212 protein-coding genes, 5 tRNA genes, 1 other RNA gene and 1 pseudogene (1 of these 219 cut by a window edge) are annotated in these 230686 nt (G+C 59.3%); 175 read left to right on the top strand and 44 right to left on the bottom strand.

Annotated elements, in window-relative coordinates; translation table 11 throughout:
• The 13 genes from hemW to deoC all read left to right on the top strand — a co-directional run.
• On the top strand, nt 1–137 hold the final stretch of the coding sequence (hemW, locus tag B7E11_RS27115; RefSeq protein WP_245809872.1) for a radical SAM family heme chaperone HemW. It extends 1018 nt beyond the left edge of the window; the window shows 137 of its 1155 coding nt (coding positions 1019–1155); the start codon falls outside the window, past its left edge; it ends in the stop codon at nt 135–137.
• A 138-nt stretch (nt 138–275) separates the two neighbouring features.
• Nucleotides 276–737: an N-acetyltransferase gene (locus tag B7E11_RS27110; RefSeq protein ID WP_080841054.1), complete on the top strand. Its 462-nt coding sequence runs from the start codon at nt 276–278 to the stop codon at nt 735–737.
• A gap of 149 nt (nt 738–886) precedes the next feature.
• The gene (gene hrcA / locus B7E11_RS27105) at nt 887–1912 is read left to right on the top strand and encodes a heat-inducible transcriptional repressor HrcA (protein WP_080840552.1); all 1026 of its coding nucleotides are present in this window, start codon (nt 887–889) and stop codon (nt 1910–1912) included.
• A gap of 66 nt (nt 1913–1978) precedes the next feature.
• A complete protein-coding gene (grpE, locus tag B7E11_RS27100; protein WP_080840551.1) occupies nt 1979–2587 on the top strand; it encodes a nucleotide exchange factor GrpE in 609 nt (202 codons plus the stop codon).
• 54 nt (nt 2588–2641) lie between these two features.
• On the top strand, nt 2642–4489 hold the full coding sequence (gene dnaK, locus B7E11_RS27095) for a molecular chaperone DnaK (protein ID WP_080840550.1): 1848 nt from the start codon (nt 2642–2644) through the stop codon (nt 4487–4489).
• Between the two features lie 99 nt (nt 4490–4588).
• Nucleotides 4589–5716 (top strand): molecular chaperone DnaJ, encoded by a 1128-nt coding sequence (dnaJ, locus tag B7E11_RS27090; RefSeq protein ID WP_080840549.1) that lies wholly within the window; start codon nt 4589–4591, stop codon nt 5714–5716.
• 126 nt (nt 5717–5842) lie between these two features.
• Entirely contained in the window at nt 5843–6022 is a 180-nt protein-coding gene (locus B7E11_RS27085; protein ID WP_080840548.1) for a YfhD family protein, read from the top strand.
• A 5-nt stretch (nt 6023–6027) separates the two neighbouring features.
• Nucleotides 6028–6312, top strand: a complete 285-nt coding sequence (locus tag B7E11_RS27080) for a hypothetical protein (RefSeq protein WP_080840547.1) — start codon at nt 6028–6030, stop codon at nt 6310–6312.
• A 119-nt stretch (nt 6313–6431) separates the two neighbouring features.
• A complete protein-coding gene (prmA, locus tag B7E11_RS27075; protein WP_080840546.1) occupies nt 6432–7424 on the top strand; it encodes a 50S ribosomal protein L11 methyltransferase in 993 nt (330 codons plus the stop codon).
• Nucleotides 7421–8143: a site-2 protease family protein gene (locus B7E11_RS27070; RefSeq protein ID WP_080840545.1), complete on the top strand. Its 723-nt coding sequence runs from the start codon at nt 7421–7423 to the stop codon at nt 8141–8143. Before prmA ends, B7E11_RS27070 begins: the two co-directional genes overlap by 4 nt.
• 67 nt (nt 8144–8210) lie before the next feature.
• Nucleotides 8211–8984 (top strand): RsmE family RNA methyltransferase, encoded by a 774-nt coding sequence (locus tag B7E11_RS27065; RefSeq protein ID WP_080840544.1) that lies wholly within the window; start codon nt 8211–8213, stop codon nt 8982–8984.
• 6 nt (nt 8985–8990) lie between these two features.
• Nucleotides 8991–10340 (top strand): tRNA (N(6)-L-threonylcarbamoyladenosine(37)-C(2))-methylthiotransferase MtaB, encoded by a 1350-nt coding sequence (gene mtaB / locus B7E11_RS27060; protein ID WP_080840543.1) that lies wholly within the window; start codon nt 8991–8993, stop codon nt 10338–10340.
• A 131-nt stretch (nt 10341–10471) separates the two neighbouring features.
• Nucleotides 10472–11620 carry a deoxyribose-phosphate aldolase gene (gene deoC / locus B7E11_RS30820; protein WP_080840542.1) on the top strand — a complete coding sequence of 383 codons (1149 nt, stop codon included), beginning with the start codon at nt 10472–10474 and terminating at the stop codon, nt 11618–11620.
• A gap of 34 nt (nt 11621–11654) precedes the next feature.
• Here the strand turns inward: deoC and B7E11_RS27050 are convergent, their stop codons facing one another.
• Complete coding sequence (locus tag B7E11_RS27050; RefSeq protein WP_080840541.1) at nt 11655–12647, bottom strand: Na/Pi cotransporter family protein; 993 nt, start codon at nt 12645–12647, stop codon at nt 11655–11657.
• A gap of 93 nt (nt 12648–12740) precedes the next feature.
• On the opposite strand from B7E11_RS27050, the gene B7E11_RS27045 reads away from it, so the two are divergent.
• From B7E11_RS27045 to rnpB, 33 genes are all read left to right on the top strand, one after another.
• Nucleotides 12741–14123 (top strand): class I SAM-dependent rRNA methyltransferase, encoded by a 1383-nt coding sequence (locus B7E11_RS27045; RefSeq protein ID WP_080840540.1) that lies wholly within the window; start codon nt 12741–12743, stop codon nt 14121–14123.
• A gap of 141 nt (nt 14124–14264) precedes the next feature.
• A complete protein-coding gene (locus tag B7E11_RS27040; RefSeq protein ID WP_080840539.1) occupies nt 14265–14486 on the top strand; it encodes a hypothetical protein in 222 nt (73 codons plus the stop codon).
• Between the two features lie 220 nt (nt 14487–14706).
• Entirely contained in the window at nt 14707–18234 is a 3528-nt protein-coding gene (addB, locus tag B7E11_RS27035; RefSeq protein WP_080840538.1) for a helicase-exonuclease AddAB subunit AddB, read from the top strand.
• On the top strand, nt 18231–22298 hold the full coding sequence (locus tag B7E11_RS27030) for a UvrD-helicase domain-containing protein (protein WP_245809832.1): 4068 nt from the start codon (nt 18231–18233) through the stop codon (nt 22296–22298). The genes addB and B7E11_RS27030 overlap by 4 nt, the downstream gene beginning before the upstream one ends.
• Nucleotides 22299–22380: 82 nt before the next feature.
• Entirely contained in the window at nt 22381–22971 is a 591-nt protein-coding gene (locus B7E11_RS27025; RefSeq protein ID WP_080840536.1) for a hypothetical protein, read from the top strand.
• A 174-nt stretch (nt 22972–23145) separates the two neighbouring features.
• Entirely contained in the window at nt 23146–23505 is a 360-nt protein-coding gene (locus B7E11_RS27020) for a histidine triad nucleotide-binding protein (RefSeq protein ID WP_080840535.1), read from the top strand.
• A 104-nt stretch (nt 23506–23609) separates the two neighbouring features.
• A complete protein-coding gene (gene rpsU / locus B7E11_RS27015) occupies nt 23610–23783 on the top strand; it encodes a 30S ribosomal protein S21 (RefSeq protein ID WP_080840534.1) in 174 nt (57 codons plus the stop codon).
• A 14-nt stretch (nt 23784–23797) separates the two neighbouring features.
• A complete protein-coding gene (locus tag B7E11_RS27010; protein WP_080840533.1) occupies nt 23798–24241 on the top strand; it encodes a GatB/YqeY domain-containing protein in 444 nt (147 codons plus the stop codon).
• Between the two features lie 244 nt (nt 24242–24485).
• Entirely contained in the window at nt 24486–25883 is a 1398-nt protein-coding gene (locus B7E11_RS27005) for an NfeD family protein (RefSeq protein WP_245809831.1), read from the top strand.
• Nucleotides 25884–25942: 59 nt separating this feature from the next.
• Nucleotides 25943–26935, top strand: coding sequence for a flotillin-like protein FloA (gene floA / locus B7E11_RS27000; protein WP_080840532.1), 993 nt, complete (start codon nt 25943–25945; stop codon nt 26933–26935).
• Nucleotides 26936–26940: 5 nt separating this feature from the next.
• Complete coding sequence (locus B7E11_RS26995) at nt 26941–27507, top strand: hypothetical protein (protein ID WP_080840531.1); 567 nt, start codon at nt 26941–26943, stop codon at nt 27505–27507.
• Between the two features lie 296 nt (nt 27508–27803).
• A complete protein-coding gene (locus tag B7E11_RS26990) occupies nt 27804–29675 on the top strand; it encodes a heparinase II/III domain-containing protein (protein ID WP_176220915.1) in 1872 nt (623 codons plus the stop codon).
• 164 nt (nt 29676–29839) lie between these two features.
• Nucleotides 29840–30163 carry a hypothetical protein gene (locus tag B7E11_RS26985; protein ID WP_080840529.1) on the top strand — a complete coding sequence of 108 codons (324 nt, stop codon included), beginning with the start codon at nt 29840–29842 and terminating at the stop codon, nt 30161–30163.
• Between the two features lie 122 nt (nt 30164–30285).
• Nucleotides 30286–30594: a sporulation protein YqfC gene (yqfC, locus tag B7E11_RS26980; RefSeq protein WP_080840528.1), complete on the top strand. Its 309-nt coding sequence runs from the start codon at nt 30286–30288 to the stop codon at nt 30592–30594.
• A 104-nt stretch (nt 30595–30698) separates the two neighbouring features.
• Nucleotides 30699–31889 carry a sporulation protein YqfD gene (gene yqfD / locus B7E11_RS26975; protein WP_080840527.1) on the top strand — a complete coding sequence of 397 codons (1191 nt, stop codon included), beginning with the start codon at nt 30699–30701 and terminating at the stop codon, nt 31887–31889.
• A gap of 58 nt (nt 31890–31947) precedes the next feature.
• On the top strand, nt 31948–32880 hold the full coding sequence (locus B7E11_RS26970; protein ID WP_080841050.1) for a PhoH family protein: 933 nt from the start codon (nt 31948–31950) through the stop codon (nt 32878–32880).
• Between the two features lie 24 nt (nt 32881–32904).
• Nucleotides 32905–35166 (top strand): HD family phosphohydrolase, encoded by a 2262-nt coding sequence (locus B7E11_RS26965; protein ID WP_080840526.1) that lies wholly within the window; start codon nt 32905–32907, stop codon nt 35164–35166.
• A gap of 5 nt (nt 35167–35171) precedes the next feature.
• Complete coding sequence (gene ybeY, locus B7E11_RS26960; RefSeq protein WP_080840525.1) at nt 35172–35714, top strand: rRNA maturation RNase YbeY; 543 nt, start codon at nt 35172–35174, stop codon at nt 35712–35714.
• Nucleotides 35711–36085, top strand: a complete 375-nt coding sequence (locus tag B7E11_RS26955; RefSeq protein ID WP_080840524.1) for a diacylglycerol kinase family protein — start codon at nt 35711–35713, stop codon at nt 36083–36085. The genes ybeY and B7E11_RS26955 overlap by 4 nt, the downstream gene beginning before the upstream one ends.
• 45 nt (nt 36086–36130) lie before the next feature.
• Nucleotides 36131–36541 carry a cytidine deaminase gene (cdd, locus tag B7E11_RS26950; RefSeq protein WP_080840523.1) on the top strand — a complete coding sequence of 137 codons (411 nt, stop codon included), beginning with the start codon at nt 36131–36133 and terminating at the stop codon, nt 36539–36541.
• Between the two features lie 20 nt (nt 36542–36561).
• Complete coding sequence (gene era, locus B7E11_RS26945) at nt 36562–37458, top strand: GTPase Era (protein ID WP_080840522.1); 897 nt, start codon at nt 36562–36564, stop codon at nt 37456–37458.
• Between the two features lie 117 nt (nt 37459–37575).
• Nucleotides 37576–37737 (top strand): YqzL family protein, encoded by a 162-nt coding sequence (locus tag B7E11_RS26940; protein ID WP_080840521.1) that lies wholly within the window; start codon nt 37576–37578, stop codon nt 37735–37737.
• 99 nt (nt 37738–37836) lie between these two features.
• Entirely contained in the window at nt 37837–38598 is a 762-nt protein-coding gene (gene recO, locus B7E11_RS26935) for a DNA repair protein RecO (protein ID WP_080841048.1), read from the top strand.
• A gap of 361 nt (nt 38599–38959) precedes the next feature.
• On the top strand, nt 38960–39847 hold the full coding sequence (gene glyQ / locus B7E11_RS26930) for a glycine--tRNA ligase subunit alpha (protein WP_080840520.1): 888 nt from the start codon (nt 38960–38962) through the stop codon (nt 39845–39847).
• Nucleotides 39840–41927, top strand: a complete 2088-nt coding sequence (gene glyS / locus B7E11_RS26925) for a glycine--tRNA ligase subunit beta (protein WP_080840519.1) — start codon at nt 39840–39842, stop codon at nt 41925–41927. Before glyQ ends, glyS begins: the two co-directional genes overlap by 8 nt.
• Nucleotides 41928–41950: 23 nt before the next feature.
• Nucleotides 41951–42757: a pyruvate, water dikinase regulatory protein gene (locus tag B7E11_RS26920; protein ID WP_080840518.1), complete on the top strand. Its 807-nt coding sequence runs from the start codon at nt 41951–41953 to the stop codon at nt 42755–42757.
• Nucleotides 42758–42977: 220 nt separating this feature from the next.
• Nucleotides 42978–43448: a YaiI/YqxD family protein gene (locus tag B7E11_RS26915; RefSeq protein ID WP_080840517.1), complete on the top strand. Its 471-nt coding sequence runs from the start codon at nt 42978–42980 to the stop codon at nt 43446–43448.
• A gap of 47 nt (nt 43449–43495) precedes the next feature.
• Nucleotides 43496–45319, top strand: a complete 1824-nt coding sequence (gene dnaG, locus B7E11_RS26910) for a DNA primase (protein WP_080840516.1) — start codon at nt 43496–43498, stop codon at nt 45317–45319.
• Between the two features lie 30 nt (nt 45320–45349).
• Nucleotides 45350–46474 (top strand): RNA polymerase sigma factor RpoD, encoded by a 1125-nt coding sequence (gene rpoD / locus B7E11_RS26905; protein WP_080840515.1) that lies wholly within the window; start codon nt 45350–45352, stop codon nt 46472–46474.
• 84 nt (nt 46475–46558) lie between these two features.
• A complete protein-coding gene (locus B7E11_RS26900) occupies nt 46559–47386 on the top strand; it encodes a hypothetical protein (RefSeq protein ID WP_080840514.1) in 828 nt (275 codons plus the stop codon).
• Nucleotides 47387–47389: 3 nt separating this feature from the next.
• The gene (locus B7E11_RS26895; protein WP_080840513.1) at nt 47390–48208 is read left to right on the top strand and encodes a tRNA (adenine(22)-N(1))-methyltransferase; all 819 of its coding nucleotides are present in this window, start codon (nt 47390–47392) and stop codon (nt 48206–48208) included.
• Entirely contained in the window at nt 48175–49290 is a 1116-nt protein-coding gene (locus B7E11_RS26890) for a Nif3-like dinuclear metal center hexameric protein (RefSeq protein WP_080840512.1), read from the top strand. Before B7E11_RS26895 ends, B7E11_RS26890 begins: the two co-directional genes overlap by 34 nt.
• A 70-nt stretch (nt 49291–49360) precedes the next feature.
• An RNA gene (gene rnpB / locus B7E11_RS26885) (RNase P RNA component class A) lies at nt 49361–49771 on the top strand.
• A 597-nt stretch (nt 49772–50368) separates the two neighbouring features.
• On the opposite strand, the gene B7E11_RS26880 is transcribed toward rnpB, so the two are convergent.
• The 5 genes from B7E11_RS26880 to B7E11_RS31090 form a co-directional block, all read right to left on the bottom strand.
• On the bottom strand, nt 50369–50848 hold the full coding sequence (locus B7E11_RS26880) for a disulfide oxidoreductase (RefSeq protein WP_080840511.1): 480 nt from the start codon (nt 50846–50848) through the stop codon (nt 50369–50371).
• Between the two features lie 673 nt (nt 50849–51521).
• A complete protein-coding gene (locus B7E11_RS31095) occupies nt 51522–51743 on the bottom strand; it encodes a DUF5348 domain-containing protein (RefSeq protein ID WP_176220599.1) in 222 nt (73 codons plus the stop codon).
• Between the two features lie 12 nt (nt 51744–51755).
• Complete coding sequence (locus tag B7E11_RS26870) at nt 51756–52559, bottom strand: ExeA family protein (RefSeq protein ID WP_080832318.1); 804 nt, start codon at nt 52557–52559, stop codon at nt 51756–51758.
• Nucleotides 52556–53938 (bottom strand): DDE-type integrase/transposase/recombinase, encoded by a 1383-nt coding sequence (locus B7E11_RS26865; RefSeq protein WP_080832306.1) that lies wholly within the window; start codon nt 53936–53938, stop codon nt 52556–52558. The genes B7E11_RS26870 and B7E11_RS26865 overlap by 4 nt, the downstream gene beginning before the upstream one ends.
• 172 nt (nt 53939–54110) lie before the next feature.
• Entirely contained in the window at nt 54111–54764 is a 654-nt protein-coding gene (locus B7E11_RS31090) for a DUF6431 domain-containing protein (RefSeq protein WP_425430084.1), read from the bottom strand.
• Nucleotides 54765–54785: 21 nt separating this feature from the next.
• Between B7E11_RS31090 and B7E11_RS26860 the strand changes: the two genes are divergently transcribed.
• Nucleotides 54786–56132: an ISLre2 family transposase gene (locus tag B7E11_RS26860; RefSeq protein WP_080840510.1), complete on the top strand. Its 1347-nt coding sequence runs from the start codon at nt 54786–54788 to the stop codon at nt 56130–56132.
• A 279-nt stretch (nt 56133–56411) separates the two neighbouring features.
• On the opposite strand, the gene B7E11_RS29255 is transcribed toward B7E11_RS26860, so the two are convergent.
• The 3 genes and pseudogenes from B7E11_RS29255 to B7E11_RS30705 form a co-directional block, all read right to left on the bottom strand.
• Complete coding sequence (locus B7E11_RS29255; protein ID WP_139787330.1) at nt 56412–56672, bottom strand: hypothetical protein; 261 nt, start codon at nt 56670–56672, stop codon at nt 56412–56414.
• Nucleotides 56673–57295: 623 nt separating this feature from the next.
• Nucleotides 57296–57870: pseudogene (locus tag B7E11_RS30710) on the bottom strand (transposase).
• Between the two features lie 16 nt (nt 57871–57886).
• The gene (locus B7E11_RS30705; protein WP_176220912.1) at nt 57887–58498 is read right to left on the bottom strand and encodes a helix-turn-helix domain-containing protein; all 612 of its coding nucleotides are present in this window, start codon (nt 58496–58498) and stop codon (nt 57887–57889) included.
• Between the two features lie 124 nt (nt 58499–58622).
• On the opposite strand from B7E11_RS30705, the gene B7E11_RS26850 reads away from it, so the two are divergent.
• Entirely contained in the window at nt 58623–59519 is an 897-nt protein-coding gene (locus B7E11_RS26850) for a hypothetical protein (protein WP_240353341.1), read from the top strand.
• Nucleotides 59520–59559: 40 nt separating this feature from the next.
• Here B7E11_RS26850 and B7E11_RS26845 read toward each other — a convergent pair whose 3' ends face one another.
• Nucleotides 59560–60276, bottom strand: coding sequence for a DsbA family protein (locus B7E11_RS26845; protein ID WP_080840509.1), 717 nt, complete (start codon nt 60274–60276; stop codon nt 59560–59562).
• Between the two features lie 217 nt (nt 60277–60493).
• Complete coding sequence (locus tag B7E11_RS26840) at nt 60494–62494, bottom strand: S8 family peptidase (RefSeq protein ID WP_080840508.1); 2001 nt, start codon at nt 62492–62494, stop codon at nt 60494–60496.
• Nucleotides 62495–62720: 226 nt separating this feature from the next.
• On the opposite strand from B7E11_RS26840, the gene B7E11_RS26835 reads away from it, so the two are divergent.
• From B7E11_RS26835 to thiI, 5 genes are all read left to right on the top strand, one after another.
• Nucleotides 62721–63221 carry a DUF3907 family protein gene (locus B7E11_RS26835; protein WP_080840507.1) on the top strand — a complete coding sequence of 167 codons (501 nt, stop codon included), beginning with the start codon at nt 62721–62723 and terminating at the stop codon, nt 63219–63221.
• Nucleotides 63222–63312: 91 nt separating this feature from the next.
• Nucleotides 63313–63531: a DUF1540 domain-containing protein gene (locus B7E11_RS26830; RefSeq protein WP_080840506.1), complete on the top strand. Its 219-nt coding sequence runs from the start codon at nt 63313–63315 to the stop codon at nt 63529–63531.
• Between the two features lie 138 nt (nt 63532–63669).
• Nucleotides 63670–64425, top strand: a complete 756-nt coding sequence (locus tag B7E11_RS26825) for a lytic transglycosylase domain-containing protein (protein ID WP_245809830.1) — start codon at nt 63670–63672, stop codon at nt 64423–64425.
• A gap of 117 nt (nt 64426–64542) precedes the next feature.
• The gene (locus B7E11_RS26820) at nt 64543–65700 is read left to right on the top strand and encodes a cysteine desulfurase family protein (protein WP_176220958.1); all 1158 of its coding nucleotides are present in this window, start codon (nt 64543–64545) and stop codon (nt 65698–65700) included.
• On the top strand, nt 65697–66926 hold the full coding sequence (gene thiI / locus B7E11_RS26815) for a tRNA uracil 4-sulfurtransferase ThiI (protein ID WP_080840504.1): 1230 nt from the start codon (nt 65697–65699) through the stop codon (nt 66924–66926). Before B7E11_RS26820 ends, thiI begins: the two co-directional genes overlap by 4 nt.
• A 234-nt stretch (nt 66927–67160) precedes the next feature.
• On the opposite strand, the gene B7E11_RS26810 is transcribed toward thiI, so the two are convergent.
• The gene (locus tag B7E11_RS26810; RefSeq protein ID WP_080840503.1) at nt 67161–67868 is read right to left on the bottom strand and encodes a TerC family protein; all 708 of its coding nucleotides are present in this window, start codon (nt 67866–67868) and stop codon (nt 67161–67163) included.
• Nucleotides 67869–67999: 131 nt separating this feature from the next.
• Between B7E11_RS26810 and B7E11_RS26805 the strand changes: the two genes are divergently transcribed.
• The 7 genes from B7E11_RS26805 to B7E11_RS30700 all read left to right on the top strand — a co-directional run bounded on the left by B7E11_RS26805 (nt 68000) and on the right by B7E11_RS30700 (nt 73295).
• A complete protein-coding gene (locus tag B7E11_RS26805; RefSeq protein WP_080840502.1) occupies nt 68000–68665 on the top strand; it encodes a TerC family protein in 666 nt (221 codons plus the stop codon).
• 160 nt (nt 68666–68825) lie between these two features.
• Nucleotides 68826–69308 carry a hypothetical protein gene (locus B7E11_RS26800; RefSeq protein ID WP_080840501.1) on the top strand — a complete coding sequence of 161 codons (483 nt, stop codon included), beginning with the start codon at nt 68826–68828 and terminating at the stop codon, nt 69306–69308.
• 110 nt (nt 69309–69418) lie between these two features.
• Nucleotides 69419–71260 (top strand): translational GTPase TypA, encoded by a 1842-nt coding sequence (gene typA, locus B7E11_RS26795; protein ID WP_080840500.1) that lies wholly within the window; start codon nt 69419–69421, stop codon nt 71258–71260.
• Nucleotides 71261–71306: 46 nt separating this feature from the next.
• A complete protein-coding gene (locus tag B7E11_RS26790; protein ID WP_080840499.1) occupies nt 71307–71618 on the top strand; it encodes a YlaH-like family protein in 312 nt (103 codons plus the stop codon).
• 68 nt (nt 71619–71686) lie between these two features.
• Entirely contained in the window at nt 71687–71986 is a 300-nt protein-coding gene (locus tag B7E11_RS26785) for a hypothetical protein (protein ID WP_080840498.1), read from the top strand.
• Entirely contained in the window at nt 71983–73083 is a 1101-nt protein-coding gene (locus B7E11_RS26780) for an LCP family protein (protein WP_080840497.1), read from the top strand. The genes B7E11_RS26785 and B7E11_RS26780 overlap by 4 nt, the downstream gene beginning before the upstream one ends.
• Before the next feature lie 80 nt (nt 73084–73163).
• The gene (locus tag B7E11_RS30700) at nt 73164–73295 is read left to right on the top strand and encodes a hypothetical protein (RefSeq protein WP_275901474.1); all 132 of its coding nucleotides are present in this window, start codon (nt 73164–73166) and stop codon (nt 73293–73295) included.
• A gap of 54 nt (nt 73296–73349) precedes the next feature.
• Here B7E11_RS30700 and B7E11_RS26775 read toward each other — a convergent pair whose 3' ends face one another.
• A complete protein-coding gene (locus B7E11_RS26775) occupies nt 73350–73946 on the bottom strand; it encodes a YhcN/YlaJ family sporulation lipoprotein (protein WP_240353344.1) in 597 nt (198 codons plus the stop codon).
• Nucleotides 73947–74046: 100 nt separating this feature from the next.
• Here B7E11_RS26775 and B7E11_RS26770 point away from each other — a divergent pair, with 100 nt between their 5' ends.
• A complete protein-coding gene (locus B7E11_RS26770) occupies nt 74047–75381 on the top strand; it encodes a PhoH family protein (RefSeq protein WP_080840495.1) in 1335 nt (444 codons plus the stop codon).
• 10 nt (nt 75382–75391) lie between these two features.
• Here the strand turns inward: B7E11_RS26770 and B7E11_RS26765 are convergent, their stop codons facing one another.
• Nucleotides 75392–75886: a hypothetical protein gene (locus B7E11_RS26765; protein ID WP_080840494.1), complete on the bottom strand. Its 495-nt coding sequence runs from the start codon at nt 75884–75886 to the stop codon at nt 75392–75394.
• Nucleotides 75887–76042: 156 nt separating this feature from the next.
• Between B7E11_RS26765 and B7E11_RS26760 the strand changes: the two genes are divergently transcribed.
• On the top strand, nt 76043–77344 hold the full coding sequence (locus tag B7E11_RS26760; protein WP_080840493.1) for an extracellular solute-binding protein: 1302 nt from the start codon (nt 76043–76045) through the stop codon (nt 77342–77344).
• Here the strand turns inward: B7E11_RS26760 and B7E11_RS26755 are convergent.
• Nucleotides 77327–78418: a coiled-coil domain-containing protein gene (locus B7E11_RS26755; RefSeq protein WP_139787326.1), complete on the bottom strand. Its 1092-nt coding sequence runs from the start codon at nt 78416–78418 to the stop codon at nt 77327–77329. The genes B7E11_RS26760 and B7E11_RS26755 overlap by 18 nt on opposite strands.
• 163 nt (nt 78419–78581) lie before the next feature.
• On the opposite strand from B7E11_RS26755, the gene B7E11_RS26750 reads away from it, so the two are divergent.
• A complete protein-coding gene (locus B7E11_RS26750) occupies nt 78582–79748 on the top strand; it encodes an SAM-dependent methyltransferase (protein ID WP_080840491.1) in 1167 nt (388 codons plus the stop codon).
• Nucleotides 79749–79902: 154 nt separating this feature from the next.
• Here the strand turns inward: B7E11_RS26750 and B7E11_RS26745 are convergent, their stop codons facing one another.
• Complete coding sequence (locus tag B7E11_RS26745; RefSeq protein ID WP_080840490.1) at nt 79903–80139, bottom strand: DUF2626 family protein; 237 nt, start codon at nt 80137–80139, stop codon at nt 79903–79905.
• 297 nt (nt 80140–80436) lie between these two features.
• On the opposite strand from B7E11_RS26745, the gene B7E11_RS26740 reads away from it, so the two are divergent.
• The 5 genes from B7E11_RS26740 (at nt 80437) to B7E11_RS26720 (ending at nt 85779) form a co-directional block, all read left to right on the top strand.
• Nucleotides 80437–81081: an RsfA family transcriptional regulator gene (locus B7E11_RS26740; RefSeq protein WP_080840489.1), complete on the top strand. Its 645-nt coding sequence runs from the start codon at nt 80437–80439 to the stop codon at nt 81079–81081.
• A 145-nt stretch (nt 81082–81226) separates the two neighbouring features.
• Nucleotides 81227–82183 (top strand): ketopantoate reductase family protein, encoded by a 957-nt coding sequence (locus B7E11_RS26735; protein WP_176220911.1) that lies wholly within the window; start codon nt 81227–81229, stop codon nt 82181–82183.
• A gap of 12 nt (nt 82184–82195) precedes the next feature.
• On the top strand, nt 82196–82594 hold the full coding sequence (locus B7E11_RS26730) for a DUF3397 domain-containing protein (protein WP_080840487.1): 399 nt from the start codon (nt 82196–82198) through the stop codon (nt 82592–82594).
• A gap of 211 nt (nt 82595–82805) precedes the next feature.
• Entirely contained in the window at nt 82806–84458 is a 1653-nt protein-coding gene (gene bshC / locus B7E11_RS26725) for a bacillithiol biosynthesis cysteine-adding enzyme BshC (RefSeq protein ID WP_080840486.1), read from the top strand.
• A gap of 61 nt (nt 84459–84519) precedes the next feature.
• Complete coding sequence (locus B7E11_RS26720) at nt 84520–85779, top strand: adenosylhomocysteinase (RefSeq protein WP_080840485.1); 1260 nt, start codon at nt 84520–84522, stop codon at nt 85777–85779.
• Between the two features lie 1175 nt (nt 85780–86954).
• Here B7E11_RS26720 and B7E11_RS26715 read toward each other — a convergent pair.
• A complete protein-coding gene (locus B7E11_RS26715) occupies nt 86955–88172 on the bottom strand; it encodes an IS4 family transposase (protein ID WP_080840484.1) in 1218 nt (405 codons plus the stop codon).
• Nucleotides 88173–88693: 521 nt separating this feature from the next.
• On the opposite strand from B7E11_RS26715, the gene B7E11_RS26710 reads away from it, so the two are divergent.
• The 35 genes from B7E11_RS26710 to B7E11_RS26540 all read left to right on the top strand — a co-directional run bounded on the left by B7E11_RS26710 (nt 88694) and on the right by B7E11_RS26540 (nt 127100).
• The gene (locus tag B7E11_RS26710; protein WP_080840483.1) at nt 88694–89914 is read left to right on the top strand and encodes a DUF4349 domain-containing protein; all 1221 of its coding nucleotides are present in this window, start codon (nt 88694–88696) and stop codon (nt 89912–89914) included.
• A gap of 136 nt (nt 89915–90050) precedes the next feature.
• Entirely contained in the window at nt 90051–90488 is a 438-nt protein-coding gene (gene mraZ / locus B7E11_RS26705) for a division/cell wall cluster transcriptional repressor MraZ (protein ID WP_080840482.1), read from the top strand.
• Between the two features lie 97 nt (nt 90489–90585).
• The gene (rsmH, locus tag B7E11_RS26700) at nt 90586–91557 is read left to right on the top strand and encodes a 16S rRNA (cytosine(1402)-N(4))-methyltransferase RsmH (protein WP_080840481.1); all 972 of its coding nucleotides are present in this window, start codon (nt 90586–90588) and stop codon (nt 91555–91557) included.
• A gap of 20 nt (nt 91558–91577) precedes the next feature.
• Nucleotides 91578–91991: a cell division protein FtsL gene (gene ftsL / locus B7E11_RS26695; RefSeq protein ID WP_080840480.1), complete on the top strand. Its 414-nt coding sequence runs from the start codon at nt 91578–91580 to the stop codon at nt 91989–91991.
• A 25-nt stretch (nt 91992–92016) separates the two neighbouring features.
• Nucleotides 92017–94314: a penicillin-binding transpeptidase domain-containing protein gene (locus B7E11_RS26690; protein WP_080840479.1), complete on the top strand. Its 2298-nt coding sequence runs from the start codon at nt 92017–92019 to the stop codon at nt 94312–94314.
• Nucleotides 94315–94401: 87 nt separating this feature from the next.
• Nucleotides 94402–96330, top strand: coding sequence for a stage V sporulation protein D (locus tag B7E11_RS26685; protein ID WP_080840478.1), 1929 nt, complete (start codon nt 94402–94404; stop codon nt 96328–96330).
• Nucleotides 96331–96430: 100 nt separating this feature from the next.
• Nucleotides 96431–97918 (top strand): UDP-N-acetylmuramoyl-L-alanyl-D-glutamate--2,6-diaminopimelate ligase, encoded by a 1488-nt coding sequence (locus B7E11_RS26680; protein ID WP_080840477.1) that lies wholly within the window; start codon nt 96431–96433, stop codon nt 97916–97918.
• Nucleotides 97915–99321 (top strand): UDP-N-acetylmuramoyl-tripeptide--D-alanyl-D-alanine ligase, encoded by a 1407-nt coding sequence (locus tag B7E11_RS26675; RefSeq protein WP_080840476.1) that lies wholly within the window; start codon nt 97915–97917, stop codon nt 99319–99321. The genes B7E11_RS26680 and B7E11_RS26675 overlap by 4 nt, the downstream gene beginning before the upstream one ends.
• A gap of 4 nt (nt 99322–99325) precedes the next feature.
• Nucleotides 99326–100288, top strand: coding sequence for a phospho-N-acetylmuramoyl-pentapeptide-transferase (mraY, locus tag B7E11_RS26670; RefSeq protein WP_080840474.1), 963 nt, complete (start codon nt 99326–99328; stop codon nt 100286–100288).
• A 3-nt stretch (nt 100289–100291) separates the two neighbouring features.
• A complete protein-coding gene (gene murD / locus B7E11_RS26665; protein ID WP_080840472.1) occupies nt 100292–101734 on the top strand; it encodes a UDP-N-acetylmuramoyl-L-alanine--D-glutamate ligase in 1443 nt (480 codons plus the stop codon).
• Nucleotides 101735–101782: 48 nt separating this feature from the next.
• Nucleotides 101783–102880, top strand: a complete 1098-nt coding sequence (gene spoVE / locus B7E11_RS26660) for a stage V sporulation protein E (protein ID WP_080840470.1) — start codon at nt 101783–101785, stop codon at nt 102878–102880.
• Nucleotides 102881–102884: 4 nt separating this feature from the next.
• The gene (murG, locus tag B7E11_RS26655) at nt 102885–103994 is read left to right on the top strand and encodes an undecaprenyldiphospho-muramoylpentapeptide beta-N-acetylglucosaminyltransferase (protein WP_080840468.1); all 1110 of its coding nucleotides are present in this window, start codon (nt 102885–102887) and stop codon (nt 103992–103994) included.
• A 158-nt stretch (nt 103995–104152) separates the two neighbouring features.
• A complete protein-coding gene (gene murB, locus B7E11_RS26650; protein ID WP_080840466.1) occupies nt 104153–105058 on the top strand; it encodes a UDP-N-acetylmuramate dehydrogenase in 906 nt (301 codons plus the stop codon).
• Nucleotides 105059–105074: 16 nt separating this feature from the next.
• Nucleotides 105075–106358: a UDP-N-acetylglucosamine 1-carboxyvinyltransferase gene (gene murA, locus B7E11_RS26645; RefSeq protein ID WP_080840464.1), complete on the top strand. Its 1284-nt coding sequence runs from the start codon at nt 105075–105077 to the stop codon at nt 106356–106358.
• A 119-nt stretch (nt 106359–106477) separates the two neighbouring features.
• Entirely contained in the window at nt 106478–107233 is a 756-nt protein-coding gene (locus B7E11_RS26640) for a cell division protein FtsQ/DivIB (RefSeq protein ID WP_080840462.1), read from the top strand.
• A 222-nt stretch (nt 107234–107455) separates the two neighbouring features.
• Entirely contained in the window at nt 107456–108700 is a 1245-nt protein-coding gene (gene ftsA / locus B7E11_RS26635; RefSeq protein WP_080840460.1) for a cell division protein FtsA, read from the top strand.
• 51 nt (nt 108701–108751) lie between these two features.
• Nucleotides 108752–109903 carry a cell division protein FtsZ gene (gene ftsZ, locus B7E11_RS26630; RefSeq protein WP_080840458.1) on the top strand — a complete coding sequence of 384 codons (1152 nt, stop codon included), beginning with the start codon at nt 108752–108754 and terminating at the stop codon, nt 109901–109903.
• A gap of 1170 nt (nt 109904–111073) precedes the next feature.
• The gene (locus B7E11_RS26625) at nt 111074–111445 is read left to right on the top strand and encodes a GntR family transcriptional regulator (RefSeq protein WP_080840455.1); all 372 of its coding nucleotides are present in this window, start codon (nt 111074–111076) and stop codon (nt 111443–111445) included.
• Entirely contained in the window at nt 111442–112341 is a 900-nt protein-coding gene (locus B7E11_RS26620; RefSeq protein ID WP_080840453.1) for an ABC transporter ATP-binding protein, read from the top strand. The genes B7E11_RS26625 and B7E11_RS26620 overlap by 4 nt, the downstream gene beginning before the upstream one ends.
• On the top strand, nt 112338–113024 hold the full coding sequence (locus B7E11_RS26615; protein ID WP_080840450.1) for a hypothetical protein: 687 nt from the start codon (nt 112338–112340) through the stop codon (nt 113022–113024). The genes B7E11_RS26620 and B7E11_RS26615 overlap by 4 nt, the downstream gene beginning before the upstream one ends.
• Nucleotides 113025–113156: 132 nt before the next feature.
• Nucleotides 113157–113849, top strand: a complete 693-nt coding sequence (locus B7E11_RS26610) for an ABC transporter ATP-binding protein (RefSeq protein ID WP_080840447.1) — start codon at nt 113157–113159, stop codon at nt 113847–113849.
• The gene (locus tag B7E11_RS26605; protein WP_080840445.1) at nt 113846–115159 is read left to right on the top strand and encodes an ABC transporter permease; all 1314 of its coding nucleotides are present in this window, start codon (nt 113846–113848) and stop codon (nt 115157–115159) included. The genes B7E11_RS26610 and B7E11_RS26605 overlap by 4 nt, the downstream gene beginning before the upstream one ends.
• Before the next feature lie 18 nt (nt 115160–115177).
• Complete coding sequence (locus tag B7E11_RS26600; protein ID WP_080840443.1) at nt 115178–116251, top strand: efflux RND transporter periplasmic adaptor subunit; 1074 nt, start codon at nt 115178–115180, stop codon at nt 116249–116251.
• A gap of 123 nt (nt 116252–116374) precedes the next feature.
• A complete protein-coding gene (spoIIGA, locus tag B7E11_RS26595; RefSeq protein ID WP_080840441.1) occupies nt 116375–117337 on the top strand; it encodes a sigma-E processing peptidase SpoIIGA in 963 nt (320 codons plus the stop codon).
• A gap of 15 nt (nt 117338–117352) precedes the next feature.
• Complete coding sequence (sigE, locus tag B7E11_RS26590; RefSeq protein WP_080840439.1) at nt 117353–118075, top strand: RNA polymerase sporulation sigma factor SigE; 723 nt, start codon at nt 117353–117355, stop codon at nt 118073–118075.
• Between the two features lie 58 nt (nt 118076–118133).
• Entirely contained in the window at nt 118134–118916 is a 783-nt protein-coding gene (sigG, locus tag B7E11_RS26585) for an RNA polymerase sporulation sigma factor SigG (RefSeq protein WP_080840438.1), read from the top strand.
• Between the two features lie 146 nt (nt 118917–119062).
• Entirely contained in the window at nt 119063–119338 is a 276-nt protein-coding gene (locus tag B7E11_RS26580; protein ID WP_080840436.1) for a YlmC/YmxH family sporulation protein, read from the top strand.
• 63 nt (nt 119339–119401) lie between these two features.
• Entirely contained in the window at nt 119402–120241 is an 840-nt protein-coding gene (gene pgeF / locus B7E11_RS26575; protein WP_080840433.1) for a peptidoglycan editing factor PgeF, read from the top strand.
• Nucleotides 120238–120939 (top strand): YggS family pyridoxal phosphate-dependent enzyme, encoded by a 702-nt coding sequence (locus tag B7E11_RS26570; RefSeq protein ID WP_245809829.1) that lies wholly within the window; start codon nt 120238–120240, stop codon nt 120937–120939. The genes pgeF and B7E11_RS26570 overlap by 4 nt, the downstream gene beginning before the upstream one ends.
• 3 nt (nt 120940–120942) lie before the next feature.
• Entirely contained in the window at nt 120943–121392 is a 450-nt protein-coding gene (locus B7E11_RS26565) for a cell division protein SepF (RefSeq protein ID WP_080840432.1), read from the top strand.
• Between the two features lie 7 nt (nt 121393–121399).
• Entirely contained in the window at nt 121400–121669 is a 270-nt protein-coding gene (locus tag B7E11_RS26560; protein WP_080840430.1) for a YggT family protein, read from the top strand.
• A gap of 12 nt (nt 121670–121681) precedes the next feature.
• The gene (locus tag B7E11_RS26555; RefSeq protein WP_080840429.1) at nt 121682–122467 is read left to right on the top strand and encodes a YlmH family RNA-binding protein; all 786 of its coding nucleotides are present in this window, start codon (nt 121682–121684) and stop codon (nt 122465–122467) included.
• Between the two features lie 86 nt (nt 122468–122553).
• Entirely contained in the window at nt 122554–123045 is a 492-nt protein-coding gene (locus B7E11_RS26550; RefSeq protein ID WP_080840427.1) for a DivIVA domain-containing protein, read from the top strand.
• 373 nt (nt 123046–123418) lie between these two features.
• Nucleotides 123419–126514 carry an isoleucine--tRNA ligase gene (ileS, locus tag B7E11_RS26545; RefSeq protein ID WP_080840425.1) on the top strand — a complete coding sequence of 1032 codons (3096 nt, stop codon included), beginning with the start codon at nt 123419–123421 and terminating at the stop codon, nt 126512–126514.
• Between the two features lie 217 nt (nt 126515–126731).
• Nucleotides 126732–127100: a DUF5665 domain-containing protein gene (locus B7E11_RS26540; protein WP_139787323.1), complete on the top strand. Its 369-nt coding sequence runs from the start codon at nt 126732–126734 to the stop codon at nt 127098–127100.
• 9 nt (nt 127101–127109) lie between these two features.
• Here the strand turns inward: B7E11_RS26540 and B7E11_RS26535 are convergent, their stop codons facing one another.
• Nucleotides 127110–127841, bottom strand: coding sequence for a TraR/DksA C4-type zinc finger protein (locus B7E11_RS26535; RefSeq protein ID WP_080841040.1), 732 nt, complete (start codon nt 127839–127841; stop codon nt 127110–127112).
• A 280-nt stretch (nt 127842–128121) separates the two neighbouring features.
• Here B7E11_RS26535 and lspA point away from each other — a divergent pair, with 280 nt between their 5' ends.
• From lspA to B7E11_RS26480, 10 genes are all read left to right on the top strand, one after another.
• Nucleotides 128122–128634, top strand: a complete 513-nt coding sequence (lspA, locus tag B7E11_RS26530; RefSeq protein WP_080841038.1) for a signal peptidase II — start codon at nt 128122–128124, stop codon at nt 128632–128634.
• Nucleotides 128603–129589, top strand: a complete 987-nt coding sequence (locus B7E11_RS26525; RefSeq protein WP_080840423.1) for an RluA family pseudouridine synthase — start codon at nt 128603–128605, stop codon at nt 129587–129589. Before lspA ends, B7E11_RS26525 begins: the two co-directional genes overlap by 32 nt.
• 737 nt (nt 129590–130326) lie before the next feature.
• On the top strand, nt 130327–131580 hold the full coding sequence (locus B7E11_RS26515; RefSeq protein ID WP_080840420.1) for an LL-diaminopimelate aminotransferase: 1254 nt from the start codon (nt 130327–130329) through the stop codon (nt 131578–131580).
• 273 nt (nt 131581–131853) lie between these two features.
• Nucleotides 131854–132432 carry a bifunctional pyr operon transcriptional regulator/uracil phosphoribosyltransferase PyrR gene (gene pyrR, locus B7E11_RS26510; RefSeq protein WP_080840418.1) on the top strand — a complete coding sequence of 193 codons (579 nt, stop codon included), beginning with the start codon at nt 131854–131856 and terminating at the stop codon, nt 132430–132432.
• Nucleotides 132433–132487: 55 nt separating this feature from the next.
• The gene (locus tag B7E11_RS26505; RefSeq protein ID WP_080840417.1) at nt 132488–133780 is read left to right on the top strand and encodes a dihydroorotase; all 1293 of its coding nucleotides are present in this window, start codon (nt 132488–132490) and stop codon (nt 133778–133780) included.
• 63 nt (nt 133781–133843) lie between these two features.
• The gene (gene carA / locus B7E11_RS26500; RefSeq protein ID WP_080840415.1) at nt 133844–134989 is read left to right on the top strand and encodes a glutamine-hydrolyzing carbamoyl-phosphate synthase small subunit; all 1146 of its coding nucleotides are present in this window, start codon (nt 133844–133846) and stop codon (nt 134987–134989) included.
• Nucleotides 134976–138197 carry a carbamoyl-phosphate synthase large subunit gene (gene carB, locus B7E11_RS26495; protein ID WP_080840413.1) on the top strand — a complete coding sequence of 1074 codons (3222 nt, stop codon included), beginning with the start codon at nt 134976–134978 and terminating at the stop codon, nt 138195–138197. Before carA ends, carB begins: the two co-directional genes overlap by 14 nt.
• A gap of 93 nt (nt 138198–138290) precedes the next feature.
• Complete coding sequence (pyrF, locus tag B7E11_RS26490) at nt 138291–139028, top strand: orotidine-5'-phosphate decarboxylase (RefSeq protein WP_080841036.1); 738 nt, start codon at nt 138291–138293, stop codon at nt 139026–139028.
• Nucleotides 139025–139672, top strand: coding sequence for an orotate phosphoribosyltransferase (gene pyrE / locus B7E11_RS26485; protein ID WP_080840410.1), 648 nt, complete (start codon nt 139025–139027; stop codon nt 139670–139672). The genes pyrF and pyrE overlap by 4 nt, the downstream gene beginning before the upstream one ends.
• Before the next feature lie 188 nt (nt 139673–139860).
• Complete coding sequence (locus B7E11_RS26480) at nt 139861–141468, top strand: S-layer homology domain-containing protein (RefSeq protein ID WP_245809828.1); 1608 nt, start codon at nt 139861–139863, stop codon at nt 141466–141468.
• 39 nt (nt 141469–141507) lie between these two features.
• On the opposite strand, the gene nagZ is transcribed toward B7E11_RS26480, so the two are convergent.
• Both nagZ and B7E11_RS26470 read right to left on the bottom strand, forming a co-directional pair.
• Entirely contained in the window at nt 141508–142857 is a 1350-nt protein-coding gene (nagZ, locus tag B7E11_RS26475) for a beta-N-acetylhexosaminidase (RefSeq protein WP_080840409.1), read from the bottom strand.
• 238 nt (nt 142858–143095) lie between these two features.
• Nucleotides 143096–144757 (bottom strand): glutamine--tRNA ligase/YqeY domain fusion protein, encoded by a 1662-nt coding sequence (locus tag B7E11_RS26470; RefSeq protein WP_080840406.1) that lies wholly within the window; start codon nt 144755–144757, stop codon nt 143096–143098.
• Nucleotides 144758–145035: 278 nt separating this feature from the next.
• Here B7E11_RS26470 and B7E11_RS26465 point away from each other — a divergent pair, with 278 nt between their 5' ends.
• The 12 genes from B7E11_RS26465 to B7E11_RS26420 all read left to right on the top strand — a co-directional run bounded on the left by B7E11_RS26465 (nt 145036) and on the right by B7E11_RS26420 (nt 156210).
• Nucleotides 145036–145821: an ABC transporter ATP-binding protein gene (locus B7E11_RS26465; protein WP_080840404.1), complete on the top strand. Its 786-nt coding sequence runs from the start codon at nt 145036–145038 to the stop codon at nt 145819–145821.
• Nucleotides 145781–146884 (top strand): efflux RND transporter periplasmic adaptor subunit, encoded by a 1104-nt coding sequence (locus B7E11_RS26460; protein WP_338026303.1) that lies wholly within the window; start codon nt 145781–145783, stop codon nt 146882–146884. Before B7E11_RS26465 ends, B7E11_RS26460 begins: the two co-directional genes overlap by 41 nt.
• Before the next feature lie 3 nt (nt 146885–146887).
• Nucleotides 146888–149746 carry an ABC transporter permease gene (locus tag B7E11_RS26455; protein ID WP_080840399.1) on the top strand — a complete coding sequence of 953 codons (2859 nt, stop codon included), beginning with the start codon at nt 146888–146890 and terminating at the stop codon, nt 149744–149746.
• A 4-nt stretch (nt 149747–149750) separates the two neighbouring features.
• Nucleotides 149751–150632, top strand: coding sequence for an ABC transporter ATP-binding protein (locus B7E11_RS26450; RefSeq protein WP_080840396.1), 882 nt, complete (start codon nt 149751–149753; stop codon nt 150630–150632).
• Complete coding sequence (locus B7E11_RS26445) at nt 150629–152185, top strand: ABC transporter substrate-binding protein (protein WP_080840393.1); 1557 nt, start codon at nt 150629–150631, stop codon at nt 152183–152185. The genes B7E11_RS26450 and B7E11_RS26445 overlap by 4 nt, the downstream gene beginning before the upstream one ends.
• An 85-nt stretch (nt 152186–152270) precedes the next feature.
• A complete protein-coding gene (locus tag B7E11_RS26440) occupies nt 152271–153818 on the top strand; it encodes an ABC transporter substrate-binding protein (protein WP_139787322.1) in 1548 nt (515 codons plus the stop codon).
• 113 nt (nt 153819–153931) lie between these two features.
• Nucleotides 153932–154096, top strand: coding sequence for a hypothetical protein (locus B7E11_RS29865; RefSeq protein WP_176220910.1), 165 nt, complete (start codon nt 153932–153934; stop codon nt 154094–154096).
• A 91-nt stretch (nt 154097–154187) separates the two neighbouring features.
• Complete coding sequence (locus B7E11_RS29230) at nt 154188–154355, top strand: YycC family protein (RefSeq protein WP_139787321.1); 168 nt, start codon at nt 154188–154190, stop codon at nt 154353–154355.
• Nucleotides 154356–154470: 115 nt separating this feature from the next.
• A tRNA-Met gene (locus B7E11_RS26435) sits at nt 154471–154547 on the top strand.
• A gap of 29 nt (nt 154548–154576) precedes the next feature.
• Nucleotides 154577–154653 (top strand) — tRNA-Ile (locus B7E11_RS26430).
• 567 nt (nt 154654–155220) lie between these two features.
• Nucleotides 155221–155309: transfer RNA gene (locus tag B7E11_RS26425), tRNA-Leu, on the top strand.
• 178 nt (nt 155310–155487) lie between these two features.
• The gene (locus B7E11_RS26420) at nt 155488–156210 is read left to right on the top strand and encodes a uracil-DNA glycosylase (protein ID WP_080840386.1); all 723 of its coding nucleotides are present in this window, start codon (nt 155488–155490) and stop codon (nt 156208–156210) included.
• A gap of 330 nt (nt 156211–156540) precedes the next feature.
• Here the strand turns inward: B7E11_RS26420 and B7E11_RS26415 are convergent.
• The 3 genes from B7E11_RS26415 to B7E11_RS26405 all read right to left on the bottom strand — a co-directional run bounded on the left by B7E11_RS26415 (nt 156541) and on the right by B7E11_RS26405 (nt 157551).
• Nucleotides 156541–156616 (bottom strand) — tRNA-Val (locus B7E11_RS26415).
• 80 nt (nt 156617–156696) lie between these two features.
• Entirely contained in the window at nt 156697–157365 is a 669-nt protein-coding gene (locus B7E11_RS26410) for a hypothetical protein (protein ID WP_080840383.1), read from the bottom strand.
• 110 nt (nt 157366–157475) lie between these two features.
• Nucleotides 157476–157551, bottom strand: a tRNA-Val gene (locus tag B7E11_RS26405).
• 181 nt (nt 157552–157732) lie between these two features.
• Between B7E11_RS26405 and B7E11_RS29860 the strand changes: the two genes are divergently transcribed.
• On the top strand, nt 157733–157903 hold the full coding sequence (locus tag B7E11_RS29860) for a hypothetical protein (protein ID WP_176220909.1): 171 nt from the start codon (nt 157733–157735) through the stop codon (nt 157901–157903).
• Between the two features lie 78 nt (nt 157904–157981).
• The gene (locus B7E11_RS26400; RefSeq protein WP_080840381.1) at nt 157982–158230 is read left to right on the top strand and encodes a hypothetical protein; all 249 of its coding nucleotides are present in this window, start codon (nt 157982–157984) and stop codon (nt 158228–158230) included.
• A gap of 240 nt (nt 158231–158470) precedes the next feature.
• On the opposite strand, the gene B7E11_RS26395 is transcribed toward B7E11_RS26400, so the two are convergent.
• On the bottom strand, nt 158471–159211 hold the full coding sequence (locus B7E11_RS26395; protein WP_080840379.1) for an MBL fold metallo-hydrolase: 741 nt from the start codon (nt 159209–159211) through the stop codon (nt 158471–158473).
• 185 nt (nt 159212–159396) lie between these two features.
• Between B7E11_RS26395 and B7E11_RS26390 the strand changes: the two genes are divergently transcribed.
• The 3 genes from B7E11_RS26390 (at nt 159397) to B7E11_RS26380 (ending at nt 160795) form a co-directional block, all read left to right on the top strand.
• Nucleotides 159397–159606: a hypothetical protein gene (locus tag B7E11_RS26390; protein WP_080840377.1), complete on the top strand. Its 210-nt coding sequence runs from the start codon at nt 159397–159399 to the stop codon at nt 159604–159606.
• Nucleotides 159607–159812: 206 nt separating this feature from the next.
• Nucleotides 159813–160391: a hypothetical protein gene (locus B7E11_RS26385; RefSeq protein WP_080840375.1), complete on the top strand. Its 579-nt coding sequence runs from the start codon at nt 159813–159815 to the stop codon at nt 160389–160391.
• Nucleotides 160392–160501: 110 nt separating this feature from the next.
• Nucleotides 160502–160795, top strand: coding sequence for a DUF1292 domain-containing protein (locus tag B7E11_RS26380; RefSeq protein WP_080840373.1), 294 nt, complete (start codon nt 160502–160504; stop codon nt 160793–160795).
• 65 nt (nt 160796–160860) lie between these two features.
• Here B7E11_RS26380 and B7E11_RS26375 read toward each other — a convergent pair whose 3' ends face one another.
• Nucleotides 160861–161280: a DUF1885 family protein gene (locus B7E11_RS26375; RefSeq protein WP_080840371.1), complete on the bottom strand. Its 420-nt coding sequence runs from the start codon at nt 161278–161280 to the stop codon at nt 160861–160863.
• A 137-nt stretch (nt 161281–161417) separates the two neighbouring features.
• Nucleotides 161418–162887 carry an aminotransferase class I/II-fold pyridoxal phosphate-dependent enzyme gene (locus B7E11_RS26370; protein ID WP_080840369.1) on the bottom strand — a complete coding sequence of 490 codons (1470 nt, stop codon included), beginning with the start codon at nt 162885–162887 and terminating at the stop codon, nt 161418–161420.
• A 228-nt stretch (nt 162888–163115) separates the two neighbouring features.
• Between B7E11_RS26370 and B7E11_RS26365 the strand changes: the two genes are divergently transcribed.
• Nucleotides 163116–164294, top strand: a complete 1179-nt coding sequence (locus B7E11_RS26365; protein WP_080840367.1) for an MFS transporter — start codon at nt 163116–163118, stop codon at nt 164292–164294.
• 133 nt (nt 164295–164427) lie between these two features.
• Here the strand turns inward: B7E11_RS26365 and B7E11_RS26360 are convergent, their stop codons facing one another.
• Complete coding sequence (locus B7E11_RS26360; protein WP_080840365.1) at nt 164428–165036, bottom strand: TetR/AcrR family transcriptional regulator; 609 nt, start codon at nt 165034–165036, stop codon at nt 164428–164430.
• A gap of 87 nt (nt 165037–165123) precedes the next feature.
• On the opposite strand from B7E11_RS26360, the gene B7E11_RS26355 reads away from it, so the two are divergent.
• On the top strand, nt 165124–165678 hold the full coding sequence (locus tag B7E11_RS26355; protein WP_080840363.1) for a hypothetical protein: 555 nt from the start codon (nt 165124–165126) through the stop codon (nt 165676–165678).
• Between the two features lie 81 nt (nt 165679–165759).
• Here the strand turns inward: B7E11_RS26355 and B7E11_RS26350 are convergent, their stop codons facing one another.
• Nucleotides 165760–166425, bottom strand: coding sequence for a YktB family protein (locus B7E11_RS26350; protein WP_080840361.1), 666 nt, complete (start codon nt 166423–166425; stop codon nt 165760–165762).
• A 197-nt stretch (nt 166426–166622) separates the two neighbouring features.
• Here B7E11_RS26350 and B7E11_RS26345 point away from each other — a divergent pair, with 197 nt between their 5' ends.
• The 5 genes from B7E11_RS26345 (at nt 166623) to gndA (ending at nt 170785) form a co-directional block, all read left to right on the top strand.
• The gene (locus B7E11_RS26345; RefSeq protein ID WP_080841032.1) at nt 166623–167219 is read left to right on the top strand and encodes a hypothetical protein; all 597 of its coding nucleotides are present in this window, start codon (nt 166623–166625) and stop codon (nt 167217–167219) included.
• 192 nt (nt 167220–167411) lie between these two features.
• Nucleotides 167412–168074 carry an SGNH/GDSL hydrolase family protein gene (locus B7E11_RS26340; RefSeq protein ID WP_080840359.1) on the top strand — a complete coding sequence of 221 codons (663 nt, stop codon included), beginning with the start codon at nt 167412–167414 and terminating at the stop codon, nt 168072–168074.
• A gap of 270 nt (nt 168075–168344) precedes the next feature.
• A complete protein-coding gene (gene tnpA, locus B7E11_RS26335) occupies nt 168345–168815 on the top strand; it encodes an IS200/IS605 family transposase (protein WP_080840357.1) in 471 nt (156 codons plus the stop codon).
• 153 nt (nt 168816–168968) lie between these two features.
• The gene (locus B7E11_RS26330; protein ID WP_080840355.1) at nt 168969–169265 is read left to right on the top strand and encodes a hypothetical protein; all 297 of its coding nucleotides are present in this window, start codon (nt 168969–168971) and stop codon (nt 169263–169265) included.
• A gap of 104 nt (nt 169266–169369) precedes the next feature.
• Complete coding sequence (gene gndA / locus B7E11_RS26325; protein WP_080840354.1) at nt 169370–170785, top strand: NADP-dependent phosphogluconate dehydrogenase; 1416 nt, start codon at nt 169370–169372, stop codon at nt 170783–170785.
• A gap of 2 nt (nt 170786–170787) precedes the next feature.
• On the opposite strand, the gene B7E11_RS26320 is transcribed toward gndA, so the two are convergent.
• Nucleotides 170788–171081, bottom strand: coding sequence for a hypothetical protein (locus B7E11_RS26320; protein ID WP_080840352.1), 294 nt, complete (start codon nt 171079–171081; stop codon nt 170788–170790).
• A 144-nt stretch (nt 171082–171225) separates the two neighbouring features.
• On the opposite strand from B7E11_RS26320, the gene B7E11_RS26315 reads away from it, so the two are divergent.
• The gene (locus B7E11_RS26315) at nt 171226–171756 is read left to right on the top strand and encodes a shikimate kinase (RefSeq protein WP_342744488.1); all 531 of its coding nucleotides are present in this window, start codon (nt 171226–171228) and stop codon (nt 171754–171756) included.
• Here the strand turns inward: B7E11_RS26315 and B7E11_RS26310 are convergent.
• Entirely contained in the window at nt 171751–172053 is a 303-nt protein-coding gene (locus B7E11_RS26310) for a rhodanese-like domain-containing protein (RefSeq protein WP_080840349.1), read from the bottom strand. The two genes, B7E11_RS26315 and B7E11_RS26310, sit on opposite strands and share 6 nt — an antisense overlap.
• A gap of 197 nt (nt 172054–172250) precedes the next feature.
• On the opposite strand from B7E11_RS26310, the gene crcB reads away from it, so the two are divergent.
• The 7 genes from crcB (at nt 172251) to ptsP (ending at nt 179416) form a co-directional block, all read left to right on the top strand.
• On the top strand, nt 172251–172628 hold the full coding sequence (gene crcB, locus B7E11_RS26305) for a fluoride efflux transporter CrcB (protein ID WP_139787320.1): 378 nt from the start codon (nt 172251–172253) through the stop codon (nt 172626–172628).
• On the top strand, nt 172625–173008 hold the full coding sequence (locus tag B7E11_RS26300) for a fluoride efflux transporter FluC (protein ID WP_080840346.1): 384 nt from the start codon (nt 172625–172627) through the stop codon (nt 173006–173008). The genes crcB and B7E11_RS26300 overlap by 4 nt, the downstream gene beginning before the upstream one ends.
• Nucleotides 173009–173069: 61 nt before the next feature.
• Nucleotides 173070–174365 (top strand): 3-phosphoshikimate 1-carboxyvinyltransferase, encoded by a 1296-nt coding sequence (gene aroA, locus B7E11_RS26295; RefSeq protein ID WP_080840345.1) that lies wholly within the window; start codon nt 173070–173072, stop codon nt 174363–174365.
• 17 nt (nt 174366–174382) lie between these two features.
• The gene (locus tag B7E11_RS26290) at nt 174383–174817 is read left to right on the top strand and encodes a CoA-binding protein (RefSeq protein WP_080840344.1); all 435 of its coding nucleotides are present in this window, start codon (nt 174383–174385) and stop codon (nt 174815–174817) included.
• 219 nt (nt 174818–175036) lie between these two features.
• A complete protein-coding gene (locus tag B7E11_RS26285) occupies nt 175037–175720 on the top strand; it encodes a class I SAM-dependent methyltransferase (RefSeq protein WP_080840342.1) in 684 nt (227 codons plus the stop codon).
• Between the two features lie 61 nt (nt 175721–175781).
• Complete coding sequence (locus tag B7E11_RS26280; RefSeq protein WP_080840341.1) at nt 175782–177665, top strand: glucose PTS transporter subunit IIA; 1884 nt, start codon at nt 175782–175784, stop codon at nt 177663–177665.
• Nucleotides 177662–179416, top strand: coding sequence for a phosphoenolpyruvate--protein phosphotransferase (gene ptsP / locus B7E11_RS26275; RefSeq protein ID WP_080840339.1), 1755 nt, complete (start codon nt 177662–177664; stop codon nt 179414–179416). The genes B7E11_RS26280 and ptsP overlap by 4 nt, the downstream gene beginning before the upstream one ends.
• 57 nt (nt 179417–179473) lie before the next feature.
• On the opposite strand, the gene B7E11_RS26270 is transcribed toward ptsP, so the two are convergent.
• Nucleotides 179474–179998 carry a type 1 glutamine amidotransferase domain-containing protein gene (locus B7E11_RS26270; RefSeq protein ID WP_080840337.1) on the bottom strand — a complete coding sequence of 175 codons (525 nt, stop codon included), beginning with the start codon at nt 179996–179998 and terminating at the stop codon, nt 179474–179476.
• Nucleotides 179999–180123: 125 nt separating this feature from the next.
• Here B7E11_RS26270 and B7E11_RS26265 point away from each other — a divergent pair, with 125 nt between their 5' ends.
• From B7E11_RS26265 to B7E11_RS26245, 5 genes are all read left to right on the top strand, one after another.
• On the top strand, nt 180124–180552 hold the full coding sequence (locus B7E11_RS26265; protein WP_080840335.1) for a VanZ family protein: 429 nt from the start codon (nt 180124–180126) through the stop codon (nt 180550–180552).
• Nucleotides 180553–180674: 122 nt separating this feature from the next.
• The gene (locus B7E11_RS26260) at nt 180675–181094 is read left to right on the top strand and encodes a hypothetical protein (RefSeq protein WP_080840334.1); all 420 of its coding nucleotides are present in this window, start codon (nt 180675–180677) and stop codon (nt 181092–181094) included.
• A 101-nt stretch (nt 181095–181195) separates the two neighbouring features.
• Nucleotides 181196–181552, top strand: coding sequence for a bacillithiol system redox-active protein YtxJ (gene ytxJ / locus B7E11_RS26255; RefSeq protein WP_240353349.1), 357 nt, complete (start codon nt 181196–181198; stop codon nt 181550–181552).
• 140 nt (nt 181553–181692) lie between these two features.
• Complete coding sequence (gene ccpA / locus B7E11_RS26250; protein WP_080840330.1) at nt 181693–182700, top strand: catabolite control protein A; 1008 nt, start codon at nt 181693–181695, stop codon at nt 182698–182700.
• 89 nt (nt 182701–182789) lie between these two features.
• Nucleotides 182790–183485: a 5'-methylthioadenosine/adenosylhomocysteine nucleosidase gene (locus B7E11_RS26245; protein WP_080840329.1), complete on the top strand. Its 696-nt coding sequence runs from the start codon at nt 182790–182792 to the stop codon at nt 183483–183485.
• A 30-nt stretch (nt 183486–183515) separates the two neighbouring features.
• Here the strand turns inward: B7E11_RS26245 and B7E11_RS26240 are convergent, their stop codons facing one another.
• Together B7E11_RS26240 and B7E11_RS26235 are read right to left on the bottom strand one after the other, a co-directional pair.
• Nucleotides 183516–184721, bottom strand: coding sequence for an acetoin utilization protein AcuC (locus tag B7E11_RS26240; protein ID WP_080840327.1), 1206 nt, complete (start codon nt 184719–184721; stop codon nt 183516–183518).
• Nucleotides 184722–184741: 20 nt separating this feature from the next.
• Entirely contained in the window at nt 184742–185374 is a 633-nt protein-coding gene (locus B7E11_RS26235) for a GNAT family N-acetyltransferase (RefSeq protein ID WP_080840325.1), read from the bottom strand.
• A gap of 213 nt (nt 185375–185587) precedes the next feature.
• On the opposite strand from B7E11_RS26235, the gene acsA reads away from it, so the two are divergent.
• The gene (gene acsA, locus B7E11_RS26230) at nt 185588–187312 is read left to right on the top strand and encodes an acetate--CoA ligase (RefSeq protein WP_080841030.1); all 1725 of its coding nucleotides are present in this window, start codon (nt 185588–185590) and stop codon (nt 187310–187312) included.
• A gap of 110 nt (nt 187313–187422) precedes the next feature.
• Here acsA and B7E11_RS26225 read toward each other — a convergent pair whose 3' ends face one another.
• A complete protein-coding gene (locus tag B7E11_RS26225) occupies nt 187423–190578 on the bottom strand; it encodes a penicillin-binding protein 1A (RefSeq protein ID WP_080840323.1) in 3156 nt (1051 codons plus the stop codon).
• Nucleotides 190579–190698: 120 nt separating this feature from the next.
• On the opposite strand from B7E11_RS26225, the gene tyrS reads away from it, so the two are divergent.
• The 3 genes from tyrS (at nt 190699) to B7E11_RS26210 (ending at nt 194289) form a co-directional block, all read left to right on the top strand.
• Nucleotides 190699–191958 carry a tyrosine--tRNA ligase gene (tyrS, locus tag B7E11_RS26220; RefSeq protein ID WP_080840321.1) on the top strand — a complete coding sequence of 420 codons (1260 nt, stop codon included), beginning with the start codon at nt 190699–190701 and terminating at the stop codon, nt 191956–191958.
• A gap of 237 nt (nt 191959–192195) precedes the next feature.
• The gene (locus B7E11_RS26215) at nt 192196–192720 is read left to right on the top strand and encodes an NfeD family membrane protein (RefSeq protein WP_080840319.1); all 525 of its coding nucleotides are present in this window, start codon (nt 192196–192198) and stop codon (nt 192718–192720) included.
• Between the two features lie 24 nt (nt 192721–192744).
• The gene (locus B7E11_RS26210; RefSeq protein WP_080840317.1) at nt 192745–194289 is read left to right on the top strand and encodes a flotillin lipid rafts scaffold protein FloT; all 1545 of its coding nucleotides are present in this window, start codon (nt 192745–192747) and stop codon (nt 194287–194289) included.
• A 67-nt stretch (nt 194290–194356) separates the two neighbouring features.
• Here the strand turns inward: B7E11_RS26210 and rpsD are convergent, their stop codons facing one another.
• Nucleotides 194357–194956, bottom strand: a complete 600-nt coding sequence (gene rpsD, locus B7E11_RS26205; protein ID WP_080840315.1) for a 30S ribosomal protein S4 — start codon at nt 194954–194956, stop codon at nt 194357–194359.
• Between the two features lie 373 nt (nt 194957–195329).
• Between rpsD and B7E11_RS26200 the strand changes: the two genes are divergently transcribed.
• The 6 genes from B7E11_RS26200 (at nt 195330) to B7E11_RS26175 (ending at nt 200888) form a co-directional block, all read left to right on the top strand.
• Nucleotides 195330–197312: a diguanylate cyclase gene (locus tag B7E11_RS26200; protein ID WP_080840314.1), complete on the top strand. Its 1983-nt coding sequence runs from the start codon at nt 195330–195332 to the stop codon at nt 197310–197312.
• A gap of 157 nt (nt 197313–197469) precedes the next feature.
• Nucleotides 197470–198279: a hypothetical protein gene (locus B7E11_RS26195; protein WP_139787319.1), complete on the top strand. Its 810-nt coding sequence runs from the start codon at nt 197470–197472 to the stop codon at nt 198277–198279.
• Between the two features lie 21 nt (nt 198280–198300).
• Nucleotides 198301–199416 (top strand): aminopeptidase, encoded by a 1116-nt coding sequence (locus B7E11_RS26190; RefSeq protein ID WP_080840311.1) that lies wholly within the window; start codon nt 198301–198303, stop codon nt 199414–199416.
• An 84-nt stretch (nt 199417–199500) separates the two neighbouring features.
• Nucleotides 199501–199740 carry an HPr family phosphocarrier protein gene (locus B7E11_RS26185; RefSeq protein WP_080840309.1) on the top strand — a complete coding sequence of 80 codons (240 nt, stop codon included), beginning with the start codon at nt 199501–199503 and terminating at the stop codon, nt 199738–199740.
• Between the two features lie 114 nt (nt 199741–199854).
• Nucleotides 199855–200469: a DedA family protein gene (locus B7E11_RS26180; RefSeq protein WP_176220908.1), complete on the top strand. Its 615-nt coding sequence runs from the start codon at nt 199855–199857 to the stop codon at nt 200467–200469.
• Between the two features lie 125 nt (nt 200470–200594).
• Nucleotides 200595–200888, top strand: coding sequence for an Fpa/YlaN family protein (locus B7E11_RS26175; RefSeq protein ID WP_080840305.1), 294 nt, complete (start codon nt 200595–200597; stop codon nt 200886–200888).
• 100 nt (nt 200889–200988) lie between these two features.
• Here B7E11_RS26175 and cax read toward each other — a convergent pair whose 3' ends face one another.
• The gene (cax, locus tag B7E11_RS26170) at nt 200989–202047 is read right to left on the bottom strand and encodes a calcium/proton exchanger (RefSeq protein WP_080841028.1); all 1059 of its coding nucleotides are present in this window, start codon (nt 202045–202047) and stop codon (nt 200989–200991) included.
• A gap of 161 nt (nt 202048–202208) precedes the next feature.
• Here cax and B7E11_RS26165 point away from each other — a divergent pair, with 161 nt between their 5' ends.
• Complete coding sequence (locus B7E11_RS26165) at nt 202209–202589, top strand: Asp23/Gls24 family envelope stress response protein (RefSeq protein WP_080840304.1); 381 nt, start codon at nt 202209–202211, stop codon at nt 202587–202589.
• 58 nt (nt 202590–202647) lie between these two features.
• On the opposite strand, the gene ftsW is transcribed toward B7E11_RS26165, so the two are convergent.
• Both ftsW and B7E11_RS26155 read right to left on the bottom strand, forming a co-directional pair.
• Complete coding sequence (gene ftsW, locus B7E11_RS26160) at nt 202648–203847, bottom strand: putative lipid II flippase FtsW (protein WP_080840302.1); 1200 nt, start codon at nt 203845–203847, stop codon at nt 202648–202650.
• Nucleotides 203848–203864: 17 nt separating this feature from the next.
• Nucleotides 203865–204209: a YugN family protein gene (locus B7E11_RS26155; RefSeq protein WP_080840300.1), complete on the bottom strand. Its 345-nt coding sequence runs from the start codon at nt 204207–204209 to the stop codon at nt 203865–203867.
• A 230-nt stretch (nt 204210–204439) separates the two neighbouring features.
• On the opposite strand from B7E11_RS26155, the gene B7E11_RS26150 reads away from it, so the two are divergent.
• From B7E11_RS26150 to B7E11_RS26125, 6 genes are all read left to right on the top strand, one after another.
• A complete protein-coding gene (locus tag B7E11_RS26150) occupies nt 204440–205588 on the top strand; it encodes a M20 metallopeptidase family protein (protein ID WP_080841026.1) in 1149 nt (382 codons plus the stop codon).
• An 86-nt stretch (nt 205589–205674) separates the two neighbouring features.
• Nucleotides 205675–206115: a CBS domain-containing protein gene (locus B7E11_RS26145; protein WP_080840298.1), complete on the top strand. Its 441-nt coding sequence runs from the start codon at nt 205675–205677 to the stop codon at nt 206113–206115.
• A gap of 184 nt (nt 206116–206299) precedes the next feature.
• Entirely contained in the window at nt 206300–208006 is a 1707-nt protein-coding gene (locus B7E11_RS26140; RefSeq protein WP_080840296.1) for a DNA repair helicase XPB, read from the top strand.
• The gene (locus tag B7E11_RS26135; protein ID WP_080840293.1) at nt 208003–210024 is read left to right on the top strand and encodes a helicase-associated domain-containing protein; all 2022 of its coding nucleotides are present in this window, start codon (nt 208003–208005) and stop codon (nt 210022–210024) included. The genes B7E11_RS26140 and B7E11_RS26135 overlap by 4 nt, the downstream gene beginning before the upstream one ends.
• Before the next feature lie 150 nt (nt 210025–210174).
• Nucleotides 210175–210594, top strand: a complete 420-nt coding sequence (locus B7E11_RS26130) for a YlbF/YmcA family competence regulator (protein WP_240353352.1) — start codon at nt 210175–210177, stop codon at nt 210592–210594.
• Nucleotides 210595–210646: 52 nt separating this feature from the next.
• Entirely contained in the window at nt 210647–210910 is a 264-nt protein-coding gene (locus B7E11_RS26125; protein ID WP_080840289.1) for a YlbG family protein, read from the top strand.
• A gap of 102 nt (nt 210911–211012) precedes the next feature.
• Here the strand turns inward: B7E11_RS26125 and B7E11_RS31085 are convergent, their stop codons facing one another.
• Entirely contained in the window at nt 211013–213085 is a 2073-nt protein-coding gene (locus tag B7E11_RS31085) for an Ig domain protein group 2 domain protein (protein ID WP_425430074.1), read from the bottom strand.
• A 381-nt stretch (nt 213086–213466) separates the two neighbouring features.
• On the opposite strand from B7E11_RS31085, the gene B7E11_RS26115 reads away from it, so the two are divergent.
• The 5 genes from B7E11_RS26115 to B7E11_RS26095 all read left to right on the top strand — a co-directional run bounded on the left by B7E11_RS26115 (nt 213467) and on the right by B7E11_RS26095 (nt 220068).
• Nucleotides 213467–214177, top strand: a complete 711-nt coding sequence (locus B7E11_RS26115; protein ID WP_080840287.1) for a response regulator transcription factor — start codon at nt 213467–213469, stop codon at nt 214175–214177.
• 116 nt (nt 214178–214293) lie between these two features.
• Nucleotides 214294–217632: a response regulator gene (locus B7E11_RS26110; RefSeq protein ID WP_080840286.1), complete on the top strand. Its 3339-nt coding sequence runs from the start codon at nt 214294–214296 to the stop codon at nt 217630–217632.
• 126 nt (nt 217633–217758) lie between these two features.
• Complete coding sequence (locus B7E11_RS26105) at nt 217759–218196, top strand: hypothetical protein (protein WP_080840284.1); 438 nt, start codon at nt 217759–217761, stop codon at nt 218194–218196.
• Nucleotides 218197–218330: 134 nt separating this feature from the next.
• Nucleotides 218331–219239, top strand: coding sequence for a selenium metabolism-associated LysR family transcriptional regulator (locus B7E11_RS26100; RefSeq protein WP_080840282.1), 909 nt, complete (start codon nt 218331–218333; stop codon nt 219237–219239).
• Nucleotides 219226–220068 (top strand): PHP domain-containing protein, encoded by an 843-nt coding sequence (locus tag B7E11_RS26095; protein ID WP_080840280.1) that lies wholly within the window; start codon nt 219226–219228, stop codon nt 220066–220068. Before B7E11_RS26100 ends, B7E11_RS26095 begins: the two co-directional genes overlap by 14 nt.
• Before the next feature lie 124 nt (nt 220069–220192).
• Here B7E11_RS26095 and B7E11_RS26090 read toward each other — a convergent pair whose 3' ends face one another.
• The gene (locus tag B7E11_RS26090) at nt 220193–221944 is read right to left on the bottom strand and encodes an Rqc2 family fibronectin-binding protein (protein WP_080840279.1); all 1752 of its coding nucleotides are present in this window, start codon (nt 221942–221944) and stop codon (nt 220193–220195) included.
• Nucleotides 221945–222157: 213 nt separating this feature from the next.
• Here B7E11_RS26090 and B7E11_RS26085 point away from each other — a divergent pair, with 213 nt between their 5' ends.
• Nucleotides 222158–224980 (top strand): calcium-translocating P-type ATPase, SERCA-type, encoded by a 2823-nt coding sequence (locus tag B7E11_RS26085; RefSeq protein WP_420830642.1) that lies wholly within the window; start codon nt 222158–222160, stop codon nt 224978–224980.
• A gap of 21 nt (nt 224981–225001) precedes the next feature.
• Here the strand turns inward: B7E11_RS26085 and B7E11_RS26080 are convergent, their stop codons facing one another.
• The 4 genes from B7E11_RS26080 to B7E11_RS26065 are packed head-to-tail and all read right to left on the bottom strand — an operon-like array spanning nt 225002 to nt 228492.
• Nucleotides 225002–225181 carry a twin-arginine translocase TatA/TatE family subunit gene (locus B7E11_RS26080; protein ID WP_080840275.1) on the bottom strand — a complete coding sequence of 60 codons (180 nt, stop codon included), beginning with the start codon at nt 225179–225181 and terminating at the stop codon, nt 225002–225004.
• A 44-nt stretch (nt 225182–225225) separates the two neighbouring features.
• Nucleotides 225226–225975: a twin-arginine translocase subunit TatC gene (gene tatC, locus B7E11_RS26075; RefSeq protein ID WP_080840273.1), complete on the bottom strand. Its 750-nt coding sequence runs from the start codon at nt 225973–225975 to the stop codon at nt 225226–225228.
• Entirely contained in the window at nt 225972–227693 is a 1722-nt protein-coding gene (locus tag B7E11_RS26070; protein WP_080840271.1) for a GMC family oxidoreductase, read from the bottom strand. Before B7E11_RS26070 ends, tatC begins: the two co-directional genes overlap by 4 nt.
• Before the next feature lie 22 nt (nt 227694–227715).
• Entirely contained in the window at nt 227716–228492 is a 777-nt protein-coding gene (locus B7E11_RS26065) for a gluconate 2-dehydrogenase subunit 3 family protein (protein ID WP_080840269.1), read from the bottom strand.
• Between the two features lie 230 nt (nt 228493–228722).
• On the opposite strand from B7E11_RS26065, the gene dapF reads away from it, so the two are divergent.
• Nucleotides 228723–229553: a diaminopimelate epimerase gene (dapF, locus tag B7E11_RS26060; RefSeq protein ID WP_080840267.1), complete on the top strand. Its 831-nt coding sequence runs from the start codon at nt 228723–228725 to the stop codon at nt 229551–229553.
• 523 nt (nt 229554–230076) lie between these two features.
• A partial coding sequence (locus B7E11_RS26055; protein ID WP_139787376.1) for an IS110 family transposase occupies nt 230077–230686 on the top strand: 610 nt, incomplete at its 3' end.

Genomic DNA, 230686 nt, shown 5'->3' with positions numbered 1-230686 from the left:
ACGTGTTCGGCGAAGTGCTGACGAAGCTGCAAAGCCAAGGGTTGCTGGAGCCGTTCGGCGAAGGCGAGGCCGCCGGCTATCGTCTGACCGAGCGCGGCGTGCCGCTGGGCAACGAGGTGTTCGGGGCGTTTCTGTGACGGGAGTCTTTTTCGACGAATAGCCGTGAATAAAAATAGCGGATGCTGCGCAAATCTCTCTTGAGAATTCATTCGCTTTGTTGTATATTTATTCACATCACCTATTTTGGAAGCCGAAAAGAAGGGATTCCCGTGAACATGATCATCACCTGCCGCAAGGCGTCGCCGGGCGACGTCGACGCGCTGTTCGAACTGATCCAAGGATACGCCGAGAAAGGCATTATGCTGCCCCGTTCCAGGGAGGCGCTGCATCGCCATATCGATTCGTTCGTCGTTGCCGAAGAGGGCGGACGGCTGATCGGCTGCGGCTCCTTGTTCCGGCTCGGCGCCGACTTGGTGGAAATCCGTTCGCTGGGAATGGCCGAAGGCTACAAGGGCCAGGGGCTCGGAACGAAAATCGTGAACGCCCTGCTCGACGAAGCGCGGAAGCTGAACGTGCCGAAGGTTATGGCGCTTACGTACGCGGTCGACTTTTTCGTGAAAAACGGCTTTTCCGTCGTCGACAAAGAAATTTTCCCGGAAAAGGTATGGACCGACTGCGTTCATTGCAGCAAGCGCGATCGCTGCGACGAAACGGCAGTCGTAAAACTTCTTTTTTGACCGTACGGCCTTTCGAATAGACTCGTCATTATGCCAAATCGTGCCGGTTCATTCTTGACAACGGCGGCAGCGGTTTGGTATTTTTGATATAGTGTTTAGCACTCATTCGTTAAGAGTGCTAACGAACCGGACCGAAGGAGGAATGCCGGATGTTGACCGAACGTCAAAGGATGATTTTATCGGCCATTGTCGACGACTATATCCGATCTGCGGAACCGGTCGGTTCCCGAAGCATCTCCAAGAGGGGCGACGTCAGCTTCAGTCCGGCGACGATCCGCAACGAGATGGCCGATTTGGAAGAGCTCGGCTTTCTGGAGCAGCCGCATACGTCGGCCGGCCGCGTCCCTTCGGTCAAAGGTTATCGCTATTATGTCGATCATCTGATTCCGTTCGCCGGCGTCAGCGACGAGGATGTCGTCAAGCTGCACAGCTTTTTCGCGGAGAAAATGAACCATTGGGAAGGCGTCATCAACCAGGCGGCGACGATCGTGTCGCAACTGACCAACTATACGTCCATCGTGCTCGGGCCGGAAATGTTCAGCACGACGCTGAAGCACTTCCAGCTGGTGCCGCTTAACGACAGTTCCGCCGTGGCGATTATCGTCACGAGCACGGGGCACGTCGAGCATAAGACCGTCACGATTCCGGAAGGCATCCAGATGGGCGACATTCAGAAAATCGTCAATTTGCTCAACGACAAGCTGACGGGGGTCCCGTTCGTCCGGATCAAGTCGGTGCTTCACACCGAGGTGGCCCGCGAGCTGAGGCGGTTCGTCGACCGGTGCGAGCAAATTCTCGATATGCTGGGCAAGACGCTGTCCGACGAAACGGAGCCGCACGTCTTTTTAAGCGGGGCGACCAATATTTTGACGCAGCCCGAATTCAAGGACGTCGGCAAGGTGAAAGGCATTTTGGATACGCTCGAGGAGACGTCGAAGCTGATGCAGCTTTTCCATGCGCTTCCCGAGGGCATTCAGGTACGCATCGGCACGGAGAATGCGGTGGAGGAGATCAATTCCTGCAGCCTGATCACGGCGACGATTTCCCTGGACGGGCAATCGCTGGGAACGATCGGCATTCTCGGACCGACCCGGATGGAATACGGCAAAGTCATTCATCTTCTCGAATTTTTGTCCAACGACGTAACCAAACTGTGGAGCCGCTGGTATAAATGAGAAGAGTATACGCGCCGCTGCCGGGAGGCAGGGTAAGGAGGTGATGGGTGCGTGAGCAGTCAAGAGATGAAGGAGTCCGAAAAGATGGAGCAGCAACGCGAGGAAGCGGCCGAAGCCGCAATGGAAACGGAAGCCGCTACGGAAGCGGGGACGCAGCAACCCGAACAGGCGGAAGCGGACCGGACTGCCGAGCCCGAAGCCGCGGAAACCGCCGCGAACGAAGAGGATTCGCGAATCCAGGAGCTGCAGCGGCAGGCGGATGACAACTATCAGCGTTTTTTGCGGGCGCAAGCGGATTTCGACAATTTCCGCCGTCGCACGTTGAAAGAAAAAGAGGAGCTGTCCAAGTACGCATCGGCGAAGCTGATCGGCGAACTACTGCCGGTCGTGGACAATTTCCAGCGCGCATTGAAAGCCGGAGGAGAGGCGACGGACGACGGCGCTTTATCCAAAGGAATCGAAATGATATACCGCCAGCTCAGCCAAGTGCTGGAGAACGAAGGCCTTAAAGCGATGGAACCGGTCGGCCAGCCGTTCGATCCGGAAGTCCATCAGGCGATCATGCAGGTCGAATCCGAAGAATACGGCGAAGGAATCGTCGTCGAGGTCGTTCAGACGGGCTATATGCTGAAGGACAAAGTGCTTCGCCCGGCCATGGTCAAGGTCAGCCAATAAACATACTTAGAACAATAGCAAATCCGCAGGACGATGTGAGGAGGAAGATTTGACATGAGCAAAGTAATCGGGATCGACCTGGGGACGACAAACTCCTGCGTCGCGGTTATGGAAGGCGGCGAAGCCGTCGTCATTCCCAATCCGGAAGGCAACCGCACGACCCCGTCGGTCGTCGGCTTCAAAAAAGACGGCGAGCGCACGATCGGCGAAACCGCGAAGCGCCAAGCCATTACGAACCCCGACCGCACGGTCATTTCGATCAAGCGCCATATGGGCACCAACTATAAAGTAAAAATCGAAGACAAGGAATATACGCCGCAAGAAATTTCGGCGATGATCCTGCAGAAGCTCAAAGCCGACGCGGAAGCGTATTTGGGGCAGCCGGTCACGCAAGCGGTCATTACCGTTCCGGCCTACTTCAACGACAGCCAGCGCCAGGCAACGAAGGACGCGGGCGCGATCGCAGGCCTCGAAGTGCTCCGGATCGTGAACGAACCGACGGCGGCCGCGCTCGCATACGGCCTGGAGAAGCAAGAAGACCAGACGATTCTCGTCTTCGACCTCGGCGGCGGCACGTTCGACGTCAGCATTCTCGAACTCGGCTCCGGCTTCTTCGAAGTCAAGGCGACGAGCGGGGACAACCATCTCGGCGGCGACGATTTCGACCAGGCGATCATGGAATGGCTCAGCGCCGAATTCAAAAAAGAGCACGGCGTCGATCTGCTGAAAGACCGCGCGGCCGTGCAGCGGCTGAAAGACGCGGCGGAAAAAGCGAAAAAGGAACTGTCCGGCGTGCTGAGCACGACGATTTCGCTGCCGTTCATCACGATGGTCGACGGCGTTCCGCAGCACTTGGAGCTTAACCTGACCCGCGCCAAATTCGACGAATTGACCGAATCGCTCGTCGAGCGCACGATGGCTCCGACGCGCCAGGCGCTTGCGGATTCGGGCCTCAGCGCTTCCGAGATCGACAAGGTCGTTCTCGTCGGCGGTTCCTCGCGGATTCCGGCCGTCCAGGAAGCGATCAAGAAATTGACCGGGAAGGAACCGCACAAAGGCGTCAACCCGGACGAAGTCGTCGCCCTGGGCGCCGCCGTGCAAGCGGGCGTTCTGACCGGCGACGTGAAGGACGTCGTTCTCCTCGACGTGACGCCGCTGTCGCTCGGCATCGAAACGGCGGGCGGCGTCATGACGAAGATGATCGACCGCAACACGACGATCCCGACGGAAAAATCGCAGGTGTTCTCGACGTACGCGGACAACCAGACGCAGGTCGAAATTCACGTCCTGCAGGGCGAACGCGCGATGGCCCGCGACAACAAGACGCTCGGCCGCTTCATCCTGAGCGACATTCCGCCGGCGCCGCGCGGCATCCCGCAAATCGAGGTCAAATTCGATATCGACGCCAACGGCATCGTCAACGTATCGGCTCTCGACAAAGGCACGGGCAAAAGCCAAAAAATCACGATCACGTCCTCGAGCGGCCTGAGCAAGGAAGAAATCGACCGGATGCAGAAGGAAGCCGAGCTTCACGCCGAGGAAGACGCGAAGCGCCGCGAGCTGATCGAAACGAAAAACAACGCCGACCAGCTCGTGTACACGGTGGAGAAGACGATCAAGGATCTCGGCGAGAAAGCCGATCCGGGCGAAGTCGAGAAAGCGGACGCCGCCAAAGAAAAATTGAAAAAAGCGCTTGAAGGCGAAAATCTCGACGAAATCAAAGCGGCGACCGACGAGCTGACGCAAATCGTGCAGCAGCTGTCCGTCAAGCTCTACGAGCAGGCGGCCGCGGACGCGCAAGCCTCGCAAGGCGCGGCGGGAGCGGCTGCCGACGGCGGCCCCGCCAAAAAAGACAACGTCGTCGACGCGGATTACGAAGTCGTGGACGAAGACAAGAAATAAGCACAACCAAAACGAAAGCCTGATCGAAGTCAAAGCTCGTTTCCGTTGCCGGACCGGCGACCGAAACGGCTTTGACTTTCCTCATGAGGAGGCGGAGCAGTGGCAGAGAAACGAGACTATTACGAAGTGCTGGGGGTCGACCGGAACGCTTCGGCCGAAGATATCAAAAAAGCCTATCGGAAACTCGCTCGCCAGTACCATCCCGACGTCAACAAGGCGCCCGACGCCGAAGCGAAATTCAAGGAGGTCAAGGAAGCGAGCGACGTTTTGAGCGATCCTCAGAAGCGCGCGCGCTACGACCAGTACGGTCATCAGGATCCGATGGCGGGCTTCGGCGGCGGAGCTGGCGGGGCCGGCGATTTCGCGGGCGGCTTCGGCGACATTTTCGATATGTTTTTCGGCGGCGGCGGCCGGCGCGATCCGAACGCTCCTCAGCGCGGGAACGATTTGCAATATACGATGACCCTTACGTTCAAGGAAGCGGTTTTCGGCAAGGAAACGGATTTGACCATTCCCCGCACCGAAACTTGCGACACGTGCCACGGCAGCGGCGCGAAGCCCGGCTCGAAAGTGGACACCTGTTCCTCCTGCCGGGGCACCGGCCAGGAAGAAGTCGTGCAGAATACGCCGTTCGGGCGCATCGTCAACCGCAGGGTATGTTCCGCTTGCGGCGGGCGCGGCAAGACGATCCGCGAGCGCTGCGGGACTTGCGGCGGCAGCGGCCAAGTGAAACGCCAGCGGAAAATCCACGTCAAAATTCCGGCAGGCGTCGACGACGGCGCCCAGCTTCGCGTCAGCGGCGAAGGGGAAGCCGGCGTGCGCGGAGGGCCCCCGGGCGATCTTTACCTCGTTCTTCGGGTGAAGGAGCACGAGTTTTTCGAACGCGAAGGAGACGACATCTATTGCGAAGTGCCGCTTACGTTCGTGCAGGCGGCGCTCGGCGACGAGATCGAAGTTCCGACGTTGACGGAAAAGGTCAAGCTCAAAATTCCGGCCGGAACCCAGACGGGCACGTATTTCCGGCTCAAGGGAAAGGGCGTGCCGAAGCTTCGCGGCTACGGGCAAGGCGACCAGCACGTCAAGGTGACGATCGTGACGCCGACCAACCTGTCCGACGCCCAGAAGGATCTGCTGCGCGATTTTGCCGCCAAGAGCGGGGAATCGACGCAGGAGCAGCACCCCTCGAACATTTTCGAACGCATGAAAAAAGCGATTTTAGGCGACTGATCGCCCGTTCCCCGGCCTCCTGCCCGCCGTTTGCGCGGAAGGGGGCTCTTTGCCGTGCATAGCCGCGAAAGCGACCGCGCATGCTACTTAACTGAGGCAAACTACAAATCAAAGGATGGATCGACGATGAGCTTACGCGATTTCTTTAACCAGAAGCCGTTTCGTTCGAATCCGCCCGCCAAGCTTCCGGTTGCTTCGGCCGAGGACGTGGAGTTTTCCCAGGAGCTGGCGGACGAAGACGATCTGGAAGCGCAGCAAAGAGCCGAGGAAGCGGATCGCCGCGCGGCCTTGTATAAAGGGGAATAAGCGCGATGGACATGGTATCGATGGCCGCCAGTTTTCCGTCGCAGGATCAGGCGGAGCGGGCGGTCCGCAAACTGGCGGCTCTTCGCGCCGACCGGTTCCGAATGGAACGGCTCGGCGGAGAAGCGGGTTCGCTTCCCGGGGATCAAGGAATCGAAGCTTCCGGCGAGCTCGGAGAAGCCGATTCCGCAGAGGCGTTCAGCCTGTCCGTGCAGGTGCCGGCGGCCGCGGCGCGGCAAGCCAGGACCGTCATCGAGCAAGCCGGCGGCCAAGTTCGATCGGAAGCCCCTTGAGTTTGAAGCGCCGGGCCGCAGGGCCCAGGCGTTTTTTTGCGTCCTCTTCCGCGAAGCGTGTATAATGAAGGTCAATGAACCGTCAATCGGAGTGCCGTTTGAATCAGGGAGGAAAAGCTGTGCGTTGGTTTGAAGTGACCGTCTTCGCGGCGGAGGATTCGCAGGATATTATCGCCAATTATCTTCACGAGCTGGGGGCGGGAGGCGTATCGATCGAGGAATCGTGGACGCCCGACAAGCCGAGGGATACGTCTTACGGCCAATGGTACGACAAGCCGCTCAACGACATCCCTGCGGGCTACGCTTATATTAAAGGTTATTTTTCGGAGGACACCGATGCGAACGGGGTCGCCGCGGAGCTTGAGAGGCTGCTGCCCGGATTGCCCGAATTCGGCTTCGACGCGGGACAATTCCGGATCAGCGTAGCCGAGGTGGACGAGGAAGACTGGGCGCATGCGTGGAAGAAATATTTCAAGCCGATCGCGGTAACCGATCGTTTGACGATCAAGCCGACGTGGGAGGAGTACGAAGCGCGGCCCGGCGAGCTGATCATCGAGCTCGATCCGGGCATGGCGTTCGGCACGGGAACGCATCCGACGACCGCGCTTTGCCTGCGCACGCTCGAAGGCGCCATTTCCGGCGGGGAGACGGTGATCGACGTCGGCACGGGGTCCGGCATCCTCGCGATCGGCGCCATCCGGCTCGGGGCCGAGCGGGTGCTGGCCGTCGACCTCGATCCGGTGGCGGTGACGAGCGCGGAGCAAAACGCGGCGCTGAACGGCCTGGAAGGCGCAATCGAAGTCAGGAAAAGCGATCTTCTCGGCGTGCTCCGATCGGCGGAGAGGGAGGAGACGCGGGAGAGCGGCTCCGTTCGCCCGCCCGTCGATATCGTCGTGGCGAACATTCTCGCCGAGATCATTCTTTTGTTCGTTTCCGACGTGATGGACGTGCTGAAGCCGGGCGGGATTTACATTGCCAGCGGCATTTACAAAAACAAGGAAGCCGACGTGGAAGCCGCGCTGCTCGCCGCAGGCTTCGAAATCGTCGACCGGGTCCGCCAGGACGACTGGATCGCGTTCGTGGCGGGCAAGCCGAAGGGAGACGCGGAATGAATTTTCTCTGGTACCCGCTCGAGCATCTGCCGTTCATCGTCCTGACGATGCTGCTTGCTTTTACGGTGCACGAATTCGCGCATGCGTGGACGGCCTGGAAGTTCGGCGATCCGACCGCCTACGAGCAAGGCCGGGTCACGCTCAATCCGATGGCCCATCTGGATTTGTTCGGCATCTTGTTTTTGCTCATTGCGGGGTTCGGCTGGGCGAAGCCGGTTCCGGTCCGCAGAAGCCGGTTTCGCCGTCCGAGGCTGATGAGCGTCGCCGTGACGGCCGCGGGACCCGTCAGCAATTTGCTGCTCGCCTTTCTGGGACTTCTCGTCCTTTATGTTCTGGTTGCGGTCGGGGCGCTGGAAGCCCCGTCGCAGGCGATGCTGGAAACGGTGTCGACTTTCATCTCCTACTGGCTTCATATTAACGTCATCCTTTTTTTGTTTAATCTGATTCCGCTGCCGCCGTTGGACGGCTACCGGATCGTCGAGGAGTTCGCGCCGCTTAACGTACGTCTTAAAATGAGCCAGAACGAGCAGTGGGGGATGTTCGTCTTCTTGCTGCTCGTGTTCATTCCGCCGCTGCGCAACGCCACAATCACGCCGTTGTTTTCGCTGGCCGCGCCGATTCAGGAGGCAATGAACGGGCTGCTCTCGAGCCTGTTCGGAAACGCCGGAAATTCGGTCATCGTCCGGACGCTGGGCTATATGCTCGGCTGGGCGCTCTAATCGAAGGTGGCGCCATATCGGCAAACGAGGTATGATGAAGGGTAGAAAAAAGCGGGGGGCTTGAGACATGCAGCGCTATTTCGTCGCTCCCGGCCAATTCGGCGAAGCCGGCGTGACGCTGGCGGGCGAGGATGCCCGTCATTTGAGCGCGGTGATGCGGGCGAAGCCGGGGGACGTTTTTATCGCTTGCGACGGTGCCGGACGGGAAGCGAAGGTTCGGATCGATACGATCGGGACGGGCGCCGTTGCCGGCACGTTGCTCGAATGGATCGATTCGGGCTCGGAAATGGCGTGGCGCGTCGCCGTCGCCCAAAGCTTGCCGAAAGGAGACAAGCTGGAAACCGTCATTCAGAAGGGAACCGAGGCGGGCGCCGCCCGGTTTCAGCCGTTCGTTTCCAGAAGGACGATCGTCCAGTACGACGAGCGCAAGGAAGGGAAGCGGCTCGCGCGTTGGCGCACGATCGCCAAGGAGGCGGCCGAGCAATCGCACCGCTCGATCGTGCCGGAGGTTAAGCCCGTCATCTCGTGGAAGGAGCTGCTGGCTTCGTTCCGCGAATTCGATTCGGTGCTGCTCTGCTACGAAGAGGAAGGGCGAAGCGGTGCGGGACTTCAGCCTGCGCTAGCCGCTTTGAAGAACCGGTTCGCCGCGGACGGCCGGAACGATCCGAGCGTTCTGCTCGTCGTCGGTCCCGAGGGCGGCTTCGACCCCAGGGAGGCGGAGGAAGCAGAGGCCAACGGGGCGACGGCGGTCGGTCTGGGCCGCCGCATATTAAGGACGGAGACGGCCGCGCTTGTGGCGCTTGCTTGCATCGCGTACGAATCCGGAGAAATGGGAGGATGATCCGCCATGCCTAGCGTGGCATTTTATACTTTGGGCTGCAAAGTCAATTTCTACGATACGGAAGCGATGTGGCAGCTGTTCAAAAACGAAGGCTACGAGCAGGTCGATTTCGAAACGAAGACCGCGGACGTCTACGTGATCAACACCTGCACCGTAACGAACACCGGCGACAAAAAAAGCCGGCAAATTATCCGGCGGGCGGTGCGCCGCAATCCGGACGCCGTCATTGCCGTCACCGGCTGCTACGCGCAGACGTCGCCCGCGGAGATCATGGATATCGAGGGCGTCGATCTCGTCATCGGGACACAGGATCGCGACAAGCTGATGACGCTTATCGCGGACATTCAGAAGGAGCGCAAGCCGGTCAACGCGGTCCGCAACATAATGAAGACGCGCGAATTCGAGGAGCTTGACGTGCCGGCCTTCGCCGACAAGACGCGGGCATTCCTGAAAATCCAGGAGGGCTGCAACAATTTTTGCACCTTCTGCATCATTCCGTGGTCGCGCGGCCTTTCGCGCAGCCGGGATTCCGCAAGCGTGCTCAAGCAGGCGCGGCAGCTCGTCGCCGCTGGCTACAAGGAAATCGTGCTGACCGGCATCCATACCGGCGGCTACGGCGACGACCTGGAAAACTACCGGCTAGCCGATTTGCTGGCCGACCTCGACAAGGTCGAAGGGCTGGAACGGATCCGCATCAGCTCGATCGAAGCGAGCCAGATCGACGACAAGATGATCGCCGTGCTCAATTCGTCCCCGAAAATGTGCCGGCATTTGCACATCCCGCTGCAAGCCGGCGACGACGCGATTTTGAAGCGGATGCGGCGCAAATATACGACCGCCGAATTCGCGGACAAAATCGCCCGCATCAAGGAAGCGATGCCGGACGTCGCGATCACGACCGACGTGATCGTCGGGTTTCCCGGAGAGACGGACGAGCAATTCGAGAACGGCTACCGGTTCATGAAGGAAATCGGATTTGCCGAAATGCATGTGTTTCCGTATTCGAAGCGGACGGGAACGCCGGCGGCGCGCATGGATGACCAGGTCGACGAGGAGCTGAAGCACGAGAGGGTGCACAAGCTGATCGACCTGTCCGAGTCGATGCAGGCGGAATACGCGCGCAAATGGGCCGGACGCGAGCTTGAGGTTATCCCCGAGCGAACCGGCAAAGCGCGCGAAGGCTCCGGCTTCATTGCCGGGCACGCGGACAATTATTTGCTCGTGGCGTTCGAAGGCGACGAGTCGCTCGTCGGCAAACTGTGCCGCGTGCGCGTCACGGAAACGGGCGTCAACGAGTGCAAGGGCGAGCTGCTCGAGGTGCTGGAAGACAGCTTTCCGATGGCGATGCGGGCTTGAGGTTTAAGTCGAAGGAGAAGAAAGATTTCAACCCGGCGATGGGCGGACGGCAGCGGCTGCCGCGTTGCCGGGATGGAATCTTTTGTCGTACATAAGTTGCAGATTCGGATATTTGGCAGGGGGAGTCGAAAGTGAAGGAAATTTCCGCGGGGGGCGTCGTCTACCGGAATCGGAACGGGAGCCTGGAAATTCAGTTGATTAAAGACCGATTCGGAAAAACGACGCTGGCTAAGGGGAAGATGGAGGAAGGCGAGTCGATCGAGCAGACGGCGCTCCGCGAAATTTCGGAGGAAACGGGCATTTCCGGCCGAATCGTGGCGCCGCTGTCGGTCATTCGCTACCAGTACGAATCCGCCGATCGGGAAGCCGTTCAGAAGGAAGTGCATTACTTCCTGGTCGAAGCCGGGGACGGCTCCTTGAAAGCGCAAACGGAAGAAATCGCGGGCGTCGCCTGGCATACGCCGGAAGAAAGCTGGCGGCTTCAGCGCGAAGGCGGTTACGACACGAACGACGAGGTGCTGCGCGCGGCGCTTCGCAAGCTGGGGTTCGAGCCGGCCGATACCGAGCCGGCGCCGCCGGGCGGCCGCTTTCCGATCTGGCTGCCGGGCCAGTCGATGGCGCCGTTTATCGACCATACGCTGCTGAAGGCGGACGCGCGCGCGGACGATTTCGCGAAGCTTTGCGACGAGGCGCTTGAATACGGGTTTTACAGCGTATGCGTGAACGGGCGCTGGGTTCGGATGTGCCGGGAGAAGCTGTCCGGAACCCCCGTCAAAGTGTGCGCCGTCGTCGGCTTTCCCCTCGGCGCCATGGCGACGCGGGCCAAAGCGTTCGAAGCCGCGGCCGCCGTCGAGGACGGCGCTTCGGAAATCGATATGGTGCTGCCGATCGGCAGGCTGCTCGACCGGGATTTCGACGCCGTGGAACGGGATATCGCGTCGGTCGTGCAGGCGGTGCAGGGAGGCGCGCTCGTCAAGGTCATTCTGGAAACGGGAGCGCTGCCTTCGGAAGAGCTGAAGCGGGAAGCGTGCAAGCTGACGGAGGCGGCGGGCGCCGACTACGTGAAGACGTCGACCGGATTCGGGCCGGGCGGCGCGACGGAAGCGGATATACGGCTAATGCGCGAAGCGGTGTCTCCGCGCCTGGGCGTGAAAGCTTCGGGAGGCGTGCGGAGCGCGGAAACGGCCGCCGCGATGCTGCTGGCCGGCGCGAGCCGGATCGGCACGAGCTCCGGCGTCGCCATTGCCGGGGGATCGGCCGCCGCTTCCGGCGGGTATTAAGCGAACCGCGCCGGCGAGCGGCGCTCGGCGGACGTTACTTGCCACGCGCGAGAGGCGACTGCGGAGGTTCGAGCGCGCGGACGCCCAAATACGCGATCGGCAGGGCGAGCACGGAACAGGCGACGTTGAACAGCGTCTGGGCATGCGCGATTTGGGCGGCCGGGTGGCCCGGGGCGATCGCGGCGGAAACGGCGAGCAGCTCCCCCTTCAACGGGTAGAACAGCATCGTCCCGCCCACGTTCAGGGCGATTTGCGACAGCGCGACGAACCGGCCGCCCCTGCCGCCGGCAAGCGAGGCAAGCAATCCGGTAAAGCACGTGCCGACGTTCGCGCCCAGCACGACGGCGACGCCGGTTACGGCCGGCAGCGTTCCTGTATCGGCGAGACTCATCGCCATGCCGATGACCGCCGAGCTCGAATGGACGAGCGCGGACAGCGCCGCTCCTCCGAGCAGCCCCCATACCGGCCTTTGCTCGGCGAACGCCATCCATTCCGCGAACGTGCCGTTTTGCTGAAGGGCGGGGCCGATCGACTGCAGCGAAGCGAACCCGACCAGCATGAGCGCGAAGCCCGCCGTCGCCGCCGAGCCGTAGCGCAACGCTTCCGCGGCATGGCGGGGAAGAGGAGGCGCCAGGCGGGCTTCCAGCGACAGAAACGTCCATAGCCAGACGACGAGAGAAGCACCGAGCAGGGGCAGGCCGAAGCGGTGAATGCGGAGGCCGATCAATTCGGTCGTCAGGGTCGTGCCGACGTTGGTCCCGAGCAAAATGCCGAAGCTGTTGGCGAGCGGCAGCATGCCGGCGTTGACGAGGCCGATCGTCAGCAGCGTCACCGCGGTTCCGCTTTGCAGCAGCCCGGAAGTCACGGTTCCGGATACGAAGCCGCGCAAGGGGGTCGAAGTCGTTCGTTCAAGCGCGGCGTTCAGCCGGTCCCCGGCCCAGACGCGAAGCGCCGTTTCCGTCATTTTCATGCCGCCGAGCAGCAAGGCCAGTCCGAAAATCGAAGCGGCGACGAGCGGAACCCACATCGTCTCATTCCTCCCGTCATCCCATGAAAAATTTACATATCATTTTATGCTCAGACCGGACAAGTAATGTCCTTAAAGAAAGGCGTGATCGACATGTCCAATGAGGTTCAAGCCCGCGTCGTCCTGAACCGCTCCCGCCGTCCGAGGCTGGAGCAAGGCCATCCGTGGGTGTTTCGGAACGAAATCGAAAAGCTGGAGGGAGAAGCCGAACCCGGAGCCCTCGTTCAGGTGTTCAACCACCGTGGCCAATTTCAGGCCGTCGGGTACTGGAACCCGGCTTCCCAAATTTCCGTCCGGATCGTCTCCTACAAGCCGCTTGAGCGGTGGGATACGGAATGGTTCAAGGCTCGATTCCAAACGTGCGCCGACCACCGCCGCCGGTTTTCCGGCTCCGAGCCGTCCTGCCGGCTCGTGTTCGGCGAAGCGGATTTTCTCCCTGGACTCGTCGTCGACCGGTATGCCGACGTACTTGTCGTGCAGGTGCTGACGCTCGGGATGGACAAGGCCCGCGAGCTTTGGCTGCCGGCTTTGATCGACGTGTTCGCGCCGCGCGGCATTTACGAGCGCAGCGACGTCGGCGTCCGCATGCTCGAAGGGCTGGAGGAGCGCATCGGCGTTTTGTACGGCGAATGTCCCCGCTACGTCGTCATCGAGGAAAACGGCCTGAAAGTCGAAGTCGATATCGAAGGCGGGCAAAAAACGGGATACTTTTTCGACCAACGGGAAAATCGCGCCGCCATCGCGCCGCTGATGACCGGATGGGGCGCAAGGAGCGGCATCGTCGTGGAGCGCAGAGAAACGGAGGAAGGCATCCGGGACGTTCCCGTCAATGCCAACGGAAATCCGGTCACGTTCCCTTATTGGGACGGGGCGACCGTGCTCGAATGTTTCGCGCATACCGGCAGCTTTTCTCTGCATGCCTGCAAATACGGCGCGAAAAAAGCGACCTGTCTCGATATTTCGGCGCATGCGATCGAAACCGCAAAGCGCAACGTCGAGCGGAACGGCTTTTCCGACCGGGTCGAATTCGTGACGGCCGACGCTTTCGAATATTTGCGGCAGCAGGTCAAGGGCCGGGAAGAACGCCTGCAAAGAGCGGCCGGAGGCAAGGCGGATACGTCGAAGCCGCTCGTTTCGGAAGGCCGGACGTGGGACGTCGTCATTCTCGATCCGCCGGCGTTCGCCAAGACGAAGCGGGCCGTGCCCAGCGCCATACGCGGCTATAAGGACATCAATTTGCACGCGATGAAGTTGGTCAACGAAGGCGGCTATTTGGTCACGGCGAGCTGCTCTTATCATGTGCGGCCGGAGCTGTTCATGGAGACGCTTCTGGAGGCCGCCGCCGACGCCGGCAAAATTCTTCGCTGCATCGAATGGCGGGGGGCGGGCAAAGATCATCCGCAGCTCGGCGGTGTCGAAGAAGGTCATTATTTGAAATTCGGCATCTTCGAGGTCCGCACCCGAAAAGCGCTTTGAGGACGGGCTTCTGGGTCTTCGGACAGGAAGCGGATTGGGTTTTTTAGACTAATTGTTAAGAAAGTATGAGTCGCGCAACCTGTAACTTTTCTAAAATCTCTCCTGTAATCTGTAAACATAGATAAAGGAGAGAGGAAGTGAATGATGATGGATGTGCTGCGATTCGGAAGGCGCTCCGTGCCGCTGCGAAACAAGGCGAAACGGCTCGAAAGCCGTCAGCGATTGAACAAACGCATGCGCGAAATGGCGCTCGATCTGGAATTCCGCCGCAAATGGAAGCAAGTGATCGATGTCGAACTGTGGTCGGACGCGGCGATATTCTGGTTCGAGGACGGCACGAAGCTTTATTTGAATATTTCGTGAATCTTTCCCGATGCGCCCGTTCGCAGCGTTGGGGGAAATTCGGACCTATTAGGGCCTTGGGGCGTTTTCCCCGCGGTCCTTTTTTGCATATCGGATGGCAGATTCCGAATCTGCGAACGCCTGTGCGCCCTTGTCCGCGATATGGTACAATGAATCGGAAGATGAGAAGTTTCGGAGATTTTCCGCGTATTTTCGGAGCAACGGAAGGAGGCGGCAGCAAATGGCGCTTCGTTTGATAACGGGACGATCGGGCAGCGGCAAAACGCGTTTCTGCCTCGACGAAATCAGGCAGCGGCTGCGGGAAGACCCGCTGGGTCCGCCGATGATTTTGCTTGTGCCGGAGCAGGCGACGTTTCAGATGGAGTACGCGATGGTATCCACGCCGGGGCTGAACGGGTTCATGCGCGCCCAGGTGCTCAGCTTTCGGCGCCTCGCCTTTCGCGTCATGCAGGAGACGGGCGGGACCGCCGCCGTTCCGATCGATGAAACCGGCAAAGCGATGCTCATCCACAAATCGCTCGAAACCCGCAAAGGCCAATGGAAGCTGCTGCTCGGCGAAACCGCGGGCCAAGGACTGGTCGGCAAGCTGAGCGAGCTGTTGACCGAATGGAAACGGTACGGGGTCGACGGGGCAAAGGCGGAGGAGCTGGCGGAAAGCGCCGCGCGATCGGATCCGGGAGCGGCGCTGCTTGCCGACAAGCTGCACGATTTATCGCTGTTAAGCCGCGACCTGGATCGGGAAATGGCGGGAAAATGGCTGGACGGCGAAGACGCGCTCCGCTGGCTCGTCGGCGGGGCCGCCGAATCGGCGCTTCTCGCCGACGCGGAAATTTGGCTCGACGGCTTTCACGGCTTTACGCCGAACGAGTACGAAGCGATCGAGGCGCTGCTGCGCCGCTGCCCCCGAGTGTCGGTCGCGCTTTGCCTCGACCGGCCGAGAGGCGCGGGCGAGCGTCCGGACGAGCTGGAGCTGTTCCATCCGACGGCGGAAACGTCCGCCCGGCTCTGCGAACTGGCCGAAGCCGCCGGCGTCGCGATCGAGCGGCCCGTGACGCTCGATCGCGACGTTTTGCCGCGATACAAGGCGAGCCCGATGCTCGCGCACCTGGAGCGCTCGTTCGATGCGCGTTTGCGGTGGAACGGGGATGCCGCATCGCTCTCGCCCGATCACCCGTTATGCGGCCTGTCGCTTCACGAGGCGGCCAACCGCCGGGCCGAAGCCGAAGGAGCGGCGCGCGACATGCTGCGCCGGGCGCGAGAAGGCGGCTGCCGCTGGCGGGACATGGCGGTCTTCGTCCGCAAGGTGGAAGACTACGCCGATCTGCTCGCGGAAGTGTTCGACGATTACGACATCCCCTACTTTCTCGACGGCAAGGTGACGGCGGCGCATCATCCGCTGGCGGAGTTCGTCCGCTCGGCTTTGGAGGCGGTGGCGGGCGGCTGGAAATCCGACGCCGTCTTCCGCTGCGCGAAAACGGATCTGCTGCATCCGGGCGATAAGGAGCTCCTGAGGGCGGAAGTGGATACGTTGGAGAACTATGCCCTGGCCGCGGGAATCGACGGCTGGCGGTGGCACGACGATCGGGCCTGGCAGCCGTTGTTCCGCGGGGATCTGGAGGACGAAACGGAGCCGTCCCGCTACGAACGAGGGATGGAGGAAATCCGGCGCATCCGCGATGCCGCGCTGGAGCCGTTGCTCCGGCTGGAGCAACGGGTCAAAAAGGCGAAAACGATGCGCGATTTGGGCACGGCGCTGTTTTCGCTGCTGGAGGAAACGCGGGCAGCCGACCGGCTGGAGCGCTGGAGCGCGGAAGACGAGGCCGCGGGCGATCCCGGCAAGGCGCGTCTTCACCGGCCGCTTTGGGACGGCGTGCTCGGGCTGCTGGACCAGCTCGTCGAATTAATGGGGGACGAGCCGGCCAACCTTCCCCTGTTCGCGGGAATGATCGATGCCGGAATCGAAGAGATGAAGCTCGGCGCGGTGCCGCCCTCCCTGGATGCGGTGCTCGTCGGCAGTCCGGAGCGGACGAGGTCGGACCGGGTAGCCGTGCTGTATATGCTCGGAGTCGGCGACGGCGTCATGCCGATGGCCGTCCGCGAGAACGGGCTGCTGTCGGAACCCGAACGGGAGCGCCTGGCGGAGGCCGGGTTGCAGCTCGCGCCGGGAGCGCGGCGAAGGCTGCTGGACGAACGTTTTTTGGCTTATTTGGCCTTGACGACGCCATCCCGGCATTTGTGGGTCAGCTACCCCGCGTCGGATGAAGAGGGGAAAGGCCTGCTGCCGTCGGAGTACATTCGCCGCATCCGGCAGCGCTTCCCCGGTCTGTCCGTCGGGACGTTGCAGGCCGAACCGCAGGAAAGCGAAGACGAGGAGCGTCAGCTGCGTTACGCCGTCCATCCCGGCAAGGCGCTTACGTTTTTGACGGCGAGGCTGCGGCGCTGGCGGCAGGGCGGCGAGCTTGCCGGGGGCTGGTGGTCGGTCTACCGCTTTTTCGCGGAGCGGGACGAGTGGCGGCCGAAGCTGCAAAAAATGCTGTCCTCGCTCCATTACCGCAACGACGAACCGCCGCTGGGCGCGGCCACGAGCAGGCTGCTTTACGGCGATCGCCTGATCGCCAGCGTCTCGAGAATGGAGCGTTTCGTCGCCTGCCCGTTCCGGCATTTCGCTTCGCACGGATTGAAGCTTCGCGAGCGCATGTTGTATCGGGTGGAAGCTCCCGATATCGGCCAGCTGTTTCACGCCGCGCTTCGCCAGACGACGGAAAAGCTGCTTGCCGAAGGGCCGGCCGGCCAATCGATGGCCCGCTGGCAGCAGGAAGCGGCCGCGGCCGTCGAGCGGCTGCTGCCCAAGGTGCAGTCCCGGATTTTGCTGTCATCCCTCCGTCATCAAGCGATGGCCCGCAAGCTGACGGACATCGTCGCCAGGGCTTCGGCCATGCTGGGCGAGCACGCGAGGCTGTCCCGGTTTCATCCCGTCGGGCTGGAGGTGACGTTCGGCCCCGACGGCATGTTGCCGCCGCTCTCCCTTGACCTCGGAGGCGGACGCTGGATGGACATCGTCGGGCGGATCGACCGCGTCGATGCCGCGCAGACGGAAGACGGGCTGCTGCTGCGCATTATGGATTACAAATCGAGCCCGACGAAGCTGAAGCTGGAAGAGGTCGCGCACGGATTGTCGCTGCAAATGCTGACCTATCTCGACGTTGTCGTCTCGCATGCGCCGAGCTGGCTTGGACGGCCTGCGGAGCCTGCCGGCGTTCTGTACTTTCACGTACATAATCCGCTTCTGCACAGCTTGAACGGCATGTCCCTCCAGGAAGCGGAACGCGCGATGAAAAAAGAGTTCCGCATGCAGGGTCTGGTGCTGGCCAACGGGGAAACGGTCCAGCTGATGGACGAGTCGCTGGCGACCGAAGGCAAGTCGGCCGTCATTCCGGTCGACTTCAAAAAGGACGGCACGTTTTCGGCGCGATCGCAGGTAGCGGATCCGGGGCAGTGGAACGTGCTCCGCAAATCCGTCCGCGGCAGCATACGGACCATCGGCCGCCGAATCGCGGACGGGGACGTATCGATCGCCCCATACCGGATGGACAAGCGAAGCCCGTGCGAACGGTGCGAATACCGCCCGGTGTGCCAATTCGACATGCTGATCGAAGGCAACGGGCATCGCCCGCTGCCCAAGCCGTCCAGCCGGGATCAGCTGTGGCAATGGCTGGAAAACGGATCGGAAGGGGGAGAAAAGACGTGAGCGTATCCGGGCGGTTTTTGCAGGCTACCTACGCAAAGCCCGAAGGCAGCCGCTGGACGGACGAGCAATGGGCGGCCATCGCCGCGCGGGGGACCGACATTCTCGTCGCCGCGGCCGCGGGTTCGGGCAAAACCGCCGTTTTGGTCGAGCGCATTATTTCCCGCATAACGGACGAAACGGAGCCTTTGGACGTGGACGCCCTGCTCGTGGCGACCTTTACGAAAGCCGCCGCCGCGGAGATGAAGGAACGGATCCGAATCGCGCTGGAGGACGAACTGGAGCAAAAGCCGGAATCCGCGCATTTGAAGCGGCAGCTCGCCCTGCTCCCCCGGGCGTCGGTCACGACGCTGCACTCCTTTTGCCTGGAGGTGGTCGAGCGGTATGCCCCGCTTATCGGCCTCGATCCGGGGTTTCGCATCGCAAACGAGACGGAAGCGGAATTGCTCCGGATGGATACGCTCGACGAATTGTTCGAGGAGCGGTACGGGGCCGAAGGCGAGCGGGGAGCGCTCGCGCGGCTTGCCGATCTGTTCGGCGGAGAACGCAGCGACGAGCCCCTGCACCGGCTCGTGCTCGAATTGCACGAATTCGCCCGAAGCCACCCTTGGCCGGAGCGATGGCTGCGGGAGGCCGCGGCTTTCATCCGCGAAGCCGGCGAAAACGGCATCGAGGGCGCCCCCTGGATGGAAACCGTGCGCGAAGACGCTTCGCTCGCGCTGCGGGGCGCGCTCAGCCAGCTCGAGGCCGCCCTTCGGGTCGCGGAGAGCCCCGGCGGGCCGCTGCCTTACGCGGCCGCGCTCCGGGAGGATGCGGCGGTCGTCGGCCGCTTGCTGGACGCGATCGCGCATGAACCGCCGGAAGCCTGGAACGAGGCGTATTCGGCCTGCGCGTTCGGGCGACTGAAGGCGATTCGCAAGGAAGAGTGCGACCCCGATTTGCAGGAACGCGCGAAGAAGCTTCGGGACGAGGCGAAAAAGGCGGTGTCGAAGCTCGGGGACGAGTGGTTTGTCCGTTCGCCGGACCAGTATGCGGAGGAACTGCGCAAGCTCGCCCCGGACATGGAGGCGCTGGCCGAGCTCGCGATCGAATTCGGCCGCAATTACGAGGCAGCCAAGCGGGCGAAAGGCTTACTCGATTTCGGCGATCTGGAGCACTACGCGCTGGCCGTTTTGCGGGATCCGGGTTCGAAGCCCGGCGAATCGCTGCCCTCCGCAGCGGCGCTCGACTACCGGGAGCGGTTCGCGGAAATATTGCTGGACGAGTATCAGGATACGAACGAGGTGCAGGAAGCGATCGTGTCGCTGATTGCCCGCAAGTCGCCCGGCAACGTGTTTATGGTCGGAGACGTGAAGCAAAGCATTTACCGGTTCCGTCTTGCGGAGCCGGGCCTGTTTCTGGCCAAATACAAATCGTTCGGCGTCTGGAAGCCCCTCGGCGACGGGGAGGCGGAGGAGGCCGCCTTCCCGGAAGGCGGCGCAAGCCTCCGGGGCTTGCGCATCGACCTGGCGCGGAATTTCCGCAGCCGTTCGCGGGTCATCGAAGCGGTGAACCACGTTTTTCGCCTGATCATGCGCGAGCCGGCGGGGGAAATGAATTACGATCGTCGGGCCGAGTTGATTTACGGTGAAGGCTATCCCGAAGAGGGCGGCGAAGCATCCGGCGGCGCATATGCCGTGGAAATGATTCTGCTCCAGCCGGGAAGCCCGGAGGCCGGGAGCGCGGCGGCCGGGCGCGAAAGCGGAGAGGCGCCGGAGCCGGCCGGGGACGACGAAGAGGGAGCGAGGCAGAGGCAAGAAGAGGAAGAGCTGGAAACCGCGCAGCTCGAAGCCCGCTGCATCGCGGACGAAATCCGGCGGCTGACGGGGACGGACGGCAGCGGCCGGCTCCCGTTTGCCGTCTACGACGGCAAAAGCAAGCTGCACAGACCCCTCCGGTTTCGCGATATCGTCATTTTGCTGCGAGCGACGTCGGCGGCCGCGCCGGTCGTGCTGGAGGAATTGAAGGCGGCCGGAATACCGGCCTTCGCCGACATGTCCTCCGGCTATTTTGCCGCGACGGAAGTCGACGTCATGCTGTCCTTGCTGCAACTGATCGACAACCCGGACCAGGACATTCCGCTGGCCGGCGTTCTCCGCTCGCCGCTGGTCGGCTTTACGGCCGAAGAGCTCGCGCAGATCCGGCTGCGCGATCGGTCCGGCTCGTTCTGGCAAGCCGTTCGGGCCGAGGCCGGCGAAGCGGCCGAATCGGCGGCGGCGTCCCGGGAGGGAGGACCCGACTCCTTGCCGGGCCGGCCGGCGGGCGGGGACGCGCAAGCCGACGGCCGGCGATCCCGGCTTCGCGCCTTTTTGGCTTCGCTTGATCGCTGGAGAACGCTGGCGAGACGGGAGCCGCTCGCGCGGCTGCTGCTGGCGCTTTACCGGGAAACGGGCTACTACGACTTTGTCGGCGGGTTGCCCGGAGGCGCGCAGCGGCAGGCGAACTTGCGGGCTCTCGTCGACAGGGCCCGGCAGTACGAGCAAAATTCGAGCTACAGGGGGCTGTACCGTTTTCTCCGTTTTTTGGGCAGAATGCGGGACACCGGAGCCGATCTCGGCGCCGCCCGGGCGCTCGGGGAACAGGACGACGTTGTCAGGCTCGTGTCCATCCACCGCAGCAAAGGCCTGGAGTTTCCCGTCGTCTTTGTCGCCGGTCTGGGCAAGACTTTCAACCGCCAGGACTTGAACGGGCTGTTTTTGAAGCATAAGCGGCTCGGCTTCGGTCCGAAATTCGTCGATCTCGACACGCGCGCGGCGTATCCGACGCTCCCGCAGCTCGCGATACGCAGAAGGCTGCGGGCGGAGCTGCTCGCCGAAGAAATGCGCGTGCTATATGTCGCGCTGACGAGACCGAAGGAAAAGCTCTATCTGATCGGCACGACGAAAGACGCGGCCAAGGATGTCGAAAAATGGCGCGAGCTGGCCGCCTTGTCCGGCGGAGGCATGCCCGATTACGCGATCGCCGCGGCAAGCCGGTACTTGGACTGGCTCGGTCCGGCGGCGGTTTTGGCCGGGGCGGACTGGAGCGCGGAAGGGACCGGCGGCGAGCGCTCGGGCCGGCCGAACGGCGGGACTCCGCCGTGGTCTTGCCGGATCGTGTCCGGATCGGCTTATACGCGGAGTCCGGCGTCCCCCGAACCGCTTTCTGGGGACGAGACGCTGTGGAACCGGGTTCAGCGGCTCGAGCCCGTTCCGGTTCCCGCGACGGCCGCCGGGCTTGCGGCTTACGAGGCGCTGTCGTGGTCCGATCCCCATGCGGGAGCGTCCCGTCTTGCGGCCAAAACGTCCGTATCCGCCCTGAAGGCGAAACCCGGCTTCCGTCCGGACGCCGAAACGGCCGAATCGACGCCTGCAACGGCGGAGCCGGGCGGCCGCGAGCCGTTGGAGGATTCCGACGAAGACCGGCTTTCCGTTTACGGCTCCGGGGACGGAACGGACGGGACGTCGGCGGCATCTCCGACGTTCAGGCTCCGGAGGCCGCGTTTTTTGTCGGACAGGCGGCTGACGCCCGCGGAGCGGGGAACGGCGGTTCATTTGGTCATGCAGCATTTGCCGCTGCGCCTCGGAACGAACGAGGCCGATATCGCGGAGCTGCTGTCCCGGATGGAGGCGTTGCGGATGATGACCCCGCAGACGAGACAGGCCGTCGACGCGGAGGCGATCGCGGCCTTTTGCCGGACGCCGCTGTACGAGCGGATTTGCCGGGCGGACCGGGTATGGCGGGAGCTGCCGTTCAGCTACGGGCTCCCGGCCCGAAAAGCCCACGCGGAGCTGGCAGCTTCCGATTCGGAAGATACCGTTCTGCTGCAAGGCGTGATCGACTGCCTTTTTTCCGAAGGCGACGGTTTCGTGCTGGTCGATTACAAAACCGATTACGTGCCGGACGGCAGCTTTGCACCGGCGGCCGAAAAACACCGGTTTCAGATGGAGCAATACGCCGAAGCGATCGAAGCGATCGCCGGCCGGCCCGTAACGGAAGGGTACGTTTATTTCGTGTACGGCGGCGGCGAAGCGGTCCGGCTCATTTGAACGGTGCCGAGCAGGCGCTGTTCCCGCAAGGAATGAGCCGGCATCCGCGGGCGAAAGCTTCGGAACGGAAAGGAGTAAGAATATGGCCAAAAGATCGTATATGGCGCCGATCGTCGTCATTTTGCTGACGGTCATGGGGATATTGCTCGTGCTGCTGTATTCCCGGGTCCTGCTGGACGACCAAAGCCGCAAAACCGAGCAGGGAAAACGACTGGCATCCAATTATACGTATTGTCAGTATTATTCTTCGCTGTTGCAGGAAGGCGCGGAGGCGATGCTCGCCGCGGCCGAGCCGTGGGAGAGGCTGCCGGCGGCCCAATCGTTCGGCAAGCTGACGGTCGTCGGGGCGGAATGCTCCCCCGCGCTAATCCAGTCCGGAACGCTCTCCGGGCAGGATCAGGCCGCGGCAACGGATGCGGTGACCGTCCCGATTCAAAAAATAAACGAAACGGCCGCTTCCATAGGCGGCCACGACGGCCCGCTTGCCGAAGCCGAAACGACGATGCTGCGGCGTCTAGCCGAAGCGGGAGCGAAGCTCGAAGAGACGCTGGCGTCTTATTCCGTCCCGACGAAGGACGCGAGCTTTCGGCTGATGGCTTCGGGAGCCGATTGGACCGAACCGGCGCAGGAAGCGGCGAAGCAGTTGAAGGAGCTGGCGGATTCCTTGCCTTGACGAAACGGAGGGGTCGCAAGCCGCACGCCGAAAGGCTGACCGCGCCGGCATTTCCCGGCGGATTCCGGGTTCGGGGCCGGCGGGGCGGCATGCCTTCCGCCAGGTTGGACGAGCCCCCGGTTTTTCATGTATGATAGTACCATATCCCGTCTTGCATGGAGGTTGTACATACCCATGGATTGCCTTTTTTGTAAAATCGTCGAAGGCACGATTCCTTCCGCCAAAGTGTACGAGGACGAGCACGTGCTCGCCTTTCGGGACATTCAGCCTCAAGCGCCCGTTCATACGCTGATCATTCCCAAAAAGCACATCCCGACGATGAACGACGCTGCGCCGGAAGACATGGAGCTGCTCGGCCGGATCTTGCTCGCCGCCCAGACGGTCGCTCGCGACGCCGGGCTGGCGGACGACGGGTATCGCTTGATCAACAATTGCGGCCGCGACGCCGGACAAGTCGTCTATCATCTTCATTTTCATGTGCTGGGCGGGGAGAAACTCGGTCCGCTTAACGTGAAGGAGCAGCCGGACCGCTGACCCGACGGGACTTGCGGGCGGAAGTTGACACCCCCTTTCTTCATCACCTATAATGAAGTTTGATAACCGTGTGTTGGGGTCTGTTCCGGAGGGAGGGAAAACTGGTGTCCGAAACTAAAGTACGTAAAAATGAAACACTCGACGCTGCACTCCGCCGTTTCAAGCGTTCCATCGCAAAAGACGGCGTTCTCGCGGAACTGAAAAAACGCAAGCACTACGAGAAACCGAGCGTCAAGCGGAAGAAGAAATCCGAAGCCGCCCGTAAACGCAAGTTCTAGGAGGAATCCGCACCATGAGTCTCGCGGAACGTTTGAACGAAGACATGAAGCAGGCGATGAAGAGCCAGGACAAGTTCCGGCTTTCTACAATTCGAATGGTTCGTGCGTCGATCAAGAATCAGGAGATCGAATTGGGTCGCCCGCTTGAAGATAACGAAGTGCTCGAAATTTTGGGCCGCGAAGTCAAGCAGCGCAAAGATTCCCTCCAGGAATTTCTCAAAGCGGGCCGGGACGATTTGTCCACGAACTTGACTGCAGAAATTGATATTATTTCCCAATACCTTCCCGAGCAACTAAACGAAGAAGAAATTAAGGCTATCGTTACGCAGACCATACAAGAGACCGGTGCTTCTTCCAAGGCGGACTTAGGGAAACTGATGGGCGCTTTGATGCCCAAGGTAAAGGGACGTGCGGACGGCAAACAGGTCAACCAAATCGTTCAGCAGTTTCTGCAATGATTTCTCGCAAACAACAGGCACTCCCGAGCAGGGGGTGCTTTTTGCGTTTTTTAGCCTGTTCCCGTGCATCTCGGGAATTTCCGCGTTTTCGGAGCGTTTTTTTGCCGGATGGCCGAAATTGACCGAAATTTGTCGAAAATGAAACGTTTTCGGGCTTTTTGCGTAAACGACTAGTGTGAAGCAGAAGCTATAGAGGGTGTTTTGCGGGAGCGTCTGCGACAATCGGCGAAAGGGAGGAATGCGATTGGCTCGCTCGAAAACGATGAACGATTTGCAGAGTGCGCGAAGCGGCGGGAAGAGGTGGGCTTTGTCGCTGCTGATGGCGGTCGTTGCCGTCCTGGGATTCGCTTTGCCGTTCGCCGCGGCGAACGGCGCGGAGAGCGGAGAGTCTTCCGGCTCGGGCTCCGGGAGCGTTTATGTCATTCCGGTCAAAAACACGGTGGAAAGCGGCCTGGCTTCGTTTCTCGATCGGGCTTTGACCGAAGCGGAGGAAGCGGAAGCGTCGCTCGTCGTGTTGAAAATCGATACGCCCGGAGGCGAATTGCTCAGCGCCGAGGAAATCGGCATCCGGATACGCGATGCGAAAATCCCGACGCTGGCTTACGTCGAAGGGAATGCGGCGTCGGCCGGGGCGTACATCGCTTTGTCCGCGGACCGGATCGTAATGGCCCCCGGATCGGCGATCGGCGCGGCCATGCTGGTAAACGCGAGCGGGCAAGCGGTGGAAAGCCCGAAAGAAGTTTCGTTTTGGAGCAGCAAGATGCGATCGGCCGCCGAAACGAACGGACGGAACGGGGAAATCGCCATCGGGATGGTCAACCCGGATCTGACCGTCGAAATGGAAGAAATCGGCCGCACGAAGGAGAAAGGAGAAATCATCTCCTTGTCGGCGGAGGAAGCCCTTAAAGTCGGTTTCGCGGACGCGGTGGCCGGATCCGTGGACGAAGCCATATCGTGGTCCGGGTTGAACAATTGGTCGACGGTCGAGATCAATCCGACCGCCGCCGAGCGTCTGGCCAGCTGGCTGACCGGCATTTCGACGCTGCTTCTCATCATCGGCATCGCGGGAATCGTCATCGAAATGATCGTGCCCGGCTTCGGAGTGCCGGGAATCGCCGGCATCGTGGCGTTCGGCCTTTTTTTCTTCGGCCAATATATCGCGGGCTTCGCGGGAATGGAATCGATCGTGTTCTTTATTCTCGGCATCGTGCTGCTCGTTCTGGAGATGTTCGTGCCGAGCTTCGGTTTGCTGGGGCTGCTCGGCGCGGCCGGCGTCATCGCCGGCATCGTCATCGGCGCCTACGACACCGGCGACGCGTTGACTTCGCTGGGCATCGCGGCGGGGGTGGCGCTGGTCGTCATCGCGATTTTCGTTTACATTTTCCGCAAGCGCGGGATATGGAACCGGTTCATTTTGAAAGAGAGCCTGACGACGGAACAAGGATTCGTGCCGAACGGAAACCGGACGGCGTGGATCGGAAAAGAAGGCGTTACGCTATCGCCGCTCCGGCCGGCGGGAGCCGCCGAGGTGGACGGACAGCGAATCGATGTGGTAAGCTTGGGCCAATTCATCGAGGCCGGACGCCGCATTCGGGTGACGGCGGCGGACGGAACGCGAATCGTCGTAACCGAAATCGAATAAGCTCGTTAACAGGCTCGTGGCATCGCCGGTTTTGAACTCACTTTTTTTGGAGGGATTGTATGGAACTCGATATTCAACTGTTGGTGATCATCGCGGTCGTCGTTATCGCCCTGGTCGTGTTTTTCAGCTTTTTCCCGTTCATGCTCTGGATTTCGGCGCTCGCGTCCGGCGTTCGGATCAGCATCATTACGCTCGTCGCGATGCGCCTGCGCCGGGTCGTTCCGAGCCGGATCGTCAATCCGCTCATCAAGGCGACGAAGGCCGGCCTCGGCTTGTCGATCAACCAGCTCGAAAGCCACTTTCTGGCCGGCGGCAACGTCGACCGGGTCGTCAACGCGCTGATCGCGGCGCAGCGGGCGAACATCCCGCTCGAATTCGAGCGCGCCGCCGCGATCGATTTGGCCGGACGCGACGTGCTGCAAGCCGTGCAAATGAGCGTCAACCCGCGGGTGATCGAAACGCCGTTCGTTTCGGCGGTTGCCAAGGACGGCATCGAAGTCAGGGTTAAAGCCCGCGTGACGGTTCGCGCCAACATCGATCGGCTCGTCGGGGGCGCCGGCGAGGAAACGATCATCGCGCGCGTCGGGGAAGGCATCGTCAGCACGAACGGTTCTTCCGCTTCCCACAAAGAAGTGCTCGAAAATCCGGACCTGATTTCCAAAACCGTGCTCAGCAAAGGGCTTGATGCCGGCACCGCATTCGAGATCCTGTCGATCGACATCGCGGACGTCGATATCGGGAAAAACATCGGCGCCCATCTGCAAACCGAACAAGCGGAAGCCGACAAGCGCATCGCGCAGGCGAAGGCCGAGGAACGCCGCGCGATGGCCGTCGCCCAGGAGCAGGAGATGACCGCGCGCGTCGTCGAGATGAAGGCGAAAGTCGTCGAGGCCGAATCCGAGGTGCCGCTCGCCATGGCGGAGGCGCTGCGCAGCGGCAAGCTCGGCGTGATGGATTATATGAATTTGAAAAACATCGAAGCCGATACGCACATGCGAGACTCGATCGGCAAATTCGACGATTCCCGAAACGACGGAAATGAAGGGCGCTGATCGCCATGGATCGGCTGATCGACTTCGTTTTCAACAATATTCATTTCATCGTGATCGTCGTCGGGATCATTTACGCGATGTTTTTCCGGAAATCGCCGCTCGAGAAAAATCCGCCGGGCCGGATGCCCGATTTCGGCGGCGGGAGCGGGCGTCCGCGGCAGATGCAGCCGCCCCGGCCGCGTCCTCAGCCGCAGCAGCCGCCTAGGCAAGCGCGCGAGGAGACGGCCGGGCACCGGCCGCCGCCTGCGCCGCCGCTCGAGCGGGCGCCTGCGGCTGTCCCGGCCGAGCCGCCGCGGCAGCCGGCGGCGTTTCCGGCGGCTTCCGAGGCGCCTCGCGCGCCGGAGCGGCAAGCCGAGCCCGCCGCGATAAGCGACGCGCTGCCCGCGAAGGAAGTCCTTCGCGACCGGCCGGCCGCCGCCGCGCTAAAAGCCGCCGCGAGCGCTTCCATGTCACAGCGGCAAGAGGGCGTCCCGGGAAACAGGCCGGAGCTGTCGCGCGAAGAGCTCAAACGCGCGATCGTCTGGTCGGAAATACTCGGCCAGCCCCGATCGCGAAAAGCTTATCGCCGCTGATCCCGATGGAGGCACTCACGCGAAAAAGGCGGCGCAGAGGAGAAGATCCCCTGCGCCGCCTTTATTCGCGTCTAGGGATAGTGCCAGGGGCGATGCGATTGCGGGATACAGGAATCCTGCATTTTTACAGTACCGCACCCGGCTGCCTTTGCGCTATCGTTAGGATGCGAGCGTCCGCCGAAATTCGATTGAATCGAATTCAGGCAGGTCATTTTGCCCGAAAGGTTCGGGTCTAAGAAGGAAGCTTTCATCATTTTCATTGGCGGGCGCAGGCCCGGATAGGAGAGGGTATGGATATGATTCCGGCTTTTCATCGGATGCGCGCCGCGATTTTGGCGGTAAAGGAGCGGCCGGGGGATCTGGCCGGCGGTCCGCTTTCGCAGGCCGATCGCCAGGCGCTGCGGCAAGCGCCTCATCTGGCCGGTTTGTTGGCCGAAATTCGCGAGGAAGCGGGGCGGGCGAAAACGGAGCCCATTCCGGCATTGCCGTTTGCCCGATTCGGCAAGTTCCACGCGGAGGGTACGCGCAAGGAGTTCGAAACGCCCTATTTCGAGCGGAGGGGGCGGCTGCTGGCGCTGACGCTTAAGCTGCTGCTTGACGAGGACTCCGCCTGCGTCGAGCCGCTTGAAGAGCTGATCTGGGAAATTTGCGGCGAGTACAGCTGGGCGGTGCCGGCGCATTTGGCCTACGAACGGGACGAGACGGGCGGTTGTCCGCTGCCGTCGCCGTTCATGGTCGATCTGTTCGCCGCCGAGACGGCGCACGCGCTGGCCGAGACGCTGTATCTGATCGGTGACCGGCTCCATCCCTGGATTCGCGAACGGATCCGGCAGGAAACGGAAAAGCGGATTTTTCGTCCGGTATTCGAAAGCGAAAGCTACTTTTTCTGGTTTTCCATGACCAACAACTGGTCGGCCGTCTGCGGCGGGGCGGTCGGCATGGCGGCGCTGCTGCTGATCGACGACAAGGAACGGCTGGCCGCGATGCAGGATCGGGTCGCGACCGCGATGGAAAGCTTTCTCACCGGCTACGGGGAGGACGGCTGCTGTCCGGAGGGGCTCGGCTATTGGAATTACGGCTTCGGCTATTTCGTCTATTGGGCGGAAATGCTGTACGCCTACACCGGCGGTGCCGTCGATGTCCTGAACGGCGAAAAAATCCGGCGAATCGCCGAATTTCCCGGCGCTGTCGTTCTAACGGCCCCGACCTGCGTCAACTATTCGGATTGCAGTCCGGTTTACGTCTCCCACACGGGATTGGCCAGCAGGCTCAGCGCCCGTCTCGGCATCGCCGCCCCGGAAATGAAGGACGTGCCGTCCTTTCATTCGGATCATTGTTACCGTTGGCCGCACCAGGTCCGCAACCTGCTGTGGACGCGTCCCGGCTGCATGGGCCGGGAGGGCGGCGTCGGAACCTTTTATTTTCCCAGCACGGAATGGCTGGTCGACAAACGGCGGACCTCGCGCGGACTTTTCGCTTTTTCCGCCAAGGGCGGGCATAACGGAGAACCCCACAATCATAACGACCTTGGGCATTTTCTGGTCCATGCGGCGGGAGAAACGCTGCTGGTCGATCTCGGCCCCGGCGTCTATACGCGGGATTATTTCGGCCCCGGCCGGTATCGTTATTTGCACAACGCTTCGTCCGGACACTCCGTGCCGGTCATAGGCGGCTGCGAGCAGGAGGCGGGGGAAGCGTTTCGCGCCGTTGTCGTCCGCAGGGAAACGGAAGGAGAGCCCGGAGAAGAGGAGGAAAAGACGATATTCGAGCTGGATTTGACCCAAGCTTACGGCGCGGAAGCAAAGCTCGAAGCGTTTCGCCGAACGTTCGTCTGGGAATGCCGGGAAGCGGAGCGTACGGCCAGCCTGACGCTGACGGATTCGTTTTTGTTTGCGAACGGGGCGGAGGAAACGGATCGCCGCGTGACGGAACATTTCATCAGTTACGCGGAACCCGCCGTTTCCGACGGAACGATCGTCTGGAAGGGCGAACGGGGAATCGTCGCCATGCAGTTCGAGCCGGCCTTGCTGCGGCCCGAGATCGAAGTTCTGGAGACGCGCCGGCATGATGCGAGCCCGGTCCGCGTGTACCGGACGGCGTTGCGCGGAGAAAGGCTGCCGCTATCGTTCGCATGCCGATTTACGATGGTTTGCTGCGCGCTGACGTAACGGAAGGCCGGCGCTCCCCGCGTGATTGCAGGAAAGTCCGCGAATGCCGCGGACTTTTTTTTGCATATAGAAAGTTTAAGTTCTTCACCGTACGAAATCGTTTTGTTGAGAATGAGGGGACAAGGAGGGGGGCCGCCCAAGCGGTATGAAGGCGGAGGGAGCCTATGTTGGATTTTGTCCAATCAAGAGAGCGGATAACGGGGAAGCCGGGGTCTAGAGTGGATTTTATCCAACGAAGAACATGGAATTCGGGTGAAAACACGAAAAAAGCCGTGCCCGATTGGACAAAATCCAACGAAGCCGAAATGTTTCGCGAAAAAGCCGATTTTGGTTGGATAAAATCCATCCAAGATTCGCCGAGCCCTTCGTCATCCCTTCTTCATGTTTGGCGCAATGATGGTTTTCCTATCGACCGTGGAGTTTGGAGAAAGCTTCGGAACGCGGCACAAGCTTTTTTGGAACATCAGGAATCGCCCTCCGATGGCTAACGGAGCAAGAGTTCGTGATTTTGCCGGATCGCCCGTTTTCGAATGGCAACGTCCTTTATCGTCCGCTTCATAAAAGGCGGCTCCCTCGCATATGTTGTACCGAACGGGAGGGGGGGCGCTCCATGCCACGAGTCGGGCGCAAGCTGCGCAGATGGACCGCTCGCATCCTGGACCTGCCTCAGGATGTCGTTCTCAACTTGCCGAGAGTGACGATGATCGGCGGGCTGCAGCTTACGGTGGAAAATCATCGCGGCGTCCTCCATTTCTCACCTGGTTCGCTTCGTTTGGCCATGGAGCGGGGGGAGCTGGAGATCACCGGAAACGACCTGGTCATTCGGGCCATCGGGACCGAGGAAGTGTTCGTGGAAGGGACGATTACCGGCATTCTGCTGCGGTCCGGGACGGGCTCCGGTTCGAATCCTTCGGGTTAATCGACAAACGCAAACGCCCGGGAACGGCCGCGAACGGCTTTTTCCGGGCGGCAGCTTGCTCCCGTTTGCCTAGATGGGACAAGCATAGAGGGGGATGATCGGCGATGAAGGGAAGCTGGATCCATAACTTGCGGGGGAACGTCAAAATCGAGCTGGCCGGCGGCGACGCCGAGCGGTTTCTTAACGAGGCGACGGCATCCGGGCTGCAGCTGTGGGATATCGCGTATACGAAAGACGGGAGGCTGGCTTGTCGGGTCGCCGTTCCCGATTTTTTTCGCTTGAAGCCGCTTTTGAAAAGCAGCGGATGCCGCACGCGGATCGTTCAGCGGCGCGGCGTGCCGTTTCAAATGGCAAGGCTGTCGCGGCGCAAAACGTTTGCCGTCGGCATGGCGGGCTTCGTCGCCGCCCTGTTCGTTTTGTCCGCCCTCGTGTGGGACGTGCAGGTGGAAGGAAACGGAACGATCGCGGAGGAGACGGTGCTCGAAGCTGCGCGCCAGGAAGGGCTGCATCCTTTACAGTGGTCGTTTCGGCTCAAAGACTCCTCCGAGCTTGCCAAGCGCCTGGCGAGCCGGCTGCCGGATGCGGCCTGGGTCGGCGTGGACAAGGTCGGGACCAAGGTGTCGATCACGATCGTCGAATCCGCCAAGCCGGAGAAAAAAGAGCCCGAAAGTCCGCGCGATCTCGTCGCCTCTGCCGATGCGGTCATCACGAAAATCGTCGCCGAAAACGGGCGCCCGAAGGTGAAGGCGAACGAGCGCGTGCGCAAAGGGGACGTGCTCATTTCCGGCATTCTCGGCGAAGGCGAACGGACGAAGGCGGTCGTGTCGAAAGGCGAAGTACGAGGCCTCGTGTGGCACGAATATAAAATCGTTTCCCCGCTGGAACGCCAAGCGAAGACGCTGACCGGCGAGTACCGCGACCGCTCGTACATCGTCATCGGCAATCGGGCGCTGCAAATTTCCGGTTACGGCCTGCCTTCTTTCGACAGTTCCGTGACGGTCGGGGAGCTGAGACGGGTGGAGATCGGAAACTGGGCGCTGCCGTTGGGCAAACTGACGGAGAGGGAAAAGGAAACGGGTCTCGTCGCGGAAAAGCTGACGCCGGAACAGGCGAAGGAAGCGGGACTCGCGCAGGCAAGGGAGCAAGCGCTTGCCGCAGCCGGCCGGGGGGCGGTCATCAAGGCGGAAAAACTTTTGCATGAACATACGGACAATGGTAAAGTGGTGTTGAATGTACTTTTTGAAATCGAACAATCGATCGCGCTCGAACGTCCAATCATTCAAACGCCGAACTGAGAGGGAATGAGGCTTTTTGTCGGAAAAGAACCAAGTGATCGCAATTCCTCTCCGCAACATGTCGGAGGGCTTCGCGCTATTCGGTCCGCAGGATAAGTTTTTGCGCCTGATTCAGGAAGAGACCCGGGCGGTCATCCACTCCCGGGAGGCGGAAATCGTGCTGGAAGGCGAGCCGGACGAGGCCCGTACGCTGCAGCAGCTGTTCGAAACGCTGCTCGAGCTGATCCGCAGCGGCCTGCAAATCGGAGAGAGGGACGTGCGGTATGCCCTCGATCTTGCCAAAGCGGGGAAGGCGGACGAATTGCTCTCCTTGTTCAAGGGAGAGATCGCCTTGACGTTCCGCGGCAAGCCGATCGTGCCGAAGACGCTCGGACAGCGGCATTACGTCACGATGATCCGCAAAAAGGACATCGTGTTCGGCATCGGACCGGCCGGAACGGGCAAAACGTACCTCGCGGTCGTATCGGCCGTAGCCGCGCTCAAGCAAGGGCGCGTCAAACGGATTTTGCTCACCCGTCCGGCGGTCGAAGCGGGGGAAAATCTCGGCTTCCTTCCCGGCGATCTGCAGGAGAAGGTGGACCCGTATTTGCGCCCGCTGTACGACGCGCTCAACGACGTGCTCGGGCCGGAAGGCGTGGCGAAGGCGCTCGAACGCGGCTTGATCGAAATCGCCCCGCTCGCCTATATGCGCGGACGCACGCTCGACGATTCGTTCGTCATCCTGGACGAAGCGCAAAATACGACGCCCGAACAGATGAAAATGTTTTTGACGCGGCTCGGCTTCGGTTCCCGGATGGTCATTACGGGCGACGCCACGCAGATCGACTTGCCCAAAGGCAAAAAATCCGGCCTGATCGAAGCGCAGCGCATTTTGGCGGGCATCGACGATATCGCCATCGTCTTTTTTTCGGAGCAGGACGTCGTGCGCCACGCGCTTGTCCAGAAGATCATTGCGGCCTACAACAAGGAACAAGAACAGCAGCAACAATAAACGCCGTAAAGGAGGGAACGCCGGATGAACCGGAAACGAAGCGGCCCGGCGGGAGAAACGCTATCCTTCTATACGTCGGGCTGGAAGCACAGCGGAGCAGTGCGCGCCATTTTGCTGCTCGCGTTTGTGTTGCTTTTTTATTTCAGCTTATCCTCGCGGCTCGTGCCGGAAACGTACGATATTACGCTCGGGGCCAGAAGCGAGCACGACATCAAGGCTCCCTATCAGGAAGTGGATCAGAACGCGACGCTCCGGGCACAGGAAGAAGCCGCCGAAAAAGTCGGCTCCGTCTACACGACCGTCGCGATTCACAACGAGACCCTGCTCGACGAAATTTTGCTCCGGATCGACCAATTGAACCAGGACGACCAGGTAACGACGGATAACAAGGTGGAAATTTACCGCGGGGAAATTCCGGGCCGGCTCGATCAATACATCGAGCAGTTCACGCGGAACAATACGGGGACGGCGTATTCGGAAAGCCTGCTCGCGGAAATGAAGCGGGTCGTCGAAATCCAGGTGTACATCATCCCGGAAGAAACGTACTACAAGCTGCCCAGGCTGACCAGCGAGCAAATCTCCGAAATGCGCGTCGTCGGCCGGGAAATCGTGCGCAAGCTGACGGCAGAATCGCTGCGGGACGCGGAGACGGCCCGCGCCCAGGTGGCGGAGATGATCAATACGAGCACGCTCGAGCAGCGGACGCAGCGGGAGACGCTGCAGGAGCTGGCGCGTTTCGTTATAACCGCCAACCGGTTTTACGACCAGGAAGCGACGGAAAGCGCCAAGGCGGAAGCGAGGCAAAACACGCCGCAAGTCGTCATCAAGCAAGGCGACGTGATCGTCAAGGCGGGCACGGTCATTACCGAGGAGCTGTACGATCGCCTGGACAGCATGGGGCTGCTGAAGGAGCAGCGGACGTATTGGCCTCAGCTCGGCGTGCTTCTGCTTTCCTTGCTGTTCGTGCTGGCGATTTACGGCTATGTGGAGCTGACCGCTGCTTCCGCCTCGCCTTCCGCGCCGTCGCTCAAGCGAACGAATACGCATTGGCTCATGCTGCTGCTCATTTTCGCGCTGAACTTGCTGCTCATGCATCTGGTGGCGCTGGCGCGCAGCGACGACTGGCCCTACGTCGGCTATCTGGCCCCCGTCGCCCTCGGCACGATGCTCGTCACGCTGCTGCTCGACATGCATTTGGGCCTCGTCAGCGCCCTGATGTTCACGGTCATTTCCAGCATCATCATGAACGTCGGCAGCGGGGATGTTTTCGATTTCCGTTACGGGTTCGTGGCAGCGGTCGTTTCGTTCACGTCGGTGCTGGCGATTCACCGGGCCAGCCAACGGTCGTCGATATTGAAGGCGGGCATCATGGTCAGCCTGTTCGGCTCGATCGCGGTCTTCGCGCTCATGCTCGTCGAATCGAATCCCGACCGGCTGCTGCTGATCCAATCGGTCGGCTTCATGTTTGCCAGCGGCCTGCTGACCGCCGTCCTGGTCATCGGGCTGATGCCGTTTTTCGAAATGACGTTCGGCATTTTGTCCGCGCTCAAGCTGGTCGAACTGTCCAATCCGAACCATCCGCTGCTCCGCAAGCTGCTTACCGAAACGCCGGGCACGTACCATCACAGCCTGATGGTCGGCAACTTGTCGGAGGCGGCGGCCGAAGCGGTCGGCGCGAACGGGCTGTTGTGCCGGGTCGGCTCGTTTTATCACGACGTCGGCAAAACGAAAAGACCGTCCTATTTTATCGAAAATCAAAACGGAGGCGTCAATCCGCACGACAAGCTCGACCCGAAGGTGAGCGCCTCCATCATAATCGCGCACGCTCGCGACGGCGCCGAAATGCTCAAGCAGCACAAGCTGCCCAAGCCGATTCGCGACATCGCGGAGCAGCATCACGGCACGAGCTTTTTGAAGTTTTTCTACTACAAGGCGGTCAAGCAGGCGGAGGAACAGGGCACGGAGAACCAGTGGACGGAAGACGATTTTCGGTATCCGGGTCCGAAAGCGCAATCGAAGGAGGCGGCGATCGTCGGCATCGCGGACAGCGTCGAGGCGGCGGTGCGCTCGCTGAACCATCCGACGGTCGAGCAAGTCGAAACGCTGATCCGCAAAATTATCAAGGACCGGCTGGACGACGACCAATTCAACGAATGCGATCTGACGCTGAAGGAAATGGACAAAATCGCCGAAACGCTCAAAGAAACGGTCATCGGCATGTTCCATTCGCGGATCGAGTATCCGGACGACAAAGCGCTTAAAAATCGCAAGGAAGCAAAGGAGTAAGCGGCATGGCACTGACGCTGGAATGGGTGGACGAGAGGGAAGAAGGCGCGGTTTTCGACGACAAGTGGCGGGAGCTGCTCGACAGGCTGATGAAAATCGCGGCGGAGACGGAAGGCGTCGAGGACGGAGTCGTGACGCTCACCCTTACGGACGAGGAAGGCATCCGGGAGCTTAACCGGGAGTATAGAGGTTTGGACAAACCGACCGACGTGCTGAGCTTTCCGATGCGGGAGACGGCGGAACCGGCCATTCGTTACGACGACGATTACGAAACGGTGGAAATCGACGGGGAGGAGGAGCCGGCGGGAAGCGAAGCTCCGGACGATTACGATCCGTTCGCGGAACTGCTCGGCGACATCGTCATCTCCGTGCCGCGCATGTACGCGCAGGCGGAAGAGTACGGGCACAGTCCGGAGCGGGAGCTCGGATTTCTGTTCGTGCACGGCTTTCTGCATCTGCTCGGTTACGACCATGGCGACGAAGCGGAGGAAAAAGAAATGTTCGCCAAGCAGGAAGCGGCGCTGGCGAAAGCGGGGCTGACCCGTTGAGCCGAAAACAGTCGGAGCTTTCCTCGTTTCGCAACGCGCTGGCCGGCATCGCCCATGCGCTCCGGACCGAGCCCCATATGAGGTTTCATTTCGGGGCGGGCATCGCCGCGTTCGCCGCGGCGGCGCTGCTAAGGCTGCCCGGCGGGGACTGGCTCTGGCTGCTCGCCGCGGTCGCGGCCGTCTGGACGGCGGAGCTGTTCAACACCGCGATCGAACGGACGGTGGACCTTGCGTCGCCGGAGCGCCACGAGCTGGCGAAAGCCGCGAAAGACGCGGCGTCCGGCGCCGTTCTCGTCGCGTCGCTGTTCGCCGCCGCGGTCGGGCTGATCGTGCTCGGGCCGCCGTTATGGCTGGCGGTTTTCGGGTCGTGACGAGGAGAATTATACATAATAGCGCCGACAAGGGAGCGTAAGAAGATGGAATGGAACGGTTGGACAAAGGAGAAGCTGCTTGAAGCGGCCGCCGAAGCGAGGCTTCGCGCATACGCGCCCTATTCGCGTTTTCGGGTCGGCGCCGCGCTGCTCGACAAGGACGGCCGCGCGCACTACGGCTGCAACGTCGAAAACGCCGCCTACGGCCCGACGAACTGCGCCGAGCGGACCGCGCTTTTCCGGGCGGTGGCCGACGGCCACGCGCCGGGTTCGTTTGCGGCGATCGCCGTGATCGGCGACACGGCCGAACCGATCACGCCTTGCGGCGTCTGCCGGCAAGTGCTGTCCGAGCTCTGTTCTCCCGATACGCCGGTCGTCATGGGCAACTTGAAAGGCGATATCCGCGTGGCCACGGTGGCGGAGCTGCTGCCGGGCGCTTTTTCCATCGGCGACTAGAGAGGAAAGAAGGAATCTCCATGAAGAAAGGGTTCAAGTCGGGCTTCGTCGCGATCGTCGGCAGGCCCAACGTCGGCAAGTCGACGCTGATGAACCAGGTCATCGGGCAAAAAATCGCGATCATGTCGGACAAGCCGCAAACGACCCGCAACAAAATTCACGGCGTCTACACGACCGATGACGTTCAGATCGTGTTTCTGGACACGCCGGGCATCCACAAGCCCAAATCGAAGCTGGGCGATTATATGATGAAGGCGGCGGAAAGCGCGCTGGCGGAAGTCGACGCGGTGCTGTTTCTGACCGATGTTAGCGAGGAGCTCGGCGGCGGGGACCGCTTCATCATCGAACGGCTCAAAAAGGTGGACACCCCCGTCTTCCTCGTGTTGAACAAGATCGACAAGGTGCATCCGGAGGCGCTGCTTCCGATTATCGAAACGTATTCCGGCCTGCATTCGTTCGCCGAAATCGTCCCGGTGTCGGCGCTCCAGGGCAATAACGTCGGCACGCTGCTGGAGCAGTTGTCCAAGTATTTGTCCGAAGGTCCGATGTATTACCCGGCCGATCAGGTAACGGATCATCCCGAGCAGTTCGTTTGCGCCGAGCTCATCCGCGAGAAAATTTTGCAGCTCACCCGGGAGGAAATTCCGCATTCGATCGCGGTCGAAATCGAAAGCATGGGCGCCGGGGACAACGGGGTCGTCAACATCGGCGCGGTCATCTACGTCGAGCGCCCGTCCCAAAAAGGCATCGTCATCGGGAAAAACGGGGCGCTGCTGAAGGAAGTCGGCAAGCAGGCGCGGCTCGACATGGAGCGGCTGCTCGGATCGAAAATATTTCTCGAACTGTGGGTCAAAGTCAAGGAAGACTGGCGCAACCGCGAATCGGTGCTGCATACGCTGGGATTTCGCAAAGAGTGATCCGCCCGGGGTCCGAACGAGCCCGGAATCAAAAAGTTGTCAGGCATACCCCCGGCGGCGAAGTGGCATCCTAACGGTGGAAGCAAGTCATTTCCGTCGGGGGAGGATGAGTGCGCGGTGCGGAATTTCACGTGGCACGTATTTACGCAGACCGGCGATATCGAGGCCTACTTGCTGTATAAGGAGATGGACAAGCTTGGAAGGGACGAACAGGACCTGGAGCCGCCGTCCCTGCCCAAGGACGGGAATGCCGTTCTCGGAGCGGAGCCGTTAGGCTAGCCGTCGCTTGCCATGCGGTTTCGAAGCGAGCGGCTTCTTGCGCCCCGGCAATGGGGAGCGGGAAGCCGCTCGACGGTTTTAAGGACGGGGGAGGAGCCATTGCTGTACCGGGTGGAAGGCATCGTCATCAGAGGCACGGATTATGGGGAAGGCAACAAAATCATTACGCTGCTGACGGCTTCGCACGGGAAGCAGGGCGTCGTCGTGCGCGGGGCGCGAAAGCCGAAAAGCCGGCATGCTTCGCTGGCGCAGCCGTTTACGTACGGCGATTTTTCGTACTTTAAAACCGGACAGCTCGGCACGCTCAGCAGCGGCGAATTGATCGAGCCGTTCCGGCCGCTGCGGGAGGATTTGAATTTGGCCGCATACGCCGCTTATGCCGCGGAGCTGTGCGACCGGGCCGTCGGGGAAGAAGACGCGGGAAGTTATTTGTTCCACCAGCTGAAAGCATGCTTCGAGGCGCTGGCGCAGGGAAAGGATCCGCAAATCGTCATTCGGGCGTTCGAAATGAAAATCGTGCAAATCGCCGGATACGCTCCGCAGACGGACGAATGCGCCCATTGCGGGCGTCCGGAAGGACCGTTCCGGCTAAGCCCCGCGGCCGGCGGCGTGCTTTGCTTTGCGTGCCGGAATCGCGACCCGGGCGGGACGGATTTGGACGAGACGGCCTGGAAGCTGCTCAAGCTGTTCGCCGCGCTCGATCTTCGGCGGCTCGGCAACGTCGACGTGAGCGAGCGCCCGAAACGGCAGCTCGCGCAGGCGATGCGGCTCTGGATGGACCATCATCTCGGCATCAAGCTGAAATCCCGCCATTTTCTCGACCAGTGGGAGCGCATCAGCGGGGATTTGCCGGACGTTTGACAGAACCCCGCCCGATTGTGTAAAATGAATCATCATTGGATTTGCTCTCGACGAAGGAGAAAGTAACCGGTTGCCGTCGCAACCTATCAGCGAGCCGGGAAGGGTGGAAGCCCGGCGCGACGAATCGGCGAACAGGGCGCTCCGGAGAGGCGGCCAACGGGCAAAGAGCGGGCTTGCGACACGGCCTCGCGCGCGGATGATGCGCGTGCCGAATCGAAGCCAAGTAGGGTGGAACCGCGGGAATGACGCTCCCGTCCCTACGTCTGCGGAGGCGGACGTAAGGACGGGGGCTTTTTGCGTCCCATTCTTCCCTCTCCTCTGCAATCCGACATCGATCGTGACAAAGGAGCGAGAACGAAACATGAATTTTCAGCAAATGACGCTGACGCTTCAGCAGTTTTGGGCGGAGCAGAACTGCATCGTCGTGCAGCCTTACGACGTGGAGAAGGGAGCGGGCACGATGAATCCGATGACCTTCCTGCGCGCCATCGGACCGGAGCCATGGAACGTCGCGTACGTCGAACCGTCGCGCCGGCCGGCGGACGGCCGTTACGGGGAAAACCCGAACCGCCTGTACCAGCACCATCAGTTTCAGGTCATTATGAAGCCGTCTCCGGACAACATTCAGGAGCTGTACCTGGAGAGCCTCGCGCGGCTGGGCATCGATCCGCGTCATCACGACATCCGCTTCGTCGAGGACAACTGGGAATCGCCGACGCTGGGCGCCTGGGGGCTCGGCTGGGAAGTTTGGCTCGACGGCATGGAAGTGACCCAGTTTACGTATTTCCAGCAGGTCGGGGGCATCGACTGCCATCCGGTCGCCGTGGAAATTACGTACGGAATGGAGCGGCTGGCGTCCTATATCCAGGACAAGGAAAACGTATTCGACCTTGAATGGGTGGACGGCGTCTCGTACGGCGACGTGTTCAAGCATCCGGAGTACGAGCATTCCAAATATACGTTCGAAGTGTCGGACGTCGCGATGCTGTTTCAGCTTTTTTCGACGTACGAGGCGGAAGCGAACCGGGCGATGGAACAAAATCTCGTTTTCCCGGCTTACGATTACGTGCTTAAATGCTCGCATACGTTCAACCTGCTGGACGCCCGCGGGGCGATCAGCGTGACGGAGCGAACCGGCTACATTTCGCGCGTGCGCAATCTGGCGCGCCAAGTGGCCGCGACGTTCCTTCAGGAGCGCGAACGGCTCGGCTTCCCGCTGCTGAAGAAAGGGGTGGAAGCGAATGGCTAAAGATTTGCTGCTCGAAATCGGGCTCGAGGAAGTGCCGGCTCGCTTCATGCGCGGCGCGATCGATCAGTTGAAGGACAAGACGGAAAAATGGCTCGCGGACAGCCGGATTGCGCACGGGCCGGTTCGCGCTTACGCGACGCCGCGGCGCCTGGCGGTGCTGGTCGAAGCCTTGGACGAAAAACAATCCGACGTAAGCGAGGAAGTAAAGGGGCCGGCCCGCAAAATCGCGGTGGGCGAAGACGGGGCCTGGACGAAAGCCGCGCTCGGCTTCGCCCGCAGCCAGGGCGTCGAGCCCGACGCGCTGTACTTCAAGGAACTGGGCGGCGTCGAGTACGTGTACGCGAATAAATCGAGCCTCGGGCTCGCGACGGCGGACCTTCTTCCCGAAGCGCTGCCGCAGCTCGCGGTCTCGCTGAGCTTTCCGAAAAACATGCGCTGGGGAGATCACGAGCTCCGCTACGTCCGGCCGATTCGCTGGCTGGTCGCCCTGTACGGTTCGGAAGTCGTTCCGTTCGAAATCGCGGGCGTCGCGAGCGGCAACGTGACGCGCGGCCACCGGTTCCTGGGCGGGGATGCCGCGATCGCCGAGCCGAAGCAATACGCGGACAAGCTGCGCGAACAGCATGTCATCGCGGATATCGCGGAGCGGCAGCAGGCGATCGAAGCCGGCATCCGGGAGCTCGCGGACAAAAACGGCTGGCAGATCGCCGTGAAGGAAGATCTGCTGGAGGAAGTGCTGTTCCTGGTCGAAACGCCGCAGGTGCTGTCCGGCTCGTTCGATCCATCGTTTTTGAACATTCCGCAAGAAGTGCTCATCACGTCGATGCGGGAGCACCAGCGCTATTTCCCGGTGCTGGACGAGAGCGGCAAGCTGCTGCCTCACTTCGTCACGGTGCGCAACGGCGACGCGCTTTCGCTGGACACGGTGGCGAAGGGCAACGAGAAGGTGCTGCGCGCCCGCCTGTCGGACGCGAAGTTTTTCTACGAAGAGGATCAAAAAGTCCAGATCCCGGCTTTTCTCGCCAAGCTGGAAAATATCGTTTATCACGAGGAGCTGGGGACCGTCGCGGACAAAGTCGCGCGGACGCGCGCGATCGCCGATCGCCTGGCGGAACGGCTTCGCGCGGACGGCCAGACGCGGGCGGACGTCAGCCGGACGGCCGACATTTGCAAATTCGACCTCGTCACGCAAATGGTTTACGAGTTCCCGGAGCTTCAGGGCATCATGGGCGAAGACTACGCCCGCAAAGCCGGCGAACGGGAAGCCGTCGCCAAGGCGATCAACGAGCATTACTCGCCGCGCAATGCGGGGGACACGCCTCCGGCTTCGCTCGTCGGGGCGATCGTCGGCATCGCCGATAAGATCGACACGATCGTCGGCTGCTTCTCGATCGGCATCGTGCCGACCGGCTCGCAGGATCCGTACGCGCTGCGCCGGCAAGCGGCGGGCGTCGTTTCCACGCTGCTCGCTCATGAGCTGGAGCTTCCGCTGCCGGAGCTGTTCCAGCTGGCTTTGAGCGTCCACGAAGAGCGCGGGCTGAAGCGCGAAGCGTACGAGATTTTGCGCGATCTGAACGAGTTTTTCGCGCTCCGCGTCAAAAACGTGCTGACCGAGCAAAGCATTCGCTACGATGTCGTCGACGCGGTGCTGGGCGCGGGCTGCGACGACGTGCGCCGCACGATTTTGCGGGCGCGGGCGCTGCAGGCGGCAACGGGAGACGCCGCGGGCAAGGAAGCGTTCCGCCCGGCCGTCGAGGCGTTCAACCGCGTCGGCAATCTGGCCGCCAAGGCGGACGACAGCCGGCTAATCGACGCGAACCTGTTCGCCGACCCGGCCGAAGGCGCGCTGTACGAAGCGTGGCAAACGGCGCACGGCCGATTTGTCAAGTCGACGATCGAAGGCAAGCTGGATGCGGCGCTGGAGGCGCTCGCTTCGCTTGCCGAGCCGGTCGGGGCGTTTTTCGAAGCGGTTATGGTCATGGCCGAGGACGAGGCGGTCCGGCGCAACCGGCTATCGCTGCTCGCCGCGATCGCGGACGATATTCGAACGTTCGCGGATTTCGGCAAGCTGGCGGGCTAAAATATTCGGGGGAGGAATGGGGGATGGCTTCAAGCAGCGTAACCGTATTCGTCGCTTCCGATTCGGCCGGGGACACCGGAGAGCAAGCGGTGCGGGCGGCGGCCGCGCAGTTTCATCCGCTGCAGGTGCAAATTCGCCGGATCGGCTTTATCCAGACGATCGAGGCCATCGATATGGTGCTCGACATGGCGCAAAACGACGGCATCGTGCTGTACACGCTCGTCATTCCGCAATTCAGGGAGCATATGGCGAAGCGGGCCGCGGCGCGAGGCATCCCCGCGGTCGACCTGCTCGGTCCGCTGATCGATTACATGGAGCAGCGGTTCGGCCGTCCGTCCCGCCACGAGCCCGGGCTTAACCACTTGCTCGACGCCGGTTACTTCCGCAAGGTCGAAGCCGTCGAATTCGCGGTCCGTTACGACGACGCGAGAGACGTGACCGGCATCGGCAAAGCCGATATCGTGCTGACCGGCGTTTCCCGAACGTCCAAGACGCCGCTGTCGATGGTGCTGGCCCACAAGACGTTCAAGGTGGCCAACGTTCCGCTCGTGCCCGAGCTAGCGCCGCCGAAGGAATTGTTTCAGGTGGACCCGCGCAAAGTGATCGGCCTCACGATTCGGACGGACGCCTTGAACGCCATCCGCAAAGAGCGCCTGAAAGCGCTCGGTCTTCCGGATTCCGCTTCCTACGCGACGACTGAGCGGATCGAGCAGGAGCTGAAGTTCGCGGACGGCATCATGAAACGGATCGGCTGCGTCGTCATCGACGTTTCCAACAAGGCGGTCGAAGAGACGGCAAGCCTCATTTTGGAGCATTTCAATAACGAGTAGCGCTTCCGGCAACCAGCTTTCCGCAAAGCTGGTTGCCGGACGTTTTGACGGCAAGCGGAATTTTTTACGAATTGTCGACACGCAAAGCGAAGCAAACTATTGACATCTTCGGCCATAAGGTTTATTATCTTAAAATTTAATGAGCCAAAGGCAGGATTTTGAACCCTTTTGACGTATATAATATTACGGCAAACTTTGGGTGGATGAGCGGTGGTGTCGGATGCTCCCGATTCGAAATCGGGTGGTGGTGGACGGAGACGCTTGTCCCGTCAAGTCGGAAATCGGTCAAACCGTGCGGCAATGCGGGGCGACGGCGTTGCTCGTTAGTTCCAACGCCCACGTTCTGGTGCCGGAAGCCGGCGTCGAGGTGGTAACGGTCGATGCCGGTCCGCAATCCGCAGACCTGTACATCGCGAACGCGCTGAAGCCTTCCGATGTGCTGGTCACGAGCGACTACGGATTGGCCGCATTGGGAATTGCCAAAGGCTCGGCCGTGCTGACGCCCCGGGGGCGCCGGATCACGGAAGCCGACATCGACGGGCTGCTGGCGCAGCGGCACGAGTCGGCCAGATTGCGACGAGGAGGCTTGCGCACCAAGGGACCCAAACCTTTTACCAACGAGGATCGCGTCAGATTCCAACAAAAACTGACACAGCTCCTGCTGGGAAGGCAGGAGAACAAGGAACGTTAGCGAATAGGATAATAGATCGGCTCGCACTAAAAGAAGGTGGACGCAAGATGAACAACGGCATGATCCCGCAGCAGGCGATCGACGAAGTATTGAAGCGATTCGAGATTGGGGAAACGGTCGGGCGTTACGTTCATTTGTCCAAAAGAGGCAAGTATCTGGTCGGGCTGTGTCCGTTTCATTCCGAAAAGACGCCTTCGTTTACGGTTACGCCGGAAAAGCAGATTTTCCATTGTTACGGCTGCGGGAAGAGCGGCAACGTCATCAAGTTCATGATGGAAATGGAAAACGAAACGTTCCCTGAAGCCGTCAAACGAATGGCCGAGGAAGCCGGGGTGCCGGTCACCTGGTCCCCGCATCGGGACGAGTCCTCCCCCCGCCAGCGGGAAAAGGAGGTTCTCCACGAAGCGCACGCCTACGCCGCCAAATTGTACCACTACGTGCTTCGCAACACGCAAGCGGGAAAGCCGGCCATGGACTATTTGCGCTCGCGGGGAATCCATGACAAGCTGATCGAGGAATTCGGCATCGGCTACGCACCGCCGAGATGGGACACGCTGTCCCAGGCGCTGGAGAAGAAAGGCTTCTCGCTTTCCGACATGGAACGCGGCGGTCTTCTGTCCAGGCGTCAGGAGGGCGAAGGGTACGTCGACCGGTTCCGGGACCGCATCATGTTTCCGATTCGCGGCGGCGACGGAAATTTCGCGGCGTTCGCGGGAAGGCTGATGTCGGACGGCCAGCCGAAATATTTGAACTCGCCCGAGACGACGCTGTTCAACAAGAGCCGCACGCTGTACAGGCTGCACGAAGCCCGGAGCGCCATTCGCAAAACGCGTCAGGTCGTTTTGTTCGAAGGGTACGTGGATTGCATCAAGGCATGGCAGGCCGGGGTGACCAACGGCGTGGCCACGATGGGCACGGCGCTGACCGCCGAGCATGCCGCGCTTCTGCGGCGTTTTGCGGACGAAGCGATCGTTTGCTACGACGGCGACGACGCCGGACAAGCCGCCGCCTACAAGAGCATTCCTTTGCTGGAGGCCGCGGGACTTTCCGTGAGGGTCGGGCTCCTGCCGGGACGCATGGATCCGGATGAATTCATCACGGAGAAGGGACCGGAAGTGTTTGTCCGGGAAATCATCGAAGGCGCCGTATCGACGATCAAATTTCAACTCATCTATTTAAGGAAATCCCATATACTCCTAGAAGAAGATGGAAGGATACGGTATTTGCGGGATGCCGCCCGCCTCGTTGCCGGTCAGCCTTCGCCTACGGAGCGGGAATTGGTCCTGAAAGAGCTGGCCCAGGAGTTCGGCGTATCGCTCGACACGCTGAAACAGGAGGTCGCCGAAATCCGCCGCCAGGAGAAAATGGGAACGGCTGGGGATATTCCGGACGGATCGTGGAATAATGTATGGAATGAAAAGCGAACTTCATCCCGGCATCCTGCGCTCGCTCCCGCTTACGTGCGGGCGGAACGTCAGCTGCTCTTCTGGATGATGCAGGACGGAGAAGCGGCGCTTGCCGTCCGCGATCGGCTAGGGGACGGCTTTCATATAGAGGATCACGCAGCCATTGCTGCTTTCTTATATGCTTATTACGCGCAAGGCAACGATCCCGATGTCAGCCGGTTTACCGCTTTTTTGCAAGACGACCGCCTTGAGCGCACGGCCAGCGCCATCGCGCTAGAGGAATACCCTTTCGACGAAAGGGCTATGGAAGATTGTATCCGTACGATCGGTCAGGCCGCGCTTGCCCGCGAAATCGAACAAAAAAAAGAAGAGATGCTTCGAGCGGAGCGGGCCGGAGACATCATGCTTGCCGTACAAATTGGAACAGAGATTATCGCCCTGGAGAAACAGCGCAAGGATGCTTGATGCTTTTATCCGGGGAGGAGGGAGTCGGTAATGGCGAACGATCAACACACCGGGTTGGAAACGGAAGCGACACTGGAGCAGGTAAAAGCCCAGATGCTCGAACAGGGCAAAAAGAAAGGCTCTTTGACCTATAAGGACATTATGGAGAAGCTTTCTCCTTTCGATCAGGATGCCGATCAAATCGACGAATTTTTCGAGCAGCTGGCCGATCTCGGCATCGAGGTCGCGAACGATCACGACGAAATCGGCCGCGGCAGCGACGAGGAAGGCCACGACGATTTCAACTTCGACGACGACCTGTCGCTTCCGCCCGGCATCAAAATCAACGACCCTGTCCGGATGTATTTGAAGGAGATCGGACGAGTTCCGCTGCTTGGCGCGGACGACGAAGTCGAATTGGCCAAAAAAATCGAAATCGGCGGCTTCGACGGAGAAGAAGCGAAAAAGAGACTGGCGGAAGCCAATCTCCGTCTTGTCGTCAGCATTGCGAAACGTTATGTCGGACGAGGCATGCTGTTTCTCGATTTGATTCAGGAGGGCAACATGGGCCTGCTGAAGGCCGTCGAGAAATTCGACCATACGAAAGGCTATAAATTCAGCACGTACGCGACGTGGTGGATTCGCCAGGCCATTACCCGGGCGATCGCCGACCAGGCACGGACGATCCGGATTCCGGTGCATATGGTCGAAACGATCAACAAGCTGATCCGCGTATCGCGTCAGCTGCTTCAAGAGCTCGGCCGCGAGCCGACGCCGGAAGAAATCGCGGAGCAGATGGATCTGAGCGTGGACAAAGTGCGAGAAATTATGAAAATCGCGCAAGAGCCGGTTTCGCTCGAAACGCCGATCGGCGAAGAGGACGATTCCCACCTGGGCGATTTCATCGAAGACCAGGAGGCGCTCGCGCCGGCGGACGCCGCCGCTTACGAATTGCTGAAGGAGCAGTTGGAAGACGTGCTGGACACGTTGACCGAACGGGAAGAAAACGTGCTGAGGCTGCGGTTCGGACTGGATGACGGCCGTACCCGGACGCTTGAGGAAGTCGGCAAGGTGTTCGGCGTCACCCGCGAGCGGATTCGCCAAATCGAAGCCAAGGCGCTGCGCAAGCTGCGTCATCCGAGCCGGAGCAAACGGCTAAAAGATTTCCTGGAATAAGCCGATACAGGTATTGAGCCTGTTTAGGGAGACCTTCTGCCGAGACGGTTGGAGGTCTTTTTGCACGGAAAGGAGCCAATGCCTGTGTCGGATGACGAGAAAAAGAAGCTGATCGTAAAAGAAATTGAATCCTGGCGAAGAACGAAGCTGCTCCCGGAACAGTATTGCGATTTCCTGCAAAATCTGTATTTGGATGATTTGGCGAATCGGCCGAAAAGCTTCGCCGGCGAAGCGGTCCGGAAAATCGGGCAGGCGACGAGCAAACAGTGGCTACTTGTATTTGGAATATTTGCCTTGATTTGCTTGGTTGTGTTTTATTTTAGCGCGTTTCCGCTGCCATTGCAAATCGGTCTCGTCGCCGTCGCTTCGGCCGGACTTACGGCGGGGGGAGTCCGCTGGCGGGAGAAGCTGCCGTATCGTTGCTTTCTGTTGCTTGGTTCCGGTATGCTGCTTATGATCGGAGGGGGAGCGGCGATTTTGCAGCTTCACGGCTGGACGACCGGAGCCGGACCTTTGCTTCTGCTGATCGTCTGCGCCCTGTCCTGGATCGTTTGCGGCGTCGCGCTCCGGTTCGGCATGATGCAGTGGTGCGGCTGGATGGCGGTCGTCGTCCTGTACGCCTGGCTGCTGGCCCGCCAAATTTCCGACCCGTCGTGGATTCAAGTCCAGGCGTTTTGGCTGCCGGCCGCGTTTTTGTTTTTTTGGCTGAGCTGGTTCGTCAGCGTAAAAATCCGTTCCACGGGAACGGTATTGTTCGCGACGGCGCTCGTGCTGTGGTTTATGCCGGAAGTGTATTCGGCGCTGTACGGCGTCGATTCGCAGTGGATCCAAATCGAAATTGTCGCGAAGATCGCGATCGCGGGCATTTGTCTTTACAAATGGAAAAAACAGTGGATGGAATGGGTTGCATAATCGATGCCGAACGAACAAATGAAAAACGCGGGCGTTAAATTGTCCGCACGTCTTGCCGCGCTGGCCGATTTGGTGCCCGAAGGCGCCCGCCTGGCCGATATCGGCACCGATCATGCGCTGCTGCCCGTTTTTTTGGCGGCAACCGGCAAAATTTCTTTCGCCGTGGCCGGCGACGTCCATGCCGGACCGGTGGAGGCCGCAAGGCGCCAGGTGGCGGAGGCGGGCCTGGACGGGGCGATATCGGTGCGCATGGGGGACGGAATGTCCGTGCTCGATCCCGGGGAGGTCGATACCGTCTGCATCGCCGGCATGGGAGGCAGCCTGATCGTGCGCATCCTGGAAGCGGCCGGAAGCCGCCTGGACGGAGTCGATACGCTTGTGCTGTCGCCGCACGTCGCGGAGGATCAGGTGCGCCGATGGCTGCGGGAGCGCGGTTTTGTGCTCGACATCGAAGAGCTGCTGGAGGAAGACGGGGAAATCTACACGCTCCTTCGCGCAAAACGGGCGGGCGACGGCGCGGATGCGGAGCGGCGGAACGCCGAGCTGTACGGCCTGTCGGTCTCCTTCGCGTCAAAGGGCGAGCGGTTCGAATTGCCGCCGGACATTGCGTATGCGATGGGGCCGCTGCTGCTGCGGGAGGGCGGCGAGCTGTTCCGGCGCAAGTGGAGCGGCGAAATCGCGAAACGCGACCGGATTCTGGAACAACTACGGCTGTCCGAAGCTCCGGAAACGGCGGAGAAGGCAAAGGAATGGGAACGAACGACAACGCTTTATCGGGAGGTGCTCGCATGTTTGCCCGCGGAGAGACGGTTATCCAATTGATGGAAAAGCTCGCGCCGAAAGCTTACGCGGTTCCGGACGACCGCATCGGCCTTCAGGTCGGAACCTTGCAAAAAGAAGTCCGTCGCGTGCTCGTCGCGCTCGACGTTACGCAAGCCGTGGCGGAGGAGGCGGCGGCGATCGGGGCCGAGCTGATTATCGCGCACCATGCGCTGATTTACCGGCCGCTCAAGACGCTTCGGACGGATACGCCCGAGGGAGCGCTGGCGGCGTCTTTGCTGCGCGGCGACATTGCGGTGTACGTGGCGCATACGAATCTGGATACGGCCGAAGGCGGCATGAACGATTGGATGGCGGAAGCGCTCGAACTCGAGGTTCGCGGAGTGCTGGAAGAGGTCCATACCGACAAGCTGTTCAAGCTGGCCGTATTCGTGCCGCGGGAGCATCAGGAGGCGGTCCGGTCGGCGATGTTCGCCGCCGGAGCCGGCGCAATCGGCAAATACAGCCATTGCAGCTTCAACATCGAAGGCACGGGGACGTTTCTGCCCGGCGAAGGCGCGGATCCTTTTATCGGCAAGCAGGGCAAGCTCGAAGCCGTAGCCGAGACGCGCATCGAAACGGTCGTGCCGCAAAGCGCGCTGAAAGCGGTGACGCAGGCGATGCTGAAGGCTCATCCCTACGAAGAAGTCGCTTACGACGTATATCCGATGGACTTGAAGGGCCGCGCGTTCGGCCTCGGGAGAGTCGGGACGCTGGCGCGGCCGGAAACGTTGGACGAATTCGCGGAACGGGTCAAGCGCGCCTTCGACGTCCCTTTCGTCCGCACGGTCGGCGACGGCTCGCGCTTCGTTCGCAAGGTGGCGGTGCTGGGCGGATCCGGTTCCCGTTACATTCGCCATGCCAAATTCGCCGGCGCCGACGTGCTCGTCACGGGAGACATCGACTACCACACGGCGCACGACGCCGACGCGATGGGGCTCATGCTGATCGATCCGGGGCATAACGCGGAAAAAATCATGAAGCCGAAAACGGCGGAATGGCTGCGGCAGCGGCTCGCCGAAAAGGGATATGCGACAGAGGTATTCGCTTCCGAGGTGAATACGGAGCCGTTCAAGCTCAAGTGAATTGGCTTTTCGGCCAAGGATTGCCGTTGTGCCGGAAGCCGATTCGCGGTATACTGGAGTAACGAATCGGAAAGTTTGACAGACAATCGCTGGCGGCTTAAGGCCGCGAGAGGAAAGTCCGGGCTCCATAGGGCAGGATGCTGGATAACGTCCAGTCGGCGCGAGCCGAAGGATAGTGCCACAGAAACGGACCGCCGATGGCCGCCTTGCGCGGCACAGGCAAGGGTGGAACCGTGGTGTAAGAGACCACGAGGGGCACTGGCGACTTTGCCCCTGGTAAACCCCATCTGGAGCAAGACCGAAGAGGAACGCGGCGGCTTTCGAGGCCGCAGCCCTTGCCCGGGGCGCGTTCGGGTTGGTCGCTTGAGCCGTGCGGCAACGTACGGCCTAGAAAGATGATTGTCGCTTCCACACGTGGGAGGATCGCAAGGTCCGTCGCACCACCGGAAGTACAGAACCCGGCTTACGGCAAGCTTTCCGATCCCAACCATTCAATTTGCGAAAGCCGATGCGGCGAGGTAGAGATACCCGCGTGCATCGGCTTTTTTAACGTTTCGGCAAGTATAAGTTTCGCGGACATTTTCTAAACCGTCTCCGATGATCCTGAGCCGGTTAACCCTATATGGCCGGAGCGAGTTGAGTAAATATTACGCATCTGAATCGGTTAAACCTGCTTGGCCGGAGCGAATTGAGTAAATATTACTCATTTGAACCGTTTAAACCTATGCGGCCGGAGCGAATTGAGTAAATATTACGCATTTGAACCGTTTAAACCTGCTTGGCCGGAGCGAGTTGAGTAAATATTACGCATTTGAATCGGTTAAACCTGCTTGGCCGGAGCGAATTGAGTAAATATTACTCATTTGAACCGTTTAAACCTATGCGGCCGGAGCGAATTGAGTAAATATTACTCATCTCGCCGCCTTCGAACGTACTTACACGATCCGGTTGGGTCGCAGTTGCTCATCTCGACCCGCCGGTAGCATGCCTTTATCGTTCTGCGGCCTAGCCAGCCGAAAAAACCGTTCCCCCGGCATGCGCTATCGCACGCAACGGGGGAACGGTTCGAATCGGGATCTTAATCCTCGATTTCGTCTTCTTCGTCGGCGGCATCGGCCGCCGCTTTTTTTCCGAGGGAGAGCGCGACGATGATCAGGATGAACGCGATCAGCGCGAGAAGCGGAATGGTGATGACGCCGAACCAGTCCAAATAATCTTTATCGCAGGGCACGCCGCTCGAGCAGGGAAGCATTTGGGCCAGGCCCGGAATTTTCTGTTCTGCGTAGTGGTACAGCGAAATGCAGCCGCCGATAACGGCCAGCGGAAGGGCGTAGCCGATCATGCGCCGGTCGTCGCGGATCGCCGCGCGGCCGAGCAGGATGACGAGCGGGTACATAAAGATCCGCTGGTACCAGCACAGACTGCATGGAATATAGCGCATCACTTCGCTAAGAAAAAGGCTGCCTCCCGTCGCGACCAGCGACACGACCCATGCAAGATAAAGGCTATACGTCCGAATCCAGGCTATCAAGAAAGTGTCACTCCTCGCTCGTACCATCATGTTGTCCTAATAACGTATTCAGATTGTAAAATAGGCAAATTTCAAAAATTGGTTGTTTCTCAATGTTTTAATCATCACTGGATTTCCTAAAAAATACTATAACCTAAAAAGTATTAATTTTATTAGTATAATTGTACAACTTCTCCGCAGCTTTATACAAGTTATTCTTAAAAAATAAACAGCTATAGTCCGAATGAAACAATTTACTTATATGTTTGTTTTTGGTTTATTTAAAAGGATAAAGTGAAATAATAAATTAATACTATTCGCCTACGACACGTTACCATTTACTTGGACAACTGAGACGCTTGTATTATTATCGACTTCGAATATATAAGAACCTGCACTTAAATTATTGAAATCCCTGGCAGTACTAAAGCCTACATCTGCATTGAATGTCCCAATACGTGTAGCAAAATTAATGTCGGTTCCTTTATATAATGAAACTTGAACAGAACCGGTTGCATTTGGAGGCAAAAGTAAATTACCATCAGAATCTCTAATTGATGAAACTACAAGGTGGAGATCGTAACCTGTCATCAGCCACTTTAATTGACGGTAGATTCGGAACCGCCAATGACGGTGGCTTTTTGCTTTCCTCACCGCCGTTTCGGAGACAATTATATTTCGCCTTTGTTTGTCGGCGTAAAAAAACTGCTCCGAAGAGCAGTTAGAACAGCGGTCGGACGCGGTACTTGGCATGTCGGTGGAGCCAGAACTTCGAATTTCCAAACTTCACGTACCAGTCCGTATCGAGCTCAAGGTTGGATGGCAAGAAGTGCTTTCCTACTTGAATCATCACGGCATCACCACAACGTAGCGAGCAAAGCAACTCTTCTCCATCGTACACGTTCCAACGCTCGGTATCTCCATGAAATCGTATCTCATTCATATTTGTCATCCCTCACTGTTCCTTAAATTCAGCTAGGATCCTCGTCACATGGACGGTATCAATCATTTTGTCTTTTCGCAGCACTGCATCCAGAAGCGCAGCGGTGCAGACGTTATTTATCTCTCGGCATATCCCCCGAGCATGCGCGTATATGGCGTCCATCGCTTCTGTCGTAAACACCGGCCCTGTACTTCCGGCAACCTCCAATTGGTGGGAGATGTAATCGCGGCACTCCTCGAGCGACAAGCCTTCCAAATGAAAACGCACGTTCATCCGCTGTGTAATCGGCTTGAAGATTCTCAGTTGCAACGTGGCCTGTAGTTCCGGCTGTCCAATGAGCAGCAGGGCAAGCGGCGAAATCGAGTCCATACGAAAATTCGTCAAAAAGCGTATTTCTTGCAGCATGTCTCCTGAAAGCAGGTGCGCTTCATCCACGACAATAACGGCGACCTTCTGCTGGTTCTCGTACAAATCCCATACGAGGTGCTGGAATTGCCGTTTGGCTTCGCTGCGCAGAAACTTGGGCGGCAAGCCGAAGTGGTGGAGGAGTTCACGGTAAAAGTCCCTTGGTTTCAGATTCGCATCCGACAGATAGATAAACCGGTACTTGTTCGGATCCAGTTGGTCTTTCAAGTAGCGAACGGCTGTCGACTTGCCGCAGCCAATTTCACCGGTGACGCAGCCAATCGAGCGAGTCATCACCATATACTGCATCCGTGCTACACATTCTTCGAATCGCTTGGAGCGGTGCAGATGCCGTGTTTCAATCTCCCGGGTGAACGGAACGCGCTCCCACCCGAAGAAACCACGAATCATGAGCGATTCACCTCTTTCATCGCTCGCGAAAGCGCAGCGCCTTGCGCTTCGCGGGTCTGCCGTTTCTGTTCTTCCACCAATAATTCCACATAGTTGAGGCCCGTCTTCGGCGGTTGCATGACGGCCTTCGGTTCATCCTGCTTCGGCCGGTTTTTCGGATCGCGGAGCTTCATTGGCTTCGCGTCTTCATAGCGCTGGCCGTCCTTCCACACCTGGATGACGGACAGGTCGTGCGGATCGAATCGCACCTGAATCTTCGAGCCGGCAAGCTCTGTCTGGACCTCGAATATCGTGCCCAGCAGCGAGATGCATCCCGTTTTGTCCACTTTGCGGGATTCCTCCAGCAAGAATACTTCTATGAGTTCATGCGGCGGCAACATGCGAATCGGGTGGTCGTCTTTTTGGTATCGGTCGACTGGGCGCTGCTTAAAGCTGTTGTGGACTTTCTGGTGGTAAGCAATCTCAAGCCACGCCGAGAAGAATCGATTCAAATCGTTAAGCGTCTGGATCTTCCCTTGTTCAATCAGGTCGTATGCCTCCGGCACAAAGCTCTGGTCGACAAATCGGAAGAACTTTTCTTGCTTCCCGCGTCCCATAGGACGTCCGGGGCGAGTATGCTTAAGCTCTGCCCCCAGTCGCCCGCAAATCCGCTCAAAATGGTGTGAAGAATAGATGGCGCCGTTATCGACATAGATCATTTCCGGCACTCCGTTCTTTAAAATCGCCTTCTTCAGGCAATCCTCCAGCCGGGCCACACGTTCCTCGAAATAGAACTGGCCATGCACAACGAAGCGAGAGTAATCGTCAATGAAAATAACCAGATAGGCCATGACCTTCTTGCCGGGCTTGTCCGGATGCGGAAGGTAAAGGGTATGCTGCACATCGCCTTGCCACATGCTATTTCGGTGCGTGGCTTCAAACCGGCGAAAGTGGCTCCACCCCGTATTCAGTAACGCTTTGCGCGTGACGCCGCGGCGGCGAAGCTGCTTGCTAAGCGTGCTTTCTTTCAGGGTGCCGGGGGCCACGAATGCCGCCAGTTCCAGAATCGCAATAATCTGCCTGACGCTTCGGCCGGGTTGCTCCTGCTTTAAGGCAATCGCTTTGGCAAGCACATCCTCGGGGATTTCCCTGGTCGTGAGTTTGTCTGCTCGGACGGAGGGCAACAGCGCCTCCCATCCGCCTTCGCGATACGCTTTTAAATATCGCTCAAGCGTTCGTAGACTAATTCTCCTTCGCTGTCCCGACGACGTTTCATACTCATGGCTTACAATTTCGCGCATCAACGCCATCTGTTCTCCGGGATCCAATTTGCGGCTAACCAGTGATGCAATTAAGCCATAACGGAAGTTGGCTTCTTGCTGCCTTGCTTGCTCATCCATGCTAAATCTCCTCTCCCTGTGGTCTATGAGAGTATCGCATAGACGCTAGAAGCCAGGGAGGGCGCATATTTTGTGGGATCAGGAGGGCAACTTGCCGTCCAGGCGATTTTTAAAGCAATTTTGGAGGCGATTTTCGTTTGCCTTGCTCCTTGGCGGTGGATGCTGAAGGGATTTATAAGCGTGATGCTACAGGTAACCTCGCATTTAGAAACGTCCAATAGCCCCGTCTGGATGCGCCAGCGGGGATGAATCGGGGTAACAGTTTGTCCAGCCAATTCAATGTATCCATTGGCGTTGGGTTCATCATGGTGGGGTAAAGGTGGAGCATATCCGTGTCGTCCCCCTGGGCTACGAGTTTCCCAGCAACCCATAGTGCTGCATCCGCTGCGCGGCGCAGATGTCTTGCCCACCAGCGTTTCAACGTACGGCGGCTATAACGCACGGCAGGAGTTGTTGTGCTTTCTGTCGTCTGCCGCCAAGAGAATCCCTTGTGCTTGCGCTTTAATGCCGCTTCTCGCACCCAAGTCGCATACCGGGCCCATGGAATCAGGAACTCCGGCAGGAGGGAGATTGTTATTCTACAGGTAGGACAATATCGACGGTAGATCGGGATCTGGATGACCTCATGCTTCGTCACAATTCCTCGCCAATAACGACCGTGTTTATGGAGAAGCCGACCGCAGTTTTCACAGCAGAGCTGGACGTCAGGAGATTGATTTCCGAATGTGCGTAAGATAGTGTAAAATCTCTGTGGGTGTAGGAATTGGAAAAAGCGGATATAGAAAAAGAGCTTCTCCCTTGGTAAAGTGATGTTTGCGCACAACACACCAAGAAGGAGGAAGCTCCTGTGAGCCACTTTACCACAACAATGCCGACGATGAAAGAGATTGAGCAATGGATTTTCCGGAAAATGCAGGAGGAATTCGCTCGTGCGATGAAGCAGGTACTGGAGGCGCTGGATCAGCAGATCCTGGAGCAACGGGACCGAGAGCGTTATCGAGTAAAGGACGAGCGTGAAACAAGCGTCAACACAGTGTTCGGGAATGTGCGCTTTAAGCGGAGATTGTACTGTGACCGTAGAAGCGGCAAACACGTGTATCTGCTGGATCAGCTGTTGCAATTCGAAGGGCGCGGGAAAGTCAGTCCGCATTTGGAAGAGACAGCAATCGCATTCGCAAGCCAAGGACCGTCGTACCGGGACAGCGCAAAGAGGCTGGAGCAGCTTTTGGGCTACAATGTGCTGAGCCACCAAGCGATCAGGGAAAAACTGATGGAGCGTGCGCAACAGCCGATGCCAGCGGTGAAACGGCGCGCTGCCCGCGTGCTGTTCGTGGAAGTGGATGGGCTGTACACGAAGCTGCGGCGGAGCAAAAAGCGCGGGATGGAGAACGCAATTGCAGTCGGACACGAAGGCTGGGAGAAGAACGGCAAGCGGGTACAGCTGAAGAACAAACAGCATTACCTGCATACGAGCGGCGGCGACTTCTGGGAAGGGTTCGGGGACTTTCTGGTGGAGCGTTACGAAATCGACGAGAACACGTGGCTTGTGGTGAACGGAGACGGCGCGGCGTGGATCGGGGAATGTACATCCTACTTTCACCAATGTCTGTACATGCTGGACCGCTTTCATGTGGCGCGTGATTTGAAACGCTTTGTTGGTCATTTGCCGCAGGTGTGGGAGACCGTGAGACGGTCTTTGGCCAAACAGGATGCAGCCGCGCTTATGGCGGTCCTGGAAGGCGTGTCGGAGCAAGAGATAGCGGAAGAGAACCGGAAGGATTGGAAGCCGTATAAAAGATTTCTAAAGCGGCATGAGAAGCATTTGGACGACTACCGAAAAACACTCCAGGCGAAGGGGATCGACACAAGCGGTATGCGCCCGATGGGAAGCGCGGAATCGCAGATGCGTATATTCGCCAAGCGGACGAAGCGTGGCGGGGACAGTTGGGGTGAGCGAGGCGTCAGGGCGATGCTGAGGACGATGATGAGGATTCAAGAAGCGGGCACGGTGGTAAGAACGGTTGAAGGACAAGCGAGTAAGCAGGCAACGCCGCAGCAGTCGATAAACATGCGGCAATTGCTCAAGAACGTGACGCAACCGGTCAAGGGTTGTATCGCTGGAATGATTCGCATGCTGCAAGGACCGAAGCAAAGCAGCACAACGGGTATGGCACTCAAAGCACTTCGCGGATAACGGCAAAAAATTCTGACAAATCACTTGTGTTTGATGAAAGAACGAAGCAAAGCGCTTACAAGGAAGAGGTTCCTTCGGGGTTCGCGTTCCAGGCATCTTAAATGACTGCCCACGCTAGCTTGACACTGACTGTGCGTAAATAAGCCTTGCAAGAAAGGCCGAAATAAAGTATTTTTGACATGATGAAGTGAATGCTCCCGGGGATCCTCGCCAAAGGTTCGGGAGCATTTTCCTTTTTAATCGACAATAGCCTAATCCACCGTCATTGTACAGAAGGGATTAGGCTATTGTCGGCTGTTTATTCGGTTTGGCTCCGCCACACCGAATGGCGAATTCATGCCTTTTTCCCGCCATAAAGTCAGGCGGCGAACAGTAACCACTGGGGACGTCGAAACACCTTGAAGTTCCAAATCTTTCAATAGTAATAGTCCATGTAAAATCAGGATCATCACAGGCTGCTGATGCAGATTCTGAGTAGACAGGAAAAATACTTAAAAACATTGCAAATGCAGCAAACAACATTAAAAACTTCTTTTTCATAAAAACTCCTCCTCCCACAAATAAATGTGGATTTAGTAATTGGTGGAATAATATCACCGAAAAAAATAATAACAAATATGGTAATATCAAAACATAGACTTGAATTCCTATATTTACAAAACAATTATTCAATTTAAATCAAAATTAAACAAAATTCGCTAAACCAGATATGCTGCTATGCGCTGATAACGGAAAATACTGATACCGAAGTGGTTGAAAGAAACACAGATTGGCTGTGTCCTGGCAGACCTAGACCGGCAACAGGGAACGGTGGGATCGCCGTCTTTTTGCCCCCTGCGCGCTCACGTCAATGCACAGTGATCTCGATACTGACGGGCTGAATTCCATCTTCGATTCGCTTCAAATATCCCTTTGTGGACCTCATAAAGGGATCTTCGCGCTAGGATCTTCGCGCTATTGGGTGGGGGAGGCCCTCTTAGCTAGAGCGGTAGGGTCAAAATCGGACAAGGGAATTGGTATAGATGCTTCACTCCGCGTTCTCTTTCTGTTGCCGCATAAAAAAATGCCCAAATGGGCAGACTGGTTGCTGGACAAGGGAATTGGTACAGATGCGAGCGATGCGTGGCTCCATGCTGGTGCCCGTTCTTTTTTTGTTTCCGGTCTTAATGTGATCGTCGCGCTTCAAGTGCAGGCAAACGAAGCTTATTGGCCGTCATGTATACCATGGCGATCAAATTCTCGACATTGCGGTAGCCACGCGCTTTGCGCTTGGATGCTTGAACGAGGCCATTGATGCCCTCCAAAAGCCCGTTGGTCATTTTGCTGTGGAACCAGCGCAAGATGCCTTCCTCGTGCCGCTTGATCGTTCTCGCCAGATCCACCATTGGCGTTAGCTGGGACCGATTCGCCCACCCCATCCACTCCCGCAGGTACACATCCGCGAAGATCTGCGGCGTGCTCCAGAAATCCTGCAACGCCAGCTTCAGGCGATAGGCACGACCGGTTTGCAGGTGCGTACCTTTTAATCGCGTCAACGTTTCCCGCTGCGCCTCCGTCAGGTTGGATTCGTTCTTCAGCCAAATGTACTGGTATGCTTCAGTTCCCTCGTTTGCTTTTGCTCGGCAATTCGCACATCGTCTACGGCCTCGTTCACCAGCTTCATGACGTGGAATTTATCAAACGTGATCTCGGCTTTCGGGAAGAAGTCCTCAATCCCCCGTATAAACGCCGGAGACATGTCACAGCAGACTTCCTCAATCTGCTCCGCGCTCGCGCCTATTGGCAGCCAGCCGTTCCTTGAAGCGACCCAGCGTGTCCATCCCTTTGCCTTCTGTCGCAAACAGGACGATCATGGTGTCGGCGTCTACAAACAGCGTGATGTATCGGTGGCCGCGGCGGGAAGACGTTTCGTCGATCGCAATCCGCTTTACACGCGTCAAATCCAGTTCGGCCATCGCTTTATCCACGTAGTGATGGAAGATGCGCCACATCCGTGTGTCATGCTCGCGCAGTTCGCGTGCGGCAGCATTGACCGGCATTTCGGCCATCAGCCGCATGGCCCACGCATCAAACTGCAACGTAAAATGCGATTTCACGCGTGCCCAAGGAACCGGCACTTGCGTGATCTTCTTACAAGCATGACAATCCGTTCTTGGTACGCGTGCATGCATGTACGTTTTCCAGTCCCAGAAGTCGAGATGGCGCCACTTCTTCGTTTCCGTATCGTGCGCGGTGCACGCCGCACCGCAAATCGGACAAGCGAAGGTCGATCCGCGTTCGAAGTCGATGAACAAGTGCCAGGTGTTTTCCTTGTCATCGAATTCCACGTGCATTAACTTCGGCCATCTGTTTGGCGCGATCGGCATTCTGGAAGGCTCCCCACTCAAATGGTTCTGCCTGCCCTTGTTCATGAATTTGTAGGACGGCGTCAAAACCATCTTCGGCTGGGACGCTTCGTCCGAGCAGCGGCAGGATTCCCACGTGGTACAAATGATCGATCAAGCGTTCCACGCCGCCCGTTCGTTTGGCGGAGCCTTGCTTCTGCTGGATCGTTACTTCCTGTCCATTCCGGCACTGAAGTGTTTGGGTGAAGGCAATCTCTCCGGCGAGAGCTGGATGTACATCGTGACCAAGGCAAAGATGAATGTCGTCGCCTATGAGCGCCCCGTCCGCAAAACCGGCCGGGGACGGCCCGCCCAAGCAGGGAAAGATGCTCAAGCTCGCCGAGTTATTTCACACGCGGGCAACGGAATTTCAACCGGTCAACGTGACGATTTACGGGAAGGAAGAAACGCTCTCTTGCCTGTGCCTGGACTTGCTCTGGGGACAGGGCCTGTACCAAGGGCTTCGCTTTGTTTTGGTCAAACAAGGCGACCGCCATTCCATCTCGTCAGCACCGACCTGTCCCTGGAAGGGGCGGAGATCATCACGCTGTACGGGTATCGATTCAAGATCGAGTGCACCTTTCGCGAAATGAAGCAGGTGATCGGCGCATTCGGCTACCGATTCTGGAGCCGCTCTATGCCAAAGCTGAAGCGATACTTGCGCAAAGACGAGCCGCATCCGCTGGAGCAGGTGAAGCGCGAAACGGATCGCTTGCGCATTCGGCAAACCCTGCAAGCGATTGAGGGCTTCGTCATGTGCAGTGTCATTTCGACAGGTATTATCCAATTGATCACCCTGCGGTTTTCCGGACGGACTCCCGCGCTGTTCTTTCGATATCTTCGCACGCCTTCCAAAGCGATTGTCTCGGAAGCGACGGTGACGGCCCATTTACGTCATTCGATTTTTCGGCTATTTGCCCAAAACAGGCATCTTTCCGTAACCCAAATTATTCGTTCCAAGCAAGATTTGTCCGCTGCTGACGCAGATTCATGGGCTTCTTAAGGTTGAGAACTTTTCACTGTCCAGTTATAAACTTCCTTGTTTATTTTTCCATCTCATTTAAAATTTTATCAATTTCTTTTTTTAAATTATCATAATTTAGTGCTGTGCTATCATCAAGTTTTCGTCCGTTAATTAAAATAGTAGGTGTTCCAGTAAAACGATTTTCTTTTGCAATTTTAACTTGATTATCCACTTCTTCACTGTATGTTTGGCTATCAATGTCTTGTTTTAACTTGTCATAATTAATATTTAATTCTTTTTCTTTGGCTAAATTCACCAAGAATTCTGATGTTGCCCATTCGATTCTTTCATCTTGCTGGTGTTCAAAAACAGCATCATAAAATTTCCAAAACTCTTCATTACTTTGGTGAAAAACAGCTTGCCCAGCCAAAGCTGCTGTATAAGAATCTGGCAAAAAAATCGTAAAATTTTGAAATGAAAATGATACTTTTCCAGTGTCGATATACTCAGCTTTTAATTTAGGCATGATCTCTTCACTGAAATATTTGCAGGCAATGCATTTAAAATCACCGAATTCGACAATTTTAATTGGAGCTGATTCGGAACCAATTGTTGGAGCTCCATTGTAATTAATTGCTATTGGCTTCGGTTCGGGCTTTAATAAAATGGCGGCCACGACAAGGGCAATGAAGCAGACGACCGTCGCCCATATGATGATTCTCATTCGTTGCTGTTTTTTTCGTTGTTGCTCCTGGCGTATTTTTTTGGTTGTCGCCTTCCGTTGCGATTTGTCCATATTCTGCTCCTCTGCTTGTATTAAGTAAGAAACTAACGCATAATTTCAATCTCTAATTGTAACCGATAAAGCTTAAAAAATCATGAAAAACGTCAAAAACCCTCAAATCCGTTTAATTGCCCGGATTTGAGGGCGAAGCTCACGATGATACTTTTCGTTTGTCGACTCGCTTTCCTGACTCGCGCCGCTATCGAGGCGGCTGCCTCGCCGTCGCGGCTCAGGACCCCTTTTGCAGCGATCGGCGAACTTCTTCGCGGACTCGGTCGGGATAGAGCTGCAAGGAGCCGAAATTTCCGTCGGTCGTCCAGGGAAAGCCTCCGTCGCCTTCGACGGCTCCGCCATTGCCGTAGCCGATGCCGTCAACTGGCGTTCCCGTTCCGTTGCCGGCGTTTCCGCCGCCGCTTGCGGCATGAACGGCGGCGTCCACGTCGATCTGGCCGTAGCCGAAGTCGTTATCTTTGCCGGCCGGCCCGAGGTCTCTCGCGGTCGAACGGACGATTTCCGCGATCTCGTCGACGCCGAGTCCGGGGTTGGCCGCCTTGACGAGCGAGACGAGCGCCGCGACGTGCGGCGTCGCCATCGACGTGCCGGACAGGGCGGCGTACCGGCTGCCCGGATAGGTGCTCGCGATCGAGCTGCCGGGAGCGGCCACGTCGATATAATCGCCGAAGTTGGAATATTCGGCTCTCGCTTCGCCCGGATCGGTCGCCGCCACGGCGATCACCTCGGGATAAGCCGCCGGATAACCCGGGCGATCGGTATTGTCGTTGCCGCTGGCCCCGACGAGCACGACGCCCCGGTCGTACGCGTACTTGACGGCATCGTGCAAAAACTGGGCTTCGGCATAGTTGCCCAAGCTCATATTAATGACGTCCGCGCCGTGGTCGACGGCCCAGATGATGCCTTCGGCGACGGAATAGGTCGTGCCGGCGCCGGTGCTGTCGAGCGCTTTGACGGGCATGATTTTCGTATACCAGGTCATGCCGGCGACGCCCTCGCCGTTGTTCACCTGCGCGGCGATGATGCCCGCGACGTGCGTTCCGTGGCCGACGTCGTCATCGGGGGGGCTGGAAGGGTCGACGATGTTGATTCCTTCCACGAGGCGCCCCTGCAGATCGGGATGATCGAGCTGCACGCCGGTGTCGACGACGGCCACGACGATTTCGTCCTTCCCGCGGGTGACGTTCCAGCCCTTCTCGGTGGCGATTTCGGGCAAATTCCACTGATAGTCGCCGTAGAGCGTATCGTTGGGAATAACCGCCGCCGGTTCGGTCCCGTCGTCCGGTCGGGCGGCGCCCGACGTTTCGTTCGTCAAATACAAGTAATGGGGCTCCATGAACGACGGATTCCATTTGGCAAAGTACGTTTTCAACTGCTCCATCTTGTACTTTTTGGAACGGAACAAATACGTAGGGCCGCGATGGCGGACGACGGTAATGTGCAGGTCTTTCCTAAGCTGCAGCAGCTGCTTTTCCGAAAGCGGCCGTTTGAATTTGACGACCAGCTCGTCGACGGCGTAATGGCTGACGTTTCCGTTGTCGTCTCCCTTCCGCACGGTCGTGTCTTTGTTCGTGTTGGGCAGGACCGATTCCACCCGATATCTTCCTTCGGCGGGATAGGGAACGACGCGCAGGTTTTTTTCCTGGTGCCGCTGCACTTCCTCTACGATGTCGGAGTGAACGAGAGCCGCCACGCCTTCTCCGGGCTTCGTCCCCGGAAGGGCGACGACGAAATTCGTTTCGTTCCCGCTTGCAAAAGAAGGGGAATGATACTTTTTTCCCTTGAGCAGGGCGGCATTGGCTTTCGCCACGTAAGGAGCGGCCTTGCGCTTCAATTCCGCCGGCGCCGAATCGGCCTCGTACGTCCGGCCATCCGTTTTCCACCAAACGGAAACGAAATGGCCGTGCGTTTTCGTCATCCGTTCCAGCTTGGCCTGGCGCTCCGAGGCTTTTATTTTATTGCCGCCGGAGAGCAGGAGCCGCAGATCGCGCTCGCTGTCGAGGCGGCTGAGCCTTTCCGTAGCGAGCTTGTCTTGCGCAATCGTTTTGTGTTTGAAGGACGCTTCTCTTTTTGCGGACGGAACGAAAGCCCGTCCCTCGTTCGCCGCCGGGGAGGGGGCGGGAGGCCCCGGATCGTTTCGCGGAGGGACGATCAGCGGCAAGGCGAACAAGACGACGGCAACGGCAAATAACGGGCCGAACCACGATTTGCGGTTCATGCTGCGGCACCTCCTGGTTTCGAATCGCGTATAACGCAGGTTTAACGATAGCTTTCAGCACAGGGACAAAATTAATACGATCGATTTTGGCGGGAGCCAGTACCGTTTCATTGGAATTTATGGTACGATGGGGGTAAGTTTCGCCGACGTCAAGCCTGCGAAACGTTTTTTGCTTATGACTACGACAACGAATGTGTCCGTGTGAACCGAAAGGAGCAAGTGAGTGATGCCATCCGCCAAAGCCAGGGGCCTCGCCGAATCCAGCCGAGACAAGTTGAAAGCGGCCTGCGCCGAACTGGAAGCTTTTTTGAACGCTTATGCGTTGCCGCAATTGAACGAAGAACAGGATGAGAAGCTGAACGCTTTTTATGCCGGCATGCTTTCCGACCTTCGTCATTTGCTCGTCTTTTCCGAAGTGTCGTACGAAAAGCTCGGCGCGCTGCTGCGCCGGCCGAATTTCGACGCGGAAGCGGCGGAAAAAGCTCTTTACGAGGTGTACCACAATTGCGTGAACGCGTTTTTCTATCCTAAAAACGAAGGCTATTCCGAAGACGGAAGATATGCCTATACCGGACAAGACGCGATCCGTTTCCGCTTGAAGCCGGTTCGCGCCGTGCGCGATATCGTGCTGAGCGTTTCGCACGTGTATGAGGAACTGCGCGACGAGCTATCGTATTACGAAAGCGAATACTTGATTCAACGGCGCTTGCACAATCAACAGAAATAGGCTTATTGCCGGCGAACTTCCTGCAACCCCCGTCCTTCCGGCCGCATACCGCATAACGCGATGCGCACACTACTACCGGAGGTGAGGCGCCATGCCAAACGGGGTGTTATGCAGCGTCAGCAATTGCTCGTTCTGGAACGAGGGCAACCGCTGCGGAGCGCAGGAAATCGCCATCGAAATCGACGCTCACGCGCGTTTGAACGCGGAGAGCGAGGAATTCGCCGACGAGTTTGGCGAAGAACATCAGGACACGGCCCGAACGTCGGCGGTAACCTGCTGCTTGACGTTCAAGCCGAAAAGCGAAGGCTGACGGCTGCCTCGCGGTAGGCCCAAAGGCGCGTTTTGCATTTCCTGCCGGCAAATTCGCCGGTTTCGGCTTTTCACGGCTTTCGGGTTTGATGTACAATGTGAAGAGACAGGCATCATTTTCCGGGAGCGATACTGCACAATGATCGACATGAAAATTTCGACGGACCCGCGGGTTATCAAGGAATTGCTGTTGTCGCAATGGTTATCCGGAGCGGATCCGCTTGGAAACGATGCGAGTTCCGCGACATCGATTCGATCGAACGACGACGATCAGATCTTCAGTCAGCTTTTGGCGCAAATGCTCGGTCTGGACTCGTCGGCCGCCAACGGATTGTACGGGGACAGCCTCGAATGGGCCGGTTCTTCCGGGTCGGTCGGCTTGCTAGGATTTAGCGGTTTTAATCCTTCAGGCAGCATGTCCTGGGGGCTGGGAAGCCTGGGCCTGGGAAGTTTGGCTGACGATTTGGGCCGTACGGGTTCGTACGACGCGATCATTCATGAAGCTTCCGCGCGCTACGGCGTGGATCCGGCCTTGATCAAAGGCGTGATCCAAACGGAATCCTCTTTTCGCGCCGACGCCGTTTCTTCGTCCGGAGCCAAGGGCTTGATGCAGCTGATGGACGCGACCGCGCAAGGGCTTGGCGTAACGGATTCCTTCGACCCGGTGCAAAATATCGACGCCGGAACCCGCTATTTATCGTACCTGCTGCGCAAATACGACGGCAACGAAATGGCGGCGCTTGCGGCTTATAACGCAGGGCCGGGGCGCGTCGACCGGCTGGGCCTCAGGACGAACGAGGACGTGACGGCACGTTTGCGCGAGCTTCCCGCCGAAACGCAAGCTTACGTCGCCAAAGTTTTGAATGCGAGAATCGGCTGGACTTCTCCTTTGTAACGAAGAACGCCGCTATTATAAGGTTTTATCCGACGGGGATCAAATAGGGATGACGACATCCCTTTTGATCTTTTTTTTCAGCGATTCAGACGTTTTCGGAGGATATTGCGAATGGAAATGCTTTATTTTGACAATGCCGCGACGACCGCTCCCTATGAGCAGGTCGTACGGACGGTCGGCGAGCTGATGACGCGGCATTACGCCAACGCGGCAGCCTTGCACCGCTCGGGAGCCGAAGCGATGAAGCTGGTGGAACGGGCGCGCGCGAACGTAGCGGGCCTGTTCGGGGCGAAAGCGGAAGAAGTGGTGTTTACGTCCGGCGGCACCGAAGGCAACAACTACGCGATGAAAGGAACGGTGCTCGCGTCCCGCAAACCGACGAAGCATATCGTCACGACGGCCGTCGAGCATCCTTCCGTTTTTTATTGCGCCAAACAGCTGGAGGAACAGGGCGTGGCCGTCACGTTTCTTCCCGTGGACCGGCAGGGCTTCGTCCGGGCGGCCGACGTGGCCGATGCTCTGCGCGACGATACGGTTCTCGTCAGCGTCATGCACGTCAACAACGAGACCGGCGCCATCCAGCCGATCGAGGAAATCGGCCGTTTGCTGAAAGACCGGCCGCAGGTCCGTTTTCATGTGGACGGCGTTCAGGCGATCGGAAAAGTTCCGGTCAAATGGAAGGAATGGGGAATCGATCTGTATACCGCATCCTCCCACAAGTTTCACGGGCCGAAAGGCGCCGGCTTCGTGCTTGCCCGCGAAGGGCTGAAGTTGAGCCCGCTTCTTGCCGGAGGCGGGCAGGAGGACGGCAGGCGCAGCGGAACCCATAACGTGCCCGGCATTGTCGGTACGGCGCAAGCGCTCAGGCTTACGATGGAGACGATCGAGGAACGCCGAACGCGCATGTACGGGTTAAGGCGGAAATTGATCGAACGGCTGAAAAGCATTCCCGAACTCGTGCTCAATGTCTTGGAGGACGAGAGCCGATTCGCTCCTCATATCGTAAACGTCTCTTATCCGGGCATGAGGCCGGAAGTGCTCGTGCATATGCTGGAAAAGCACGGGATTCTGATCTCGACGCAGTCGGCGTGTTCCTCCAAAAGCTTGAAACCGAGCCGGGTGTTGACGGCGATGGGAATGGACGAGCACCGGGCGTCGGGAAGCATTCGCATCAGCTTCGGGGACGAGCAAACGGAACGGGATATCGATACGCTTGCCGAAAGATTGCGCCTCGCCGTCGCCAAGCTGAAGCCGCTTGAGAGGAGCTTGACATGATTTACAACTTAATTTTGGTGAGATTCGGAGAACTGACGATCAAGGGACGCAACCGGCGGAAGTTCGAATCCCTTATGACGGCCAACATCAAACAATCGCTCGCGGCGTTCCGGGGCTTGTCCTACGAACGATCCTACGGCAGGGTGTTTATCCACCTGAACGGAGAAGCATACGAATCCGTCGCCGCCCGCCTTCGCGAAATATTCGGGCTCGCATCGTTCAGTCCGGTGCTGAAAGCGGAAAACGAACTCGCGGCCATCCAGGCAGCCGCTCTCGCGGTCATGCGGGGGCTGGACGTTCCGCCCAAAACGTTCAAAGTATCGGTAAAACGAACCTGGAAGGACTTCCCGCACGATTCGCAGCAAATGAATCACCTTGTCGGCGCTCACGTGCTGCGCAATACGCCGGAGCTGAAGGTAGACGTCCGCCATCCCGACACCGAGCTCAAGGTCGACATCCAGGCGGAGGCAACGTACGTCTATTGCAAGGTCGAGCAAGGCACCGGAGGGTTCCCGATCGGGATGAACGGCAAGGCGATGCTGCTGTTGTCGGGAGGAATCGACAGTCCCGTAGCGGGATGGATGGCGATGCGAAAAGGGCTGGAAATCGAAGCGGTTCATTTTCACAGCTATCCGTTTACGAGCGAGCAGGCGACCGAGAAAGTGATTACGCTGACGCAGCGGTTGGCTCATTACGGCGGCCGGATCAAGCTTCATCTTGTTCCTTTTACCGATATCCAGACGAAACTCGCGCAAAACGGCCAGGACAATCTGATCATCACGCTTATGCGCAGATCGATGCTGCGCATCGCCGAAAAACTGGCGGAACGCAGCGGCGCGCTTGCGCTCGTGACCGGCGACAGCCTCGGGCAAGTCGCCAGCCAGACGCTCGGAAGCATGAACGTGATCGGACGAACGATATCCTTGCCGCTGCTGCGCCCGCTGGTCATGATGGACAAGCTCGATATTATCCGGCAAGCCGAAAAAATCGGCACCTACGAAACGTCGATCCTGCCGTTCGAGGATTGCTGCACGTTGTTCGTGCCGAAATCTCCGGCGACCAATCCGAATTTGAAAATCGTCGAGCGGCTGGAGGATGGAATGAAGGCCGATCTGGAGCGCATGATCCGGGAGGCGGTCGAGGGAACGGAGACGGTGTGGATGAACGCCCAAGGCCGGATCCAGCGAAAAAAAGAAGCCCCCGCCGAGGAGGACCGCTGGTTTTAAGCGGGTACCGACGCAGAGCGCCCTTGGGGCGGGGGCAACGAATAAATGAAAAGAAGAAGCCTTTGAAGATGCCGGCCCAATCCGGGCTCGCTCCTCAATCAAAATAACGGCCTCCGGTCCCGGGGCCGTTATTTCGTTTGCAGTGAGGGAAATTTCGTAAATGGCGGCCTCTCGGGACCGCTGATTCGGACGCCAATCCGAGGCTTGTCCGGACAAACGAATGCAAATGGCCGCTCAATCGGCGTCTCCGCCCGATAAACGCCCCTGCTGCCTTTTCGCCTTGATGGCGTTCGTCCAAATGCCGCCGACGATGACGATGGCGATCATGAGCGCCACGAACGTCCAGACGGCGACCGGATTGTCGTGGAACAAGCCGCCCAGCCGAGGCTCGTGCGTGACCATCGTCGAAGCGGTATAGGCGAGGACGGCGGCCCCGATGTACACGATCCACGGAAACCTTCCGAGCAGCTTGACGAACAGCGTGCTTCCCCAGACGACGATCGGGATGCTGATGAGCAGGCCGAGGATGACCAGCAGGTCGTTGCCGTGGGCCGCGCCCGCTACCGCGATGACGTTGTCGAGGCCCATCGCCGCGTCGGCGATGACGATCGTGCGGATGGCGCCCCACAAAGAGTCGCTCGCTTGAATGTCCTCGTGGCTGTCCTCTTGAACGAGCAGCTTGTAGGCGATCCAAAGCAGCACCAGGCCGCCGACCGCTTGCAGAAACGGAATTTTGAGCAAGGTGACGACGAGCAGAGTGGCGGCGACCCGAATGACTACCGCCCCGCCGGTCCCGTACCAGATCGCTTTTTTTTGCAGGTGCTTCGGCAAGTTGCGCGCCGCAAGACCGATCACGATCGCATTATCCCCCGCAAGCATCAAATCCATAAAGACGATTTGCAATAACGACCCTAAAAACTGAAGACTGAATACTTCCTCCATGCCGGCTTCCTCCCTGTTGTCCAACTTCTTGCCTACGTTCCGCCCGACAAAAAGATTCGTTTTCGAACCCAATATTTAATAACATAACCTGAATGGCTTGTACATACAACGGGTAAGAGGGGGGATTTCGAATGGAACTGGGCGAAAATATTTTGGTTTTTGCGCAAATCGTTTTGATTAACCTGCTGCTTAGCGGCGACAATGCGGTCGTCATCGCGATGGCCGGACGGCGTCTGCCCCCTGCGCAGCGCCGTGCGGCGATCTGGTGGGGAAGCGCCGCCGCCATTGCCCTTCGCTGCCTGCTGACCGTCGGGGCCGTCGCGCTGCTCCGGATTCCGCTGCTGCAGACCGCCGGATCGCTTTTGCTGTTCGCCATCGCGCTGAAGCTGCTTGTCGACAATAACGGGCACGAGCAGGAAACGAAGGCGGCGGTTACGCTGAAAGGAGCGGTATGGACGATCGTGACCGCCGATTTCATCATGAGCCTGGACAATGTGCTCGCCGTAGCTGCGGTCGCAAAGGGGGATGTCGGCCTTCTCGTCATCGGAATCGCGATGAGCATCCCGCTCATCATCTGGGGCAGTTCGTTTATGATCAAAGCGCTGGACCGCCTTCCGTTTCTCGTTTACATCGGGGGAGCGCTGCTCGGCTACGCGGCCGGCGAAATGCTGCTCAAAGATCCCTTTTGGCAGCGCTGGCTGCCGCAAGTTTCCGCCCATGCGCTCGAAGCGCTTCCGTTCGTGACCGTTTCGCTCCTGATCGCTTCGGCTCTCCTTCTGCGCAGAAAGCGAGCGTAAAGTCGAACCGGCTAACCTTTGGCGAATCTCGCCAGTTTGCGACGGGCGATCTTTGTTCGAATTTTAGCTTGCCGCCCTAGTTTTTTCTCCTCAATTCCATTACACTAAAAAGGAATTCGTTGAATGCATAGAAGTTTTTGAAAGAATTGGGGGGGCCATCGTGAACAAACAATCCGCCGCGGTCGGCGTTCTGGTGTTGGCTGCGGGGTTGGTCATTTTGCTGGGGAAGCTTGGCGTTTTTGCTTATATCGGTTCCTTGTTCTGGCCGTTGTTCATTTTGATCGCCGGGGTGCTGCTGCACGTCCTGTATTTCGGCCGGATCCTGCCCGCGATCGCGCTCGTGCCGGCGGGGATTTTGACGGTCGTGTCCGTCCCGCTGCTGATCGGCCGCTGGTTCGACTGGAGCTTGATGAAGTACTTGTGGCCATTGTTCGTATTTGCCGTCGCTGCGGGCCTGTACGAATATTACATATTCGGACCGATGCGCAATCGCGCCATCTGGACCGCGTCGATCGTTCTCGGAGCCGTTTCGCTGCTCATGTTCGTCATGTCGCTGCTGTGGACGTGGGGCATTTATCTCATTGCGGTGCTGCTGATCGGTTTCGGGGCCTACCTCGTGCTGCGCCGCCCGAAAATTTGGTAGTCCCTTGATTTGCGACGATTTTCGCATATAATAGAAGGGATGTAGGTATACGTCGACTAAAACGTCGGCGTTTTATGTTGTGATACAGAGAAAATATGAGGAGTGGAATCATGCATCAAAGAGATCGGATTCGAAATATCGCCATTATCGCGCACGTCGACCACGGGAAAACAACGCTGGTCGATCAACTGCTGCGCCAATCCGGCACATTTCGGGACAATGAGCAAGTGCAGGAGCGCGCAATGGACTCGAACGATCTGGAGCGGGAACGCGGCATTACGATCCTGGCGAAAAACACGGCGGTCCACTATAAAGACTATTTGATCAACATCGTCGATACGCCCGGACACGCCGACTTCGGAGGCGAGGTCGAGCGAATCATGAAAATGGTCGACGGCGTGCTGCTCGTCGTCGACGCGTTCGAAGGCTGCATGCCGCAAACGAAATTCGTATTGCGCAAGGCGCTGGAAGCGGGACTTACCCCGATCGTCGTCGTCAACAAAATCGACCGCCCCGCGGCCCGTCCGGCCGAAGTCGTCGACGAAGTGCTCGAGCTGTTCATCGAGCTCGAAGCGAACGACGATCAACTGGATTTTCCGGTCGTCTACGCCTCCGGCCTCAACGGGATCGCGAGCATGGACGCTTCCGAGCTCGGCACGACGATGGAGCCCCTTTACGAAACGATCGTCGGGCATATCCCGTCGCCGACCGAGGATACGGAGCAGCCGCTGCAGTTTCTCGTTACGCTGCTCGACTATAACGAATATTTGGGGCGCATTCCGATCGGCCGGGTGAACCGCGGCAAAATCCGCCAGGGCCAGCCGGTCGCCGTCCTTGACCGCGAAGGCAAAATCCGCCAGGCCCGCATCGAAAAGCTGTTCGGCTTCCAAGGGCTGAAGCGCGTGGAAATGGAAGAAGCGGCCGCCGGCGACATCATCGCCATCGCGGGCATAAAGGACGTCAACATCGGCGAAACGATCGCCGATTTGGCGAATCCGGAGGCGCTGCCGGTACTGAAGATCGACGAGCCGACGCTGCAGATGACGTTCATCGTCAACAACAGCCCGTTTGCCGGCCGCGAGGGCAAATTCGTCACGTCCCGCAAGCTGCGCGAGCGGCTGTTCAAGGAGCTGGAAACGGACGTCAGCCTCCGCGTGGAAGAAACGGACAGCCCGGACGCGTTCATCGTGAGCGGCCGCGGCAAGCTGCACCTCGGCATTTTGATCGAGAATATGCGCCGCGAAGGCTACGAGCTGCAGGTGTCCAAGCCGGAAGTCATCGTTCGCGAGATCGACGGCGTGAAGAGCGAACCGATCGAGCGCTTGCTGATCGACGTGCCGGAGGAGAGCATGGGCAGCGTCATGGAAAGCCTGGGCACCCGCAAAGCCGAAATGGTCAATATGATCAACAACGGCAACGGCCAGGTGCGCCTGGAGTTTCTGATCCCCGCCCGCGGGCTGATCGGGTACCGGACGAATTTCCTTACGCTGACGCGCGGCTACGGGGTCATGAACCATGCGTTCGACCACTACGGTCCGGTCGTCGGCGGGCAGGTCGGCGGACGCCACCAGGGCGTGCTGATCGCCAGCGAAACGGGCACCTCGACGATGTACGGCATGCTGAGCGTCGAGGACCGGGGCATCCTGTTCGTCAATCCGGGCACGGAAATTTACGAGGGCATGATCGTCGGCGAGCATACTCGCGATAACGACATCATCGTCAACATCTGCAAGGAAAAGGCCCTCAACAACATCCGGACAGCAACGAAGGAAGAGACGGTGAAGCTGAAGACGCCTCGCCTCATGTCGATGGAAGAAGCGCTCGAATATTTGAACGACGACGAATATTGCGAAATTACGCCGAAGTCGATTCGCCTGCGCAAAAAGTACTTGAACAAAGGCGAGCGCGACCGGTTCGAAAAGCAGCGGAAAATGGCGGAGTCGGGCGTATAATTCTGTCCCGGCTCGCCGCTGAACGCAGCCAAAGGGGGAACAAGCCGTGCAGACGTGGTTTCAGGAGCATCCGCTCATCTCCTATATCCTGATCCTGGCGTTTACGATTTATATTTTCAACGCCGTCTTTCGGCCCGGGCGTCTGCCGATTTTGAAGGAAATCCTGGTTTACGTCATGATGGCGCTCGGTTGCCTGGTGCTGCTGGTGCTGCAAATCGACAAGCTGCCGATCATTCAGTGCATGGGCGTCGCCGTCATCATGATGCTCATGCTGCGCTTGCGCCAGCTGTACGACAAGCTCCGCAAGCCGAAGGATGGCGGGGACAAGCCTTCGGCCGAGGCCTCCGAATCCAGGTAGTTGACCATGCAAGCGAAAGCGAATAGCGAATCTCGCATGCGGCCTTGCCGAGCGCGGAGGGATCGGAAATGCGTCTGAACGATGCGCTGTTCTATTGGCTCCAAACGAAGCTGATGACCGAAATTCGCCCCGACGACGAAGCCGCGCGGGGTTCGCTTCGCTTTTTTGCGCAAATTTTGTCGGAAGATCACGGGCTGGCGTCGGTTGAAGTCGATTCAAGCGATGCCGCCAAATATCGCGTTTCCTATCGGGCGAAAGACGGAACGGCCCGCGAGGTCCGGTTCGACCGCGAAGCGGCCGAGCAGCTCGCGGCCGACCTGTACGGCCATGCTTCGATAGAAGACGGAGAGTCAGAGGTGAACGAATGAACGCGAACGCACCGTTGCCGCCGCGAGCCCGTCAAACGCCTCCGCGCAAAACGTCGGCAACCCCGAAAAAGAAAAAACCGAAACGGCGCAAGTGGGTCGTCGCCCTGCTTTCGTTTTTTGCCGTCGTCATTTTGGGCCTGGGCCTGTTCGCCGGGTATTTGTATCTGGAATTGAATAAAACGCTGAACGATATCGCGTTGCCGGAAGGGCCGGATTCGAAGCCGATCGCTTCCGCCGACAGCGCCCAGGTGAAGCCGGTTTCGATGGTTTTGCTCGGCCTTGACAGCCGCGAAGGCACCGGGACGCTGAACACGGACGTGCTGATGGTCGCCGCGTTCAACCCGAAATCGAATACGGCCACGGTCGTGTCGATTCCGCGCGACTCGCTGCTGGACATCGACGGATACAAGCAGCGGAAGGCGAACGCCTACTATGCCAATTTTTACGCGGGCAAGCGGGATGAAGGGCTAAGCAGCGACGATGCTTATACGTACGCCCGAAGCGAAATGCGCGACATGTTCGGCGAGTTTTTCGGCGTGCCGTTCGACTATACCGCCATTATCAATTTCAAAGGATTCTCCGACGTCGTCGACGCGCTCGGCGGCATCAAAGTCTACGTCGACCAGGATATGTACTATACCGATTCGGCGGACGGAACGAAGATCGACTTGAAGAAAGGCGAGCAAACGCTCGACGGCGAAGACGCGCTCGGCTTCGTCCGCTACCGGAAGTCCAAGGGCGGCAGAACGCCGGAGTCGAGCGACTTCGCGCGGAACGACCGCCAGGCCCGCGTGCTGGCCGCCATCACCGACGAAATGAAATCGCTCGGCGGGGTGACGAAGCTCGGGAAGGTGATCAGCGCCGTAGGCGACAACATGACGACCGACATTCCGCGCGAGCAGATCACCAATCTGTTGAAGGCCTATTACGATCTCGACTCCAGCCAGATCCGGTTTATTCCGCTCGAAGGCAGCTGGAGGAGCCCTTACGTTTATTTGAACGACAGCAGCGTCGAGAAAGCGAAGGCCGCCCTGGCGGAGGAGCTTTCGCCCGAAGGGCGCCAGGCTGGCGCGGCAACGCCCTCCGCCGCCGGTTAATTCGGGACGGCCGCTTACTTGGAAACGCCTCGGAGCGTGTGGTATAATGAGGCCATGAACAGCTGCGAGGAGGTCTGCCAATGGCGGTGCGCGTCTTCATTCATCCCGACTCGGGAAAGCTTCCCGCCGTTGTCGCAGCTCCGTTGCCTTGCGGTTCGGCCGACCGTTTACATGGACAAGTTTTCGTTAACATGCGCAAAAAAGCCCAGTGAATTTCGCTGGGCTTTTTTGCGTCTTTCGGGAAGGTTGACGACCTGGCCGACTTGCTAACGGGAGGTGCGGCGATGGCCGTTTTGAACCGAATTCGTCTCTTGCTGCCGGACGGAATCGTCGATATCCGGGGATGCGGGCGGGATGATGCTGCGCGGCATTTGCGGCACGAGCCGGCCGACGATGTCCGCGAGCTCTTCGGCAAATCCGGCGATCGGGCGCCCTTGGTTCGCGTCCTGCCGGATTTCCCGAATCCGCTGGGCGAGGTCGACGTCGGCCGTGACCAGCGCGTCTACCCCGTAAGGGTCTTTGCGGAACGCTTCCGCAACGGCGTATTTAACCGTTCCGACCCGCGATCGCTCCATCTTCGGTTCCACGTCGATGCCGACGATCGCGTAATTGCCGAACACGACGCAGTTGGCGCCCCTGACGCCCTGAACGCCCGCCGCGAGCTGCTCCAGATGCGCGGCAACCGCCTGCGGATCCGTAATCTCCCTTCTCGCCGCGTCGGCCGGCTGTTCGTCCTGCGCTTCGAGACGGTTTGCCGGCGGTTCGGGCGCCGCTTGTTTCGCAGCGCAGCCTGCGGCCCCTGAAGCCAGGGAAGCGAGCATCAGGCAGACCGCAAGTCGAGATCCGTAACGCTGCCATTGCATGATTTTCACCTTCTTCGTTTGGTTGCTTTTCTTATTGTCCCCTGTCGTCCGGCTCCTATGTAAACACGCGAAAATTCGTCGAACCCGGGAGGGACCACCCGTGAAAAAAATTTACGTACTCGATACGAATGTGCTGCTGCACGATCCGCTGGCGATGTTTTCTTTCGAGGAGAACGTGGTTGTCATCCCGTCGGTCGTACTGGAGGAAATCGACTCCAAAAAACGGCTGGCCGACGAAATCGGGCGCAACGCCCGCTTCGTATCCCGGGAACTGGACCGCATGCGCGGACTCGGGCATTTGCATAACGGCGTCCCGCTGGAAGGCGGCGGTCAGCTCAAGGTGGAAATGAATCACCGCCGGTTCGTCCGGGTTCAGGAGCTGTTCGGGGAAATGACGAACGACAACCGCATTTTGGCGGTTGCGCTCAATTATCATATGGAGGAGCAGGAGCGCGGGGAAGAAGGAAGCCCCGTCATTCTCGTCAGCAAAGACGTGCTCGTGCGCGTCAAAGCCGACGTGCTCGGCATCCATGCCGAGGACTACTTGTCGGACCGCACCGTGTCCCCCTCCGACCAATATACGGGGCACGCGACGCTGCGGGTCCATCCTTCGATCATCGACGAGTTTTATACGTACCGTTTCCTCGATATTCAAAGCCTGGGGCCGGGCGTTCATTTGCACCCGAACGAATTCGTCATTTTGCGCGACGAGCTCGGCACTTCCAAATCGGCGTTGCTGAAGGTCAGCCAGGACGGGCAGCGGCTCGATCCGCTGCACCTCGGCAACGATCCCGTCTGGGGCATCACCGCGCGAAACGCGCAGCAGCGCATGGCGCTCGAACTGCTGCTGAACGACGACATCCCGCTCGTTACGCTGACCGGCCGCGCCGGAACGGGGAAGACGCTCATTACCCTTGCCGCGGGCCTCATGAAGGTCGAGGACGAGCACAAATTCAAAAAGCTGCTGATCGCCCGTCCCGTCGTGCCGATGGGCAAGGATATCGGGTATTTGCCGGGAGAGAAAGAGGAGAAGCTGCGTCCGTGGATGCAGCCGATTTACGATAATCTGGAGTTTCTGTTCGATACGAAAAAGTCGGGCGATCTCGACAAAATTTTAATGGGTCTCGGCAGCATCCAGGTCGAAGCGCTCACGTACATTCGCGGCCGTTCCATTCCGGGGCAGTTCATCATAATCGATGAAGCGCAAAATTTAAGCCGCCACGAGGTGAAGACGATCGTTTCCCGCGTCGGCGAAAACAGCAAAATCGTGCTGCTGGGCGACCCTGAGCAGATCGACCACCCGTACCTGGACGCGCAGAGCAACGGGCTGACGTACTTGGTGGAGCAGTTCAGAGGAGAGGGCATTAGCGGCCACGTCACCCTGGAAAAGGGCGAGCGCTCGCGCCTCGCGCAGCTCGCCGCCGAAAGGCTGTGAACCGGCCGGATTACTCATCCAGCCACTCCGTCCGGCAGCCGTAGGCGCGCGCGATTCGGTCGGCCAGCTCTTGAAGCCCGCCGTCGATCGCGAACGCCGTACGGCCGTCCGCCTCGATCGAGCAGACGAGATGCTCCTCCAATTGCCATCGGGCCGGCGCGATCGAGGCGTCCGGCTCCGATTCCGCAAGCCGGAACAAAGCCGTCGACGTCAAGTCGAGGTAGGCGTTGCCGGCGCGCGATTCGAAGCCGTAATCGTCGAAAAGGCCGGTCCGGACGACGCCGTTTTCCGGCAGTTCAAGCAGCGGACGAGGCTCGAACGCGACGTTGTACCGCGTCAGAAATTGTTCGACGGAGGGGAGATGTTCCCGCTTGTCGAAAATGAGCAGCTCCTTGTGCCGGTCGTATAGCGGAGCGCGCTCGGCGATTCCTTTGACGATCTGGGCATAGAACCCCGGAAGCTTATTTTCCGGAAGCGTCATGCTCAGGCCGAATTTTTTTTCCATCCGTTTGTTCCCTCCCTTCATGCTTTGAGGCGTATCGGACGGTTCGGCGCCCGAATGGCTCGGCGGCAGGCTGAAGCGTTTGCAAAAAAGCGAGACATTCCTGATCTTACCTGATATCATAGGAAAATGGCAACACAAGCATGAGGAGTGAGCGGTGTGAAGAGTCGCAAATCGAGCGTCGTTCTCGTGCTGCTGGCAATAGCCGTTCTATTGCTGTCGCTTTGGGATTCCGCTCCCGCCCCGACGACGGAGTCGATTTTGACGAGCGAAGGCGGGGAAGCATCCCCGCCCGCGGCGGACGAGCAGGAGCCGAACGCGGAGCTCAAAGTCACGGCGGTCGCGAGCAGCTCCGATTTCGCCGCATTGTCCCGCCAGAACGAGTCGTTTCGGCTCCGCTATCCCGACATCCGCGTCGAGCTCGCCCGAATGGATCCGGCCGAAGCCGACCTGCTGTGGGAACGGGAACTGTGGAGCGCCGAAGACTCGGACCTGTGGCTCGTGCCGAACGAACGCGTCAAAGCGCTCGCGGTGGCGGGGGAGCTAATGCCGGCCGACGGCGTGTTCGTCGGGGAGGCGATATCGGAACCGTTCGACGTTCTCCTCTCGCAAGTGCGGTGGAACGGCTACATATGGGGCGTGCCCCGCGATATGGATCCGCATGTCATCGTTTGGAATCGCGAAACCCTTCGCGAGCTCGGAAACGATGCGGATCCGCTTTCCGTGCCGCTTTCGCTTGCGGAATGGCGGGAACTGGCGTTAAAGCTGGCCGAAACCGGCGGGGACGCGGATTGGCTTGCGATCGACGATACCGATCCGCTTGCCCTGCTCGCATGGGTCGGATCCGCGGCCAGGCTGCGGGAAGACGCGGTGCTGGACGGGACGAGCTGGACCGGAAGCGGGGAAGCCTTCGAGCAGGCGCTTTCGCTGCTGGCGGAATTCCGCGAGGGCGTCCGCACGGGCCCGCAAAACGCCGCCTTCTGGCGAACGTTCGCGGAAGAGGGCGTGGCGGCGGTCGCCAGGCATTCCGAAGCGCTGCTGGCGCTGGATGCCTTGCCGGAAGCGGCTTCGGACCGCCTTCACTTGGACCGCTCCTCGTGGGAGCGCGCGTTCGTATGGCCGGGCGGCCAAAGCTTCGTGCTGTCCGCCAAATCGCAGCATGAAGAAGCGGCCCAATTATGGGCCGCCGAAATGACGAGCAAAGACAATCAACTGCAAAACTACCGCGATTCGCGCAAGCTGCCCGTCTATCGTTCTCTCTTTTCGGCTGCCGGCAGCGTTCCGATTCCGCTGCACGAGGCGGGAACGGGCGCGTTTCCGAATATGCCCGCGCTCGCTTCGGGGCCGGACGCCGCCGAACGGCTAAGCGAGCTCGGCGCGGCATGGAACGGCCTGATGGACGGTTCCGTAACGGTGGAGGACTGGAAACGGCTCGACCCGGGGCTATTTGCCGATTTTTAAGCCGACGACCAGTTCCCCCTCTTGAATGTCCACCGTGTCCGCCGTCACGTACTTGATCAGCCGTTGCGGATAAAAGCCGAGATCGAATTCCCGTTCCAAATCGGCCCTCGTCGTGTCGGGCAGCTCCAAGCCGTTGAACACGAGCTTGTCGACATGAAACAGAATGGCGTTTTGCGGCTCGTTTTCGAGTGTATAATGGCCTTCGATCCGCACGCTCAGGCTGCCGTTGTCGCCTTCGAGCACCATTTTTCCCGGTACGAACGAAATCTCGAATTGCTCGAATCGCCCGTCCTCGCTTCGAATGAACTCGTTGAGCTGCTCGTCGGTGACGGTAATCGTCGCCTTCAGTCCGCTAGTCTTCATGATGCCGGGGTTTTGCTGAATCCAATCCGGCAAGCGGCCCATCGCTTTCGACAGCGCGCGGAAATGTTCGCGAACTTCGTATAAGCCGACGTTGCGCCAGTAGGCCTGCATTTCGTTCATCAACTGCCGCAAATACGCTTCCTGCCCGCTGCCCGCGAGGGCTTCGTCGACTTCTTGCCGCAAAGCCGTTATCCGGTCGCGCTGGGCGATCAGGGCGTTCTCGACCTCGGACAGCTCCGTCTTGCTCTTCGCAAGGGCCTCGTAGCTCTGGCGCAGCCGATCGTATTCTTCCTGGTACGCGAGCAGGGCTTCGCGGTCGGAGCGGAAGACGAGCTCCATGAGCTCCCACGTCCGGAGCAGCTCGGAAAGCGATCCCGCATTCAAAATTCCGGACAACAGAATATCCTTTTGACCCATATAATAAGAGCGCAAGGCGCGGCCGGCCTTTTCCCGGTGGGCCGCAATCTCGATTTCCTGCCGTGCCAGTTCCGTTTCGCTATGGACGATGTCTCGCTCGGCTTCGGTTCTCAGGCTTCCGATCCGTTCGATTTCCCGTTCGAGCTCGGTCACGGATAAACTTTTTTCCAGCAGTTCCCTCGTTTGTTCGGGGATTTCGGCCGGATCGGCGTAAACGGGAACGAGAGCCCCGGTTCGCGTCAATGCCGCAAGGAGCAGCAATAACGGCAAGCCAATCCCTATCAATCGTCGCATCGGGGCCTCCTTTCTGCGGCGGACGAGCGGCGAGGGTAGTTCAACCTATGTCCGAACCGCCGAATTTAGAAGCGCGTCCGGTATTTGTTCCTTCGCCGAGGGCGGCTTTGTCACGACTTTTATTATAATCGCTTGGCAATGTCAGGGAAAGGAGCCGGCAGCGATGAAACGGAATCGATCTCGACCGCCTATTGCCGATAAATTCCGGGAACAGCTCCTTCGGAGCGGCCGCGAAGGGCGGACCGCGGACGGAGAGACCGTCGTTTGCCTGACGTTTTGCGACTATATGCGGCTTTGCCTGTACGACCCCCATTACGGCTATTATCGAAGCGGCCCCGCGCGCGTCGGAAGGGAGGGCGACTTTTACACGAGCCCGTTCGTCGGCGATGCGATGGGCAGGCAGCTCGCGAGCTCGCTTCGAAAGCTGGCCGACGAGCATTTCGGCGCCGGCATCGTAAACGTTGTCGATTGGGGAGGGGGAACGGGAAGGCTGGTCCGCCAGCTGGCCGAGGCCTGGTCGGACGAAGCCGGCGGCGGAAGGTTTCGGCTGTTCGTCGCGGAGGATCACCCCGCGCACCGGCGGGAAGCGGAGAGGACGCTTTGCGGCGACCGTGCGCGGCCGATGGCGACCGTGATGGACAGCGCCCAGGCGGAAAGCTATCCGTGGAAGGAACACAACGCCATCGTCATCGCCAACGAGCTGCTCGACGCGTTTCCCGTTCATCGGGTGACGGTGCGGGAAGGCGAGCTCCTCGAATGGGGCGTGGCCTGGGCCGAGAGCTCGGCGAAACCCGAGGCCTGCCTGACCCGGCCAAGCAGGCCGGAGCTGGCGGCGCGCCTCGCCGCGGACGGAATCGGTTTGCGCGATGGGCAAACCGTCGAAATCGGCCTGGAAGCCGTCGAGTGGATCGCCGGCATGGCCGGAAAGCTGGGCGACGCGCTGCTGGCCGTCATCGATTACGGCGACGAGGCGGGGGAGCTGGCGGCGCCGCACCGGACGGACGGGACGCTCGTCTGCTACCGGCGGCATGCGGCCGGCGTCGATCCGTACGAAGCGCCGGGCGAGCAGGATATGACGGCGCACGTGAATTTCACGGCGGTGCGGGCCGCTGCCGCAGCGGCGGGATGGCGGCCGGTCTGGCAGGGGACGCAGCAGCGTTTTTTGATCGAGTCTGGCATTTTGGAACGGTTGTCGGCGCACGCGATAACCGACCCGTTCGATCCGGTCGTCCGGAGGAATCGCTCGATCCGCCAGCTGCTGCTGTCCGACGCCATGAGCGAGCTGTTCAAGGTGCACATTTTTTTCAAAGGGAACGGTTCGAGAGTTTAGCGATTGTCAGCGTGCGCTGCCCGCTGTCCGTTATGTCGAAGTCGAAAGCCAAATGCCGATCGCTCCGGCAAAATGACTGAAAAAAGCCCGAGTCCCGCACGGAAAACCGCGCGAGACTCGGGCTTCTGTTCGCTGGAATGCGTTCGCCCCAAGCTTAGTAAGGCAAATCCATTTCGAACACCGACCAATATGTAAAGCCAAGGAACGCAATGATCATATATCCCCAAAACATGTAGATATAGGTCTTTTCCGTGAATTTCAAATATCCGAGCAGGAAAAATACCGCCGACTGGATAAAGAACAGCAAAGACATTTCCCACATGTCGCCTGCGAAAGACATAAGAGCGATCACAAGCGTGAAGAAGCCGAGCACCCGAAACATGCGTGCCATGAATGATCCCCCTCTCTGCTGACATACCAACCCAATTTCTAATCGTTATTATACCCGCTGTCCGCACGAAGTGTAAACCGGAAGAAGTGACGAATTGGCAAACTTTTTAACTTGCATTCATCATTCCGCAAAGACCGCCGTTTTATTCCCCATTCGTTCGTCATCGCCGACCGCAGGTATACGCGCGTGAAATTTGGATATACATAGGAGTATCCGATAGATTCTATGAATTTCTCGCCAAGCATAGAAATGAAATGAAAAGGCATCGAAGCAAGGATGACGAGGAGGGAACAAGCCATGACAGCCGCGAGACAGGATGCATGGACGGAAGACGACGATTTGATTTTGGCAGAGGTAACCTTGAGACATATTCGGGAAGGCGGCACGCAACTGGCCGCGTTTGAAGAGGTCGGGCAGCGAATCGCGAGAACGGCGGCGGCGTGCGGCTTCAGATGGAACAGCTGCGTGCGGAAACGGTATAACGAAGCGATCGCGCTCGCCAAGCAGCAGCGGCAAAAACGGAATTATCTCAAAAAGCAGGGGATTGCCGAGCTGAGTTCGGCCGACGAAACGGTTTCGGTCGAAGCGGGCGGCGCCAAATCCGAAGCGCTGACGGCGGAATCTTTGTCGCTCGAAGCGGTTATCCGCTATTTGCGTCAATGGAAGGGCTCGATTCAGGAGTATAACCGCCAAATCAAGCAATTCGAAAAGGAATTGAAAGAGAAAGACGAGCGGATTGCCGAGCTCGAGGAAGAGAACGAGCGGCTGTCCAAAGCCGTAAACGAGGTGCAAACCGATTATCGCGTCGTCAACGACGACTACAAGGCGCTCATAAAGATTATGGACCGGGCGCGCCGGCTCGCTTTTTTGGCGGAGGAGTCGGAAGAGGAAAAGGCTCGGTTCAAAATGGACGCAAACGGCAATCTGGAACGCATCGAATAAAGGCGCGACCTGCTTCCACAGCGATTTTGTGGGCAGGTCGTTTTTTTTTTGCCCGGACGAACGGGACGATGGCCGCCCGCCGGATCGAGGATGGCAGATCGGCCGATCTTGCGATAAAATAGGGCAAAAAAGGGAGGCGCGGCAAGTGCGGATCGCGATCGTAGGAGGAGGGGCGCTCGGCTTGCTGTTCGGAGGCAGGCTGGCGGCCGCGGGACGGAAGGCGGAGCTGTGGACGCGAACGAGGGAGCAGGCGGAGCTGCTGACGTCCGCGGGCATCCGCCTCATGGACGCGGACGGAGGCTCGCCCGTCGACGTTCCCGTGGCCGCGCGGGCCGTCGACGACGTGCCTGCGGACGGCGGCGGGCCGATCGCCTTTCTTGCCGTAAAGCAAACCTCGCTTTCCCCGGAGCTGCTCGCCGGGCTGAGGCGCGCCGTTCCGCCCGGCGGCGCGATCATCGCGCTGATGAACGGCATCGGGCACACGGACCTGCTCGCCGCCGCTTTGCCGGGACGGGCGATTGTCGCGGCGGTGACGACCGAAGCGGCGCTGAAGGCCGACCCCCGTTCGGTTTTGCATGCCGGCCGGGGGACGACCTGGCTCGGACAAGCTCCGCTGTTCGGGACGTATCCCGCCCGCTATGCCGATCCGATGCCGGAGGAAACGGCGTTCGCCGTCGAAAAATGCCTTCTGCAGGCAGGATTTTCCGTTTCCCTGTCGAATGATATGATGGACAGAATGCTGCGCAAGCTGCTCGTCAATGCGGTCGTGAATCCGCTGACGGCGCTGCTTCGGCTAAGGAACGGGGAACTGTCGGCGACGGCGGACCGGCGTTCGCTCATGCGCGCCGTTTACGAAGAATCGGCGGCCATCCTGGCGCCGTACGGTTTGCGGGATCCGGAGCTGCTCTGGCGGGAAGTGCTCGACGTCTGCGAAGGAACGGCCGCCAATCGCTCCTCCATGCTCCAGGACGTGCTGGCGGGACGCCCGACGGAAATCGACGCCATCAACGGGGCGATCGCCCGCATGGGTTCCGCGATCGGGAGAAGCGCGTCCTGGAACGAGAAGCTCGCGGCGTTGGTAAAGGCGATATCCGGCGAATGAGGAGAGATGACGATGGCGGCGATATGGGAAGCATTAAAGTATGCTTATGCTGCGTTGGCCGTTGTGCCGATGATTCCCTTTCTCCTTGTCTTCCTCGTCGTGCATGCCCGAAGCAAGGATAAAAAGCGGGCCATCCAGCTGTCGATGGACGTGACGACCCTCTTTCTGATCGGCATCGTGTCCAGCCTCCTGAACCAGTTCGGCACGTCGTTCGGTCCGTATTTGATTTTGCTGTTCATGCTGCTGCTTGCGGGGCTCATCGGCAACGCCCAAAACCGGGTCCGCGGCAAGGTGGACGGAACAAAGCTCGTTCGAGCGGTGTGGCGGCTGTCGTTTTTTATGCTCAGCGTCGTCTACGTCCTGCTGATGGCGGTTACGCTGGTCAAATACCTGTTCGTGCAGTCGGCGTGATCGCCTGACCGTGAATAAGAGCGACGGGACCAAGTTCTCCTGCGCGGAGATTTGGTTTTTTTCGCGTTTTCGGCCAGCCCGAACCCGAATCGCGCCGCCGGCGTACACTTGAGAGAGCCCGATGAAAGTCCGCGATATTCTCTTTTGACGCCAATTCCGCTGTTGTGTACAATCAAGTTTGATAAGTCTCAAACTTTGGGAGGACCCCTGAATGAATCTAACACCCTTGGATGGGTTGTCTTCTCCTTCGCTGGCGGAGTTATATCGGCGTCAAGACGAGAGAGTTCGCGGCCTTTTCGGAAGCCACCCTTCGGCGGAAGGCGATTGGCGCCGCCGCGCCGCGGCGCTGGATGCGACGGCCAGACGCCGCGCGGACCGGAAGCTGGTCGCCGGCGCGATCCGCGAGTACCATGCCCGGCTGCCGGCGTTCGAGGCGGTCGCGCGTTCGCTGGCGAAGCTGGAATCTTCCGACAGCCTTGTCGTCGTAGGCGGTCAGCAGGCCGGCCTGTTCGGCGGTCCCCTTATGATCGTATACAAGGCGCTGACCGTCATCGAAACGGCGCGCCATGCGGAGCGCCTGCTCGGCCGTCCGGTCGTCCCGGTATTCTGGATCGCGGGCGAGGATCACGATTTTGACGAGGCGAACCACGTCTTCGTGGCGGCTGCCGGCGGCGAGCTCGCCCGGATCCGGATGGAGCGCCCCGAGGGCGCGCGTCATTCCGTCAGCCGCACCCCGCTTGGCGGACAGGAGTGGGAGGCCGCGCTCGAGGCGCTGTCCGCCGCCTTGCCGGACACCGAGTTCAAGCCCGGCTTGCTCGAACGCTTGCGCAAGCACGTTTCGGATGAGCCGACGCTGACGCTCGCCTTCGCCCGTTTGCTGGCGGACTGGTTCGGACCTTCCGGGCTGCTGCTGCTCGATGCGGACGACCCGAACCTGCGCGCGTTGGAAGGTCCTTTTTTCCGCGAGCTGATCGAGCGGAACGACGAGCTGGAACACGCCCTTCGCGAAGGAGAGGGAGCGGTCCGCGAGCTCGGGTTTCCGCTGCAGGCCGAATCGTCGCCGGGCTGCGCCAACGTATTCGTTCATCTGGAATCGGGAAGGACGCTGCTGTTCAAGAAGGACGGGCGTTTTTCCGATAAAAAGGAAGAAGCGTTTTTCTCCAAAGACGAGCTGCTGGACATGGCGGACGGCGGTTCAACACGGCTTAGCAATAACGCGTTGACGCGGCCGATGATGCAGGAGTACCTGCTGCCGGTTTTGGGCACCGTTCTCGGTCACGCCGAAATCGCCTACTGGAGCTCGCTCGGAGCGGCGTTCAAGCGCTTCGGCATGTCGATGCCGATTATCGTTCCGAGGCAATCGTTTACATTTTTGGAGCCGAACATCCGCAAGCTGCTCGACAAGTATGAAATCACGGCGGAAGAGGTTATTCGCGAAGGCGAAAGCCGGAAGGAAAAATGGCTTGCCGAGCAGGACCGGTGGCAGCTCGATGCCAAATTCGCCGATGTCAGAGACCGGTTCGCAGAGCTTTACGCGCCGATCCTGGATACCATGTCGGCGCTTCAGCCGGCCTTGCGAAAGCTCGGGGAAAGCAATCAGGACAAAATTTTCGAGCAAATCGCCTACCTGGAAAAGCGCGCCTCCGACGCGCTCGCCAAGCAGCACGAAGCGGGACTTCGGCAGTGGGATCGCATGCGCGGCTCGCTGGCGCCCCAGGATAAGCTTCAGGAGCGGGTGCTCGGAAGCATTCATTTCCTGAACCGGTACGGGCCCGATTGGCTTGCGGGCTGGCATCAGGTGCCGTTCGAAGCGACGGGCGGCCATCGGCTGGTCGAGAACCTGATCTCGGAAGCGTTGGTCTGACATCTGACCGGATCGCAGAAATTGGTTTTTATTATGGATACGACTTGGAGGAGATTCGCAATTGGCAACGACTAACAGCATTATCCGGGACCCTTCGCTTGCTCCCGAAGGCAAACTGAAAATCGACTGGGCGCAAGCGCACATGCCCGTGCTGAATCGCATTCGCGAGGAATTCGAGCGCGAGTTGCCGTTCAAGGGACTTAAAGTTGCCATTTCGCTTCACCTGGAAGCCAAAACCGCGTACCTGGCCAAGGTTATTCAAGCCGGCGGCGCGCAAGTGGCCATTACGGGCAGCAATCCGCTGTCCACGCAGGACGACGTGTGCGCGGCGCTCGCGGAAGACGGAATAACCGTTTTCGCCAAATACAATCCGACGGCGGAGGAATACCACGATCTGCTCGTCAAAACCGTGGAAACGAAGCCGGATTTGATCATCGACGACGGCGGCGATCTCGTCACGATCCTCCATACGGAGCGCCAGGATTTGCTCGCCACGATCCGCGGCGGAGCGGAAGAAACGACGACCGGCATTTTGCGCCTGAAAGCGATGGAGAAGGACGGATCGTTGAAATTCCCGATGGTGGCGGTCAACGACGCGTACTGCAAGCACCTGTTCGACAACCGCTATGGGACCGGCCAATCGGTATGGGACGGGATCAACCGGACGACGAACCTCGTCGTCGCGGGCAAAACGGTTGTCGTCAGCGGCTACGGCTGGTGCGGCAAAGGCGTCGCGATGCGGGCCAAGGGGCTGGGCGCGAACGTCGTCGTCACCGAAGTCGACGCGATTAAAGCGGTCGAGGCTTACATGGACGGCTTCGCGGTCATGCCGATGGACGAAGCTGCCAAAGTCGGCGACTTTTTCGTTGCGGTGACGGGCAACAAGGACGTCATTCGCGGCACCCACTTCGAAAATATGAAGGACGGCGCCATTTTGTCCAACGCGGGCCATTTCGACGTGGAAGTCAATCTGGTCGAGCTCGCGGCGATGGCCGTTTCCAAGCGCACCGTCCGCCGCAATATCGAGGAATACGCGCTGAAGGACGGCCGCCGCGTTTACGTGCTCGCCGAAGGACGATTGGTCAATCTGGCCGCCGGCGACGGACACCCGGCCGAAATTATGGACATGACGTTTGCGCTCCAGGCGCTTGCGTTGCGTTACGCGAACGAGAACTATCAGTCGCTCGGCGCAAAGGTTATCAACGTGCCGTACGAGCTCGACGAGCAGGTGGCCCGGACGAAGCTGTCGGCCATGGGCATCGCCATCGATACGCTGAGCGGAGAGCAAAAAGCGTATTTGGACAGCTGGACCTCGCACTGAGCGGAGAGTAAAACGTATTTGGACAGCCGGATCGCGAACTGAGCGGGATTATTGTCAAAAGAGAAGAGGCGGATCGCCTTCCGTTGAACGGGGGCGGGCCGCTTCTTTTCATGCAGTTGGGTAAAAATGAATCATCTCGCCGCCCTCGCACGCATGCTGTCGATCCAATTGAGTCATGGCGACCCATCTCGACCCTCTGTACGCAACAAGCCGGACTCAAATGAGTAACCATTACTCATCTCGCCGTCTCCGCACGCATGCTGTCGATCCAATTGAGTCATGGCGACTCATCTCGACCCTCCGCACGCAACTAGCCGGACTCAAATGAGTAACCATTTACTCGTCACGCCGCCCTCGCACGCATGCTGTCGATCCAATTGAGTCGTGGCGACTCATCTCGACCCTCCGCACGCAACAAGCCGGACTCAAATGAGTAACCATTACTCGTCACGCCGCCCTCGCACGCATGCTGTCGATCCAGTTGAGTCATGGCGACTCATCTCGACCCTCCGCACGCAAATAGCCGGACTCAAATGAGTAACCATTACTCGTCACGCCGCCCTCGCACGCATGCTGTCGATCCGGTCGAGATGCGGCTACTGCTCGAAACACGCTTGAAGGCTCATGGGCCGCGCTTCCGGGAGCTTGGATGAAATGTCGGCTGCGGGACGGTGGCTTGGCTTGGGCTGGTTTGGACTAGTTGGACGGGTTCCTGGTTTTAGCCGGTTGAGGCTGCTTGGCTGGGGTTGACTGGAACTTAATGGAACGGACTTGGGGTGGCTGGAGCCGGCTGGGGCTGCCTGGGGCGCTGCGATCGGTTTCTATGTTGGATTTTATCCACTCTACGGAGCTAAAAACGAGGGGACCGCCGTCTAGAGTGGATTTTATCCAACGAGGAGCTTGGAATCGGGGCAAAATCTCCTAAAATGCCTCTCCCGATTGGACAAAATCCAACGAAGGCATCGAGTTTCCTGAAAAAGCCGTTTTTGATTGGACAAAATCCACTATACATGCAATAAACCTAACGCGAAATCCAGTACCGAGTTGGTTTGTCATTATTATTTCCTTTGACCTAATATTTTACATGTCGTTTGGATGGGGAGAGGAAAAACGAGCAACAGGGGAGGAATCGCAGAAAAAATTGCCAAAAAAAGGTTTGGATCCAAATGGTTTCGTTACGGGACTAGAATCTTCACAACCTCACGTTCATTTTTGCCTCTGCCAGGTTGAATCCGAGGGACGGTCTTGGCTTGTTTTCGCTTTTGCCTTCCCCGACTGGTTCGTTCCGTAGGTTTATTCAAGATGGCGACGAACCGCTTCCACGGGTATTGGCTGTAATGACGCAAATAACGAACAAAGTTAAACAGGGTCAACTTGTTCGGCGTTTGCCGATGCACGAGCTGGCACAACAGATAGCTAATGACGCCCAGATACAACTGAGCCCCTACGGCAGTCGGATCATGGTTGTGAAAGGTGATCGTCGTCAGGTGTTGCTTGATCCACTTAAAAAACAACTCAATTTGCCATCTGCAGCGATAGACTTCCCCTACGTCCGCGGCGCTAAGATCGAAGCGGTTGGTCAGCAGCCTGTAGGTCCGACCCTTCTCGTCCTGGAACTCCACCAAGCGAAACGGCCGATGGGTTTTCGTCTTCTTGTCGTAGATCGTGACGGTTGCATCCCGCAGGATCGGCGTGTCGGCCTTCACAGGGTGCTCCTGCAATACCGTGAACGTGTTGGTCGTTTTAAGTCGGGCCACAAAGGTAATGCCGTCTTTCGCCCATGCACAAAAGCGCGTGTAATTCACGTAGCCCCGGTCCAAAATGTAGGTCAGATCCTTGCGTGTCACGAGCTCATCAACCGCCATCTGATCAGAGACCCCAACCGTGGACAAGACGATCCGGTCCGGAAAGGGATTTTCTTCGTCCAAGCATAGCAGCCGAGTGTGCATCTTCACCCCCTTGGTTCGATCCTGATAAAAGGTCCAATCGCCAAACACAAACGGAAGAAGGAAACTGCTTGAATCGATAGGGGCCAGTTTACCCAAATGACCAACTCCCTTGGCGCCTGGCATCAGTTGTTGCAGTCGGGAGGCTAACCGTTCGAAGATGCACTGCAAGTAATCCAAGGGCAGTTTCGCCAGCTTTCGATTCAGCGTCGAGGCATGAACGGAAGACACGCCAGCCAGTTTTTGAAGATAAGGATCTGTAGTCAAATGGAGCTGAATATCTTCCAAGGTCCTTCGCTGCTGAATTTCCCCCTCGATACATAACAGGATGGCCGCGGTGATCGTCAATTTCTTCGCATAGCGATCCGCCAAAGGAAGTTTTCCCATATGGAGCTTAAGTTCTTTTAAACACTTGCGCATAACCGTTTTTTGGTGTATATTGCCCATGGGTTAGTTCTCCTTTGTAGGGAAATGGGCAATTTTGTCTGCTTCCTCTACAATAGGAGACTTTTTTTATTTTGGCTAGCTTCATGTCAGGTTTTTTGCATACGTAGTGGACAAAATCCAACGAAGCTTCGCCTTAACTTGCATGCAACCCGATATCCCTCGAAACATCGCAATCACACCGAGCAATTCGCCCTTATGACTGTCCTGAGCCTGCAAGCAGCTAATGTCCCCGAACATTTCGCCTACATGACCGCCCCAAGCCTCGCAAGACGCCAATGTACTCTAACATTTCACCCTCATACCCGCCCCGACTGCCGACCGCTCAATTTAAATATGCATGACTTAAGCAATGAAAAGCGTTTGTTTCGGTTTCCTTGCGTCCGGCCGAATCGGCTTTCGGCTCAAAAGCAAGCGGTTTGAAAGGCAAGCGAATGCCCGACGAAACGCCTCCGCAGAAATATGTAACATTTTCCTTTTGCGCCGCGTCTAACGGTCAGAACCATAAAAAGGGGGAAATGGACATGAGGGGGATTTGGCAAAAGAAGCAAGGAAGCGCGGTCGGCAAGGCGAGTTGGCTTTCGTTGCTCTTGCTGACGGTTCTCGTGCTGCTCGCGGGAGGCTGCAGTTCCGCGTCGGATGAAGCGGACTCGGCTCCGCAGGAGATGGCGGCGCCGGCGGCGGAACCCGGGGCCGGCGGGGCGGAGGCGCTGTCCATGACCGCCGCTTCGCAAAGCTCGCAGTCGGCGGCCGGACAATCCGGCGCCGCCGGCGAAACCGGCGGTTCTCCGGCGGCGGTGCCATCCGCCAGCGCCGGCGACGGGAGTGCCGCCATGGCGGACTCGGCCGGCGCCGCGGCGGGAGCGGGCAACGCGCAGGCGGGCGAGATGGAAGAGGGAACCGGCGCCCAGGCGGGAATCGGCCCGATCGCCGATGCCGCCGGCGGCTACAACCGAAAAATGATTTATACCGCAAACGTGACGATGAAAGTGGAATCGTTCGCCGAAGGGGAAGAGCGGGTGGCGAACGCGATATTTCAAAGCGGGGGCTATATCGTCCAATTCGCGGACAGTCAAACGAATGGGCGCGCCGGCTCCACGTACGTCATTAAAGTGCCGTCCTCCGGCTTCAGCTCGTTTCTCGACGAACTCAAGCAAATCCCCCATCTCTCTTTCGAACGGCAAATGGAAGGCAACGACGTTTCCGAAGAATACGTCGACCTCGAAGCGAGACTGAAGGCGAACGAGGCGCTGGAGGCCCGGTTGCTGAGCTTTATGGATAAGGCGACGAATTCGGACGATCTGGTTCATTTCTCCAATGAAGTGGCGCGCGTTCAGCAAACGATCGAGCAAATCAAGGGAAGAATGCGCTATCTCGACCAAAACGTCGCCTACTCCACCGTCAATTTGCGTCTTTACGAGGGCGCGCAGGAGGCGGAATTCGAAGAAAACGAAGGCGCGTCATTGGGAGAGCGGCTGTCGGCCGCGATGGAGGGCAGCGCCCGCGTCTTGCGGGCCGTCGGCGAAAGCCTGCTCACGTTTTTGGCCGCGTTGCTGCCCGTGCTGCTCGTCATCGCGATCGTCGCCGTCCCCGCCTTTTTCGTCGTCCGCCGAAGCCGGGCTGTCAGAAACCATCGAAGCGCGGAGAAGCGAAAACGGCTGAACGCCGATAAAATGCCTTCGGACGCCGAACTCGCCGAACAGCCGGCACCAGCCGACACGGACGGCGGAGAGGAAAGCCGATAAAACTCGTTTAATCCCGTAAAATATTTTTTAAAATCCTGCCATCCAGGCAGGATTTTTATTTTATGACGCGAATAATCATCCTAAGTGGCACAAAGTGGGGGAAAGTGGTGTATAGTGGAGGGGGTGACGAGGGCTTATGTTTTTGGGGGAATTTCAGCATTCGATTGACGACAAAGGCCGAATCATCATTCCTGCCAAGTTTCGCGAAGCCCTCGGTTCCGACTTCATCGTTACCCGCGGATTGGACAACTGTTTGTTCGTCTACCCCCGCGAAGAATGGAACGCGTTCGAACAGAAGCTGAAGCAGCTGCCGCTCATGAAATCGGATGCGCGGGCGTTTACGCGTTTCTTCTTTTCCGGCGCGTCCGAATGCGAATGGGATAAACAGGGAAGGGTAACGTTGCCCGGCCATTTGCGCGAGTACGCAAAGCTGGAAAAAGAGTGCGTCGTCATCGGCGTCTCGACCCGGGTCGAGATTTGGGACAAAGCGGTCTGGGATTCCTACAAGGATCAATCCGAGGAATCGTTCAACGAGATTGCCGAGAAGCTCGTCGATTTCGATTTGAACTTCTAGGTCGGCTTAACCGGCTCCGACGACACCAAAAACGTTAACAAATTACTGCAAGATAGAAAAAACGAAGGACCCACGAGGTTGCCGGGAGGGCTTGCATTTGTTTCACCATGTTACGGTGCTGAAAGAGGAAGCGGTCGAAGGGCTTAACGTCCGCGAGGACGGCGTTTATGTCGACTGCACGTTGGGAGGAGCCGGCCACAGCGAAGCGATCGCCGCAAAGCTGACGCCGCCGGAAGGCCGGCTTTTCGCCCTCGATCAGGACGATCGGGCGCTGGCCAGCGCCCGGGAGCGGCTCGCTCCGTATCGGGATGCGGTGACGCTGGTGAAAAGCAACTTCCGGCACCTGGAATCGGTCCTGCGGGAAGCCGGCGTTCCGCTGGCGGACGGGAAGCCTCAAGTCGACGGCATCTTGTTCGACCTGGGCGTATCCAGCCCGCAGCTCGACGAGGCCGATCGCGGCTTCAGCTACAATCACGATGCCGAACTCGATATGCGGATGGACCGGCAGCAGGAGCTCGACGCGAAGCAAATCGTCAACGAATGGGAGGAGCGGGAAGTCGCCCGCATCATCCGCGATTACGGCGAAGAGAAGTTCGCGCGGCAAATTGCCCGGCGGATCGCGGAGGCGAGAGCGAAAGCCTCGATCGAAACGACGGGCGAGCTGGTCGAAATCGTAAAGTCCGCGATCCCCGCGGCGGCCCGCAGAACGGGGCCGCATCCGGCGAAGCGGACGTTCCAGGCGATCCGAATCGCCGTCAACGACGAACTGGAGGCGTTTCGCGAGGCGCTGCTGCAGGCGATCGATTGTTTGAAGCCCGGCGGGCGGATCGCCGTCATTACGTTTCACTCGCTGGAAGACCGCATTTGCAAAGAAACGTTTGCGAAAGAAGTGCCGAAAAATATGTCTCCGCCGGGGTTTCCGGTCGAGATCATGAGCGAGGGCAGGCTTAAGCTTACCCCGCGCAAGCCTGTTCTGCCTTCCGAACGCGAACTCGAGGCCAATCCGAGAGCGCGCTCGGCCAAATTGCGAATTGCCGAAAAGCTCGCGAAGGCGAGTCTCGACGAATAGACCGGAAGGGGATTGAAGGAATGCCGCAACAATATTATGGGAACCTGGCTCTCCGTCCGGAACGGAAGCCCGAGGAGCCGGCAAGAAAGAAAGCGCCGGCGCCTTCGCGGTCGCCCGATCCGCGCCGCCGTTCGATTCCGGTCGGGGAAAAACTGCTTTATTTGCTGTCCGTATTTTTGTTCGTTGCCGTATCCAGCGTCGTCATCTACCGATACGCGGGCCTCTATCAGCTCAACCGCGAAATTCAAACGGTCACGACCCAGTACGAGCAGCGGGTGGAAGAAAACAAAGAGCTGCAAAGAGAAATCGACAAGCTGAAAGATCCCAGCCGAATCAAAGAGATTGCCGGGCAGAACGGACTTTTGCAAAACGACGAACAACCGATCACGCTGTCTCCCGACTCCGGTCAACCTGCCGCGGATTCGAATCCGTAAAGCTTTTGTCAGAGGGTGAAAGGGTATGGAAAGACGAATCAAATTGCGCACGCTGCTGTTGGGAGGGCTCATCACCCTCCTGTTTTTCGGTTTGATCGTCCGAATCTATTGGGTTCAAGTCGCCAATGCCGAGTTTTGGGAGGGACAAGCCCGCCAAACTTGGGTAACGAGCAAAAAGCTCGTGCAGGACCGCGGGACGATCACGGACCGGGACGGCAAGGTGCTTGCCGCCGACACGGTCGCCTATACGCTGGCCGTCGGGCCGAAAAAGCTTCACGAGCTTGAAGAAGAGCATCCCGAATGGCGCTTGGTCGACCAGATCGTTTCCAAGTTCGGCATCGTGCTGGGCAAGGACGAGACGGAGATTCGCGAGGCGATCGACGCCAAAAAATCGGACGGGACCTACCTTGCCCAACGCGAAATCCGTCCCGAAGGCTGGAAAATGGACAAGGAAGTCGCCGACCGGTTGATGGCGTTTCGCGATCAGTTGAAGGAGCAAACCGGCCAATCCGACGTCGGCATTTATTTTATCGAAGAGAAGAAACGTTTTTATCCGAACGATTCGCTGGCTTCGCATATTCTCGGCTACGAGAATAAAGAAGGGGAAGCGGTCATGGGGATGGAAAAAACGCTGAACGAAGAATTAAAGGGACAGGAAGGCTCGATCACCTACGAAAAAGACGGCATCCGGACGCAATTGGCCAACGGAAACGTAGAGGTCAAGCAGGCGGTCGACGGGAAAAACGTCCGGCTGACGATCGATCAGGACATTCAGTTTTACATGGAAGAAGCGCTGAAAGAGGCTTACAAGCAGTATAATCCGGTCAGCATCACGGCGATCGCGGCCGACCCGAAGACGATGGACATACTGGGAATGGTCAGCCTGCCGGATTTCGATCCGAACAACTATTGGAATTATTCGTCCAATCAGGAAGCGTTCAAAAACAACGCGATCCAGTCGGTGTACGAGCCCGGCTCGACCTTCAAAATCGTGACGCTGGCGGCGGCGGTGGAAGAAGGGCTGTTCAATCCGAACGCCTACTACGATTCGGGGAGCATCAGCATTTCCAGCAAGGACAAGCCGATCCACGATCACAACTGGAGCGGGTGGGGCCGGATCTCGTATTTGGAAGGCCTGAAATATTCCAGTAACGTCGCGTTCGTCAAGCTCGGCTATCAAATGCTCGGCAAAGAGTTGTTCAAGCAATATATCGACAATTTCGGCTTCGGCGCCAAAACGGGCATCGAGCTGCAAGGCGAAGTGATCGGCAAAACGTCGCTGACGTGGAATCGCGACTACGCTTCGGCCACGTTCGGCCAAGGCGTAACGGTTACGCCGATCCAGCAGGTTGCGGCGGTCGCGGCGGTCGCGAACGGCGGCAAGCTGTACCAGCCGCATTTGGTCAAAGAGATCGTCGATCCGGCAACGGGAGAAAAAACGGTGACCGAGCCGAAGGTCGTGCGCCAGGTCATTTCCGAGGAAACGTCCAGGCAGGTCGGCGAATATTTGGAGCAGGTCGTCAGCGACCAGGAAATCGGCACGGGCCGCAACGCGTACATTCCCGGCTACCGGATCGCCGGCAAAACGGGCACCGCCCAGGTCGTCGAAAACGGGATTTACTCCGAGGACAAATTCGTCGTTTCGTTCATCGGCTACGCGCCGGTGGAAGATCCGCAGATCGTCCTGTACGTCCTGGTCGACCGTCCGCAGGACGAATATGCGGGCGGCGGCTCGGTCGCGGCCCCGATTTTCAAAAAAATCATGGAGCAGTCGCTTCGCCATCTCGGCGTCATGCCGCAATTGGAAGAGGAGGACGCCGAAACCGGCGAAGAGACGGAAAGCGCGCCGGTAACGGCGACCGTTCCCGACGCCGCGGGCAAGACGATCGAGCAGGCGGCGGCTTCGCTGCAAAGCGCGGGGTTTCAGGCGGAAGTGCTCGGCAAGGGCGATAAAGTGCTCCACCAGCTGCCCGTCGCGGGGAGCGTGTTTCCGACGGCCGACCGCGTCTACTTGCTTACGGAGGAAAAAGTCGGCAGCGTGCCGGACATGACGGGGCTGTCGCTGCGCGACGCGCTCGATCTGTGCTCGCTGCTCGGCGCGACGTGCCGGGTGACCGGCGAAGGCTACGTAAGCGCCCAACAGTCCACGGTCACGGACGGCGCCATATCCGTCGTGCTGGCCCTTGCGCCTCCCGGTCAAAAAGCCGAAATCGAGGACGGCGCTTCGGACGGGGAGACCGGCGATGCCGCCGACGGACAATCGGACGGAGATGCCGGGCAGACCGAAGAAGAGACGGACGATCGGACGCAATCGAATCCATAAGGCTTGTTCTAACCCCCCCTTCCCCGGAATAGCTTGAACTAAGCGGTGCGGGCTCGGCCCGCCGGTTCCGGGGAGGGGGGACTTTGCATGAAAATATCTCAGGTGACCGTGCGCAGGCGGCTGTTCGCCGCTCTCATTTTCGTGATCGTCGGTTTCGGCGCCCTGATTTTCCGGCTCGGATACGTTCAGCTGTGGAACGGGGAGGAACTGTCGGAAAAAGCGGAAGATTCCTGGAGACGCGAAATTCCGTTCGCCGCCAAACGCGGGGCGATCGCGGATCGGAACGGCGTCAGCCTCGCTTATAACGTCAGTTCGCCGACGGTGTACGCCGTCCCGGCCCAGGTCAAGGATCCGGGAGAAACGGCGAGAAAGCTGTCGCCCTTGCTCGGCATGACGGAGGAGAAGCTTTATTCGCAGCTGACGAAAAGGGAGAGCAACGTCCGGCTGCAGCCGGGGGGACGCAAAATGACGACCGAGCTGGCGCAGCGGGTCCGGGATCTCGATTTGCCGGGCATCGTCGTCGCGGAGGACAGCAAGCGTTACTATCCTTACGGCAGCATGGCGTCGCACATTCTCGGCATCGTCGGCTACGACGGGGGACTGACGGGGCTGGAGAAAAAGTATGACGAGCTGCTGTCCGGCATCAACGGGAACGTTTCGTTCCTGACGGACGCGGCGGGCAGGCAGATGCCGAATTCGTCGGAAAATTACGTGCCGTCGCGCGACGGGCTCACGCTCCAGCTTACGCTCGACCAAAAAATCCAGTCGATCGTCGAACGCGAGCTCGATCAAGCCATGCTTCAATATCAGGCCGACAGCGTCATCGCCATCGCGATGGATCCGGACACCGGCGAAATTTTGGCGATGGGAAGCCGTCCGACGTTTCAGCCCGATTTGTATCAGGAGGTCGACCCGTCCGTCTACAACCGGATTTTGCCGATCTGGATGACGTACGAGCCTGGGTCGACGTTCAAGATCATTACGCTCTCCGCGGCGCTCGAGGAAAAAAAGGTCGATTTGAAAAACGAGTTTTTTTACGACCCCGGCTTTGTGGACGTGGCCGGCGCCAAGCTGCGCTGCTGGAAAAAAGGAGGGCACGGCAGCCAGTCGTTCCTCGAGGTCGTCGAAAACTCCTGCAACCCGGGCTTCGTGGCGCTGGGGCAGCGGCTCGGCAAGGACGCGCTGTTCAAGTATATCCAGGATTTCGGCTTCGGGAAGCGAACCGGAATCGACCTGGAGGGAGAAGAAAACGGCATTTTGTTCAAGCCGAAGCAGGTCGGCCCGGTCGAGCTCGCGACGACCTCGTTCGGCCAGGGCGTTTCCGTTACGCCGATCCAGCAAATTACGGCGGTGGCGGCGGCGATCAACGGCGGAAAGCTGTATAAGCCGCACGTGTCCAAGGCATGGGTGCACCCGGAAACCGGGACCGTGCTGGAGGAGACGCAGCCCGAGCTCGTCCGGGAGGTCATCTCGCCCGAGACGTCGCGGCAGGTTCGCGAGGCGCTCGAAAGCGTCGTCGCCCGCGGCACGGGGGGCAACGCCTTCCTGGACGGCTACCGGGTCGGCGGCAAGACGGGGACCGCGCAAAAGGTCGTGAACGGCAGGTACTCGCCGAACGAGCACATCGTGTCCTTTATCGGCTTCGCGCCGGCGGACGACCCCGAGCTGATCGTTTACGTCGCGGTCGACAATCCGCAGGGCATTCAATTCGGCGGCGTCGTCGCGGCGCCCGTCGTGCGCAACATCATGGCGGACGCGCTGCCGTACCTCGGCGTCAAGCCGAGCGCAGACCAGCTTCCGAAGGAATACAAGCCGGGCGAAACGCGGATCGTGACGGTGCCGAACGTCGTCGGGAAGACGGTTTCGGATTTGTACGAGGACCTGAACATGAATTTTACGTTGTCCGCTTCGGGCAAAGGCTCGACGGTCATCCGGCAGGCGCCCGCGGCCGGCTCGCGGGTGGCGAAAGGGTCGGTCATCCGCATCTATTTGGGCGAGGAAGCCGCGGACGAATGAAAAACGTTTCATTTTCAGAAAATCGTGCTGGATTCACTTGTGTCGGCGAGTCCGTTCGTTGATAATGAGTGTACTGCATGTCGAAGGAGGCCGATGGCTTATGTTATTGGAAGAACTTGCCCGGCAGTTGATCGTATGCCGTCCCGTCGGCGATATCCGGGTCCCTATACAAGGCATCGAAGCTGATTCCCGTCGCGTGCGGCCGGGTCAGCTGTTCTTTTGTTTGCCCGGCCATACCGTGGACGGGCACGATTTCGCGCCGCAAGCGGCGGCGGCCGGCGCGGCGGCGCTCGTCGTCGGCCGCGAGCTGGACGTCGCCTTGCCGCAGCTCGTCGTGCCCGACGTCGGGCAGGCGCTGGCGCAGCTTGCGGACGTCTGGTTCGGACGTCCGTCGCACAAGCTGCTGCCGATCGGCGTCACCGGCACGAACGGCAAGACGACGACGACGTATTTGATCGAGCGCATTCTGGCGGACGCGGGCATCGCGCCCGGCGTCATCGGCACGATCGAAACGCGGTTCGCCGGAAGGAGCCTGCCGATGTCGGGGACGACGCCCGACGCGCTGAACCTGCAGCGGATTTTCCGGGAGATGGCGGACGCCGGAACGGAGCGCTGCGTCATGGAAGTCAGCTCCCATGCGCTCGCGCAGGGCCGCGTGAAGGGGACAAGGTTCCGCGGCGCGGTATTTACGAACCTGACGCAGGACCATCTCGATTATCACGGCACGATGGAAGCATACGCCGACGCGAAGGGGCTGTTTTTCTCCCGGATCGGCAACCATTACGAGGACGATCCGTCCTTGCGCGGCTACGCCGTGCTCAACGCGGACGACGACGTTTCGGAACGGTTCGCCCGGCTGACCGCGGCGGAAGTGGTGACCTACGGCGTGGAGCGGGAGGCTCACGTTCGGGCGTCGAACGTCCGCATCTCCGCCGGGGGAACGTCGTTTACGGCGGACACGTTCCGCGGCAGCCGCGAAGTGAAGCTCAAGCTCGTCGGCAAGTTCAACGTCTACAACGCGCTGGCGGCGCTCGCGGCCGCGCTTTGCGAAGGCATCGGGCTCGACCGGGCGATCGCGAGCCTGGAGAGCACGCCCGGCGTTCCCGGCCGGGTGGAAGCGGTCGACGAGGGCCAGCCGTTTGCCGTCATCGTCGATTACGCGCATACGCCCGACGGGCTGGACAACGTGCTCCGCACCGTCCGGGAGCTGGCAAAGGGACAAGTGATATGCGTTTTCGGCTGCGGCGGGGACCGCGACCGGACGAAGCGGCCGATCATGGGCCGAATCGCCGCACAGCTCGCCGACAGGCTGATCGTGACGAGCGACAATCCGCGCTCGGAGGATCCGGCCGCGATTTTGCGGGACATCGAGGCGGGGCTCGCGGACATCGGCACGCCCCGGGAGCGCTACATACTGGAACCGGACCGAAAGGCCGCGATCGAGATGGCGGTTGAAATGGCAAGCCCGGGAGATGTAGTATTGATTGCGGGGAAAGGTCATGAAACGTATCAAATCATCGGCGGCGTCACCTACGATTTCGACGACCGCCTCGTTGCGAAAGAAGCTTTAAGGAGACGAAAGTCGTGATGATCGCATCTTTGCATACTGTCGCGGACTGGTGCGGAGGCGTCCGCATCGAGGGGGCGCCCGGCGCCGGACAGACCGAAATCGCCGGCGTGTCGACCGATACGAGGAGCCTCGCGCCGGGTCAGCTGTTCGTGCCGCTCGCCGGAGAACGCTTCGACGGCCACGATCATTTGCGGGCGGCCGAGGCGGCCGGAGCGGCGGCCGCCCTCTGGCAAGCGGACCGTCCGATTCCGCCCGGGGCCGGAATTCCGCTCGTCGTCGTCCGGGATACGCTTGCCGCCTTGCAAAAGCTGGCCGAAAGCTATTTGGCCGGCTTGAACGCCCGCGTCGTCGGCGTAACCGGGAGCAACGGCAAGACGACGACGAAGGATCTGATCGCCTCGGTGCTGGCGACCGGGTTCAAGGTGCACGCCACCGCGGGCAATTTCAACAACCATATCGGGCTCCCGCTGACGATCTTGCGGGCGCCGGCGGATACGGAAGCGATCGTGCTCGAAATGGGCATGAGCGGGAAAGGCGAAATTTCGCTGCTCTCGCGCCTCGCGAAGCCGGACGCCGCCGTCGTCACGAATATCGGCGACGCCCACCTGCTGCAGCTCGGCTCGCGCCGCAACATCGCGCGCGCCAAGCTGGAAATCGCGGAAGGGCTGAAAGCCGGCGGCGCGCTCGTCTACAACGGCGACGAGCCGCTGCTCCGGGAAGAGCTCGCGCATCTTGCCTTGCCCGAAGGCGCAAGGCTCGTCTCCTTCGGCGAAGGGGAGGGCTGCGACGTTCGCCTCCGGGAAGCCGAGGTGACGCTGGAAGGGTGCGTTTTCCGCATCGCGGACCGCCCGGACGCCGCTTTCGAGCTTGGCGTGACCGGACGCCACAACGCGGTGAACGCGCTCGCGGTCGTCGCGGTCGGCCGGCTGTTCGGGCTGGGCGACGAGCAAATCGCAACCGGGCTCAAATCCGCGAAGCTGACCGGAATGCGCATCGAACGATCGAAGGCGTACAACGGGGCGGTCGTGCTCAACGACGCTTACAATTCCAGCCCGACGGCGGTGCGCGCGGCGATCGGACTCGTCGCCCAGCTGAAAGGCTACCGCAAAAAGTGGATCGTGCTCAGCGACATGCTGGAGCTCGGGCCGGACGAGGCGGCGTTTCATGCGGGCATCGGCGAGGCGCTGACGCCGGACAAGGCGGATGCCCTGTACACGGTCGGGCCGCTTTCGGCGCATACGGCCGAGCGGGCGAAAGCTTCTTTTCCGGAAGGAGCCGTCCGCCACTTCGCAACGAAGCGCGAATTGATCGAGGCTTTGCTGCCGGAGCTGTCTCCGGACGATCTCGTGCTCGTGAAAGCCTCGCGCGGCATGAAGCTGGAAGAGGTCGCGTTCGCGCTGCAAAAAGGAGCCGTGGGGTGAGAGGATGGACTATACGACGACGCTGTGGACGCTAGGCGTTTCCTTTTTGCTCGCCGTCTTGCTCGGCCCGCTGTGCATCCCGGTTTTGCGGCGCCTCAAGTTCGGCCAGCAGGTGCGGACGGAAGGACCGGAATCCCACAAAAAGAAATCCGGCACGCCCACGATGGGCGGCGTCATTATTTTGCTGGCGCTGACGATCGCGTTTTTGCGGTTCGCCGACCGGGGCCCGGAATATTGGGCGCTTATCGTCGCCTGTCTCGGATTCGGGCTGGTCGGCTTTCTCGACGATTATATCAAGATCGCGCTGAAGCGCTCGCTCGGCCTTACCGCCAGGCAAAAGCTGCTCGGCCAGCTGCTGTTCGCCGTCGTTTTTTGCGTGCTGCTGCACGGGATGGATCATTCGACCGCGGTCGGCATTCCCGGCACCGATTGGTCGCTCGAACTCGGCTGGGGCTATTATCCGCTCGTCGTCGTCATGTTTTTCGCGGCGAGCAACGCGGTCAATTTTACCGACGGGCTGGACGGCCTGCTGTCGGGGACAAGCGCCCTGGCGTTCGGAGCTTACGCGCTCATCGCGCTCGAAGCGTCGCAGTCGGAATCGGCGATTTTTTCGGCGGCGATGATCGGCGCGGTGCTCGGTTTTCTCGTTTATAACGCCCATCCGGCGAAAGTATTCATGGGGGACACCGGGTCGCTCGGCATCGGCGGAGGACTGGCGGCCGTCGCGATTTTGACGAAGGCGGAGCTTTTGCTCATTCTGATCGGCGGCGTGTTCGTCATCGAAATGCTGTCCGTCATCATTCAGGTCATCTCGTTCAAAACAAGGGGCAAACGGGTGTTCAAAATGAGCCCCATCCACCATCATTTCGAGCTGTCGGGCTGGTCCGAATGGCGGGTCGTCACCACGTTCTGGTTCGCGGGGCTCGTGCTTGCGCTGGCCGGATTCATCTTGTACAAGGGGATATAGAACATGGAGCAACCAACCCGTTACCGGGGGCGGCGGGTCGTCGTCCTCGGTCTCGCGAGAAGCGGCGTCGCCGCCGCGAAGCTGTTTCATCGGGCGGGGGCGGTCGTCGTCGCGAACGACCGCAAGCCTCGCGAACAATGCCCCGAAGCTTCGGAGCTCGAAGCTTTGGGCATTTCTGTTGTGTGCGGGGGACATCCGGACGATCTGGTGACGCGGGAAACGGCGCTCCTGGTCAAAAATCCGGGCATCCCCTATACGGCGCCTCCGCTGGTCAGGGCGGCCGAGCTCGGCGTCGAGATCGTCACGGAGGTCGAGGTGGCCGCGGCGATTTCGCCGGCTCCGATCGTCGGCATCACCGGCTCCAACGGCAAAACGACGACGACGACGTGGACGGGCAGGCTGCTGGAGGCCGCCGGCCTCAAGCCGCTCGTCGCCGGTAATATCGGCCGCCCGCTGACCGACGCGGTGTCGGAGGTGTCGCCCGACGGCTGGCTGGTCGCGGAGCTGAGCAGCTTTCAGCTCAAGGGGACGAGCGCCTTCCGGCCGCGGATCGCCTGCCTGCTCAACGTCGCGGAGACGCACCTCGATTACCACGGAACGATGGACGATTACGTCGGCTCGAAGGCGAAAATGTTCGCCAATCAGACGGCGGACGACGTCGCGGTGTACAACGCGGACGACGAAGCTTGCCGGCGGCTTGCCGGATCGCTCAACGCCAGGACGCTGCCGTTCTCGCTGACGCAAAGCCTTGCGCGCGGCGTCTGCGTGGAGCCGCCGTATCTGTCCGCCCGGCCGGCGGAGGGCGAGGCGCCGGAGGACGAGTCGCGGCGCATGATCGTGTACCGGCCCGGCGACGGCACGGAGACGGCGATCCTTCCGGTCGCCCGCCTGGGCTTGCCCGGTCGGCACAACGCCGCGAACGCGCTGGCGGCGATCGCGATCGCCTTGAGCGCCGGAGCGTCGCCGGAACGCCTTGCGGCGCCGCTCGAGACGTTCGCCGGCGTGGAGCATCGGCTGGAGTACGTCGGCACGTTCCGCGGCGTCAAGTACTACAACGACTCGAAAGCGACGAACCCGACGGCGACGGCGATGTCGATCGCCTCGCTGCCGGCGCCGCTCGTGCTCATTGCCGGCGGCCTCGACCGCGGCTCGGACTACATGGAGCTGCTGCCGTCGTTTCGCGACCGGCTCAAGGCGGTCGTCGCCATCGGGGAAACGAGGGAGAAGATCGGCAAGGTGGCGGAGAAGGCCGGTTTACGTTCGGTCCGAATCGTCGATCCTGTAGAGGATGCCGCCGATACGCTTCGCCTTGCCGTCAAAGAGGCCGCCGGACTTGCTGAAGAAGGGGACACCGTACTTTTGTCCCCGGCTTGCGCGAGCTGGGATATGTTTGCGTCCTATGAGGTGCGGGGCCGCATTTTTAAGGAATCGGCGCATACGTTGTAAGAAGGGGGCTCGTCCCCACTTCTTCGTCTACGTGAGGTGTCCGGTACCATGGTCAAGACCCGTTCCGCTCCCGATATCTGGATCATCGCGGCGACGCTCGCCATTTTGGCGATCGGCATCGTCATGGTTTACAGCGCCAGCGCCGTAGCCGCTTTCCACGATTACGGAGACAAGTTTTATTACGTGAAGCGCCAGCTGGTGTTTGCCGCGATGGGCATCGCCGCCATGTTCGTCACGATGAACGTCGATTACGCCCGGCTCAAGAAATGGACGCTGCCGGCGCTCATCGCCTGCTTCGCGCTGCTCGTCGTCGTGCTCGTTCCGGGTATCGGCGTCGTGCGGGGCGGGGCCCGAAGCTGGCTGGGGATCGGATCGTTCGGCATCCAGCCTTCGGAATTCATGAAGCTGGCGATGATTTTGTTTCTCGCCCATTTTCTTTCCGAGCGTCAGGACCGGATGCATTCCTTCGCGCGGGGGCTGATGCCTCCGCTGGGCATTCTCAGCGCGGCGTTCGCCCTCATCATGCTGCAGCCGGATCTTGGCACCGGAGCCGTCATGATCGGGGCGTCGCTGCTCGTCATTTTCGCGGCCGGAGCCAGGCTCGCCCATCTGGGCGGCCTCGCGCTGCTCGGGGTTGCCGGCTTCGTCGCCCTGATCGCGGCGGCGCCGTACCGCCTTCAGCGCATCACGGCGTTTCTCGACCCGTGGCAGGACCCGCTCGGCGCGGGCTACCAGTCGATCCAGTCGCTTTACGCGATCGGGCCGGGCGGGCTCGTGGGCTTGGGCCTCGGCATGAGCCGGCAAAAGTACAATTACTTGCCGGAGCCGCAGACGGATTTCATTTTTTCGATTTTGGCGGAGGAGCTCGGTTTCATCGGAGGATCGCTTTTGCTGCTGTTGTTTCTCCTGCTCATCTGGCGCGGCATGCGCTGCGCGATTACGATTGCCGATCCGTTCGGCAGCTTTCTCGCGGCCGGCATCGTCGGCATTTTCGGCGTTCAGGTGCTTATGAACGTTGGCGTCGTCATCGGCCTGCTGCCGGTGACGGGCATTACGCTGCCGCTCGTCAGCTACGGAGGCTCGTCGCTTACGCTGCTGCTGACGGCGCTCGGCATTTTGCTTAATTTATCCCGTTATTCGAGGTGAACGTATGCGTATCGTATTGACCGGCGGAGGCACCGGCGGCCATATTTATCCCGCGCTCGCCATCGGCCGGGAAGTGACGGCGCGGGAGCCCGACTCGTCGCTGCTGTATATCGGAACCGAGCGCGGGCTGGAAAGCCGGATCGTTCCCGAGCAGGGCGTCCGGTTTCAAAGCATTCACATTACCGGCTTCCGGCGGTCGCTGTCGCTTGACAACGTCCGCACCGTCATGCGCTTCCTTAAGGGCGTGAAGCGCTCCAAAGCGATGCTGAGCGAGTTCAAGCCGGACATCGTCGTCGGCACCGGCGGCTACGTGTGCGGACCGGTCGTTTACGCCGCGGCGAAGCTCGGCATCCCGACGCTCATTCACGAGCAGAACGTCGTTCCCGGGCTGACCAACAAATTTTTAAGCCGGTACGCGGACGGCGTCGCCGTCAGCTTCGCGGATTCGAAGCCGCATTTCGGCCGCAAGCCCAATGTGGTGCACGCAGGCAATCCTTGCGCTTCGGCCGTCGCCAAAGGAGACCGCCTCAAGGGCTTCGCCTCGCTCGGCCTGGCGCCGCAAACGCCGTTCGTGCTCGTCGTCGGCGGCAGCCGGGGAGCGAAGGCGCTCAACGACGCGATCGTCGACATGGCGCCGAAGCTGGGCTCGCTAACCGGCGTCCATTTTATTTTCGTAACGGGGGAGCGTTATTACGAAGAGACGCTCGCGCGGATGAAGGGACCGCTTTCCGCCGCGGAAAGCCGCGTGCATGTGCTGCCGTACGTCCGCAACATGCCGGAAGTGCTGGCGGCCGCATCGCTTGTCGTCAGCCGCGCGGGCGCCTCTTCGCTGGCGGAAATCACTTCGCTCGGGGTTCCGTCGATTCTCGTGCCGTCTCCGAACGTCACGAACAATCACCAGCAGCCGAATGCGGAAAGCCTGGAGGCGGCGGGGGCGGCGGTCATGATCCTGGAGAAAAATCTGACCGGGGACGCCCTGTTTCGGACGATCGCCGGCATTATGGGCGATCCCGCCCGCCGGGAAGCGATGTCTCGCGCTTCGCGCGGCCTCGGCATGCCGGAGGCGGCCGCGACGATCTACGATCAAATCAAGGGCATTATTCGTAAACGTTAATGAAAATACAAGGCTTGTTTCGGTCGGCCGTTGGGCGTTTGTCACCAGCGCGGGCCGCTCGTCATACTATACAGCGTAATCGCGACTGTCGGTCCGGCGGCGAGCGGCGCCGCGGGGACGGCTGACCGAAACGCTTTAGGAATTGGGAGGAACTATTTATGCAACGGTTGGTCGCGGAATTGGAACAAGCCCGAGTCGGGCGCGTGAAGCTGAACGAATCGCTCGCCGAACATACGACCTGGAAAATCGGCGGACCGGCGGATCTCTTCATCGTTCCCGAATCCCGCGAACAATTGTCCGGCGCGCTCGGGATTTTGCATCGTCACGGGATTCCCTGGACTCCGCTCGGCCGCGGATCCAACACGCTCGTCTCCGACAAAGGAATTCGGGGCGCCGTCATCAAACTGGGCAATGGGTTCGACCGCATCGATTTCGACAACAACGCCGTTTGCGCCGGAGCGTCCTATTCCTTCATCAAGCTGTCGGTCATGGCCGGAAAGCAGGGCCTCACCGGACTGGAATTCGCGGGAGGAATTCCCGGTTCGGTAGGCGGAGCCGTCTACATGAACGCCGGAGCGCACGGTTCCGACGTGTCGCGCATTTTAAAGTCGGCCGATATCGTCTGGGAGGACGGTAGCAGCGGGACGTACGGAAAGGACCAACTGGATTTCGGCTATCGCCATTCGATCCTGCATGAACGCCGGGGCATCGTAACGGATGCGACGTTCGTCCTTGAACAAGGAGATCGCAAGGAAATCGCCGCCGTTATGGCGACGTACAAGGAGAGGCGGCTGCGCACCCAACCCCTGCAAGCGGCTTGCGCGGGCAGCGTGTTCCGCAATCCGCCGAACGATTATTCCGCGCGGCTCATCGAGGCCGCAGGATTGAAAGGCGCCCGCGAAGGCGGGGCCGAGGTTTCCCTTCTGCACGCCAACTTTATCGTCAATCACGGCGGAGCAACGGCCGAGGACGTCCTCGCCCTCATGGAGCGGGTTCAAAACACCGTCGAGGACCGTTTCGGAATCCGATTGGTGCCGGAGGTTCTATTGATGGGCGAACGGTAATCCGGAGGTGAAACCCTTGGACAATTTGGTGATTGAAGGCGGCACGCCGCTTTCGGGCACCATTCGCATCCACGGAGCCAAAAACGCCGCTCTGCCGATTCTGGCCGCCAGCTTGCTGGCCGAAGGAACGGTAACGATTCGCAACGTACCCCGATTGCTCGACATTCAAGTGATGCTCGACATTTTGCAAAATCTTGGCTGCCGCGCCAGCCGTCAGGACGAGGAAATCAAGGTCGACGGCGCGCTGGCTTCCTCCTCGCACGTTCCGGAGGTCCTGATGCGCCAGATGCGGTCTTCGGTTTTTTTGATGGGACCGCTGCTTGCCCGCTTCGGCGAAGTGCAGGTGTACCAGCCCGGAGGCTGCGCGATCGGCGAGCGTAAAATCGATTTGCACCTGCGGGGGCTGGAGGCGCTCGGCGCGGAAATCCAGGCGATGGGCAACCGGATCGTCTGCAGGGCGAAACGGCTGCGCGGCGCGGAAATCATCTTGGACTTTCCCAGCGTCGGCGCGACGGAAAACGTTATGATGGCGGCCGTTCTGGCCGAAGGCCGGACGACGATCGTCGGCGCGGCCCGCGAGCCGGAAATCCAGGATTTGGCGAAGTTTTTGAACGCTATGGGCGCCTGTGTCCGCGGGGCCGGCACGGATACGATAACCATCGAAGGCGTGTCGTCGCTCTCCGGGTGCGAATTCGAAGTGATTCCGGACCGGATCGTGACGGGGACGGTCATGGTCGCCGCCGCGGCGACGAAAGGCGACGTCTCGCTCGCCGGTGCCGAGCCCAGGCATCTTACCGCTCTCATCCATGTGCTGCGGCGCGCCGGTGTTCAAATTCAAATCGAAAATGATATAATAAAAGTCTGCGCGGCCGCTCGTCCGCGCGCCGTGCCTCGGGTCGTGACCTCGCCGTATCCGGCGTTTCCGACCGATTTGCAGGCGCAACTGATGATTTTGCTGTCGCTGGCCGACGGCGTAAGCGTCATTAAGGAAACCGTGTTCGAAGGCCGCTTCAAACATGTCGACGAGCTTTGCCGCATGGGGGCCGACATCCGGACCGATTTGAACAACGCCTTTATCCGCGGCGTGCCGAAGCTGTTCGGAACGACGGTGGAAGCGACGGATTTAAGGGCCGGTGCCGCGCTTGTCATCGCGGGACTCGCGGCGGAAGGCCGGACGGTCATCGAGCAGGTTCATCATATCGACAGGGGATATGATCGGATAGAAGAGATGTTCGGCCGATTGGGAGGCCGGATTGTCAGACAGTGCAGCGACAGGGCCAATATCGCGGCTTTTCGCTGAGGGGTTCCCCGCTGAAGCTTAACCCCATTCTTTGGCGGGGGATTTTTATAGGCTGACCGGGACAAGCCGCATGGGGGCCGAGCGGAGGACCCGAACGGAACGGGGGGAGGAGGAGCGAGATGGCAGAGCGGATACCCGCGTTGAAAAGAACGTCCGCAGAAGGCGAAGCGGCGCCGCGCCGCAAGGGCGGAAAGCTGCTGTGGATCGTTTTTGTTTTGTTCGTCGTCGTGATGATCTTCTTGTTTTTCCGCTCCTCCTTGTCGAAAGTATCGTCCGTTCAAATTTCCGGAAACGTGCACGTCACGGCGGAAGACGTCATGTCCGCCGGAACGGTGCGGGAAGGCGATTCGTTTTTCTTCCCGGGCGCGGAGGAGATGGAGCGGCGCATTCGCGAGCTTCCGCCGGTCGAATCCGTCAAGGTGACGAAGCGTTTTCCGGGCAAGATCGAAATTGCCGTGAAGGAATTCGAAGAGGTCGCCGTCGAGCTCGACGAAACCGGAAAGACGCTCGTCGTGCTGGCGAGCGGGATCGCGGTTCCGGTGTCCGGAGATTTGCCGGACAAGCCGGTGCTGACCGGCTGGTCGGAAATGGAAGCGCAGCGAAGCGCGCTGTGCGTCGCGCTCGGCCAGCTGCCGGACTCTCTGCTGAGAGATTTGTCCCAGATCGCCCCCGATCCTTCTTCCGCCTATCCGGACCGGATCAAAATCTTTACCCGTTCCCGTTTCGAAGTGACGACGACGATCGAAAGGCTCCCCGAGAAGACGACCGTCCTTTCGGAAATCGTGGAAAACCGGGAACCCGGAAAAGTCGTTCTCCTCGAAGCGGATACGTACAGGCCTTTTTCGGCACAAACTGAGCCGGATAGCGCGGGATAATCTTTTAAACTAAGGAAATGGACTCTACTCAACTGCCGAAAACAGTGCTAGAATTTCTTTTATGGACTTCCGGGAATTCACAGTCTGAAAGGAATAATTTTCACGCCCGATTTTATGAAAAAATTTGTTGAAAAAAGAGGGAAAACCTCGCAGACGTTGAATATGTAGAGGAAGCGTCCCATATCATAGCCATTTCATCGAACCAACGGGAGGTGCCACCGGTTGAGCAGCAACGACCTCATCGTCAGCTTGGACATAGGCACATCTAAAGTCCGGGTGATCATCGGGGAAATAAGCAACGGGGCCATCAATATTATAGGCGTCGGTTCCGCGGATTCCGAAGGCATCCGCAAAGGCGCCATTGTCGATATCGATCAAACCGTACAATCGATCCGCAACGCGGTCGATCATGCCGAGCGCATGGTCGGCATCACCATTAGCGAAGTTTACGTCGGAATCGCCGGCAATCATATCTCGCTGCAGAGCAATCACGGCGTCGTCGCCGTTTCCAACGAAGACCGGGAGATCGGCGAAGAGGATATCGAGCGTGTCCTGCAAGCGGCAAAAGTCGTCGCCCTGCCGCCCGAGCGGGAAATTATCGGCCTGCTGCCGAAGCAGTTTCTCGTCGACGGCTTGACGGGCATTCAGGATCCGCGCGGTATGATCGGCGTTCGCCTCGAAGTGGAGTGCACGATTATTACCGGCACGAAAGCGGCCGTACATAATTTGATGCGCTGCGTGGAGAAGGCCGGCCTGAAAATTTCCGGCATCGTGCTGATGTCTCTGGCATCGGGAATGATGGCGCTGACCAAGGACGAAAAGCAGATGGGAACGGTGCTCGCCGACATCGGCGCCGGCGCCACGACCATCGCGATTTTCGAAGGAGGCAGCCTTGCGGCGGTCTCCACCTTGCCGATCGGCGGCGATTACGTGACGAGCGACATTTGCTACGGGCTGAAGACGCAAACCGAACATGCGGAGAAGATCAAGCTAAAGTACGGTTGCGCCCGTGCCGAAGATGCAGACGAGGATCAGAAATTCAAGGTAATGCGCGTCGGCAGCAACGTGGAGAAGGATTTTTCCCAATACGAGCTGGCGATCATCGTCGAACCGCGCATGCAGGAAATCTTTCAAATGATCCGGCAGGAAGTGAAACGGCTCGGTTATTTGGACAAGATCAACGGTTACGTGCTTACGGGCGGATCGGTATCGATGCCCGGCGTGCTGGCGCTTGCCCAGACCGAACTGGAATCCAATGTCCGAATTGCGGTGCCCGATTTTATCGGAGTGCGCGATCCGTCGTTCAGCAGCGGTGTCGGCATGATTCAGTACGTCATGAAGTATGTTCGAACGCATGGCGCGTCCGCTTCCAAACGCCCGTCCAAAAGCAAGTCAACGGGGGGAACGGCGCCGACCAAGCCCGGCATCAAGGAATGGTTCAAAAACATTTTCAAAGAATTTATTTGAACCGCCGCTCAGGACGGATCAAGCAAGCGATGCGAGGAGGAAAATGGAAATATGTTGGAGTTTGATTTTGAAATGGAACCGCTCGCTCAAATTAAAGTGATCGGAGTCGGCGGCGGCGGCAGCAACGCCGTCAACCGCATGATCGAAAACGGAGTGAAGGGCGTCGAGTTCATTACGGTGAACACCGACGCTCAAGCGCTGCAGCTGACCAAATCGGAACAGAAGCTGCAAATCGGCGATAAATTGACCCGCGGACTCGGCGCCGGCGCCAACCCGGAAGTCGGCAAAAAAGCGGCCGAAGAATCCAAAGAGCTCATCATGAGCGGACTCCGCGGTTCCGATATGGTATTCGTCACGGCGGGAATGGGCGGCGGCACGGGTACGGGGGCCGCTCCGGTCATTGCGGAACTCGCGAAAGAATGCGGGGCGTTGACGGTAGGCGTCGTGACGCGCCCGTTCACGTTCGAAGGCCGCAAACGGTCGACGCAGGCCGAGCAAGGCATCGAAGCGTTGAAAGAGAAAGTCGACACGCTGATCGTCATCCCGAACGACAGGCTGCTCGAAATCGTCGACAAGAAGACGCCGATGATGGAAGCGTTCCGCGAGGCGGACAACGTCCTGAAGCAGGCCGTTCAAGGCATTTCCGACCTCATCGCGGTGCCCGGGCTGATCAACCTCGACTTCGCGGACGTCAAGACGATCATGACCGAGCGCGGCTCCGCCCTGATGGGCATCGGCATCGCAACCGGCGAAAATCGCGCGATGGAAGCCGCCCGCAAGGCGATCATGAGCCCGCTGCTGGAAACGTCCATCGACGGCGCACGCGGCATCATCATGAACATTACCGGCGGCTCGAATTTGTCGCTGTTCGAAGTAAACGAAGCCGCCGAAATCGTCATTGCCGCTTCCGACCCGGAAGTGAACATGATTTTCGGCGCCAGCATTGACGACAGCATGAAGGACGAGATCAAGGTAACCGTCATCGCGACGGGATTCGAGCACAAGCCGGCCGCCGCTCCGCAGCGCCGTCCGCAAATGCCGGCATCGGCGCCGCAAGCGCAGCAGCATGCGGAAACGCATGAGACGCAGCGCCCCGCTTCGTCCGGGGGCAATCTGCGGCCTTTCGGCAGCAGCAACAATACGTCCAGCGACCATCTGGACATTCCCGCCTTTTTGCGGAATCGCCCGCGCGGCGATCGTTAATCGGCTTTCGAGCGAACCCTCTTTCCGGCTTCCGGAAAGGGGGTTTTTCGTTGGCCGCCTGCCGTCCGAGTCGTCGCTTATGCGGATGGGGCGCGCGCGAAGATCGGCGTAACGTGTTATCGCTTAAGTGAAGGGGGCGCGCGAAGTGCGGCAATCCGGAGTCGTCGCTTAAGTGGAGAGGGTGCGCGAAGAGCGGCGTCCGGAGTCTTCGCTTAAGTGGAGAGGGTGCGCGAAGAGCGGCAGTCCGGAGTCTTCGCTGAAGTGGAGAGTGTGCGCGAAGAGCGGCAGTCCGGAGTCTTCGCTGAAGTGGAAGGGCGCAACTAACCGGAAACGATGTCGTCGCCCAGGCAAGGGGAGGTCGTGTGGCGGTCCGATCATCGCTTAGGCGAAGGAGAGATTGCGTTAAGTGACGGTCATCGGTATGCCTAGGTTGGATTTTATCCACTCTACGAAGCTAAAAACGGAGGGACCGCTGTCTAGAGTGGATTTTATCCAACGAAGAGCTTGAAATTGGGGTGAAACCTCCGAAAAGGCCTCTCCCGATTGGACAAAATCCAACGAAGGCATTGAGTTTCGCGAAAAAGCCGTTTTTGATTGGACAAAATCCAACGAAGCATCGTCTTCTTTCGAATGTAGTCCGACTCCTCCTCCTAACTGCTCGATTGTACCGGGGAAATTCGCCTTTTGATCGCTTCTCACCCGCAGGTCGCCGTTCCCGCCCTCATGTCCGCCCACGCATCCGAACATCGCCAATGAACCGAAAGTTTCGCCCTCATGGCCACGTGGCGCAGTCGACCAGGTTGCGCGTGCTTGCCAAGTTTGACGTAACATGCCAGATCGCCGCGCCGCACCGTGCGCAAGATCGCGCTGCACCAGCGCCAGATCGCCACGCCGCGCCGTGCGCCAGATCGCCGCGCCGCGCCGTGCGCTAGATCGCGCTGCACCAGTGCCAGATCGCCGCGCCGCGCCGTGCGCCAGATCGCGCTGCACCAGCGCCAGATCGCGCCGCGCCGTGCGCAAGATCGCGCTGCACTGTGCGCCAGATGACACGGGCGTCTGGCGGCTTCAGCGGCGCCGCCCATTTCCTTTTTTCTTCAGAAACGTTGACAGGAGTTCGAACATGTTATATGGTTAATTACAAGAGTAATTAACCAGTTAGGGGGAGGGGCAATGGGCGTTCAAATGGATGACAGCCGTCCGATTTTTCTGCAAATCGCCGAACGAATCGAAGACGACATTATCGACGGCGCGCTGCCGGAGGAAGGGCAGGTCCCGTCGACGAACCAGTTCGCGGCTTTTTACAAGATCAATCCGGCTACGGCGGCCAAAGGCGTCAATTTGCTCGTGGACCAAGGCATATTGTACAAGAAGCGAGGGATCGGCATGTTCGTGAAAGAAGGGGCAAGCACCGTTTTGAAAGAAAAGCGCAGGCAGCAATTTTACGACCAATATGTCGTCACGATGCTGAGGGAAGCGGAAAAGCTCGGCATTACGGCATCGCAAATCGCGGAAATGATCCAAAAAGGGGAGGAAAGGCCATGACGAACGTGGTGGAAGTTCGCAACTTGACCAAATCGTACGGCGATTTCAAAGCGCTCGATTCCGTCAGCTTCGCTCTCCGGGAGGATAAAATTTACGGCTTGCTCGGACGCAACGGGGCGGGCAAGACGACGATCATGCACCTGCTGACCGCTCAGCAATTTCCTTCGGGCGGGGAAGTGAACCTGTTCGGGGAAAATCCTTATGAAAACAATCGGGTGCTTGCGCGGACCTGCTTTATAAAGGAAAGCCAGAAGTACCCCGATACGTTTACCGTTCGGGACGTCATGAGCGTAGCGGCTACCCTGTTCGAGAACTGGGACCGGGAATATGCTTCCCGGCTGATCGAGGATTTTCGGCTGCCGCTGAAACGGAGAGTGAAGAAGCTCTCGCGCGGCATGCAGTCTTCGGTCGGCATCGTCGTCGGGCTGGCGAGCAGGGCGCCTCTCACGATTTTCGACGAGCCTTATTTGGGGCTCGACGCCGTCGCCCGCAGCCTGTTTTACGAACATTTAATCGAGGATTACGGGAAATTCCCGCGCACGGTCATCCTCTCGACGCATCTCATCGATGAAGTGAGCCTGATGCTGGAGCACGTGCTGCTGATCGACAAAGGCAAGCTGATGCTCGACGAGGACGCCGAAGCGCTGCGCGGAAGCGCCTATACGGTGACGGGGGCGGCGGCCAAGGTGGAGCGATTTTCCAAAGACAAGCAAATCATCCGGAAGGAATCGTTCGGCGGCCTGCTGTCGGTCACGATCGTCGGCCAAAGCTCGGAGTCCGAGCAGGAGGAAGCGAGAGCGTCGGGCCTCGAAACGGCGCCGGTTTCGCTTCAGCAGCTGATCGTTCATTTGACGAAAACCGAATCTTCGCAGGAAAAGGAGGGCGAGCGGAAATGAACAGGGTAGCATGCGTCGTTCGCTCCCATTCGCGCGACAAGTGGTCTTGGTACGTGCTGCCGTGGTTCGTGGTGGGCATGGCATTCGTTATCAATTGGGCCATCGGCGCCTTGGCGGCCGAGGGGGATGTTTTTCAAACGGGCGGGATAGCTTCGATTTTCGTGTATATGTTTGTCAGCGGCTGCATATCGGTCACGCAATCGTTTCCGTTTCTCATCAGCTTAAGCGTAAGAAGAAGAGATTATTTTTTGGGCACGACGATCATGGCTTCGGCGGTCTGCCTGGGGTCGGCCATTTTGCTGTACGCGTTAACGGAGATCGAAAAAGCGACGGGCAGCTGGGGCATCGGGATGCGATTTTTTACGATTCCCTGGATCGATTCGATTCCGGACGTCGGAAGGATATGGATGTACCTGATCGTTCTTCTGCTCATGTTTTTTCTCGGATTTTTCATCTCGTGCTGGCACCGGCGGTTCGGACGGATCGGCCTTTGGCTGCTGTCCATCGGGATATTCGCGGCGGTTACGCTGGCCCTCGTTCTGACGACCCGGTACGAACGGTGGGACGACCTTGGCCGATTTTTAGGCGGCTTCAGCCCTCTCGGCCTGATCTCCTGGCTTGCCGCGCCGACGGCTTTGCTGTTCGCCGGATCGTACTTGCTGTTGCGCAAGGCTACCGTCTGACGGGTGGCCGTGCCTATACCGAAACGCACGACCGGCCGACGCGGCCGGTCTAATTTTTTGTCGAATCTTTATAAAAAGATAAGAAACGGAGCGAAAGATTGCGTTAGAATAGAGTGGTAAAGGAGGAGAGTTATGCTAGAAATACAGGGACTGTCCCACAGCTTTCGGAACGGGACGGAAGAGACGCTCGTATTGGACGGAATCGATCTGACCGTACATAAAAAGGAAGTCGTCGCTCTGCTCGGGAGCTCGGGCTCCGGCAAATCGACGCTGCTCAACCTGATGGCGGGTCTGATGAAGCCGACGAAGGGCACGATCAAAATCTCCGGGCAAGCGATCGAAAAAATGAACGAAAACAAGCTCGCCGAGTTTCGCAGGGGCAACATCGGATTTATTTTTCAATCCTACGAGCTGATCCCCCATCTCTCGGTGTCGGAAAACGTAGAGATGCCGCTCGTCTTCCAGGGGGTAAAACCGAAGGAGCGAAAAGAGAGAGCCGCGCGCATCCTGAACCAGGTAGGCTTGTCGGAAAAACTGGGGCTCTACCCTTCGCAGCTGTCCGGCGGCCAGCAGCAGCGGGTCAGCATCGCCCGTTCGCTCGTCACTTCTCCGTCGATCGTGTTCGCCGACGAGCCGACCGGCAACCTGGATACGAAAACGGAAAAGGAGATTATCGATCTGCTGCTCGATTTGAACGACCGGCTCGGCATTACGTTCATGATCGTAACGCACGAGCACGAAGTAGCGCAAAGGGCGCAGCGCATCATCTATTTGCGGGACGGAAGACTGGCGTCGCCCGAGGAATCGCGGGGGGAAGCCGGATGAAACTAAGGGACTACGTCGTGCTCGGCTGGGACCAGCTGCGGCGGCGAATGGTCGTCACGGCTTTGTGCGCGATGGGCATCGCCATCGGCTCCGCGGCGATCATCGTGGCGCTCGCGTTCGGCGAATCGATCACGCATTATGCCAGGGAACAAATGAACTCGTTTTTGAAAATGGACGAAATCACTGCGTTTCCGGGCGCTTCAGTCTCGCAGGGCAGCGGAACGGCCGGACAGGGCGGCGACCTGACCGAGCAAAAAATCAAGCTGATCCGGCAGCTGCCCAACGTTCGGAGCGCCGCGCTGTTCCGGCAAGTCGACTATGCCAATTTTATCGTGGACGATACGAAGCGCGGGAGTCTGCAATTGATCGGAGCCGACGTCTCGAAGCTGGAGGAGTTCGGGTTCGAGCTGGGGCAGGGCGCTTTTTCCGATCAGGACAACGCCATCGTTATCAGCTACTCGGCGCTGTACGACCTGTACGACACCCGGCTCGAAGGCCTTCAGGCGGCCGGTTCCGGCGACGCGGCGGCAAGGGATCGAAGGCAGGAAAGAATCTCTTATCCGTTATACCAGAAGCAGCTGACGCTTAGCGTCTATATCGGCGAAAACGACGGAGCCGCGAGATTTGCCGAATTTCCGGTCCGGGTCGCCGGCGTGCTGCAAAAGCCAGAAGGAACGGAAGGGTACGAAGGCCAAAAAATCGGCTACGTTTCCCTCGGGCTGGCGGACCGGATCGAGCGGGCCAAACGGGACGCCAACGGGGCCGGAGGGACGGTTCAACCCTATCTTATCGTTAAAGTCGAAGATCCGTCCCGCGTCGGCGAAACGGAGGAACTGATTCGAAAGCTGAACCTGACCACGCAATCGAATGTTCGGTATCAGGAAGAGACGAATTCGCAGTTCAAAATCATTCGCTATATTTTCGGCGGGGCGGGCCTCTTCATTTTGTTCGTGGCTTCCATATCGATCATCGTGGCGATGACGATGTCGACTTACCAGCGAAGGCGGCAAATCGGCATTATGAAGGTGCTCGGCGCGAATTTGGCCCAGATCCGGAACATGTTCGTCGTCGAATCCGCGCTGCTCGGCTTTATCGGCGGCTGCGTCGGCATTTTATTTTCCTATTGGGTCATATGGGCGATCAATATCGTGCTGCAGCGGTTTGCCGAAAGCGACGAAATTTTGTTTATCGATCCGTGGATTTTGGCGGTCGGCCTGTTTTTCGCCCTGCTGACCGGCGTGCTGTCCGGCATCTATCCGGCGATCAAAGCTTCGCGGACGGACGCCTTGACCGCAATCAAAAGAGAATAGATTCAGAGGAGACCGAACATGAAAAAAAAGTCGACATGGATAATCGTTCTGTTGCTCGTCCTGATCGCCTTGTTCACTTATTTGCTGTACAGCATGAACCGCAATGCCGGGCAGTCGGCGCCGTCCGACGGATTGGACCGCAACGTCATCCGGCTCGAAGCGACGAAAGAGACGATCGCGAATACGATCGAAGTGAAGGGAAAGTCCTCGTATGCGGACGAGACGCCGGTTTATGCTCCGTTCGCGGCCGAGGTGAAGGAATGGAACGTGCAGGAGGGATCGCAGGTCGAGAAAGGCCAGGTGCTGTTCAAGCTGGAAGATTCGGCGCTGCGGGACAGCATTGAGCTGGCTAAAGCGAACGTGCGCAAGCAGGAACTGGATTTGAAGCTCGGGGCGCTGCGGGATCGGGTCGAACAAGATGCCGCCGACGCGAAGTGGGGGGACCCGACCGTCGCCTTCGAACAGTACGCCGGCGAGGAGCAAAAGGCGGCGGAAGCCGAGCTCGGCGGCGTCCAACTGGACATTGCGAGGAAAGAGCTCGAATTGAACGAGGAGAAGCTCGCCAAAGCTCAGTATATCGCTCCGGTCGGCGGCATTTTCCTGTTCTCCGAAACGAAGGAGCCCAAAATGGTCGATCCCGCCGCGGCGATCGGCAAAATCGTCGATACGACGAAGCTCGAGCTGATCGCGACGGTCGGCGAATACGAAGTGTTCCGAATCAAAGAGGGCATGGAAGCCGTCATCAAGGCCGAGGCGTTGAAGCGAACGGAACTGAAGGGCGTCGTTGAGCACGTGTCCAAATTCGCCAAGACGGGCACCGATCCGGCGCAGTTCGAGGTCGTCATCTCCCTGGAAGCCGATCCGGAGCTCATTGCCGGCTTGACGCTGACGGGAACGATCCAGACGGACAAAAAGGACGAAGCGATCGTCGTGCCCACTTTGGCCGTCATGCAGGAGAACGGCGATTACTTCGTTTACGTCGAGCGAAACGGCGCGATCGAAAAGCAGCCGGTCGAAATCGGTCTCGAAACGCCCGACAAGACGGAAATTTTAAACGGCGTAAGCGTCGGGGACGTTGTGGTCCTGCAATAAAACGAACGCGAACTCGACAAAAAAACAGCGGATGGGGCGGCAAATTTAGACAGACTCCGAAAACGAAACGGATTATACTGGGTTCATCCTTACCGGTGGTGCTTTCAAGGGTGGCGATATCCATTGACCGTTTACGTGGATCTTGTATTTTTAACCAATCTGGCTGTTGATGGAACGGTGCTGCTCACGACGGCGAAAGTCCGCAAACTGCGGCCCGGCAGAACGCGGATCGCCTTGTCGGCCGCGGCTGGCGCCGCTTATGCCGCCATCATGTTTCTTGCGGACATCCCTTACCTGTACACGTTCGGGGCGAAGGTGATCGTTTCCGCGATCATGGTGTGGATTGCATTCGGATACGGAGGGCCGCTTCGGTTTATCCGCCTGTTCGGGGCCTTTTATCTCGTCAATTTCGCGACGCTCGGCGGCGTGATCGGCATCTCCTTTTTGCTTAAGCAAACGGGTTCGCCCTGGGGCTCGGTGACGGTGACGGAGCAAGGGGGGCTGCTGCTCGATTGGCAGATGCAGCTTGGGCTTCTCGCGGCGGCGTTCGCCCTGTCCGTCTGGCTGTTTCGCAGCGCCTCCTCCAGCGCCCAAAGCCGGGAACGGCTCGAGACGCTGCTGGCGGACGTGACGGTGACAATCGGCGAACGAAGTTTGCGCTGTCGGGGATTGATCGATACGGGCAATCGCCTGTACGACCCGTTTACGCGAATTCCGGTGATGGTCATGGAAGCTTCGATTTGGAGCGATTGGCTGCCGCTCGGATGGGCCTCGAGGCTTGCGGCCGAGCCGGCCGACCGGATGGTGGCCGAGCTTGGCGGACAGACGCCCGCGGACGCCGATTTCCATGACCGGCTGCGCCTTATTCCTTACCGGGGCGTGAACGGAAACACCCGGATGATGCTGGCCGTCAAACCGGACGCCGTATCGGTCGTTCTCGGGGATCGCTTGCCGCAAACGAGCCGGCGCGTGCTCATCGGCCTGGACGGCGGGAGGTTGTCCTCCGACCAGACCTATCGGGCGATCGTCCATCCCGACCTCGTGCCGGCTCCAGGTTCGGATCCCGCCCCATCTCAGCCTGCATGACAGGAGGTTGTCGAATTGTTCGTGAAATGGAAGCTCCTATCCCAACTGACGCTGTATCGCCTGTTGTTCCGGCTCGGATGGAAGTCTGAAGAGGTGTACTACATCGGCGGCAGCGAAGCGCTGCCGCCGCCGCTTACCCGCGAGGAAGAGGAATATCTCCTGGGCAAGCTTTCGACGGGCGACGCGGCGATCCGGGCGATGCTCATCGAGCGCAACCTGCGCCTCGTCGTCTACATCGCGCGGAAGTTCGAGAACACCGGCATTCACATCGAGGATCTCGTCTCGATCGGCGCGATCGGCCTCATCAAAGCCGTCAACACGTTCGACCCCGAGAAAAAAATCAAGCTTGCCACCTACGCGTCCCGATGCATCGAAAACGAAATTTTGATGTATCTGCGCCGCAACAGCAAAACGAGAACCGAGGTGTCGTTCGACGAGCCCCTGAACATCGATTGGGACGGCAACGAGCTGCTGCTGTCCGACGTGCTGGGAACGGAGAACGACACGATTTACCGCAATATCGAGGAACAGGTCGACCGCAAGCTGCTGCACAAGGCGCTGGATAAGCTGACGGACCGGGAAAGAACGATTATGGAGCTCAGGTTCGGGCTTGCGGACGGAGAGGAAAAAACGCAAAAGGACGTCGCCGACCTGCTCGGCATTTCGCAGTCCTACATTTCGCGGCTCGAGAAACGCATCATCAAGCGGCTTCGAAAGGAATTCAACAAGATGGTGTAATAAAATGGCTGACCCCCGGAGACACTTACCATTAACGCTGCTCCCGGGAGGAATCGTCTTGACCCGCAACAAAGTGGAGATTTGTGGAGTGGACACCTCAAAGCTGCCTGTCCTCGCCAATGCCGAAATGAGGGAGTTGTTTACGGCTCTGCAAACCCGCGGCGAACTCGCCGCGCGGGAAAAACTGGTCAACGGCAATTTGCGTCTCGTCCTTAGCGTCATTCAGCGATTCAATAACCGCGGCGAATATGTGGACGACCTGTTTCAAGTCGGCTGCATAGGCCTGATGAAAGCCATCGACAATTTCGACCTCAGCCAGAACGTCCGGTTTTCGACGTACGCGGTGCCGATGATTATCGGCGAAATTCGCCGTTACTTGCGGGACAACAATCCGATCCGGGTATCGAGGAGCCTCCGGGATATCGCCTACAAGGCGCTCCAGGTGCGCGACCAGCTGACGAATCAGCATTCGCGCGAGCCGACGATCATGGAAATCTCCGAAGTGCTCAACGTGCCGAAGGAAGATATCGTGTTCGCTCTCGACGCGATTCAGGACCCGGTTTCGCTCTTCGAGCCTATTTACCACGACGGCGGGGATCCGATTTACGTCATGGATCAAATCAGCGACGAGCGGAACAAGGACATCCAGTGGATCGAGGAGATCGCTCTTCGCGAAGCGATGCGCAAGCTGAACGATCGCGAGAAAATGATTTTGTCCATGCGGTTTTTCGAAGGCAAAACCCAGATGGAGGTCGCCGACGAAATCGGCATTTCCCAGGCGCAGGTGTCGCGTCTCGAGAAATCCGCCATCCAGCAAATGCAAAAGCACGTCAAAACGTAATTCGGATTTCGTTCGCCGGACCGGGGGAGTTTCCCCCGGTCCTTTCCGCGCGTTCATGAAACTTTTGCGGGCATGGCACATATATTTAGAATAAACGGTACGGTAGCCTATACCGACGCCGAGGGCGGAAGGCGGGAAGGCGGCAAATGAAAATATCCGATTTTCAAGCGAAGGACGTCATCAACATCGTCGACGGGAAAAAGCTCGGCCAAATCAGCGATCTGGAGCTCGATCTCCGGCAGGGGAGGATCGATTCGATCGTGGTGCCGACAAGCACCCGCTTTTTCGGGATGTTCGGAAACGGCAGCGACGTGGTCATCCCGTGGAGAAATATCGTCAAAATCGGAGCCGACGTCGTGCTTGTCCGGCTGGACGACGCCAAAGCCTACCGGGCGGAGGAAGCGGAAGGAAGCGCCAGGTAAGGGGGGTTCTTCTTTTCGCGGCCCTTGCCGCTGTGGTACACTGTTAGGACGGAGGTGGCGCTAGTGGAGCCATTTGGAAGAAATGCCGCCGACGGAGCGGGACCGGCGCTTCTCCGGCTGGGAGCGAGCTGGGCGGAACCGGCGAAAGCCGCCGGCTTGACGGCCGGCTTTACGACGCGCGGCGGAGGCGTCGGCAAGCCGCCCTGGGCGTCGCTTAATGCGGCTCTGCACGTCGGGGACGATCCCGCCGACGTCGTCCGGAACCGGGAGCTGATCGCAAACGCCCTGGATTGGGATTTCCCGGCCTGGACGTGCGCCGAGCAGGTTCACGGCAACCGGGTGCATGTCGTGACGGGAGCCGACCGGGGGAAAGGGCGGCTGAGCCGCGAAACGGCGATTCCCGATGCGGACGCGCTCATCACGGACGAGCCGGGCGTGCTGCTAACGATGTTTTTCGCGGATTGCGTTCCGCTTTATTTTTACGATCCGGACGCAGGCGCGGTCGGCCTTGCCCATGCCGGGTGGAAAGGGACGGCCCTCCATGTGGCCGAAGCCGCGGTCGAGGCCATGGGAAAGGCGTACGGAACGCGTGCCGATCGGCTGCTTGCCGCCGTCGGGCCTTCGATCGGCCCGTGCTGCTACGAGGTCGACGAGCCCGTGCTTCGCCATATGCTGCCGCTAGGCGCGGACGAGAGCTGCGTTCGCCCGACGGCAAACGGGAAGGCAAAGCTTGACTTGAAACAAATTAACCGACATCTTATGATAAAAGCAGGAATTTTGCCGAGCCGCATCGAAATGTCTTCTTGGTGCACGTCGTGCCGTACCGACTTGTTTTTCTCCCATTGCGCGGAGAACGGTTCGACCGGAAGAATGGCGAGCTGGATCGGCAGGAGATCGGGGTGAACGTCGTCGTGCCTTTGCAGCAACGGTTGCAGGACGTAGAGAGACGGATTCGGGAAGCTTGCGCGAGAAGCGGCAGGCGGCGGGAAGACGTCAACGTCGTCGCCGTCACCAAATATGTATCCGCCGCCGCGGCGGCGAACGTCGTCGCGCACGGAATCCGGCACGTCGGGGAGAACCGGTGGCCCGATTCCGAAGAGAAGTGGCGGCAGCTGAACGGACAAGCCGTGTTTCATTTTATCGGCTCGCTGCAGACGCGGAAGGTCAAGGACGTCGTCGGAAAGTTCGGTTACATCCATTCCGTCGACCGCTTGTCCCTTGCCGAGGAAATTGACAAACGCGCGGACGCGCTCGGAATCGACGTGCCCTGCTTTTTGCAGGTGAACGTGTCGGGCGAGGAGTCCAAGCACGGAATCGAGCCGGACAAGCTCGAGGAGCTGGTCCGCGGAGTGTCGGGCTTCCGGCGCGTCAAGCCGGTCGGCCTGATGACGATGGCTCCGCACGAGGACGATCCGGAGCACACGCGGCCGGTATTCCGCCGGCTGAAGCAGCTCCGCGACGAACTGAACGAGGGGAGCGCGCTGCGCGAGCCGCTGACGGAATTGTCGATGGGCATGTCGAACGATTTTGAAGTGGCCATAGAAGAAGGAGCGACATGGATCCGGTTGGGTAGCGTTCTCGTAGGCAAAGAGGAGGGATAGGACATGAGCGTAGTCAACAAGTTTCTGAACTACTTCGGCTTGCAGGACGAAGCCGTGGACAAGGACAAGGACGCGATCGCGGAGGATGAAGAGCAAGAAATTGAAACTCCCGCGTTCGAGCCGCGTAAACAAATGGGAAAGAATAACGTGGTGAGCATTCATTCGCAGAAGAACGTCCGCGTCGTGCTGACGGAACCGCGCACGTACGACGAAGCCCAGGAGATCGCGGATCAATTGAAGTCGCGCCGCACGGTCGTCGTCAATTTGCAGCGGGTAAGGCGCGATCATGCGGTGCGCATCGTCGATTTTTTGAGCGGCACGGTTTACGCGCTGGGCGGACAAATCTCGAAACTCGGCCCGAACATTTTTCTCTGCACCCCGGACTCCGTTGAAATCTCGGGCACGATTTCGGAACTTTATGCGGAGGAAGCCGACTATTCCAAAATGAGGTGACCTCAGGTTGTACCAAATTGAAAGCTACATTTGGCTGTTGCACGATATTTACTTTTATATGATCCTGATCTACGTGCTGATGTCCTGGGTGCCCGCGGTGCGCGAAAGCTTCGTCGGCGAGCTTCTGGGCAAGATCGTCGAGCCGTACTTGTCGCCGTTTCGCCGCATCATTCCGGCCATCGGCGGGGTCATCGACATTTCGCCGATCGTGGCGATATTCGCCTTGCGCTTCATCGCCATGGGGCTGATCGCGGTGCTGAATCTCTTTTTCGGTTAGGAGTTAAGAACGATGCCTCATTCCGAAATATACGAGCATTTCCACCCCGACGAGAAAGGGTTTGTGGATCGCGCCTGGGAATGGGTCGAGCGGGCCGCCGAGCTTCACGAAGTTCGGCGCACGGATTTCCTCGACCCGCGCCAGGCGCATATTTTATTTTCGCTGGCGGGCCGGCGTTCCGACGTCGCGATACGGCTCGACGGGGGCTACCCGGAAGCCGAACGCAAACGGGCGGTTCTCGCTCCCGATTATCGTCCGGTCGAGCACGAGGAAATCGGAATCGAGGTGCTCGAGGTCGCCTCGGACGACCGCAAAATCGGCGAGCTCGATCACGGGGATTATCTCGGGGCCCTGCTCGGTCTCGGCGTCAAACGGGAAAAAATCGGCGATTTGCACGTTCATGAAACCGGCTGCCACGTGCTGGTCACCGAGGAAATCGCGGACTTTTTGCGGATTCACCTGAAGCAGGCCCACCGGGTCGAAGTGACGACGGCCCTGCTGCCGCTGTCCGCGCTGAACGTTGCGCGGCCGGCATTGGAGGAGACGACGCTGTCCGTCGCTTCCATGCGGCTCGACGGCATCGCCAGCGACGCGTTTCGGCTAAGCCGCGCGAAAATTATGGCCCCGATCCGGGCCGGACGCTGCAGGGTCAACTGGAAAACCGAAGAAGACCCGTCCAGCCCCGTACGGGAAGGCGATATCGTCTCCGTCAAAGGCTTGGGGCGCTTCAAAGTGCTGGAAGTGCAAGGAACGTCAAAAAGCGGGAGAATACGCGTTCGCATCGGCAAATTTGTCTGAAAAGCAGAAGGAATTCCAATTCGGATGTCGAATACCCTGATTAACATAACGAATCTTTCCGCATTTTTCTCACAGGAGGTTAGCCGATGCCACTCACGCCATTGGACATCCATAACAAGGAGTTCGGCCGCCGGCTTCGCGGTTACGACGAGGACGAAGTCAACGAATTCCTCGATCAGGTCATTAAGGATTACGAAGCGCTGATCCGTGAGAACAAGGAGCTGCAAAACCAGGTCGCATCCCTTCAGGAAAAGCTGGGACATTTCTCCAACATCGAGGAGACGCTCAGCAAGACAATCATCGTTGCCCAGGAAGCGGCGGACGAACTGAAGAACAACTCGAAGAAAGAAGCCCAGCTGATCATCAAGGAAGCAGAGAAAAACGCGGACCGAATCATTAACGAATCGCTGGCCAAGTCCCGCAAGGTGGCGATGGAAGTCGAAGAACTGAAAAAGCAGGCTTCGATTTACCGCGCCCGCTTCCGCGCGCTCGTGGAGACGCAGCTGGAACTGCTGACGAAGGACAGCTGGGATTCGCTGGAGTCGCAGGAATCGCGCATTCACGAGATCGAGGTTTGAGCCGATTGACAAACGCCGGATTTCCCGGTATAAAGAAATGAAAAGCAGTGAAAATCGATGACGGGAACAAGTGCGCCTTGCGCGGATGCGCAGAGAGCTGGCGGCGGGTGCGAGCCAGCGTGAAGCGAAGGCGGCATATCCTCCCCGAGATGCCAGGCCGAACCCTGCCTTCGGGCGCCAGTAGGCTGAAACGGCGGCCCTCCGTTAACGGGGTTCGCAGTCCGAAGCAGGCTGCGCTTGTCAAGAGCCGTTTCGGCCGATCGAGGCCGAGCGGAACAAGGGTGGTACCGCGAGCGATCCTCGTCCCTTTCAGGGGCGGGGTTTTTGTTTTTTCCAAAGGGTTTTCGCAAACAAGGAAAGGTGGAAGCAAGCTATGAATCGCGTGGATGTCAAGGAAAAGGCGCGCAATCGCGAGCTGCGCGTACTGGAATATTGGAGGCGGGACGGCACGTTTCGCCGCTCGATCGAAAGCAGGGCCGGCAAGCCGAACTTCGTCTTCTACGAGGGCCCGCCGACCGCAAACGGCAAGCCGCATATCGGCCACGTTTTGGGCCGCGTCATCAAGGATTTCGTCGGCCGATACAAGACGATGGCCGGCTACCGGGTCATTCGCAAAGCCGGTTGGGATACGCACGGCCTTCCCGTCGAGCTCGGCGTAGAGAAGCAGCTCGGCATTTCGGGCAAGCAGGAGATCGAAAACTACGGCGTGGAGCCGTTCGTCCGGAAATGCAAGGAGAGCGTATTCGAATACGAGCGCCAATGGCGCGAGCTGACCGAAGCGATCGCGTACTGGACCGATCTGGACGATCCGTACATTACGCTCGACAACCGCTATATCGAGAGCGTATGGCATATTCTCGCGACGATTCACGAAAAGGATTTGCTGTACCGCGGACACCGGGTCAGTCCGTACTGTCCCGATTGCCAGACGACGCTCAGCTCGCATGAGGTGGCGCAAGGGTACGAAGACGTCAAGGATTTGTCCGCGACGGCAAAATTCAAATTGAAGCAAAGCGGCGAATACGTGCTCGCCTGGACGACGACGCCGTGGACGCTGCCCGCGAACGTGGCGCTTGCCGTCCATCCCGACATCGAATACGTGCGAGCGAAGCAGGACGACGGCGTTTATATCGTCGCCGGAACGCTTGCCGAAACGGTGCTGAAGGGCGAATACGAAACGCTCGGCACGGTAAAAGGGAGCGAGCTCGTCGGGCTCGAGTACGAGCCGCTGTTCTCCTACGTACAGGTGGATAACGCGTATCGCGTCATCGGCGGCGACTATGTCAGCGACTCGAGCGGCACGGGCATCGTTCACATCGCGCCGGCCCACGGCGAAGACGACTACCGGGTGGCGCGCCAGCACGATATTCCGATGCTGATGGTCGTCGGAGGCGACGGCCGGTACGTCGACGCCGTGACGGATTTGGCCGGCCGGTTCGTCAAAGATCCCGAGGTCGACATCGCCATCGTCAAAATGCTGTCCGAGCGCGGCCTGCTTTACCATAAGGAAAAATACGAGCACAGCTACCCGTTCTGCTGGCGCTGCAAAACGCCGCTCCTCTATTACGCGACGGAAAGCTGGTTCATCCGGACGACCGCGGTCAAAGATCAGCTGATCGCGAACAACCGGAAGGTGAAGTGGTATCCCGAACATTTGCGGGACGGCCGGTTCGGCAAATTCCTCGAGGATCTGGTCGACTGGAACATCAGCCGCAACCGGTACTGGGGAACGCCGCTGAACGTTTGGGTGTGCGACGATTGCGGGGCGCAGAAGGCGGTGCACAGCCGCAAGGAGCTGCAGGAGCTGGCGACGGAGCCGGTCGCGGACGATCTGGAGCTGCACAAGCCGTACATCGACGGGGTGAAGCTGCGGTGCACGTGCGGCGGCGCGATGACCCGCACGCCGGAAGTGATCGACGTCTGGTTCGACAGCGGCTCGATGCCGTTCGCGCAGTATTTCCATCCGAACGGCGACGAGAAAACGTTCAAGGAACAATACCCGGCCGACTTTATTTCGGAGGGCATCGACCAAACGCGGGGCTGGTTTTACAGCCTGCTCGCGGTGTCGACGCTGTACAACGGCGAGGCGCCGTACAAATCCGTTATTTCGACCGGCCACGTGCTGGACGAGAACGGCCAGAAAATGAGCAAATCGAAGGGCAACGTCATCGATCCGTGGGACATCATCGATGAATTCGGCACCGACGCGTTCCGGTGGGCGCTGCTCGCGGACAGCGCGCCGTGGAACAGCAAGCGGTTTTCCAAAGGCATCGTCGGGGAAGCCAAATCGAAAGTCGTCGACACGCTCGTCAACACGCATGCGTTCTATGCGCTGTATGCCTCGATCGACGGCTTCGATCCGGCGAACCATCCGCACGCGCCTTCCGCGAACAAGCTCGACCGCTGGATCGTCTCGCGGCTGAACAGCCTGATCGCGGACGTCAACCGCGGCCTGGAAACGAACGATTTCCTCAATCCGGCGAGAGCGATCGAGGCGTTCGTCGACGAGTTGTCGAACTGGTACGTGCGCCGTTCCCGCGACCGCTTCTGGGGCAGCGGGCTGCCGGCCGACAAAGTGTCCGCCTATCAGACGCTGCGCGAAGTGCTGCTGACGCTGGCCCGTCTGACGGCTCCGTACCTGCCGTTCGTGTCCGAGGATATTTACGGCAACCTCGGCGGCGGCGACAGCGTGCATTTGGCCGATTATCCGGTCAGCGATCCGGCGAAAATCGACGCCAAGCTGGAGCGGGACATGGAGACGGCGCGCAATATCGTCGAGCTCGCCCGCAACGTGCGCAACGAGTCCGCCATCAAGACGCGCCAGCCGCTGTCCGAGCTGCTCGTCTCGCTCGGCGGCGATTTCGACCCGGCGGAATACGAGGATATCATCAAGGACGAAATCAACGTCAAAAAAATTACGCTCGTCGGAGACGACAGCGGGTTCGTCGATTTCAGCCTGAAGCTGAATTTGAAGGTCGCCGGGAAAAAATACGGCAAAAACGTCGGCCCGATCCAGGCGATGCTGAAAGGGCTCGAAGCGGAGCAGGCAAGCCGAGCGGTGCAAAGCGGGGCGATCGACTTCGAGACCCCGGACGGAGAAACGCTGAGCATCGAGCTGTCCGAACTGCTCGTGGAGAAGCAGGCGAAGACGGGTTTCGCGTCGGCGTCCGGCAACGGAATGACGGTCGCGCTGAACACCGACATCACGCCGGAGCTTGAACAGGAAGGGCTCGTTCGCGAAGTGATCCGGGCCGTCCAGGATACGCGGAAAAAGCTCGACCTGCCGATCGAGCTTCGCGTTGGGCTCGTGCTCGACGCGGACGGCGAGACGGAAGCCGCGCTGCGGGCTTTCGATCATGTGCTTCGCGAAAACGTGCTCGTCCGCGATGTCAAATTCGCCTCCGAACCCGGCATGGAGGAGGTGCAGGCGGGGGATAAAACGATCGGCATCAAAATCGTCGCCGAGTAAGGAACGACGAAGGGCCCCGGGAAAACGGAGCGCCCGCTCTTCCGCCAAAAACGGCCGCACGACCCGAACGGGGTCGGTGCCGGCCGTTTTTTTGTCTTGTCCGGACGAGTTCCGGGTTGCCCGCTCCGCATTGAAATCGTTCTTTTGGCCGCAAGATTGAGCGCGCGGCCGTTGTGGTAAGCTAACGTATGACGATTTATGGACGGGGGGAAAAACGATGGACGAACAAAACCGGATCCACGCCCAATCTAAATCGCGCAAGCCGGGCGCAAAGGAGGAGCCGACGCCGCTCGAGCGCACGCTTCATCTGCTGGCGGCGCGCATCGACAAGCTGGCCGGGGATATGGAAAAGGCGGAAATAAAAGAATACACGAATCTGATGCACCGTCCGTGGGCTTTGATCTGGCGCAACTTCGTTTCGGGCTTGTTCCGCGGCATCGGCATCGCGCTCGGCTTTACTTTTTTCGCGGCAACGATCGTCTGGCTTCTTCAGCTGCTTGGCGCGCTGAACCTGCCGATCATCGGGGATTACGTAGCGGACATCGTCCGGATCGTGCAGCGGCAGCTTGAAATCAATCCGTACTGACGATCGGGCCTACTCGCGCTCGATCTCGTCGGGCTCGAGCAGCGGCTCGCCTTCCCGGTCGGCCAAGTAACGATGATAAGCCCGGTTCCGGACGACGCTGATGTCCGTCCCCGTGATGTCGGTCGCAAGGAAGCTTTCAAGCGGTTCGACGAACCCTTCGTTTTCGTCGGCTTCCGTATAAACCATCTCGTAATCGGAAATGTCGGCGCCCTCCGCCAGGGCCGGACTGTCGGAGTTGCCCCAGGATTCCACGATTTGCCATGCGTCTTCGCCGTCGAATCCGTTTTGGTCGCCTTGGCCGTCGAGCGAAGTGCGGCCGAACGGCGGCTGCAAAAAATATTCTTCGATCGGGCGCTGTTCATGCTCGCGCTGGACGGGCTCGTGCTTGGCGCAGTAGATCGCGGTCGGCTGCGCTTCGAGGCGTTCGGCCGGAATGAAGCCGCCGCAAGCGGCGCAGCGGCCGTATTCGCCGGTGTCCATTCTTTCGAGCGCAGCCTCGATTTTATCCAATCGGAACGCTTGCCTCTCCAGCAAGGCGATGTCTTTGGCTCGCTCGAACGTATCCGTTCCGGCATCGGCGGGGTGGTTGTCGATCCCCGAAAGCTCGCCGGTCGAATCCTTGTATGCGTTGATGAGGCCGAAATGTCCGTTTTGCCGCACGCGTTTTTCCAATTCGCTTTTTTCGTCCAACAGCCTGCGACGCAGCGAGTGCAGCTTTTCCTCCGTCAACTGTGTGGCCATAACCATATGCTCCCTTCCCGTTGGCGTTGCAGGATCCAATCCGTTTGCGGCTTGATCGCGCCGTTAAAGGACGACGAGTCGTTTTTGGCTTTATGCCTCCGGTCTGTAGTTTTCTCCGGTTCGACTGTTTTGCGTCGCGTTCGCCGCGGACATGTTTTGGGCGCGCTGTCGTTTTTTGCATCCTCGTTCGTGGACTCTCCTCTCCCGAGTATGATAAAATCATCAGGAATATGCAGTGAGAGGCGGAGCGCTACGAATGCAACGGAGTCGATTGGGAATTTTGCCGTATTACGGAATTGCCTTGCTTGTATTTATCATCGACTACATCACGAAAAAAATCATCGAACGGAATTTGGAGCTGTACGAGCAAATCCCGGTCATCGGGGATTTCTTCCTCATTACCTCGATTCGGAACCGGGGCGCGGCATTCGGTATTTTGCAGGGGCAGCGGACGTTTTTCGTCATCGTCACGATCGTTGTCGCCGCCGGAATCATCTGGTATTTGCACCGCTCATACCGCAAAGGACATCCGATGCTGCCGACCGCTCTCGCGCTCGTGCTCGGGGGAGCCATTGGCAACTTTCTGGATCGGGCCATTTACGGCGAGGTTGTCGATTTCCTGCAGTTCAACTTCGGCAACTGGACGTTTCCGATCTTCAACATGGCCGACACGTTTCTCGTGTGCGGGGTCGCCCTGATTATTCTGGACACGTTTTTGGAGGAACGCCGGGCGAAGGACAAGAACAAGGAGAACGAAACCGATGACAATGGAGAAGAACAACAGCTTGTTTGATCCGGAACTGCCGGATGAGGAAGATTTCGGGCAACGGGAGCGATCGTGGATCGTGCCGGAGGACCAGGCGGGACAGCGGCTGGATAAGCATGTGACCGACCGGTTTGCGGATGCGTCCGTTTCCCGTTCGCAGGTGCAGGAATGGATTCGGGACGGCGCCGTCGTCGTGAACGGCATGGCGGCAAAGCCGAACGCCAAGCTGGCGGCCGGAGACGCGATAACCGTGACGATTCCCGAGCCCGAACCGATCGAAGCGGCGCCGGAACCGATTCCGCTCGACATCGTGCACGAGGACGAGGACGTCATCGTCATCAACAAGCCGCGCGGGCTAGTCGTACATCCGGCTCCCGGACATGCGTCCGGCACCGTCGTCAATGCGCTGCTGTACCATTGCAAGGATTTGTCCGGCATTAACGGCGTCGTCCGTCCGGGCATCGTGCACCGCATCGACAAAGACACGACGGGCCTGCTGATGGCCGCCAAAAACGACGCCGCGCATCATTCGCTGGCCGAGCAGCTCAAAGCGCATTCGGTCATCCGGCGCTATACCGCGCTCGTTCGGGGCGTCGTTCCCCACGACCGGGGAACGATCGACGCGCCGATCGGCCGGGACAGAAACGACCGCAAAATGTTCGCGGTCACCGACAAGGGCGCGAAGGACGCAGTCACGCATTTTACGGTGCTGGAGCGGTTTGCCGAATATACGCTCGTGGAGCTTCGGCTCGAAACGGGGCGGACGCACCAAATCCGGGTGCATATGAAGTACATCGGCCATCCGCTCGTCGGGGATCCGGTATACGGGGGGCGCGGCGGGCGCAACCTCGGGATCGAAGGGCAGGCGCTTCATGCCGGCGTTCTGGGCTTCGTCCATCCGCGAACCGGACGGACGATGGAGTTCAGCGCCCCGCTGCCGGACGATATGGAGCATGCGCTTTATATGCTCAGGACGCGATGACGGGGAATGCATTTGATGCGTATGTCGATCCGGTTGAGTCGTGGCTGCTCATCTGAACCTCTATACGCCTGCAGCCCCGCTCAAGTTGGATAACCATGACTCATCTCGCCGCCTCAGCGCGCAAGCTGTCGATCCGGTTGAGTCGTGGCTACTCAACTCGACCTTACGCACAAGGCACATTCATGTTGGGCTAGAGTGGATTTTATCCAACGAGGAACGGTCATTTCGGACGAAATGGATGAAACGGCCTTGCTCCATAGGACAAAATCCAACGAAGCCTGCGAACGTAGCGAAAAAGCCGTTTTTGATTTGGACGAAATCCAACGAAGCTCCGCCAAACTCGATTGATCCCGCCAAGAAACCCGCCAACCGTTACGCCGTCCCTGCGCATGAAGCCGCTCTCATCTCCATCCCCCCGCAAAGACGCCTCCATAAGTACCGCAAGCCGAGATTACTTGCGCCAACGCGCCAGTCCCCGCTCCAATGCTTCGTTGTCGCCATAAAGTCTATCTTTCCAAGGTCGGCAAGACGATTTTCCTGGGAGAAAGTTATGCCCTTATCCAGCCAATATTTTTCATTCATTCGGACGAGCCGTTCGCATGAGGGGACTGTGCCCGCTTCGCCCGGCTTTCGGATTTGCAAATCCTGCAAACCTTCTGCGCAAAAATCCATGGTGAGAAACGCGGAATTGCGGCATATTGAGAATGAGAGTAATTTAGGCGAGGAGTGTCGCAAACGTGAGCGTAGAACAATATCAATCCACCTTTATTCAAGAGCAATTCGCCGACCGGATCGGCGGATCCAACTACGGCAAGGATACGAACATTTACAAGTTCGAAAAAATCAAACGCGCCAAAGCCGCCGCCAAAAAAGCGTTCCCCGACGTTGAGCTGATCGACATGGGCGTCGGCGAGCCGGACGAAATGGCGGACGTCGGCATCGTGGCCAAGCTTGCCGAAGAAGCGGCCAAGCCTGAAAACCGCGGCTACGCGGACAACGGCATCGCCGACTTCAAGGTCGCGGCCGCGAAATATTTGAAGGAAGTGTTCTCGGTCGACGGCATCGATCCGGAAACCGAAGTCGTGCACTCGATCGGCTCCAAGCCGGCGCTGGCGATGATGCCGTCCGTGTTCATCAATCCGGGCGACGTGACGATCATGACCGTCCCGGGCTACCCGGTCATGGGCACCCACACGAAATATCTCGGCGGACAAGTCTACAACGTGCAGTTGACGAAGGAGAACAACTTCCTGCCGGATCTGGACGCCATTCCGGAAGAGATCGCCCGCAAGGCGAAGCTGTTTTACCTGAACTATCCGAACAACCCGACGGGCGCGGCCGCTACGGCCGAATTTTTCGTGAAGGTCGTCGCTTGGGCGAAGAAATACAACGTCGTCATCGTGCACGACGCTCCGTACGCGGCGCTGACGTACGACGGCGTCAAGCCGCTCAGCTTCCTGTCGGTGCCGGGGGCGAAGGACGTGGGCGTCGAGCTTCACTCCCTGTCCAAGTCGTACAACATGACCGGCTGGCGAATCGGCTTTGTCGCCGGCAACCCGCTCATCGTCAAAGCGTTCAGCGATGTGAAGGACAACAACGATTCCGGCCAGTTCATCGCCATTCAGAAAGCGGCCGCCTACGGCCTGGCGAACCCGGCCATCACCGAGGCGATCGCGTCCAAATATTCGCGCCGCCACAACCTGCTCGTGGCCGCGCTCAACGAAATCGGCTTTAAAGCCGAGAAGCCGAAGGGCTCGTTCTTCCTGTACGTCGAGGCGCCGAAGGGCATCAAGGGCGGCCAGCGGTTCGAGACGGCCGAGGATTTCTCGCAATATTTGATCCGCGAAAAGCTGATCTCCACCGTGCCTTGGGACGACGCCGGCCATTTCGTCCGTTTCTCCGTCACGTTCATCGCGCAAGGGGAAGAAGACGAGCAGCGCGTCATCGGCGAAATCAAGCGCCGGCTGACGGACGTGGAATTTGAATTTTAATTCATAAAACTGCATAAAAATAAATACAATCCTGTTGACAACGGGTGTCGAAAGTGCGATAATCTCAGATAAATGAACGGTTGCCTTTAACTCAGTCCAGAGAGGCTGGCAAGGTGGCGTAGCGCACGACCCGATTCGGTCGCGGCCTGATTTCGCAAGCGGACGTCTGTCCGCCTCGCGGTCAAGCTGTGGCTAATCCTGTCGACATACACCTCCTTGCGTCTTATGCAAGGAGGTTTTTTTATGCCTTCATCGCCAGCGGGAGGGTTCGTTATGCAGGAGTTTCAAAACGTCATTATGGATGAATCCGCCATCCGGCGGGCGCTGACCCGAATTGCCCACGAAATCGTGGAAAAGAACAAAGGAATCGACGGCTGCGCGCTGGTCGGCATCCGGACGAGGGGCGTTTTTCTGGCGCGGCGGATCGCGGAGCGCATTCGGGACATCGAAGGCCGCCCGATCGGCGTCGGCGAGCTGGACGTGACCCGGTACCGGGACGACCGGCCGAGCGATGCCGACGCTTCCTCCGTCGTGCCGGGCCTCGTTAGCGCGGAAGGCGACAAGCCTTTCGACATCAAGGACAAGCGGATCATTTTGTTCGACGACGTGCTCTATACCGGCCGAACGATCCGGGCGGCGATGGACGCGCTGATGGATTGCGGGCGACCCCAGGCGATCCAGCTGGCCGTCCTGGTCGACCGGGGACACCGGGAGCTGCCGATCCGGCCGGATTACGTCGGCAAGAACGTGCCGACCTCCAGGCAGGAGAAGATCGAGGTCTCCCTGAGCGAAGTGGACGAAAACGACTGCGTCCTCATCATGCACCCGCGGGAAGCGGAAGTGGAAGTGTAAAGCCGGTCATCGAACGGATCGGAGCAACAGACGGATACGAGGAGGCCTTTCGAACATGACGACATGGATCTTAAACGGCTTGACGGTGAACCCGGAAACCGGAGAACTTTCGAAAAAGCATTTGAAAATAGAAAACGGCAAAGTCGCCGAATGGGCGGACGGCGAGACCGCGCCCGACACGGCCGGCGCCGAAACGATCGACGCCGCGGGCAAGCTGATTTCCCCGGGATTCATCGACATGCACGTGCACCTTCGCGAACCCGGCTTCGAATATAAGGAAACGATCGCGAGCGGCACCCGCTCGGCGGCCAAGGGCGGCTTTACGACGATCGCCTGCATGCCGAACACCCGTCCGGTGGCGGATTCCCCGGAAACGGTGCGGCTGGTGCTGGACAAAGCGGCGACCGAAGGCGCGGTCAAGGTGCTGCCTTACGCTGCCATCACGAAAAACGAGCTCGGCCGCGAGCTGACCGACTTCGCCGCGCTCAAGGAAGCGGGCGCGATCGGCTTCACCGACGACGGCGTGGGCGTCCAGAACGCGCAAATGATGAAGGACGCGATGGCGCAGGCCAAGTCGCTGGGCCTTCCGATCATCGCCCACTGCGAGGACGATTCCCTCGTCGTCGGGGCTTCGGTGACCGATGGCGCGTTTTCCCGCAAGAACGGTCTTAAGGGCATTCCGAACGAATCCGAGGCGATTCACGTGGGACGGGACATTTTGCTGGCGGAGGCGACCGGGGTTCACTACCATGTCTGCCACGTCAGCACCGAACAGTCGATCCGGCTCATCCGGCTCGGCAAATCGGTCGGCGTCCGCGTGACGGCGGAAGTTTGCCCGCACCACCTGGTGCTGTCGGACGAGGACATTCCGGATTCGATGGACGCCAACTGGAAGATGAACCCCCCGCTGCGGACGCCCCGCGATGTCGAAGCTTGCATCGAGGCGCTCGAGGACGGGACGATCGACATCATCGTGACCGATCACGCGCCGCACAGCGCGGAAGAGAAAGCGAAAGGACTCGAGCGCGCCCCGTTCGGCATCGTTGGCTTCGAAACGGCGTTCCCGCTGCTGTACACGAAATTCGTCAAGACCGGAAGGTGGACGCTGCCGTTCCTGCTCCGCCGCATGACGAGCGATCCCGCCCGGGTGTTCGGGCTGGAGACGGGGACTTTGGCCCCCGGTTCGGCCGCCGACGTCACGCTGATCGACCTCGAAACCGAGAAGGAAGTCGATCCGGAAACGTTCCTGTCGCTCGGGCGGAATACGCCGTTCGCCGGTTGGAAGCTTTCCGGCTGGCCGGCGCTGACGATGGTCGACGGCAAGGTCGTCTGGAGCGAACAGGCTTAAGCTTGTCGCTTGTAAGGCATACGAGGCGTTTTTGCTCACGCAAAGACTTGAGGAGGAAAAGGGATGCAAGCGAGATTGTTACTGGAAGACGGCACACTGTTCACGGGCCTCGGATTCGGCGCGGAAGGCGCGTCCACCGGCGAAGTGGTGTTCAATACAGGCATTACCGGATATCAGGAAGTTCTGTCCGATCCTTCCTACTGCGGACAGATCGTCACGATGACGTTTCCGCTGATCGGCAATTACGGCATTAACCGGGACGACTTCGAGTCGATTCGCCCTTACATTCACGGCTTCGTCGTGCGCCGTCACGAGCCGGTGCCGAGCAACTGGCGGGCGCAGTATACGCTGGACAGTCTGCTCAAAGAGTACGGCATCATCGGCATCGGCGACATCGACACGCGCATGCTGACGCGGATTTTGCGCCGCCACGGTACGATGAAGGGGATTCTGACGACGGGAACCGAACGGGTGGAAGAGCTGCGGGAGCGGCTTAACGCCTCCTCGCTGCTGCGCGACCAGGTCGCCCGCACGTCGACGAAGCAAGTGTTTTCCAGCCCGGGCAACGGCGAGCGGATCGTGCTGATCGACTACGGAGCCAAAAGCGGCATCCTGCGCGAGCTGACACAGCGCGGCTGCGACGTCGTCGTCGTCCCGCACGACACGACGGCCGACGAAATCCGCCGGCTGCATCCCGACGGCATCCAGCTGTCGAACGGCCCCGGGGACCCGAAGGACGTCCCGCACGCCGTCGAAACGGTGCGCCAGCTGCTCGGCGAATACCCGCTGTTCGGCATCTGTCTCGGCCACCAAATTTTCGCGCTCGCTTGCGGGGCCGACACCGAAAAGCTGAAATTCGGCCACCGCGGCGGCAACCACCCGGTCAAGGAGCTTGAAAGCGGCCGCTGCTACATTACATCGCAAAACCACGGCTACACGGTCAAGGAAGAGTCGATCCGGGGCACGGAGCTGACCGTGACGCACATCAACAACAACGACAAAACGATCGAAGGCCTGAAGCATAACCGCTATCCGGCCTACACGGTGCAATATCACCCGGAAGCGGCTCCGGGTCCGTTCGACAGCGGCTACCTGTTCGACCGGTTCCTGGAGATGATCCGCGAGCACAAACGCAACAACCCCGAACGGCCGCGCCAGGCACAGTTGGCGGAGACGCTGAGAGGAGAACTGCAATATGCCCAAAAATAACGACCTCAAAAAAATTCTCGTGATCGGCTCCGGCCCGATCGTCATCGGACAAGCGGCCGAATTCGACTACGCCGGCACGCAGGCTTGCCAAGCGCTGAAGGAAGAAGGACTCGAAGTCGTCCTGATCAACAGCAACCCGGCCACGATTATGACCGATACCAATATGGCCGACAAAGTGTACATCGAGCCGATCAACCTCGAGTTCGTATCCCAGATCATCCGGCAGGAGCGTCCGGACGGATTGCTGCCGACGCTGGGCGGACAGACCGGCCTCAACATGGCGGTCGAATTGGCCCGCGCCGGCGTGCTCGAGCAGGAAGGCGTCAAGCTGCTCGGCACGCAGCTGTCGGCGATCGAGCGCGCCGAGGACCGCGATCTGTTCCGCGAGCTGATGCGCGAGCTGGGCCAGCCCGTTCCGGAGAGCGTCATCGTGACGAGCATCCAGGAAGCGGTCGATTTCGCGAACGAAATCGGCTATCCGGTCATCGTGCGCCCGGCTTATACGCTGGGCGGCACGGGCGGCGGCATCGCGGCGACCGAGGAAGAGCTGCGCGAAACGGTCGACAGCGGCATCCGCTACAGCCCGATCGGCCAATGCCTGGTCGAGAAATCGATCGCGGGCATGAAGGAAGTCGAATACGAAGTGATGCGCGACGCGAACGACAACTGCATCGTCGTCTGCAACATGGAAAACTTCGATCCGGTCGGCGTCCATACCGGCGACAGCATCGTCGTCGCGCCGAGCCAAACGCTGTCGGACCGCGAGTATCAGATGCTCCGCTCCGCATCGCTGAAAATCATTCGCGCGCTCAACATCGAAGGCGGCTGCAACGTGCAGTTCGCGCTCGATCCGCAAAGCTATCAATATTACGTCATCGAAGTCAACCCGCGCGTCAGCCGCTCTTCGGCGCTCGCTTCGAAAGCGACCGGCTACCCGATCGCCAAAATGGCCGCCAAAATCGCGATCGGCTACACGCTCGATGAAATCGTCAACCCGGTTACGGGGCAGACCTATGCCTGCTTCGAGCCGACGCTGGACTACATCGTCAGCAAAATCCCGCGCTGGCCGTTCGACAAATTCGTCTCGGCGAACCGCAAGCTCGGCACGCAAATGAAGGCGACCGGCGAAGTGATGGCGATCGGCCGCACGTTCGAGGAATCGATCCACAAAGCGGTTCGCTCGCTGGAAATCGGCACGCACCGCCTGCTGCTCAAGGGCGCGGGCGAAATCGCCGACGACGTGCTTCGCACGCGCCTCGCGAAGCCGGACGACGAACGGCTGTTCCTCGTCGCCGAAGCGTTCCGCCGCGGCTGGACGCTGCAGGACATCCAGGACTTGACGAGCATCGACTGGTGGTTCCTGGACAAAATCGAACGCATCGTCGCATTCGAGGACGTTATTCGCCGCGAGCCCGGACTCACGGCCGAGACGCTGCTTAAGGCAAAGCGCATGGGCTTCACCGACCGCGCGATCGCCGAGCTGCGCAAGGAGGGCCAAGGCGTTAGCGCGGCTCACGCGGACGAAACGGCCGTTCGGGAATACCGGCTGCAGCAGGGAATCAAACCCGTTTATAAAATGGTCGACACCTGCGCCGCCGAATTCGAAGCTTCGACGCCGTACTACTACTCGACTTACGAGACGGAAAACGAAGTGATCCCGAGCGCGAAGGGAAAGATCGTCGTGCTCGGCTCCGGCCCGATCCGGATCGGCCAAGGCATCGAGTTCGACTACTCGACGGTTCACGCCGTGTGGGCGATCCGCAACGCCGGCTACGAAGCGGTCATCATCAACAACAACCCGGAAACGGTATCGACGGATTTCAATACGTCGGATCGGCTGTACTTCGAGCCTCTCTTCTTCGAAGACGTCATGAACGTCATCGAGCAGGAGAAGCCGATCGGCGTCATCGTCCAGTTCGGCGGCCAAACGGCGATCAATCTGGCGGGCCCGCTGTCCCGCGCCGGCGTGCGCATTCTCGGCACGTCGCTCGACAGCATCGACGAGGCCGAAGACCGCAAGCGGTTCGAGGCGCTCCTTCGCCGGCTGAACATCGCGCAGCCGAAGGGCACGACCGTCACTTCCGTGGACGAAGCGGTAGGCGCGGCGGCATCGCTCGGCTATCCGGTGCTCGTCCGCCCGTCCTACGTGCTGGGCGGCCGCGCGATGGAAATCGTCTACTCCGACGACGAACTGCTCGCTTATATGAAAGAAGCGGTGAAAATCAATCCGGAGCATCCCGTCCTGATCGACCGCTACATGCTCGGCAAGGAAATCGAAGTCGACGCCATCTGCGACGGCGAAACGGTGCTCATTCCCGGCATCATGGAGCATATCGAACGCGCGGGCGTCCACTCGGGCGACTCGATCGCGGTCTATCCGCCGCAGTCGCTGTCGGAGGAAATCAAGCGGCAAGCGGTCGACATCACGACCCGCATCGCGAAGGAACTGAAGACGGTCGGGCTCGTCAACATCCAGTTCGTCATTTGGAACGAGCAGGTGTTCGTCATCGAAGTCAATCCGCGTTCGTCGCGCACGGTGCCGTTCCTGTCCAAGGTGACGAACGTGCCGATGGCGAATTTGGCGACGCAGGCGATTCTGGGCGTCAAGCTGGCCGACCTGGGCTATTCCGGAGGCCTGTGGCCGGAAGACGAGCACGTATCGGTCAAAGTGCCGGTGTTCTCCTTCGCCAAGCTGCGCCGCGTCGACCCGACGCTGACGCCGGAAATGAAATCGACCGGCGAAGTGATGGGCCGCGACCGCCATTTCGCCAAGGCGCTGTTCAAAGGGCTGCTGGGCGCCAACATGAAAATCCCGACCTCGGGTTCGATCATCGCGACCGTCGCCGACAAGGATAAAGAAGAAGCGATCGAAATTTTGCGCGGCTTCTACAAATTGGGCTACAAGCTGCTGGCAACCGGAGGCACGGCGGAAGCGCTCGAACAAGCGGGGATGCGCGTCACGCGCGTGAACAAGCTGAGCGAGAACTCGCCGAACATCCTCGACCTGATTCGCACCGGACAGGCGCAATTCGTCGTCAATACGTTGACGAAGGGCAAAACGCCGGAGCGCGACGGGTTCCGGATTCGCCGCGAAGCGGTGGAAAACGGCGTCGTCTGCCTGACGTCGCTCGATACGGTCCGCGCGCTGCTGAACATGCTGGAGTCGCTGCGCTTCTCCAGCGAAGCGATGCCGGTGCTTACGCCTTAACATTCGCGCTTTTGCCCGGTCTCCAGCTACTGCCGGAGATCGGGCTTCTATGTGACATTTTACGTTAAAACAAGGGAGCTGAACGTGTTGACGATGCGTCTCACACGCGAGCAAGCTGCCGCCAAGGTGATGGTAGCGCTCGACAAACCCGATGCCGAAACGGCATTGCGCCTCGCCGACGCGCTTCACGGCACCGGCTGCTGGATGAAAGTGGGCATGGAGCTGTTCTATGCCGCGGGCCCTTCGGTCGTCCGCGAGCTGAAAGCCCGGGGCTTCAAAGTGTTTCTCGATTTGAAAATGCACGACATTCCCAACACGGTGCGAGGCGGCGCCCGGAGCATCACGCGGCTCGGCGTCGATATGTTCAACGTGCACGCGGCAGGGGGAAGCGCGATGATGGGGGCCGCCATGCAAGGCGTGGAGGATGCGCTCGGGGAGGGCGACGCGGACGAGAAACCGATCGTCATCGCCGTGACGCAGCTGACGAGCACGAGCCTCGCCGTGCTTAACGAGGAAATCGGAATTGCAGGCACGGTCGAGCAGGCGGTCGTAAACTATGCGAAGCTTGCCGCCAGCGCCGGTCTTCGCGGCGTCGTCGCCTCGCCGCTCGAGGTCGAAGCGATCAAGCTCGCCTGCGGTCCGGAATTTCTCACCGTGACGCCGGGCATTCGGCCGCGCGGTTCCGACATCGGGGACCAGTCGCGCATCACGACACCCGGCGACGCCGTCCGGGGCGGCACCGATTATCTCGTGATCGGGCGGCCGATTACCGGCGCTCCCGATCCCGCCGTTTCGCTTCAATCGATCCTTGAGGAGATGAGCGCATCATGACCACTGTATCCATAGACCGCCTGCCGACCGAAGTCGCCGGCGCCTTGCTGCGCATCCAGGCGGTGGCGCTGCGCCCGAACGAGCCGTTTACGTGGACTTCGGGGCTGAAGTCGCCCATTTACTGCGACAATCGGCTGACGATGTCGTTTCCGGAAATCCGCGATCTGATCGCAGAAGGCTTCGCCGCCATCATCCGGGACCAATATCCGGACTGCGAAGCGGTCGCCGGCATTGCGACGGGCGGCATTCCCCATGCGGCCTGGGTCGCCCAAAAGCTGAGCCTGCCGATGCTGTACGTGCGGGACAAGGCGAAGGGGCACGGCAAGACGAACCAGATCGAAGGCAGCTTCAAACCCGGCCAAAAAGTCGTGCTGATCGAGGATTTGATCTCGACCGGCGGGAGCTCGCTCAAGGCGGCGGTAGCCGTCCGCGATGCCGGCTGCGAAGTGCAGGGCGTCGTCGCGATTTTCACGTATCAGTTCGAAAAGGCGACCGACGCGTTCGCGGCGGAAAACATTCCACTGCATACGCTGTCGAACTATACGGCGCTCGTCTCCGTCGCGCTCGAGACCGGAGCCATCCGCGAGGAAGACGTCGCGCAGCTGAAAGCGTGGCGCGAAAATCCGGCGGCTTACGGCGTATAAGCTTGTCGGCGCATCTTTGCATCACCCCCGTTTCGGTCGAAACCGGCGGGGGTATTTTTTTTGAGCGCGCCGGAACCCGATTCCCAATATTTACGCGTGCTTGCCCGTGCTGCTTCTCTGATAGGATAGAGGGATAGAGGCAAAAGAGGATAGAGGGATATCTGTCCTGCCGGAAAGAGGTGCGGGTTTTGCGTTTTTATCGTTTGTTGAATTTGGGGTTGGCCGCCTTTCTCGCCTGCGGGATCGCGCCGCCGGCGTTTGCGGCCGGAACCTCGGTCGGAACGCCGTTTCGCGATATCGCGTCCAGCTTCGCCAAGGCGGATATCGCCGCGTTGTACGCAAAAGGCATCGTCGGCGGAACGAGCGCCGATACGTTCAGTCCGAAGCGGGGGGTCACGCGCGCGGAATTCGCGGCGCTCCTGATCCGTCTGTTCGGGCTTGAGCCGGTGGCGAGCCGCATTTCTTCTTTTATCGACGTTCCGCTCGGCGCATGGTATTACGGTTCGACGGAGGCGGCGTCCCAGCTCGGCATCGTGAACGGGACGGGGGCCGGCGCGTTTCGCCCGGCGGCATCGCTGACGCGGGAGCAGGCGGCTGTCCTCCTGGCGCGGGCTTTAAAATTGGAGGGTTATGGCGGCGGCGAATCGTCTTCGTACGAGGACGCGGACGACATAAGCGTTTGGGCGGTCGCCTCGGCGCAGGTTGCGACGGAAGCGGGGCTGATCGAAGGGGATAGCGAAGGCCATTTCCGTCCGCAGGATGCGCTGACCCGCGAGGAGACGGCCGCGCTGCTGAACCGGATCGTTCGGAACGACGAATGGGCGGACGGTCTGGAGCGCGAGCCGGAAATGGGGCTGCAGCTCGGCTGGCAGTACTTGCAGACGACGGCGGAATTTATCGCAAGCGTAAAGCGGTCGACCGTGAATACGCTCGTTCCGCGCGTCTTTTTTCTGGAATCGGCTTCGGCGGTTTCAGACAGCACGGACGAAACGCTTGTCCGATGGGCGGACGAGAGCGGGAAACAGGTGTGGGGGATGGTCGGCAACCGATCGGATGCGGAGCTGACCCATCGACTGCTTGAAGACGAGAGCAACCGGCAGGACGTCATCGATCAGCTCGTCGCTTACGTCGACCATTACGGAATGGATGGTCTTAATCTCGACTTTGAAAACGTGCTGCCAATAGACCGCTTCGGCTTGACCGCCTTCGTCGAAGAGTTGGCCTGCCGGCTGCACCGGATCGGGGCGGTGCTGTCGGTGAACGTTTCCCCCGATCTCGGTTCCGACTGGACGGCGGCGTTCGACTACGCCGCTTTGGGGGAAGCGGCCGATTATATCGTCCTGATGGGGTACGACGAGCATTGGGGCGGTTCCCCGGTTGCCGGATCGGTCGCTTCGCTGCCGTGGGTGGCGAGCGGCTTGGACACGCTGCACGAGGCCGTGCCGGCGTCGCGGACGATTCTCGCCTTGCCGACGTACACCCGGAAATGGACGCTTGCGCCGTCCGTCTCCTCGACGATTTTGTCGATCCGCGAGCAGGCTGCGGCCGTCGAGTCGCTCGGGGCGGGGAGTTGCTCCTGGGACGAGACGATCGGACAGTACGTCTACACGTTCGCCAAGTCGGGAACGACGTACAAGATTTGGGCGGAGGACAGCCGCTCCCTCGCGCTGAAGACGGCGGAGGCCGCGAAGCGGGGGATGGCGGGGCTCGCCTACTGGTACATCGGCGGCGAGACGCCCGATATTTGGCCGGCCGTCCGGAACGCGGCCAAGTACGCATCGTTCGCGTCCGGCTGACGGCGGCCGGGCGTTCGGCTGCATTCGAAGATGCGGGATTCATTCGATTCGACCGCGCCAATCGCGAATCCTGGCATTGAGACCGTCAAGGTCGGGCGCTTCCGTTTCCTCGTCGGACAGGCGGGCCCGCTCTTTCAGCTTCAGGATGCGATAGACGCTCTCGTCGATCCGGGTTTCCGCGATCGTGCCGTCCTTGACGCAACGGACAAGCGACTCGAAAACGGCCCGTTCGTTGTCGTAACCGTGGCCGATCAGCAGGATGTCGACGCCCGCTTCCACGGCATCGGCGGCGGCGTCGGCCAGCTTGTAGTTTTTGACGATCGCGCCCATTCCCAAATCGTCGGTCATGACGACGCCGTCGTAGCCCATTTTTTCCCGGAGCTGCGTGCCGACAATCGTCTTCGACAGCGAAGCCGGCCGCTTTGGATCGACTTTCGGAAATAGAATATGGGCGACCATGATCGCTTCGGCTTGCTCCTTGACCGCGGCCTGGAACGGGAGCCATTCCTGCTTCGCCAACTGCTGCGGCGTCTTGTTCACGACGGGCAAATCGAGGTGGGAATCGACGGACGTGTCGCCGTGCCCCGGAAAATGCTTGACTACGGGAATGACGCCGCCCCCGCGAATGCCCTTCATGGCTGCGATGCCCATTTCGGCCACGCGTTCGGCGGAACTGCCGAACGAGCGATCGCCGATGACGGGATTGTCCGGGTTGCTGTTGACGTCCAGCACGGGCGCGAAATCCATATTTAAGCCGAAAGCCAGCAGCGCTTCGGCAAGCAGATTTCCCATTTCCTCGGCCTGCTCCGGCTTGCCGCCGGCGCCGACGGCGGCGCTGGCCGGAAACGGTTCGACCTCGTCCGGCAAACGGCTGACCCGGCCGCCTTCCTGGTCGACGCCGATGAAGATCGGCGCGGGATTCCCTGCATTTACGCGTTTGATCGCGTTAATGAGGGAGACCGTTCCGCGGACATCCGATATATTGTCCCCGTACAGGATGATGCCGCCGATTTTGTGTTCGCGGATCATTTTTATCGCTTCGTCGTCAAGCTCGTCGCCTTCGATGCCGGCCAACACCATTTGCCCGATTTTCTCCTCCGGCGTCATGTTCCGGATCTTCAACCGGATCGGATCTTCGGAGGCGGACGGCGGGGCTGCGGAAGAAGGGGAAGCTTCCGGCGGAACCGTTGCCGAAGGCGGCGCATTTTCGCCGGTTGCCGGGTTCGGCGCCTGTTCGCCCCCGGCCGTCGCCGTCGGCGGCGAAGTGGCGGTCGAAGCGGTCGGCGATGCGGAAGGGGAAGCGGGCGGCTCGTTATTCGCAGCGCATCCGGCTGCTCCTGCGATCGCGGCGGCAAGCAGAGCGAGTCTCGCGAGCGGACGCCATTTCATGGGACGGTCACTCCTTTCGGGCAATACGTTACGGGCGGCAAACGGTGCTCCAGGAAAAACAGACTTGGATTCGCACGAAACGAAACTTATCCTTTCCGAATCGTCGAACAAAAATAGCGGTCGTTCCCGACCGCTATTCGCGCACGTATTGAAGCTGACCTGTCTTGCGGTTACCGTAAACGCCCCTGCGCCGGGAACTGCCCGCGCCCAAGACCGCGCGAGCGGGCGTTCGGCTTGCTTAAGCTTTGGAAATGTCGAACGAGCTTTTGAGCGAGACGACCCGGTTGAACACCGGACGCCCGGGCTCGCTGTCCTTCGGATCGACATTGAAGTAGCCGTGCCGGAAAAACTGGAATTTCTCCTGGGCCGCCGCATCCTTCAAGCCCGGCTCGACGAAGCCTTGCAGCGTCGTCAGCGAGTTCGGGTTCAGCCGCTCGAGAAACGGGGCGTCGTCGTCCTCTTCGTCTTCCGTAATAAGCGGCTCGTACAGACGGAATTCCGCGGGCGCCGCCTGCGAGGCGTCGACCCAGTGAATCGTGCCCTTCACCTTCCGGCCGGTAAAGCCGGAGCCGCTCTTCGTCTCGGGATCGTACGTGCAGCGAAGCTCCACCACTTCGCCGGCTTCGTTTTTGATCGCTTCCTCGCACTTGATGAAGTACGCGTGCTTGAGCCGGACTTCGTTGCCGGGAAACAGCCGGAAGTATTTGCTCGGCGGATTTTCCATGAAATCGTCCTGCTCGATGTAGATTTCGCGCGAGAACGGAATTTGGCGGTAGCCCAACTCCGGGTTTTCCGAATTGTTCTCGGCGTCCAGCCATTCCGTCTGCCCTTCCGGATAGTTCGTGATGACGACTTTCAGCGGCCGCAGAACGGCCATCGTCCGCGGACACTTCAGCTTCAAATCCTCGCGGATGAAGTGCTCCAGCATTTGCTCGTCGACGACGCTGTAGCTGCGCGCGACGCCGATCTCGCGGCAGAACGCGCGGATCGCCTCCGGAGTGTAGCCTTTGCGGCGAAGGCCGGAAATCGTCGGCATGCGCGGATCGTCCCAGCCGTCGACGGCCTTTTCGTCCACGAGCATTTTGAGCTTCCGCTTGCTCATGACCGTGTTCGTCAGGTTCAGCCGCGCAAATTCGTACTGCCGGGGGGTATGGGGCATTTCGGTTTCCCGGACGACCCAGTCGTAGAACGGCCGCTGATCCTCGAATTCGAGCGTGCATATCGAGTGCGTGACGCCTTCGATCGCGTCCTCGAGCGGGTGGGCGAACGCATACATCGGGTAAATGCACCATTGGTCCCCGGTATTGTGGTGCGTCGCGTGAACGACGCGGTAAATGACCGGATCCCGCATGTTGATGTTCGGCGACGACATGTCGATTTTGGCGCGGAGCACCTTGGCCCCGTCCGGAAACTCTCCGTCCTTCATGCGCCGGAACAGGTCGAGGTTTTCCTCGACGGAGCGGTTGCGGTACGGGCTCTCCTTGCCGGGCTGCGTCAGCGTGCCGCGCGTTTCGCGGATTTCGTCCGCGCTTTGATCGTCGACGTAGGCGAGCCCCTTGCGGATCAGCAAGTTGGCGCGGTCGAACATTTCGCCGAAATAATCCGAGGCGAAAAACAGTCCGTCCCAGTCGAAGCCGAGCCACTGCACGTCCTTTTTGATCGATTCGACGTATTCGGCGTCTTCTTTTAACGGATTCGTATCGTCAAACCGCAAATGGGTGCGGCCTTTGAATTCGTCGGCAAGCTCGAAGTTCAGGCAAATCGACTTCGCATGCCCGATATGCAGATAGCCGTTCGGTTCGGGCGGAAACCGGGTGACGATTCCCTTCACGCGGCCTTCGGCCAGATCCTCGGCGACGATGTTTTTGATAAAGTTCGATGACGACGTTTTGCTGTCCAATCCGACCAACCTTCCCTAGGAATTCTCTTGTTATTCCTTCATCATACACAAAATATCCCCTTCTTATAAAGAGGAAAGCAAAAAAATAAGCGCCGGAAGCCCTTTCTGTCGCAAGCTGCCGAAAAAATAGGCCCATCCTCCTCTCATCTTTCTCATAAAAAATTGCTAAAGACGTAACTTTTCCTCGGTTTGGATCGTTATAATTGATGGAGCCATGGGGAAAGAACTGCATTCGTCGTCAATTTTTGCTATAGGCAACAGGGGGAGGAGCCAGAATCATGCGGTCATGGTTGCAGCGAAAAAAAGGTCCCGAGCCGCCGAAATCGATTGCGGCCGTCCTTGAGCCCTCGGAGCGGGAGCAGCCGTCCGATGCCGCTTCCGCGCCGGCGGAGCCGCTTTTGACGGTGCGCGGGGTGGAGCGCTCGTTCGACGTCGGCAGCCAGAAGCTGCGCGTGTTGAAAGGAATCGATTTGCAGTTATATCCGAAACAGCTCGTCATGCTGAAAGGCCGGTCCGGCTCCGGCAAAACGACGCTGATGAACTTGATGGGCGGGCTCGATACGCCGACCGCCGGCGAAATTTATTTTCAGGGACGCCCCTTTCACAAATTGGACGACCGTAAGCGAACCGAGGTGCGCCGCAGCGAAATCGGATTTATTTTTCAGGCTTACGCGCTGCTGCCGCTGCTGTCGGCTTACGAGAACGTGGAGCTGACGCTGCGGATGGCGGGAGTTCCGAGAACCCAATGGAAAAAACGGATCACCGAATGCCTGGAAATGGTGGGGCTCGCGAAACGGATGCACCATCGGCCTTCCGAGCTTTCCGGGGGAGAACAGCAGCGGGTCGCGATCGCCAAGGCGATTTCGCATCGGCCGAGCTTGCTGCTGGCGGACGAACCGACGGCCGAGCTGGATTCGCAGATGACTGCCCAGATTATGGGGGTTTTTCGGGACATCGTTTCCGCGGAGAAAGTGACGATTTGCATGACGACTCACGATTTGACGATATTGGAGGTTGCAGACCATGTCTATGAAATGGTGGACGGCGTATTCGTATCCAAGTGACCGGAAAGGAGCTTGGCGCGGCTCCAAGCGCAAGCTGGCTTCGGCGTTCGCCGTCCTGTCCTTGAGCGCGGCGCTGGCCGGCTGCTCGCTGCTGCCCGACGAGCCGGAAGAGGAGGACCTGTCGGCGATCCAGCTGCCGCAAATTTCGAAAAAGCCGGAATACGAAGTTACCACGAAGACGTTGGAGACGAAGGTTCAAGGCACGGGCAAAATCATGTCCGAAGAGGAAAAAACGCTCTACTATACTTCTTCTTCTTTGGAAGGCAAAAGACTCAAAACGCTGTACATATCAAACGGCGACGCCGTGAAAGCGGGACAGGTCATCGCCGAACTGGACGTGGAAGATTTGAAAAAATCGCTCCGCAGCCAGAAGCTGCAATTCCGGAAGCTCGAGCTCGACATGAAAAACACGCTCCGCCAAAAGGACGAAATGGATCCGCTCGAATTCGAGCAAAAGCAAATCGAATTCGAGGAAGCGCGCCAGGCGATCACCGACATGGAGCAGGACATCGCCGCCGCCGTGCTTACCGCGCCTTTCGGCGGAACGGTCGTCTCGGTGAGCGCCGAGGAGGGCAAGCAGATCAAGGCGTACGACCCGATCGCGGTCGTGGCCGACACGAGCCGTCTCGTCGTCGCCGCCAAGCTTTCGAGCGACAATCTCGCCAAGGTCGCCGTCGGGATGGAGGTCAAGGTATCCATCAATAACGTCGGCGAGCTGACGGGCAAAATCAAGGCGCTGCCCGAGCCGTCGAACGACCAGGAGAATCCGGGCGAAGCCCAGATCGACAAGGTGAGCAATTATTTGCTCGTCGACGTTCCGGATCTGCCGGCGGAAGCGACGAGAGGAACGCCGCTTACGGCGTCGGTCGTCACCAACCGCAAGGAAAACGCCGTCGTCATCCCGACTTCCGCGCTGCGGACGATCGGGGCGAGAACGTACGTGCAAGTCGTCGAGGCGGACGGCAGCAAGCGGGAGGTCGATATCGAAGTCGGCCAGCAGACGTCGACGGACGTCGAAGTGCTCCAAGGATTGACTCCGGGACAGAAAGTCGTGGGTCGGTAAGCTATGGGCGCGCTCATTCGTTTTTTATTCCGAAAAATGTGGAACACCCGCTGGCTGACGCTCAGCACGCTCGCCGGCCTGCTCTTCGCCGTGGCGTTCACGACGAGCATTCCGATGTACGCCGACGGGGCGCTGAAGCGGGTGGTCGCCCAATCGCTCCAGGACAACAGCGAGGGGCTGCCGGCCGGATCGCTTTTGCTCCGCTATCAATCGACCGACGGAAAGACGGATTTGAACAGCTTTGCCGACGCGGACCGTTACATTACCGAAGACGTGCCCGCGGCGATCGGCTTTCCGATCGAAGCGGAGCAGCGCAGCCTGACGATCCGCAATACGCAGGTTACGCCGGAAGACCCGACCAAGGTCGACGCGAGCCGGACGAGAACGATGACGCTGGCCGCCTTCGGCGGGCTTAAAGACCAAGTCGAGCTTGCGGGCGGCAAATGGTTCGCGGACCGGGCCGCGGCGGACGGAACGCTTCAAGCCGTCATGATGGAGGAGGCGATGTTCCGCAACGATCTGCATGTCGGCGACGTGCTGCTCTACCCGATCTACGGCGGATTGAACATTACGCTCCGCGTGGAAATCGTCGGCTCCTACAAGCCGCTCGACGAAACGAGCGCCTACTGGTATCAGGGGCTTGACAGCCTGATGAACACGCTGTTCATCGCCGACGACGCGATGCTCCAGGACGTTGCCGGTGCGCAAGGCATTCCGCTGCAGACGGCGAACTGGTACGCGGCGTACGATCTTCGCGACATCCAGACGAGCCAGCTGTCGGATTTGAGCGCCACGCTTGGCCGGATCGACATCGAAGCGTACCAGAAGCTGAAAGGAACCGGCGTCGAGCTTTCGTTCGCCGACATGCTGAGCGATTTCCGCCGCGACAGCGTGCAGCTGCAGACGATGCTGTTCATGCTCGCGGCGCCGATGATCGCGATGGTGTTCTACTTCATTACGATGAACGCCCGCCAATCGCTGGAGAAGCAGCGTTCCGACATCGCGGTCATGCGAAGCCGGGGCGCGGGCACGCGGCAAATTTTCATGCTGTTTTTGCTCGAAGGCGTTTTGCTTGGCGCCGTTTCGCTCGTCGCGGGTCCATTCATCGGCTGGTTCATGGCCAAAAGCATCGGCTCGGCCAGCGGATTTCTCGAATTCGTCAACCGGAAGGCGATTCCCGTCGGATTCGGAACGGACGGGATTTTGGCCGGAACCGCGGCCGTGCTCGTCGCCATCGGGGCCGCCGTCATTCCGGCGCTCGTCTTTACGCGGACGTCGATCGTCGACTACAAGCGGAAGATGGCGCGGGCGGACCGTTCGCCGGTATGGCAGCGCTGGTTTCTCGACGTCGCGCTGCTCGGCGTCGCCGGCTACGGCTGGTACTTGTTCAACGAACGCCAGATGGTGTCGTTCGCGACCGGCGTCACGACGGACCAGCTGAACGTCCAGCCGTTTCTGTTTTTCGTGCCGGCGCTCGCGATTTTCGCCGCCGCGCTCGTCTTTTTGCGGCTGTTCCCGCTGCTGCTGAAGCTGTTCAACTGGATCGGAAAGTCGTTTCTTCCGGTGTCGCTTTACTTGACGCTCACGCAGCTGTCGCGTTCGTCCCGCTCGTATTACCCGCTCATGATTTTGCTGATTTTGACGCTGGGGCTCGGCGTGTACAACGCTTCGGCCGCGCGCACGATCGGGCTCAATTCGGAAGAGCGGATTTTGTATAAATACGGCGCCGACGTCATCGTTAAAACGAGCTGGGAAGCAAGCCCGGAATTCGAAGCCCCGTCCGGCGGTTCCGGCGGCGGCGGCCAGGGGCAAGGCGGAGGAGGTTCGGGCGGCGGCGGCGGCCAGACGCCGACGGTTACCCGGGTCAACTACAACGAGCCGCCGTTCGAAGTGTTCCGCACGCTTCCCGGCGTGGAGCACGCCGCAAGGGTGCTGCAAACGAAGGCGAACATTACGATTTCCGGGCGAACGGCGGGGCAAGGGACGATCGTCGGCATCGACAACGTCGATTTTGCCCGGGTCGCCTGGTTCCGCGACGATTTGTATCCGGCCCGTCCGTACAAATATCTCGAATTGATGGGGAAAGCGCCTGAATATGCGCTCGTCAGCTCGAACCTGGCGAACCAATACAACATGAAAATCGGGGATATCGTGCAAACCGTGCTGCAGGAGCAGCCGGTCGAGTTCGTGGTCGCGGCGATCCTTCCGTATTGGCCCGCCCAATATCCGGACCAGTCGCCGTTCATCGTCGCCAATCTGGACTACATCTACGACCAGGCGCCGCTTATGCCCTACGACGTGTGGCTGAAGATGGAACCCGACGCCTTGACGGCTCCGATCATTCCGGTGCTGCAAGAGAAAAGCATCCAGATCGCGTCGATCGACGACGCCCGCAGCGAGCTGATTACCCAGGCGAAGCATCCGGCCCGGGGCGGCGTGTTCGGCATTTTAAGTCTCGGATTCCTCGTGACGATCATCGTTTCGCTGTCGGGCTACATTTTGTTCTGGTTTTTCAATTTGTCGGGAAGAATCGTGCAAATCGGGACATTGCGGGCCATGGGCTTGTCGCGCGGGCAATTGACCGGCATGCTGCTTTTGGAGCAGATTTTTACGGCAGGGCTTTCGATCGGTCTCGGCATCGGCATCGGCAAGGCGACGAGCCTTCTGTTTCTCCCGTTTTTGCAAACGACCGACAACGCCGCCAATCAAGTGCCGCCGTTCAAAGTCGTGTTCGACAATGCCGACGATTTCCGGCTGTACGGCGTCGTCGGCGTCATGATGGCGATCGGCATCGCGATGCTCGTGACGCATATTCGCCGCTTGAAAGTGCATCAAGCCGTCAAGCTGGGAGAGGAGCGGTAACTTTGTGATTACTTGCGAAGGATTGGTCAAAATTTACAAGGCGGACGATCTCGAGGTCGTCGCGCTGCAGGGGCTGAATTTGACCGTCGCCCCGGGCGAAATGATGGCCATCATCGGCAACAGCGGAAGCGGCAAGTCGACGCTGCTGAACATTTTGGGCGGCCTCGACCGCCCTTCGGCGGGCCAGGTGACCGTCGGCCCGTGGAACCTGCTCAAGGCGAGCGACGACGATCTCGTGAAATACAAGCGGGAGACGGTCGGCTTTATCTGGCAGAACAACGCGCGCAATCTGCTGCCCTTTCTGACCGCGCTGGAAAACGTCGAGATGCCGATGATGTTTTCCGGCAAGCTGGACCGGGCTTACGCCAAGCAACTGCTGGAGTGGGTAGGTCTGAAGGAGCGCATGCACAACAAGCTCACCCAGCTGTCGGGCGGCGAGCAGCAGCGCGTGGCGATCGCGATCTCTTTGGCCAACAAGCCGCAGCTGCTGCTGGCCGACGAGCCGACGGGCTCCGTCGACACGCGGACGTCGGATCTCATCATGGACATTTTCCGGCGATTCAACCGGGAGCTGGGGTTGACGATCGTCATCGTTACCCACGATCTGTCGCTGGCGAGCAAGGTCGACCGCGTCGTGGCCATCCGCGACGGCCTGACGAGCACCGAATTTATCAAGCGGAATCCGAATTTGGACGACGCGCCTCCTCTCGGAGGGGGGTTGAACGAAGAACACGAAGCCTTTGTCGTCGTGGACCGCGTAGGACGGCTGCAAATTCCGAAGGAGTATTTGCAAGCCCTGGAAATCGGCGACAAGGCGAGCATGGAGTTTGACGGGGAACAAATTGTCATCAAAGCACCGAAACCGATCGAGGAGGAACCCGCATGAAGAACAACCGATTTCGCAAGCTCGCGCTGGCCGGAATAAGCCTGACGCTAGCCGGCACTTTGCTCGCCGCTTGCAGCGGAGGCAACGAAACCGACGACCCGAACAACCGCCGTACGCTGCGCATCGGGACGATGTACGGCAGCAGCCAGGACGAACAATATTTCCGCCAGCAATATACCGACCTGTTCGAATTTACGCACGGCAACATCGACATCGAAATCGTGCCGGCGATCGACTGGACCGAGACGCAGTTCGAGGAGCAAACCCCGGAAACGCAGCAGCCGGATCCGCTGGAGAAGGTAAAGGAAATCATGACGGGGCCGAACCCGGTCGATGTCATGATTTTGAACGATTCGAGCATGCTGAGCACGATGGTGCAGGAAAATCTGCTCAAGCCGCTCGATCCGCTGATGAAAGAAGACGAAATCGACACCGCCGAATACGTTCCGGCCGTCATCGAAGGCATCAAGGACCTGGGCGACGGCCAAAATCTGTACGCTCTCGCGCCGACGTACTCGCCTTCCGCACTTTTTTATAATAAGAAGATGTTCAGCAACCTCGGCATCACCCCTCCGACGAACGGCATGACGTGGGAAGAATTGTTCAACCTGGCGCGCCAATTGAAGACCGGCGAAGGCCAGGATGCGACGTTCGGGTTCACGTTCAACCAATGGGGCTACAGCAACGGCTATTACGATCTGACCAGCTTCGCCGCGCCGCTGCAATTGAAAATGTTCGACGAAAAAGGCGAAACGATGACGATCAATACGCCGCAATGGAAAAACGTATGGACGACGTACACCGATCTGTTCAAGGACAAGGTTCTCCCGTCGCAGGAGGATCTCGTGTTCGAGCAGCCGGCGACCGACGGACCGTACCGCTACAATCCTTACGAGCAGCAGCCGTTTTTCCGCGGCAAAGTCGCGATGGTCATCGGCTCGTACAGCATGATCAGCGAAATCGACACGTTCAACCGCAACGTCGATAAGTTCGAAAACATGGAGGCGCTCGATTGGGATGTCGTGTCCGTGCCGACGTTCGCGGAAGCGCCCGGGATCAGCGGATATATTTATATGAATACGCTCGCCGCCATTAACTCGCAGGCTCCGAATCCGGACGACGCCTGGGAATTCGTCAAGTTCATGAACGGCAAGGAGTGGGGCAAGCTGCGGGCCCGCAGCAGCTACGAGCTTCCGTCGCTGATCGAATACGCGAAGCCAAAGGAAGGCATGAGCTACAACATGGAAGCCTTCACGACGACGAAGCCGATTCCGCAGCAAAATTTGGCGGTCTACTCGAAACTGTATCAGGAACGTCCGAATTTGAACCTGATCGATTCGCTCGCCAATACCCAGTACAACAAAGTCGTCAACGGCGAAATGTCGGTAGAGGAAGCACTCGCCGAATTCGAGACGAAGGGGAACGAACTGCTGCAGAAAATCAAGCTGACGCCGACCGGTCCGATCGAAGGCGTCAACGACGACGTGTACGGCGGAGGAGGCGGTCCGATTCTTTACGACTCGGCTACGTCTGCCGCGGTTGCAGTCGGCTGACGCAACAGGGTAGCGAAACGTCGCCGCGCAGTCAACCGACGGGGCGGTCTGCGCGGCGTTTTTAAAAGGATAAGGGGGAATTTTCTTGCGCTCATTTCTTCGATTACATACGTTGAAGTCGCTGTCCGTCGTGCTCGTTTTGTCCGTCGTCGCCGCTCTCGCCGCCGCGTGCAGCGGAGGAGACGCGTCAGACGATCCGAACAATCGCCGCACGCTGCGCATCGGCATGGTTTCGGGCAGCCAGGACAGCGAATCCTATTACCGTCAGGAATACACGGATATGTTCGAGCTGTCCAAAGGGAACATCGACATCGAATTCCAATATGCGACCGACTATTCGGAGATGATGTACGCTTCGGAAGAGGAGCAAAAGGAATTTCAGCAAATCGATACGTACGAACGGCTCAAGGAAATGCTGACGGGACCGAATCCGGTCGACGTGCTCGTCACCGATCAGGGAACGATGGGCCGGCTGATTCAGGATAATTTGCTCGTTTCGCTGGATTCGTACATCAAGAAAGACAAAGTGGATTTGGAAGCGTTCGTGCCGTCCGTCATCGAAAGCATCCGGGAGGCAGGCAACAACCAGGTTTACGGGCTGACCTCTACGTTCAGCTCCAGCGTTTTGTTTTACAACAAGACGTTGTTTTCGAAAGCGGGCGTCACTCCGCCGACCGACGGGATGACGTGGGACCAAATTTTCGACCTGGCCACTCAGATGAGCACGGGAGAGGGCGCCGAGCGGATATTTGGATTGACGTTGAACGACTGGAACTCCGAATTAAGCATGTACAGCGTCAACAACATCGTCGCCCCGCTGAAGCTGAGGATGTTCGACGACAAGGCCGAGACGATGACGGTCAATACGCCGCAGTGGGAGCGGGCCTGGGAGCGCCCGATCGAGCTGGCGCAGCAAAAAGTGATTCCGAGCGCGGAAGATTTCGTGGAGGAGATGCCCGCCGACGGCAACTACCGCTACAATCCGTATTCGAACCGTCCGTTTTTTACGAACCGCGTCGCCATGATGATCAGCAACAATTACCTAATCAACGAGCTCAAGACTTATAACGATAACGTAGACAAAATGGAAAATTACGAGCCCCTCGATTGGGATGTCGTCACCTACCCGGTGCTTCCGGAGATGCCGGAAGCAAGCAGCGGGATGTACCTGGGCGAAGTGATGGTGATCAACGCCAACGCGGCCAATGCGGACGATGCCTGGGAGTTCATCAAGTTCAGCACGAGCAAGGAAACGGCCAAATTCAAGGCAAGAAGCACGTACCAGATGAGCTCGCTGACCGAGTTCGTCAAGCCTCTCGACGGCATGGCCTACAATATCGAGGCGTTCTACAAGCAAAAGCCGATTCCTTACGAGTATAATCAGGCCGAGCAAAGCCTTTATCGGGAACGCCCCAACCTGAGCTATATTCAGCAACTCGGCGACCAATCGTTCCAAAAGGCGGTCCGCGGCGATTTGGGCGTCAAGGAAGCGCTGCAGGAATGGCAGGACAACGGCAACGAGCTGCTGCAAGAAATCAAGCAGAACCCGACCGGGGAGATCGATCTTACGCCTTATTTGGGCGATCAGGAAGCGATCCAGAGGGAAATGCTCCGTCGGGCGTCGGGAGGCTGATTTTCGGCTTTCCCGCTCTTCGGATCGTCCGTACGGCTAGCCCCGAAGAGTAGGCCGAAGCGCGAAGGAGCATCCTAAAGCCTGGAGCTTATTCACCGGAAGGATGGCCAGCGATGAATTGGGTCTATTGGTCGAGGCTGTACGACAGCAAGTTCCAGGCAGGCTGTCTCGTTCGCCGAATGGAGCACGACGGGTGGCTGTTCGGGATCGACATGCCGCGGGAAATTGAAGTGTTTCGATCGCGCAAAGGAAAGTACGGAGTTCGTTTTATGCCTTAGCCGCCAAGGCCGGATTCGCCGTTTGCCGCGAAGCCGGCCTTGGCAGCGTAAAGGCGTTGTGTTATCGTTTTAGAAGAAAGGGGGCGGGAGCATGCGAAGAATGCCGTTGACGGCGGAAACCGCGCAAAAGCTTGCCGAACATTTGAAGGTGCCGCTCGAGCACCTGATGCATATGCCGCAGCATATTTTGCTGCAGAAGCTGGCGGAAATGGCAAAGGCCGATGCGGCCTCCGGCGGAAACGTCAAAAAGGAGGAATAGCTCAAGCCGGAAGCGCGACGACTTTTTTTAACGGATTGTTATTTTTTCCTTGACTTATTCAATACTCTTGTAGTATATTAATTCTTGTCGCTGTCGACAGATTGATGGTGAACATCGCGGGGTGGAGCAGTCCGGTAGCTCGTCGGGCTCATAACCCGAAGGCCGCAGGTTCAAATCCTGCCCCCGCAACCAAACTTAAACCTCAAACGGACTTCAGACGAGGGCCCTTAGCTCAGTTGGTTAGAGCGGTCGGCTCATAACCGATTGGTCGGGGGTTCAAGTCCCTCAGGGCCCACCACTGAGGATGCAAGCAGCGATGCAAAGGCGAATGCGAATCGTCTCTACTTCCCAAGCCGGTTAACGGCATCAAGCGGAAGGAGGCGTTTTTTTGTTTGTGCGGGAAACGGGCACGAACGGCGGAAAGTCGGGCGCGGAAAGCGGGCCAATGATAAAAAGAACGCCCCGAAGGGCGTTTTTGACAGGCTGCGTTGAATGCGGGAATTGCGAATTGAGAGATTAGAGGGATAGCGGATTTCTGCGTCTCCGATGTTTGCAAATGATAATCGCTTTTTGACCAGGGCGGAGTTTGACGACGATCGTTTTTCTCCTCAAAGACATCGTAAGTCACCACCTTTCAGCTTCATAGTATAGTTTATGATGGAAGAAGAGGATGGCTTGGACGAAATCATTCGCAGATTCCCCCATTCTTGCGCGCCCGCTCTGCCATTGCTGGGGGAAGCCGGCCCGCGATTTTGTTGACGCGTATGCCCGGACGTGGTAATATGTAGAACGTTGATCGTTTTCGAATGGTCGATTTCGCGGTTGGCGGAATACGCGCCAATGCGCGCGGCAGCGCGATTTTCGCGCCGGGGTGGCGGAACAGGCAGACGCACAGGACTTAAAATCCTGGGGGTGGTGACACCCGTACGGGTTCGATTCCCGTCCTCGGCACCATTTTTTTCAAGGAGCACTCCTTAACATTTAACGCCAGTTGTCCTGTCCGGCTAAACGCCGAGGCAGGATTTTTTGTTTTCCGGGCGGAACCGCAAGGGGACTCGCGGCGGTTTCACGGATGTCCGATAGATTGCTATAATAGAAGAGTTAACGACGACAGAAAATGGAGGAACGCAAGATGGCGGCCGTATTCCGCAATGATTGGGGACCGGTTCTCGAGCCGGAAATGGAGAAGCCGTACTATCGGGAGCTAAGGCGGCAATTGGCGGAGGAGTACAGGGACAGACGCATTTATCCGGATATGTATCATATTTTTCAGGCGCTTCATCTGACGGCTTACGAGAACGTTAAGGTGGTCATTCTCGGGCAGGACCCGTACCACGGAGCCGGCCAAGCGCACGGGCTCAGCTTTTCGGTGATGCCGGGCGTAAAGACGCCTCCGTCGCTGCAGAACATTTACAAGGAGCTGCGGGACGATCTGGGTTGCGCGATTCCGAGCCACGGCTTTCTGGAGCATTGGGCCAGGCAGGGCGTGCTGCTGCTGAACGCGGTGCTGACGGTGCGCGAGGGCCAGCCGAATTCGCACAAAGGTCTCGGGTGGGAAAAGTTCACGGACGCGGTCATCGCGGCGCTCAACGAGCGAGAGAAGCCGATCGTGTTCATCCTGTGGGGAAGGCACGCGCAGGAAAAAGCGTCGTTCATCGACCGGTCGCGGCACCACGTCATCGCTTCGCCGCATCCGAGTCCGTTTTCGGCGCACAACGGATTTTTCGGCAGCCGTCCGTTTTCGCGAACAAACGCTTTTTTGCGGTCCGTCGGAGAATCCGAGATCGACTGGCAGATTCCGGAGGCGGACCGAGCCGCTGAAGGTCTTCGGGCGTCCGGAGGCGGAGCGCTTTGACGAGAGGGAAGGGGGGCGGGACATCATCGGCCCCTTGGCGAAGCGGAATACGGCGCAGACGTTAACGGAGTCGGGGAATCGCCGTCCATCCTTAATTAACGGCCTAAAATGACCGACGCGGTTTGAAAAATGCGCCGACTTGCCGCGCATCTTTTTGCATAGCGGAGCCGCACGCGTTCCCGGCACGAGCGGTTTCGCTGTATAAGCGGCCAATCTTGCCGCAGGCGGGGAGAAGGGCTCGTAAAGCCTGTCCCGATGCTGCGCCGCCAACCGTCCCCTGTCGAGCCCAAGCAAAAAACCCCGCCAGCCGGCGGGGCTTCAAATGCGATATGGTGATCTGAACAGGGATCGAACCTGTGACCCCCACCCTGTCAAGATGGTGCTCTCCCAGCTGAGCTATCAGATCAAGAAGTGTTTCGACTTGATCTATTATAGCGGGATGCAGCCGGAATGTAAAGAGGGATCGGGAATTTTTTTTCGAATTCTTCAGCTTCGGTTGATTTGGCGCTGCTTGTCCCAAACGCGGTTGATCTGGTCGTGGATTCTCGCTTTTTCCTTCTCCAGCAGCTTGCTTTCGATCGTCTCCGCGCTGATGCCTTTCTCCTTGCCGATTTGCACGACGGATTTGCCCTTTTTAAGCTCTTCGATCAGCGCTTTCGGTTCCATGCCAAGCACTTGCGAGATGTCGTTCAACCGCTTCGCGCCCCGAAAGTGACGATGGTGCATGCCGCCTTTGCTGTCGACGAGCAGCCGCACTCGTTCCTCCATCTTCGATTTCCATTTGCCGGCTTCGTCTTCGGTAATCTGTCCGGCTTTGACCGCTTCGTTCAGCCTTTTCACATGCTGGCTGACGAGCAGATCGACGACCTTTTGTTTCGCAACGCCTTTGCTCGCGGCGACGTCCGCCAACGATTTGCCGGCGGCCAGCTCGTTATGGAGCGTAGTCTCGTCGATTTTCAACAGCTTGAGCAGTTCTTCGTTCGGGACGGGACGAGGCGGATGGGCCATCCGCTTATGAATCGAAGAAACGGAGGGCGTCTCGGCCCGGACGGCTTCGGGGGACGGTTCGGCCGCGCCGGCGGCGGCGGGCAGGAGAAGCAGGAAAGCAAGCGTCAACAGCAGCGTACGGCTTGTCGTGGATTTTTTGTTCGGCATGTTGTCTTCACTCCTTCGTTAACCTATTGTTGGTACGATGGAGCATCTCTAAACGGGTAACAAAAAGAAAAAAACCTTCCCGCGAATACGGGAAGGCTGGCTGTCGATTATGGTGATCTGAACAGGGATCGAACCTGTGACCCCCACCCTGTCAAGATGGTGCTCTCCCAGCTGAGCTATCAGATCATACTATCTCGCAAGCACATTTTGTATAATACCAACTTCGGAAAGCCGTGTCAACCGTTTGGGCGGGAATTGTTTTGCACAAAGAACGCCAAATTTTCGCGGACGGAAAAAGTAAAAGTAATGAAGCTTTCGGACCGGCGTATGTATAAAATAAATGCCTTGGAACGGGAGGAACGGTCCGATGGAGGAAGGCGTCATCCTGACGCTGGCGCTGCTCGCCATGTTCGGTCTGATCGGGGCGGTCATGCTGGCCGTCGCCCGCATGGTGCGCGAGGATTCGCTCAAACACGACCGGCGGTTCATTTGGACGATCAAGGACGATCCGGGCAAAAAAGGCGATCCGACGGATTAAGACCCGGATGCGGCGGGTATTCTGAGTAAAACGGAGCGACAGCGCAGCGTTCCGAATGAAAGGAAGGAGGCCGCCGCCATGCCGTTCGGTTTAGCGAACCGCCGCCGGGCGCTTCGCCGCTTCGCCGTTGCCGCCCTCCTGTCGGCGACGATCGGCCTGGCCGCCTGCGGCCAAAAGCCGGCCGTTCCCGCCGGCGCGATCGCCCCCGGCGCTTCGGATTCGGCCGAATCGAAGGTATTCGCGAGCGTATACCCGAGCGAAGTCTCACAAGACGTGTACCGGTCGCGAAACGTCACGCCGGGCCTGGAGTGGGGCGTCGGGTGGTAAGCTCGCCGCGCCCGCCGCAAGCGCCGAATCATAGCAAAAGCTCCGCTGCCGCTTGAAGGCGTCGGAGCTTTTGTCGTTCATTCTTCCCATTTGCGGGAGTAGGCTTTTTTGGTGACCCAGAGCAGCACCCAAATCATGACGACGAGCAGGATCGCGGATATCACGTAGGCGGCAACCAAAACGCAGGCATCCTTTCCGTAGGCGAATTTTTCTCATCATACCGCATTCCGGATCCGGTTGTCATCCCGAAAACGGAAGAGTATAGCGTTTATGCTGGTCGACGAACGTCATTTTTCCGGTTTTTCCGATGAAATCGGGCTGATCGTCTCCGTAATGCATAAGCCGGATTCGTTCCTGGATGTCGTCCGGCAGCGTCAGCAGCTGGGGAAGGCACGCGTGAACGGTTCCGGGCTCATGCAGCTGGCAGTCGTGAAAAATCGTAGTCACGCCCCGTTCGCGAACGAGCTTCGCGAGCAGTTCCGGATTAAACTTCATATCGGCCGTATAAAAGAACGAGTCGTTCAGCAAAATCGAGTAGCTGTATTTGTTCGGAATGTGATCGGTTCGAAGCAATTCCGCCCTCAAACCGCTTAGCAGCTCGACGCGAGTTCCTTCGGTAAGCGGCCGCACGTCGAAAAAATGCTGCAGCGAGTCGTAATGCTCCTGCTCCAGCCCGCCCCGCAGCGAATGCTGCCATAGCGATTCGACAAGCGTTTCGGCGATATACAACGGCTTTCTCGTCTTATATGTAAATTTGTACTTGAACGCGAGTTCTTCGAGTCCTCCGACGTGGTCGGCGTGGATGTGCGAAATCAAGATGGCGTCGATATCGTCCGGCGAAATGCCGAGTCGGTAAAGCATCTTCGGAGCCGTATGCCCGCAATCGATCAAAAGGATGCGGCCACCGGAATAGATCAGCGCATTGTTGTTGAAAAACGTTTTGGCGAAGGCGCTTCCCGTCCCCAGCATTTGGATATCCATTCCAAGCCTCCCAGCTGTCTCATCTGCCAGTTTGAATCGTTGCAAACGAACGCATTTAAAACTGAATTGAATATACCATAATCTGTATCGATGCAAAAGATTTCGTTGCAAAAAACGAAGCATTGCCCCGCCCTCCCGCATACGTTATGGTGGCTGCCATTTTCGCAGGGAGAGGGGGGAGCCGCATGAGCAAACCGAAAGGCAAAGGGGCGTCGAAAAAGAAGGAGCTGTCCTCCGTCGTCCACCGCCCGCAAATGAAAATCGTCACCTCGGACGCGTGCGCGGTTTGCCGCACTCCGTGCGCGCGAGGGTTAGCCTATTTGGCCAGAATGTCGGAGCCGGGAGCGATCGGCAACGGCGTTCCGTGCGTGCTTACGCTGCCCAAAGCCAATTGAATCCCGGCAAACCGCGGGGAAATGGCGGAGCCATTATTTCCCGGGCGAGCGCACAATCGGAGCGGATTCGACACGTTCCGTCATGCCGAAGGGAGGGCCGCGGCGGATGTCCGCTCTGAATTTTCTTTCGCGTTCTCGCAACTTTTGCCCGGTTGTTCGGTATAACCATACAGGTAAAAGAGTGCGAACGACGGAGGTCATGCAGAATGAACATCCGCAAGCTGCTTTTGTTGACCGTGGCCCTATTGCTCGTAGGCGGTTCCGCGGTTTTTGCGGATACGGTTGCGCAGAAGGTGCGAATCGTATTCAATAAGCAAACGATCGAGGACGGCGGCATCCTCGTGGACGGCAAAGCGTATTTGGGCGTGCGCGAGGTCGGCGATCTCGTGCAGGGAATGGTCGCCTGGGACGAAAAGGACAAGAAAGTGACCGTCTCGAAGCCGAACGTACATATGTTTGCCATGAACGGCAGCACGCCGTTCGGCTCGGTCGAGAAAAACCAGAAGGTCAACTTCATCGTTTTTGCTCAAATCGACAACCTGCAAGCGGACATTTCCGCCTTCAAGGTCACGATTGCCGATCCTTACGGGGACGAGACCTATATCGACGGCAAAACGACCAAGGACAAGGATTTTCCGACCAAGGACAACTTCTGGTTCACGACCAGCGACAAATTCGGCTACGAGTTCAAATCAAGCGGCAAGTACACGATCCGCTTCTGGATGCAGCCCGCAGGGAGCTCGTCCATGCAGGTCGTCTCGGAAAAAACGATCATCTCGAAATAAGCGGCGGCGCTCCTCCCGATCCGGGGGAGCGCCGTTCGTTTGACCCGGGGATTTGGAAATGATACGATACGATGGAAAAGTAAATCCAACCGACTGAACGGAGGTTCCACATGAGCGATCATGTTCATGACGAAAACTGCAACCACGAGCACGATGAAGAAGCCGTTTTCGTCGTAACGGACGAAGAAGGCAACGAACACGAAATGGTGCTTGTGTACACATTCGAGAGCGGCGATAACGCTTATGCCGTTCTGCTTGACCGCAACGATCCCGAAGACGACGGCGTCATTTTCCGCATCGAGGAAGACGGCGAAGACGAAGTGCTCGTCAATATCGAAGACGACGAAGAGTGGGAGCGGGTCATGAAAGTTTACGAAGAGCTCGCCGCCCAGGAAGCGGACTGAGCCATCGCTTTTCGCGGGAGCTGCCAGGCATGCGCGTTTCGGCATGCCGCGGCAGCTCCGTTTTTTTATTTTCTGGAGCTGAAAACCATCGTGCGGCCGTTGAACAACGTGACTTCCGCCAGCAGCTGCCGGCCGAGCCATTTGCAATATTCGTTCGCTTTCGCTTTGTCGGCGTGCGTGGAGCCTTCGGGAAGGACGACCTGGATGTACGGAACGGAGCGTTCGCCGTCCGGGCGGCGGCCGACGCCGAAAACGATGAAGCGGTAGGGGGGCCTGGAGCCTTTCAAATAAAACCAGGCGTGCTTCTCGGAATTTTGGTCCTCGATGGAGTAGGGAAAGGCGGCGCCGGCGTAATCCCAGCCGAGCTGTTTGCCGGTCCGAGACGCCTGGTCGATATAAAGGCGAAGCTTGGCCTTTACGTCGTCGAGCGTCACTTCGGTTGCGGCAGATCCTTGGACGAGCGAAATGAAAGCGCTTTGACTCATCGTTTTCCACCTCCAAGCCCATCATAGCAAAATCGGATATCGCCTACAATCGTTTTGCCCGAACGTAAAAAAACCCCCCTGCGCCGGCATTGGGCGCGCGGGGGATAGACTGCGACCGGCGGAATGCTGCGGGCCGCCTACGAAATCGCCGTCTCTTCGACGATCACCTTGATTTCCCTGACCGTCCGATCTTCCGGTCCTTTGACCGGCAGGCCGACCTCCAGATGGTCGACGATGTAATCGATGTTTTCCTGCGAGATGACTTCGCCCGGCAGCAAAATCGGAATGCCCGGCGGATATACGTAAATAAACTCCGCGATGATCCGGCCGGCGGATTCGGTCAGCGGGATCGTTTCCGTCTCCCCGTAAAACGCGTCTCTCGGCGTCAGCGACAGGTGGGGAATTTCGGGAACCTTGACGACGATGTCCGGAATTTCGCGCGTGTCGCGGAACTGCTCCGACATTTCGCGCAGCGCGTTCACGAGCAGACCGACGGAAGCGTCGTCGTCGCCCGGCGTAATCAGGCATAAAATGTTGTACATGTCGCTAAGCTCGACTTCGATCCGGTAACGCTCGCGAAGCCAGTTTTCCGCGTCGTAGCCGGTAATTCCGAGCCGCCGGACGTGAATGGTCAGCTTCGTCGGGTCGTAGTCGTAGGTCGCCTCGTCGCCGAGAATGTCTTCCCCGAACGAATAGAGCCCTTCGATTTCGTTCACCGCCTGCCGCGCGCGGTTGGCTAGCTCCACCGCTCGGGCCGCGAGCTCTTCCCCGTGCAGCGCGAGCTGGCGCCTTGCCGTATCGAGCGAAGCGAGCAGCGGATACGAGGTGGACGTCGTCGTCAGCATGCTCAAAATCGTTTGCACGCGCTGGACGTTGACCAGCCCGTTTCGCACGTTCAGGATGGAGCTCTGGGTCATCGAGCCGCCGAGCTTGTGCACGCTGGTCGCGGCCATATCGGCGCCGGCTTGCATCGCGGAGAGCGGGAGCTTGTCTGAAAAATGAATGAGCGCGCCGTGCGCCTCGTCGACGAGAACCGGGATATCGTACTCGTGAACGAGGTCGACGATTTCCTTCAGGTTCGCGCTAACGCCGAAATACGTCGGATTGATGACCAGAACCGCCGCCGCGTCGGGATGACGCTCCAGCGCGCGGCGGACCGAACGGGTCGTTACGCCGTGATCGATGCCGAGCTGATGATCGCGCGCCGGCGACAGGAAAACCGGCCGCGCCCCGGCGAAAATAATGGCGGACAGAATCGATTTATGAACGTTGCGCGGGACGACGATTTTGTCCCCGTTGCCGCATACGGACAAAATCATCGTCATGATGGCCGTGCTCGTTCCTTGCACGGAAAAAAAACAGGCATCCGCTCCGAAGGCGTCCGCGGCCAGCTTCTGGGCTTCGAGAATGACGCCGACCGGCTGATGAAGGTCGTCGAGCGGCGCGATGTTGATCAGGTCGATATCGAGAACGTTTTGCCCGACATACCGGCGGAATTCGGGATCCATGCCGGCGCCTTTCTTGTGCCCGGGGATGTGAAACTGCACCGGCCCGGCTTCGGAATGGCGCAGAAGCGCGTCGAACAAAGGGGTGCGGGTATGATCCAAAATGGATAGCGCCTGCCTTTCTTACCTAGCATGAGTCGAAGTTTGTTTCAAACTAGGTTGAGTATAGCAAAAATAGGGGGGAATGCAACAAGTTTGCCGCGCAGCCGATTTCCGTCCGAATCGGCTGTCACGAAAACGACAAATGGCGGCATTTGGAACGGGCTGCTAGCTGTGTTACCATATTTTAAGGAAAAACGACACTGCGTTTTAGAGGAGAGAACGACGTCCATGAGAAGCAAGCTCGCCATCGTAGCGCTCATGCTCATTACGACCTTTATCGGCTTCGGCATTATTATTCCGGTTTTGCCGCAAGTCGTATCCGACATCGACCCGGAAGCGGCCAATTTGCACACGGGCTTGATGCTTACGCTGTACTCGCTCGTCTCGTTTGTCGTATCCCCGCTGTGGGGCTCGCTCTCCGGCAGGGTGGGACGGCGGCCCGTCATCATGATCGGCGTTGCCGGCTTCTGCCTCAGCTTCCTGCTCTTTGGCCTGGCCGGCGACAATTTGACGCTGATGTACGCGTCCCGGCTGATCGGCGGCTTGTTTTCCGGCGCGGTGACCGCTTGCATCGTCGCCTACGTAGCCGACATTACGACAAACGAAGACCGGACGAAAGGAATGGCGGTCGTCGGGATGAGCATCGGCCTCGGCTTCACCTTCGGTCCTTTCGTCGGCGGCGTGCTCAGCCGCATTTCGCTCAGCGCGCCGTTTTTTGCCGCCGCGGGGCTGGCGCTCGTTACGCTGCTCGCGGCGTGGGCGAAGCTGACAGAGTCGCTCACGCCCGAGCAGCGGGCCAAAACGGCGGCGGCGCCCAAAGTTTCCCGGTGGACCGCCTTTCAGGGCCCGCTTAAAAATTTGTACGTGCTGGCGTTTTTCGTGACGTTTTCGCTGGCGATTCTGGAAGCGACGATGCAATTGTTCGGCATGGAGCGCTTCGAGGTCACGCCTTATAAAGTCGGCATCATGTTTTTCTTTTGCGGGCTGGCCGGCGCGCTCGTCCAGGGAGGCATCGTTCGCCGGTACGTGAAAAAGGGGCGCGAAGGGGCGTTCATCGCGGCGGGGCTCGTGCTGTCGGCGATCGGATTTTTCCTGCTGCTGACCGCGGACAACTGGATCGCCGCAACGGCGTACCTGTGCATTTTCGGCATCGGCAACTCGCTGACCCGGCCGTGCGTCACATCGCTCATTACGCAAAAAACGACGGTCGAGCAGGGGGTCGCATCCGGCCTCAGCTCTTCGATGGACAGCCTCGGCCGGATCGCGGGCCCGCTGCTCGGCACGCTCCTGCTCGGCGTGTACGATTGGCTGCCGTACGTCGTGTCCGGCGTCATTTCCCTGCTTGCGATCGGCCTGCTGGCCCGGTTCCGCATGGCGGACGGCGCATCGGCGAAGCCGAACGCGTAATCGATCGCCTTTGCCGCGCTGCGAAGCTCTCCCCGCTTTTTGGGGAGAGCTTTTTTGACAGAGCCGAAAAGCGGAAACGGCAGCGCCCATCTCTGCGGGGAACGCTGCCGTTTTTGCGCGCCGAAGCGCCGGTTTATGCTTCCGAAAGCAAACGATCCAGGTGCAGCCGGACGATGCGGCGGATCGTTTCGGGCGTCATGACGTCGGGACGGGAAACGCCGTGAACGAGGAGTCCGTCCACGAGCGCGTTCAATCGTCTCGCTTCCAGCTCGGCGTCGAGGCTCGAACTTGCGCCCGATTCCGCCTCGCGGAAGACGATGAGCGCCCGCACGAGCCGCAACATCCCCGCGTACAGTTCGTCGTACACCTGGGCGTTCAGCTCCGCCAGGGCGGGATCGGTCAGTTTCCGGCCCGTGAACGCGAGCCAAACCTCGCTTTCCGCGCGTTTTTCTTCATCGAGCGGAAGCAGTTCCCAGAGGATGCATTCCGCGTCCGCGCGGACGTCGCCGGACGGCTTGAAGTCCGCCAGCCGGCCTTTGACGCGATCGGAGACGAGGCGCAGCGAGAAGGCGAGCAGTTCCGATTGGGTCGAAAAATAATGCCTGAGCGATCCGAGAGACACCTCCGCTTCCTTCGCCACGTTTCGGACCGTCACCGCCTCCAGCCCCTCGCGCCGGATAATGCGCCATGCCGCTTCTCCCAGCTCCGTTCGGCGCCGATCATGATCGACGATTTTGGGCATGCGATTATTTTATCACTTTGTTTTTTAATACAACAGTGTTAAAATAAGCTTGTTTTCATACGATGTATTAAAAAGGGAGAATCGGTGATGATCGGATTTTTAATCGTAGCGTGCGAAATCGGATTTTGGGTGTTCGTCGGCGCGGGGCTTTTTTTCCGCTATGCGCTGAACAAAAGGAAGGCGGGCGCTTGGCTGCTGGCATGCACGCCCGTCGTCGATCTGATCCTGCTCGCGGCGGCCGTCATCGATTTGCGCAGCGGAGCCGAGCCTTCATGGACGCACAACCTGGCGGCCGTGTACGTCGGCGTATCGGTGGCGTTCGGCCATCGGATGATTCGCTGGGCCGACGCAAGGTTCGCTCATCGCTTCAAGGGCGGGGAGGCTCCCCGCAAGCTGTACGGGAAAGAGCATGCGGCGCACGAGCGCAAAGGCTGGCTGCTGCATCTGGCCGCGTGGGCGATCGGCGGCATTCTGCTGCTCGTCATGAGCTGGCTGGCGGGGGAAAAGGACTTGAACGCCGAGTCTCCGTTCGTGTCTTGGATCCTGGGGTGGGCGGTCGTGCTCGGCATCGATTTTCTGATCAGCTTCAGCTATACGCTGTGGCCGCGCGAACCGAAAGGGGAAACCTCCGCCCGAGGCTGACGTTCCGGCGAGCCGCCGACCGCTTCGGGCGATCGGCGGCTTTCGAATGAGAGCCGGAATGGGAGCAGCTCTTTCCTCGCGTTACGCGTTCGCCATCCGGTACAGGGGCAGCAGCGTGGCGAACACGGATTCCGCCTTGGCGAGCAGCGCTTTGCCGTCCCGGAGCACCGGGTCGTCCCGGCGAACGTGCAGGCCGCACGTCAGCTCGGCGGCTTTGATCTTGCGGAGCCGGACGAACAGCTCCTTCAGCTCCTCGTCGGACATGTCCTTGTGGGCGGTTCCTTCCGGTTTCATATGATCCTTGGACCATTGATAATCGGCGGGCACGGAGGAGCGGATCGATTTCAGCTCATTTTCCGCGCGTACCGCGAGCACGTCTTTGGTCGGGCACTCATATATAATAGCGAACTGAATAAACAAATGCGTCGACCAGAGGCCGATCTGGAAATGCGGGAACATTTTGTAGCCCTTCGGGCTCGGAGACCATGCGACCCAAGTGTCGTCAGGCGGATTGACCGACCGCCTGGCGTGCTTGGCCACATGCGGATACAGCTGCGTTCCGGACAACCCGGTCAGGATCGGGGCAAGGGAATCGCCCAACGCGTGCAGCTTCGGCCGAACGCTTTCAATAATGGCGGACATCCGGTTTTCCAGGCCCGGGACGGCCATGGCGTCGAAGTCCGCGGCTTCGAAGCCGGCGAACTCGGCCGCGGGTTCGGCTACGGAAGGTTTTGCGGTCGTGTTCATTTTTTTCACCTCGTCTGAATCGTTCAAGCGTTGAACCCACTATACCGGATAACGGTCAAAAATCCAAGTTGACAAAATAGTCAAGAAACCAAGTTGCCAGAACATAAGATGGGGTATAAGATAGAAGTAAGCAAGAAATGTCTGAACATTCGGTCAATAACTCAAGCCGTGCAACGATGCGGGAGGGGGGGATGGCCGTGAATCGAAGCTACGAAGTGGAATATTGCGACCTCGAGCTTCGTTTTGACCGCAGACAGATTCAAAATTGGATCCGCGAACTGATTCAGAACGGCTACTCTCTGTACTGGAGCGAGAACGATCAACATTTTCTCGTTTCGGTGCGAAGCGGCCGGAAGCTGCTCAAGTTCCGATTTCAGCGGACCCGAACGCGTTACAAGATGGTTGGGACGTACGTGGTTAAGGACGAACGGCTTGCTCGCAGCATCGAGAAGCTGATCAACGATACGCGCGGCCATGCCGTCGTCAAACGGTTTCGAGATCGACAGTTGCTCATCGAGAACATCATGTTTGGAGAAATTATCCGTCTCGTGGAGGTGTCGGGCATGGAGCATCGCATTATTTTTCAAAAACGCCCCCAAATCACGCTGGAAGACATGGTGCAGGCCTTCAAATCCAAGCGCGCCGAACTCCGGGCGGGAGTGCTTCGTCTCGAGCTCGATTACGAGCTTGCGGTTCTTCATGAAGCGTTGCAGCAAGGAGATGCGGAAGCAGCGGAAGCAAGCAAACAGAAGCTAGTCGAAATGCGCAAGGAAATGCTGATGCTGGAGCTGTAACGACAATTAACAAGCAACAATTCGACAGGCCGATTTGCCGGAGCGCTCGCGCAGAGCGTGAAGCCGTTGGAAATAGGGAAGGGCGCCGCGAGGGCGTCCTTTTTTTGTCTTTTACTTGAACACGCTTACGAGCGGAGTATAATAAGGCTGTCTGGAAATGATTTCATATGCAGATTCGGGGGAGATCGGGAGATGAAACTGGACAAAGGCGACAAGCTGGTCATGATCGGAGATTCGATCACGGACTGCGAACGGACGAAGCCGGTCGGAGAAGGGCTGTTCAATGCCCTCGGCAGGGGCTATGCCGCTTACGCGGACGGACTGCTTCAGGCCGTCTATCCGGAATTGGGAATTCGGGTCGTCAACATGGGAATCAGCGGGAACACGGTTCGCGATTTGAAGGCGCGGTGGCAAACCGACGTGCTCGATTTGAAGCCGGATTGGCTGTCGATCATGATCGGGACGAACGACGTGTGGAGACACTTCGATACGCCGACGATCAAGGAGTGGCAAGTGCCGGAGGAAGAGTATGCGGCGACGCTGGACGAGCTCGTGGCACGAACGAAGCCTCACGTCAAGGGGATCGTGCTGATGACCCCGTTTTATTTGGAGCCGAACCGCGCCGACGCGATGCGGGCCAAGATGGACCGCTACGGCGGCATCGTCAAGGAGACGGCGGAACGTCATGGAACGCTGTTCGTGGATACGCAGGCGGCATTCGACGCGGTTCTGGCTCATCTGTATCCGGCGACGCTGGCATGGGACCGCGTCCATCCGAACGTGAGCGGACATATGACGCTGGCGCGGTCTTTGCTGAACGCGCTCGGGTTCGAGTGGAATCCGCGTGGGCTCTGATGGCCGGCCGCCTCGCCGACTGGCTGTGGAACGTCCCGCATCGTTGCAGATTGTCTCGCATAGTTCCGGATAGTTTCGTATACAAGTCGAGAAGCACTCGCCGTTCGCGCCGGTTTGATTCCGGGCGGGCGGCTTATTTGTATAAGAAAACCCCCAGTTCGACTGGGGGTTCAGGAAAGCTTATAGCTATGAGTAGTCATCCCTTGACCTTCAATGATAATATGGGAGCCGGTCTGCCAACCGCTACCAAACATCAATGGAGGACAAGGGATGGACAAGAGCAGTCTAGCACACACGAAATGGAACTGTAAATATCATATCGTATTTGCCCCGAAGTATCGGCGGCAAGTGATCTATGGGAAATTAAAAAGGGAAATCGGAAAAATCATCCGGGAGTTATGTGAGCGAAAAGGGGTAGAAATTCTCGAAGCTGAAGCATGTCCGGATCACATCCACATGCTCGTGAGTATTCCGCCGAAGCTAAGCGTGTCCGAGTTTATGGAATACTTAAAGGGAAAAAGTTCACTGACGATCTTCGATAAATTTGCGAATATGAAGTACCGCTACGGCAATCGACAGTTTTGGTGTAGAGGGTACTACGTCGATACGGTGGGACGAAACAAAAAGGTTATCGCCGAATACATTCGGAATCAACGAACAGAGGACAAGAACTACGAACAACTCACGATGAAGGAACTGATCGACCCGTTTACGGGTGAGTCGGTGAAAAAGGGCGTATAAAGAGGCCCCTTTCCAGGGGCTAGCCTGAGGTAACACGCGGTTGGCAGATCTTCAGAGCGCCTTAGAGGCGCTTGCTTGTAACATGCCCTTATAGGGCTGATGGAAGCCACCGGCTAAGCCGGTGGTTATGACTTTTTTCAGGAGGGACGCGAAATGAACGGTCCGGAAACGAATGTTTACGATCGATGGATGAGCGATCAGCTTAAAGGCAGCGGAGGGGAGCGCGCGGCCAGGCTGCGAAAGGGGCTTGGCCGCGGTTCCGAGACATTTTTGAAAAACGTATGGTGGCCTGCGTTCGGCAGCTTCGAAGGGCTTTTTCCCGAGTTCGAGCTCCGGGATTATAAAGACGGCTGGCGTTACCTCGATTTTGCTTATCTAGCGGGCGGGTATCGAGTATGCTTGGCGGGATTTTCGGCAGCAGTCCGAATAGCGCTTGATCGGGTTGTATAGAAATTTTACCAAAAATGAAGATTCGGCAAAGAAGGTTTTCATCGGCGGGCAAAACGAGTACAATAACGATATTGTGAAAAATTTGTCTAAAGGATGAAGCGAAGATGTCTAAAGCACACATCGGCGTCGTCGGCATGGCCGTCATGGGACGCAATCTTGCTCTGAACATTGAAAGCCGCGGCTACACCGTAGCGGTATATAACCGTTCCCGCGACAAGACGGACGATCTGCTCGCCACGGACGGCAAAGGGAAAAACCTGGTACCGGCTTATTCCGTCGAAGAGTTCGTGGCATCGCTTGAAAAGCCCCGCAAAATTTTGATCATGGTTCAAGCCGGCGCCGGCACGGACGCGACGATCGCGTCGCTTACGCCGCACCTCGACAAAGGCGATATCATCATCGACGGCGGCAACGCCTACTTTCCCGACACCCAGCGCCGCTCGAAGGAATTGACCGAGCAGGGCTTCAACTTTATCGGCACCGGCGTATCCGGCGGCGAGGAAGGCGCGCTGAAAGGCCCGTCCATCATGCCGGGCGGCCCCGAAGAAGCGTACAAGCTGGTCGAGCCGATCCTGACGGGCATTTCGGCGAAAGTGAACGGGGATCCTTGCTGCACGTATATCGGGCCGGACGGCGCGGGCCATTACGTCAAAATGGTCCACAACGGCATCGAGTACGGCGACATGCAGCTGATTTGCGAAGCGTACCAGCTGCTTAAAGACGTGCTCGGCTTGTCCACCGACGAGCTGCACGAAATTTTCTCCGAATGGAACAAAGGCGAGCTCGACAGCTACCTGATCGAGATTACCGCCGACATCTTCTCGAAAAAAGACCCGGAAACGGGCAAGCCGATGGTCGACGTCATCCTCGACGCCGCAGGCCAAAAAGGCACCGGCAAATGGACGAGCCAAAGCTCGCTCGACCTTGGCGTGCCGCTGTCGATCATTACGGAATCGGTATTTTCCCGCTTCCTGTCGGCGATGAAGGAAGAGCGCGTCGCCGCCAGCAAAGTGCTGAGCGGACCGCAAAAGCCGGCCTTCCAAGGCGACAAGGCCGCCTTCATCGAGAGCGTGCGCAAGGCGCTGTATGCCAGCAAAATCTGCTCCTACGCGCAAGGCTTCGCGCAAATGCGCGCGGCTTCCGAGGAGTACGACTGGAACCTGCAATACGGCAACATCGCGATGATTTTCCGCGGCGGCTGCATTATCCGCGCCCGTTTCCTGCAAAACATCAAGGATGCGTACGACCGCGATCCGGCGCTGAAAAACCTGCTGCTTGACGAATATTTCCAAAACATCGTCCAAAACTATCAGGACGCATGGCGCGACGTCGTCGGAACCGCCATCCGCTACGGCGTTCCGGTTCCGTCGTTCGCGAGCGCTCTGGCCTACTACGACAGCTATCGGTCCGAACGGCTGCCGGCGAACCTGCTTCAGGCCCAGCGCGACTACTTCGGCGCCCATACGTTCAAGCGTCTGGACAAGGAAGGCGTCTTCCACCACAACTGGATGGAATCCTAAGCTTAGGGGAGCATGTCCGCCAGCATCGCGCGCAAGCAAGCCGCATCTTCTCCGCACGGGTTTTGCCGGTGAAGCAGATGCATGGCGAGCCCCGCGTAGCAAGCGAAATGCGCCAGCAATCGTGGCCGATCGAGCGCCGTCCATTCGGGCGCTCCGTCGGCCACTTTTCTTTTGATATAGTCGAGCCCCCAGATCAGATCCTCCCGGCAAAGCGGATAGGAGGGATCGAGCAATCGTCTGAGCGGTTCGTCAAGCGCTTGCGGGCGAGGCAAGCGGCCGGTACCGGCGGAATTCATGGGCAGACCACCTTGGCTTCAAAAGTCGTAAGGACAATCCGATCATTATCACCATACGAAAAAAAGAACGGATTTATACCTAGGGCGACCCGGCGGTTGTGTGATATGATAAGAAAAGTGTACAAGGGAGCGGGGAGAAAAGGTTTGAGCGAGCGAGCGACACCGAAAAATATCATCCTGGTCGGATTTATGGGAACGGGAAAATCGACCGTAAGCCGGCTGCTCGCCGAGCGGCTCGGGTGGAAGCGGATCGATACGGACGAGGAGATCGTCCGGCAAGCGGAGAAGGCGATTCCCGACATCTTCGCACAGGACGGGGAAACGGTCTTTCGCGATTGGGAAAGCCGCGTGCTGAACGAGGTGCTCGGCGGCAGCGGGCATGTCGTCGCGACGGGCGGCGGGGCCGTGCTCCGCGAGGAAAACCGGCGCCGCATGCTCGCCGGCGGCTGGGTCGTCGCCTTGGCGGCGGACCGGGAGACGCTGCTCAAGCGTGTCATCGACGCCGACCCGGAAGGGACCGGAGCCAGACCGCTGCTCAAGGGAGACGCGGCGGAGCGAATCGACCATCTGCTGCGCACGCGGCGCCATGCCTACGATTTCGCGCATGCGACGGTCGACACGTCCGGCCGGTCGCCTCTCGAGGTGGCCGAGCTGCTCGTTCGCTGGGCGTTATAGCTGGTGCCAGGCCAGCATGCCGCCAAGCAGGTTGACCGGCTTCTTGAATCCGAGCGAGGTCAAATATTCGCAGGCCTGCCCGCTGCGGTAGCCGCTGCGACAAATGAAAATGACTTCCTCGTCCCGCGGAATTTCGTCAAGACGCTGGGGCACCTGGCCGAGCGGCAGGTGAAGGGCGCCGGGAATCATGCCCTGGGCGACTTCCTCGTCTTCGCGGACGTCGATCAGATGCAGGTTCTCGCCCGCGTCGAGCCGCTCTTTCAGCTGTTCGACCGAAATCGTCGCGTACTCGCTCATTTTGCTTCGTCTCCTCTCGTCGAACCGGTGATCGGTATCGTGACCGTACCGACAGAATAATCATAATGAACCGCCGGATACGCTGTCAAACGAATCGGACGAGGCGAATCGGAAAGGCCGTTCGGCCAACCCGCGCATTGCGTAAGGCACGATTTTTTCAACGGAGCTTATTTCGGAACAGGGAGTCGCGATGCCAAATGACCGTTATCGTTGCGATCGCCATATGCGGATTTATCGGGGCGGTTTCCCGGCACGGCTTGACGCTCGTCCTGCCGAACGGAGGAGGTTCGTCCTTTCCGTGGGCGACGCTGGCGATCAATTTGAGCGGCTCGCTGCTGCTCGGCTGGCTGTCGGGACTCGCGCTGCGCAAGCTGGTGTCGCCCTGGTGGAAGGAAGCGCTCGGCACCGGATTTCTCGGCGCTTTTACGACGTTCAGCGCGTTTAACGCCCAGCTGTGGGAGCTTTGGCGGCACGACGCATATGCTGTGGCCGTTCTTTACGCCGCATCGAGCGGCATCGCCGGCTGGCTGCTCGCTTCGCTCGGGCTGAAGCTCGGAAGGGGGCGGGAACGATGAACGGGTGGGCGCTTGCCTGTCTCGTCGGCGTAGGCGGTTCGATCGGCGCGGTGGCCAGGTACGGGGTCGGCCGCTGGACCGCGAAGCGGGGAGGCAAGCCGCGCAGCGCGACGCTCGCCGTCAATCTGGCCGGGTCGCTCGCGCTCGGCGCGCTGGTCGGCGCGAACGCCGACGAACGCAGCGAAGCGGCGTTCGCGTTCGCGGGAACCGGCATCATGGGCGGGCTCACGACGTATTCGACGCTAAACGCGCAAAAAGCGGAGCTGACCCGCGAGCGCCAAGGGCGGCAGCTGGCCGTCTATGTATTTGCTTCCTACGCGGGAGGCATGGCGGCTTTCGCCGCCGGCTGGCTGCTGGGCCGGGCGCTGCTGCGCAACTGACCGAACCAAGTCGTTTTTATCGGAACAAAAATGATGTCCAAGACAAGGGGCGTATGAACAGATGGATATGATCGTCACTCCCACGGGAAAACTGCAAGGCGAAATACAGGCTCTTTCCTCCAAAAACTACACGACCCGCTATTTGCTCGTCGCGGCTTTGGCGGAAGGAACGAGCACGATCCGGTTCCCCGCCCACAGCGAGGACAGCGACGCGATGCGCCGCTGCATCCGCGATCTCGGCGCCGTCCTCGAGGAAGACGACGAGAAAATCGTCATTAAGGGGTTCGGGCGCTTCCCGTTCCCGGCGAAGTCGCTTAACGTCGGCAACGCGGGAGCGGTGCTGCGCTTTCTCATGTCCGTCGCCGCCTTGCTGCCGGAGGTGACGTTCGTCAACGCCTACCCGCAGTCTCTTGGCAAACGTCCCCACGACGATCTGATCGCCGCGCTGCAAAGCATGGGCGTCGAGGTGGAGCACCAGAGCGGGAAGCTGCCGATCACGATCCGCGGCGGAAAGCCGCGCGGCGGCAAAATCCAGGTTTCCGGAAGCGTGAGTTCCCAATACTTAAGCTCGCTGCTGTTTTTGGCGCCGCTGCTCGAAGAGGACAGCGAAATCGAAGTGCTTCACGATCTCAAGTCCAAGGTCGTCGTCGGCCAAACGCTGGAGGTGATGCGGGAAGCGGGAATCGTCGCGGAGGCGTCGGACGACCTGATGCGCTTCCGCGTTCCCGGACGCCAGCGGTATCTCGCGCAAACGTATACCGTGCAGGGCGATTATCCCGGCTCGGCGGCGATTTTGGCCGCCGCCGCGGTGACGGAGTCGGACGTGACCGTTCACCGGCTGCTGGAAAACAGCAAGCAGGGCGAGCGAGCGGTCGTCGACGTTCTGCGCAGCATGCGGGTGCCTCTGACGCATGATAACGGAATCGTGCGCGTGAAGGGCACCGGCAAGCTTGAGGCCGGGGAATTCGACGGCGACGAGTTTACGGACGGAGTGCTGGCGATGGTCGCCGCCGCGGTGTTCGCCGAAGGCACGTCGCGCTTTTACAACGTGGAGAATTTGCGCTACAAGGAGTGCGACCGCATAACCGATTATTTGACGGAGCTCCGCAAAGCGGGCGCGAACGTCGAGGAGAAGCGGGACGAAATCATCGTTCACGGCCGTCCCGAAGGCGTGGAAGGGGGCGTGACGATCGATGCGCACTTCGATCATCGCGTCATTATGGCGCTGTCGATCGTGGGTCTCCGGTCGAAACGGCCGATCCGGATATCGGACGCGCATCATGTGGCCAAAAGCTACCCAAACTATTTCGATCATTTGGCCTCGCTTGGCGCGAAGGTCGAGTGGGTAAAGGAATAAAAAGGAGGCGACCCGGCATGGCATTCGAAAATCCGCCGCGCGAGCGGATCAAGGAAATTTTGGAGGGCGCGGGCAACATCGCCGTCGTCGGGTTATCCGACGATCCCGAAAAAACGTCGCATCAGGTGTCGGCGGCGATGCAGGCGAAAGGATACCGGATTATTCCGGTCAATCCGAACGCGGAGCGCATTTTGGGCGAAACGTGCTACGCGAGCTTGAAGGACATTCCCGAGCCGGTCGACATCGTCAACGTTTTCCGCCGGCCGGAGCATACGCCCGCCGTTGCCGCGGACGCGGCCGCGATCGGGGCGAAGGTGCTGTGGCTGCAGCTCGGCATCGCCAACGACGAAGCGGCGGAGATCGCCCGCAAAGGCGGTCTGGAAGTCATTATGGACCGCTGCATCAAGGTCGAGGATTCGATTTTGCTTCCGGGCGGCAGAGCGGGACGTTAAATACGAGACGATCCCGCCGGGCAGGCAACATGGGCGCTTCGCGGCAGACGTTTTCGGTTGCCGCGGGGCGCCTCTTGCTTAAACGAAAAATAGGCGCAAAGCGCTATATATAGTTGAAAGCTATGAACAAAATGCTTTTTATATATTTCTCCTCTTGCCGACGTTGGGCTACAATCGGGATAAACGATCGCCGCCAGGCGGAAAGCGGGGAAATTAATCATGTACGAACACGTTAAAAAATTGTTCGACCTCGGAGCGGACGGCTACGATTGGCAGCGCAGAAGCCTTATACCCGACTTCGACCAGTTTTACGGGATGGCCGTGTCGCTCATCCGGCCGGAGCGCGCCGCTCCGTCCATCCTCGATTTGGGCGCCGGCACGGGGCTTCTGACGTCGTTTGTCGCCGCGGCCTGCCCGCAGGCGAAGCTGACGCTGATCGATTTCAGCGAAAAAATGCTCGATCAGGCGCGAAAGCGGTTCGAGCGCCACCCTGCCGAAGTCCGGTTCATAACGGGCGACTACGCCGAGCGCGAATTTCCGGAAACGTACGATTACGTCGTTTCGTCGCTGTCGATTCACCATCTCGAGCATGCGGACAAGCAAAAGCTGTTCAAAAAGATTTACCGCGTGCTCCGTCCTGGAGGCGCATTCATCAACGCGGATCAGGCCGCGGGGGAAACGCCCTTCTTCGAGGCCTTCAATTTGCGGGAATGGGAGCGGGAAGTCGCCGCGACGGGATTGCCGCCGGAACTGATCGAGGCGTCCAAGGAACGGAGGAAGCAGGACCGCAACGCGACCGTCTCCGACCAGCTGCGCTGGCTGCGGGAAGCGGGCTTCGCGGATGCGGACAGCGTGTACAAGCGGCTCGGGTTTGCGGTTTTTTACGCCCCGAAAGCGAAATGAGCTTTTGACAAAACCGGCCGCATAGACGTAACATCGAGAGAAAGGAGGGGACTTCCGGCTCATGATGGGTGTGGGCTATCTCCAACGGTTGGGGCGGGCGATGATGCTGCCGATGACGGTGCTGCCCGCAGCCGCCATTTTTATCATGCTCGCGCATTTGCCATGGGCGATGCTCGGCTGGCCTCAAATGCCCGAATTGCTGCAGGCGGCCGGGTTGAATATATTTCAGTATGTGCCCTACGTGTTTGCGGTCGGCATCGCGCTCGGGCTGTCCAACCAGTCGGCGCTTGCCGGCATGTCGGCGCTTGCGGGAATGCTCATTTTCACGGCGGTAACCGCCGCTTACGATCCGGAAGGCGTGCAGCCGTCGATGTTCGCCGGAGCCGTGCTCGGGATCGCGTCGGGTCTCGCGAACGAGCGCTTCAAGGCGCTCAAGCTGCCGGAATATCTGCAGTTTTTCGGCGGCTCGCGCTTCGTTCCCGTCTTTATGGCCGGCGTATCGATCCTCTTCTCCTGGCTCATGATCGCCGTCGGCGCCGCGATCGGCGATTTCGTGGCGGCTTCCGGCGAGATGGTCGCCATGGCCGGAGGGTTCGGCGTCTTTTTGTACGGATTTTTGCACCGGATCCTGGTCGCGTTCGGCTTGCACCACATTTTGAATCATCTGTTCTGGTTCCAGGTGGGGGAGTACCGGACGGATGACGGAAACGCGTTTTTCGGGGACTTGCCGCGATTTTTCGCGGGGGACCCGACGGCGGGCGTCTACATGGCCGGCCTGTATCCCGTCATAATGTTCGCGCTGCCCGCCATCGCTTACGCGATCATTCACGAGTCGCGGGAAGATCTGAAGCCCAAAATCCGCAAGCAGTTCCGCGTTGCCGGCCTTACGGCCTTCCTTACCGGGGTGACCGAGCCTGTCGAATTCGCTTTTTTGTTCGTCGCGCCCTATTTGTTCATCGTTCACGCGCTGCTGTCCGGCGGCATCATGTGGCTGACGTACGAGCTCGGCATCCGGCACGGGTTCAGCTTCTCCGCCGGGGCGCTCGAATTTTTGATCAACCTGCCCCTGGCCAGCAGAGGCTGGCTGCTCATCCCGATCGGCCTTGCGGTCGGCATCGTTTATTACGTCATGTTCCGGCTCGTCATCCGCAAGTTCGAGTTGTCGACGCCCGGCCGGGAGGACGCTTCCAGGCTCGACGACTGGGCGGGCGACATTCCGTACCGCGCGCCGCTCGTGCTGCAGGCGCTCGGCGGCAAGGAGAACATCGTCCGGCTGGACGCCTGCATCACGCGGCTCAGGCTGACGCTTTCCGACGACCGCCGGATCGATTCGAAGTCGCTTCGCCATCTCGGCGCCGCGGGCGTCATCCATTTGGGCGCGGGCAACGTGCAGGTCGTATTCGGCACGTACTCGGATTTGATCCGCGAGGAAATTTTCAAGCTGATGCAGCAGGACGTTCACCAGGTGCAGTTCCATGCGCCGGTTCAGGGCCGCATGATTCCGATCGAAGAGGTGGACGATCCGATCTTTTCGCAGCGGCTCGTGGGCCGGGGCGTCGCGTTTCTGCCCGACAGGGGGGAGCTTGTCGCCCCCGTCGCGGGGCGAATCGTTCATTTGTACCCGACGAAGCATGCGATCGGGATCGCGACCGACGAAGGGCTCGAAGTGCTGCTGCACATCGGGATCGACTCTTCGCAAATCAAGGATTGCTTTACGGCATTCGTAAAAGAGGGAGACGAGGTCACGCCGGGACAGCCGCTGATCCGCTTCCACCTGCCGAAGCTGAAACATCAGGCCAAGTCGATTGCCACTCCGATGGTGATCACCAATCCGGACGTCGTCAAGTCCTGGCGCTATGCGCCGTTTAAAGCGGTCAAAAAAGGTCAGGCGGCCGTCATGTCCGTCGTCGTGCGAGAGAGAGAGAACAAGGGGGGGAGAGCATGATACAGGGATTGGGAGCCTCGGAAGGGATCGCGATCGGCAAGGCGTTCGTCTTGCCCAATTGGGAATGGGAGCTGCCGGAGCAGAAAATCGACGTCAGCGATTTGGCCGCCGAATTCGACCGCCTGTACGAAGGCGTGAAACGGTCCAAATCCGAGATCTACCAGATCAAGACGGAGATGGACGAAGCCGTCGGCCCCGAAGAGATCAGCATTTTCGACGCTCATTTGGCCATCCTCGACGATCCTGTGTTCATGAACGAAATCAAGGGCATCATCCAACGGCAGTACAAGGCCGCCGAGGTGGCGGTGAAGGAAGCGATCGATCATTTCGTCACGATGTTCGATTTGCTCGACGACGAATATATGAAAGAGCGGGCGCTCGACATTAAAGATGTCGGCAATCGTCTGCTGAAGCATCTGCTCGGCGTTCCGGAAATCGCGCTGCCGTCGGACACGCAGCCGTTCGTGCTTGTCGTCCGGGAGTTGACGCCTTCGCAGCTCATTCACCTGAAGCCGGATGTCGTGCTCGGCATCGTGACGATGGTCGGCAGTCCGTCTTCGCATGCCGCCATCATGGCGCGGGCGTTCGGCATTCCGCTCGTGATGGGAATCGAAGGGAAGACGAAGGAGCCGATCGCGACGGGCGATTTACTGATTATCGACGGGGGAACCGGCCAGCTGCACGTAAACCCGAAGTCCGACACGCTGCAGCGCTACACGGAGCTGCGCAGGCTGCATCTGGAAACGCGGGTGCGGCTGCAGGCGCTCGCGTCGATCCCGCCGGTCACGCCGGACGGCATCGCGCTCGAACTGGCCGCGAACATCAGCAGCGTCAAGGAGCTCGACGCGGCTTTGGGGAGCGGCGCGGACGGAGTCGGCCTGTTCCGGACGGAATTTCTGTACATGGACCGCAGCCGGTTTCCGACGGAGGAGGAGCAGTTCGAAGTGTACCGGTCCGCGGCGGAACGGCTGAACGGCAAGCCGCTCGTCATTCGGACGCTGGACATCGGCGGAGACAAACATTTGGACTACCATGAAATGCCGGAGGAAGACAACCCGTTCCTGGGCTACCGGGCGATCCGGTTCAGCCTGGACCGGAAAGACCTGTTCAAGGTGCAGCTTCGGGCGATTCTCCGGGCGGCGGTTCACGGCGAGGTTCAGGTGATGTACCCGTTGATCGCGACGCTGGAGGAAGTTCGCGCGGCCAACGCCTTGCTTGCGGAAGCGGCCGGCGAGCTGGCCGCCGAAGGCGTGCCGTACCGCGACGTGCCCGCGGGCGTCATGATCGAGGTGCCGGCGGCGGTCGTCATCGCCGAGCTGCTGGCGGAGGAAGTGAGCTTTTTCAGCATCGGGACGAACGATCTCGTGCAGTTCACGCTGGCGGTCGACCGGATGAACGAGCAGATCAGCCATCTGTACGAGCCGTATCATCCGGCGGTCCTGCGGATGCTGCGGACGGTGAGCGAAGCCGCGAACCGGCGGGGAATCCCCGTCCGGGTGTGCGGGGAGCTCGCCGGCGACGTGCGGGCGATGCCGCTTTGGCTCGGTCTCGGCATCCATGAGCTCAGCCTGTCGGCGCAGGCGATTTTGCCGGTCAAGGAGACGCTGCTGCGCACGAAAGCCCAGGACTGCCTCGGGCTCGTCGGCGAATTGTTCCGCTGCGGCACGGCCCGGGAAATCCGGGAACGCCTGGAGCGTTTCCATGCGGAAATCGCGCTGGCGGGAGGGAATGTCAAGCCGGGAGTGAACTGACGCGAAAAGGAGGATTCCCGACCGGCGCAAGGCCGAAGGAATCCTCCTTTTTAACGTTTAGAGGCGGCCGAACAGCAAATCGCAAAACGCCTTGGCATATGCCGGCAAATCCGGCGGGCGCCGGGACGAAACGAGGTTGCCGTCGATGACGACGGGCTCGTCCACCCATACGGCGCCGGCGTTTTCCATGTCGTCCCGGATGCCCGGGGTCGAGGTGACTTTCCGTCCCCGCACGATTTTCGCGGAAACGAGCACCCAGCCGGCATGGCAGATTTGCCCGATCGGCTTGCCGGCGGCGTCCATTTGCCGAACGAACTCCAGCACGTTCGGATCGCGGCGGATTTTGTCGGGGGCCCATCCGCCCGGAACGAGCAAGCCGTCCGCCTTCGAAGCGTCCAGTTCGCCGTAGGAAAGGTCGGAAACGGCCGGGACGCCGTATTTTCCGATGTAGGTTTTCCCTTTTTCGGGAGCGGCGTACAGCACTTCCGCGCCTTCCTCGCGCGCCCGGTAAACGGGATACCAGAGCTCGAGGTCTTCGAATTCCTCGTCCAGCAGGCAGATGACTTTTTTGGTCTGAGTCACGGTTCTTCCTCCTTTTGAAAACCGACACGCGTTTTGCGGCTTCGTCAAAGCCGCGTCGCACTTATTTTAACAGAATCGGACGTCCCGTTCATCCGAAATTAACCCGCAAAGGAGTTTCAATCTTCATGTCCAACGATTCCCCGACCGGCCGCCGCTTCGTTCGCTGGCTTCCCGCCGTCGTCGTGATGGCCGTCATTTTTATCTTGTCTTCCCGTACCGGAGACGAGCTGGACACCGTCCTGCCCTGGGTGCAAAAGCTGTTTCCATGGCTGGAAAGCTTCGATCCGGGACATTATGCCGCCTATTTCGTCCTCGCGCTCAGCTATGCGTTCGGCTTCGGTTTTCGCAGAATGAACGTCGGCAGGAGCTTGCTGGTCGTGTTGATGAGCTTGCTTTACGGCGTTACCGACGAATGGCATCAGTCGTTCGTCCCGAACCGGACGCCCGACTTGGCGGATTTGCTGCACGACGGGATCGGCGCGGCCGTCGCCGTCGTTTGCGTCGCCATATGGAACGGCTGGGAGCGCGGTCGCTCCGCAAGAAAACGCAAGTAAATACGTCTTGAAAATACCAGTATTTACAGCGCCTTATAAAGAAGGAGTTCCCTTCCGCAGGCGCGAATACGAGAGGGGAGAAACGAAATGGCCCGGAACGCGGTTCCGGGGGTTGGGAGAGAATGTCGTTGCATAAGCGCTGTCCATGCGGCCACGGCCAGCAATTAACGCTCCGCACCGTTTTGCACGCGCGCAAGGCGAGCATTGCCAACGTGCCGGTCTATTCATGCGATGAGTGCGGCCGAAACGAAGTGTTTCCCGGAGTCAAGGCGGAGCTCGGACGCCTCATCGGCGAGCTCGGGCCGGCGCCGCGGCCGCAGACCGTCCTTTTCGACGAGCGGCATGAGTGGGTCGGCGTTCTTGCCGCTTTGCACAAGCGGGAAAGGCGGATCACGGCGACGGCCGTCGCGAGACGGACCGAGGAGCGGATGGACGAATTGCTGGATTTGCTGCTGGTCGCATCCAACGTCGGAGACGAACAATGGAAAACGGAGCTGAACGGACGATTGTCGCAATTAAGCTCGCAATACATATGCTATTGACGAATGGAGCGAAAACGGGGCGATCGCCTCGTTTTTTGCGAAAAAAACGATTTTCTGTTACCATGAAAATAAAGAGCATCATTTTCAAGGAGGCATCGGCATTGGCACAAATACGCCGTTTGATGACGGTAGACGATTGGGAAGACGCCCTTCGCGCCACGAAGGAGAAGCCTTTGCTCGTATTCAAGCACAGCACGCAATGCTCCGTAAGCGCGGGCGCGCACGAGGAGTGGCAGCATTATACGGCGGACGACGAAGCGGGCGGGGTCGACTACGCTCTCGTTCATGTGATCGAGGAACGGCCCGTCAGCAACGCGATCGCCGAATCGCTCGGCGTTACGCATAAATCCCCGCAAGTGATCCTGGTTCGGGACGGAAAGCCGGTCTGGGACGAGTCGCATTGGCGAATTACGTACGATTTTCTCAAAGACCGTTTGAGTTCCGCGGAAGCAGGATGAGGCCATTCGGCCAAAAGTCGAGATTTGGCTTTTCAAGCGGCCGTGTTACATTGCGTTAACGGCAAATTTGTCGTATCATTACCTTATTATCCCATGGACAAGCCCTATCGAGGATGTCTATGAACATTGGAGCGAGGACTGTGACGGTAACCATTTATGACGTGGCTCGTGAAGCTGGCGTGTCGATGGCGACAGTTTCCCGTGTCGTTAACAACAATCCGAACGTGAAGCCGCAGACACGCAAGAAAGTATACGAAGCAATCGAACGGCTCGGTTATCGCCCCAACGCCGTCGCCCGCGGGCTGGCGAGCAAGAAGACGACGACGGTCGGCGTGGTCATTCCCGACATTGCCAATGCGATCTTCGCCGAGGTTGCGCGCGGTATCGAAGATATTGCGAACATGTATCACTACAATATTATTCTCTGCAACGCGGACAAGCGCAAAGAGAAGGAAATCCGCGTCATCAACACCCTTCTGGAGAAACAAGTGGACGGTTTGCTGTTCATGGGCGGAGCGGTGACGGACGAGCACCTTCAGGCGTTCAGCACTTCGAACGTTCCGATCGTCCTGTGCGCGACGACCGACGAGAAGGGGACGATGCCGTCCGTGGATATCGACCACGAAGCGGCCGCTTTCGACGCGGCGAGCAAGCTGATCGCGGACGGCCACCGGCGGATCGCCATGATCAGCGGTACCCTTCAGGATCCGGCCAACGGCTATGCCCGTTACCACGGATACAAGCGCGCGCTCGAGCAGGCGGGGCTTGCGCTCGACGAAACGTACGTGCGCGTAGGGAACTACAAGTACGAATCGGGAATCGAAGCGATGCAGTATTTCCTGGAGCTGCCGGAACGGCCGACCGCGGTATTCGCCGCAACCGACGAGATGGCGATCGGGGCGATCCACAGCATCCAGGATGCCGGATTGAAAGTGCCGGATGACATTTCGGTCATCAGCGTGGACAACATTCGCATGGCATCGATGGTTCGCCCGCAGCTGACGACGGTCGCGCAGCCGATGTACGACATCGGGGCGGTATCGATGCGGCTGCTGACGAAGCTGATGAAGAAGGAAACGGTAGACCAGGCGAGAGTCGTTCTCCCGCACGAGTTGATCGTTCGCCGTTCGGCCAGCGCTCTTTCTTGAGCCTGATCGCGCAAGCGGCCATACGACAGGCCCCGCTCGGGAAGTTTCCTTCCCGGCGGGGTTTCTTTATCTGAAAACGAAGGGAATGAATGCCCGTGATCGGAATTATCGGGGCCATGCAGGAGGAAATCGACCTGCTCCTCCAAGGAATGCGCGATGTCGTGACAATGAACCGCTCCGGCATCGATTACGTCATCGGGTCGCTCCATGACCGCAAAGTGGCCGTATGCAAATCCGGCGTGGGGAAAGTCAATGCCGCCGTTTGCACGCAAGTGCTGATCGACCGTTTTTTGGCGGATAAAATCATTTTTACCGGGGTGGCCGGCGCGGTGGATCCGAGCCTGGAAATCGGGGATATCGTCGTCGGGTCGAGCTGCCTTCAGCACGACATCGACGTGACGCCGCTCGGCTTCAAACGCGGAGTCATTCCGTATCAGGACGTATCGGAGTGGAAGGGCGACGACACGCTGATCCGAATGGCGGTCGAGGCCGGCGAACGGCTGTACCCGGGACGCTGCAGGACGGGCGTCATTCTTTCCGGCGACCAGTTCGTCGCCGACCGCGATGTCGTTCGGGCGCTGCACGAGCAGTTCGGCGGCGCTTGCACGGAGATGGAAGGAGCGGCCGTCGCCCAGGTCTGCGCCATGAACGGGGTGCCCCACGTCATTATTCGCTCGATGTCCGACAAAGCGGACGGCTCGGCGCACGTCAATTTTGCGGAATTTACCGTCGAGGCGGCGGGCCGCTCCTTCGCAATCGTCGACGACATGATTCAAAGGCTGTAACCCGAGCCGGAAAGGCAGGGCAGCCAGGCTTTACGCGAGGTGCTGGAGCGCGAGTTCCAGCACCTCGCGGTTTTTGGCGGCGATTTCGGCGCGTCTTGGCATTGGCGTCCACGCGGACGCATCGTCAAGCCAGGAAGCCGGCATGCCTTCGGGGACGCCGTCTTGCCGCGCCGGCAGCCAGGAAGCCGGCAGCGGCGCTCCGCCCGGCGCGGCGTCGATGGCTTCGAGAAGCGGATGGCCGGTCATTTCCAGCCACAGCAGCCCCCAAGCGCGGGGAACGACGCGGTAATGATCGTAGCCCCCGCCGCCCAGCGCGATCCAACGGCCGTCCGTCCATTCGTGGGCGAGGCGGTGGATCCGCTTCGGCATTTCGCGGTAGATGCGCATGCTGCAGTGAACGTGCGACAGCGGATCGAACGCATGGGCGTCGCAGCCGTGCTGGCTTACGATGACGTCGGGCTTGAACGCGCGGACGGCTTTCTCGATGGCGGCCCCGAAGCTGTCGAGCCAGGAATCGTCCTCCGTATACGGCTCCACGGGAACGTTCAGGCAAGCGCCGTAGCCGGACTGGGTTCCCCGCTCGTGGGCGAATCCCGTTCCCGGAAACAAATATTTCCCCGTCTCGTGAATGGACAGCGTAAAGACGTCGGGATCCGTGTAAAAACACCACTGCACGCCGTCGCCATGATGGACGTCCGTGTCGATGTACAGCACTTTCGCGTCATACTTCCGCCGTATCCAGGCGATGGCCGCCGCTACGTCGTTGTACACGCAAAAACCGGCTCCCCGGTCGGGAAACGCGTGATGCAGCCCGCCCCCCAAATGAAGCGCATGCGGCGCCGCCCCCGACATGACCGCCTCGGCCGCGGCGATCGTGCCGTGCACGACCGCTTGCGCCGCTTCGTGAACGCCGGGGAAGTACGGGGTGTCCCCGTCGAGCTCCAGACCGTACTTCGCCGCCAGTTCGACGGCTTCTACGGCGGGAGAGGTCCCGCTCAAGCGGCGGACCGCCTCGATGTAGTCGGCGCGATGGATCCAGGCCAGCGCGGCTTCCCAGTCCGCCGGAGGCTGCGGGACGGCGATTTGCCGCGCTTCGAGCGCGCCGCATGCTTTCAGCAGCCGTTCCGTAAGCTTGAGGCGGACCGGGTGGAACGGATGGTCTTCGCGAAACCGGTACCGGCCCGAAGACGCGTTGTCGATCCAAATCGGGCCGGAAATCGGTGAATTCACAAACATCGCTTCCTTTCGTACGAGCGTTAGTACATAAACCGCTGCCGGAACCGGACCCGGTCGAACTTTTCCACGGAGGAAAGCGGCACGTCCTTGCCGATCCGGACCATGAGGCAGTTCGCCGGATGGGCGCAAATTTCCGGGTCGTCGGTTGCGAACCAGACCATCCCTACGGATTTCATCAATTTCTCCATCATCGCCCGGTATTCCCAGACGTTCAGTCCGCTTCCTTCCAGGTCCCAGTGCCAATAATACTCGGTCGTATAGACGATGGCGTTATCGAGCTGGCCGTCTTCGAAAGCCGTTTGAATCAGGCTCTTGCCGAGGCCGAGTCCCCGGTAATCGTCCGCCACTTCGATGGCCCCGAGCTCGATCAAATCGTCCATCCCGCCTTGCGACCAGGTTTCCAGCTCGTCCGGGTAGTGAAACGTGACGTAGCCGACGATCAGGTCGCCTTCGAGCGCCGCGACGATTCGGCCTTCGGGGAGCTCGGCGATTTCGACGAGCGCGGCATGCTGCTCCGCGGGACGCCGGAAAGCGTCCAGCTTCGGGTGAAGCCGGTACTCCCGGAGCCGTTCCGGCGGAATCGGGCCTTCGACGGAGATCGGACCGTTCGTCCCATCGCGAATGTGCCGGTGGAACCGTTTCAGGTGCTCCATGTCTTTCCCTCCTCGAATGCTGTCATTATACAACAAAAGCGGAGGAAGGAGGAGAGCGCTTACTTATAAAGCGCTTTATATGACAACATTGTGACGATTCGCCGGGTTTTATGGTATACTTAATTTCGTTAGCCGGAAAACGAATGAATGAAAGCGCATTCCTTCGGCGTGATCAGCACTTTGAATTCGTATTCGAACGGGATGGTGAGGGCAATGACTCTGCAGCACAATGAGAAGCTGGCCGTAACGGCGAAAGGTTCCAACCTCGAATCTTATGAACAAGCGGTGCAAAACTTCCGTTGGGAAGACATCGAGCAACGATTCTCCTGGTCGACGACCGGCAAAGTCAACATGGCTTACGAGGCGATCGATCGTCATGTGGAAGAAGGGAAGGGCGACCGCATCGCGCTGCATTACAGCGACAGCGTACGCGATGAAAGTTATACGTATGCCGATCTGAGCAGGGAGTCCAACCGCTTTGCGAACGTGCTCCGCAGCCTTGGCATCGGCAAAGGGGATCGCGTCTTCATTTTCATGCCGCGGACCCCGGAGCTGTATTTCAGCCTGCTCGGGATTTTGAAGGTCGGAGCGGTTGTCGGTCCGCTGTTCGAAGCGTTCATGGAAACGGCCGTCAAGGACCGGCTGCAGGACAGCGGAGCCGCGGCGATCGTCACGACGCCGGCGCTGCTTCCCCGCGTCGCCCGCGACGAGCTGCCGGAGCTGAAGCATGTGATCGTATTCGGCGACGGCGTCGAGGAAGGCGGAGGCATCGTCGATTTCCGCAAAGCGATGGACGAAGCGCCGGGAGAAGCCGAAATCGAGTGGCTGACCCGGGAGGACGGACTTATTCTTCATTATACGTCGGGGTCGACGGGCAAGCCGAAAGGCATTTTCCACGTGCAAAACGCCATGATCCAACATTATTATACGGGCCGCATCGTCCTGGATTTGCGGGAAGACGACGTTTACTGGTGCACCGCCGACCCGGGCTGGGTGACCGGAACGTCGTACGGCGTCTTCGCCCCGTGGCTGAACGGCGCTTCCAACGTGATCCGCGGCGGAAGGTTCAGTCCTCAGGATTGGTATTCGACGCTGCAAAAATATAAAGTAACCGTTTGGTACAGCGCGCCGACCGCGTTCCGGATGCTGATGGGCGCGGGCGAAGAAGCGGTCAAATCGTACGACCTGTCCCATTTGCGCCACGTGCTCAGCGTCGGCGAACCGCTCAACCCCGAAGTCGTGCGGTGGGGGCTGAAGGCGTTCGATCGGCGCATCCACGATACGTGGTGGATGACGGAAACGGGCGGGCAGCTCATTTGCAACTATCCGAGCATGGAAATCAAGCCGGGCTCGATGGGCAAGCCGATCCCGGGCGTTCAGGCGGCCATTCTCGACGATCAGGGCAACGAGCTGCCGCCTTATCGGATGGGCAATCTCGCGATCCGGACGCCGTGGCCGTCCATGATGCGCAAAGTATGGAACAATCCCGCCAAGTACGAGGAATATTTCCGTATTCCGGGCTGGTACGTGTCCGGGGATTCCGCTTACAAGGACGAGGAAGGCTACTTCTGGTTCCAGGGCCGGATCGACGACGTGATCAATACGTCGGGCGAGCGGGTAGGGCCGTTCGAGGTGGAAAGCAAGCTCGTCGAGCACCCGGCGGTCGCCGAGGCGGGCGTCATCGGCAAGCCGGATCCGCTTCGGGGGGAAATCATCAAAGCGTTCATTTCGCTGCGAGAAGGCTTCGCTCCTTCGGACGAGTTGAAGACGGAAATCTCCAAATTCGTCAAAGAGGGATTGTCCGCGCACGCCGCGCCCCGCGAAATCGAATTCCGCGACAAACTGCCGAAGACGCGCAGCGGCAAAATCATGCGCCGCGTGCTGAAGGCTTGGGAATTGAATTTGCCCACCGGCGACTTGTCGACGATTGAGGACTAATCCATGATCATCCGGCCATTCGGCACTCTTGAAAATAAATAAAAGCAAACGAAGGGCGATCTTCGCGGTTTCGCAACCGGAGGATCGCCCTTCTGCCGTTCTTTATTCCGTTAGTTCGTTTTCACTTCGATCGCGGCGGAAGGCTCGGATTGGCCGACGCCGTTAATCGCCGTAATCCGGTACCAGCCGGCGTTGACCGGCGCCGGCGCTTCGTAGCCGGGGGTTTGCGCGGAGCCGAGCAGCGTGTACTTGCCGTTCTGGGACGGACTGTACCAGACCTCGTACTTGGTCACCGCGTCGGCGTCCGAATTCGGGTTCCACGACAGCGCGAGTCCGGTATCCCGGATTTGCGCCTGAAGCCCGGAAGGCGAGCCCGGCGCCGCGAGCGGATTGCCCGTTCCGGGAGCTTCGGACCCCGGAGCCTCGGTTCCGGGAGCTTGGGTGCTGCCCGGATCGGAAGTTCCGCCGCTGCCCCCGTCGGTTCCGCCTGCGGGCGGCAAATTCGGATCGACCGGAATCTCTCCGGCGCCGCTTCCCGCGCTTACGACCGCGCTGCGCCCGGACTCCTTGCCGACCACGTCCACGGCGGTGACGTAATATTGATAGGCGTTGCTGGACGAAATGTAATTGATGAACTTCGCCTCGTCACCCGTAAAAACGGAGTTTTCGACTTTTTGGAACGGGCCTCCGTTGACGGAGCGGTACAGGCGGTAGCCGGCCACGTCCTTTTGCGGGCTTGGCGTAAACGTAATCCGAACCTTGCCTCCGTCCAGCGTTTCCGCCGAGACGTTGGACGGAGCGGAAGGCGTCCCTCCGTCGTCGCTGCGCGGGTCGGTCTTGGACGGGGCGCTGTCCTTGGCGTCTTTCGGCAAATAGTACGAGAGCGACTTGCGGCTTTCCGAAGAGACGTTCGGCAGCGCGGCCTGAAGTTCTCCGATCAGCTCGTCGATCGGCTTCTCGCGCTTCACCATAATCGCTTCCCGCAGCAGATCGGAAGGCGTTTCGTCGTGCGGCAAGTAGTTGACGCCGTTGTACGTGATATATTGGACTTTGACCAATGCGTCGTCGGACTCGGTCGGGATGAACTTCTTGTTGAAAATGTCCGTCGTAAGCCGTCCTGCCTGCCGAGTCAGATCGGTCGGCAGCTTTCCGCTGACGCTCGATACCGTCATCGAAACGATGCCGTCGGGCTTTTCGAACTTGTCGGTCGGGAACAGCTCGGGCTTCGCTTCGGTCACTTCGTTCATGATTTTCGCCCAAATTTCCCTGGCGCGGGCGCGTCCTTTGGTCGACAGCGTGTGGGTCGATTTCTCGTAACCCGCCCACACGCCGAGCGTAATGTCCGGGGTGTAGCCCTCGAACCAGACGTCCGCATAATTTTGCGTCGTTCCGGTTTTGCCGACGACCGGGATTTTGCCGTAGTTCTCGAATTGCGATTTGATCGACGTCGCCGTTCCGCTCGTAATGACCGTACGCATCATATCCGTCATCAAATAAGCGGACTGCTCCGAAACGACGCGCTGCGGATTCGGCGTGTGCTTGTAGACGACGTTGCCTTCCGCATCGGTAATTTCTTCGATCATGTAAGCGTCGTTGAACACGCCCTTGTTGGCAATAGCGGCGTACGCGTTCGTCAATTCCTCGACGGACACGCCGTACTTCAGGCCGCCGATGACGCCCGTTTGCGCGTAATTGTCTTCCTCGACGAGCGAGGTGATGCCGAGCTTGCGCGCGAAATCCCAGGCTTCCGGGATCGTCAGCTTTTCCAGGAAAATTTTCAGCGCGGCGGTGTTCAGCGACTTGTCGAGAGCCGTCCGCGCGGTGACGAGACCCGTGTACGTGTTGTTCGAGTTTTTCGGGATATGTTTGGCTCCGCCGCTTCCGTTGTTCAGAATGATCGGCGCGTCGTCCAGTACGCTCGCCGGCTGAATGAGCCCTTTGTCGATCGCCGGCAAATAAGCGGCGATCGGCTTCATGGCCGATCCGGGCTGACGGAGCATTTGGGTCGCGAAATTCAATTGCTCGATATGAAAATCGCGGCCTTCGATCATGCCGAGAATGGCGCCGGTTTTATGATCGATCATGATCGACGCGATTTGCTCGACGCCCTTCGTCGCGTCGTCCGGCGAGAAATTGTCCGGATTTTCGGCGATGTCGTGCATGAGGTCGTACACTTCTTTGTCGATCGTCGTCTTGACCTTGTAGCCTCCCCGCAGCAATTGCTCGCGGGCCTGCTCGAGCAGCGGGGCGTTCTCCTCCTTGCTCAAATCCTCTTTCGTCAGTTCGGGGTATTCCTTGAGCACGAGAAGCTGGGCCGCTTGGCGTTCGACCTCGAGCATTAAATAAGGATACGTATTGTAAGCCTTCTGGACCGGTTTGGCGAGCGAGGCGTAAAGATCGAACGCGAGCGCCTCCTCGTACTCCGCCTGGGTGATCTTCCCGTACTCCAGCATTTTGGCCAGGACGAGCTTTTGCCGGTTGACGGCCCGGTTGAACCGGCTTTCGTTGAATTCCCCTTTGCTGGTGAAAGCGGAATGGGCGGACGGAAGCTGCGGAACGCCGGCCAGGTAGGCGGCTTGCGCCAGATTGAGGTCCTTCAGCTCGACGCCGAAAATCCCCCTGGCCGCCGCTTTGATTCCGTACAGGTTGTAACCGGACGAGCCGTTGCCGTAAGCGATTTTATTCAAATAAGCGGTTAAAATTTCTTCCTTGTTCAAAAAGCGTTCGAGGCGCAGCGAGAGAAAAATTTCCTTCGCTTTGCGCGTGTTCGTCCTGTCCAAGGTCAAAAATACTTGCCTTGCGAGCTGCTGGGTAATCGTGCTTCCGCCCGTCTGCACGGATTCGTTGAGCACCTGCTGCTTGACCGCGCGCATCAGCCCGTTCGAATCGATCCCGATATGATTGAAAAAATCTTTGTCTTCGATCGATAAGACGGCGTCGATGACGATTTGCGGAATTTCGTCATAGGTGACGGGCTGCCGGTCTTCTTCGGTGCGAAGCTGGCCGACCAGCGTGTTGTCGTTGAAATACACGAATCCGGTAATGGCGTTTTCGTTGATTTTCTCCTCGATGAGCGAGCGCGGGCGCACCGGATCGTCCTTGACGAGCGCGGCTACGTAGCCCCCGACCGCTCCCGCGGCCACCAGTCCCGTCAGGATGCCGAACAGAATGAGCCATAATACGGTGTACACCGCAATCTTCACGCCGAGTAGCCAGCCTGAGCCTCTCCTTTTGGAGGGGGGAGGGGTCTGCATCGTTTCTTCCATAAAGAACCTCCTTCAACAAACAGAAATATTATACCACAACTAACCATCGTTTGACTTCCTTCGAAGGGGTGTGCTATAAAGAGAGAAATTGTGAACTTATTCGGAGGAATATGAGCCGCCATGTCTGAAAATATAGGAACTTTGACTCAAGAACAGCAGCGGGAGGTCGACCGGCAGCTGGCGATCATCAGGCGCGGAGCCGTCGAAATCGTTCCGGAAGAGGAACTGGCGGCCAAAATCGCCGAGGCCGTCCGTACCGGACGATCGCTGAAAATCAAGCTCGGGCTCGATCCATCCGCGCCGGACATCCATATCGGCCATACCGTCGTGCTGCACAAGCTGCGGCAATTCCAGGAGCTCGGCCATGAAGTCCAACTGCTGATCGGCGATTTCACGGGGCGGATCGGGGATCCTACCGGCAAGTCCGAAACGCGCAAGCAGCTTAGCGAAGAGGACGTCAAGCGCAACGCAGAAACGTATCAGAAGCAAATTTTCAAAATATTGGACCCCGGCAAAACGAAGGTCTACTACAATTCCTCCTGGCTGTCGCCGCTTCAATTCGCGGATATCATCCAATTGGCGGCCAAGCTCACCGTGGCGCGCCTGATGGAGCGCGACGATTTCACGAAGCGCTTCCAGTCCGGACAGCCGATCAGCGTGCACGAATTTTTCTATCCCTTGATGCAAGGCTACGATTCCGTGGCGCTGGAGAGCGACGTGGAGCTGGGCGGAACCGATCAGAAGTTCAATCTGCTGATGGGCAGGACGCTCCAGAAAGAGTACGGCAAGCCGACGCAGGCCGCCATCATGCTGCCGCTGCTCGAAGGGCTCGACGGCGTCAACAAAATGAGCAAAAGCCTCGGCAACTACATCGGAATCGACGAGGAGCCGAACCAGATTTACGGCAAGGCGATGAGCGTGCCGGACGAATTGATGCTGAAGTACTACGAACTCGCGACAGACCTGACGAACGAGGAAGTTGGCGCTCTGCGGTCGGGACTGGAAGACGGAAGCGTTCATCCCCGCGACGCGAAGATGCGCCTCGCCCGGACGTTCGTCCGCATGTATCACGGGGAAGAAGCGGCGGCCGCGGCCGAGTCGCATTTCGTGACCGTATTCCAGCAGCGCGCGCTTCCCGACGACATCGAAACGCTGGAGCTGCCGGCAAGCGAGCTGGCGGACGGTTCGATCCGACTCGCGAAGCTGCTGACGAATCTGGGGCTGCAGGCTTCGGTAAGCGAAGCCAGACGCAGCATTCAGCAGGGAGCGGTGCGCTGGAACGAAGAGAAGCTGACCGATCCGAATGCGGAAATCGCGCCGCAGGACGGCGACATCGTCCAGGTCGGCAAGCGGAAATTCGGCCGGCTGGCGATTCGCTAAGAAAGACCGCATCGGCCGCATGGGCCGAAAAAACGAAAGGACGAGCGAAGGGAAGTCCATACTTTCCGCGCTCGTCCTTTTTCGCTTCTTTTTCCGTTTCGGTCGGACCCGGGTCAGGCTTTGTTGACGCCTTCGAACAGCTGTCTAACGAAAGTTTCATGAAACTTTCACATATTTTGCGACGTATTATGAGAGTAAGGAAGGGAGTCCCAAGTTTGTCGGAAAGGAGGTAAACCGATGGATATCGTGTTCGGATGCTGCCTTGCGTTCGGGGCTTTGCTTGCCGCCTTCACGCTTTTTTTCGGCGACATCCTCGACAGTGCCCTAGACGGGATGTTCGAATGGCTGTCGATCGACGCGCACGAGCTTTTCCAGCCGGTCGTCGTGACCGGGGGCATTACCGTTTTCGGAGGCACGGGGCTGCTTCTGTCGCGTTATTCGTCCCTTCCGGCGGCAGGAGTGTATGCCGCGTCCGTTGGCATAGCGGCGCTCATCGCCATCGGGATGTATTTCGTTTACGTCCGGCCGATGAAAAACAGCGAAAATTCGACGGGGTATTCCATTCAGGATTTGGCCGGAAAGCGCGCGGAGGTGCTCACTCCGATTCCGGCCGCCGGCTGCGGCGAAGTGCTCGTTCGGGTGGGGGCGGGCAATTCGAACCATGTCGCGGCAAGCTTCGAAGGCGTGGAGGTGGAGGCGGGAACGCCGGTTGTCGTCGTCGAAGTGAAGGAAGGCACGCTGTACGTAGCGAAGCTGGATTAGCAACCAGGAGAAAGGGGTAATCGAATGGAAAATTTTCCGGACTATTTGTACATACCCGTCATCGTCGTTGCCGTTCTCGCGGTAATCGGCATCGCGTTCTGGGCAAGGTATAAGACGGTGTCGCCGGACGAAGCGATGATCGTCACGGGATCGTTTCTCGGCAGCAAAAACGTGACGGTCGACGATTCCGGCCGCCGCATCAAAATCGTCCGCGGCGGCGGCGCGTTTATTTTGCCGATTTTTCAGCAATCGCAATTTTTGTCCCTGCTGTCGCACAAACTGGACGTCTCGACGCCCGAAGTCTATACGGAGCAAGGCGTGCCCGTCATGACCGACGCGGTGGCGATCATCAAGATCGGAGGCTCCGTGGAAGACGTGGCCACGGCGGCGGAGCAATTCATGGGGAAGCCGACCGACGCGCTCAAGGGGGAAGCCCAGGAGGTGCTGGAAGGGCACCTGCGGGCGATTCTCGGCATGATGACGGTGGAGGAAGTGTACCGCAACCGCGATAAATTCGCCCAGGAAGTGCAAAGCGTCGCGGCCCGCGACTTAAAGAAGATGGGCCTGCAAATCGTCTCCTTCACGATCAAGGACGTGCGCGACAAGCACGGGTATCTCGAAGCGCTCGGCAAACCGAGAATCGCGGCCGTCAAGCGGGATGCCGACATCGCCGAAGCCCAGGCGATCCGGGATGCCCGGATTCAGAAAGCGCTCGCGGAGGAAGAGGGACAGAAGGCCGAGCTGCTTCGGGATACGAACATCGCCGAAGCGACGAAGGAGAAGGAGCTGAAGGTCGCTTCCTTCAAGAAGGATCAGGATTTGGCCAAGGCGGAAGCCGATCAGGCGTATGCCATTCAGGAGGCTCGTTCCAAGCAGAGCGTCGTCGAGGAGCAGATGAAGGTCGAACTGGTCCGCAAGGAGCGGGAAATCGATCTCGAAGCCAAGGAAATTCTCCGCCGCGAGAAGCAGTACGACGCGGAAGTGAAGAAGAAGGCCGACGCCGACAAGTACGCGGTCGAGCAGGCGGCGGAAGCGGACAAGGCGAAGCGGATCCGCGAGGCGGATGCCGTGAAGTACCGCATCGAAGCGGAGGCGAAAGCGAATGCCGAGCTGAAGCGGCTGAACGGGATCGCGGAAGCGGAAGCGGAGCGGGCCAAAGGCACGGCCGAAGCCGAAGTCATCCGGCTGCGCGGTCTGGCGGAAGCGGAAGCGAAAGAAAAGCTGGCGCAGGCGTTCGAGAACTTCGGGGAAGCGGCGGTTCTCGACATCATCGCGAAAATGCTGCCGGAGCTGGCGGGCAAAGTGGCCGAGCCGATCGCGTCGATCGACAAGCTGACCGTCGTCGACACGGGTCACGGCGAAGGGGCCGCCCGGGTGAGCAATTACGTCACTTCGCTGATGGCGACGGCGCCCGAAATGCTGAAAAGCGTTTCCGGCATCGACGTCGAAGGGCTGGTAAAGGGCTTGACGCGGAAAGTCGCGCCTCCTCCCTTACCGGTCGCGACGGTTAGGCCGGCCGCGGAAGCGAAGCTCGAGCCGAAACCCGATTCGCGGCCGGCCGCGGAATAATCGGCTGCCTAAAAGAAACGCCCTTGCCGAGCAAGATCGGCAAGGGCGTTTCTCTGGCGTCGCCGGCTTAGCGGCTGTAGAATTCGACGATTTGTTGCTCTTCGATGTCCTGGGACAGCTCTTCGCGGGAAGGAAGACGAACGTACTTGCCTTCCATCGCGTTCGCGTTGAAGTCCAGGTAGCCCGGCAGGTGGTGACGTCCTTCGAGCGCTTCTTTGATCGTTTTCAAGCCGCGGCTGCGTTCGCGAAGACCGATTACGTCGCCCACTTGAACGGTGTAGGAAGCGATGTCCACTTTGCGGCCGTTGACCGTTACGTGACCGTGCGATACGAGCTGGCGGGACCCGTAGCGGGTGTTCGCCCAGCCGAGGCGGTACACGAGGTTGTCGAGACGGCTTTCCAGCAGGAACATGAAGTTTTCGCCGGCTTTGCCTTTCATTTTCGATGCGCGGTCGAACAGGTTGCGGAATTGCTTCTCGTTCAGGCCGTACATGTGGCGAAGCTTTTGCTTTTCTTGCAGCTGCACGCCGTAGCCGCTCAGTTTGCGGCGTTGGTTGGCGCCGTGCTGCCCCGGAGGGAATGCGCGTTTCAGTTCTTTGCCGGATCCGCTCAGGGAGATGCCGAGACGGCGGCTCAGTTTAAACTTCGGTCCTGTATAACGTGACATGGATGCAAGCTCCTTTTTCCAAAAAAAGTTTTTTGAAAAATGGGTGCCGTTGCGCCGGATTTCTCCAAATCGAAAACTGGTTTCGATTCCGACAGGAAGTTCAGCCGCTGCCCGTCGGCGGATTGTCCGTGAGGGTGACACAAACCTTCAGCCCAATATTCAACTACTAATATTATAAGAATAAACGAGCCTATGTCAAGTGCGCGCAGGGATTGTAAGCGCTATCCAAAACATATATTTCACGCCTGCGAATTCATGCCGCAAGTCCCCTTAATTTCGGTTCGATATAGTGCAAAATTCCTGTATTCATTGTATAGTTAGTGTATAAAAAGAGAAGAAGAGGGCACGAGCGGACGGTAAGGAGGATGGCGGGATGGCAAATCATGACGGAAACCGCGGGATTACCCGGTATATTCAGGCAAACGTTTTACCATCCCTTACTCCGAGCGAATTGCCGACGTGGGTGCAACGCCAGGATTTGTCGGAAGCGGACTTGCCTTATATACAGGCTTTGCTTACCGAAAGCTTCGCGGATTGGAACGAGCAGGCGGAACAATTTCCGTGGCTGGCGGGGTGTTCGATCGTTTTGCTTCACCCCGACGGCACGAAGGCGGCTTGCAAAGGAGAGCCGGACGGCGACAACCGGTTACCCGCGAACTGGAAGACGGAACGGATCGGAATGACGGCCGCCGGCTCGGCGCTGCAAACCTGCCGCCCGGCGCTTACGCGCGGAGACGAACATGAATTTGAGGCGTTTCGCTTTTTCGATATGATGGCCGCCCCGATGTTCACCAGGTCTTCAGGACTACTTTGCGGCGTGTTGGTCGGCTTGATGCCGGCCGGACAAGCGCAAGCCGGCGAACTGAAGCTGCTGCAAGCCGCAGCCCTTCATTTGCGCAGCTGCCTGTACCGGCGGTTCGAACTGATGCTTCTGGGCGACCATCTGCATTCGACCGAGCTGGTCAGGCGGGAAGAACGCCGAAGCACGCTGTTGTTCGAAGCGATGCGGAAGCTGAACGACCATATTTACGTGGAAGACGTTCTTTCGGAAGTGCTGGGCATTTTGGATCAGGTTTATCCGTTCTGTTGCGCGGATTTGTTTTTGTCTCAGGATTACAGCAGCATGAACGAGAAAGTGAAGCCGCTTGCCTTCCATCAGCAGGAAATGGACTTGTGCTGGAAAGCGTTCATGGACGGCGAAATCCGCGAGGAATTTCAGGGGACGAACCGCCGGATCGCCTTTCCGCTTGCGGGCAAGCAAGGCGTTTACGGCGTGATGCTGCTGGAAATGCGCGGCAAGCCTTTCGACGAAGCCGATCTGCGATTCGTGACGATGCTGACCGGCGTCGCCGGAACCGCATTCGAAAAGGCCAAGCTTCACGAGCAGGCCAATACGCTTGTCGGAGAGCTGCGGCTGATCAACGAGCTGACGCAGCGTCTGAACAGCAGCCTGAAACTGAAAGATACGATGACGTTCGCCACCGACGCGCTGCTCGATATGTTCAAGGCGGATTATTGTTTTATTTTGCAGCTCGATTCGTTCAAGGCCCAGTTCACCGTGATCGCCTCGAACGTGCCGGAAATGACGACCGAAGTGTTCGCGGCCGATTACGGATTTTGCGGCGTCATGCTGTCGACCAAGGAACCGATCATTTTATCGGATTATCATAACGCTACGCCCGTTCACTCGCGAATTATGGATGAGACGATTTCCAGATCGCTGCTTGCTTCTCCGCTCATCATTAACGGGGAAGTGATCGGGGCCGTGCTCGTCACCCACCGGCTTCCCAACCATTTTTCGTACGACAATTACAAGCTGCTTCAGGTGCTGGCCGCCCATCTGGGTCTGGCCGTTTCGAACGCCACGATGCACGCGGAAATGCGGCGGATGGTCATCACCGACAATCTGACCGGCTTGTTCGCCCGGCATTATTTGAACGAGCGGATTCAGCGCAGACAGCTTCGGGACGGGTCGGGCTCGCTTATTTTGGTCGATATCGACCATTTCAAAAAAATCAACGACACGTTCGGCCACCAGGTGGGGGACGTAATTTTGATGCAGGTCAGCAGCATCGTCCAATCGGCCATCCGGGATTCGGATATCGCCGCCCGCTGGGGCGGGGAGGAGCTGGCGATTTATTTGCCCCAGCTCGGGCTGGAGCAAACGAAACGAATCGCGGAGCGGATCCGCAGGCGGGTGGAAGAGGAGACCGATCCGAAAGTTACGGTGTCGTGCGGGGTTTCGCAATGGACGACGGCCGACGAGCGGGTCAGCGTAGAATCGCTGTTTTACCGGGCGGACATGGCTCTCTACGACGCCAAGCACAGCGGACGCAACAACGTGGCCGTCGGATAAACGGATCGAAGCGGGGGAGAGCCTCGCGAACGGACAATCGGCCGGACCGGGAACGGATCGTTCCTGTCCGGCCGATTGTTTGCGTTTGCGGCCGGGTTGCGTTTTAGCGGAATAAGCGGCACATATCGGGACACGATAGGGGGAAACGAGCGGGGGGATGAATATGGAGACGACGGACCGGACACGCGGCAGAAGCAAATTCAGGCGCTCCGGATTTCGCTGCAAGGGGCTTTGCGCGCTTGCGCTCATCGGGCTAAGCCTGTCCGGATGCCTGGCCGACTGGAACCGTTTGACCGCCGAGGAGGCGTTTGCCCGATCGGCATCGGCGCTTGCCGGATACGATTATTTCGCCTTCGACGGCAATGTCGCTCTCTATGCGCCCGGAGGAAACGTAGAGAAGCAATTGGAGTTTCGCGGCGAGGTGGCGGGCCACAAGACGGCGGCGCTGGAATGGGACCGGGAAAACGTGCCCGCGCAAGAGAAGGGCGGCCACCCGTTGTCGCTGCTGAAAATCATGCAGTCGCAAGCGAAATCGGTTGCCTTCGCGCCGGATTCGGAGAAAGGGGCTGTCGCGCTGGCCATCCAGGTTCGGCCCGAAGCCGCGACCGCCCGGTTGAAGGATTCGATCCGGGAACGGATGGCCTCGGTCCGGGACGAAATCGAAAGCGGGCCGGCGGAGCCCGGAACGCTCCCGGCGGCGGGAGCCGGCAACGGCGGGAGGAAGCAAGCGAAACGAATCCTTGCCGAAGCGGAGAAAGAGCTCGAGGCCGCGCTGTCCACGTTGAAGGTGGAAACGGAGTGCCTGTGGACGGCGGACAGCAAAACCTGGTTCCCGAAGCGAATGACGGAGACGACCGTGCTCACCTATGCGCTGAACGGGAAAACCTACACGGAAAAAAGGACGTCCGTCACCAATTTCCGCTTGGACCCGGGCGGTGATACAATGGATAAGCAACCAACCTTTTGAATACCGGGGAGGAACACCGAAATGCGAGATCCTCGTCTTGCGAAGCTTGCGGCCAATCTGGCCGGCTATTCCATCAACGTGCAGCCCGGCGACAACGTGCTGATCGAGATGATCGGCTCCGAACGGGAGCTTCTCAAATGCCTGATCGAAGAGGTGGCCAAGCGGGGCGGGCGCCCGTTCGTCGAAATCGAGGACCGTTCGGTCACGCGGACGCTGCTGAACGTCGCCACGCCAGAACAGATGGAAGTGTGGGCGGCCTACGATTTGGAGCGAATGAAGCGCATGCAGGGGTACATCGGCATCCGTTCCGGCGACAACGCGAGCGAACTCGCGGACGTGCCGTCCGACAAAATGAAGCTGTTCGACCGGGTTCACCGGCATCCCGTGCATATGGAACAGCGCGTCAAAAAAACGAATTGGGTCATTTTGCGCTATCCGAGCCCCTCCATGGCGCAGTCCGCGAACATGAGCACGGAAGCGTTCGAGGATTTCTATTTCGACGTCTGCAATTTGGATTACGAGAAAATGGACCGCGCGATGGAACCGTTGCACGAGTTGATGGCCCGAACGGACAAAGTCCGAATCGTCGGCCCGGGAACGGAGCTCGAGTTTTCGATCAAGGGCATCGGCGCCAAAAAATGCTCCGGCAAGCGGAATATTCCGGACGGAGAAGTGTTTTCGTGTCCGGCGCGCAACTCCGTGAACGGAACGATCGCCTACAATACGCCGAGCGTCTATAACGGGTTTACGTTCGAAAATATCGCCTTTACGTTTGAAAACGGAAAAATCGTCAAAGCGACGGCCAACGATACGGACCGCATCAACGCGATTCTCGACAGCGACGAAGGGGCGCGGCACATCGGCGAATTCAGCCTCGGATTCAATCCGTACATCCTTCATCCGATGAAAGACACGCTGTTCGACGAAAAAATCGCCGGCAGCCTGCATTTTACCCCCGGCCAGGCGTACGAGGAGTGCGATAACGGCAACCGCTCCTCCATTCACTGGGATCTGGTGCTCATTCAAAGGCCCGAATACGGCGGCGGGGAAATCTATTTCGACGACAGGCTCATTCGAAAGGACGGCTTGTTCGTCGTGCCCGAGCTCGAAGGGTTAAACCCGGATTCTTTGAAATAAAGCGTTTTCCCTATTGCATCCGCAGGCGGGAACAAGGTATGATGAGGGAAGAAATTGACCACCCTAACTTTTGGAGGGATTTCCATGTCCAACAATGCAGCAATCGTGGAATTGTCTCAAACCGCCAACAAATTCCGCTCTTCGATTGTGCTACAAGCTGAAAATAAGTATATCGACGTTAAGAGCATTCTCGGCCTGTTTACGACGCTGGTCGGCGGCCATTCCTATGAGCTTCACGTTCACGGTCCGGACGCCGACGAAGCGAAAGCCGAGCTTGGCAAAGTGTTCGAAAAGCACAACCTGAATGTGACGATCGTCGACTAAGGCAGCTTCTCCGAAGCTCGCCGGCATGGATTTTCCGTTCCGCTTTTTTCATCCGGCAGCCTGCCCCCGTTCATTCGCGAACGGGGGCTTTTGACCAACGAGAGGATGATGGCGTTGCCCGTTACCGACCTGCTTTTGGGGCTGATGTTTGAATTCGGGTACTGGGGGCTTTTGCTGGCGATGGCGCTAGGCATCGCGGGCTTACCCATGCCGGACGAGCTGCTGCTGACGGCCTCCGGCTATATGATCGCCCAAGGACGCATGTCGCTTGGCTTCACGATGCTGGCCGCCATCGGCGGAAGCGTCGCCGGCATGTCGCTCAGCTATTGGGTCGGAAGGAAAGCGTTCGCCGGATTCGTTCGGAAATTCGGTTCGCGCGTCGGATTGACCGAAGAACGTCAAGCGCGGTTCGACAGGCAATTCAAAAGGTATGGCCATTCCGTGCTGCTGATCGGTTTTTTCGTTCCGGGCATGCGGCATTTGACCGCGCTGTTGTACGGCGCCAGCCGCAAGCCTTTCGGCGCTTTCGCGCTGCACGCCGCATTGGGGTCGCTCACGTGGACGAGCGCGTTTCTGCTATTCGGCGTCATGCTCGGAGAAAATTGGCGCGACGCGGCGGAATGGGCGCAACGGGAGCTGGCCGCCGCGCTTGCCGTAATCGCGCTGATCGCGGCGATTGCCTGGCTTCACAAGCGGCATTTGGGAAAGCGGGGAGCGAGCGGAACGTAAAAAAAGGGGCTTCCATCGAGGAAAAGATCGACTTTCCCGATGTCCTGTCCTTGTGCTGGCGGCCAATTTCGTCTAATATGAAAGGGATAGCTAAATTGGCAAGTTAGGGCACAGGGGGAGTGGGAATGGCTTCATCGGATGTTATGGTGGATCTGAATCAGAAGGCTCTTCGCCTGCTGCAGGACGACGCCAGCAAAATCGAAAAACTGATCGCCATTCAAATGGAAAATTTGGCGACCCGCAAATGCCCGTTATATGAGGAAGTGCTGGACACGCAAATGTACGGCTTTTCCCGGGCGGTCGATTTTGCAGTAAGGGCAGGACTTGTGGAAGACGGCGCAGGGCGGCTTCTCGTCAGTCAGTTGGAACGCAACCTGGCGATTTTATACGAAGCGATGGCACAGAAGGAAGAAGCTTGATTCAGGATCTGAACGGACGGCATACGTAAAGGGCATTCCGAAGCGCGGACGACGCGGCGCTTCGGAATGCCCTTTATTGCTTTTGGGAGGCTTGGGCCCTTCAGACGAAGTAGAAGGCGACTCCCAAAATGATGTAGACGAGAAGCAGCAGCGTGCCTTCGTACCAGGTCGTGGCGCCGTCGCGAGACACGGAGGTCGCGATGAAAACCGCGACCGCGATCGCGGCGAGCTCTACCGTCGTAAATAGAATGTCCATATGCGGCGTGAACAGCAAACTGACGAACACGAGCACCGGGGCGACGAACAGGGCGATTTGCAGGCTGCTGCCGACGGCGATTTCGATGGCCGCCCCCATTTTGTTTTTCAGGGCGAGCATGACGGCCGCGCTATGTTCCGCGGCATTCCCGACGATGGCGACGATAAAGGCGCCGACGAACAGCTCCGACAGCCCGAATGCGCGCGTGAACACTTCAAGCGTCCCGACGAGCCACTCGCTGATGAAGGCGACCATGACGGTGGCAAGGACAAGGTAGACGATCGACCGGCCTTTGGACCAGGCGGCCGTCTCCCCATGGTCGGGCGACGTCTCTTCATGGTCTTCGAGAAGCTGCTTGTGCGTTATCATCGAGTAGACGAGCCAACCGGCATATGCCACGATAAGCACGCCGGCGATGATGACGCTGAGCGCAAGCGAGTTCTGATTCGCAAGATGCTCGCTTTTGACGAATACGGCGGGAATAAACAAGGCAATGACGCCCAGCAGCATCAAGGTCCCGTTTTGGCCGGCGAGGTGAAGGTTGAATTTTTGTTCCTTGTATTTCAACCCCCCGGCAAGCGCGCTTGCTCCCAGCACAAGCAGAAGGTTGCCGATGATCGAACCGGTCAAGCTCGCTTTGACCATTTCGAACAAGCCTTCCTTAACGAGAAAAATCGCGATAATCAGTTCGGCTGCGTTGCCGAACGTCGCGTTCAGAAACCCCCCGAGCCTTTGGCCGGCGTAATGCGCCACGGATTCGGTCGACTTGCCTAGAAAGCCTGCCGCGAAGACGATCGCGACCGCCGCGACGACAAACTGGGCGATCGCATTCCAATCGGCATAATGAGCGACGGCGCTGAGCGCAAATGTCGCAAAGAGCAGCGGGAAAAACAGCTTTTTCAGACGGACCACCTCGGATCGGGTTTCGTGAAGTCAAGCGCTAAGGTCTAATATAACCAGATTTTAGGATAAAATAAATCAGAACCCGATCTTAAGTCCAGTTGCTTGCGCGGGGGAAATTCCGATACAATGGAATTACGAAATAACGGGAGGGTGAGCCGCCGATGACCGAACATTTGCAGGATGGATTAATTCGAATCTCAAACGATGTCGTCGCAACGATTGCCGGAATGGCGGCATTGGAAACTCCGGGAGTCGCCGCTATGTCGGGAGGTATTTCGGAAGGACTTGCCAAACGCTTGAGCGGCCGAAACGCGCAGAAGGGCGTTTCCGTGGAAGTCGGCCAGGTGGAGGCGGCGATCGATTTGCGGATCGTCGTTCAATTCGGAATTCCGATTCAGGAAGTCGGCGTCCGGCTGCAGAACAACGTGCGCGAAGCGGTAGAGAATATGACGGGCCTTCGGGTCGTCGAAGTGAACGTGAAGGTCGAAGGCGTTGCCTTCAAAGACGAACCCGAAACGGAAGACGCGAATCGAGTCAAATGAAAACGGCGCCTGCGGGCTGTGAAAACAGCCGACGCAAGGCGCCGTTTTTCGATTCGGTTCAGGAAGCGTTCGCCGTTCTGCGTTGAGAAGTTCTGGCGTTCGATTGCGAGGTTTTGCCGACCCGGTTGTATTCTCTGGAAATGCTGAGCAGCACGCCCATGCCCATCATCAAGCTGAGCATCGACGAGCCTCCGTAGCTGATGAACGGCAGGGTTACGCCCGTAATCGGGATCGCGCCGCTCACGCCCCCCATGTTGATCAGCGCCTGGATGGCGATCAGGGAAATCAGTCCGATGCCGACCAGCGTCCCGAAACGGTCCGGGCAGCGGATCGAGACGATCAGGCCGCGCCACAGGAACAGAACGTAAAACAAAAGGAACAGCGTCGTCCCCACGAAGCCGAGCTCTTCTCCGATGACAGCAAAAATAAAGTCGTTATACGCATACGGCAAATAGAACAGCTTCTGAACGCTGTTGCCCAGCCCGGTTCCCGTAAACCCGCCGTGACCGAACGCTTCCAGCGAGCGCAGCAATTGCAGCCCGTAGCCCTGGGGATCGGAGAACGGATCGAGAAAGGCGGTAAAGCGCGCAAGCCGGTAACCGCCGTCGAAATCCGGATTGGCCAGCAAATAAACGCTGAGGCCGAGCGCTCCGATCCCGGCGATGATGCCCGCCGACAGCAGCAAGTGCTTCAAGTTGGCCCCGCCCGCGACGATGATCGCCGACGCGCACAGCAGCAAGATGACGCACGAGCCCAAATCCGGCTGAAGCATGATGAGACCGGCGATAAAGCCGATGACGATCATGACCGGAAGCAAGCCTCGCTTGAACTCGCGGAATTTCTCCTGCTTCTTGGTGATGATGGCCGCCAGGTAAAGAATGACCGCAAGCTTGGCGAATTCGGTCGGCTGGATGCCGAAGCCGGCGATTTTCAGCCAGCTGCTGGCGCCGTTCACGTCGCCGACGAACGGCACGATGAACAGCAGAACGATCGTGAACACCAAGAACGGCAAAAACAGCTTTTTGTACCGTTCGTATGGAATATTCATCAGGACAAGCATGGCCACCGTACCGAGCCCGGCCCACATGACCTGCTTTTTCGTGAAGTACAAGGCGTCGTATCCGAAATCCTTCGACACGACCGTCATGCTGGAGCTGGCGCTGAACACCATGACAAGCCCGAATCCAACGAGCAAAAGCGTCATGATCAACAGCAAAAAGTCAGGCGTTCCCCGCTGTCCGCTCCCCGGGTTTTTCATTTGCTACCACCCGGCCGTCAAAGAAGGAGCTGCTTCAGCTGCTGGACCCTTTGGTTGGCCGTATCCAAAATCGCGGGCGGAATCGGGGACTCGTATTCCATCCCGTGCGGGAACGTAGCGCGGCCTATGTAGACGGATTCAATTTGCAGGATCGCTTCGGGATTTTCCAGTTTGCCTTCGACGGCGCGCGTGTTAATGCGCAGGAAATAATCGGAGCCGCTTGCGGCGTCGTGAAGCTTGAGATCGTAAGTGGCCCGGCGGTACTCCCATTGCCACCGGACGAAGCCGAGTTTCTCGCCGGAGTCGTCGAGGTGCGCGAGATCGCTTTTGATGCCGTTCAAGCCCGTATTTTCGAGAATCATGAAGGTTCCTCCTTAAACATGCCATTCGTGCCAATGTTACCCCTTCATCATAGACGGTTTGTCTTTCTTGCGCAAGCCTGCCTTCGGGGGAAATCGCGCAAAAAAGGCGGGAACCGGGACGCCGGTTTACAAGGAGGAACCCTTTTCTGATACAATGAAAGACAAAACGAGGATTGGGGAGCGGCGCTGTGAGCCTAAACGAAGAAACGCTGCTGTCGTTGTACGAAAGCATGGTCGAATGGCGGCGGCATTTGCATCGGAATCCGGAGCTGTCGTTTCAGGAAAACGAGACGTCCCGCTTTATTGCGGATAAATTGGAAGCCTGGGGCTACGAGGTGGTCAGGGGAATCGCCGGAACGGGGGTGCTCGGCCGTTTGCGTGGCGGACTGCCGGGGAGGACGATCGCGCTGCGCGCCGATATCGACGCCCTGCCGATTCAGGACGAGAAGTCGTGCGAATACGCCTCCGCCGTTCCGGACGTCATGCATGCTTGCGGGCATGACGGACATACGGCGGAACTGCTCGGGGTCGCCCGTTATTATTCGCTGCATAAGAACGAAACGCGGGGCGACCGCGTGCTGTTGTTTCAACCGGCGGAGGAGGTGCTGCCGGGGGGAGCGCTTCGCATGATCGCCGAAGGAGCGCTGTCCGGCGTATCGGCGATTTACGGCGTGCATCTGTGGTCGTCGTTTCCGTACGGCATCGCGACGACCCGCCCGGGCGCCTTCATGGCTTCCCCCGACGAATTCGAGGTGGAGCTCGTCGGCCGGGGCGGACACGGTGGCTTGCCGCATCAAAGCAGGGACGCCCTGTTGGCGGGGGCTCATCTGGTAACCGCGCTCCAGACGGTCGTGGCGCGCAACGTCAATCCGGTCGATTCGGCCGTCTTGACGGTTGGCCGCCTTCAGTCCGGAACGGGGAACAATATTATCGCCGACAAGTGCAAGCTCGGCGGGACGATTCGCACCTTCGCGCCGGAAGTCCGGGCGCTCATGAAGCAGCGGCTGGAGGAGGTCGTTCGCCATACCGCCGCCTTGCACGGAGTCGAGGCGAGGGTGCAGTTTTTCGAGGGCTACCCGCCGGTCGTCAACGACGAGAGGGAAGCGGCGCGGGTGCTGAATATCGCGGCAAACCGGCTCGGTTCGGACCGCGCCCGCCCGTGCGAGCCGATTATGGCCGGGGAAGATTTTTCCTATTATTTGCAGGAGAGGCCGGGCTGCTTCATCTTCATTGGCGCCGGACGGGAGGACGGGAGCTCGCCGCCGCATCACCATCCCCGCTTCGATATCGACGAGCGGGCGATGCTGATCGCGGCGGGGCTGCTGATCGCCGTAGCCGACGATGCGGCGGCGGACGACGAGCCTGCGGCCGGCGCATAATGCCGGTGCTATATGATGGAACGAATGAGGATCGATCCCTTCGGTGATGCTAAGGCACGGAACCGAAAGGAGGAATCCGTTTTTTCATGAGAAAAGTATCCGATGTCATGTCGACCGATTGCGTGACCGTTGCTCCTCAAGACAACATTTACGAGTGCGCCGTCAAAATGAAGGACCACGATATCGGGTTTTTGCCGGTCGTCGAAGGCCGCAAGCTGATCGGCGTCATTACGGACCGGGACCTGGTCATTCGCGGGTATGCCGAGAAGCACCCCGGGTCCGAATCCGTCATGACGGTGCTGACCGAAGGCGTCGAAACGATCTCTCCCGACACGTCCGTGGACGAGGCGGTTTCGCTTATGTCTTCCCGGCAAATTCGCCGCCTGCCCGTCGTAAGCGGCGGAGAGCTGCAAGGCGTCGTTTCGATCGGGGACCTGGCCATTCGGGAAATTTTCGTTCAGGAAGCCGGGGAAGCGCTCAGCGGGATTTCCGAGCACGAGCACCGGGAATCTTCCTTTATGCATTAAGGAGTATGTTTCGCAGGCCGGCAAACGCCGTCTCTCAAGAGCCTTTGGCCTTGGGGGACGGCGTTTCCTTTTCGGCATTCCCGTCCCGGAAGACTTATTCGTCGCGGAAATGGACAAAATGCAAAATAAACGCTTTTCGACCTTCCGCGTTTCGCAGCGGGATTTCGCAAGGAGGATATGGAACATGCCGTTTGCCGATTCGAAGCCGCTGCTTATGCAATCGGACGGAACTGTGCTGCTGGACGAGCAGCATCCGAATTACGACGAAGCCGTCCGGTCGCTGAGCGAGTGGGCGGAGCTGATCAAACGTCCCGGGCGCTTCCATACGTACCGCATGACGCCGGTAACGCTTTGGAACGCGGCCGCGGCGGGCTGGACGGCCGCAACCGTACTCGCGCGGCTTGACGAATTGTGCCGGTACGGGGTGCCGGCCGTCTGGAAAGACAAGCTTCGCGCGATTATGCAATCGTATGGCAAACTTCGGCTCGTGCAGGATCGGGAAAAGCTCCTGCTGCGCGCCTCGGATGCGGAGCTGATGAAAGCCGTCAAAGCGCTAAAGGGACTGGAGACGGCCTGGCTCGGCGCGGATGGCGACGATGCCGTCCGCGTCAAGCCGGAAGCGAGAGGATGGCTGAAGCGGGAGCTTGCGGCCAAAGGCTATCCGGTCGTGGACGATGCCGGTTACCGCGCCGGCGAAACGCTTGCGGTCGCGTTCCGCGAAGCGGCGGACGACGGCCGCGCTATCCGGCTCCGCGATTATCAGCGGGAAGCGGCGGAGGCGTTCGCGGATGCCAGCATAGGCGCCGGCGGCAGCGGCGTCGTCGTTTTGCCGTGCGGCGCCGGCAAAACGTGGGTCGGCATGGCGGCGATGGCCCGGCTGCGCTGCGAGACGCTCATTTTGACGCCGAATGCCGTTTCCGTTTCGCAATGGGTGCGGGAGCTGCTGCAACATACGACGCTGACGGAATCCGATATCGGCGCGTATACGGGCGAGACGAAAAACGTCCGTCCGGTCACGGTCGCCACCTATCAGGTGCTGACGTACCGCAAGCGGAAGGAAGGGGATTATCCGCACTGGAAGCTGTTCGGGGAGCGAAATTGGGGGCTCATCATCTACGACGAGGTTCATCTGCTCCCCGCTCCCGTGTTCCGGTTGACGGCCGAGCTGCAGGCGACCCGGAGGCTCGGACTGACCGCCACGCTCGTTCGGGAAGACGGCAGAGCCGGCGACGTGTTCGCCCTGATCGGCCCGAAAAAGTACGAACTTCCGTGGTTTCGCACCGCATCGGAAGGCTGGATCGCGAAAGCTTCGTGCCGGGAAGTGAGAGTGCCGCTGAACGGGAGCGCGGCTTTGATGTACGCGTCGGCCGCAAGGCGCGAGCGCTTCCGGATCGCTTCGGAAAACCCGGCGAAAGCCGAATTCGTGCGGCGCCTGCTCAGCCGCCATCCCGACGAGCCTACGCTCATCATCGGCCAGTACTTGAATCAGCTTCGCGATATCGCCGAATCTTTGTCGCTGCCGGTCATCACGGGAAGCACTCCGCAAAAGGAGCGGCGAGAGCTGTTCGACCGCTTTAACGCCGGCGGGCTCAGGGCGCTCGTCGTATCCAAAGTCGCCAACTTCGCCATCGATTTGCCGGACGCTGCCGTCGCGATCCAGCTGTCCGGCAGCTACGGCTCCAGGCAGGAGGAGGCGCAGCGGCTGGGCCGGATTTTGCGGCCGAAAAGTTCCAAAAGGGAAGCGCTGTTTTATACGCTTGTCAGCGAAGGGACGGAGGAAGTGGAATACGCGCGCAAGCGGCAACGGTTTTTGCTCGAGCAGGGCTACCGGTACGAAATCGAGTTTTGCGGCGATCGCTCGGAAACACCGATGGAAGGAGCGGGAACATGAATTTGGCGGAGACGCTGTCCAGACTGCCGGACGAGGCGCTCTTTTCGCTTCGGTCCGAGCCGCTGCTGGCGTCGAGGCTGGCATCCGGCGGCACTCTGGAGCGGACGCTCGCGGATCGGAGCTGGGCGAAGGAGTGGCTTGATGCCGCGGGCTCATCCGTCAGGGAGACGCTCGAGTGGATTGTCGGGCGATACGAGGCGATGCCTTTCGAGGCGGAAAAGCTGGAGCGGGAGATGCGGCACGCCACCCGCTGGACCGGAGCGGAAATCCGGGTAGCGCTCATTCGCCTGCGAAAATCGGGGATCGTGTTTGCGGTACGCAAGCTGTGGGGGGAAACGCTTATGTACGTTCCGACGGATACGGCCGCCATGTGGAGGCGTCTGCTGCTGCCGGTCCGAAGCGCGCCGCTGGAAACGGGCGAGGAGCGAAACGTCCGGAAGCCGGAGGCCGATTACCGGCCGCCGCTGTCGATTCAACTGCTCGCCGTTTGGTCCGACATCCGGAAAACCGGACTGCCTCTTACCTCGAAAGGACTTCCCCACAAAACGGCCGCCGCGCGAATTGCCGGAAGTTTGCGCTTTGCCGCTTCCGAGCTCGGCGCCATCGCGTTCGCGCTGCCGAATGCGGAGGGCTGCCCCCCGCCTCTGTCGCTGGCTCTCGACCTGGGCCTGCTGACGGGCGTCCTCGTCAGGGAGCCGTCCGCGATCGCGGCCGCTCCGGATCCTCAGTGCCCGAGCGAGTGGGCCGACCTGCTCCCGGAGCAATTCGACCGGCTGCTGCTGGGGCAAATCATCGACCGGTTCGCTTCGCAGCAGCCGCTTCTGTTCGGCGCGGCCGTCGCGATTTCGCAGCTTGTCCCGTTTCGGTGGCATGTCGAACGGGAGGCGCGCGCCGGACTTCCCGAAGAAGCGTCGGCCGATTTCGCGGCGTGGATCCGACTGCTCGAAGCGTTCGGCTGGATCGAGAGGGGCGAGTGGAGATCCGAAAGCGTTTTGCGCTGGAAGATCGACCCCGGATTCGCCGAGGAAGACGGGGAACCGATAAAGCGAGCTTCGGCGGAAAAAGCTTTCGTGCTGCCGGACTTGGAAATTATGGTGCCGCCCGGGGTGCCCGTCGGCCCAAGATGGCTCCTGGAGGAAATCGCCGACCGAAAGGCTGTCGATGTCGTGTCGACGTATGCGTTGACGAAAGAAGCCTGCGTAGCGGCCGGCAGGCGAGGCTACGATCCGGAGTCGCTGCTCGCGGCGCTTGAGCGGATTTGCGAAGGCGAACTGCCGGGCAACGTGCGTCTCGGCGTCCGGGACTGGTTTCGGACGATCGGCAAAGCTTCGGTCGAAAGCGCCGTTTTGCTTCGCATCGGCGACGAGAAGCTGACGTCGCTGATCGAACGGGATCCCCGGGCGCAGTCGATGCTGGCGGAAAAAATCGGACCCCGAGTTTACCGGATTCTGCCCGAGCGCGCAGACGATGTCGGCCGATGGATTGCTGAATTCGGATACTCGACCGACAGGGCTGCCGATTCTCCGGCGCTGCCGGCGGGGAAGAAAGAGACGGCGGGAGACTTGCGCGCGAAAGCCCCGGCAGCGGGGACGGCCGCCAAACCGGCCGAAGCGGCGATCGGCGGAGGAAGCGGCGGCGGATGGGCGCTGCGCCGCCATGAGTTGGGCTATTACGAGCAGGATCCGCTGCTTCCGGACGAAACGGAACTGTTTCCCGGGGTGGACGGGATTCCCGCTTCGTGGTTGAGCAAGCCCGCCGCCTACCATCCCTCGACTCGCCGGAAGCTGATCGAGCGGGCGATCGCCTGGCGAACGGCGCTGCGCATCGGCAGCGGGCAGGCGGGGCGGATTTTCGTGCCGGAAACGCTCGACGGAGACGAGGGAGGCTGGCGCGTGTCGGGAACGGTTCGGCCGGACGGCCCGTTCGGGGCAAGCGATTCGCCGGGAACCGAAGGGAAATTGACGCTGACGGCGGACGAATTCGGGGAGATGATGATCGTCCTGCCCGGAAAGCCGTAACGGCATAAGGATTGACCAACTTCCCGGGCTTTGTGGTATGATAGGATAGATCGCAAGCCCAAAGGTGAGGTGGACCCTATGGTTAACGGAGCGGAGACCCTCCCGGCGGCGAGGCCTGCGGGAAGATCGGCCCAAGGAGGCGTCGCCGATATGACATTGCTGATGACCCGCGCTTTCGAGCTGGGGGATATGATTAAACAATCCGCTCTCGCGGCGGAATACGTTTATTGCAAGGAATGGGTGCGGCGCGACGAGAGAGCGAACGAGCTCTCCCGCGAATTCGTCAAGGCGAAGGAGAAATTCGCCGACTGCGAGCGTTTCGGACGCTTTCACCCCGATTACAACGAGGCGCTGGACCGGGTGAAAGGGCTCGAAAAGACGCTGGCCGACCATGAACCGGTACGCCGGTTCAAAGCGGCGGAGGAAGCGGTCGATCTGCTGCTTCACGAAGTTTCGCTCGCGATCGCCCGCGCCGTGTCCGAAACGATCAAGGTGCCGGACAACAATCCGAACCCGAAAGGGTGCGGGGGCGGGGGCAGCTGCTCGTGCGGCAGCGGCGGGTGCGGTTGACGGCGCCGCAAAAACGCCCGAAACGGTCATTAACTTTGCGGGAGGCTCGCGCATGATTGCGGAACGAACCGGATACATCGTTTGGTTCAGCGATTGGAAGGCGGCGCGCGGACTGGACAAATACGGAACGCTGCACTATTTGTCCCGCAGGATGCATTACGCCGTGCTTTACGTCAATGCGGAAGCGGCGGAAGAAACGATGCGAAACATTCAGCGGCTGCCCTACGTTCGAAAGGTCGAACGTTCCTATCGCGGCGAAATCAAGACGGAATACGAGCGCAACGTCCCCGACAAAACCCGGTTTTACGGGCTTTGAACGGAATGTTGCCGAAAAGAAGGAGCGCGCCCGGATCGTGGGCGCGCTCTTTTTTTTTGCCTTTAAGCGGCACGGCGCATAGAACGGGAATGCTGCAACTTCTTAATGAATTTCGAAATCGTCGATGTTGATCCGCTGGCCGCTCGTTCCGCCGACGACGATCTTGAAGCGGACGTTGCCGGTTTCGCCGACGGCGATCGTTTGCGAAGCGAGCGCGCTGCCGCTTGTATGGGAGCCGCCGACGGCCGTCCAGGTGGAGCCGCCGTCGAGCGATTTCTGAAGCGTCCAGCTTGCGCCCGAATCGGAGCCGAAGTTCGCGTGCCAGACGGTGACCGAATTCGCTCCCGCAACGTCGAAGTTCATCGCGATCGAGCCGGCGGATCGAATCCGGGCGGCTTTGGTTCCGTTCTTCTTGTCGGTCGCCAGGTCCCCGAGCAGCGCGTTGTCGAAATGCCAGGAGCCCGAGGCGAGCGTCACGTTCGCGGCGGCATAAGCCGTCTTGACGCCGGATTCGTAAGACTCGCCGACGCTTGCCGCCGGAGTGACGGTGAAATCGTCGATGTTGATCCGCTGGCCGCTCGTTCCGCCGACGACGATCCTGAAACGGATGTCGCCGGTTTCGCCGACGGCGATCGTCTGCGAAGCGAGCGCGCTGCCGCTAGTAAAGGGTCCGCCGACAGTCGTCCAGGTGGAGCCGTCGTCGAGCGATTTTTGAAGGGTCCAGCTTCCGCCCGAATCGGAGCCGAAGTTCGCATGGCTTACGGTGACCGATGCCGCGCCCGGTGCGTCGAAGCTCATCGCGATCGAGCCGGCGGAGCGGATCCGGGCCGCCTTGGTTCCGTTCTTCTTGTCGGTTGCCAGGTCCCCGAGCAGCGCGTTGTCGAAATGCCAAACGCCGGTGTCCAACGTAACGCTCCCGGCCGTATAGGCGGTTTTGACCCCGTCTTCGAAATCTTCGCCGTCGCCGATCGTTCCGCCGCCTCCCGGACCCGGGTCCTCATAACCGTAAGAGCCGGGTTTGAACGTCGAACGGTCCCACCATTTGTAGCCGGCGGCCGGAGCAGTCCAAGGTTCGGGAGCCGGTTCCGTCGACACGGACGGCGTTTCCATCGCAAGCAGCGGGGTCGGCGAATCGAGCGTCAGGCCGGGCACTTGATCGAGAGACGTGTAGCTCTCCGGGGTCGCGAGCCAGTTGACCAGGTTGACCAGCAGTTCGCCGTTATCCAGCTCGGTAAACCCGTCGTACGTCGTTTTCGCGCCGCCCGTTTCTTCGCGCAAATATTTGGGCGTGCTGTCCTCGACGGGGGAAGAGTCGCCGATGGCCGCGACTTTTCCGAGCTCCGCTTTCGCGACGGCGACGAACGGACCTTCGTCGATGCCGCCGCCGTTGTATACCCCTTGATCGACGGCATTGCCCCACGCCTCGGTCGTCTCTTCCATGTAGACGATGCCTTTCGCTTTCGTCGGATCGGTAATCGCGATCGTCGAGCCGGCATGCATCGTGACCGTTTCAATGCCGGCCGTAATGCCGAACGCTTGCGAAGGAGCAACGATATAGCCGGAGTCGACGTTGCCGAGAGCGTTGTAACGAATCCGCATTCCGAAGTTGTCCGAAAGCCAATCCGAGCTGCTGACTCCGTCCATGGCGTCCGATGCCGTCTCTTCCGCGCTCATGCCGGCCGCGGGATTGCTCCATCCGCCGCGTCGGTAGCCGTTAAACGCTTCGGAGGAATCCCAGCGGTTTTTATTGCGGTCGGCATTGTAATGGTCCGCGATAAAGAAAATGCTGCCGCCGTTCTCGACGTAATCCAGCATCGCCTGCTGTTCGGTCGTTTTATAGGGAATATTGGCTTCGGGCACGATGAAAACGTCGAAATCCTCCAGATCGGAAAGAGCGATGGGGTTACTCTTGCGCAGTTCTTTGACGTAATAGCCTTCGTCCGCCAGCGCTTCCGCAAAGTCGGAAAAGCCGCCGTCGATCACCCAGTCGGCCGCCCCGGCGGTTTGGGCGTGCGTGTTGTCGAACAGAACGGATTTGCCGTTGGCGGTGCCGGAAGGGAAGATTTCGGGAGCCGGATCGGAAGGGCCTTCGGCGAGCGCAAGGGGGACGGGGATCAACGAAAGGGCGAGCAGGAGGGCAAGGGCGACGGAGAGAAAGCTTTTTCGCGAGAACATCATGAATTACCACCTTCCATTAAATTGGATTTGGCGTAGTCAGTCTCGGATGTGTTCGAACCGAAAAACGACGGCGCGTTTCGTCTCGGAATCTCTCAGCTCCTTTATTTTCGTCATGTAGAAAGTGAATCCAGTATAGCATAAATAATAGGTTAAAAATGTAATAAAAGTTTAAGTCTGAGTAAAAAGTGGGAATGCGGAAACCGGCGCCGCCCCGTTCATTCACATAAATTTAATAGTTTCTTTACAAATGGAAGGAGGTTGTCCCGCCTTATCGGCCGGAATTGTAAGGTGGACAACAATTTTTCTAATCGATATAATATAAATATTAAAGAAATATTAGGAATCAAAACATTTGACGACGACAAGAGGTGCCCCACATTGACCAAAATTCTCGTCATCGAGGATGAGAAGATTGTCGGAGAAATGATATCCATGTATCTGACGGATGAAGAATTCTCCGTATGTAGGGTCGAAAGCGGCGAAGAAGGCTTCGAGTCGCTTCGCACGTTCAGGCCGGACGTCGTGCTGTTGGACCTTATGCTTCCGGATATCGACGGAACGCAGTGGTGCGAACAAGTCCGGCGCTATTCCGATACCCCCATCATCGTCATTTCCATGAAGGCGAAGGTTAACGAGCGCATTCAGGCGTTGAACGCCGGCGCCGACGATTATTTGGTCAAGCCGTTCAGCATGCAGGAGTTGAAGGCGCGCATCGGAGTGGCGCTCCGCCGGGCGCGGCCCGGCCATGCCGCCGAATCCGACATCGCCGCCGCGTCGGAGACGGCGTATGCCGAACTTCACCTTGATTTGCAGAAGCGGCTCGTATTCGTGCGGGACGCCTCCATCGAGCTGACGTTTTCCGAATTCGAGCTGATGAAGCTGTTGTTCGAGTACCCGGGACGCGTCTTTACGCGGGACGAGCTGATCAACGCCCTCCGCGGCATCGACTCGTACGTCAACGATCGGGCGATAGACGTTCACATTACCAATCTTCGCAAGAAGCTGGAATCCAATCCCAAAGAGCCGCAATATATTAAGACGGTTTGGGGAGTCGGCTATAAATTGCAACTCGATAAAGCCGGCGCCTGAGGGGATGGTCCGCAGGCGCGGACAAATCGCAACCTTCTTCTTTCAAGCCCGCTTGAACGTTCATGCTAAGAAGAAGGTTTTTTGTATGACCGCTTTCGGCCAAGGGGGCGCTTGACGTGTTACGATCGCTGCGATTTCGCACCTGGTTTTTGCTGCTGCTGACGACCGTCTGCGCGATCGCCGCATTCGGGACGATCTATTATTCGGCGGCCGAGAAGACCGCAAGGGCATCGCTCTTCGACAAGGCGGAGTCCGACGTCCGCGAGCGCGCGGAGGAGCTGTCCGCGTGGCTGGCTTCCCGGTTGGAAACGGCCGGGGGCATCAGCGTTTCCGAATCGCTTAGGACCGGCACCGCCGACTCCCGGAACGCTTATTTGGAAAGCGAACGAAAGAAGCGGAACGGGGAATTTTCGAACCTGGCCTATATTGACGGCGACGGGTCGCTTCGCATGCCCGGCGGCCGAACGGAAAGCTATGCGAACAGTCCGTATTTTCTCCGCGCAATGAACGGCGGACAAGCGATTCAGCCTCCCTTCTTCGAACCGGAAGACGGGCGGAATGCCGAGATCGCCCTTTACTTGCCCGTCTACGATCTCTCTTACCGGATCGAAGGCGTGTTGAGGGCAACCTTGCCATGGGACTCGATCTTCGGCCGGCTTGCCGAGCGAAACGGCATGGCGGTCGCGGGCTATCTCGCCGACGAGTCGGGCACCGCCGTCTATCACACCCGCAATGCTTCCGCGCTCGACGCGCAAACGCGCTCCGCCGTTTTCCGCCTCCTGTCCGAACGGCTTCGATCGGTCGATAACGGTCGCGGCGAGCTTTTGATCGCCTATCCCGTCGAAGGCAGCGAGTGGCATTACGTAGCGGGTTTCTCCGCGGAGCGGCTTTACCGGCCGCTTGACGCTTTGCTGGGGCGGACCGTTACGGCCTGCCTTGCGGCGACGCTGCTGATCGCCGGATTGCTGCATCTTTCGATCGAGCCTCCATTTCGCAGAATCAAGGCGATGCTTCAGGCTACCGAAGCGGTCACGGACGGCCGGTTTGGCGTGAAGCCGCTGGAAGAGCAGCCGCGCGACGAGATCGGGACGCTCGCCGCTTCGATCAATGCGATGGCGGAAAAGCTGCGGAAACGGTACAATCCGTTCGATGCCGTGCGCAGCCAAAGCGAGTACGGCATTATCGTCACCGATCCGGATTACGTTATCGTCAGCTTCAACGAGGGAGCGTCGCGCATACTCGGTTACCGCGAGGAAGAGGTTACGGGCGTTACGCCGGCCTCTTTTTCCGATCCGTCCGACCTCGAAGAGAAAGCGGAGCGCCTCTCCGCGAAATTGGGGAGGACGATCGCTCCCGGGGTTTCGTACTTTACGGCCCGCCTGGAAAATCGGCTGTCCTACTCGGAAGAAAGAATATACGTGCATAAGAACGGCACGGGGGTTCCGGTCTTTTTAAGCGTCAGCAAAATGGTGAGCGACGACGGGCAGACGCTCGGCTACATCGGGCTGTTCCACGACATCGTCAGGCAGAGATCGATTCAGGCGGAGCTTTCGCAGGCCAAGCAAGCGGCGGAGGAGGCAAGCCGCGCGAAAAGCATGTTCCTGGCGCGCATGAGCCACGAAATCCGCACGCCGCTCAACGGCATCGTCGGATTGTCCAAGCTGTTGCAGCGGACGAAAATGACCGACATTCAGCAGGATTACGCGCTGAAAATCGTCTCCTCCTCCGAAGTGCTGCTGGGCATCGTCAACGACATTCTCGATTTTTCCAAAATCGAGGCCGGCAAAGTGGAACTCGAAACCGTCTCGTTCGAGCCGGACGAGCTGTTTCGGAAGCTGGCGGACACCATCGGCATTTTTATCGGCAAAAAGCAGATCGAAGTCGTCTTCGACATCCCCCGGCCGATGCCGGGCCGTTTGATCGGCGACCCGCTCCGGCTGGAGCAGGTGCTGCTTAATTTGCTTAATAACGCTATCAAATTTACGGACGAAGGCCATGTTCATTTCCAGGTGCAGACGTTCGGCGTCCGCAATGGCGAGGCGATGCTGGAATTCGCCGTGGAGGATACGGGCATCGGCATCGCGGAAAATCAGCTGGCGCATCTGTTCACGCCGTTCACCCAGGCGGACGGATCGACGAGCCGCAAGTACGGCGGGACGGGGCTCGGGCTCGTCATCTCGGAGGAATTGGTCAAGCTGATGGGCGGACGCCTTGAGGTGGAAAGCAGAAAAGGCGTCGGCAGCCGCTTTTCGTTCGCGCTGCTGTTTCCGGTCGTTCCCGCAACATGGACCGAGCCGGAAATTTCGGTTTCCCGCCCGACCGTTCTCTGCATCGAACGTCCGGGCTTGATGCAGCGCGCTCTCACGGACATGCTCGGTTCCATCGGCATGGAGGCGACGTGTTCGGGCAGCTGGAAGGAGGCCATCGCGCTCCTTTCCGGGCTGCCCGAAGGCGAGTCGTTCGATTACGTTTTTTTTAATATGGAAATGGCCGACATGTACGGGGAAGAGACGTGGTTCGCCCTTCGCAAGGCGGTCCGTTCGGCCAAAACCGTCGCCATGACGACGGCGTTCGGCCAAAACGAGTGGCTGCGCATGCCGCCGGAGGAAAGGCCGGACCGGACGCTGATCAAGCCGGTAAACCGGAGGGCGGTGCAGCATATGCTGGCTCACCTGGCGGAAGAAACGAGGCACCTCGAAAGCTCGGGCATCCGGCGAAAAAAAGGACCTCTTTTCGCCCCCCGCATTTTGCTGGTCGAGGACCATGCGATCAATCAACAGGTGGCGAAAGAACTGCTCGCGGGAAAAGGGTACGAAATCGGGATCGCCTGCGACGGTTACGAAGCGCTCGACATGCTGGAGCGGGAAGATTGGGATCTCGTCCTGATGGATCTGCATATGCCCGGACTGGATGGAGTCGAAGCGACCCGCGCGATTCGGCGCGCTCGGACCGGCTGGGAGCTTCCCGTGATCGCGATGACCGCGAACGTGGTGCAGGAAGACCTGCAAAAATGTTTCCAGGCCGGAATGAACGACGTCGTGACGAAGCCGATCGAGCCGGAGGAACTGTTCGCCGCCGTCGAACGGGGGCTTCGTGCCGCCGGCCGGCTGAAATGGGAAGAGGCGAGCCGAAGGGTAGGCGGCAAACAAGCGATTTTATGGCATATGCTTCACACCTTTCGCCTGGAAAATCGTTCGTTCGGGGCGCAACTGGAGCGGAGCCTTGCCTCCGGAGAAGTCGAAGGAAGCCTGAAAATGCTGCACGGGCTCAAAGGGGTGGCCGGCAATCTCTCGGCCGTCTACTTGTTCGATGAGGCGGCTGCATTGGAAACGCTGCTGCGTCGGCAAGGGCTTGCCGGAGACGAGTGGCGCCAGCCGCTCAAGCGCCTGCAAGATGAGATTCGCGAGCTTTGCGACGCCATCGAATTCGAAGAAAACGCAAAGAGGGTATCCTGAATATGGAAAATATGGGCCCGGTTTATTTTTTTGTTGAATCTTCTCGAATCCGTGAGTTAAAATAATCTTGACTTCCTGTTTCTCTGCCATGAACGTAGTCCTATAGGCCCGGAAGGGGAGAGCCCGGTGAGAGACAAACAAAACGAGCGATGGAGTACATACGAACCTTTTCATGTTGTTTTAGGAGACAAAAAGGTTGTAGACATTATCATCACCAACCATGCGCGCGCTCGTTGGGCCGACCGGGTACAAGCCGAGAAGGCGGATTATGCCGACATCGCCGAATTTTTGTGGCAATGTCTGAAGGAAGGCAGAATCGCTTCTTATTATCGCAACGAGCAGGACGTTTATATGGTTGACGAAGATTTGATTTTCGTTGCCGAATTTGCCGTGTCGGACAAGGAAGTCGATTTGCTGGGCAACCCTCTTCACAAGATGATCGTCGTCACGTTTCTCGGACGGATGTCGGAAACGATGGAACTGCGAGATTTGAAAACGTATTACTCCTGGCTGAGACATTCCCGAAGAATGACCTTGATCAAAAACAACCGCAAACGCCGCTGACCGCAGTCGGAGGGAGCCGCGAGGACTCGCTTCGGCTCTTTTTTTTGCGCCCGGCGCCGGCCTGCGGGTCGGGAGGCGGCTTTTTCTATGGTATAATGGAACGAACAACCACGAACGGAGGGCGGAATGGGCCGATGTCGCTGAACGTGCATCAACTTCATATCTTTTACATGGTGGCGGAACGGGGAAGCTTCTCCGCGGCCGCGCAAGCCCTGCACATGACCCAGCCTGCCGTTACGATGCAGATCCAGGCTCTCGAGGAAAGGTTCGGCGTCAAGCTGCTGCACCGGTCGACCAAAAAATTGGAGCTGTCGGAAGCCGGCCATTGCCTGCTCCCGCAGGCTCGCAAGGCGGTCGAGCTCATGCGGGAAACCGACATGAAAATGGCCAAATATACGGAAGAGCTGAAGGGACAACTGCAATTCGCCGCGAGCTTGACGATCGGCGAATACGTGCTTCCGAGACTGCTGGGGCCTTTTCTGCTTCGGTTTCCCAATTTGTCGGTCAGCATGCGGGTGATGAACACGACCGAAATCGTCGAGGAAATCGCGCGCCATGCGCTCGACTTCGGCCTTGTCGAAGCGCCGACCGACGACCCGAACGTCATATCCGAGCCGGTCATGGACGACGAGCTGCTGCTCGTCGCGCCGCCGGGCCATCCGTTTGCCTCAAGGGACGAGGTGGAGCTGAAGGAAGTGCTGGCCGAACCGCTTGTCCTGCGGGAGCGAGGCTCGGGCACGAGACAGGTAATGGTGGAGGAATTGGAGCGGCAGGGCATAGAGGAAGGAGACTTGCGGATCGTCAGCAATTTCGGGAGCAACGGAGCGGTCAAATCCGCCGTCGAGGCCGGGCTCGGCTTGTCGGTGCTGTCCAAATGGACGATCAAAAACGAGGTCGCCCTCGGATTGATGAAACCGGTGAAAATCAAGGATGTCTCGTTCCGGCGGAAATTTTTCGCCGTGCGGTCGAAATCCTCCGAGCTGCCGCTGCACGCGGTTACGCTGCTCGATTACGTCAGGGGGCTTGCCCATGAGCAAAGTTGATTTGCATACGCATACGACGGCATCGGACGGATTGCACCGTCCGAAAGAGAACGTCCGGATGGCGGCGGAAGCGGGACTTTCGGCCGTCGCCATCACCGATCACGACACGGTGGCCGGCATTGCGGAAGCGGCGGCGGCAGCCCCGATTTACGGCATCGAGGTCGTTCCCGGCGTGGAAATCAGCACGTCGCTCGCCGGAAAAGAGATTCACGTTTTAGGTTATTACATCGACATTCGGGACGGGCTGCTGCTTGAAAGGCTGATTTCCCAGCGGAAAGTGCGGGATAGCCGGAACGAAGGCATCGTCGCGAGGCTGAACGAGCTCGGCATTCCGTTGACGACGGAGCAAGTGGCGGAAGCGGCCGGCCGCAAGCCGGGCGCCATCGAAACGATCGGCAGGCCCCACATCGCCGAAGCGCTCGTGCGAATCGGCGCGGTCGACAGCGTGCAGGAGGCGTTCGACCGGTATTTGGCCAAAGGCCGGGCCGCCTACGTCGATCCGCCGCCGCGAATTACGCCGTTCGAGGCGTTTGCGTGGATTCGCGAAGCGGGAGGCGCCGCGATCGTCGCTCATCCGGGCTTGTACGGAAACGACGAGCTGGCCGCGGAACTGCTCGACGGCGGAGCGGACGGCCTGGAGGCGTACCATTCCGACCACACGGCCGAACAGGAGGAGCGGTATCGCGGCCTTGCCGAAAACCGCGGGAAAATCGTCACCGGCGGATCGGACTTTCACGGGGCGCGCAAAGGCAAGCTGTACCACGGCGCCATCGGCAGCCGGTCGGTCGACGAGAGCGTGCTTGAGCGGCTGCGCGGCGCGCGGGGGTGAAGCGGGATAGGCGAATCCGCCTGGAACGCTTGTTCTTTTCGCTGCGCCAAGCCCGCAACCCGTCGAGCGGCACCGGATCGCACACCGGGAGCCGGGCAAGGGGAGATTGCCGTCAAGCCCTTTCCTACATCTGCTTTATCGTGCTTGGCAGCTCCTTGACCGTCGCTTCGTCCGGCGTAACGAACAGCGTCCGCTGGCCTTCGTAGATGACGAAGCCGGGCTTCGCCCCGTTCGGCTTGCGAACCTGGCGGATGCGCGTGTAGTCGACGGGCACGCCGCTCGACTCGCGCGCCTTGCTGTAATAGGCGGCCAGCATCGCCGCTTCGCGCAGCGTCCGCTCCCCGTATTCCGAGGCGCAGATGAGCACGTGCGAACCCGGAATATCCTTCGTATGAAGCCACGTATCGTTCGGCTGCCCGAGCCGGTTCGTGACGTAATCGTTTTGCGTATTGTTTTTGCCCACGAAAATCGAAATTCCCTCGCTGGACTCGTAGCAGAGCAAAGCCGGGCGGTCCTGCTTTTTTTTGCGCGCGGATTTGCCCGCTCCCCGCTGCCGAATGTAGCCCTGCTCTTTAAGCTCCTCCCGGATCTCCTCGATATCGCCCGGCGTCGCGGTTTCGAGTCCCTGCAGCACCGAGGCCAGGTACCGGATTTCCGCTTCGGCCGCCTCGATCTGCTCGGCGACGACCGCGCGGCTGTTTTTGAGCTTGTTGTATTTGCGGAAGTAGCGCTGGGCGTTCTCGCTCGGCGTCAGCTGCGGATCGAGGGCGATCGAAACGAGCGGCTGGTTCTCGTCGTAGTAGTCGACCACCTCGGCGGCGGCATCCCCTTTGGCGATCGCATGCAAATGCGCGGTCAGCAGTTCCCCGTACTTGCGGAAGCGGTCGGCTTCCTCCGCGTCCTTCAGCGTTTCCTTCAGCTTGTCGATTTTTTTCTCGTTTTTGGCCGTTTCGTTGAGGAGCAGCCGGGCCAAATCGGTCGTCCGCTGGCGGACGAGATCGCGCTCGGCTTTGTCCTTGTAATATTCGTCGAGACATTCGCTCGCCGAATCGAATTCGCGAACCTCTCCGCTCAGGTGCGAGAGCTCGAACACCGAAAAAAACGTCTTGCCGCCGTCCGTCTCGACGCTGGCCGGGCGGTACCGATGAAGCTTCGCCCGATCGACGATCGCGGCGAATTCGCCCCATAGCCGCGTGCGGTTCCCCTCCGCCCGGTGAACGATTTCCTTGGAAAGCAGCGGACTCAAACCGGTAAAAGCGTTCAGCAAAAACGAAGACAGCTCCTTGGACGACGGCTCCGAATCGGGCGCCAAATCGGCCGAAGCCAAAAGGCTTGCGAACTCGGCTTCCGTCGTCTCGAGCGGATTTTGCTTGTTTTGCTCGGGCGGTGCGACGTAAGCGGAGCCCGGCAGCACCGTCCGGTAGCTGCTGATCGCCGGCGTCACGTGGTGGATGCTGTCGTGAATCGTTCCGCTCTGCGGATCGAGCAGCATCAAATTGCTGTGGCGGCCCATCAGCTCGAGCGTAAGCCGTTTGAGCGACAAGTCGCCGAGCTCGTCCCGGTGGCGGACGTCGATTTCGACGATGCGCTCCATTCCGATTTGCCGGACGGTTTCGACGATCCCGCCTTCGCAATGCTTGCGCAGCAGCATGCAGAACATCGGCGGCTCCTGCGGGTTCGTCCAGGTTTGCTCGGTAAAATGCAGGCGCGGCATCGAAGGGTGGGCGGAGAGCAGCAGCTTGCGGCTGGCTCCCTGGCCTCTTAAATGAAGGACGATTTCATGTTCCGTCGGTTGATAAATTTTATGAATACGCGCGCCGGCGAGCGTTTGCAGCTCGCGCACGATCGCGCGGACGACGAATCCGTCGAGTGACATGGTCGTTGCTCCCGTGTGCAATGAATTCGGAGATTTCCCGTCCTCCTATGATGCCACAGTTGGCGGGAAAGGGAAAGTGGCCCGGCCGCCCTTCCGTTCAAGCTTCCTTTGAGGGAGGCGGGATATTTCGCGGCTTGTCTGAATACATATAGGGCAGAACGGCTGTCCCACTTCGGCATCGGGACGGCGAACTCGCGGGAGGGGATGACCGTCGTGGAAGGTAAGGCTTGGCATCAGATGAACGAAACGGAGTTGGCCTTGGCGCTGGGCACCGATTTAAAAGGGGGCCTAAGCCCTGACGAAGCGGCATCGCGGCTGAAAAGCCAAGGGCTGAACGAGCTGGAGGAGCGGAAAGGCGAATCGCCGATCAAGCTTTTTCTCAACCAGTTCAAGGATTTCATGGTGCTCGTGCTGGCCGGAGCCACGATCGTCTCGGGGCTGCTCGGTGAAATGCTGGATGCGCTGACGATCATTGCGATCATTATTTTGAACGGCGTGCTCGGCTTCTTTCAGGAATTCCGGGCGGAGCGCTCGCTGCGCGCGCTCAAGGAGCTGGCGGCGCCGAACGCGAAGGTCATTCGCGGCGGCTCGCTGCACGTCGTGCCCGCGCGGGAGCTCGTTCCCGGCGACCTGGTGCTGCTGGAAGGCGGAGACCGGGTTCCGGCGGACATCCGGCTTATCGAAAGCAATCAATGCGCGATCGAAGAAGCGGCGCTTACGGGGGAATCCGTCCCGGTGGCGAAGGAAGCGGCCGCGATCGCGGCCGCCGAGCTTCCGCTGGGCGACCGCAAAAACTGCGGCTTTCTCGGCACGATGGTGACGAAAGGAACGGCGAAAGGCATCGTCACGCTTACCGGCATGGATACGGAAATGGGCAAAATCGCCGGCCTCATCCAGCAGACGGAGGAGGCGGAAACGCCGCTGCAGCACCGGCTTGAGCAGCTCGGCAAAATTTTGATCGTCGTGGCGCTGGCGCTCACCGTCGTCGTCGTCGTCGCGGGCGTGCTTCACGGACAGCCGCTGTACGGCATGTTTCTCGCGGGCGTCAGCCTGGCGGTCGCCGCGATTCCCGAAGGCCTTCCGGCCATCGTGACGATCGCCCTGGCGCTGGGCGTGCAGCGCATGATCAAGCGGCGGGCGATCGTCCGCAAGCTGCCGTCGGTCGAAACGCTCGGCTGCGCGTCCGTCATCTGCTCGGACAAGACGGGGACGCTGACGCAAAATAAAATGACGGTCACCCGGCTCTGGCTCGGCGGGCGCCATCTCGACGTTTCCGGAGAAGGGTACGAGCCGGCGGGCCAATTTTTCGAAAACGGCAAGCCCGTCGAACTGAAAGGGGACGTCGAGCTTCGCCGCCTGGCGCAAGTGGCGGCCCTGTGCAACAACGCCGAGCTGACGATGGAGGAGCGAAGCGAAGACGCCAAACGGAAAAAACCGGCGAAGGAGACGAATGCCGCCGCGGCCGGGTCCGGCGAATGGACCGTCAAAGGCGATCCGACCGAAGGCGCATTGCTCGTCCTGGCGGCCAAATCGGGAAATTCCCGCTCCTCCCTCGAAGCGCTGTACCCGAGGGTCAAGGAATTTCCGTTCGACGCCGACCGCAAGCGGATGTCGGTTCTCGTCTCCCACCAGGGCGGCCAGCTGCTTTGCACGAAAGGGGCGCCGGACCTGCTGATCGAGCGGTGCGCTTACGTGCTCTGGAACGGCAACGTCGTGCCGTTCACGGGAACGCTTCGGCAGAAGGTGCTGCAGGCCAACGAAGCGATGGCGCAGGATGCGCTTCGCGTCCTCGGCTTCGCCTTTCGCGAGGTTCGGCCGAACGATCCGTGCGAGGGCGAGGACCAGGCGGAACGCGGCCTCGTGTTCATCGGCCTCGCCGGGATGATCGACCCGCCGCGCCGCGAAGTTCCCGAGGCGATACTCAAATGCCGCCAAGCCGGCATTCGCACGGTCATGATTACCGGCGACCACCGGACGACGGCCGAAGCGATCGCGCGGGAGATCGGGATTTTGCCCCGCGACGGCCGGACGATGAGCGGGGCCGAGCTCGCCGGCTTAAGCGACGAAGAGCTGGAAAAGCAGGTGGACAACGTCTACGTGTTCGCCCGCGTTTCGCCCGAGCATAAGCTGCGCATCGTGCAGGCGCTGCAGCGGCGCGGACACGTCGTCGCGATGACCGGAGACGGCGTCAACGACGCCCCTGCCGTCAAAGCGGCCGATATCGGCATTGCGATGGGGATCGCCGGCACCGACGTGACGAAAGAAGCGTCCGCGCTCGTGCTCGCGGACGACAACTTCGCCTCTATCGTGTCCGCCGTCGAGGAAGGCAGGGGCATTTACGAAAATATCCGCAAATTCATCCGCTATTTGCTCGCTTCGAACGTGGGGGAAATTTTGACGATGTTCCTGGCGATGATGGCGGGCTTGCCGCTGCCGCTCGTGCCGATTCAAATTTTGTGGGTCAATCTCGTGACCGACGGATTGCCGGCCATGGCGCTCGGCGTCGACCAGGCGGAAGGCGATTTGATGCGGCAAAAACCGAGAGCCGCCAAGGAAAATATTTTCGCCCGGCGGCTCGGCTGGAAAATTATCAGCCGCGGCGTGCTGATCGGCGTCTGCACGCTCGGCGCGTTCGTGCTTGCGCTCGGAGACGGGGCGGGAGACCCCGAGAAGCTGACGCATGCGCAAACGGTGGCGTTCGCGACCCTCGTCATGGCGCAGCTCATCCACGTTTTCGACTGCCGGAGCTCGCGCTCGATTTTTCACCGCCGCCTGTTCGAGAACAAGTTTCTCGTGCTTGCGGTCGTATCGTCGCTGGCTCTGATGTTCCCCGTCCTGTACGTGGAGCAGCTGCAGCCGATTTTCAAAACGGTTCCGCTGTCGCTTCGGGATTGGGCGCTCGTCTTCGTCGCCGCCGGCATTCCGACGTTCGCGATGGGAATCGGCAGCGTCTGGGGATCGTCCCGCCGCCGCCGCAAAGGCAATCGCATCACGTACGGAGCGGCGGGCGGCAACCCGCGCGCCATCGCGAGATAAACGGCGAAGCGGAGAAACGCTTTACACGATGCCCGTTTCGTCGTCGTTCCGATCGTCCGCGATGCCTTTGGTCGAATTGCGAAATTCGCGAAGCGTATCGCCGAAAGCTCGGCCGAGCTGGGGAAGCTTGGCCGGGCCGAAGACGATCAGCGCGATCGCCAGGATGATGATGAGCCCCGATACGCCGATATTGTTGAACATGCCGCCACCTCCTTTTCGTTTCGATTGACTCCGTGCCGGGAACGTCAGGCCGGTCGCGCCGCAAGCGCGGCTTTTCGCCGGTAGTAGCGGCCCGACACGAACGCGCTGATTTCGAACAGCAAAATAAGAGGGACCGTCACCGACAAATGCGAGACGAAGTCCGGCGGCGAGATGCACGAGCCTACGACGGCCAGTCCGACGTAGGCGTATTTGCGCACCTGCTTCATCATGCCGGGCTCGAGCAGCCCGATCCGGGTCAAAAACAGCATGACGAGCGGCATTTCGAAGGCCAGTCCCATCGGCAGCAGAAATCCGGTCAGAAACGACACGTAATGCTGGATGCCGTACACTTCCTCGGCGCCGATGCTTTGATTCAGACGGACCATGAACCGGATCATCATCGGCAGGGCGACGGCGTAGCCGAAGCCGACTCCGAGCGCGAACTGAAACAGGGAAAGCGGCACGTACAGCAGCGCCGATTTCGCTTCCGCGGCCGTGAGCCCGGGTTTCGCGAACAGCCACAGCTGAAGCAGCAAAAACGGCAGCGTCAGCGCCATGCCGATCGCAAACGCGCACTTCATGTAGACCATCAAGCCGTCGGAGAGCGAGAAGACGCTCCACTGTACGCGCAACCCTCCGAGATGATCGCGGACGTAAGCCAGCAATCGGGGGGCTCCGCCGAAGCCGGCGCCAAGCGCGGCGACGAACCAGACGGAAACGTACAACAGCCGTTTGCGAAGCTCGCTCAGATGGGCGATAAGTTCCCGGTCCGCCGCCGAATCCGCGCGGCTCACACGAGCATGCCGCCTTTTTGCAAATATTTCTCGATCCCTTCGGCCGTCCGGTAAGCGAGCGCGCCGACGGTCGCGGTCGGATTGTACCCGCTGTTATGCGCGAACGCCGTAGCCCCGCAAACGAACACGTTTTCCGCATCCCACATCTGCAAATAGCTGTTGACCGCGGACGTATCCGGGTCGCTGCCCATAATGGCTCCGCCCGTGTTGTGCGTCGACTGGTAAGGCACGATGTTGTAGGTCGACAGCGTGTCCTTGACGACGACGTTCGAGGCGCCCATTTCGTCGGCGATCCCCTTCACTTTCCCCGCGATGAATTTCACCAGCTCTTTGTCCTGGTCCAGAAAATCGAACGTCATCCGCATAAGCGGCAGCCCGTAAGCGTCCTTGTAGGTCGGGTCCAGGTCCAAGTAGTGGTAGCGGTACGGCAGCGAGCAGCCTTGCGCCCCGATGTTGAGCACCCGGTTCGCGTATTTGAGCGTCGCCTGCTTGTAGGCGAGGCCCCAGGACGGCGTGTCCGGCGGCGTCGGATTGTTCGCGATCGGCCGCAGGCCGGCTTGCGTGAACCGGATGTTGGCGCCGTGAAGGAAATTGAGATCGCTGTGATCGAAATTGTCGCCGTTGAAATCGTCGAGGCTGCTGCCGAGCGCGCCGGCTCCCATGAAGATGTTGAACTCCCGGTCGTCGTAGAAGGCGGTTCCCGACGCTCCGTTGTTCTGGTAGCAGTAGTTTTTGCCGATGACCCCGGTTTGCGTTTTCGGATCGTAGGGCTTGCCCAGCTTGGAAAGCAGCAGCAGCTTGACGTTGGTGAATACGTAGCCCGCAAGCACGACGACGTCGGCAGGCTGCGTGAACTCTTCGCCGGTCGTCGTTTGCACGTACGTGACGCCGGTCGCTTTTTTGCCGTCGTTTTCGACCCGGATGACGTTGCAGAACGTGCGCAGCTCCATTTTGCCGGTTTGCTGGGCGACGGGGAGAACCGTGACGACCGGGTCGGCCTTGGCGCCGTACTCGCAGCCGAACCGCTCGCAAAATCCGCAGTATTGGCAGGCCGCGCGCGCGATGCCGTCGGGGTTCGTGTAGTTTTCCGACAGGTTGGCCGACGGAATGATGTACGGGTGGTAGCCGAGCTTTGACGCGGCTTCCTCAAACAGCTTCATGCCGGGCGTTTTTTTCATCGGCGCCGTCGGGTAGGGCTTCGACAGCTTGCCGACGTTTTCCGGCGTCGTCGGTTCCCCGGAAATTCCCGCCATCTGCTCGTATTTCACGAAATAGGGATCGAGCTCGTCATACGTGATGCCCCAATCCTGCAGCGTCATTCCCTCCGGAATTTTCGCCTTTCCGTATCTTTCGACCGTTTTCGAATAGATTTCGAAATCGTACGGCAAAAAACGGTAATACTGCCCGTTCCAGTGAACGCCGGCTCCGCCGACGCCGTCCCCGAGCAGAAACGACCCGTACGATCGCATCGGCAGCGCGCGCACCTTTTCGTTGTTGCGGTAAGTCACCGTTTCCTTGGACAAATCCTGCATCAATTCGTAGCGGCTCGCGTAACGCAGCTCGTCGTGGACGTGGTAGTAATCGGACGTTCCCCGGTTTTTCCCCCGTTCGAGAACGACGACCTGGTGGCCGGCCTTCGTCAGCTCGGCCGCGATGATGCCGCCTACCCAGCCCATCCCGACGATGACGACGGACGCTTTAGGCAGTGTGGTTGCCACTTTCGCAGTTCCTCCTTTTCGGTCAGGTCGACAGATGATCGCTCAGGCTGAGAGGCTCGTACTTGACGAACTCCTCCTTGTCGATCACGTCGAAATAGCTCATCTGGTTGCCGGGAAAGTTGCGCATTCTCCAGCCGTTCATGTTTTTGTTGCCTCCGTACAGCGGGTCGGAGTAAACGCCCTCGATCGTAAGGGTTCGAAACATATTGAAAAACGTGGCGGCCGGAACGCCCTTCAGTTCGACTTCGTTCGCTTCGAAAGCGGCCAGCACCGCATCCTGCTCCTCCGGCGCGAGCTTCGTGAACGTTTTTTGATACTTGTCGCTGCTGTAATCGTTAAGCGCGGCAAGACCGAGCGAGATGAGCTCCCGGCGCTTGAACGCAAGCTGATAGCCTTGGTACGCCTCGGCTTTGTAAAACGGAGGCAGCATATAGTCGCGCGAGTTCATGCCGTAGCCGCCGGCCAGCTGATGGTCGATAAAAAACGCGACGCCCAGCTCCTTCGCACCGGCCCCGGCGTCGTCGGCGGGAAAAATCCGCTCGGCCGCGGCCTCGGCGATTTGGAACTCGTCCTGCGTGAAATACATGAGCGCCTGGTTGTAATCTTTGCCGTTCTGCGCGGCCGGGGATTGGGTTTCGGCCGGCTGCTGCTGCGGCTGGCCGCCGTTGCCGTCAAGCTGCGAGCCGACGATGCCGCCGACGACGCCGCCGACGACAAGTCCGCCGACCGCCGCGCCGGTGTACTTCAGAAACCTTCGTCTCGATTCGTCCTGGGGCTGGTTCGGTTTGTCGTTTGCCATGAGATCGCCAAGCCTTTCATTTATTTGTAAGAGGGTCGCTTGGCGGTATTATTTCCTCGATTGCAAAAGCTATCCATTGAGGACGGAAGCCGGGCTCGCCGATTGCGGCGAAAGCGAAAAAGTGCAAACAAAACCGAAAATCCTGCATCCGCAAAAAGAACGGAATTCGGTATGATAAAAACAAACGAAGGACAACCGCGGATCAAAGCGGCTGCAGGAGGGAATGCCCGATGAACTTTACGAAAATGCATGGCCTCGGCAACGACTTTATCGTCGTTTACGGAGAACGGGAACTTCCGGCCGGCGCGCCCGAGCTGGCTCAGCGCCTGTGCAACCGGTATTTCGGCATCGGCGCCGACGGACTGGTCTACATTCTGCCTTCCGAGAAGGCCGATTTCAAAATGCGCATCATCAATTCCGACGGTTCCGAAGCGGAGCAATGCGGCAACGCGATCCGCTGCGTGGCCAAATACGTGTACGACAACAAGCTGATCGACCGGACGGACATTACGATTGAAACGATCGGCGCCGGCGTGCAGCCGCTGCAGCTGGAAGTCGAAAACGGCGCGGCCAAGCTCGTCCGGGTCGATATGGGCGCACCCGTCCTGAACGGGCTGGACGTTCCGACGACGATCGACGCGAATCCCGTGCTCGGCCACAAGGTAACGGTGGACGGGCGCGAATTTGCCTTTACCGCCGTTTCGATGGGCAATCCTCACTGCGTCATTTACGTCGACGACGCGGTGAATTTCGATTTGGCGGCGTGGGGACCGAAGCTGGAGACGCATCCGCTGTTCCCGCGCAAAATCAATGTCGAGTTCGCGAAAGTCAACTCCCGCGACCAGGTGGACATGCGGGTATGGGAGCGCGGAGCGGGACCGACGCTCGCGTGCGGCACCGGCGCATGCGCGACGCTCGTTTCTTCGGTGCTGAACGGCCTGACCGACCGGAAAGCGACGATCTCGCTTGCAGGCGGAGACCTGTTCATCGAATGGAACGAAGACAACAATCGCGTTTACATGACGGGACCGGCCGAAGCCGTGTACACCGGAACCGTGTAAGCGGCGAATTTCAGCGTCTTTTCCGACCCGGCCGATGCCGGGTTTTTTATTGGTCTTATTTTGACATGGATGGGCATGGATGAGGGGTTAAGCCTTGGCCGTGCCAAAGCGCCCGTGAAGGCTTGCGGGCACCTGGCGGGCGCCGTTCGGACGGGGCGGAACATTTCTTAGGCGACATCTCCCGCATCCGCTGAGAAGTCGGCTCGGCCCGCGGGGGTCTGGTTGAGTATGGTAACTTCTCCCCACCCGCCGTGCCCATGAGGCCACACCTATTTGAGTAATCCCCTATGACGTTACCGTCACCGCCATAGATGAAAATGTGGTCGTACGCGTCCTTTTATCCTTCTTACATTCTGGACAAACAGATAATGAACAGATCAAAAGACGGAAATTTATTGGTCCCCCGTTGAGTAATCCGTCTTATTGCAGTTTGCGAGAGCCGCCCATTGTCCCTAAAGACGCGTATAAACTCTCTCCTTTAGGACTGCATGGTCTGTTTAATCTGAAACAAGAGGGTGTTGGTATGGATGCTGTACGTCAAATTTGTGCTGGTCTGGATGTCCATCAGGAAACCGTAGTTGCATGCGTCTTGTCGGGTTCGTTGGAACACAAACCCAAGTCCGAAATCCGCACGTTCGGTACCACTACCCGCGAATTGCTGGAGTTGCAGGATTGGCTCGAGGAGCGCGAGTGCCGAGAGGTAGCGATGGAGAGCACCGGTGTGCTGTGGAAGCCAATATGGAACGTCCTGGAGTCCACCTGTGAATTGACTCTCGCCAATGCACGGCAGATTCAAAAGATGCCGGGACGTAAAACCGACGTTCAAGACGCACAGTGGATCGCCCAGTTGCACCGCTGCGGGTTGGTACAACCCAGCATGGTCGCCCCACAAGAAATCCGTGAGCTTCGGGACTTGACGCGGTATCGTCGCAAACTGGTGCAGCAAACGACCTCCGAGAAGAACCGTGTTCACAAAATCTTGCAGGATGCCAACATCAAGCTCACCACCTTTATGTCCGATTTGTTTGGCGTCTCCGGCCGGGCTTTATTAGACCGACTTGTCGACGGCGAGGTATTGGAGGAGGCGGAAGTTCGCCAGCTCGTCAAATCCCAGTTGAAGAAGAAAGTCAAAC

Source organism: Cohnella massiliensis (assembly GCF_900169535.1).
GTDB classification, from domain to species: domain Bacteria; phylum Bacillota; class Bacilli; order Paenibacillales; family Paenibacillaceae; genus Cohnella; species Cohnella algarum.
The sequence above is the reverse complement of the archived record's forward strand: the minus strand, read 5'-3'. Positions and strand labels throughout refer to the sequence as shown.

What these genes read in the sequence shown, in the direction of transcription:
- B7E11_RS26540 (WP_139787323.1), top strand. Translation starts at nt 126,732, where the DNA reads ATGGACGAACAAAACCGGATCCACGCCCAATCTAAATCGCGCAAGCCG.
- B7E11_RS26235 (WP_080840325.1), bottom strand. Translation starts at nt 185,374, where the DNA reads ATGGAGCACCTGAAACGGTTCCACCGGCACATTCGCGATGGGACGAAC.
- spoVE (WP_080840470.1), top strand. Translation starts at nt 101,783, where the DNA reads ATGGTCAAGACCCGTTCCGCTCCCGATATCTGGATCATCGCGGCGACG.
- B7E11_RS26915 (WP_080840517.1), top strand. Translation starts at nt 42,978, where the DNA reads ATGCTCCCGATTCGAAATCGGGTGGTGGTGGACGGAGACGCTTGTCCC.
- B7E11_RS26280 (WP_080840341.1), top strand. Translation starts at nt 175,782, where the DNA reads ATGATGGGTGTGGGCTATCTCCAACGGTTGGGGCGGGCGATGATGCTG.
- B7E11_RS26625 (WP_080840455.1), top strand. Translation starts at nt 111,074, where the DNA reads ATGGGCGTTCAAATGGATGACAGCCGTCCGATTTTTCTGCAAATCGCC.
- B7E11_RS26505 (WP_080840417.1), top strand. Translation starts at nt 132,488, where the DNA reads ATGACGACATGGATCTTAAACGGCTTGACGGTGAACCCGGAAACCGGA.
- B7E11_RS26825 (WP_245809830.1), top strand. Translation starts at nt 63,670, where the DNA reads ATGATCGACATGAAAATTTCGACGGACCCGCGGGTTATCAAGGAATTG.
- B7E11_RS26460 (WP_338026303.1), top strand. Translation starts at nt 145,781, where the DNA reads ATGTCTATGAAATGGTGGACGGCGTATTCGTATCCAAGTGACCGGAAA.
- hrcA (WP_080840552.1), top strand. Translation starts at nt 887, where the DNA reads ATGTTGACCGAACGTCAAAGGATGATTTTATCGGCCATTGTCGACGAC.
- yqfD (WP_080840527.1), top strand. Translation starts at nt 30,699, where the DNA reads ATGAAGGGAAGCTGGATCCATAACTTGCGGGGGAACGTCAAAATCGAG.
- B7E11_RS26395 (WP_080840379.1), bottom strand. Translation starts at nt 159,211, where the DNA reads ATGGATATCCAAATGCTGGGGACGGGAAGCGCCTTCGCCAAAACGTTT.
- B7E11_RS26525 (WP_080840423.1), top strand. Translation starts at nt 128,603, where the DNA reads ATGACAATGGAGAAGAACAACAGCTTGTTTGATCCGGAACTGCCGGAT.
- B7E11_RS26895 (WP_080840513.1), top strand. Translation starts at nt 47,390, where the DNA reads ATGCCGAACGAACAAATGAAAAACGCGGGCGTTAAATTGTCCGCACGT.
- B7E11_RS26565 (WP_080840432.1), top strand. Translation starts at nt 120,943, where the DNA reads ATGAGCGTAGTCAACAAGTTTCTGAACTACTTCGGCTTGCAGGACGAA.
- B7E11_RS26290 (WP_080840344.1), top strand. Translation starts at nt 174,383, where the DNA reads ATGGCATTCGAAAATCCGCCGCGCGAGCGGATCAAGGAAATTTTGGAG.
- B7E11_RS29865 (WP_176220910.1), top strand. Translation starts at nt 153,932, where the DNA reads ATGAATTGGGTCTATTGGTCGAGGCTGTACGACAGCAAGTTCCAGGCA.
- B7E11_RS29230 (WP_139787321.1), top strand. Translation starts at nt 154,188, where the DNA reads ATGCGAAGAATGCCGTTGACGGCGGAAACCGCGCAAAAGCTTGCCGAA.
- B7E11_RS26610 (WP_080840447.1), top strand. Translation starts at nt 113,157, where the DNA reads ATGCTAGAAATACAGGGACTGTCCCACAGCTTTCGGAACGGGACGGAA.
- dapF (WP_080840267.1), top strand. Translation starts at nt 228,723, where the DNA reads ATGAACTTTACGAAAATGCATGGCCTCGGCAACGACTTTATCGTCGTT.
- B7E11_RS26640 (WP_080840462.1), top strand. Translation starts at nt 106,478, where the DNA reads ATGGCAGAGCGGATACCCGCGTTGAAAAGAACGTCCGCAGAAGGCGAA.
- B7E11_RS30700 (WP_275901474.1), top strand. Translation starts at nt 73,164, where the DNA reads ATGGCGGTGCGCGTCTTCATTCATCCCGACTCGGGAAAGCTTCCCGCC.
- B7E11_RS26245 (WP_080840329.1), top strand. Translation starts at nt 182,790, where the DNA reads ATGCCCGTGATCGGAATTATCGGGGCCATGCAGGAGGAAATCGACCTG.
- B7E11_RS29255 (WP_139787330.1), bottom strand. Translation starts at nt 56,672, where the DNA reads ATGAAAAAGAAGTTTTTAATGTTGTTTGCTGCATTTGCAATGTTTTTA.
- B7E11_RS26620 (WP_080840453.1), top strand. Translation starts at nt 111,442, where the DNA reads ATGACGAACGTGGTGGAAGTTCGCAACTTGACCAAATCGTACGGCGAT.
- B7E11_RS27080 (WP_080840547.1), top strand. Translation starts at nt 6,028, where the DNA reads ATGGACATGGTATCGATGGCCGCCAGTTTTCCGTCGCAGGATCAGGCG.
- B7E11_RS26340 (WP_080840359.1), top strand. Translation starts at nt 167,412, where the DNA reads ATGAAACTGGACAAAGGCGACAAGCTGGTCATGATCGGAGATTCGATC.
- tyrS (WP_080840321.1), top strand. Translation starts at nt 190,699, where the DNA reads ATGTCTGAAAATATAGGAACTTTGACTCAAGAACAGCAGCGGGAGGTC.
- B7E11_RS26845 (WP_080840509.1), bottom strand. Translation starts at nt 60,276, where the DNA reads ATGGACAAATCGCAACGGAAGGCGACAACCAAAAAAATACGCCAGGAG.
- B7E11_RS26330 (WP_080840355.1), top strand. Translation starts at nt 168,969, where the DNA reads ATGAACGGTCCGGAAACGAATGTTTACGATCGATGGATGAGCGATCAG.
- B7E11_RS26130 (WP_240353352.1), top strand. Translation starts at nt 210,175, where the DNA reads ATGACATTGCTGATGACCCGCGCTTTCGAGCTGGGGGATATGATTAAA.
- B7E11_RS26755 (WP_139787326.1), bottom strand. Translation starts at nt 78,418, where the DNA reads ATGCGACGATTGATAGGGATTGGCTTGCCGTTATTGCTGCTCCTTGCG.
- aroA (WP_080840345.1), top strand. Translation starts at nt 173,070, where the DNA reads ATGGATATGATCGTCACTCCCACGGGAAAACTGCAAGGCGAAATACAG.
- B7E11_RS26740 (WP_080840489.1), top strand. Translation starts at nt 80,437, where the DNA reads ATGACAGCCGCGAGACAGGATGCATGGACGGAAGACGACGATTTGATT.
- B7E11_RS26455 (WP_080840399.1), top strand. Translation starts at nt 146,888, where the DNA reads ATGGGCGCGCTCATTCGTTTTTTATTCCGAAAAATGTGGAACACCCGC.
- acsA (WP_080841030.1), top strand. Translation starts at nt 185,588, where the DNA reads ATGACTCTGCAGCACAATGAGAAGCTGGCCGTAACGGCGAAAGGTTCC.
- glyQ (WP_080840520.1), top strand. Translation starts at nt 38,960, where the DNA reads ATGAATTTTCAGCAAATGACGCTGACGCTTCAGCAGTTTTGGGCGGAG.
- nagZ (WP_080840409.1), bottom strand. Translation starts at nt 142,857, where the DNA reads ATGAAATGGCGTCCGCTCGCGAGACTCGCTCTGCTTGCCGCCGCGATC.
- B7E11_RS26165 (WP_080840304.1), top strand. Translation starts at nt 202,209, where the DNA reads ATGACCGAACATTTGCAGGATGGATTAATTCGAATCTCAAACGATGTC.
- B7E11_RS26605 (WP_080840445.1), top strand. Translation starts at nt 113,846, where the DNA reads ATGAAACTAAGGGACTACGTCGTGCTCGGCTGGGACCAGCTGCGGCGG.
- B7E11_RS26805 (WP_080840502.1), top strand. Translation starts at nt 68,000, where the DNA reads ATGGAACTGGGCGAAAATATTTTGGTTTTTGCGCAAATCGTTTTGATT.
- pyrF (WP_080841036.1), top strand. Translation starts at nt 138,291, where the DNA reads ATGCGTCTCACACGCGAGCAAGCTGCCGCCAAGGTGATGGTAGCGCTC.
- B7E11_RS26685 (WP_080840478.1), top strand. Translation starts at nt 94,402, where the DNA reads ATGAAAATATCTCAGGTGACCGTGCGCAGGCGGCTGTTCGCCGCTCTC.
- dnaK (WP_080840550.1), top strand. Translation starts at nt 2,642, where the DNA reads ATGAGCAAAGTAATCGGGATCGACCTGGGGACGACAAACTCCTGCGTC.
- B7E11_RS26215 (WP_080840319.1), top strand. Translation starts at nt 192,196, where the DNA reads ATGGATATCGTGTTCGGATGCTGCCTTGCGTTCGGGGCTTTGCTTGCC.
- B7E11_RS26375 (WP_080840371.1), bottom strand. Translation starts at nt 161,280, where the DNA reads ATGAGTCAAAGCGCTTTCATTTCGCTCGTCCAAGGATCTGCCGCAACC.
- B7E11_RS26715 (WP_080840484.1), bottom strand. Translation starts at nt 88,172, where the DNA reads ATGGGCAATATACACCAAAAAACGGTTATGCGCAAGTGTTTAAAAGAA.
- B7E11_RS31095 (WP_176220599.1), bottom strand. Translation starts at nt 51,743, where the DNA reads ATGAATGAGATACGATTTCATGGAGATACCGAGCGTTGGAACGTGTAC.
- mtaB (WP_080840543.1), top strand. Translation starts at nt 8,991, where the DNA reads ATGCCTAGCGTGGCATTTTATACTTTGGGCTGCAAAGTCAATTTCTAC.
- B7E11_RS29860 (WP_176220909.1), top strand. Translation starts at nt 157,733, where the DNA reads ATGGAGGAAGGCGTCATCCTGACGCTGGCGCTGCTCGCCATGTTCGGT.
- glyS (WP_080840519.1), top strand. Translation starts at nt 39,840, where the DNA reads ATGGCTAAAGATTTGCTGCTCGAAATCGGGCTCGAGGAAGTGCCGGCT.
- B7E11_RS27010 (WP_080840533.1), top strand. Translation starts at nt 23,798, where the DNA reads ATGAGTCTCGCGGAACGTTTGAACGAAGACATGAAGCAGGCGATGAAG.
- pyrE (WP_080840410.1), top strand. Translation starts at nt 139,025, where the DNA reads ATGACCACTGTATCCATAGACCGCCTGCCGACCGAAGTCGCCGGCGCC.
- dnaG (WP_080840516.1), top strand. Translation starts at nt 43,496, where the DNA reads ATGAACAACGGCATGATCCCGCAGCAGGCGATCGACGAAGTATTGAAG.
- B7E11_RS26765 (WP_080840494.1), bottom strand. Translation starts at nt 75,886, where the DNA reads ATGGAAAAAAAATTCGGCCTGAGCATGACGCTTCCGGAAAATAAGCTT.
- B7E11_RS26200 (WP_080840314.1), top strand. Translation starts at nt 195,330, where the DNA reads ATGGCAAATCATGACGGAAACCGCGGGATTACCCGGTATATTCAGGCA.
- B7E11_RS26880 (WP_080840511.1), bottom strand. Translation starts at nt 50,848, where the DNA reads ATGGTACGAGCGAGGAGTGACACTTTCTTGATAGCCTGGATTCGGACG.
- gndA (WP_080840354.1), top strand. Translation starts at nt 169,370, where the DNA reads ATGTCTAAAGCACACATCGGCGTCGTCGGCATGGCCGTCATGGGACGC.
- B7E11_RS26865 (WP_080832306.1), bottom strand. Translation starts at nt 53,938, where the DNA reads ATGGATGAGCAAGCAAGGCAGCAAGAAGCCAACTTCCGTTATGGCTTA.
- B7E11_RS26300 (WP_080840346.1), top strand. Translation starts at nt 172,625, where the DNA reads ATGAACGGGTGGGCGCTTGCCTGTCTCGTCGGCGTAGGCGGTTCGATC.
- ptsP (WP_080840339.1), top strand. Translation starts at nt 177,662, where the DNA reads ATGATACAGGGATTGGGAGCCTCGGAAGGGATCGCGATCGGCAAGGCG.
- B7E11_RS26225 (WP_080840323.1), bottom strand. Translation starts at nt 190,578, where the DNA reads ATGGAAGAAACGATGCAGACCCCTCCCCCCTCCAAAAGGAGAGGCTCA.
- yqfC (WP_080840528.1), top strand. Translation starts at nt 30,286, where the DNA reads ATGCCACGAGTCGGGCGCAAGCTGCGCAGATGGACCGCTCGCATCCTG.
- B7E11_RS26175 (WP_080840305.1), top strand. Translation starts at nt 200,595, where the DNA reads ATGGCTTCATCGGATGTTATGGTGGATCTGAATCAGAAGGCTCTTCGC.
- B7E11_RS26190 (WP_080840311.1), top strand. Translation starts at nt 198,301, where the DNA reads ATGCGAGATCCTCGTCTTGCGAAGCTTGCGGCCAATCTGGCCGGCTAT.
- B7E11_RS26400 (WP_080840381.1), top strand. Translation starts at nt 157,982, where the DNA reads ATGCCGTTCGGTTTAGCGAACCGCCGCCGGGCGCTTCGCCGCTTCGCC.
- B7E11_RS26320 (WP_080840352.1), bottom strand. Translation starts at nt 171,081, where the DNA reads ATGAATTCCGCCGGTACCGGCCGCTTGCCTCGCCCGCAAGCGCTTGAC.
- B7E11_RS26535 (WP_080841040.1), bottom strand. Translation starts at nt 127,841, where the DNA reads ATGGCCACACAGTTGACGGAGGAAAAGCTGCACTCGCTGCGTCGCAGG.
- B7E11_RS26445 (WP_080840393.1), top strand. Translation starts at nt 150,629, where the DNA reads ATGAAGAACAACCGATTTCGCAAGCTCGCGCTGGCCGGAATAAGCCTG.
- B7E11_RS26360 (WP_080840365.1), bottom strand. Translation starts at nt 165,036, where the DNA reads ATGCCCAAAATCGTCGATCATGATCGGCGCCGAACGGAGCTGGGAGAA.
- B7E11_RS26890 (WP_080840512.1), top strand. Translation starts at nt 48,175, where the DNA reads ATGTTTGCCCGCGGAGAGACGGTTATCCAATTGATGGAAAAGCTCGCG.
- B7E11_RS27070 (WP_080840545.1), top strand. Translation starts at nt 7,421, where the DNA reads ATGAATTTTCTCTGGTACCCGCTCGAGCATCTGCCGTTCATCGTCCTG.
- B7E11_RS27025 (WP_080840536.1), top strand. Translation starts at nt 22,381, where the DNA reads ATGGCCAAAAGATCGTATATGGCGCCGATCGTCGTCATTTTGCTGACG.
- B7E11_RS26350 (WP_080840361.1), bottom strand. Translation starts at nt 166,425, where the DNA reads ATGAACACGACCGCAAAACCTTCCGTAGCCGAACCCGCGGCCGAGTTC.
- tnpA (WP_080840357.1), top strand. Translation starts at nt 168,345, where the DNA reads ATGGACAAGAGCAGTCTAGCACACACGAAATGGAACTGTAAATATCAT.
- B7E11_RS26195 (WP_139787319.1), top strand. Translation starts at nt 197,470, where the DNA reads ATGAATATGGAGACGACGGACCGGACACGCGGCAGAAGCAAATTCAGG.
- B7E11_RS26775 (WP_240353344.1), bottom strand. Translation starts at nt 73,946, where the DNA reads ATGCAATGGCAGCGTTACGGATCTCGACTTGCGGTCTGCCTGATGCTC.
- B7E11_RS26410 (WP_080840383.1), bottom strand. Translation starts at nt 157,365, where the DNA reads ATGCCGAACAAAAAATCCACGACAAGCCGTACGCTGCTGTTGACGCTT.
- era (WP_080840522.1), top strand. Translation starts at nt 36,562, where the DNA reads ATGAAGAAAGGGTTCAAGTCGGGCTTCGTCGCGATCGTCGGCAGGCCC.
- cdd (WP_080840523.1), top strand. Translation starts at nt 36,131, where the DNA reads ATGGAATGGAACGGTTGGACAAAGGAGAAGCTGCTTGAAGCGGCCGCC.
- B7E11_RS26810 (WP_080840503.1), bottom strand. Translation starts at nt 67,868, where the DNA reads ATGGAGGAAGTATTCAGTCTTCAGTTTTTAGGGTCGTTATTGCAAATC.
- B7E11_RS26140 (WP_080840296.1), top strand. Translation starts at nt 206,300, where the DNA reads ATGCCGTTTGCCGATTCGAAGCCGCTGCTTATGCAATCGGACGGAACT.
- B7E11_RS27065 (WP_080840544.1), top strand. Translation starts at nt 8,211, where the DNA reads ATGCAGCGCTATTTCGTCGCTCCCGGCCAATTCGGCGAAGCCGGCGTG.
- B7E11_RS26835 (WP_080840507.1), top strand. Translation starts at nt 62,721, where the DNA reads ATGCCATCCGCCAAAGCCAGGGGCCTCGCCGAATCCAGCCGAGACAAG.
- B7E11_RS26615 (WP_080840450.1), top strand. Translation starts at nt 112,338, where the DNA reads ATGAACAGGGTAGCATGCGTCGTTCGCTCCCATTCGCGCGACAAGTGG.
- carA (WP_080840415.1), top strand. Translation starts at nt 133,844, where the DNA reads ATGCAAGCGAGATTGTTACTGGAAGACGGCACACTGTTCACGGGCCTC.
- rpsD (WP_080840315.1), bottom strand. Translation starts at nt 194,956, where the DNA reads ATGTCACGTTATACAGGACCGAAGTTTAAACTGAGCCGCCGTCTCGGC.
- B7E11_RS27040 (WP_080840539.1), top strand. Translation starts at nt 14,265, where the DNA reads ATGATGATGGATGTGCTGCGATTCGGAAGGCGCTCCGTGCCGCTGCGA.
- B7E11_RS26990 (WP_176220915.1), top strand. Translation starts at nt 27,804, where the DNA reads ATGATTCCGGCTTTTCATCGGATGCGCGCCGCGATTTTGGCGGTAAAG.
- B7E11_RS26080 (WP_080840275.1), bottom strand. Translation starts at nt 225,181, where the DNA reads ATGTTCAACAATATCGGCGTATCGGGGCTCATCATCATCCTGGCGATC.
- B7E11_RS26750 (WP_080840491.1), top strand. Translation starts at nt 78,582, where the DNA reads ATGAAACGGAATCGATCTCGACCGCCTATTGCCGATAAATTCCGGGAA.
- B7E11_RS26780 (WP_080840497.1), top strand. Translation starts at nt 71,983, where the DNA reads ATGAACGCGAACGCACCGTTGCCGCCGCGAGCCCGTCAAACGCCTCCG.
- B7E11_RS26145 (WP_080840298.1), top strand. Translation starts at nt 205,675, where the DNA reads ATGAGAAAAGTATCCGATGTCATGTCGACCGATTGCGTGACCGTTGCT.
- B7E11_RS26310 (WP_080840349.1), bottom strand. Translation starts at nt 172,053, where the DNA reads ATGAGCGAGTACGCGACGATTTCGGTCGAACAGCTGAAAGAGCGGCTC.
- B7E11_RS26260 (WP_080840334.1), top strand. Translation starts at nt 180,675, where the DNA reads ATGTCGTTGCATAAGCGCTGTCCATGCGGCCACGGCCAGCAATTAACG.
- thiI (WP_080840504.1), top strand. Translation starts at nt 65,697, where the DNA reads ATGATTTACAACTTAATTTTGGTGAGATTCGGAGAACTGACGATCAAG.
- B7E11_RS26830 (WP_080840506.1), top strand. Translation starts at nt 63,313, where the DNA reads ATGCCAAACGGGGTGTTATGCAGCGTCAGCAATTGCTCGTTCTGGAAC.
- B7E11_RS27085 (WP_080840548.1), top strand. Translation starts at nt 5,843, where the DNA reads ATGAGCTTACGCGATTTCTTTAACCAGAAGCCGTTTCGTTCGAATCCG.
- B7E11_RS26710 (WP_080840483.1), top strand. Translation starts at nt 88,694, where the DNA reads ATGAGGGGGATTTGGCAAAAGAAGCAAGGAAGCGCGGTCGGCAAGGCG.
- B7E11_RS26850 (WP_240353341.1), top strand. Translation starts at nt 58,623, where the DNA reads ATGATCGATCAAGCGTTCCACGCCGCCCGTTCGTTTGGCGGAGCCTTG.
- ftsZ (WP_080840458.1), top strand. Translation starts at nt 108,752, where the DNA reads ATGTTGGAGTTTGATTTTGAAATGGAACCGCTCGCTCAAATTAAAGTG.
- B7E11_RS26185 (WP_080840309.1), top strand. Translation starts at nt 199,501, where the DNA reads ATGTCCAACAATGCAGCAATCGTGGAATTGTCTCAAACCGCCAACAAA.
- ileS (WP_080840425.1), top strand. Translation starts at nt 123,419, where the DNA reads ATGAATCGCGTGGATGTCAAGGAAAAGGCGCGCAATCGCGAGCTGCGC.
- B7E11_RS26970 (WP_080841050.1), top strand. Translation starts at nt 31,948, where the DNA reads ATGTCGGAGGGCTTCGCGCTATTCGGTCCGCAGGATAAGTTTTTGCGC.
- B7E11_RS26785 (WP_080840498.1), top strand. Translation starts at nt 71,687, where the DNA reads ATGCGTCTGAACGATGCGCTGTTCTATTGGCTCCAAACGAAGCTGATG.
- B7E11_RS26155 (WP_080840300.1), bottom strand. Translation starts at nt 204,209, where the DNA reads ATGATTCTCGAAAATACGGGCTTGAACGGCATCAAAAGCGATCTCGCG.
- addB (WP_080840538.1), top strand. Translation starts at nt 14,707, where the DNA reads ATGGCGCTTCGTTTGATAACGGGACGATCGGGCAGCGGCAAAACGCGT.
- B7E11_RS26870 (WP_080832318.1), bottom strand. Translation starts at nt 52,559, where the DNA reads ATGATTCGTGGTTTCTTCGGGTGGGAGCGCGTTCCGTTCACCCGGGAG.
- B7E11_RS26840 (WP_080840508.1), bottom strand. Translation starts at nt 62,494, where the DNA reads ATGAACCGCAAATCGTGGTTCGGCCCGTTATTTGCCGTTGCCGTCGTC.
- B7E11_RS26095 (WP_080840280.1), top strand. Translation starts at nt 219,226, where the DNA reads ATGAGCAAAGTTGATTTGCATACGCATACGACGGCATCGGACGGATTG.
- floA (WP_080840532.1), top strand. Translation starts at nt 25,943, where the DNA reads ATGGAACTCGATATTCAACTGTTGGTGATCATCGCGGTCGTCGTTATC.
- murB (WP_080840466.1), top strand. Translation starts at nt 104,153, where the DNA reads ATGCAACGGTTGGTCGCGGAATTGGAACAAGCCCGAGTCGGGCGCGTG.
- B7E11_RS26965 (WP_080840526.1), top strand. Translation starts at nt 32,905, where the DNA reads ATGAACCGGAAACGAAGCGGCCCGGCGGGAGAAACGCTATCCTTCTAT.
- murD (WP_080840472.1), top strand. Translation starts at nt 100,292, where the DNA reads ATGGAGCAACCAACCCGTTACCGGGGGCGGCGGGTCGTCGTCCTCGGT.
- B7E11_RS26995 (WP_080840531.1), top strand. Translation starts at nt 26,941, where the DNA reads ATGGATCGGCTGATCGACTTCGTTTTCAACAATATTCATTTCATCGTG.
- B7E11_RS27020 (WP_080840535.1), top strand. Translation starts at nt 23,146, where the DNA reads ATGGATTGCCTTTTTTGTAAAATCGTCGAAGGCACGATTCCTTCCGCC.
- B7E11_RS30705 (WP_176220912.1), bottom strand. Translation starts at nt 58,498, where the DNA reads ATGCCGATCGCGCCAAACAGATGGCCGAAGTTAATGCACGTGGAATTC.
- B7E11_RS31085 (WP_425430074.1), bottom strand. Translation starts at nt 213,085, where the DNA reads ATGTTCTCGCGAAAAAGCTTTCTCTCCGTCGCCCTTGCCCTCCTGCTC.
- grpE (WP_080840551.1), top strand. Translation starts at nt 1,979, where the DNA reads ATGAAGGAGTCCGAAAAGATGGAGCAGCAACGCGAGGAAGCGGCCGAA.
- ftsW (WP_080840302.1), bottom strand. Translation starts at nt 203,847, where the DNA reads ATGAAAAACCCGGGGAGCGGACAGCGGGGAACGCCTGACTTTTTGCTG.
- B7E11_RS26390 (WP_080840377.1), top strand. Translation starts at nt 159,397, where the DNA reads ATGAGCAAACCGAAAGGCAAAGGGGCGTCGAAAAAGAAGGAGCTGTCC.
- B7E11_RS26820 (WP_176220958.1), top strand. Translation starts at nt 64,543, where the DNA reads ATGCTTTATTTTGACAATGCCGCGACGACCGCTCCCTATGAGCAGGTC.
- B7E11_RS26100 (WP_080840282.1), top strand. Translation starts at nt 218,331, where the DNA reads ATGTCGCTGAACGTGCATCAACTTCATATCTTTTACATGGTGGCGGAA.
- B7E11_RS26690 (WP_080840479.1), top strand. Translation starts at nt 92,017, where the DNA reads ATGGAAAGACGAATCAAATTGCGCACGCTGCTGTTGGGAGGGCTCATC.
- B7E11_RS26210 (WP_080840317.1), top strand. Translation starts at nt 192,745, where the DNA reads ATGGAAAATTTTCCGGACTATTTGTACATACCCGTCATCGTCGTTGCC.
- mraY (WP_080840474.1), top strand. Translation starts at nt 99,326, where the DNA reads ATGGACTATACGACGACGCTGTGGACGCTAGGCGTTTCCTTTTTGCTC.
- B7E11_RS26065 (WP_080840269.1), bottom strand. Translation starts at nt 228,492, where the DNA reads ATGGCAAACGACAAACCGAACCAGCCCCAGGACGAATCGAGACGAAGG.
- B7E11_RS26355 (WP_080840363.1), top strand. Translation starts at nt 165,124, where the DNA reads ATGATCGGATTTTTAATCGTAGCGTGCGAAATCGGATTTTGGGTGTTC.
- B7E11_RS26380 (WP_080840373.1), top strand. Translation starts at nt 160,502, where the DNA reads ATGAGCGATCATGTTCATGACGAAAACTGCAACCACGAGCACGATGAA.
- B7E11_RS26730 (WP_080840487.1), top strand. Translation starts at nt 82,196, where the DNA reads ATGGCGGCGATATGGGAAGCATTAAAGTATGCTTATGCTGCGTTGGCC.
- B7E11_RS26465 (WP_080840404.1), top strand. Translation starts at nt 145,036, where the DNA reads ATGCGGTCATGGTTGCAGCGAAAAAAAGGTCCCGAGCCGCCGAAATCG.
- B7E11_RS27110 (WP_080841054.1), top strand. Translation starts at nt 276, where the DNA reads ATGATCATCACCTGCCGCAAGGCGTCGCCGGGCGACGTCGACGCGCTG.
- B7E11_RS26150 (WP_080841026.1), top strand. Translation starts at nt 204,440, where the DNA reads ATGGTCGAATGGCGGCGGCATTTGCATCGGAATCCGGAGCTGTCGTTT.
- B7E11_RS26285 (WP_080840342.1), top strand. Translation starts at nt 175,037, where the DNA reads ATGTACGAACACGTTAAAAAATTGTTCGACCTCGGAGCGGACGGCTAC.
- pyrR (WP_080840418.1), top strand. Translation starts at nt 131,854, where the DNA reads ATGCAGGAGTTTCAAAACGTCATTATGGATGAATCCGCCATCCGGCGG.
- B7E11_RS26600 (WP_080840443.1), top strand. Translation starts at nt 115,178, where the DNA reads ATGAAAAAAAAGTCGACATGGATAATCGTTCTGTTGCTCGTCCTGATC.
- B7E11_RS27050 (WP_080840541.1), bottom strand. Translation starts at nt 12,647, where the DNA reads ATGTGGGTTCCGCTCGTCGCCGCTTCGATTTTCGGACTGGCCTTGCTG.
- B7E11_RS27045 (WP_080840540.1), top strand. Translation starts at nt 12,741, where the DNA reads ATGTCCAATGAGGTTCAAGCCCGCGTCGTCCTGAACCGCTCCCGCCGT.
- B7E11_RS26385 (WP_080840375.1), top strand. Translation starts at nt 159,813, where the DNA reads ATGAACATCCGCAAGCTGCTTTTGTTGACCGTGGCCCTATTGCTCGTA.
- mraZ (WP_080840482.1), top strand. Translation starts at nt 90,051, where the DNA reads ATGTTTTTGGGGGAATTTCAGCATTCGATTGACGACAAAGGCCGAATC.
- B7E11_RS26745 (WP_080840490.1), bottom strand. Translation starts at nt 80,139, where the DNA reads ATGGCACGCATGTTTCGGGTGCTCGGCTTCTTCACGCTTGTGATCGCT.
- carB (WP_080840413.1), top strand. Translation starts at nt 134,976, where the DNA reads ATGCCCAAAAATAACGACCTCAAAAAAATTCTCGTGATCGGCTCCGGC.
- B7E11_RS26580 (WP_080840436.1), top strand. Translation starts at nt 119,063, where the DNA reads ATGAAAATATCCGATTTTCAAGCGAAGGACGTCATCAACATCGTCGAC.
- murG (WP_080840468.1), top strand. Translation starts at nt 102,885, where the DNA reads ATGCGTATCGTATTGACCGGCGGAGGCACCGGCGGCCATATTTATCCC.
- B7E11_RS26555 (WP_080840429.1), top strand. Translation starts at nt 121,682, where the DNA reads ATGCCTCATTCCGAAATATACGAGCATTTCCACCCCGACGAGAAAGGG.
- ftsL (WP_080840480.1), top strand. Translation starts at nt 91,578, where the DNA reads ATGCCGCAACAATATTATGGGAACCTGGCTCTCCGTCCGGAACGGAAG.
- B7E11_RS26090 (WP_080840279.1), bottom strand. Translation starts at nt 221,944, where the DNA reads ATGTCACTCGACGGATTCGTCGTCCGCGCGATCGTGCGCGAGCTGCAA.
- B7E11_RS26365 (WP_080840367.1), top strand. Translation starts at nt 163,116, where the DNA reads ATGAGAAGCAAGCTCGCCATCGTAGCGCTCATGCTCATTACGACCTTT.
- rpoD (WP_080840515.1), top strand. Translation starts at nt 45,350, where the DNA reads ATGGCGAACGATCAACACACCGGGTTGGAAACGGAAGCGACACTGGAG.
- typA (WP_080840500.1), top strand. Translation starts at nt 69,419, where the DNA reads ATGCATCAAAGAGATCGGATTCGAAATATCGCCATTATCGCGCACGTC.
- B7E11_RS26985 (WP_080840529.1), top strand. Translation starts at nt 29,840, where the DNA reads ATGTTGGATTTTGTCCAATCAAGAGAGCGGATAACGGGGAAGCCGGGG.
- B7E11_RS26420 (WP_080840386.1), top strand. Translation starts at nt 155,488, where the DNA reads ATGGCGGCCGTATTCCGCAATGATTGGGGACCGGTTCTCGAGCCGGAA.
- B7E11_RS26125 (WP_080840289.1), top strand. Translation starts at nt 210,647, where the DNA reads ATGATTGCGGAACGAACCGGATACATCGTTTGGTTCAGCGATTGGAAG.
- ybeY (WP_080840525.1), top strand. Translation starts at nt 35,172, where the DNA reads ATGGCACTGACGCTGGAATGGGTGGACGAGAGGGAAGAAGGCGCGGTT.
- B7E11_RS26550 (WP_080840427.1), top strand. Translation starts at nt 122,554, where the DNA reads ATGCCACTCACGCCATTGGACATCCATAACAAGGAGTTCGGCCGCCGG.
- B7E11_RS26265 (WP_080840335.1), top strand. Translation starts at nt 180,124, where the DNA reads ATGTCCAACGATTCCCCGACCGGCCGCCGCTTCGTTCGCTGGCTTCCC.
- B7E11_RS26240 (WP_080840327.1), bottom strand. Translation starts at nt 184,721, where the DNA reads ATGTTTGTGAATTCACCGATTTCCGGCCCGATTTGGATCGACAACGCG.
- B7E11_RS26920 (WP_080840518.1), top strand. Translation starts at nt 41,951, where the DNA reads ATGGCTTCAAGCAGCGTAACCGTATTCGTCGCTTCCGATTCGGCCGGG.
- bshC (WP_080840486.1), top strand. Translation starts at nt 82,806, where the DNA reads ATGAATCTAACACCCTTGGATGGGTTGTCTTCTCCTTCGCTGGCGGAG.
- B7E11_RS26680 (WP_080840477.1), top strand. Translation starts at nt 96,431, where the DNA reads ATGTTATTGGAAGAACTTGCCCGGCAGTTGATCGTATGCCGTCCCGTC.
- crcB (WP_139787320.1), top strand. Translation starts at nt 172,251, where the DNA reads ATGACCGTTATCGTTGCGATCGCCATATGCGGATTTATCGGGGCGGTT.
- B7E11_RS26135 (WP_080840293.1), top strand. Translation starts at nt 208,003, where the DNA reads ATGAATTTGGCGGAGACGCTGTCCAGACTGCCGGACGAGGCGCTCTTT.